Origin of the sequence: Luteibacter rhizovicinus DSM 16549 (assembly GCF_001887595.1) — a bacterium.
GTDB classification, from domain to species: domain Bacteria; phylum Pseudomonadota; class Gammaproteobacteria; order Xanthomonadales; family Rhodanobacteraceae; genus Luteibacter; species Luteibacter rhizovicinus.
The window spans coordinates 2,939,197-3,165,971 of sequence record NZ_CP017480.1 but is presented as its reverse complement, the minus strand read 5'-3'; the positions used below and the strand labels follow the sequence as shown (position 1 = coordinate 3,165,971).

General features: G+C 63.4%; 222 protein-coding genes, 6 tRNA genes, 2 pseudogenes and 1 riboswitch (1 of these 231 running past the window's edge). Of the genes and pseudogenes, 85 read left to right on the top strand and 145 right to left on the bottom strand.

Going from position 1 to position 226,775, the window contains the following annotated elements; genetic code table 11:
• Positions 1–526 precede the first annotated feature (526 nt).
• The 41 genes and pseudogenes from BJI69_RS14505 to BJI69_RS14310 all read right to left on the bottom strand — a co-directional run bounded on the left by BJI69_RS14505 (position 527) and on the right by BJI69_RS14310 (position 30,329).
• The gene (locus BJI69_RS14505) at positions 527–1,216 is read right to left on the bottom strand and encodes an SOS response-associated peptidase (RefSeq protein ID WP_046966030.1); all 690 of its coding nucleotides are present in this window, start codon (positions 1,214–1,216) and stop codon (positions 527–529) included.
• Positions 1,217–1,250: 34 nt separating this feature from the next.
• Positions 1,251–1,715, bottom strand: coding sequence for a hypothetical protein (locus tag BJI69_RS14500; RefSeq protein WP_046966031.1), 465 nt, complete (start codon positions 1,713–1,715; stop codon positions 1,251–1,253).
• Positions 1,716–1,717: 2 nt separating this feature from the next.
• On the bottom strand, positions 1,718–2,812 hold the full coding sequence (locus BJI69_RS14495) for a hypothetical protein (RefSeq protein WP_046966032.1): 1,095 nt from the start codon (positions 2,810–2,812) through the stop codon (positions 1,718–1,720).
• Between the two features lie 7 nt (positions 2,813–2,819).
• A complete protein-coding gene (locus BJI69_RS14490; RefSeq protein ID WP_046966033.1) occupies positions 2,820–3,461 on the bottom strand; it encodes a hypothetical protein in 642 nt (213 codons plus the stop codon).
• Positions 3,461–3,733, bottom strand: a complete 273-nt coding sequence (locus BJI69_RS14485; protein ID WP_125903063.1) for a hypothetical protein — start codon at positions 3,731–3,733, stop codon at positions 3,461–3,463. The genes BJI69_RS14490 and BJI69_RS14485 overlap by 1 nt, the downstream gene beginning before the upstream one ends.
• An 11-nt stretch (positions 3,734–3,744) precedes the next feature.
• Positions 3,745–7,323 carry a TipJ family phage tail tip protein gene (locus tag BJI69_RS14480; protein ID WP_046966035.1) on the bottom strand — a complete coding sequence of 1,193 codons (3,579 nt, stop codon included), beginning with the start codon at positions 7,321–7,323 and terminating at the stop codon, positions 3,745–3,747.
• Positions 7,324–7,383: 60 nt separating this feature from the next.
• Positions 7,384–8,067 carry a tail assembly protein gene (locus BJI69_RS14475; protein WP_071924981.1) on the bottom strand — a complete coding sequence of 228 codons (684 nt, stop codon included), beginning with the start codon at positions 8,065–8,067 and terminating at the stop codon, positions 7,384–7,386.
• A gap of 56 nt (positions 8,068–8,123) precedes the next feature.
• The gene (locus BJI69_RS14470) at positions 8,124–8,555 is read right to left on the bottom strand and encodes a hypothetical protein (RefSeq protein WP_046966036.1); all 432 of its coding nucleotides are present in this window, start codon (positions 8,553–8,555) and stop codon (positions 8,124–8,126) included.
• A gap of 27 nt (positions 8,556–8,582) precedes the next feature.
• Entirely contained in the window at positions 8,583–9,029 is a 447-nt protein-coding gene (locus BJI69_RS22920; protein ID WP_244890722.1) for an NlpC/P60 family protein, read from the bottom strand.
• Positions 9,030–9,074: 45 nt separating this feature from the next.
• Positions 9,075–9,308: pseudogene (locus tag BJI69_RS22915) on the bottom strand (C40 family peptidase); the annotation flags it as partial.
• Complete coding sequence (locus BJI69_RS14460) at positions 9,308–10,015, bottom strand: phage minor tail protein L (protein WP_046966038.1); 708 nt, start codon at positions 10,013–10,015, stop codon at positions 9,308–9,310. The gene BJI69_RS14460 and the pseudogene BJI69_RS22915, both read right to left, overlap by 1 nt.
• Positions 10,012–10,344 carry a phage tail protein gene (locus BJI69_RS14455; protein WP_046966141.1) on the bottom strand — a complete coding sequence of 111 codons (333 nt, stop codon included), beginning with the start codon at positions 10,342–10,344 and terminating at the stop codon, positions 10,012–10,014. Before BJI69_RS14455 ends, BJI69_RS14460 begins: the two co-directional genes overlap by 4 nt.
• Positions 10,341–12,944 (bottom strand): phage tail tape measure protein, encoded by a 2,604-nt coding sequence (locus BJI69_RS14450; protein WP_046966039.1) that lies wholly within the window; start codon positions 12,942–12,944, stop codon positions 10,341–10,343. Before BJI69_RS14450 ends, BJI69_RS14455 begins: the two co-directional genes overlap by 4 nt.
• 3 nt (positions 12,945–12,947) lie before the next feature.
• On the bottom strand, positions 12,948–13,193 hold the full coding sequence (locus BJI69_RS14445; RefSeq protein WP_046966040.1) for a DUF1799 domain-containing protein: 246 nt from the start codon (positions 13,191–13,193) through the stop codon (positions 12,948–12,950).
• A 62-nt stretch (positions 13,194–13,255) separates the two neighbouring features.
• Positions 13,256–13,558 carry a phage tail assembly chaperone gene (locus BJI69_RS14440; RefSeq protein WP_046966041.1) on the bottom strand — a complete coding sequence of 101 codons (303 nt, stop codon included), beginning with the start codon at positions 13,556–13,558 and terminating at the stop codon, positions 13,256–13,258.
• Positions 13,555–14,217: a phage tail tube protein gene (locus BJI69_RS14435; protein ID WP_046966042.1), complete on the bottom strand. Its 663-nt coding sequence runs from the start codon at positions 14,215–14,217 to the stop codon at positions 13,555–13,557. The genes BJI69_RS14440 and BJI69_RS14435 overlap by 4 nt, the downstream gene beginning before the upstream one ends.
• A gap of 101 nt (positions 14,218–14,318) precedes the next feature.
• A complete protein-coding gene (gene gp17, locus BJI69_RS14430) occupies positions 14,319–14,675 on the bottom strand; it encodes a tail completion protein gp17 (RefSeq protein ID WP_046966043.1) in 357 nt (118 codons plus the stop codon).
• Positions 14,672–15,178: an HK97 gp10 family phage protein gene (locus BJI69_RS14425; protein WP_046966044.1), complete on the bottom strand. Its 507-nt coding sequence runs from the start codon at positions 15,176–15,178 to the stop codon at positions 14,672–14,674. The genes gp17 and BJI69_RS14425 overlap by 4 nt, the downstream gene beginning before the upstream one ends.
• Positions 15,171–15,383, bottom strand: a complete 213-nt coding sequence (locus BJI69_RS14420; protein WP_046966045.1) for a hypothetical protein — start codon at positions 15,381–15,383, stop codon at positions 15,171–15,173. The genes BJI69_RS14425 and BJI69_RS14420 overlap by 8 nt, the downstream gene beginning before the upstream one ends.
• Complete coding sequence (locus BJI69_RS14415) at positions 15,376–15,717, bottom strand: phage head closure protein (protein WP_046966046.1); 342 nt, start codon at positions 15,715–15,717, stop codon at positions 15,376–15,378. The genes BJI69_RS14420 and BJI69_RS14415 overlap by 8 nt, the downstream gene beginning before the upstream one ends.
• Positions 15,714–16,193: a head-tail connector protein gene (locus tag BJI69_RS14410; protein WP_046966047.1), complete on the bottom strand. Its 480-nt coding sequence runs from the start codon at positions 16,191–16,193 to the stop codon at positions 15,714–15,716. Before BJI69_RS14410 ends, BJI69_RS14415 begins: the two co-directional genes overlap by 4 nt.
• A 2-nt stretch (positions 16,194–16,195) precedes the next feature.
• Positions 16,196–16,513: a hypothetical protein gene (locus tag BJI69_RS14405; protein WP_046966048.1), complete on the bottom strand. Its 318-nt coding sequence runs from the start codon at positions 16,511–16,513 to the stop codon at positions 16,196–16,198.
• 61 nt (positions 16,514–16,574) lie between these two features.
• A complete protein-coding gene (locus tag BJI69_RS14400; protein ID WP_211258452.1) occupies positions 16,575–17,816 on the bottom strand; it encodes a phage major capsid protein in 1,242 nt (413 codons plus the stop codon).
• Positions 17,813–18,625: a head maturation protease, ClpP-related gene (locus BJI69_RS14395; RefSeq protein ID WP_244465192.1), complete on the bottom strand. Its 813-nt coding sequence runs from the start codon at positions 18,623–18,625 to the stop codon at positions 17,813–17,815. The genes BJI69_RS14400 and BJI69_RS14395 overlap by 4 nt, the downstream gene beginning before the upstream one ends.
• A gap of 13 nt (positions 18,626–18,638) precedes the next feature.
• A complete protein-coding gene (locus tag BJI69_RS14390) occupies positions 18,639–19,928 on the bottom strand; it encodes a phage portal protein (protein WP_046966050.1) in 1,290 nt (429 codons plus the stop codon).
• A gap of 8 nt (positions 19,929–19,936) precedes the next feature.
• On the bottom strand, positions 19,937–21,607 hold the full coding sequence (locus tag BJI69_RS14385) for a terminase large subunit (RefSeq protein WP_046966051.1): 1,671 nt from the start codon (positions 21,605–21,607) through the stop codon (positions 19,937–19,939).
• 4 nt (positions 21,608–21,611) lie between these two features.
• On the bottom strand, positions 21,612–21,824 hold the full coding sequence (locus BJI69_RS22345; RefSeq protein WP_154670749.1) for a hypothetical protein: 213 nt from the start codon (positions 21,822–21,824) through the stop codon (positions 21,612–21,614).
• A gap of 444 nt (positions 21,825–22,268) precedes the next feature.
• Positions 22,269–22,487 carry an HNH endonuclease gene (locus BJI69_RS14375; RefSeq protein ID WP_211258453.1) on the bottom strand — a complete coding sequence of 73 codons (219 nt, stop codon included), beginning with the start codon at positions 22,485–22,487 and terminating at the stop codon, positions 22,269–22,271.
• 270 nt (positions 22,488–22,757) lie between these two features.
• Complete coding sequence (locus BJI69_RS14370) at positions 22,758–23,240, bottom strand: hypothetical protein (RefSeq protein WP_046966053.1); 483 nt, start codon at positions 23,238–23,240, stop codon at positions 22,758–22,760.
• The gene (locus tag BJI69_RS14365) at positions 23,221–23,565 is read right to left on the bottom strand and encodes a phage holin family protein (protein ID WP_052767012.1); all 345 of its coding nucleotides are present in this window, start codon (positions 23,563–23,565) and stop codon (positions 23,221–23,223) included. Before BJI69_RS14365 ends, BJI69_RS14370 begins: the two co-directional genes overlap by 20 nt.
• Positions 23,562–24,095: a glycoside hydrolase family 19 protein gene (locus tag BJI69_RS14360; protein WP_046966054.1), complete on the bottom strand. Its 534-nt coding sequence runs from the start codon at positions 24,093–24,095 to the stop codon at positions 23,562–23,564. The genes BJI69_RS14365 and BJI69_RS14360 overlap by 4 nt, the downstream gene beginning before the upstream one ends.
• Before the next feature lie 206 nt (positions 24,096–24,301).
• Positions 24,302–24,847: a YfbU family protein gene (locus BJI69_RS14355; protein WP_046966055.1), complete on the bottom strand. Its 546-nt coding sequence runs from the start codon at positions 24,845–24,847 to the stop codon at positions 24,302–24,304.
• A 103-nt stretch (positions 24,848–24,950) separates the two neighbouring features.
• A complete protein-coding gene (locus BJI69_RS14350; protein ID WP_052767013.1) occupies positions 24,951–25,613 on the bottom strand; it encodes a hypothetical protein in 663 nt (220 codons plus the stop codon).
• A gap of 9 nt (positions 25,614–25,622) precedes the next feature.
• Positions 25,623–25,850, bottom strand: a complete 228-nt coding sequence (locus BJI69_RS14345) for a hypothetical protein (protein ID WP_046966056.1) — start codon at positions 25,848–25,850, stop codon at positions 25,623–25,625.
• Positions 25,847–26,203: a hypothetical protein gene (locus BJI69_RS14340; RefSeq protein ID WP_046966057.1), complete on the bottom strand. Its 357-nt coding sequence runs from the start codon at positions 26,201–26,203 to the stop codon at positions 25,847–25,849. The genes BJI69_RS14345 and BJI69_RS14340 overlap by 4 nt, the downstream gene beginning before the upstream one ends.
• Entirely contained in the window at positions 26,197–26,748 is a 552-nt protein-coding gene (locus BJI69_RS14335) for a Ref family recombination enhancement nuclease (protein WP_078023199.1), read from the bottom strand. The genes BJI69_RS14340 and BJI69_RS14335 overlap by 7 nt, the downstream gene beginning before the upstream one ends.
• Positions 26,745–27,083, bottom strand: coding sequence for a hypothetical protein (locus tag BJI69_RS14330; protein WP_046966058.1), 339 nt, complete (start codon positions 27,081–27,083; stop codon positions 26,745–26,747). The genes BJI69_RS14335 and BJI69_RS14330 overlap by 4 nt, the downstream gene beginning before the upstream one ends.
• Positions 27,073–28,422 (bottom strand): replicative DNA helicase, encoded by a 1,350-nt coding sequence (gene dnaB / locus BJI69_RS14325; RefSeq protein ID WP_046966059.1) that lies wholly within the window; start codon positions 28,420–28,422, stop codon positions 27,073–27,075. Before dnaB ends, BJI69_RS14330 begins: the two co-directional genes overlap by 11 nt.
• The gene (locus tag BJI69_RS14320) at positions 28,419–29,210 is read right to left on the bottom strand and encodes a hypothetical protein (protein ID WP_052767016.1); all 792 of its coding nucleotides are present in this window, start codon (positions 29,208–29,210) and stop codon (positions 28,419–28,421) included. The genes dnaB and BJI69_RS14320 overlap by 4 nt, the downstream gene beginning before the upstream one ends.
• A 1-nt stretch (position 29,211) precedes the next feature.
• Complete coding sequence (locus BJI69_RS14315; RefSeq protein ID WP_046966060.1) at positions 29,212–29,457, bottom strand: hypothetical protein; 246 nt, start codon at positions 29,455–29,457, stop codon at positions 29,212–29,214.
• 416 nt (positions 29,458–29,873) lie between these two features.
• Positions 29,874–30,329, bottom strand: coding sequence for a phage regulatory CII family protein (locus tag BJI69_RS14310; RefSeq protein WP_046966061.1), 456 nt, complete (start codon positions 30,327–30,329; stop codon positions 29,874–29,876).
• 449 nt (positions 30,330–30,778) lie between these two features.
• Here BJI69_RS14310 and BJI69_RS14300 point away from each other — a divergent pair, with 449 nt between their 5' ends.
• Positions 30,779–31,570, top strand: coding sequence for an XRE family transcriptional regulator (locus tag BJI69_RS14300; RefSeq protein WP_078023197.1), 792 nt, complete (start codon positions 30,779–30,781; stop codon positions 31,568–31,570).
• 56 nt (positions 31,571–31,626) lie between these two features.
• Here BJI69_RS14300 and BJI69_RS14295 read toward each other — a convergent pair whose 3' ends face one another.
• Entirely contained in the window at positions 31,627–32,289 is a 663-nt protein-coding gene (locus BJI69_RS14295) for a BRCT domain-containing protein (RefSeq protein WP_052767018.1), read from the bottom strand.
• A 128-nt stretch (positions 32,290–32,417) separates the two neighbouring features.
• On the opposite strand from BJI69_RS14295, the gene BJI69_RS14290 reads away from it, so the two are divergent.
• From BJI69_RS14290 to BJI69_RS14245, 11 genes are all read left to right on the top strand, one after another.
• Complete coding sequence (locus BJI69_RS14290; protein WP_046966063.1) at positions 32,418–32,669, top strand: hypothetical protein; 252 nt, start codon at positions 32,418–32,420, stop codon at positions 32,667–32,669.
• Complete coding sequence (locus BJI69_RS14285; RefSeq protein WP_046966064.1) at positions 32,666–32,914, top strand: hypothetical protein; 249 nt, start codon at positions 32,666–32,668, stop codon at positions 32,912–32,914. Before BJI69_RS14290 ends, BJI69_RS14285 begins: the two co-directional genes overlap by 4 nt.
• The gene (locus tag BJI69_RS14280) at positions 32,911–33,159 is read left to right on the top strand and encodes a hypothetical protein (RefSeq protein ID WP_046966065.1); all 249 of its coding nucleotides are present in this window, start codon (positions 32,911–32,913) and stop codon (positions 33,157–33,159) included. The genes BJI69_RS14285 and BJI69_RS14280 overlap by 4 nt, the downstream gene beginning before the upstream one ends.
• On the top strand, positions 33,156–33,371 hold the full coding sequence (locus tag BJI69_RS14275) for a hypothetical protein (RefSeq protein WP_046966066.1): 216 nt from the start codon (positions 33,156–33,158) through the stop codon (positions 33,369–33,371). The genes BJI69_RS14280 and BJI69_RS14275 overlap by 4 nt, the downstream gene beginning before the upstream one ends.
• Positions 33,368–33,496: a hypothetical protein gene (locus tag BJI69_RS23055; RefSeq protein WP_280522617.1), complete on the top strand. Its 129-nt coding sequence runs from the start codon at positions 33,368–33,370 to the stop codon at positions 33,494–33,496. The genes BJI69_RS14275 and BJI69_RS23055 overlap by 4 nt, the downstream gene beginning before the upstream one ends.
• Positions 33,497–33,605: 109 nt before the next feature.
• Positions 33,606–33,809, top strand: a complete 204-nt coding sequence (locus tag BJI69_RS14270; protein ID WP_046966067.1) for a hypothetical protein — start codon at positions 33,606–33,608, stop codon at positions 33,807–33,809.
• Entirely contained in the window at positions 33,809–34,321 is a 513-nt protein-coding gene (ssb, locus tag BJI69_RS14265) for a single-stranded DNA-binding protein (RefSeq protein ID WP_046966068.1), read from the top strand. Before BJI69_RS14270 ends, ssb begins: the two co-directional genes overlap by 1 nt.
• 33 nt (positions 34,322–34,354) lie before the next feature.
• Positions 34,355–34,606, top strand: a complete 252-nt coding sequence (locus tag BJI69_RS14260; protein WP_046966069.1) for a hypothetical protein — start codon at positions 34,355–34,357, stop codon at positions 34,604–34,606.
• An 8-nt stretch (positions 34,607–34,614) separates the two neighbouring features.
• Positions 34,615–35,523 (top strand): recombination-associated protein RdgC, encoded by a 909-nt coding sequence (locus BJI69_RS14255; RefSeq protein ID WP_046966070.1) that lies wholly within the window; start codon positions 34,615–34,617, stop codon positions 35,521–35,523.
• On the top strand, positions 35,523–35,873 hold the full coding sequence (locus BJI69_RS14250; protein WP_046966071.1) for a hypothetical protein: 351 nt from the start codon (positions 35,523–35,525) through the stop codon (positions 35,871–35,873). Before BJI69_RS14255 ends, BJI69_RS14250 begins: the two co-directional genes overlap by 1 nt.
• Positions 35,870–36,388 (top strand): hypothetical protein, encoded by a 519-nt coding sequence (locus BJI69_RS14245; RefSeq protein ID WP_046966072.1) that lies wholly within the window; start codon positions 35,870–35,872, stop codon positions 36,386–36,388. The genes BJI69_RS14250 and BJI69_RS14245 overlap by 4 nt, the downstream gene beginning before the upstream one ends.
• A gap of 11 nt (positions 36,389–36,399) precedes the next feature.
• Here the strand turns inward: BJI69_RS14245 and BJI69_RS14240 are convergent, their stop codons facing one another.
• The gene (locus BJI69_RS14240) at positions 36,400–36,873 is read right to left on the bottom strand and encodes a hypothetical protein (RefSeq protein WP_156165885.1); all 474 of its coding nucleotides are present in this window, start codon (positions 36,871–36,873) and stop codon (positions 36,400–36,402) included.
• A gap of 79 nt (positions 36,874–36,952) precedes the next feature.
• Between BJI69_RS14240 and BJI69_RS14235 the strand changes: the two genes are divergently transcribed.
• From BJI69_RS14235 to BJI69_RS14220, 3 genes are all read left to right on the top strand, one after another.
• Positions 36,953–37,483 carry a DUF1643 domain-containing protein gene (locus BJI69_RS14235; RefSeq protein ID WP_244465193.1) on the top strand — a complete coding sequence of 177 codons (531 nt, stop codon included), beginning with the start codon at positions 36,953–36,955 and terminating at the stop codon, positions 37,481–37,483.
• Positions 37,483–37,719 carry a hypothetical protein gene (locus BJI69_RS14230; RefSeq protein ID WP_046966074.1) on the top strand — a complete coding sequence of 79 codons (237 nt, stop codon included), beginning with the start codon at positions 37,483–37,485 and terminating at the stop codon, positions 37,717–37,719. Before BJI69_RS14235 ends, BJI69_RS14230 begins: the two co-directional genes overlap by 1 nt.
• A gap of 203 nt (positions 37,720–37,922) precedes the next feature.
• Positions 37,923–39,062: a site-specific integrase gene (locus tag BJI69_RS14220; RefSeq protein WP_046966076.1), complete on the top strand. Its 1,140-nt coding sequence runs from the start codon at positions 37,923–37,925 to the stop codon at positions 39,060–39,062.
• Positions 39,063–39,131: 69 nt separating this feature from the next.
• Here the strand turns inward: BJI69_RS14220 and BJI69_RS14215 are convergent.
• From BJI69_RS14215 to BJI69_RS14165, 11 genes are all read right to left on the bottom strand, one after another.
• A tRNA-Leu gene (locus BJI69_RS14215) sits at positions 39,132–39,218 on the bottom strand.
• A gap of 50 nt (positions 39,219–39,268) precedes the next feature.
• Positions 39,269–39,342 (bottom strand) — tRNA-Cys (locus BJI69_RS14210).
• 79 nt (positions 39,343–39,421) lie between these two features.
• Positions 39,422–39,497, bottom strand: a tRNA-Gly gene (locus tag BJI69_RS14205).
• Positions 39,498–39,535: 38 nt separating this feature from the next.
• The gene (pgsA, locus tag BJI69_RS14200; protein ID WP_046966077.1) at positions 39,536–40,150 is read right to left on the bottom strand and encodes a CDP-diacylglycerol--glycerol-3-phosphate 3-phosphatidyltransferase; all 615 of its coding nucleotides are present in this window, start codon (positions 40,148–40,150) and stop codon (positions 39,536–39,538) included.
• 17 nt (positions 40,151–40,167) lie between these two features.
• Positions 40,168–41,991 (bottom strand): excinuclease ABC subunit UvrC, encoded by a 1,824-nt coding sequence (gene uvrC, locus BJI69_RS14195; RefSeq protein WP_046966078.1) that lies wholly within the window; start codon positions 41,989–41,991, stop codon positions 40,168–40,170.
• Between the two features lie 219 nt (positions 41,992–42,210).
• On the bottom strand, positions 42,211–42,993 hold the full coding sequence (kdsB, locus tag BJI69_RS14190) for a 3-deoxy-manno-octulosonate cytidylyltransferase (RefSeq protein ID WP_046966079.1): 783 nt from the start codon (positions 42,991–42,993) through the stop codon (positions 42,211–42,213).
• Between the two features lie 58 nt (positions 42,994–43,051).
• Complete coding sequence (aroA, locus tag BJI69_RS14185) at positions 43,052–44,362, bottom strand: 3-phosphoshikimate 1-carboxyvinyltransferase (RefSeq protein WP_046966080.1); 1,311 nt, start codon at positions 44,360–44,362, stop codon at positions 43,052–43,054.
• Positions 44,359–45,471 (bottom strand): histidinol-phosphate transaminase, encoded by a 1,113-nt coding sequence (gene hisC / locus BJI69_RS14180; RefSeq protein ID WP_046966081.1) that lies wholly within the window; start codon positions 45,469–45,471, stop codon positions 44,359–44,361. The genes aroA and hisC (BJI69_RS14180) overlap by 4 nt, the downstream gene beginning before the upstream one ends.
• Positions 45,468–46,568, bottom strand: a complete 1,101-nt coding sequence (pheA, locus tag BJI69_RS14175) for a prephenate dehydratase (protein WP_046966082.1) — start codon at positions 46,566–46,568, stop codon at positions 45,468–45,470. Before pheA ends, hisC (BJI69_RS14180) begins: the two co-directional genes overlap by 4 nt.
• Positions 46,569–46,648: 80 nt before the next feature.
• Complete coding sequence (serC, locus tag BJI69_RS14170) at positions 46,649–47,734, bottom strand: 3-phosphoserine/phosphohydroxythreonine transaminase (protein ID WP_046966083.1); 1,086 nt, start codon at positions 47,732–47,734, stop codon at positions 46,649–46,651.
• Between the two features lie 39 nt (positions 47,735–47,773).
• Positions 47,774–48,544, bottom strand: a complete 771-nt coding sequence (locus tag BJI69_RS14165) for an FHA domain-containing protein (RefSeq protein ID WP_046966084.1) — start codon at positions 48,542–48,544, stop codon at positions 47,774–47,776.
• Between the two features lie 139 nt (positions 48,545–48,683).
• Between BJI69_RS14165 and BJI69_RS14160 the strand changes: the two genes are divergently transcribed.
• Complete coding sequence (locus BJI69_RS14160; RefSeq protein WP_046966085.1) at positions 48,684–48,959, top strand: polyhydroxyalkanoic acid system family protein; 276 nt, start codon at positions 48,684–48,686, stop codon at positions 48,957–48,959.
• Positions 48,960–49,042: 83 nt separating this feature from the next.
• Positions 49,043–49,261, top strand: coding sequence for a translation initiation factor IF-1 (gene infA, locus BJI69_RS14155; RefSeq protein WP_019466733.1), 219 nt, complete (start codon positions 49,043–49,045; stop codon positions 49,259–49,261).
• A gap of 241 nt (positions 49,262–49,502) precedes the next feature.
• Here infA and clpA read toward each other — a convergent pair whose 3' ends face one another.
• Positions 49,503–51,770: an ATP-dependent Clp protease ATP-binding subunit ClpA gene (clpA, locus tag BJI69_RS14150; RefSeq protein ID WP_046966086.1), complete on the bottom strand. Its 2,268-nt coding sequence runs from the start codon at positions 51,768–51,770 to the stop codon at positions 49,503–49,505.
• A gap of 77 nt (positions 51,771–51,847) precedes the next feature.
• Positions 51,848–52,180, bottom strand: coding sequence for an ATP-dependent Clp protease adapter ClpS (gene clpS / locus BJI69_RS14145; RefSeq protein WP_046966087.1), 333 nt, complete (start codon positions 52,178–52,180; stop codon positions 51,848–51,850).
• 124 nt (positions 52,181–52,304) lie between these two features.
• Between clpS and BJI69_RS14140 the strand changes: the two genes are divergently transcribed.
• From BJI69_RS14140 to hflD, 3 genes are read left to right on the top strand one after another with little or no spacing between them, the layout of a single operon-like run.
• Positions 52,305–52,793, top strand: coding sequence for an NUDIX hydrolase (locus BJI69_RS14140; protein ID WP_046966088.1), 489 nt, complete (start codon positions 52,305–52,307; stop codon positions 52,791–52,793).
• On the top strand, positions 52,790–53,914 hold the full coding sequence (mnmA, locus tag BJI69_RS14135; protein ID WP_046966089.1) for a tRNA 2-thiouridine(34) synthase MnmA: 1,125 nt from the start codon (positions 52,790–52,792) through the stop codon (positions 53,912–53,914). Before BJI69_RS14140 ends, mnmA begins: the two co-directional genes overlap by 4 nt.
• Positions 53,911–54,537: a high frequency lysogenization protein HflD gene (gene hflD, locus BJI69_RS14130; protein ID WP_046966090.1), complete on the top strand. Its 627-nt coding sequence runs from the start codon at positions 53,911–53,913 to the stop codon at positions 54,535–54,537. Before mnmA ends, hflD begins: the two co-directional genes overlap by 4 nt.
• 45 nt (positions 54,538–54,582) lie before the next feature.
• Here hflD and BJI69_RS14125 read toward each other — a convergent pair whose 3' ends face one another.
• The gene (locus tag BJI69_RS14125; RefSeq protein WP_046966151.1) at positions 54,583–55,524 is read right to left on the bottom strand and encodes a LysR family transcriptional regulator; all 942 of its coding nucleotides are present in this window, start codon (positions 55,522–55,524) and stop codon (positions 54,583–54,585) included.
• A 209-nt stretch (positions 55,525–55,733) separates the two neighbouring features.
• On the opposite strand from BJI69_RS14125, the gene acnA reads away from it, so the two are divergent.
• The gene (acnA, locus tag BJI69_RS14120; RefSeq protein ID WP_046966091.1) at positions 55,734–58,478 is read left to right on the top strand and encodes an aconitate hydratase AcnA; all 2,745 of its coding nucleotides are present in this window, start codon (positions 55,734–55,736) and stop codon (positions 58,476–58,478) included.
• Positions 58,479–58,662: 184 nt separating this feature from the next.
• Here the strand turns inward: acnA and BJI69_RS14115 are convergent, their stop codons facing one another.
• Complete coding sequence (locus BJI69_RS14115; protein WP_046966092.1) at positions 58,663–59,094, bottom strand: hypothetical protein; 432 nt, start codon at positions 59,092–59,094, stop codon at positions 58,663–58,665.
• A 124-nt stretch (positions 59,095–59,218) separates the two neighbouring features.
• On the opposite strand from BJI69_RS14115, the gene BJI69_RS14110 reads away from it, so the two are divergent.
• A complete protein-coding gene (locus BJI69_RS14110; RefSeq protein ID WP_046966093.1) occupies positions 59,219–60,916 on the top strand; it encodes an AMP-binding protein in 1,698 nt (565 codons plus the stop codon).
• A gap of 68 nt (positions 60,917–60,984) precedes the next feature.
• Here BJI69_RS14110 and BJI69_RS14105 read toward each other — a convergent pair whose 3' ends face one another.
• The 3 genes from BJI69_RS14105 to dinB all read right to left on the bottom strand — a co-directional run bounded on the left by BJI69_RS14105 (position 60,985) and on the right by dinB (position 64,493).
• Positions 60,985–62,517, bottom strand: coding sequence for an N-acetylmuramoyl-L-alanine amidase (locus BJI69_RS14105; protein ID WP_046966094.1), 1,533 nt, complete (start codon positions 62,515–62,517; stop codon positions 60,985–60,987).
• A 295-nt stretch (positions 62,518–62,812) separates the two neighbouring features.
• Entirely contained in the window at positions 62,813–63,166 is a 354-nt protein-coding gene (locus tag BJI69_RS14100) for a PilZ domain-containing protein (protein WP_244465194.1), read from the bottom strand.
• A gap of 139 nt (positions 63,167–63,305) precedes the next feature.
• Positions 63,306–64,493: a DNA polymerase IV gene (dinB, locus tag BJI69_RS14095; RefSeq protein ID WP_046966095.1), complete on the bottom strand. Its 1,188-nt coding sequence runs from the start codon at positions 64,491–64,493 to the stop codon at positions 63,306–63,308.
• Positions 64,494–64,885: 392 nt separating this feature from the next.
• Here dinB and BJI69_RS14090 point away from each other — a divergent pair, with 392 nt between their 5' ends.
• The 3 genes from BJI69_RS14090 (at position 64,886) to BJI69_RS14080 (ending at position 68,272) form a co-directional block, all read left to right on the top strand.
• Positions 64,886–65,689, top strand: coding sequence for a segregation and condensation protein A (locus tag BJI69_RS14090; RefSeq protein ID WP_219811414.1), 804 nt, complete (start codon positions 64,886–64,888; stop codon positions 65,687–65,689).
• 64 nt (positions 65,690–65,753) lie between these two features.
• Complete coding sequence (gene scpB / locus BJI69_RS14085) at positions 65,754–66,611, top strand: SMC-Scp complex subunit ScpB (RefSeq protein ID WP_046966097.1); 858 nt, start codon at positions 65,754–65,756, stop codon at positions 66,609–66,611.
• On the top strand, positions 66,608–68,272 hold the full coding sequence (locus BJI69_RS14080; protein WP_046966098.1) for a pseudouridine synthase: 1,665 nt from the start codon (positions 66,608–66,610) through the stop codon (positions 68,270–68,272). Before scpB ends, BJI69_RS14080 begins: the two co-directional genes overlap by 4 nt.
• Before the next feature lie 133 nt (positions 68,273–68,405).
• Here BJI69_RS14080 and hisIE read toward each other — a convergent pair whose 3' ends face one another.
• From hisIE to BJI69_RS14035, 9 genes are read right to left on the bottom strand one after another with little or no spacing between them, the layout of a single operon-like run.
• Positions 68,406–69,011: a bifunctional phosphoribosyl-AMP cyclohydrolase/phosphoribosyl-ATP diphosphatase HisIE gene (gene hisIE, locus BJI69_RS14075; protein ID WP_046966099.1), complete on the bottom strand. Its 606-nt coding sequence runs from the start codon at positions 69,009–69,011 to the stop codon at positions 68,406–68,408.
• Positions 69,008–69,778: an imidazole glycerol phosphate synthase subunit HisF gene (hisF, locus tag BJI69_RS14070; protein ID WP_046966100.1), complete on the bottom strand. Its 771-nt coding sequence runs from the start codon at positions 69,776–69,778 to the stop codon at positions 69,008–69,010. Before hisF ends, hisIE begins: the two co-directional genes overlap by 4 nt.
• Positions 69,772–70,524, bottom strand: coding sequence for a 1-(5-phosphoribosyl)-5-[(5-phosphoribosylamino)methylideneamino]imidazole-4-carboxamide isomerase (locus BJI69_RS14065; protein ID WP_046966101.1), 753 nt, complete (start codon positions 70,522–70,524; stop codon positions 69,772–69,774). Before BJI69_RS14065 ends, hisF begins: the two co-directional genes overlap by 7 nt.
• A complete protein-coding gene (gene hisH, locus BJI69_RS14060; protein ID WP_046966102.1) occupies positions 70,521–71,111 on the bottom strand; it encodes an imidazole glycerol phosphate synthase subunit HisH in 591 nt (196 codons plus the stop codon). Before hisH ends, BJI69_RS14065 begins: the two co-directional genes overlap by 4 nt.
• Positions 71,111–72,175, bottom strand: a complete 1,065-nt coding sequence (gene hisB / locus BJI69_RS14055) for a bifunctional histidinol-phosphatase/imidazoleglycerol-phosphate dehydratase HisB (RefSeq protein WP_046966103.1) — start codon at positions 72,173–72,175, stop codon at positions 71,111–71,113. The genes hisH and hisB overlap by 1 nt, the downstream gene beginning before the upstream one ends.
• Complete coding sequence (gene hisC / locus BJI69_RS14050) at positions 72,172–73,236, bottom strand: histidinol-phosphate transaminase (protein ID WP_071924978.1); 1,065 nt, start codon at positions 73,234–73,236, stop codon at positions 72,172–72,174. The genes hisB and hisC (BJI69_RS14050) overlap by 4 nt, the downstream gene beginning before the upstream one ends.
• Positions 73,233–74,540, bottom strand: a complete 1,308-nt coding sequence (gene hisD / locus BJI69_RS14045; protein WP_046966105.1) for a histidinol dehydrogenase — start codon at positions 74,538–74,540, stop codon at positions 73,233–73,235. The genes hisC (BJI69_RS14050) and hisD overlap by 4 nt, the downstream gene beginning before the upstream one ends.
• Complete coding sequence (gene hisG / locus BJI69_RS14040) at positions 74,537–75,430, bottom strand: ATP phosphoribosyltransferase (RefSeq protein WP_046966106.1); 894 nt, start codon at positions 75,428–75,430, stop codon at positions 74,537–74,539. The genes hisD and hisG overlap by 4 nt, the downstream gene beginning before the upstream one ends.
• Positions 75,427–75,744 carry a YerC/YecD family TrpR-related protein gene (locus BJI69_RS14035; protein ID WP_046966107.1) on the bottom strand — a complete coding sequence of 106 codons (318 nt, stop codon included), beginning with the start codon at positions 75,742–75,744 and terminating at the stop codon, positions 75,427–75,429. The genes hisG and BJI69_RS14035 overlap by 4 nt, the downstream gene beginning before the upstream one ends.
• 148 nt (positions 75,745–75,892) lie before the next feature.
• Here BJI69_RS14035 and BJI69_RS14030 point away from each other — a divergent pair, with 148 nt between their 5' ends.
• Positions 75,893–76,591 carry a response regulator gene (locus BJI69_RS14030; protein WP_052767019.1) on the top strand — a complete coding sequence of 233 codons (699 nt, stop codon included), beginning with the start codon at positions 75,893–75,895 and terminating at the stop codon, positions 76,589–76,591.
• Between the two features lie 7 nt (positions 76,592–76,598).
• Here BJI69_RS14030 and BJI69_RS14025 read toward each other — a convergent pair whose 3' ends face one another.
• Entirely contained in the window at positions 76,599–78,488 is a 1,890-nt protein-coding gene (locus BJI69_RS14025) for an HAL/PAL/TAL family ammonia-lyase (protein WP_046966108.1), read from the bottom strand.
• 42 nt (positions 78,489–78,530) lie between these two features.
• Positions 78,531–79,916 carry a histidine--tRNA ligase gene (hisS, locus tag BJI69_RS14020; protein WP_046966109.1) on the bottom strand — a complete coding sequence of 462 codons (1,386 nt, stop codon included), beginning with the start codon at positions 79,914–79,916 and terminating at the stop codon, positions 78,531–78,533.
• 169 nt (positions 79,917–80,085) lie between these two features.
• Here hisS and BJI69_RS14015 point away from each other — a divergent pair.
• Positions 80,086–80,162, top strand: a tRNA-Pro gene (locus BJI69_RS14015).
• Between the two features lie 108 nt (positions 80,163–80,270).
• Here BJI69_RS14015 and BJI69_RS14010 read toward each other — a convergent pair.
• The 7 genes from BJI69_RS14010 to BJI69_RS13980 all read right to left on the bottom strand — a co-directional run bounded on the left by BJI69_RS14010 (position 80,271) and on the right by BJI69_RS13980 (position 87,480).
• Positions 80,271–81,542 carry a DUF418 domain-containing protein gene (locus BJI69_RS14010; RefSeq protein ID WP_162200964.1) on the bottom strand — a complete coding sequence of 424 codons (1,272 nt, stop codon included), beginning with the start codon at positions 81,540–81,542 and terminating at the stop codon, positions 80,271–80,273.
• 416 nt (positions 81,543–81,958) lie between these two features.
• Positions 81,959–82,051, bottom strand: a tRNA-Ser gene (locus BJI69_RS14005).
• Between the two features lie 76 nt (positions 82,052–82,127).
• Positions 82,128–82,331 (bottom strand): carbon storage regulator CsrA, encoded by a 204-nt coding sequence (gene csrA, locus BJI69_RS14000; RefSeq protein WP_046966111.1) that lies wholly within the window; start codon positions 82,329–82,331, stop codon positions 82,128–82,130.
• 302 nt (positions 82,332–82,633) lie between these two features.
• A complete protein-coding gene (gene alaS / locus BJI69_RS13995) occupies positions 82,634–85,267 on the bottom strand; it encodes an alanine--tRNA ligase (protein ID WP_046966112.1) in 2,634 nt (877 codons plus the stop codon).
• Between the two features lie 71 nt (positions 85,268–85,338).
• Positions 85,339–85,845 carry a regulatory protein RecX gene (locus BJI69_RS13990; RefSeq protein ID WP_046966113.1) on the bottom strand — a complete coding sequence of 169 codons (507 nt, stop codon included), beginning with the start codon at positions 85,843–85,845 and terminating at the stop codon, positions 85,339–85,341.
• Positions 85,832–86,872, bottom strand: coding sequence for a recombinase RecA (gene recA, locus BJI69_RS13985; protein WP_046966154.1), 1,041 nt, complete (start codon positions 86,870–86,872; stop codon positions 85,832–85,834). Before recA ends, BJI69_RS13990 begins: the two co-directional genes overlap by 14 nt.
• A gap of 98 nt (positions 86,873–86,970) precedes the next feature.
• Positions 86,971–87,480 (bottom strand): CinA family protein, encoded by a 510-nt coding sequence (locus tag BJI69_RS13980; protein ID WP_071924977.1) that lies wholly within the window; start codon positions 87,478–87,480, stop codon positions 86,971–86,973.
• Between the two features lie 1,033 nt (positions 87,481–88,513).
• On the opposite strand from BJI69_RS13980, the gene BJI69_RS22910 reads away from it, so the two are divergent.
• The 24 genes from BJI69_RS22910 (at position 88,514) to BJI69_RS13860 (ending at position 111,172) form a co-directional block, all read left to right on the top strand.
• A complete protein-coding gene (locus tag BJI69_RS22910; RefSeq protein WP_244465196.1) occupies positions 88,514–89,062 on the top strand; it encodes a hypothetical protein in 549 nt (182 codons plus the stop codon).
• Positions 89,063–89,084: 22 nt separating this feature from the next.
• Complete coding sequence (locus BJI69_RS13970; RefSeq protein ID WP_071924975.1) at positions 89,085–90,197, top strand: VirB8 family type IV secretion system protein; 1,113 nt, start codon at positions 89,085–89,087, stop codon at positions 90,195–90,197.
• Positions 90,198–91,013, top strand: a complete 816-nt coding sequence (locus BJI69_RS13965; RefSeq protein ID WP_078023195.1) for a TrbG/VirB9 family P-type conjugative transfer protein — start codon at positions 90,198–90,200, stop codon at positions 91,011–91,013. It begins immediately after the preceding gene.
• Positions 91,010–92,305: a TrbI/VirB10 family protein gene (locus BJI69_RS13960; protein ID WP_046966115.1), complete on the top strand. Its 1,296-nt coding sequence runs from the start codon at positions 91,010–91,012 to the stop codon at positions 92,303–92,305. Before BJI69_RS13965 ends, BJI69_RS13960 begins: the two co-directional genes overlap by 4 nt.
• Before the next feature lie 7 nt (positions 92,306–92,312).
• On the top strand, positions 92,313–93,353 hold the full coding sequence (gene virB11, locus BJI69_RS13955) for a P-type DNA transfer ATPase VirB11 (RefSeq protein WP_046966116.1): 1,041 nt from the start codon (positions 92,313–92,315) through the stop codon (positions 93,351–93,353).
• Between the two features lie 59 nt (positions 93,354–93,412).
• Positions 93,413–94,504, top strand: a complete 1,092-nt coding sequence (locus BJI69_RS23200) for a lytic transglycosylase domain-containing protein (RefSeq protein WP_425477382.1) — start codon at positions 93,413–93,415, stop codon at positions 94,502–94,504.
• A 145-nt stretch (positions 94,505–94,649) separates the two neighbouring features.
• A complete protein-coding gene (locus BJI69_RS13945) occupies positions 94,650–95,096 on the top strand; it encodes a TrbC/VirB2 family protein (protein WP_071924974.1) in 447 nt (148 codons plus the stop codon).
• Entirely contained in the window at positions 95,089–95,403 is a 315-nt protein-coding gene (locus BJI69_RS13940; protein WP_046966117.1) for a VirB3 family type IV secretion system protein, read from the top strand. Before BJI69_RS13945 ends, BJI69_RS13940 begins: the two co-directional genes overlap by 8 nt.
• Positions 95,404–95,461: 58 nt before the next feature.
• Positions 95,462–97,921 (top strand): VirB4 family type IV secretion/conjugal transfer ATPase, encoded by a 2,460-nt coding sequence (locus tag BJI69_RS13935; protein WP_046966118.1) that lies wholly within the window; start codon positions 95,462–95,464, stop codon positions 97,919–97,921.
• 37 nt (positions 97,922–97,958) lie between these two features.
• Positions 97,959–98,756 (top strand): hypothetical protein, encoded by a 798-nt coding sequence (locus BJI69_RS13930; protein WP_046966119.1) that lies wholly within the window; start codon positions 97,959–97,961, stop codon positions 98,754–98,756.
• An 80-nt stretch (positions 98,757–98,836) separates the two neighbouring features.
• Positions 98,837–99,925: a TrbL/VirB6 family protein gene (locus tag BJI69_RS13925; RefSeq protein ID WP_046966120.1), complete on the top strand. Its 1,089-nt coding sequence runs from the start codon at positions 98,837–98,839 to the stop codon at positions 99,923–99,925.
• Positions 99,922–100,428 (top strand): DUF4189 domain-containing protein, encoded by a 507-nt coding sequence (locus tag BJI69_RS23195; protein ID WP_071924973.1) that lies wholly within the window; start codon positions 99,922–99,924, stop codon positions 100,426–100,428. The genes BJI69_RS13925 and BJI69_RS23195 overlap by 4 nt, the downstream gene beginning before the upstream one ends.
• A 126-nt stretch (positions 100,429–100,554) precedes the next feature.
• Positions 100,555–101,058: a DUF4189 domain-containing protein gene (locus BJI69_RS23190; protein WP_075019289.1), complete on the top strand. Its 504-nt coding sequence runs from the start codon at positions 100,555–100,557 to the stop codon at positions 101,056–101,058.
• A gap of 43 nt (positions 101,059–101,101) precedes the next feature.
• Entirely contained in the window at positions 101,102–101,623 is a 522-nt protein-coding gene (locus BJI69_RS23185; protein ID WP_078023192.1) for a DUF4189 domain-containing protein, read from the top strand.
• A gap of 26 nt (positions 101,624–101,649) precedes the next feature.
• Complete coding sequence (locus BJI69_RS23180) at positions 101,650–102,156, top strand: DUF4189 domain-containing protein (protein ID WP_071924970.1); 507 nt, start codon at positions 101,650–101,652, stop codon at positions 102,154–102,156.
• Positions 102,157–102,287: 131 nt separating this feature from the next.
• Positions 102,288–102,608 (top strand): hypothetical protein, encoded by a 321-nt coding sequence (locus BJI69_RS13900; protein ID WP_046966121.1) that lies wholly within the window; start codon positions 102,288–102,290, stop codon positions 102,606–102,608.
• A gap of 181 nt (positions 102,609–102,789) precedes the next feature.
• Positions 102,790–103,299, top strand: a complete 510-nt coding sequence (locus tag BJI69_RS13895; protein ID WP_046966122.1) for a hypothetical protein — start codon at positions 102,790–102,792, stop codon at positions 103,297–103,299.
• 90 nt (positions 103,300–103,389) lie between these two features.
• Complete coding sequence (locus tag BJI69_RS13890) at positions 103,390–104,664, top strand: XVIPCD domain-containing protein (RefSeq protein WP_052767022.1); 1,275 nt, start codon at positions 103,390–103,392, stop codon at positions 104,662–104,664.
• 66 nt (positions 104,665–104,730) lie between these two features.
• On the top strand, positions 104,731–106,032 hold the full coding sequence (locus BJI69_RS13885) for an XVIPCD domain-containing protein (RefSeq protein ID WP_052767023.1): 1,302 nt from the start codon (positions 104,731–104,733) through the stop codon (positions 106,030–106,032).
• Between the two features lie 44 nt (positions 106,033–106,076).
• Positions 106,077–106,679: a hypothetical protein gene (locus BJI69_RS13880; RefSeq protein ID WP_052767024.1), complete on the top strand. Its 603-nt coding sequence runs from the start codon at positions 106,077–106,079 to the stop codon at positions 106,677–106,679.
• Positions 106,680–106,750: 71 nt separating this feature from the next.
• Complete coding sequence (locus BJI69_RS13875; protein ID WP_052767025.1) at positions 106,751–107,338, top strand: hypothetical protein; 588 nt, start codon at positions 106,751–106,753, stop codon at positions 107,336–107,338.
• Positions 107,335–108,807, top strand: coding sequence for an XVIPCD domain-containing protein (locus BJI69_RS13870; RefSeq protein WP_052767026.1), 1,473 nt, complete (start codon positions 107,335–107,337; stop codon positions 108,805–108,807). Before BJI69_RS13875 ends, BJI69_RS13870 begins: the two co-directional genes overlap by 4 nt.
• 30 nt (positions 108,808–108,837) lie before the next feature.
• The gene (locus BJI69_RS13865) at positions 108,838–110,520 is read left to right on the top strand and encodes a type IV secretory system conjugative DNA transfer family protein (RefSeq protein WP_046966123.1); all 1,683 of its coding nucleotides are present in this window, start codon (positions 108,838–108,840) and stop codon (positions 110,518–110,520) included.
• Between the two features lie 103 nt (positions 110,521–110,623).
• Entirely contained in the window at positions 110,624–111,172 is a 549-nt protein-coding gene (locus BJI69_RS13860; protein ID WP_046966124.1) for a hypothetical protein, read from the top strand.
• A 1,250-nt stretch (positions 111,173–112,422) separates the two neighbouring features.
• On the opposite strand, the gene BJI69_RS13850 is transcribed toward BJI69_RS13860, so the two are convergent.
• From BJI69_RS13850 to BJI69_RS22340, 4 genes are all read right to left on the bottom strand, one after another.
• Positions 112,423–114,000 (bottom strand): asparagine synthase-related protein, encoded by a 1,578-nt coding sequence (locus tag BJI69_RS13850; RefSeq protein WP_046966126.1) that lies wholly within the window; start codon positions 113,998–114,000, stop codon positions 112,423–112,425.
• Between the two features lie 83 nt (positions 114,001–114,083).
• Positions 114,084–114,248 (bottom strand): hypothetical protein, encoded by a 165-nt coding sequence (locus tag BJI69_RS22540; protein ID WP_154670747.1) that lies wholly within the window; start codon positions 114,246–114,248, stop codon positions 114,084–114,086.
• A gap of 147 nt (positions 114,249–114,395) precedes the next feature.
• Positions 114,396–116,396: a reprolysin-like metallopeptidase gene (locus BJI69_RS13845; protein ID WP_046981007.1), complete on the bottom strand. Its 2,001-nt coding sequence runs from the start codon at positions 116,394–116,396 to the stop codon at positions 114,396–114,398.
• Between the two features lie 126 nt (positions 116,397–116,522).
• Entirely contained in the window at positions 116,523–117,149 is a 627-nt protein-coding gene (locus BJI69_RS22340) for a hypothetical protein (protein WP_125903062.1), read from the bottom strand.
• A 320-nt stretch (positions 117,150–117,469) separates the two neighbouring features.
• Here BJI69_RS22340 and BJI69_RS23050 point away from each other — a divergent pair, with 320 nt between their 5' ends.
• Positions 117,470–117,592, top strand: a complete 123-nt coding sequence (locus BJI69_RS23050) for a hypothetical protein (protein WP_280136180.1) — start codon at positions 117,470–117,472, stop codon at positions 117,590–117,592.
• 48 nt (positions 117,593–117,640) lie between these two features.
• On the opposite strand, the gene BJI69_RS13840 is transcribed toward BJI69_RS23050, so the two are convergent.
• Together BJI69_RS13840 and BJI69_RS13820 are read right to left on the bottom strand one after the other, a co-directional pair.
• A complete protein-coding gene (locus tag BJI69_RS13840; protein WP_125903061.1) occupies positions 117,641–118,546 on the bottom strand; it encodes a hypothetical protein in 906 nt (301 codons plus the stop codon).
• 791 nt (positions 118,547–119,337) lie between these two features.
• On the bottom strand, positions 119,338–119,613 hold the full coding sequence (locus tag BJI69_RS13820; RefSeq protein WP_052767027.1) for a helix-turn-helix domain-containing protein: 276 nt from the start codon (positions 119,611–119,613) through the stop codon (positions 119,338–119,340).
• Positions 119,614–120,055: 442 nt separating this feature from the next.
• Between BJI69_RS13820 and BJI69_RS13810 the strand changes: the two genes are divergently transcribed.
• The 4 genes from BJI69_RS13810 (at position 120,056) to BJI69_RS13795 (ending at position 123,478) form a co-directional block, all read left to right on the top strand.
• Positions 120,056–120,811, top strand: coding sequence for a hypothetical protein (locus BJI69_RS13810; protein WP_046966133.1), 756 nt, complete (start codon positions 120,056–120,058; stop codon positions 120,809–120,811).
• 56 nt (positions 120,812–120,867) lie between these two features.
• A complete protein-coding gene (locus tag BJI69_RS13805; RefSeq protein WP_046966134.1) occupies positions 120,868–121,479 on the top strand; it encodes a hypothetical protein in 612 nt (203 codons plus the stop codon).
• Complete coding sequence (locus tag BJI69_RS22645) at positions 121,476–121,844, top strand: hypothetical protein (protein ID WP_046966135.1); 369 nt, start codon at positions 121,476–121,478, stop codon at positions 121,842–121,844. The genes BJI69_RS13805 and BJI69_RS22645 overlap by 4 nt, the downstream gene beginning before the upstream one ends.
• A gap of 581 nt (positions 121,845–122,425) precedes the next feature.
• The gene (locus BJI69_RS13795; RefSeq protein WP_046966136.1) at positions 122,426–123,478 is read left to right on the top strand and encodes a retroviral-like aspartic protease family protein; all 1,053 of its coding nucleotides are present in this window, start codon (positions 122,426–122,428) and stop codon (positions 123,476–123,478) included.
• Between the two features lie 104 nt (positions 123,479–123,582).
• Here the strand turns inward: BJI69_RS13795 and BJI69_RS13790 are convergent, their stop codons facing one another.
• The 4 genes from BJI69_RS13790 to BJI69_RS13775 form a co-directional block, all read right to left on the bottom strand.
• Complete coding sequence (locus BJI69_RS13790) at positions 123,583–125,262, bottom strand: ShlB/FhaC/HecB family hemolysin secretion/activation protein (protein WP_052767028.1); 1,680 nt, start codon at positions 125,260–125,262, stop codon at positions 123,583–123,585.
• A gap of 53 nt (positions 125,263–125,315) precedes the next feature.
• The gene (locus BJI69_RS22745; RefSeq protein WP_071924969.1) at positions 125,316–134,330 is read right to left on the bottom strand and encodes a YDG domain-containing protein; all 9,015 of its coding nucleotides are present in this window, start codon (positions 134,328–134,330) and stop codon (positions 125,316–125,318) included.
• 292 nt (positions 134,331–134,622) lie between these two features.
• Positions 134,623–138,126, bottom strand: coding sequence for a two-component regulator propeller domain-containing protein (locus BJI69_RS13780; RefSeq protein ID WP_125903060.1), 3,504 nt, complete (start codon positions 138,124–138,126; stop codon positions 134,623–134,625).
• A 32-nt stretch (positions 138,127–138,158) separates the two neighbouring features.
• Positions 138,159–138,965, bottom strand: coding sequence for a response regulator transcription factor (locus BJI69_RS13775; protein ID WP_071925093.1), 807 nt, complete (start codon positions 138,963–138,965; stop codon positions 138,159–138,161).
• A 164-nt stretch (positions 138,966–139,129) separates the two neighbouring features.
• Here BJI69_RS13775 and BJI69_RS13770 point away from each other — a divergent pair, with 164 nt between their 5' ends.
• Together BJI69_RS13770 and BJI69_RS13765 are read left to right on the top strand one after the other, a co-directional pair.
• Positions 139,130–140,023 carry a LysR family transcriptional regulator gene (locus BJI69_RS13770; RefSeq protein ID WP_078023190.1) on the top strand — a complete coding sequence of 298 codons (894 nt, stop codon included), beginning with the start codon at positions 139,130–139,132 and terminating at the stop codon, positions 140,021–140,023.
• 470 nt (positions 140,024–140,493) lie between these two features.
• Positions 140,494–140,748, top strand: coding sequence for a hypothetical protein (locus BJI69_RS13765; protein ID WP_046967227.1), 255 nt, complete (start codon positions 140,494–140,496; stop codon positions 140,746–140,748).
• 57 nt (positions 140,749–140,805) lie between these two features.
• Here BJI69_RS13765 and BJI69_RS13760 read toward each other — a convergent pair whose 3' ends face one another.
• Both BJI69_RS13760 and BJI69_RS13755 read right to left on the bottom strand, forming a co-directional pair.
• Positions 140,806–141,048, bottom strand: a complete 243-nt coding sequence (locus BJI69_RS13760; RefSeq protein ID WP_046967226.1) for a hypothetical protein — start codon at positions 141,046–141,048, stop codon at positions 140,806–140,808.
• 62 nt (positions 141,049–141,110) lie between these two features.
• Positions 141,111–141,800 carry a hypothetical protein gene (locus BJI69_RS13755; RefSeq protein ID WP_046967225.1) on the bottom strand — a complete coding sequence of 230 codons (690 nt, stop codon included), beginning with the start codon at positions 141,798–141,800 and terminating at the stop codon, positions 141,111–141,113.
• A 265-nt stretch (positions 141,801–142,065) separates the two neighbouring features.
• Between BJI69_RS13755 and BJI69_RS13750 the strand changes: the two genes are divergently transcribed.
• Positions 142,066–142,416 carry a hypothetical protein gene (locus tag BJI69_RS13750; RefSeq protein ID WP_046967224.1) on the top strand — a complete coding sequence of 117 codons (351 nt, stop codon included), beginning with the start codon at positions 142,066–142,068 and terminating at the stop codon, positions 142,414–142,416.
• 202 nt (positions 142,417–142,618) lie between these two features.
• On the opposite strand, the gene BJI69_RS13745 is transcribed toward BJI69_RS13750, so the two are convergent.
• Complete coding sequence (locus tag BJI69_RS13745) at positions 142,619–144,268, bottom strand: putative bifunctional diguanylate cyclase/phosphodiesterase (protein ID WP_052767116.1); 1,650 nt, start codon at positions 144,266–144,268, stop codon at positions 142,619–142,621.
• Positions 144,269–144,579: 311 nt separating this feature from the next.
• Between BJI69_RS13745 and BJI69_RS13740 the strand changes: the two genes are divergently transcribed.
• The 5 genes from BJI69_RS13740 to BJI69_RS13720 all read left to right on the top strand — a co-directional run bounded on the left by BJI69_RS13740 (position 144,580) and on the right by BJI69_RS13720 (position 152,823).
• Positions 144,580–146,796: a sensor domain-containing diguanylate cyclase gene (locus tag BJI69_RS13740; protein ID WP_046967223.1), complete on the top strand. Its 2,217-nt coding sequence runs from the start codon at positions 144,580–144,582 to the stop codon at positions 146,794–146,796.
• Positions 146,797–147,243: 447 nt separating this feature from the next.
• Positions 147,244–147,570, top strand: a complete 327-nt coding sequence (locus BJI69_RS22335) for a hypothetical protein (protein WP_125903058.1) — start codon at positions 147,244–147,246, stop codon at positions 147,568–147,570.
• A gap of 546 nt (positions 147,571–148,116) precedes the next feature.
• Positions 148,117–149,796 carry a ShlB/FhaC/HecB family hemolysin secretion/activation protein gene (locus BJI69_RS13730; RefSeq protein ID WP_046967221.1) on the top strand — a complete coding sequence of 560 codons (1,680 nt, stop codon included), beginning with the start codon at positions 148,117–148,119 and terminating at the stop codon, positions 149,794–149,796.
• A gap of 111 nt (positions 149,797–149,907) precedes the next feature.
• On the top strand, positions 149,908–152,223 hold the full coding sequence (locus tag BJI69_RS13725) for a two-partner secretion domain-containing protein (RefSeq protein WP_244890721.1): 2,316 nt from the start codon (positions 149,908–149,910) through the stop codon (positions 152,221–152,223).
• A 15-nt stretch (positions 152,224–152,238) separates the two neighbouring features.
• Positions 152,239–152,823 carry a hypothetical protein gene (locus BJI69_RS13720; RefSeq protein WP_046967258.1) on the top strand — a complete coding sequence of 195 codons (585 nt, stop codon included), beginning with the start codon at positions 152,239–152,241 and terminating at the stop codon, positions 152,821–152,823.
• A gap of 437 nt (positions 152,824–153,260) precedes the next feature.
• Here the strand turns inward: BJI69_RS13720 and BJI69_RS13715 are convergent, their stop codons facing one another.
• Together BJI69_RS13715 and BJI69_RS13710 are read right to left on the bottom strand one after the other, a co-directional pair.
• Entirely contained in the window at positions 153,261–153,755 is a 495-nt protein-coding gene (locus BJI69_RS13715) for an Hsp20 family protein (RefSeq protein WP_343123167.1), read from the bottom strand.
• A 1,091-nt stretch (positions 153,756–154,846) separates the two neighbouring features.
• The gene (locus BJI69_RS13710) at positions 154,847–155,161 is read right to left on the bottom strand and encodes a hypothetical protein (RefSeq protein ID WP_125903056.1); all 315 of its coding nucleotides are present in this window, start codon (positions 155,159–155,161) and stop codon (positions 154,847–154,849) included.
• A 306-nt stretch (positions 155,162–155,467) separates the two neighbouring features.
• On the opposite strand from BJI69_RS13710, the gene BJI69_RS13700 reads away from it, so the two are divergent.
• Positions 155,468–155,827 carry a hypothetical protein gene (locus tag BJI69_RS13700; RefSeq protein WP_046967217.1) on the top strand — a complete coding sequence of 120 codons (360 nt, stop codon included), beginning with the start codon at positions 155,468–155,470 and terminating at the stop codon, positions 155,825–155,827.
• A gap of 258 nt (positions 155,828–156,085) precedes the next feature.
• The gene (locus tag BJI69_RS13695; RefSeq protein ID WP_071924968.1) at positions 156,086–156,322 is read left to right on the top strand and encodes a hypothetical protein; all 237 of its coding nucleotides are present in this window, start codon (positions 156,086–156,088) and stop codon (positions 156,320–156,322) included.
• Between the two features lie 25 nt (positions 156,323–156,347).
• Here BJI69_RS13695 and BJI69_RS22325 read toward each other — a convergent pair whose 3' ends face one another.
• Complete coding sequence (locus BJI69_RS22325) at positions 156,348–156,620, bottom strand: hypothetical protein (RefSeq protein ID WP_125903055.1); 273 nt, start codon at positions 156,618–156,620, stop codon at positions 156,348–156,350.
• A gap of 115 nt (positions 156,621–156,735) precedes the next feature.
• Positions 156,736–157,032, bottom strand: coding sequence for a hypothetical protein (locus BJI69_RS13690; protein WP_046967215.1), 297 nt, complete (start codon positions 157,030–157,032; stop codon positions 156,736–156,738).
• Between the two features lie 200 nt (positions 157,033–157,232).
• Positions 157,233–157,298: riboswitch (Fluoride riboswitch) on the top strand.
• 57 nt (positions 157,299–157,355) lie between these two features.
• On the opposite strand from BJI69_RS13690, the gene BJI69_RS13685 reads away from it, so the two are divergent.
• A complete protein-coding gene (locus tag BJI69_RS13685) occupies positions 157,356–157,766 on the top strand; it encodes a universal stress protein (protein ID WP_125903054.1) in 411 nt (136 codons plus the stop codon).
• A 444-nt stretch (positions 157,767–158,210) separates the two neighbouring features.
• On the opposite strand, the gene BJI69_RS13675 is transcribed toward BJI69_RS13685, so the two are convergent.
• From BJI69_RS13675 to BJI69_RS22100, 3 genes are all read right to left on the bottom strand, one after another.
• Positions 158,211–158,672 (bottom strand): phosphate-starvation-inducible PsiE family protein, encoded by a 462-nt coding sequence (locus BJI69_RS13675; RefSeq protein ID WP_046967212.1) that lies wholly within the window; start codon positions 158,670–158,672, stop codon positions 158,211–158,213.
• Between the two features lie 88 nt (positions 158,673–158,760).
• Entirely contained in the window at positions 158,761–159,201 is a 441-nt protein-coding gene (locus tag BJI69_RS13670) for a PAS domain-containing protein (protein WP_046967211.1), read from the bottom strand.
• 679 nt (positions 159,202–159,880) lie between these two features.
• The gene (locus BJI69_RS22100; protein ID WP_052767114.1) at positions 159,881–160,267 is read right to left on the bottom strand and encodes a TetR/AcrR family transcriptional regulator; all 387 of its coding nucleotides are present in this window, start codon (positions 160,265–160,267) and stop codon (positions 159,881–159,883) included.
• A gap of 218 nt (positions 160,268–160,485) precedes the next feature.
• On the opposite strand from BJI69_RS22100, the gene BJI69_RS13660 reads away from it, so the two are divergent.
• The 5 genes from BJI69_RS13660 (at position 160,486) to BJI69_RS13645 (ending at position 163,510) form a co-directional block, all read left to right on the top strand.
• A complete protein-coding gene (locus tag BJI69_RS13660; protein ID WP_046967210.1) occupies positions 160,486–161,028 on the top strand; it encodes a hypothetical protein in 543 nt (180 codons plus the stop codon).
• A 27-nt stretch (positions 161,029–161,055) separates the two neighbouring features.
• A complete protein-coding gene (locus BJI69_RS13655; RefSeq protein WP_244465246.1) occupies positions 161,056–161,232 on the top strand; it encodes a hypothetical protein in 177 nt (58 codons plus the stop codon).
• A 74-nt stretch (positions 161,233–161,306) separates the two neighbouring features.
• Complete coding sequence (locus tag BJI69_RS22535) at positions 161,307–161,450, top strand: hypothetical protein (RefSeq protein ID WP_154670746.1); 144 nt, start codon at positions 161,307–161,309, stop codon at positions 161,448–161,450.
• Between the two features lie 351 nt (positions 161,451–161,801).
• The gene (locus BJI69_RS13650) at positions 161,802–162,554 is read left to right on the top strand and encodes an AraC family transcriptional regulator (RefSeq protein WP_244890687.1); all 753 of its coding nucleotides are present in this window, start codon (positions 161,802–161,804) and stop codon (positions 162,552–162,554) included.
• Positions 162,555–162,856: 302 nt separating this feature from the next.
• Positions 162,857–163,510 carry a hypothetical protein gene (locus BJI69_RS13645; RefSeq protein ID WP_046967209.1) on the top strand — a complete coding sequence of 218 codons (654 nt, stop codon included), beginning with the start codon at positions 162,857–162,859 and terminating at the stop codon, positions 163,508–163,510.
• A gap of 230 nt (positions 163,511–163,740) precedes the next feature.
• Here BJI69_RS13645 and BJI69_RS22320 read toward each other — a convergent pair whose 3' ends face one another.
• The gene (locus BJI69_RS22320; protein WP_046967208.1) at positions 163,741–163,983 is read right to left on the bottom strand and encodes a hypothetical protein; all 243 of its coding nucleotides are present in this window, start codon (positions 163,981–163,983) and stop codon (positions 163,741–163,743) included.
• Positions 163,984–164,681: 698 nt separating this feature from the next.
• Between BJI69_RS22320 and BJI69_RS22310 the strand changes: the two genes are divergently transcribed.
• Complete coding sequence (locus BJI69_RS22310) at positions 164,682–165,317, top strand: hypothetical protein (protein ID WP_125903052.1); 636 nt, start codon at positions 164,682–164,684, stop codon at positions 165,315–165,317.
• A 689-nt stretch (positions 165,318–166,006) separates the two neighbouring features.
• Here BJI69_RS22310 and BJI69_RS13635 read toward each other — a convergent pair.
• The gene (locus BJI69_RS13635) at positions 166,007–167,563 is read right to left on the bottom strand and encodes a recombinase family protein (RefSeq protein WP_046967206.1); all 1,557 of its coding nucleotides are present in this window, start codon (positions 167,561–167,563) and stop codon (positions 166,007–166,009) included.
• A 153-nt stretch (positions 167,564–167,716) separates the two neighbouring features.
• Here BJI69_RS13635 and BJI69_RS13630 point away from each other — a divergent pair, with 153 nt between their 5' ends.
• The 3 genes and pseudogenes from BJI69_RS13630 to BJI69_RS23175 form a co-directional block, all read left to right on the top strand.
• Positions 167,717–167,998: a hypothetical protein gene (locus BJI69_RS13630; protein ID WP_046967205.1), complete on the top strand. Its 282-nt coding sequence runs from the start codon at positions 167,717–167,719 to the stop codon at positions 167,996–167,998.
• A gap of 163 nt (positions 167,999–168,161) precedes the next feature.
• Positions 168,162–168,518 (top strand): hypothetical protein, encoded by a 357-nt coding sequence (locus BJI69_RS13625; protein WP_052767113.1) that lies wholly within the window; start codon positions 168,162–168,164, stop codon positions 168,516–168,518.
• A gap of 152 nt (positions 168,519–168,670) precedes the next feature.
• A pseudogene (locus BJI69_RS23175) lies at positions 168,671–168,802 on the top strand (hypothetical protein); the annotation flags it as partial.
• 462 nt (positions 168,803–169,264) lie between these two features.
• Here the strand turns inward: BJI69_RS23175 and BJI69_RS13615 are convergent.
• Together BJI69_RS13615 and BJI69_RS13610 are read right to left on the bottom strand one after the other, a co-directional pair.
• On the bottom strand, positions 169,265–169,753 hold the full coding sequence (locus BJI69_RS13615; protein ID WP_046967204.1) for a hypothetical protein: 489 nt from the start codon (positions 169,751–169,753) through the stop codon (positions 169,265–169,267).
• Entirely contained in the window at positions 169,719–171,614 is a 1,896-nt protein-coding gene (locus BJI69_RS13610) for an Arm DNA-binding domain-containing protein (RefSeq protein ID WP_046967203.1), read from the bottom strand. The genes BJI69_RS13615 and BJI69_RS13610 overlap by 35 nt, the downstream gene beginning before the upstream one ends.
• Positions 171,615–171,844: 230 nt before the next feature.
• Here BJI69_RS13610 and mutS point away from each other — a divergent pair, with 230 nt between their 5' ends.
• Positions 171,845–174,382 (top strand): DNA mismatch repair protein MutS, encoded by a 2,538-nt coding sequence (gene mutS, locus BJI69_RS13605; protein WP_046967202.1) that lies wholly within the window; start codon positions 171,845–171,847, stop codon positions 174,380–174,382.
• Positions 174,383–174,491: 109 nt separating this feature from the next.
• On the opposite strand, the gene BJI69_RS13600 is transcribed toward mutS, so the two are convergent.
• The 5 genes from BJI69_RS13600 to htpX form a co-directional block, all read right to left on the bottom strand.
• Positions 174,492–175,283: a hypothetical protein gene (locus BJI69_RS13600; protein ID WP_071924967.1), complete on the bottom strand. Its 792-nt coding sequence runs from the start codon at positions 175,281–175,283 to the stop codon at positions 174,492–174,494.
• 2 nt (positions 175,284–175,285) lie between these two features.
• Positions 175,286–175,684, bottom strand: a complete 399-nt coding sequence (locus tag BJI69_RS13595) for an RNA-binding S4 domain-containing protein (protein ID WP_046969210.1) — start codon at positions 175,682–175,684, stop codon at positions 175,286–175,288.
• Positions 175,681–176,580, bottom strand: a complete 900-nt coding sequence (locus tag BJI69_RS13590) for an AEC family transporter (protein ID WP_181016719.1) — start codon at positions 176,578–176,580, stop codon at positions 175,681–175,683. Before BJI69_RS13590 ends, BJI69_RS13595 begins: the two co-directional genes overlap by 4 nt.
• A gap of 181 nt (positions 176,581–176,761) precedes the next feature.
• A complete protein-coding gene (htpG, locus tag BJI69_RS13585; protein WP_046969211.1) occupies positions 176,762–178,627 on the bottom strand; it encodes a molecular chaperone HtpG in 1,866 nt (621 codons plus the stop codon).
• A gap of 193 nt (positions 178,628–178,820) precedes the next feature.
• Positions 178,821–179,711, bottom strand: a complete 891-nt coding sequence (gene htpX / locus BJI69_RS13580; RefSeq protein WP_046969212.1) for a protease HtpX — start codon at positions 179,709–179,711, stop codon at positions 178,821–178,823.
• A 207-nt stretch (positions 179,712–179,918) separates the two neighbouring features.
• On the opposite strand from htpX, the gene gluQRS reads away from it, so the two are divergent.
• Complete coding sequence (gluQRS, locus tag BJI69_RS13575) at positions 179,919–180,791, top strand: tRNA glutamyl-Q(34) synthetase GluQRS (protein ID WP_046969213.1); 873 nt, start codon at positions 179,919–179,921, stop codon at positions 180,789–180,791.
• A gap of 57 nt (positions 180,792–180,848) precedes the next feature.
• Positions 180,849–181,589, top strand: a complete 741-nt coding sequence (gene phbB, locus BJI69_RS13570; protein ID WP_046969217.1) for an acetoacetyl-CoA reductase — start codon at positions 180,849–180,851, stop codon at positions 181,587–181,589.
• A 21-nt stretch (positions 181,590–181,610) separates the two neighbouring features.
• Here the strand turns inward: phbB and BJI69_RS13565 are convergent, their stop codons facing one another.
• The 22 genes from BJI69_RS13565 to BJI69_RS13455 form a co-directional block, all read right to left on the bottom strand.
• Positions 181,611–182,717, bottom strand: a complete 1,107-nt coding sequence (locus BJI69_RS13565; RefSeq protein ID WP_046969218.1) for a catalase family protein — start codon at positions 182,715–182,717, stop codon at positions 181,611–181,613.
• Positions 182,718–182,798: 81 nt separating this feature from the next.
• The gene (locus BJI69_RS13560) at positions 182,799–184,466 is read right to left on the bottom strand and encodes a ShlB/FhaC/HecB family hemolysin secretion/activation protein (protein WP_046969214.1); all 1,668 of its coding nucleotides are present in this window, start codon (positions 184,464–184,466) and stop codon (positions 182,799–182,801) included.
• 79 nt (positions 184,467–184,545) lie between these two features.
• Entirely contained in the window at positions 184,546–186,030 is a 1,485-nt protein-coding gene (locus BJI69_RS13555) for a collagen-like triple helix repeat-containing protein (protein WP_078023188.1), read from the bottom strand.
• Between the two features lie 465 nt (positions 186,031–186,495).
• Positions 186,496–186,801, bottom strand: coding sequence for an STAS domain-containing protein (locus BJI69_RS13545; protein WP_181016718.1), 306 nt, complete (start codon positions 186,799–186,801; stop codon positions 186,496–186,498).
• A gap of 11 nt (positions 186,802–186,812) precedes the next feature.
• Positions 186,813–187,991 (bottom strand): methyl-accepting chemotaxis protein, encoded by a 1,179-nt coding sequence (locus BJI69_RS13540; protein WP_046968483.1) that lies wholly within the window; start codon positions 187,989–187,991, stop codon positions 186,813–186,815.
• A 15-nt stretch (positions 187,992–188,006) separates the two neighbouring features.
• Positions 188,007–189,107, bottom strand: coding sequence for a protein-glutamate methylesterase/protein-glutamine glutaminase (locus BJI69_RS13535; RefSeq protein WP_046968484.1), 1,101 nt, complete (start codon positions 189,105–189,107; stop codon positions 188,007–188,009).
• A 57-nt stretch (positions 189,108–189,164) separates the two neighbouring features.
• On the bottom strand, positions 189,165–189,824 hold the full coding sequence (gene cheD / locus BJI69_RS13530; RefSeq protein ID WP_046968485.1) for a chemoreceptor glutamine deamidase CheD: 660 nt from the start codon (positions 189,822–189,824) through the stop codon (positions 189,165–189,167).
• Positions 189,821–190,696: a CheR family methyltransferase gene (locus BJI69_RS13525; RefSeq protein ID WP_046968486.1), complete on the bottom strand. Its 876-nt coding sequence runs from the start codon at positions 190,694–190,696 to the stop codon at positions 189,821–189,823. Before BJI69_RS13525 ends, cheD begins: the two co-directional genes overlap by 4 nt.
• A gap of 3 nt (positions 190,697–190,699) precedes the next feature.
• Positions 190,700–192,415: a methyl-accepting chemotaxis protein gene (locus BJI69_RS13520; protein WP_046968487.1), complete on the bottom strand. Its 1,716-nt coding sequence runs from the start codon at positions 192,413–192,415 to the stop codon at positions 190,700–190,702.
• A 42-nt stretch (positions 192,416–192,457) separates the two neighbouring features.
• Entirely contained in the window at positions 192,458–192,973 is a 516-nt protein-coding gene (locus BJI69_RS13515) for a chemotaxis protein CheW (protein ID WP_046968488.1), read from the bottom strand.
• Positions 192,974–193,200: 227 nt separating this feature from the next.
• Positions 193,201–195,177, bottom strand: a complete 1,977-nt coding sequence (locus tag BJI69_RS13510) for a chemotaxis protein CheA (RefSeq protein WP_046968489.1) — start codon at positions 195,175–195,177, stop codon at positions 193,201–193,203.
• 53 nt (positions 195,178–195,230) lie between these two features.
• Complete coding sequence (locus BJI69_RS13505; protein WP_046968490.1) at positions 195,231–195,593, bottom strand: response regulator; 363 nt, start codon at positions 195,591–195,593, stop codon at positions 195,231–195,233.
• 10 nt (positions 195,594–195,603) lie between these two features.
• A complete protein-coding gene (locus BJI69_RS13500; protein ID WP_046968491.1) occupies positions 195,604–195,921 on the bottom strand; it encodes an STAS domain-containing protein in 318 nt (105 codons plus the stop codon).
• Positions 195,922–196,038: 117 nt separating this feature from the next.
• Complete coding sequence (locus BJI69_RS13495; RefSeq protein WP_046968492.1) at positions 196,039–196,548, bottom strand: hypothetical protein; 510 nt, start codon at positions 196,546–196,548, stop codon at positions 196,039–196,041.
• A 142-nt stretch (positions 196,549–196,690) separates the two neighbouring features.
• Complete coding sequence (gene queA, locus BJI69_RS13490; RefSeq protein ID WP_046968493.1) at positions 196,691–197,725, bottom strand: tRNA preQ1(34) S-adenosylmethionine ribosyltransferase-isomerase QueA; 1,035 nt, start codon at positions 197,723–197,725, stop codon at positions 196,691–196,693.
• 184 nt (positions 197,726–197,909) lie between these two features.
• A complete protein-coding gene (locus BJI69_RS13485) occupies positions 197,910–200,285 on the bottom strand; it encodes a hypothetical protein (RefSeq protein WP_052767271.1) in 2,376 nt (791 codons plus the stop codon).
• Entirely contained in the window at positions 200,282–201,493 is a 1,212-nt protein-coding gene (locus tag BJI69_RS13480) for a DUF3142 domain-containing protein (RefSeq protein WP_244465300.1), read from the bottom strand. Before BJI69_RS13480 ends, BJI69_RS13485 begins: the two co-directional genes overlap by 4 nt.
• A 67-nt stretch (positions 201,494–201,560) precedes the next feature.
• Positions 201,561–202,163, bottom strand: coding sequence for a response regulator transcription factor (locus BJI69_RS13475; protein WP_046968495.1), 603 nt, complete (start codon positions 202,161–202,163; stop codon positions 201,561–201,563).
• Complete coding sequence (locus BJI69_RS13470) at positions 202,160–203,293, bottom strand: sensor histidine kinase (protein WP_046968496.1); 1,134 nt, start codon at positions 203,291–203,293, stop codon at positions 202,160–202,162. The genes BJI69_RS13475 and BJI69_RS13470 overlap by 4 nt, the downstream gene beginning before the upstream one ends.
• A complete protein-coding gene (locus tag BJI69_RS13465; RefSeq protein WP_053057128.1) occupies positions 203,293–204,480 on the bottom strand; it encodes a sensor histidine kinase in 1,188 nt (395 codons plus the stop codon). The genes BJI69_RS13470 and BJI69_RS13465 overlap by 1 nt, the downstream gene beginning before the upstream one ends.
• A gap of 36 nt (positions 204,481–204,516) precedes the next feature.
• A complete protein-coding gene (locus BJI69_RS13460) occupies positions 204,517–205,296 on the bottom strand; it encodes an ABC transporter permease (protein WP_046968498.1) in 780 nt (259 codons plus the stop codon).
• Positions 205,293–206,213: an ABC transporter ATP-binding protein gene (locus BJI69_RS13455; protein WP_046968499.1), complete on the bottom strand. Its 921-nt coding sequence runs from the start codon at positions 206,211–206,213 to the stop codon at positions 205,293–205,295. The genes BJI69_RS13460 and BJI69_RS13455 overlap by 4 nt, the downstream gene beginning before the upstream one ends.
• A gap of 215 nt (positions 206,214–206,428) precedes the next feature.
• Between BJI69_RS13455 and BJI69_RS13450 the strand changes: the two genes are divergently transcribed.
• The 4 genes from BJI69_RS13450 (at position 206,429) to BJI69_RS13435 (ending at position 212,105) form a co-directional block, all read left to right on the top strand.
• Positions 206,429–207,931, top strand: a complete 1,503-nt coding sequence (locus BJI69_RS13450) for an aminotransferase class III-fold pyridoxal phosphate-dependent enzyme (protein ID WP_046968500.1) — start codon at positions 206,429–206,431, stop codon at positions 207,929–207,931.
• 187 nt (positions 207,932–208,118) lie between these two features.
• Positions 208,119–208,442 carry a PsiF family protein gene (locus BJI69_RS13445; protein ID WP_071924965.1) on the top strand — a complete coding sequence of 108 codons (324 nt, stop codon included), beginning with the start codon at positions 208,119–208,121 and terminating at the stop codon, positions 208,440–208,442.
• Positions 208,443–208,593: 151 nt separating this feature from the next.
• A complete protein-coding gene (gene upp / locus BJI69_RS13440) occupies positions 208,594–209,232 on the top strand; it encodes a uracil phosphoribosyltransferase (RefSeq protein WP_046977640.1) in 639 nt (212 codons plus the stop codon).
• A 137-nt stretch (positions 209,233–209,369) separates the two neighbouring features.
• The gene (locus BJI69_RS13435; protein ID WP_078023187.1) at positions 209,370–212,105 is read left to right on the top strand and encodes a lamin tail domain-containing protein; all 2,736 of its coding nucleotides are present in this window, start codon (positions 209,370–209,372) and stop codon (positions 212,103–212,105) included.
• 120 nt (positions 212,106–212,225) lie between these two features.
• Here the strand turns inward: BJI69_RS13435 and pip are convergent, their stop codons facing one another.
• Both pip and BJI69_RS13425 read right to left on the bottom strand, forming a co-directional pair.
• Positions 212,226–213,182, bottom strand: coding sequence for a prolyl aminopeptidase (gene pip / locus BJI69_RS13430; RefSeq protein WP_046977642.1), 957 nt, complete (start codon positions 213,180–213,182; stop codon positions 212,226–212,228).
• A gap of 78 nt (positions 213,183–213,260) precedes the next feature.
• A complete protein-coding gene (locus tag BJI69_RS13425) occupies positions 213,261–214,643 on the bottom strand; it encodes an FAD-binding oxidoreductase (RefSeq protein WP_046969673.1) in 1,383 nt (460 codons plus the stop codon).
• A gap of 123 nt (positions 214,644–214,766) precedes the next feature.
• Between BJI69_RS13425 and serA the strand changes: the two genes are divergently transcribed.
• Complete coding sequence (serA, locus tag BJI69_RS13420) at positions 214,767–216,002, top strand: phosphoglycerate dehydrogenase (protein ID WP_046969672.1); 1,236 nt, start codon at positions 214,767–214,769, stop codon at positions 216,000–216,002.
• Here serA and BJI69_RS13415 read toward each other — a convergent pair.
• The 4 genes from BJI69_RS13415 to BJI69_RS13400 form a co-directional block, all read right to left on the bottom strand.
• Entirely contained in the window at positions 215,996–216,409 is a 414-nt protein-coding gene (locus BJI69_RS13415) for a VOC family protein (protein WP_046969671.1), read from the bottom strand. The two genes, serA and BJI69_RS13415, sit on opposite strands and share 7 nt — an antisense overlap.
• Complete coding sequence (locus BJI69_RS13410; RefSeq protein WP_046969670.1) at positions 216,406–216,834, bottom strand: helix-turn-helix transcriptional regulator; 429 nt, start codon at positions 216,832–216,834, stop codon at positions 216,406–216,408. The genes BJI69_RS13415 and BJI69_RS13410 overlap by 4 nt, the downstream gene beginning before the upstream one ends.
• A 255-nt stretch (positions 216,835–217,089) precedes the next feature.
• Positions 217,090–218,037: a GGDEF domain-containing protein gene (locus BJI69_RS13405; RefSeq protein ID WP_046969669.1), complete on the bottom strand. Its 948-nt coding sequence runs from the start codon at positions 218,035–218,037 to the stop codon at positions 217,090–217,092.
• A 73-nt stretch (positions 218,038–218,110) separates the two neighbouring features.
• Positions 218,111–219,436 (bottom strand): beta/alpha barrel domain-containing protein, encoded by a 1,326-nt coding sequence (locus BJI69_RS13400; protein ID WP_046969668.1) that lies wholly within the window; start codon positions 219,434–219,436, stop codon positions 218,111–218,113.
• 205 nt (positions 219,437–219,641) lie between these two features.
• Between BJI69_RS13400 and BJI69_RS22635 the strand changes: the two genes are divergently transcribed.
• Positions 219,642–220,328: a hypothetical protein gene (locus BJI69_RS22635; protein ID WP_071924964.1), complete on the top strand. Its 687-nt coding sequence runs from the start codon at positions 219,642–219,644 to the stop codon at positions 220,326–220,328.
• A gap of 51 nt (positions 220,329–220,379) precedes the next feature.
• Here the strand turns inward: BJI69_RS22635 and BJI69_RS13390 are convergent.
• From BJI69_RS13390 to thrS, 9 genes are all read right to left on the bottom strand, one after another.
• Positions 220,380–220,456, bottom strand: a tRNA-Pro gene (locus tag BJI69_RS13390).
• Between the two features lie 46 nt (positions 220,457–220,502).
• A complete protein-coding gene (locus tag BJI69_RS13385) occupies positions 220,503–220,859 on the bottom strand; it encodes a MerR family transcriptional regulator (RefSeq protein WP_036114913.1) in 357 nt (118 codons plus the stop codon).
• On the bottom strand, positions 220,840–221,139 hold the full coding sequence (ihfA, locus tag BJI69_RS13380) for an integration host factor subunit alpha (protein WP_036114917.1): 300 nt from the start codon (positions 221,137–221,139) through the stop codon (positions 220,840–220,842). The genes BJI69_RS13385 and ihfA overlap by 20 nt, the downstream gene beginning before the upstream one ends.
• Position 221,140: 1 nt before the next feature.
• Positions 221,141–223,522, bottom strand: a complete 2,382-nt coding sequence (gene pheT / locus BJI69_RS13375) for a phenylalanine--tRNA ligase subunit beta (protein WP_046966442.1) — start codon at positions 223,520–223,522, stop codon at positions 221,141–221,143.
• A gap of 33 nt (positions 223,523–223,555) precedes the next feature.
• The gene (gene pheS, locus BJI69_RS13370) at positions 223,556–224,548 is read right to left on the bottom strand and encodes a phenylalanine--tRNA ligase subunit alpha (RefSeq protein ID WP_046966441.1); all 993 of its coding nucleotides are present in this window, start codon (positions 224,546–224,548) and stop codon (positions 223,556–223,558) included.
• Between the two features lie 99 nt (positions 224,549–224,647).
• On the bottom strand, positions 224,648–225,007 hold the full coding sequence (rplT, locus tag BJI69_RS13365) for a 50S ribosomal protein L20 (RefSeq protein ID WP_046966440.1): 360 nt from the start codon (positions 225,005–225,007) through the stop codon (positions 224,648–224,650).
• Positions 225,008–225,021: 14 nt separating this feature from the next.
• Complete coding sequence (rpmI, locus tag BJI69_RS13360; protein WP_046966439.1) at positions 225,022–225,219, bottom strand: 50S ribosomal protein L35; 198 nt, start codon at positions 225,217–225,219, stop codon at positions 225,022–225,024.
• Positions 225,220–225,527: 308 nt separating this feature from the next.
• On the bottom strand, positions 225,528–226,055 hold the full coding sequence (gene infC / locus BJI69_RS13355; RefSeq protein ID WP_071924963.1) for a translation initiation factor IF-3: 528 nt from the start codon (positions 226,053–226,055) through the stop codon (positions 225,528–225,530).
• Between the two features lie 45 nt (positions 226,056–226,100).
• A protein-coding gene (gene thrS, locus BJI69_RS13350) for a threonine--tRNA ligase (protein ID WP_046966438.1) crosses the window boundary here: on the bottom strand, positions 226,101–226,775 show its final stretch. Its footprint extends 1,227 nt past the window's final position; the window shows 675 of its 1,902 coding nt (coding positions 1,228–1,902); its start codon lies beyond the right edge, outside the window — the gene reads right to left on this strand; it ends in the stop codon at positions 226,101–226,103.

Sequence of the window (226,775 nt, the reverse complement as noted above, 5' to 3'; positions counted from 1 at the left end):
TTACGGCGGATCCGGGCGCCGGGATCGATACCAATCCCGCCAGAACCTCAACGCCGAGGCGTGGTGCTCGACGCACCAGCGGTATTACCGGACCCACATGAAGATGGGCTGCAGGGTCGTTCTGACCGGCGGATGCCCCCAGTGCGCGACCAGCCTGCGCGATGACCTGCTCGAAAGCCGTCGATCGCAGCACCTGCCCTAAGATCGCTCGTCCGAGCCCTTGGGCTTGCGGGGCTTCACGCCCTCATGCGGCATCACCTGGCGTCCAGGCGCTGGCTTGATTAGCCGATGATTGACCGCAGCCCAGCGCTCCACCCACCGCTTGCCCAGGGCCTCGTTGGCGGCTAAGGCACCCTTATCGTGGTGGGACTGACCGTCGGGGAACACAGAGGCGCGCCAGCGCCCGTCGGGCATCTCTCGCACCAGGCCGAACGTAGCGCCGTCCCACTGTGCGAACTGGGCCGCTCCGGGGATGCTCGGTGGTTTCCAAATGACAGTCATCGGGGCAGCGTAGCCGCCAGCTGTCTCAGATGGTGATCGGCTGGACCAGGTCCGGCCCCTTGTTCCGCGGCGAGCCAACGGCCTTCGGCACCGGGTAATAGGCGAGCTCGGCCTCGGGAACGACCTCTAAGACCGATGCTGCCTCTTCGGGCATTCCGTCGCACCACACGCCCCACAGGTCAGGGGGGATGATCACGGGCTGTCGGTCGTGGATATCGCCGGAAACCTTTCCAGGCTCACCGGTGATGATGGTAAAGGTCTTGACCCACTCCTCGCCCTCTTCGGGGCGCCACGCCTCCCACAGTCCAGCGAACATCAGAAGGTGGCCGCCCGGGTCGTGGATGAAGTAAGGCTGCTTGCTGCCCGGCTCACCCTTCCATTCGAAGTACCCGGACGCCGGCACGAGGCAGCGACGCTTCTTGAAAGCCGCCCGGAAGGCTGGCTTGGTGGCTACGGTCTCGGCCCGGGCGTTGATCGTCTTCGCGCCGATCTTCTCGTCCTTGGCCCAGATGGGTATCAGGCCCCACCGGAGCGGTTTGATCTCGTACCCATGCTCACCGCTGGCAATGACCAGGGCCTTCTGGGTCGGTGCGATGTTGAACTGGTCTTCCCGCTGGTTGATCTCGCTGACGATGTCCAGCTCGAGCTGGTCCAGCACCGTCTTGGCCTCTCGGCTCAGCGATACGGGTCCAAAGGTGGCATAGCGTCCGCACATCGCCGCAGGATACCGCCGCGGCGTGATGTTGGCGTCAGGAGGTCTGCTCGACCGGCACCTGGGACTCGATGATTGTGCCGGGCTCGTGGACGACCCAACCGAACGACGAAGGTTGCGGCGCCAGCGAGATCACCTGCTCGAGCGTAGGGACGGGGTTCGGTAGCTGACCGTTGAAGCCAGCCTGCCACTGGGAAGCCCAGCGCCATAGAGCATCGCGCCAGGCGATCATGGCCGTCGCATCCTGGGCGAACTGCGCAACTCCAGAACCCTTATAGGAGACGCAGGACAGCACCGAGTCGTAGGCGTTGCCGCGCGCGACGGTCTCCATCCAAGCCTGCAGGCCCGGCGTGAAGCGCGCGACGTAGTCGGCAAAGGTCGGCGCCGGCGCAGGCTCAATGACCGAATCGTCATCGGGCCAGAGGTAGTTACCGCGTGGAATGACGGTCCCTGTGTCCAGGCAAATGATGATGTCCGGGTTTTCCGTGTGTACGTAGCGCATCGTCAAAGCCTCGCGTCGGCGGTCATGTGGACGCAGATGGTGTGGGGTGCCTGGTCGCTAGAGAGCTGTTGGTTCACGATAAGCAAGGAGCCCTCAGAGATACCTGTCGTGCCGACGCTTGCCGTTCCACTGTTAGCATTCAGGTTTATGTTGATCCAGTTCACGCTGAAGCCAAGTGGGTTGAAGAAGGTGATGCTTGGTGCCGCGCGCATCTTCACCGGAAATGGGACACGAAGACCGTTGAAGCCTGCACCCGCCGACCCCGTCGTGATGATGTAGCTTATCGCTCCCGTCAAGCTCCCCGATCCATTAGCAGGAACCACGGACTCGAGGAAACTCTTCCAGTAGTAGCGCTGACACTGCTGAACCCTTTCTGGCACAGTCAATCGCTCAAACGCACTGGCAAATGATCCAAGCTCAAGCTGAATGCCACTCTGCTTTGCTGGTCCATCAAACGTAACTGCGCTTGTGGTCGTGAGCTGAACGAAGACGTTTCCAGTGATCGACGATGGAACAACCAGCGTTACTGATTGGGCGCCCGATCCGGCTGGGATGACGCCAGAGACGCCAGCTGTCGTGGCGTCTGGTCTAATGTTGACCGTAACCGCTCCCGACGGATTGCTCAGTGAGACTGTTACGGTTGCGCTCTGAAGGGACGGAGCCTCGATGATTTGTCCAATCGTTCCATTGAGGGTCATCGTCGAACCGTTTGAAGCCCTCGTAAACGACGCGGTTGCGCCAAACGTTCGCCACATGTCGTAGCCGTAGGCGTTGGCGCCCATAGCCCCGCCCGAAAACACAATCTGATTGATGGACGCGTCGCCATTGATGAGAAGGTTCCGCCTGCCCCGATAGACGAACCGCGCATCGTCGCCCGCGGCCACCGTTCCGGTCGATGTGCCAACGCTCTTGGTCGATGCGCTCCCAAGGCTGGCATGAAGTAAGGCAAGGTCCGCGGCGGTGGCATCTGCTTCTGACTTAGCTACCGAAACTCGCGTATCGAGGTCGAGGTCGTTTGCGTCGAGCTTCTGGAAGGCTCCAGTCGCATCGTCGCCGCCGTCGGCGAGTGTGTTGAAGTTCAGTCGTGTAATTGCCATCGGTGCCTCAGTAGAAGGTGACGTCTGCGACCAAGATCGTGGCCGGCGACTCGTTGACAGTGCTGATCCCCTGTGCGCCATCCACGATGATGCCCTGTGAGGTCACGACCCCTGCAGAAATGCGAGTGGCGAGGAGCTGGGTGTTGCCCGCGACCGCTGAGATACGAAATCCAGTGATCATGTGGATACAGGCGTAGACGCGAGAGGCGTCGTAGGACTTGTTGACGACCGACGAGACGCTGGAGTTGTACATATCGTTCACCCGCAGATACTTCTGCATGATGTCGAACGTTTTCTGGCCGGCAGCGTTGAATACCTGAAGCCCGAAGTGCGGATCTGTGGCGAAGGGCACGTCGAATACGTAGAACGGAACCGACGAGCCGATGCCGCCAGCAGACGTCACCATGAAGCCCCAACGGTTGTTCGCTGCGTCGAACCACTGCTGACCGACGGCGAATCCAGTACCCCCGACGGCAAGGAGTGGCATCGTCAGACCCGTCCGGAAAAAGGTGACGTATGAGGTGCCGCCGGCGAGCGTCGCGGTGGTCGTGACGGCCGTGCCCTGCTCGTTTACCGAGAGATTCCTGTAGGTATCGTCAGCCTGAACCGTCGTGCCGTCGGCGAGGAAGATCTGGAAGCCGACGGTCATCAGTACAGTCCATAAACCATGGTGACGTCGACGGCGCCGCCCGGGAACCCGCCACGGGGCGACCAGGAGATCACCCCGCCAGCGACTGTGATAACCGGCGAGTACCGATTTCCGTTGTTTCCATAGATCGCGTACCAGATCGTGCCCTGCGAGTTGTTCGGGACAGCGAGTGAGCTCGTGCTCGCGGCAGGGATGGCAACTGTTCCGATGACCCGAGACAGCCGCGTCGTGACGTCGATCATGATGTTCCCGGCCGCGTCGAACACCTGCATGCCGAGACCCATTACCAGGCGCCCCATCGGAAGCGGAGCGTGCCCGCAGCGTCGAAGAGCCGCGCGCCCGCGCCGTCACGCTCGGTGCGATATCCCGATCCAGAGCCGCGCATCACCAGCCCCGACGTCTTATCCAGGCTCCACAGCGGGTTGCCCGTGCTGTCGACAGCCGTGGACTGGATCGAGTTGCCAATCATGGCGTTCGTGATCCAACCGGTACCGATGAGCGCCTGGCTGATGAACGTCTGCCCACCCTGGATGACGAAGGGAGCCACGGCGGTTCCGCCGGCCGTCGTAGGCAGGATCGCGAAGGTGTCGGCCGTCACGAGGAACTGGGACTGGACCGTGCCACCACTGTTATCGATGCCGACCGCGAACCCCGCCTGGTAGTACTGGCCTCCCGAGGTCACACCCACTTTCCCGATGATCGCTGCCGAAACTCGACCGTCAACGTTTGCAGCCGACTGGATCGCCAGCTGGGCAGAGGCCTGTGCCGCGCCCGCCGTCGCCTGCACCGTCGTGACCTGCTGCGCGATCGCCTGATCGCCGTCGACACGCGCCTGCGTCTCGGTGGTCACCGCAGCGCTTACCGCAGCGATAGACGCCTGCGTAGTCTCGATCCGCTGACCGAGTGCGAGATCGCCGGACACGCGAGCCAGCGTCTGGACGTAGTAGCCAGCCCACGGAATCTGCGAAGGATCGCCAGCGGCGCCGGGAAGGTTCCCAATCGATGGGGGATTGACCTGCGCGTAGACCGAGTCGGTCTTCTCTGCCGTCGACTGCACGACGCCATCGAGCGTTTCGACGGTTAGGTTTACCTGCGACATCTGCAGGGCGAGACCAGCGGCGGTCTGCGTGATATTGCCGACGTCGCGCCATACCGTTCCGTCCGTGCCAGGCTCCGCGCCGCCGGCGGCCACAGCCACGAGCGCGGTCCAGAGGTGCCCGTCGTGGCTTACGAAGCCACCAAGGGGATACGCGACGTCTGACGCCCACTCCGGCGGCGGCGAGATGAAGCTCTGTAGGTCATCGACCGAAGCGATCGTGGCCAGCAGCTCAGAGCCGAGTTGGCTCTTGGTGATCTGCCCGGTCAGGTACTGAAGGATGTCCGAGGCATCGCTGCTCGACTGCCCGTTCACCGCACCCGCCTCGGGATACCAGGGGCCGACATTGCCGGCCTTATCGACCATCCGCCCCCAGAAGAAGAGGGAGACGCCCGCCGAGAGGCCGTGCAGCTCCGTCGCGGTCGTTGGGTACGCGAAGTCGCCCATGTGGTAGGAAATCGTTCCCTCGGCATCTGGACGAACCGCGTTCGTGCTCGCCCAGATCTCGGTGCGCTGCGTGTCAGTAACGCCTTCGGGGAATGCCCAGTTGATGCCAATGCCGAAGATCAGGCTGCTGGTGGTCAGGCTGGCCAGGCGCGGCGGTGCACCAGTCTTGCCGAGGACAGGCGTCGCCGCGCTGAAGGCGGTCAACGATGGCGTGTTGCCGTTGTTGAAGGCTGTCACCCGAGCCACATAGGTGCCGGTGTAGATGCCGACGACGTCGATCGAGGTCGTGCTCACGGTTCCAGCCTGGATCCACTGGCCATTGTCCTTCTGCCATTCGACCTTGTAGCTCGCTGCACTGGTGGCCGCGTCCCACTCGATGGTCATCACGTTGTTCGCGATGCCCTGCTCCACCACCTGGTGGCTGGACACGCGCACGTTGGTCGGTGGCGGCTGTACGCCGGTGGGCAGCTTGCTGATCGGCGGGATCTGGATCACCGCGCCGTTGTCGATATGGGCGAACTTGCTCGCGTTGTGCTGCACCGCGCTGATCGTGAACGAGATCGCGCCCTGGCTGCTGTCCTCAGAAACATTGAGGATGCGAAAGGTCTGGTTCGCCAGCGTCGAGCTCTCTACCGTCCAGACGGACTGGCTCACCGGTGCCTCGGTGAAAGCCTGGCTGACATGGAGGTCCCGGCCATCGATAAGGCTGATCGTCCGGGTCTCGGCCGTACCTGTGGGCAGGTGAATCGTCAGGGTATCGCCCACGGCCACTTCGCCTGGTGAGCGATCGACCGTAACCTTCGTAACCGTAGCGGCACTGATGCGGCCACCCTGCCGGAAGCCGGCGCGCGCCGGGTCCTGCACACGGATGATTTGGCCAGGTGCCGCCCTCAGCCCATCGAGGCCCACCGAGAAGACGACCGAATCCGTCTCATACTGGCTGGTCGTAATCGCCCACAGACCGCGGCGGTGCGCCTGCCCCTGGCTCGTGCACCCGAAGGCCACGAACTCCGTCTGTTGGACGCCGTAGCGAGCGATAGCCGCGGCGTCTTGCACGTACTCAGGAACCTGCTTGTAGCTGTTCGTCGGGTCGTTGTACGTGACGAGTGCCGTGGAGAAGCGCGTCTTTCGGGCGCTCGACTGGTAGGTGAATCGACTGTCGATCACGTTCGTCGCGTTGTAGGTATAGACCGGATCCTGCGGCATATCGGCGATCGTTGTGATCGCGCCACCCATCCAGTACGTCACCCCGCTGAAGACTGACGCAAGGTCGCCCATCAGGCGAAAAGCGTCCGCCCGCGACTGCAAGTACACCGTGCAGGTGAAGCGCGGCTCCTGGCCACCCTTCCCATCCGGCACAAGCTGGTCGCAGTACTGGGCAATCCGGTACAGCTCCCACTTGCCGAGCAGGGACGCATCGACCAGGTCGCCCAGACCGAAGCGGTCCTGAACGATCATGTCGTACACGATCCACGCGGGATTGTTCGTCCAGGCGATCTTGAATGACCCGTCCCAGATGCCAGAATAGGCGCGCGTCTGCGGGTCATAGTTGGTCGGCACCCGGATGAGGCGCCCCCAGCACACATAGGAGCGCGCGGGGATATTCGAGAACTGCGAGGCATCACCGCTGATCGCGATGTAGGCGGTGTTCGGGTAGCGCAGCTTCGTATCGATTATTTCGGTCATCGACACGATGCGCGTGGTATCAGCTACCGTCGCGCTGTTGGCGTTGGGCGTCAGCCGGCGGACACGAACGTTCCATCCCGTCACTGCCGGCGGAAGGTCCACACGGATAGTCCTCTGGTAGGGACCACTCGCCTTGCCGTTGAATGCGCCATTGACGACGGTGTCGTAGGCGCCCCCATCGGTCGATATATCGATCGCGAAGGAAATCAGGTAGCCGTTGATGTCGCCATTCGAGCTATCGCTTTTCTGTAGCGCATCCACCTGAAGCGTCAGCGATACGGCGGAGAGCTCGATATTGTCGACCGATCGCACCCACGGCGTGATCGACTTCAGCTCTGTCGATATGGCTATCTCGTTCTTTACCGATCCGTAGCCGGGGACGTAAGACTGATCCTGCGTTCCGCTCCGGAACTGGACCGAGACGCCGGTGAAGTTCAACGTCCCATCGGCGTTGGCTACAGGCGTGCCGTCCAGCTTCACCGATTGGAGGCCGTTCACCAGCCCAACGATCTCTCCTTCTGAAAGCGCGTCCTCGATCTGGAAGTAGGAAATAGAGCGCAGCGTGTCCGGCGCTTCGACAGGGGTGCGCGCCGCAGAGCCGCCCTTTGCGCCGATGATGCGATCAAGGCCCATGGAGGTCCCAAAGAAAAGGCCCGCTCATGGCGGGCCTGGGTGGTATGCGCGTGCGCCCCGTCAGTCCGGGTCGTACGGAGATGCTTTAGATCCGCCGAATGCCGTGCCGAAGCCGATATTCGAGTGCCGCGAGCTATAGTCGGAAGCCTCAATACCTGCCGAAATGACTGTCGATCCAATTTCCATCGGGCCGCCGTACAGCACGGGGACACAGCCGCCCTGGGCAGTCGTATTGACCGGTCCGTTGAAGACGTAGCTCGCCTGGTTGTCCGCCGAATCGGCCCCCTGCTTCGCCAGCTTGGGCTGTGGGCTAAGCAGCTGCACGACGCCACCGGCGATCATGCCAATGCCAGCCGTGACGAAGATCGCGCCCAATGGCGACAGAGTTCCGAACGAGAAACCCGAGATGGCGAAGCCGATGAATACGAGCACGGCGCCAACGATCGTTGTCAGGACTCCGCCATTCTTGGCCCCAGCATGCACAGGGGCGATTCGAATCACCGAGCCGGCCGGCTCGCGCATCTGCTCGCGACCGATGTTCTCGGCGTTCGCGCCCTCGCCGCGCCAGATGGCAAACTCGATGCCTCGGTCCATACCCTCCATGAGGAACTGCCTGAAGCCGTCCACCATGGTGCATAGGGCTCGGATGGCCTCGGCGGGCGTCTTTGTCTCGAGGTGAAGTTTGAACGACCGGCCGAAGCGCTTTCGCATCTGGCCCGATAGAAGAATGGTGGTCGCGGTCATATCTCGCCCATAAAAAAGCCCCGCTTGTGAGCGGGGCTGTTTGGTGTCGCGAGAGGTCAGTCCAAGGTCGTTGGAGCGATCTCGACGCCACTTTGATTGATCAGTATTCGGTACCGCTTCACGTCGCCAGGCTTCAGAACGACGTTGGTTTCCCTTCGGTCCTGTCCCTCGCGGTAGCCGCAGAGCCCTGAACCTGTATTCCACGTGCCAAGGACGTGCTCACCAGCCGGCATATAGAAGCTTGCGCGCTCGCCGGTTCCCAGCTTGCCCACCACGACCCCGTCGACGAAGACTGCGGCGTAGCAGCCCGAGCCGCTGTAGCCCACGTCGCGGGTGACCACGACGGACGCATCGTCGGGGGCGCGTGCCTGGAGGCCGATCAGTCTGTCAGCCGTTGGCGTACGCAGCTGGCCGGCCTTCGGTGGCTTGGTGGCACACGCCGACAAGGCGATCGCCAGGATGGAAACGAAAACAATTCCCTTACGCATGTCGCCCCCTTGGTCAGAGGCGGCAGGTTACACCAGGCGCCACACCGAGCGGGTGACCTCCTGCCAGTAACCGCCATAGACGTCGCGCGAGCTCAGGCGGTCGTAGAGGTGATGCAGTATGTGGCCACCGCCGAGGTAGATCGCCGCGTGATTTGGAACCAGGTTCTTGGACCGAATTTGCATAAGGACAAGATCGCCCTCGGCGATGTCCTTCAGTTCGACCTTCGTAAATCCTGCGGCCTGCATGGCAGCGTCGCCGTAGAGATCGCTGCTGCCGTCGTCCCACCAGTTATCGGCCCGCTCAGGGTCGGGCAGGACGATGGCACGCTCGCGTGCGTACCAGTCGCGGCATAGAGCCCAGCAGTCGAGCACACCGTGAGCCCAGCTCCGTCCAACAAGCGGCGCCGCATATCCGCTGGGCTGGATCACCTGCGTGTCGGCGACCACCGGCCCCGGCATGACGCTCACGATCACCCACGGCAATTCCGAGTGCTCGCAACCTACCAGGTCAGCCTCCGACGGCCGCGCCGCTACATTCGGATGCGAGTGGACGACCGCCGTAAGCTCACCCTCACCTTCAGCCGCCGCGACGTCCTGCGGGGACAGACGGAAGTGATCAGAGGGCGTCTCAGCTATATTTTGACAGGCTATGTACCGTTCACGGCCCTTCCGAACCACGATGACACCGCAGGACTCCCGCGGGTACTCGGCCAGCGCGTGCGCGTGGATGTCGTCTTGCGTCGTTAGTTTCATCACTTAATCAACGTTGCTGCCGGGTACGAGCCATAGGGAAGTTCGTTGTTCTCGCCGAAGCGCAGGCGACAGGACCTCAGGCGGCCACCGCAGGCATCGAGCACCGGATCGTCGGTAGGCGTGTCGTCTGCCTGGGCTACTGCGGGGCCTGTGTACCCGCAGTAGGGGCCGCGATAGCCACCCTTGATCAGCCAGCTGCACACGTTCGCGATGATCTGTCGTGCCGGCAACTGACGGCCGCCGAAGTCCATCGGGCTCGCTAGCTCCCACGTGACCTGAGTTGAATCCTCAGCCGACCTTCGCTCGATGAACCACAGCTCAGGTGGAATCTCCTGCTCCGGGTCGGCGGTCGGGTTCCCTTCGGGGAAGTTGACGGCGTCGAGGTACTTACCCAGCGTGCGGCGGCGCGTCAGCCGAGCGCCCACAAGGTCTTGGAAGGCGAGGCAAAGGGCCGTCATGCGACCGTTGATGTTGCCCGCGGACAGAGTCGGCACGGGCGGCTGATCTGGATCCACCTTGAAGCCCTGGGTCGTGATCGGCCAGGGGTCGTATGCGTTCCCCTGCCAGAAAATCTGGCCTACCCGGGTATAGCCGTGGAAGCGGAGGATGTCGCCAGCTCCGCCACCAGTGATCGAACGCGCGTCGATCTCGAACAGCTCCACCCAAGCACCAGGCGAAAGGGTCTGAATGTCGGCAAAGATCGTCATGACGCGTTGAACTGCTCGAACGTGCCCGAGATGGTGTAAACCGGGCCGCCAACGTCGCGAACCTGCCAATCCTTGCAGGTATAGAGCTGCTGCACGTCTCGTGGTGCGGTCCAGTAAAACGGGACCCCGATGTGTGCGCGGAGAAAGTCGCGCATGGCGAAAACGTCCTGCCACCGGCCTGTCCAGGCGAACGGCCACGAGCGCGACAGAGGATCGATGCCATTGGCGACGATGGCCCGATATCCGTCGCCATACTTGCTTTCAAGGACTGATCCTGTCTCCGTTCCGGTGTTCCCAGCCTGGGTCGCCCAGGTGAAGGTATCGGTCATGCCGGCTGCCTCCGCCACAGTGCGCCGCCGGGCCGCATTGCCATGGCCAGTTCCTGTTTCACCGTGGCCTTGATGGCGTCGCCGAGCTGCTGGCCGAAGCGCGCGTCATCGCCCTGTGTGGAGACATCGCTGCTGCCATCCGCGTTCACGACAACACTGACGCTCACCCCATCCCCGGCGCTTCCGCCGCCACCGACCTGCTTGACGCCGAGCTTGCCGTCGGCAGTCCGCGTGAGTGGGATGATCGCCTCGGGGCCGGCCTCGCCCATCAGGCCTGCACCTCGGGCGAAGGCGAAGGTCGTCGGGCGATCGACGATGCTGTTCGAATAGCTCGAGAGAGCAGCGCCGTCGACGACCCCACCCTTCGCGTACACGTGAGAGACGAAGCCAGACGAGTTGTAGTCGACACCGCCGCTCCCACCCGTGCCGCCATAGCCGCTTCCGGTCAGGTAGCTGATGCCATAGCTAAGCAGCGATGCCGCAGCCTTGTTGGCTTCGAGGCGAGCCACTTCCTTCAGGATCGACGACACCAGGTCCTTGATGCTGGCCTTGCCAGTGGTCGCCGCGTTGACGATGAAGTCCGACAAGCTCCCATAGGTACTCTGGACCAGGTTGCCTACGCTGGCCGCCGTGTCAGAAGCGTCGTACTGAATATCCGCAATCGCGCGCTTCGCGCCGTTGGTCCAGTCACCCCGCGCCGCCTGAACCTTCGCATCGGCGTCGTAGATCAGCTGGGTGCGCTGATCCTCATACTCCTTGATCGCCTGGAGACGCGACTGGTACTCGTCGTCAGTCAGTGTGCGTCGGTTCGACGGTTCGTTGAGCTTGGCAAGGTCACGGTCGGCGTCCTTCTGGACGTCCAGAAGCTGCCGCTGGAGATCAATCTGGTGCTGCCCCATACCCAGGCTCTGCACCTGAAGGTCCAGGGCCTGCTTGTCGGTCTTGAGGCGCTGCTCCATCGCCTCGCGGTAGGAATTGAGCTCGATGGTCGCCCGCGCACGCTGCTCGATCTCCTTCTTGTCGGCCGAAATGTTCTTTTCGATCTGGTCAGTCATGTCCTTCCAAACCGAGGAAAGGTCAATCGTCAGATCCTTTTCCTTATCCTTCGGCGCGCGGGACTGGATCCCGGCGACTGCGGCTGCTTCGCTTGCCCGAATCTTGTCCGCCAGGGCCTTGTCGCCTACCAGGTTTGCCTTCGCGATCGCGTCATTGGCCTGCTGATGGATAGCCGCAATCTCGCGCGCACGCTTCGTCTCGTCGGATTCGTACTGCTGCGCCTGCTGCGACAGCGAGATGGCCGCGTCATTGGCCTGCTGAAGGTTCGCCTGCTGCGAGGCCTTTTTCTGAGCTGCGACGTTGGCATCCTGCATCGCGCCGAGCTCTTTCGTGGCGTCGTCGTAGTACTGCTGGGCCGTCTTGCCCAGGAAGTTCATGCTGCCCTTGCCGCGGTCAATGAGGGTCTTCGCCGCATCGCGGTTCTGGAACAGGACGTCGAACTTCGCCTGGTCGCTCTGAGGGCGACCAACGTCCATCATCGTGTCCCACGCGGTCCTTGCCGCGCCGGTAATGCCCGCCCAAGACTTCTCCAGCAGGCCGAGGTTCGCCTTTACATCATTGGTGCGGCTGATGACGGCCGCGCTGTACGTCTGCATCGCCAGAGTGGCCGCTTCTTGCGTGCGGCCCTGGTCCTCCAGCGACTTGATCTGGTCGTAAGTCGAGGCCGTCAGGTAGTGCATGGTCGAATTGAGCTCAACCGATGCCTTTACGGGCGCATCGCCGAGCTTCGCGAACTGCGCTACGAGGTCGCTTGCCCCATCGCCGGCGGCCACGGCTGCCGATGCCACCAGGCGAAGCTGCTCAGACGTGAATTTGCCCGATCCGGCCACCTCGGCGAGGACACCGGCAGCCTCGTGCTGTTTGCCATTGGACCCGCCTAGGTCGGCGGCCATCGCCTGCAGCTGCTGCGCAGTGGTGTTAGCGTAGTTGCCTGTGTTGATGATCGCCTTCTGAAAGGCGGTCTGTTCGTCACTTCCACCCTTCCACGCGGCGAAGAGGGCGACAGCCGCACCGCCGAGGAGCGTGACCGGGTTAATCAGCCCGAGGACGGACGCACCCAGCGCCTTCGCGGCGGGCACGACACCCCCAAACATGTCTTTAAGCTGGCCACCCTGCTGCAGAAGCACAGAGAGCGGGCGCTGGCCCGTCGCAAGGCCGGAAACGATGTCGGTAACCTGGGCAGGCACCCCGCGCATCGCTGCCGCGCGCGCCTTGTCACTCATGACGTAGTCGTCAGTCGCCTTCGTCAGGGCCGCCTGATTGGCGAGGGCCTTCTTGGCGATCTGGTCGCCAAGATCGCCGCCGATTTTCATCTGGGCGTTGTATGCAATCTGCTCAGCCCGCGTCTTGCCAAGCATGTCCGCCTGGCGAAGCAGGCTATCGGCGTACCGCTTCGTGCTGGCATTCGCCTTGTCGAACTGCGCTGCCGCTTCGGCGCCAAGACCAGAAACCTTCCGCTTGGCGGTGTCGACCCCGACATCCATCGTCGCGGTATTAACCGTGACGTCGATTCGGGCGGTGCCAATGCTTTCTTGGTCGGTCACTGCTCAGTCCTTGTGGATAACTTCGAGTGCCGCGTCTTCGATGACCCGCAGTTGCGCGAGCATCTCGTCGTAGCGATCGGGGGGAAGGTTCAGGCGGTCGAGTTCGTGGAACACGACGAGGTAATCGAGCGCGTAAGCGCCACCCTGGCCCACGCGCCATTGGCGCAAGACCCTGGTGAAGAACTGGATGGCGTCCCACGCCTCGGGCCAGACATGGACGTCAGGCTCGGTGTAGTGTTTGGGTTTCAGGCCGGTGCCCGCGAGCTCCGCCTCGCTCGGGCGCTTCCAGTAAAGCGCCCGAGTGGCGGCAATCAGTTTTTTTCGAGCTCCTTCCGGCGCGAGGTGTGGAAACCCTCCATCACCGCGCCGACGATGCCGGGATATTCGTCCTCGAACTCGATAACCCCCTCTTCCGTGAGCGCGAAGTCAGCCGCCCAGGACTCGACGACGAATGCGACCAGAGCAGCCAGGGTGACGCCGCTATCGACGCGCTCGCGGATCTCCGACTGCTTACGGTTGTGGTAGGTCACGTCGAGCTTGTCGGACGATCCCTGTCCGGTGATCGTCAGGGTGGCCGGGATCAGTTTCGGGCCCGCGCCCTTCTTGAGGCTCAAGCTGCAGCCTCCACCAGGACGGAGTCACCGAGCGCAGTGAACGTCGCCGTATTGCCCATCGGGGTGTTGGCCGCCGTGGTCGGATCGGCGTCAAACGACAGGTAGCCGTAGCGATAGATGACGTCGCCGTCGGGAAGTTTGCAACGAAGGACGAGCGGTTCACGCTTGCGGTCTGCCGATTTTGCTGCGGCGTACCACGGCAGCTTCGGATCGAAGAAGAGCGGGATGGTGAAGACCTTCGCATTCTTCACGGTCGGGACGCTGATTTGCCGGGCAGCCTCGAGGAACTGGCCGGTCCAGAACTGCTGGTCGCCGCCACTGGTGGAGACGTCGCCCTGCTGGCTGAAGTCGACGAAGCCAGACGCGACAGCCAAGCGAGCATTGGCCTTGCCGGCTTCGAAGGCGGAGACGTCGGTCGAGTCGAAACCGAGGAGTTTCACGGTATCGCTTGCGCCCACGGTGACGGCGCCTGCCTCTACGGCGGTGTTGTTGGCGTCGACCCAGTCGGAGAGGAGGACGAGGACATCACCCTCATCGATCGAGCCGGTCGGGACCGTGGCCACAGCGGGATTCGCGTTCGAGACAGCAGTGGCGGCGATGGCTACGGCGATCGCGGTCGAGATACCGAAAACGGCGCCGTTGGGGAATTTCAGGCTCATGTGTGAGTCCTCTGAGTTTGACGGTGGGTTGGTTCGCCGCCAAACGGCGGGCAAGAAAAAACCGCCCTACGGCGGCCGGTGGTGCTGCTGTTAGGTCGCCGCTACGTGCGCGGATACCAGATGCTGAAATCGGTGCGAGCCCCGTAAAGCTTCAGGACGGCGTTGGTGTCGGGAACGGCGGCGCCGAGGGTCTTCACGGTCAGGTTGCTCGCCAGCAAAACGTCGCGCACTTGCCGCGAGAGCGCGCTCGCCTCCAGGCGGGTGAGGCACCACACCCAGACCTGAACTCTGGCGTTGTCCTTGTCAGCCGGCGTCTGGTCGGCGTAGTCGATGGCTTGGCCACCAGCACCTTGGTAGACGATCAGCGGATAGACGGGGTTGTCGTCCGTGACATCTGGCGTGCAGCGCCCTGCGACGAGCGGCCCGAGTAGCGCGAATAGGCTCTCTTCCAGGCTCATACGAAGTCGTCGTCGGGTGGTTGATAGGTGTCGCGGAGCAGCTCGGGAAGACGTTCTCGACCGCGCGCTATTGCCGCTTGCTGTGCGCGCTCCCGCGCCATATCGAAGGCTGGCCGCAGAAACGGATGGGCGGGCACCCACCGCGGCTGAGCCAACGGAACGTTGGGAAGCGTGTACCAGTGGCCGTCGGAACCCTTGTAGGTCACATGGGTCTGCCAGTGCCCGAACTCCTGAAGGTGACCGTGAGGCGCCTTCTTCGCATTCCACGTAATCGAGTACGTGACGCTGTCGTCGTTGGAGCGATTGTCCTTATAGGCGAGGTAGATCGAGCTTGCCAGCAGGCCATCGTCCTTAGGGGCCAGCAGTTTCGCTTCGTCTCGATACACCGTGCCGCTGGCAACGCCCATCGACCGCGCGAGCTTGGTCGCGATCGGGCCTGTGAGTCGGTCGAGACCCGAGAAGGCGCTACTCGTGTCCGCCTTCGCCTGGAAGCCCTCAGCCATCGATCGTCTTCACTTCGACCTTGCCGCGGCGCGTACGCTCGATGACGCCGTCTCCGCGCTTGTTCGCCCTTGGCGGCTCCGGTACGTAACGCACGATGCCGCGACGGGTGTCCGCGTAGACGACGCGCTTCATCGGCTTACCATTGACGTACACCTGGCGATGGCCGCGGCCGTCGTCAGGGGTGTGGATATGCTGGTCAGCCATCGTTCGCTCCTCGGTTGCAGACCAGGTCGGTCCACTCGCGACGGTCTTCGTCCATCTGTACGGACGTGATGTCATACGGGGTTCCACCCAGCAGCACGCGCATCCCAGCATCGAGGCCCGCCCGATAGCGGATTCGGAAGCTGTACTGCGTAACCGCCGAGGCAATGTCGCCCTGGGCCCCGACAATCGTGCCAACGCCGGTCTGGCCCCTCACATTCGCCCACGTCGACAGGAAGTCTGCCCACACCTTCGTGGGCTGGCCGGCGGCGTCGTGGCCGTCGATCTTCTTCTGGACCCTGATCTGACGGTTCAATGAACCAGCGGCAAGGCTCACGGCATCATGACCAAGCGATAGGGCCGGAGAAGCTCGCAGGCGCCGAGGGGCAACTCAGCCACTTGCAGACCCACGATCACCGCCTCACGGTTCGAGTAGAGGGCGCCGAGAGTCAGCAAGATGGCACTGACGACACTCGGCGCCGCGACGATGCCGTTCATGACGCGCGTGGCGGCTGCCGCGGCGGTGCTCTTCCGCAAACTGGCGACCTCAAGTGTCACGCGGCGCTGGTCATCGTCAACGATGCCTGCGGCTGCTTCCACGGCATCGGCATAATTCTGCGCTGCTGCCGCAGCCTTGGCCGGTAGACCGTCCAGGGCAGCGTCAAGGTCGGCTTGCGTGCCGAACAAAGCGCGATTGAGGTAGGCGCACGCCGCGCTTTCCGCGCCGTCGATGTAAGGCTGAAGCTGCCCATCCGGGACATCGGCGTCGGCGCGGCAGTGTGCGCGCGCCTGCTCAATCGTGATCAGGCCCATGATCAGTCCTGCGAGAGGACTGCGATCGCTGCGGTTATCGCATCCACCACTGTCTGTCGCGAACGCTGGCCTCCAGCCTCGGCCGCGAGAGCCTCCTTGAGGAGGTCAACATCCTTCTCGTCATTCAGGCTCGCGATAACGTCTGCGGCCTTGCCCGACACAAACTGCTCGCCTGCGGTCAGCTGGACGGCGCCGTTGAGCGCACCGCATGCCTTAGCACCGGCCTCCAGCTCCTTCGGGCAATCGTCCCCCTGGACGAAATCGGTGGGATAGATCTCGCCGTTCTTAACGCCACGGAAGGACTTCGTGAACTTTGCCATGCGCTTCTCCGAACGGGGACGGACCCTCCGGCCCCGTAGTTGGTGGTTCGTGGTTGGTGGCTTACACCGAGACCTTCAGGACCTTGATCGGCGTCGGGTCGAGAAGCCCGCCGCCAACGCGCTTGGTCGTGTAGAACTGCACGAACGGCTTGTTGGTGAACGGGTCACGCAGCACGGTCACGCCCTTGCGGTCGATGACCAGGTAGCCCCGATTGAAGTCGCCGAACGAGATCGGCATGGAGTTCGCCGCGACATCCGGCATGTCCGGCATCTCGGTCAGCGCATAGCCGTTGAGCGTCGCCGGCTGGCCGGCAACCGTCGAGGGCTGCCACAGGTAGTTGCCCTGGCCATCCTTGAGCTTGCGCACGATGCCCTGGGTGGTGTTGTTCATCAGGAACCGCGCAGCACCGCGGTAGGCGCTCGGCACGGCGTACACCAGGTCGATGAGGGAATCCGCTGTGATGGCCGCGGCTGCGCCGGTATTCACCAGGCCGATCGCACCGAGGGGGTGCTTCGCGGCATTCGCCGCACCGGTGACGTAGGTGAGGAAGCCGGTCGGCCGACCGTTCGTGCCGTCACCCGAGATGAACGCCAGACCTTCCTGGTGCGCAAACTCGAGCTCCACCTCGCCAGCGATCCACGCTTCGATATCCACCTCGGAGTCGTCGAGAAGCTGCTGGGTGGCCGCCGGGTTCGCGTAGATCTCGCCGGTATCGTACTGCAGCGATCCGAACTGCGAGCCAGCGGTAGCCGGGCGGGCATCCGTCTCACCGACCCAGCCGGAGGCCGTGCCGCGCTTGTTGAACAGCTTGGTGAAGCTATTCCCCGAGATGGACTGGACGCGCGCGACCTGACGCATCGGCGACACCAGCACCAGCTTGTCCGTGATGGTGCGGTCCCACTCAACAGGAGCGGTGTAGCCACCGTCCGGTGCCGAGCCCTTCGACATCGAAGCTTCGACAGCGCCCTTGCGGAAATGCGCCTGGAACGCTGCGCTGTAGTCCGCATCGCGCAGCTTTCGACCGTCGCCACCAGCGCCCATCTGCGCGGCGGCGAGCTGCGTGTTCGCGGTATCGACAGCAGCCTGCAGGCGATCGATGTCGGCATTGATCTTGTCGACCTTAAGGGCCTGCAGTGCGTCTGCCTGACCCTGGCGGATATCGTCGAGCTGCTTCGTGTGCTCAGCCTTGAACGCGGCGAAAGCCTGGTTCAGTTCGTTTACGAGGGCCTTGACCTCGCCGCCGCCGGTGGCGTCGGCGCGCACGGCCAGAAGGCCGCGGGTGATCTTGTGCTTCATGTTCATGCGTTGGTGCCTTTGAGTGTGTGGAGAGTCGTCCGCAGCGAAGCTGCGAGGTCGGCGCCAGCGCTCGGCATGGCAGGTTCGGCAGCGCTCGGCGTGCCGGTAAAAAGGGATTTGAAGGCCTCGCGGCGGGAGCTGCGCGAATAGCCGGCGCGGGCCATGGCGCTCTCAACCATGGCGAGGGCCTTCCGGCTTCCGCCTGTCTCGCGGTCGTGGCCAACCTTGGCCGAATCAAGGTGACCAGTGGCGAAGCCCTGCCCGATAGCGTCGTCTGCGGACAGCCACGTCTCGTCGTCCATCAGCACGGCTATGCGCTCCGGCGGCAAGCCACTGCGGCTTGCATAAGCCTTAGCCATGTCAGCATCGAGTGGGGCCATCTGCGCGGCCGCAGCGGCCAGATCATGGCGGTTGCCGACAGCAACGCCCCAGGCGTTGTGGATCATCAGGCGCGCACCGGTACCCATCAGGATGTCATCGCCAGCCATCACTGCGAGGGATGCTGCGGAGGCTGCCATACCGAGGACATTGAAGGTGACCTTGCCCTGGTGCTGACGCAACAGGTTGTAGATCGCGACGCCCTCGAAGTAATTGCCGCCGGGCGAGTTGACGTTAACCGTCACATCCTTGGCACCGATGCTACGAAGTGCAGCGGCTATTCCTCGCGCCGTCACACCGGATCCGTCCATCGTTGCGCCGATCGGGCCATAGATGGAAATCGAGGTCGACGGATCACCAGCAGCCGCCTGTAGCTCGGGCTCCCAGTGCTCGATGGCATCCGGACGAAGGTCGAAGTTCACTTCGGCCAGGCTCATGTCGGCCCGGATTTCAGGCAGCTGCAGGAGGCTCATCGCCGGTCCTCGGTTGGGTCATGGGGTTGCGGAGAAGGTCCGCGTTCGGGTCGTTCGAACGCGGCAGGTCCAATGTCTCGCGCGCTTCGTTCTGCGTCTGCCATGGCGCCTGGCCACCAGCGCCAAGAGATTTGGCGATGTAATCGGCCTGTTCTTCAGGCGTTCCACGCAGCAGAGCGTTCGCGTTGAACTTGAACGTGTATTTGTCCAGATCTTTGCCAGGTAGGAAGACGCGCGCGGCTGCCTGCTCCCAGCTGGTGAACCACGGCCCGAGGCCGTAGCTCACGAAGAACTTGTTCAGTTCCTTGATGCCTGAGCCCCAGCTCGTGTCGTCCATCATCAGTAGCGGGCGGGGGATGCCGAATGCCCGCGCGACCTCCTCGATCTGGGCGTTGCGGTTCTCGATATGCTGACCATCACGAGCGGTAGATCCGAACTGGTTGGCCTTGGCCCCTTCCTCGATCAGCATCCACTTGCCGTTGTTCTCAGCGCCGGCGTAATCGCTTTCGAGAGATGCCTTCATGCGCGAGTACGCCTGTTCGCTCAGCGCGTTCGGCGACTCGATCGCGCCGCCTGCCATGACGCCGGTGCGCAAAAGGCGGTCTGCTGCGGCCTCCGCTTGCCGCGCCAGCGCGAGAGCGTCCTTAGCGAGGCGCATGCGGGACATCCCGAGCACGCCATCGACGCTCAGGTCCTTTAGATGGAAGACCTCATTTGCAGGCAGCGTGACCAGTTGGCCGTCGGGCCGGGTGTAGTCGTAAACCATCTCCCACTGGCTGGTCAGCCGGGGGACGGTCGATCCGATCGCAAGCGGGATCATCCCGATGGGGCGACCGGCGGACCAGATAACTCGCGCGTAGGCGTTGCCTTCCTCAAGGCAGACCATCTGCATGGTGGACTTGAACTCGAATGGCGTCTGCCAGCTGTTCGGCTTCAGCTTGAGAAGCCGGTACGCCGGGTGATCCTCGGCATATTTCTTGTCAGGGCCGTTCTCCAGAAGGTTCACGGGCAACATGCCCACCATCTGGCTCAGCAACGAGACGCAGCGCAGTGCCGCCATGTTGCGGAGCGAATGCAGATGACGACCACCGGTCCCGCCAGGCTCTCCCGTCCGGATGTACTCCAGAAGAGCCCGATCAGTAAGCCCGTCGAACGTTTGCCCGACCGGAGCCTGGGCGCGAGGCGCGGGCGCGGGCGTGGATGAGGCTTCGGGAACAGGCGAGGCTTCCGGCGCTGCCGGACGCCGGAAGATATCGAAAAGGCTCATGCCTGTCCTCAGAGAAAGCGGATGCCGCGCGTTTCGTACACCGAAGGTGCACTTGCCGCCGGGTTCAGGCTCATTAGCGAGGCTGCGTTGAAGACCGCCATCAGCGGATCGATCTTCGCGGTACCGCTAGCCTGCTTCGTGATGTTGATGGCATTGCTGGTGACGACGATTCGGGCGTTACCCACGCACCAGTTCATCATCGGTTGCAGCCCGTGCCACGCCGATCCCTCGGCTAGCTTCCGCTCGAGGGTTTTAATGGCACCGCCAAGCTTCCAGCCCTGGCTGATCCCGACGATCTTGTCCTTTGGCACCCCGGCGGCCTCAAGGGCGTCGAGAATGCCGCCAAGTCCTGCAGGATCCACACCGGCCATGTCGAGTAGGCCGGCGCCGTGAATTCGCGCAACATAGCCGGCCAGCTCGTCGACGTCGTCGCCGATTCGCTCCACCAGGGTGAGATGACCGTCCCGCGCGAAGTCTCGTAGCGCAGGCGCGATCTCCATGCGCCGCTCAAGAACCGACGGGTGGGCCCACGCATGGGTCCATATCAGCCATTCTTTCGTGTCTCGGTGCCTCCCAATCGCGCCGCCACCGAGGAGATCATCTAAGCCACCGCCGTCGATGCCGAAGTCGATCACCTCGGCCCATTCCAGGAGGTATTCGAGGGTCACCTCGCGGCGCCCCTGTTGTTCCCAGTAGTCCGCACCTGTCCATCGGTCAGAGCGAAGGTTCAGCCCGATCTCGACGTTCAGGTGCTTGGCAAGGAACTGCTGAAGCGAGCCATCCGTCTTCGGCAGGTTCTTCGTCAGCTGGTCGCCCAGCCATTCCTCGCTGACCGACCGGCCCAGATTCGGGTTGGTGATGTAGAAATTCTTCGGATCGAGATAGGCCTTGGCCTTCACCATCGCCTGCGGAAACTCGTAGAGGATGCCCAACGACTTCTTGTCGACGATCAGTCCGTCTCGCACGTCCCTGTAGTACTGAAGCTTTTCCTTGAACACACCAGCCGGCGGGTCGTCGCTCTGAGTGGTGAGGAAGATCACCCAACCCTCATCACGAGACACCTGGCCACCTGTGGCTTCCATGAACATCGCTTGTGCGTTGGCCTTCTTGCCGAACAGCCAATGCTCATCGACCAGGATCTTTCCCGACTTCTTGCCCGAGACCGTCTCGGTGTCGGCAGCCACAACTTTCAGCGATGCCTTCGAGTCGCGGCGCGTGATGGTTCGGATGTGGTCCTGAACGTGGAACAGGTCGCTTAGCTCCTCGTCCGCGCGGACCATGCCAGCTGCCGGCTTGAAGCTGTTGTCCGCGACCTCCTTCGTCGGCGCCAGAATCAGGTGCTCCTCATCCTCTCGCCAGCAAAGGATCACGGCCGTCAACATGATCCCCGCGGCGACCGTCGACTTCGTGTTCTTCTTGCTGATCAGAAGGAAGAACTCGCGGATCAGCTGCTTACCTGTCTCGGCGTCGTAGGCCCCGAAGATGGCCGCGACGAAATCGAAGACGAACTGGTCGCTGCACTCCCCGAACGTCGGCTTCCCCGGCAAGTCCACGACGCGGAGCTGCTTGAAGATGCGCAATGCGCGGTCGGCCTCGTCGGGAAAGATTGGCGCGGGGATGATCGACTTCCCCGCCACCAGGCGCTCTGCCCAGTCGGTACACGCCGTGCTCCATTCCATCGGATCAGTTCACGTTATTTCGGCGCGGCGGAGGCGCGGAGGAGAACCTTCCAGCGCCGCCGACTGCGGCAGCGGCGTCGTCCTTCGCGGCCTTCTTGCCCTGCTCGCCCTTCTTACCGTGGACGTAGGGCGCAGCCGCGACGGCCATCCTGTCGCGCCGTTCCGGCTCGGCCTTCCGGTTGTTCATCACGTGGAGCATGTACTCCAGCGGGTTCATGTTCGACGGCAATACCTCGCCTTCGAACACTTCAGCATTTGGCGGCGGCCCAGGCGGAAGAACTCTCACCTTCCCGGGCTTGGCCTTCGTCTTCTTTGTTTCCGCCTTCGGGGCGGACGCTTTCTTGCCCTTCGTGCCGCTGCCCTTCGGTCGGCCAGCGCCTGGGCGGGGACCTCCGCGCGGCATGCATCACCTCGGTGCGTCCGTATGGCCTCAAAGCCTTGCGGGACGCGGGTCGTTTGATTTCCGACCCCTGCTGCGATTAATCAAACAGGGGATATTTTCTGTGCGTGAGAGGACAGTCGGTTTCCAGGCCGGATCGGCCCAGACTTTCGACCCGCCCCTCCCTATAGGTCGGTTTCGGATCGACCGACCTCGCTGCCTGCTGCCCTGCCGACCGCTCGGTCGGCACTGCATCGCGATGAGACTCGTTCTCACTCATCCTCACCGGCTGAGGTCGACCCGGGTCTTCCGGTGGTGGCATCCATCGGGCCCGATGCACAGCACCTGGCAGTTGTCGTCCACGTCGGGACCGCCATTGACCAGAGCCACCTTGTGGTCGAGCTCGAACTCGTGCATCGCCACGAGCCGTCCGCAGTCGGCACAGTGCGGATCACGTGCCCAGATGCGCAGTCGACGTTCCTGCAGTGCCCGACCAGTCATGCGCCTATCCGCTGACCGATGGTTGGCTGGCTGTCTGGTCGGCGCCATCGCCACCCTGTTGGCCAGCGTCCTTAGCCTCGCCATCAGTCGGACTTGCCGCACTCGTTTGGTGGTTCCTCATGATTGGCGGACGTGATCCACCACACCAGGCAGCGCATGCGCGCAGCGCATCGATCGAAGGCAACTACTGCCCTCGTTCGGTTCTCTTGGATGTCGCCTACGAATAGCGTCGGCTTGAGTACCGGTGCCTCGCACTGCACGAGCATCGCGTCATCGGGACGGGGTACCTGCACGACCGTCCGGGACGTTACTACTGGATCCTGGGCAGGGCGTGCCGTCGAGCACGCAACCAACAGCAGCAGGCACGGCAGTGTCCAGCAAGGCTTTAGCATCCGCATTGGTCTTCTCCAGCTGGCGGACCTTGTCGCGCAGCGTTTGGCCCTTGGTGTCGGCCTTGTCCAGTTCGTTGTGCAGCCCATCAAGCGCCTGGCTGTCGATCTCTCGAAGGCGCTTAAGTTCGGAGATCGCCTTGTCCTGGTCCTTGTTGGCGTCGACCTGCTGGTCGAGCGTGCCCTTTACCTGACCAAGCCTCTGGCTCAGGTCGAGCGTGGACTCGGTGAGCGACTTCGTGCGGAAGTAGGCCATCGTCCCGTAGACGCCGAGGATGATGACCACGAGGATCAGGACATACTCAACGATAAGCCTGGCCTTACCGGACAGGTAAGACCAAGCACTACTCAGCAGCATTGCCATCTTGCGAACTCCGGTTAAGCCCGAGCCGTGCCCATACGAAGCGCTGTAGCACTTGGATGGCAGCGCGAGCGCCCAACATGCCGAATGTGCCGGCGATGAAGGCGGTCCACACGATGCTCAGTCCCCACGCCGAGCAGAGAAGGCCGCTCAAGGCTCCAACGAACCCCGCGGCCATGAATTCGATAACAGCACGAGTGACCGATAGCGGCTGTTGTGCATCCATTGCGCGTAGCACCGCACCGATCGCGCCGCCCACCGCTGCGAACGCGGACACGGCCAGCAGGCGGATCCAGTCGAACGATGCCGACGGCGGAAGCTCGTTCACTGAACACCCAGTTCGAACTTCGCACGCTCCCAGCGAAGCTTGCGATCGTCGATACCGGTCAAGCCTCCATTGATCTTTCGCGTCAGCGCAATGAAGTCACGCGAATCGGCGATCTCATTGCAATGGTGAGCCTTCCACCACCAGCCGGCTGTCAGTGACGCATAGTCCTCGCGCTCGAGAAGTGTCGGGCTATGGACGAAGTCCACGCCGAACTCGGTCGAGGCAGCGGCGTAATTGTTACGGCCTGTGATCATGATCAGGCCGCGACCCATGAATCGAGATCCGTCGCCTGGCTGAGTGTTACCCAGGTCGTGGCGGCCCTCATAGCCTCGCTGTTGGTCTGTCGGACCCCACATCTCTCTGGTTCGAGAAAACCCCATGGACTCGTGACCGACCTGCGCGAGGAACGCGGAAACCCGCCAGCCCGAATCGATGTCGTAGAGGTCCATGGCCGTGGTCAGAGGACCGATCCACAGCTTGGCGCGAGGCAGCGAGATACCTACCGCCTTGCTCAGCAACTGTGCGTCCATCAGAGACTCCGGAATAGGTTGGCCAGCGCGCTGAGGGGAGCAACGCGCTGGCCGATGCGCCCGAGGGGAGGCGGGCACAAAACGAAGAAACCCGGCACGGGGCCGGGTTTCGAAGGTGACTATCACTAGGCGCGAGGATATCGATTTTTTGGGTGGGCATCACCCACCCACTTTCGGACGCAGGCACTATGGGTAGCGAAACGCCGTCAAGCGTGCCTAGCCTTCATGATTGATGCGATGTCTTCGGCAGACAGACGGGGCGTACCCGCTACGTTGATCGAGGCCGCGCGAAGAGGTTCGAAGGCACGGATCATCCTCTTGCTCGCGCCGACGGTCGGACTGTGGGAGTTCAGGTCATGGTCCTTGAAACGGGAAAACCTTCCCATCGTCTCGATGAGAAAAAGGGCTGCGCTGTAATACTCCCCCTCCTCGTTGCCGTCGAAGCCCGGGAAACGAGGCTCACCATATGGATATGCCTCGGCCACAACGGCCTTACCAGCTTCGTCGAGATCCGCATAGCTCAGCTCGATGAAGTCGTACATGTCGAGCACGCTCACTACATGCGACACGTGGGGAGGCGTAGCTTCCTCATCGTCGAGGAGGAAGCCATGCTCCCAGTTGATCGCCCAATCATTTTTGCTCCATAGCGCCTGCGCCACGAGCTTCGAATCCACGCCGTCACGGATATTAAGCGCCGTATGGATCTCGGCCAACATGGCCAGACCTAGACGCTGTGCGTTCGTCAGTTCCATCAATTTTCCCCTTGGTTTCAGACCTCACCCGTGGCTGATCTTAGCGCAGGGCGGTTTCGGTAGGCACCTAACATCAGCCCCGGATGCCTCGACGGGAGGGCCGCTAAGTGAGCGCGTGCTGAAACTGACGCTCAGCCTGGTGGAGGTCATCTGTGCAACGCTGGAATGTCCAGTCGTAGACCGTGGCCCAGCCTTCCCGGTAGGTCTTCCACGAGAACCCGGCCAACTCGGCACGTCCACGGTCACTCAGCCGCAGATGGCCAGCGCCCGTGCATTCGGCGCAGGTCTTGTAGACGCCCATGGTGTTGGCCGTCATGCCGCGACCGGCGCAGTACGGACAGAGGCCCGCGCTCGCCAGCTCGTTGAGCACTGCGGTCCTGACCTTGCCATAGCCTTCGGCCAGGGTCGTGAGTCCGCGCTCAGTGATGACCAGGCGAGGCCAGCGGTTCGCGTGCGCCGTGGCGTATGCGCCCTGCCCCCGGCTTCCCCGCGTCGCGATCGCGAGCAGGCCGTCAAGCATTGACGCTTCGCGCTTTGCCCACTCGTCCCGCATCAGGGCGTCGACCATGTCGTTTAGCTGGTCCTTGGATAGCTTTGCGCCGTCGGGCCACCAGACGCGGCACAGCACCTCGCGGCCAATGCCGGCGGCGACCATGCCCAGGGCGGCGGCGACGTCCGTGGCGACGATGTCAGGGATACCACCCGACCCGATGTCGAACCTGCAGTTCTTGGCGTTGAGCATGGCGAGACGTTTCCCGGTGTGCATGGTGTTCCCCTATTTCTGATGCGTGTCGTACACGGCGCCAGCGGCACCGCTCTTTTTCTGCTGCTTGGCAATGCGCCGTATGAGCGACGCCGCCGCTGTCAGGTCGCGGGCCGCCTGGTCACAGCGGTTCGCGATGTCGTTAAGGCTTAACGATGGGTCGGCCATGTCGGCAGTCAGGCGCGAGACGGCGTCCAGCTTGTACTGGGCGCGTTCGGCGAGCAGACCGCCAAGATTCATGCCGGCGACACCTCGATACGGACGCTGTACTGGTGAGGCTTGCCGCGCTCTTGGTCGTACGTGAAGCGGATCTTCGTCTTGTCGTTGTCCGCGATGCCGTAGGCGTCAGCCACGCCGTCGCGCATGGCCTTGAACATCCCCGGCAGGTTGTCGTCCTCGTCGATACGACGCGGCGCGATACGGACCATATGCACGGCCACAGGAAGCGGCGGGCGCTTGGCATCCAGCAGCAGCCAGTGTGCTGTCTGGCGTTCTCGCTTTGTGCGACGCGCCTTCACCAGGTAGTGCCCGCGCGAGTTCGGGCCGGCCAGCAGCTTGAAGTCGTCGACCTCGATGACCAGTGGCTTCACCATGTCGCCTCGGGCCCGAACTGGGGCGGCAGGCTCATGAGCATGACTTCCTGATACGCCAGCAGCTGCTGGTCGGTTCCGTAAAACTCGTGAAACCGGCGCGATTCGCGCTCCAGGCTCGGCCCGAGTGCCTTGGCCTGCTCCTCGTAGCCGTGGTCGGCGTACGGCAGGCGCTTCGCTTGGTGATGGAAGTGGCAGAGGCAGATGGTTGCGTCATGGCCAATGCGGCGGCCACCAGATAGCAGGTGGTGCATCTCAAGGTCGTTGCCGTAGCTCGCACGCGCCAGCCCATGATCGATGCCATTGAGGTGGCAGGCGACGCAGCCGCGCGCTTTCGCGTTGGCCCAGCGCTGCTTCTGCGCCTTCGTGGCGACGGGCTGGCGGCGTACCGTCAAGCCTTTACGGTTGTAGACCGTGATGACCTTCCCGTCCTCATCAAACTCGACTGTCACGCGCTGGTTGCTTGCGTTTCTTCGCACATCGCATGTTCTTGCAAACCCCCGGTTCGCCTGAAGTGGAGTCTTCCGCTGTATGGGCGTGCGCTTCATTCGATTCCCATCCCAGGCTTGATGGCGCGATGCATGCGCTCGCGGTAGGTGGCGATGGTCTCGGCTTTCTTGCCGAGCGCCTTCCGCCAGAAGGCTTCGTATTCGGGAAGGTGCGCCAGCTTGTCTCCGTCCACCACGAAGCCGTCCACCTTCGGCGGCGACCCAAGTTCCTCGCCGGCGGCGTTCACCGCGTGCTTCAGCTTCGGCGCCAACCCGGCGTCACGCAGACCATCGAACATCTCCATCGCGAACGGGTGGCGCTTGCGGTTTGCCTCGCGCTCCTGCTCGATGCGCTGGCGATCGGCGGTAATCCGCGTGAGAAGGTCAGTAGTCATAGGCGCCGTGGTGCGAGAGGTCACGGAAGCGCATGGTCTCGGCCTGCCAAGCGGCACGGACGAAGCCTGTCGGACCGTGACGGTTCTTCTCGACGCTGATCTCGGCGATGCCCTTGTCCTGGGTGTCCTTGTTGTAGACCTCGTCCCGGTAGAGCATCAGGATCTGGTCGGCTTCCTTCTCGATCTCGCTCGAGTTGGCTAGGTCGCCCATGTTCGGGCGCTTGTCCGCGCGCTTCTCGACGTCGCGGTTCACCTGAGCCAGCGCAACCACGGGGATGTCCAGCTCGCGAGCGATGTCCTTCAGGCCGATGGCAACCTCGCCTACCTGGTCGACACGAGAGGCGCGCGGGTCGTTACCCTTCACGCGCTGAAGGTAGTCGACCAGCAGGCGCTGGATGCCGTGCTTCTGCTTCCAGCGGCGGGCGATGCGCTGCAGCTCGCCGATGGTCATGCCGGCCTGGTCGCAAATCATCAGCTCCCGCGGGTTCTCGGGGTCCAGGAGCGCCGCGGTGGCGTTGAACAGCCGCGCCAGGTCTTCGTCGTCGTGCGAGCCGTTGCGCAGCCGTGAGGCATTGACGTTGCCCTGGATGGCGAGGATGCGCGAGCCGATCTGGACCACAGGCTGTTCGGTGGAAATGAGGCCAGCGTCACCAGCGTCGCCCAGCGCCATGTTCAGCAGCAGCGCCGTCTTTCCCATGGACGGGCGGGCGCCGATGATGATCAGGTCGGACTTGTGCAGGCCGCCGAGGACATCGTCGAGCTCGGTCAGGCCGGTGGGGATACCGGGGATCTTGCCGCCGCGTGCCTTGGCCGCATCGGCGGCGTCATACGCAATAGTCAAGGCCTGACGAAGCGTGTACTCGGTGCTCTTCTCGACGTGCTGCATCCCCATCAGCTGAGCGATGCCGCCGTCCACCAGCGCCGCGGCATCCTGCTCGGCTCCGAATGCGTTCTCGACCATCTGGGTCGCTACGTCGATCACGCGACGGCGCACGGACTTCTCACGGACGATGGCGGCATACGCCTCGATGTTTGCCGCGCTCGGGGTGTTATTCACCAGGTCGAGCAGGTACGCCGGCTCGATCATCTCGATGCCGTTGCGCACGAACCACTCGCCCAGGGTGATGGCGTCGCACGGCGTGCCGCGGCGCGCCAGCTCGATCATGGATCGGTAGATCATCCGGTGGTCGCGGCGGTAGAAGTCATCCTCCACCAGCTTCGCCGACACGGCGTCGATGCGATCGGGGACCATCATCAGCCCGCCAAGCACGCTCTGCTCGGCGTCCACGGCCGACGGCGGCACGCGCAGGCCCATCCAGCCAGTCTCAGGCGGCCTCATCGGCGAAGCTCCTGGCGGTTACGCGCTGGCTCGGCACGGCCACCGAAGCCGGTCGGGCCTCGAGCGTTGCGGATCCAGTTCCGGTAGGTCGCGTCCCAATCGAGCTTCACCGCGTCACGGCCGGCCTTGGCGTGCCAGTGGTCGCGGAACTTGGCCGTCTCGACGCGAAGGTCGATCTCGGGCCGCTCCGCACGTGCCGCGGCGATCAGCGCAGGCGTGGGTGTCCAGTCGGCGGGGAGCCGCGTGCCGTTACGCCTTGACGGCTTGTCGTCCGGCCGGCCTTCGTCGGAGACGAGCTCAAGTGCAGCAGGCGCCGACGAAGTCGGTGCGCCCTGCTCTTTCTTTTGCTTTTCTTCTTCTCTTCTCTTCTCTTCTCTAGGTAACGCATCGGTAACGCAGGAACCGTTACCAACGGCGTTACCTTTACCGTTACCCTTTGCGTTAGCTTTGAACGTCGCGACACGTTTTGCCGTCTGGGAGCGCGCCTTTGCCGTCGTTCCGTTGTGGCGGTCGAACTTTGGCAGGCGAACTCCGCCTTCGTAGACCTCAAGCCAACCGACCGCGGCAACGCGTTCGCAGAAACCAGTAACGCCGATCTGCACATCGAGCAACGCTGAGGTAACGCCAGCAGCGTTACCGTCAACGGTGTGCTTGTCGAACCAGCGCCACAGGCGGAACAGCTTGCCCACCGTGAGGTCGGTATCCGTCCAGCCGAGCGATGCCGTGATCGCCAGCACTTCCGGCTTCTCCGGGGTGTCGCATTCGAGCTTTAGCCATTCGCCGGCCATGTCAGTGCACCGACCCGGCGGGCTTAGCGGCATCGCCAACGTGCTCGGCCAGAACGGCGTCGAAGCGCTTGCGCAGTTCGCCCATTTGATCCGCCGAGGGCTCGAAGACGTCGAACAGCGTCTTCATCACGGACATGCCGAGTGCGGTCACCTTGACTGCCTGAGCGCCGGTGGCACTGCTTTCGTCCACGAGGCGATGGAAGTGCCGCGCCATGCCCACGAGATCGTCGATTACCTTGTCGTGCATACCTACTCCGGGTTCCGGGAAAGTGCAGACACGCAACCGACCGGACTCGGCTGTCCCCGGGTAGCTACCCCGAGTTAGCGTGCTGCTGGTTGAACAACGAGGCCTGCGGCGAAGGCGCCAGCGAGGCGAGATACATTTCGGCAGCGACCAGCTGCTCAGGCGTCGGCCCATTGGCAAGCACGCGGAGGCATTGCCACCGGCACTGGTTGACCAATGAATAAGACGCCTGGCGGTTCACCGTACGAACCGCTTCAGAGCGCGAGCCGTCGCGAACCAGAGTCGCCACTCGGTGGGATTGAATCGATGTCGCATGGGCAGGACCGCCTTCGTGTGGATGGGTCCATGGTCCGCTTCGCCAGCAACAACGACGGGGCGAAACACCCCCGGCGCAGGCCGTGCTTTCGGGGACTCGTCCATCAGCCGAGCCTCACCTGGTCCTGAATCGCGGCGACGAGATCGACGACGGTCTTCTGCACGTCCATGCCGGCGTTCGATGCGTCCTTCGCCTCGTTGTGCGTGATCACGCCGTCCTCTCGGGCTTCGGCGATCGTGCCGGCGAAGGTGCCTGTCGCGCGCATCAGCTGCAGAACGAGCTCGTCCACGCGGTGCTGTGCGTCGGCGCGCTCGGCTTCGAGGTCATCACAGCGCTGCAGGACGTAGCCATGCGTGTGCGCCAGCGCGTGGAGGATGCGGTGGTCCCCGGTAACGGTCATCAGCAGGTCGGCTTCGGCCAGCGTTAGATGGTTCCGGTCGTACGTCGGGTTCACCTTGCCGCGCAGCAGCGCACCGGACATGTCGAGCCGCGGCGCGAGCGATTCCGCGCCACCGGGATACGCCTTTACGGTTGCCTGGGCTGCATCGAGGACATTCATGCGGATCAATCTCAAATGGTGAGCCGCTTGGGCCCGGTAGGTAGAGTCGTCACCATGGAGATCACGACAGGGGAATCAGGAAGGTTCGAAACGGTGGAGCGTCAGCGCCCTGCCCGCTTCCGCGTGGGCCAGAGCGCGCACAAAGCGAAGGCCAGCAGCACGAGCGCATCGGCGCCCACGTCAACCGGCCCTCGTCAGAACAACTTGAGCTGCTTCGGCCGTCGCCCCTGCCGAGGCGGCCGAGGTTCGGTGTGGTTCGTGCTGATCCTCGACCCGCTGGTTCATGCGCTGGCGGTGAAGGTCGTTGAGCCGGATAGCTGCCTCCCCGCGCGGCGACTTACTCCGTCCAGAGGCCAGGTCGCCCACAGTCGACGGTGCCAATCCAATCCGCTCCCCGATTTCGGCATACGTCATGCCGCGGGAGGTCAGGTCGCTGATCCGAGTTGCCCATGTCTGCATTGATCCAGATTACGGGATTCCGTAATCCCCTGTCAACGGCATCCCGTAACGGAGTTCCGTTGCAATGTGCACATATGACAATCGGCGATCGAATCAAGCAGGCGCGGACCGATGGGCCGGCTGGCAAGGTGTCCCGCAAGGACCTAGCCGCCGTGGTCGGCATCGCCTATTCAACGCTGGCCGACATTGAGAATGGCTACCAGGAGAATACGACCGCTCTGCACCGCATAGCGCGGCGCTTGGGCGTGCGAGTTGAATGGCTTGAGACAGGCCGCGGGGCGATGGAGGCTCCTCCGAACCAATCCGTTGGCTACGACGACGGTAGTACGTCTCAAGGTGTAGCGAGATTTGAGACAGACGAGGGCTATGTTCGCTTCCCACTGTTGGAGGGATTCGCGGGCATGGGAAGGGGAGATTACGTCGGTGACTATCCGGAGGTCGTTACAAGCCTTCGGGTGTCCAGGGACTGGGTGGAGCGCAAGTTTCCGGGTGTGCCGCCCGAAGTGATTCGCGTGATGACCGGCCGCGGCGACAGCATGAAGGGCCAGTTCAACGATGGGGACCTCATCTTCATCGATACCCGGGTCAAGGACTTCGATCAGGACTCGGCCTACTGCTTCCGCTGGGAGGGCCGCGTCCTCGTGAAGCGCCTGCAGTTCGTCGGGCGCAATACGCTGCGGATCCTCAGCAAGAATCCGGACTATCCCGCAATCGACGCGCCTCTGAGCGAGATCGAGATCGGCGGCAGAGCGCTAGCTGCCTGGACGCTGCAAGAGTTCTGACGGCCGGCTGCGCCCCGATGATGCTGCCACCCTAAAGCTAGTGGTGACGAGCGAACTTAGTATTGGATCGGCGAGTCCACGATCAGCGGCTTCAGCGATCCCGACCAATGGCGCTCGGGAACTATCGAGATCATTTTTCCCTGCTGGCGAAAGTCCGCCGCTTCTTGGATCTTGCGGCCATAGGAAGAGTGCAGCCAATCCCGCGACCCGATCTCGCCGACAATTACGTAATCGGTGCTGCCTGACACAGCAGCCCGCACGACTCCATGCCTGGCTTCGATCGCTTCACATACAGCAGCGCGCTTGCCAAACGTGAAGGTACCGGTGACCACAAATACGCTCGCCGAATGAAGAATGGTCGGAAGCGGTTCGTCGTAGGGCAACTCGGTACTCAGGCTATTCGCCCCGTTGGGATGGGCGATCTCCCCGCCGACCGTAGCAGTCAAAGCCTCAAGCAGATCCCGCTCTTCATCCAGATCAAGCACGCCATCCGCCAGCGCCTCAGCCACACGTGGATAGAGGACGTTGTACGGGAAGTGCTGGGCGAATTCGACGTGTCGGTCCAGCCAGTCGAGAAGGAACTTGGCCTCTGTACGGTTTACCTCGCCGTCCGCAAGGATGCCGCGGCATATCCCGAGAAGCTCATTGGTCGAGCGGTCCATGCGCCAGCTTCGCGTCATTGCCGCATTCGGAGCGGCGCCATCGTCGATCTTGAACATCGTCCTTTCCCCCCTGAAATTTCCTAAGAGGCAGCTTGCCGAAAAAACATTACGGAATACCGTTGACAGGTAATTACGGAATGCCGTAATGTCTCACCCACGCCACCACACGGCGATGGGAGAGGACGATGGACAACTTGCTCGTCAATTCGAACCACCAGGCGCTTGCCGACCGTACTGGCGCACTGGTCAAGGTAGTCAACGATCTGATCGCCGATATCGAATCCGATATCTCGGCTCCGTCCGACGCCGCTTTCCACGCGAAGGATGCCTTCAAGGCCCTCGCCTCGGCGCATAACGCCCTGATCGACAGCGCCCGCGAGCGTGCTGCGGCTCACTATCTGGGCATGGCGCGTGACGCGCAGCAGGCGGCTGCATGAACGCCCGTCCGTTCCTTCTCGGCCTCATCGTCCTCGCCTGCGTGACCACCATCGGCTGCGCGTCGACCTTCTTCGTCCGCAAGACCCAGCGCGACCTCGACGTCGACCAGTGCACGTACGGCGCGGTGGTTCCGCACAACATTCGCCGGCGGGATCGCAGCGATTACATCAAGCACACAACGGTCCCGGCGTGCCTGCGAGCCAAGGGCTACTCCGACGGCAACAGCGTTGGGGGTGCGCAGTGATCATCAAGTGCATCGAGCGCTTCTCGCGGGTGTTCGGAGCCCCTGTGGATTGGGACGGCAAGGATACGACCTGCGGCGCGCTGCCGATCAAGGACGTCCAGACACCCGAAGGCCCGTTCATGGTCTCGGCCTGGGAGCCGACACCGGCCGATCTCGCAGCCATGCAGAGCGGCGAGACGGTGAAGTTGTGGATACGCGGGACGTTGCATCCGGTTGTCGCACTCACGGTCGGAGATGTCGCATGAACGGCCTCACCGTCCAGCAGCGCCGCGCGCTCCGTTACGCCCTGACGAAGGCAGCAGGCGATCGCGAAGTTCAGGCCGCCGAGCAGCTGAAGCATGCCTCTTCGTCCACGCCGACCCTCCAGCGTTACTTCGAAAGCCCGCGTGGCGTCGTGCTGATGCTGATCGTTGGCCTCGCGATCTTCGTGATGTTCGCCCCGGTGGGGTCGCTGTGATTCGCCGTCTCATCGCCTGGTGGCTGTCCGCTCCGATGGATGAGAAGGCCGCCGTCGCCGTGATCGTCGGACCCTGGCTCGCGCTTGCCGCGCTGCTGCTGTCGCTTCCGCCGCCCCGCCGCTGAACGCCCAGCGTCCTCCCCTCCCCCGGGGCTTGGCGCGTACCGACGCCGGCGGTTGATGTACCGGCTCCTATCCCAACACCGCGCCGGCGGAAACCGGCAAAGGATCCCAGTGAGCAAGACCCCGAGCCGCATCTACATCGTTACCCGCAAAGACGCGACGAACCCGCGCCTGGTGCGCGCAACCTCGCAGCCGCAGGCGCTGCGCCACGTCGCACTCGATGAGTACAACGTCGACATCCCGACGCAGGACGAGCTGATCTCGGCCACGACCAGCGGCGTGACGGTCGAAATCGCGACGACACCGGACGTCTGATGGCTCGCGGCATCAACAAAGTAATCATCGTCGGCAACCTCGGCGCCGATCCTGAGACGCGATACACGGGCAGCGGCACGGCCATCACGTCGCTGCGCATCGCGACCTCTGAAGCCTGGACCGACAAGGCCTCCGGCGAGAAGCAGGAGCGCACTGAGTGGCACCGCGTGAAGCTGTTCGGAAAGCTCGCCGAGATCGCAGGCGAGTACCTGAAGAAAGGTCGCCAGGTCTACATCGAAGGCTCGCTGCGCACCGACAAGTACACCGACAAGGACGGCATCGAGCGCTACTCGACCGACATCATCGGCAACGAGATGCAGATGCTCGGCGGCCAGCCTTCGGAGCGTCCGGCAGACCGTTACGGCGAATCGCGCTATGGCGGTGGTGAGCGCGCCAGCGGCGGGAAGGGTCGCGCGCAGCGTGACTTCGAGCAGCGCGCGCACGACACGCCGCCCCAGTCCACCGGTACTCCGGCCAACGAAGAATTCGACGACGACACGATTCCCTTTTAGCAACGAGCCGGCTCCGGCCGGCAAGGATTTCCGATGCGGTTCGTAACCCTTGAGGTTGAGGTCGACGTCTCCGCCGTAATCGCGAAGCTCGACGACGAAGACCTCGCCGAGCTCGGCCTGATTGATGCGGCAAGCGTGGACGACGAGGCAGAGCCGACGGATTGGCAGGCCATCGCCGACGCCATCCGACGCGCCGACTTCCGCAAGGCCGAAGAACTGATCACGGAAGCCGCCCGAATTGCGGGTAGCGACCTCCCTCCCTTTGCCGTGGCGCGCGTCGCCTGAGGATTGCCATGTTCTTCCGCAACCTGACCTTGTTCCGCTTCTCTCCCGCTGTGGCTGCCGACCTTGAGCGCCTGGCCGAAGCCCTGCCCGATCACGCCCTGCGCCCCGCGGGACCGATGGAGATGTCCACCCGTGGCTTCGTCTCGCCGCTGGGCCGCTCGGCCGAGGATCTGACGCACATCGTCGGGTCGAACACCATGGTCGTCGCCGGCTGCGAGGACAAGTTGCTGCCGGCCGCCGTCGTTAACGATGAAGTCGCCAAGCGCGTGCAGAAGATCGTGGAGGACGAGGGCCGGAAGGTCAGTGGTCGCGAACGCAAGCGCATCAAGGACGACGCTCTCAACGAGCTCCTACCCCGTGCCTTCGTCCGCCCGTCGCGCACCGCCGCGTATGTCGATCGCAAGTCCGGCTGGGTCGTCGTGGACACCGGTAGCCGCGGGGCGGCCGAGACGGTGCTTTCCCAGATTCGCGAGGCCCTGGGCAGCTTCCCCGCCGTCCCGCTCGCTCCGGAAGAATCGCCGCGCGTGCTGCTGACCCACTGGGTATCGACCGGCGAGCTTCCGGCCGGCTTCACCCTGGGCGACGAGATCGAGCTGCGCGACCCCGCCACGGCATCCGGCGCGATCGCCCGGTGCCGCCGGCAGGACCTCGACACCGACGAGGTACGCGAGCACCTGCGCACCGGTAAGCAGGTCTACAAGATCGGCCTGGTCTACGACGACCGCATCAGCTTCGTGCTCGGTGAGGACCTGGTCGTTCGCAAGGTCAAGTTCACCGACGTCGTGCTCGACGAGCAGGCTGATAGCCCGGAGTCGGCCGCGGCGGAGCTGGATGCGAACTTCGCCCTCATGGCGCTCGAGTACGAGCGGCTCCTGGCGAAGCTGGCCGTGCTGTTCAAGCTGCCGAGGCCCGAATAATGGCCGCCGCCCCGATCTACGCCAACGTCCGCGACCACGTCCGCGACGACGAGCGCGGCTTCACTGAGCACCCCGATCTGCCGCAGTTCTACGACAAGCCCTTCAACACCGAGGATGAAGGCTTCATCGACTCCAAGGCACTCGCCCAGGCTGGGCTCGAGTGCACCTTTGTCGAGTTCGAATATGACGCGACCGACGAGCAGTTGGAAGCGTGGTTCGAGGACGGCCAGGACGATCTGAACGGCTGGACTCCGTCCGTGCCGAACGGCGATGGCTGGCTGCTTGCCGGCATCTGGGATGCAGAGGACGGCCCGCTTGCGTTCTATGTGCGCGAAGTGGTGACCGCATGAACGCGCGGTTCCGTCTTTGGCTTCTCCGCCGCGCCCTTCGCGTCACCGAGCGACAGCCTGACTTCATCGTCCACGGTGGGGAAAAGGATGGCGCGCAGCAGGGTCCGTACCTAAAGCGCTGGTGGGCCATCCCGAGGAACCGGTTCTTCAACATGTACGTGCACGAGCTGCTTCGGTCGGACGATGCCCGCGCCCTCCACGACCACCCCTGGTGGAACGTGAGCGTCCTGCTCAACGGCTCATACATTGAGCACCGGATCCTCGCCGGCGGCGTGCACACACAGACGCTGCTTACTGCTGGATCGGTCGTGGTTCGCATGCCGCGGACTGCCCATCGGCTGGAGATGCTCCCGGGCAAGACCTGCATCACTCTCTTCATCACAGGCCCGAGGGTCCGTGACTGGGGGTTCCATTGCCTGCGAGGCTGGGTGCCCTGGCAGCGCTTCACCAAGCCGAGCGACTCGGGCGCCATTGGCGCCGGTTGCGACGGCCTCGACGAAGGCGCGAAGTCGTGACGCCGTGGAAATCAGCCAACGAACTGGGGCTCAAAATCAGCCATGAATGCATCGAGGCGCGCCCTCGTGACCGATATCTGCGCAAGGCAACTGTCGGCGGTATCGCGAAGAGCCGACACGGTTGCACTGGATCCAGCGTTGACTTGGTCGATAAGGATGCTCCGGATCGCCTTGACGTTGTCCGGAAGCGCGGCGACCGCGACCGCGTGACGAGCCGGAAGGTCGACCACCTTGTCCATATGGGCGGCAATCTTCATCGTGTCAGCCTGCTCGATTATTCGGTAAGCATCGAATACGGCCGCAGCCATTTCATCGCGAGAACCTGCTGTCTGGGCTTTAGTGAGCGCAGCCGCGGCGAGCTCCATGGCGCGATGAATGATCCCAACGTCAGCGAAGAGGAACGAGGCGATAACACGTCCGCGAGCGTAACGGTCCTCCTCTCGTCGCTTCGATTCTCTGCCTGCCAAGTTCAGGGCGACGGCCACAGCTGCGATTGTTCCGAAAGCCGACACCCACGTCGCGAGATCCCCAACCTCCATACCCCATATCGCCAGGCAACCTGCCATGCGTGAACTCCCCATCCTGATGAATGGCGCCATGGTGCGCGCGACCGGCGACGTGGACAAGACCGCTGTCATCAGCCCGTGCGGGCGCTATCGCTACGTTCTGACGCGGACGTGGGATTACACCCTGCCGGTCCTCGTATTCTGCATGCTCAACCCGAGCACGGCGGACGCCAGCGAGGACGACCCGACGATTCGACGGTGCATGGGCTTCGCACGCCGCGAGAACTGCGGCGGGATCGCCGTCGTGAACATCTTCGCCTGGCGCGCCACTGATCCGAGTGAGTTGCCTGACGACATGGCGATGGCGGCTGGTCCAGACAACAGCCGGCACTTGGACGAGGTCCTGAAAGACCGCCGCGTGGTCGCGGCATGGGGCGCGAACGCCACAGCGAGCCGAATGATCACGTCGACGTTCCTCGGTGGCTTGCGTACCGCGGCAACCAGCGTTCACTGCCTCGGTCGGACCAAGTCGGGCGCGCCTCGCCACCCGCTGTATGTGCGCGGTGACGCACTGCTGGAGGATCTTTGATGGGCTACCTGAACCCGCTCCTGCAGCTTCCCGCTGGAAAGGCTCTCGCTGCCCTGCCCGCTGACCAGCGCGCCCCTATCGAGGCAGTCATGCGCGACCTGCGTCACCAGGCGAACACCGAAGCCGAAAAGGCTTGGGCTAAGCGCAAGGGCCCGATGGCCGCGTATTGGCGAGCCGTTTCGACCTACGCCCGTCACACCGCACACGCTCTATCGAAGGAGGCGGCGAAGCCGTGAACCACCACATCATTGACGCATCGGAACTTCGACGCCTGTCCGGCCTACAGCAGGCAGCTGCAGTGAAGCGATGGGCCAGCAATCAGGGGATCCCTGTGAGCGAGGGCGCTGACGGTCCCTGGACCACCCTCGAAGCCATCAACAAGGCGCTGGGCGTATCCTCGGCTGCGAACGACCACGCGTATTCACCGGACATCGTGTAAATGGCCACAGGACGCCCCCGTCGCCCGGACGCTTCTATTCCGGGCCATATTGACCAGGCGAAGCTGCCGAAGGGCTGCTACTGGGATAAGCGGGACCGCGTCTGGTACACGATCCTGCCCGGGACGAAGACATCCCGCCGGAAGATTGCCGATTCCTCCGCGCTGATGTCCGACCTTCATCGTGTCATGGAGCAGCTCGCCGGCATCGATCGGCGATCGCTGGACTTCGTGATGGAGCAGTTCGCCGGAAGCGAGAAGTTCCGCAGCCTCGCGCCAGCGACGCAGGATGGTTACGAGAAATACCGGAAGGTGGCCAGCGAGTTCCCGACCGCCGCTGGCAAGCTCGGTACGCTTGCCGTGCGTGGGCTCTCGGCGCCGCTGATGCAGAAGATCATCGACAAAATCGCCGACCAGGGCACGCCGACAAAGGCGAACGCCCTGCTCCGTTACCTGCGCCGCATGTTTCGATGGGCGAAGAACCGCGGCTACTGCGAGCACAACCCGTGCGCGGGACTCGAGCAAGCCAAAGAGCGCAAGCGTCGCAGACTTCCCGACGACCAGGTGCTCAAGAACCTCGCGGACTTTGCGCGTAGCCGCGGCGCCTGGACGGCACACCGGAAAGGCGCGTTGGCCGCTTACCTCTGGCCTGCCGTCGAGATCATGTATCTGTGCCGGCTGCGCGGCATCGAAGTCATCACTCTTATGGAGGACGCCGAGCTGCCGAACGGGCTGATGACGAATCGAGTCAAAGGCTCCAGGGATAACGTGGTGGCCTGGACGCCGCGGCTGACGGAGGCGTGGGAGATGATCAAGGAACGGCGGGATTCAATCTGGCAGGCCAGGCGCATGCCCATTCCGATGCATGCGAAGGATCGACCCGTCTTCGTAAACCAGACCGGCGGCCCCCTGGCGAAGAGCAGCTTCGACAGCGCATTCCAGCGACTGATGAAGCTCGCGATCGCCGACGGCGTCATCACAGCCGAACAGCGCTTCGGTCCGCACGATCTGAAACGCAAGGGGATCACCGATACGAAGGGCACACGCGGCGAAAAGCAGCAGGCCAGCGGTCACAAATCGCAGCAGATGCTCGACGTGTACGACTTCGATGTTCCCGTCGTCGGCACGTCTGAAAAGACCTGAATTTTACGGTGAGTTTTACGGTTACGGCTGTCGCCATCTGGTGCGTGACGTTCGAACCGTTGGGAGACATGGTGCCCGGAGTCGGACTCGAACCGACATACCCTTTCGGATGAGGGATTTTAAGTCCCTTGCGTCTACCGATTTCGCCATCCGGGCGGAAAGAAAAAAGGCGCAGCCGCGGAAACGGATGCGCCTTCAAAATGCGATGGAGGCCGAGGTCGGAATCGAACCGGCGTACGCGGATTTGCAGTCCGCTGCATGACCACTCTGCCACCCGGCCATCGCTTGCGCAGCGCGAGAGTAACCGCGAAGCGCTTAAAAAACAAAACCTCGGAGGTCCGAGGTTTTGTAGAATTACATGGAGCGGGAAACGAGACTCGAACTCGCGACCCCGACCTTGGCAAGGTCGTGCTCTACCAACTGAGCTATTCCCGCGTCGTTGTCCAGCTATTCTAAATCAGATCGGAAATGTGTCAACCACTTTGCACCGACTTTTTTTCACTTTTTTTCACGTCGTCTGAATCCCCGCGCAAACTGGGCCATGCAGCCCTCAGGTAGTCCAGACCCGACCATATGGTCAGGATGCCGGCGAGGACCAGGAGCGCCTCGCCGATGTTGTACGACGCCAGGGACTCGGTGTCGTGCTGAACCAACAGCACGACCAGCGCGACCATCTGCGCCAGGGTCTTCAGCTTGCCGAGAAAGGCCACCTTCACTTTCGAGCGTGCGCCGATCTGCGCCATCCACTCGCGCAGCGCGCTGACGCTGATCTCACGGCCCACGATCACCGAGGCGGTCACGGCCAGGAGCACGCCCTGCCAGCCGCCTGGATGGGACTGGACCAGCAGGAACAGGGTCACCGCCACCATGAGCTTGTCGGCCACGGGGTCGAGAAACGCGCCAAAGGCCGAGGTGAGATTCATCCGGCGGGCCAGGTAGCCGTCGAGCCAGTCCGTAAATCCGGCAATCACGAAGACCGCGGCCGCCCCGAGATTGGACCAGCGGAACGGCAGGTAAAAGACGACGACCATGACCGGGAGCAGGAGCACGCGGAAGAGGGTCAGCCAGGTAGGCAGGTTGATTCGCATAGTCGGTCGCATGCAACTTAGGGATGAAGCATGGCATAGATGCGTTCGGCGAGACCGCGATCAATCCCCTTCACACTCATCAATTCTTCGACACCGGCCGCTTCGACGCCGGCCAGACCGCCAAACGCCTTCAGCAGCGCGGCGCGGCGACGTGCGCCCACACCGGCCACGTCTTCCAGCGTACTCCGCTCTCGTGCCGCCTCACGGCGCCGGCGGTGTCCGCTGATGGCGAAACGGTGCGCTTCGTCACGAACCGCGGCGACCAGGTGCAAGGCAGGTGAGGATGTGCCGGGATGCAGGGTCTTTCCCGTCTCCGCCAGCACGAGCGTCTCCTCACCCGCGCGACGTCCGGGCCCTTTCGCCACGCCGACCACGCGGATGCCTTCGACACCCAGCTCGCGGAGCACGTCCACGGCCTGCCCCACCTGCCCCGTACCGCCATCGATCAGCAGGATGTCCGGCTTTGCGCCACCCTCCACCACTTTCTTGAAGCGGCGCGTGAGTGCCTGGTGCATGGCGGCATAGTCATCGCCGGGCGTGATGCCCGCGATGTTGAAACGACGGTAGTGCGATTTCTCCGGCCCTTCGGGACCGAACACCACGCAGGAGGCCACGGTGGCCTCACCGCGCGTATGACTGATATCGAAGCACTCGATGCGTCGCGGCGGTGCCTCGAGTTCGAGCACCTTCTGCAGATCGTCGAAGCGCGCCAGCAGCGTATGCCGGCTGGCAAGGCGTGAGGTGAGCGCCGCGCTGGCATTGCGCTGGGCCATCTCGAGGAAGCGCGCTCGCTCGCCGCGCACGCTGGGTTTCAGCGAGACGACGTACCCGGCGTGATCGGAAAGGACCTGGGCGAGTACGTCGATGTCTTCCACCGTGTCGCTCAGCACCAGTTCGCGGGGCACCTGGCGCTCCAGGTAGTACTGCGCGATGAACTGCGCCAGTACATCGCCGACGGAGGCATCGATCGGCAGGCGAGGGAAGAAGTCGCGCGAGCCCAGGCTCACGCCGTTGCGGAAGAACAACACGCTCACACAGGCCATGCCGCCCTCCAGGCAGCAGGCGATCACGTCCATGTCGGCGCTGGCGCCCTGGACGAAATGCTGGGCCTGCAGCTTGCGCAGCGCCGAGACCTGGTCGCGTAGCGCCGCGGCACGCTCGAAGTTCAGCGCCATGCTGGCCTGGTCCATGGCGACCGCCAGCTCGTCGATCACCGCACTGCTGCGGCCCTCGAGGAACATCTCGGCATGGCGCACGTCGTTCTGGTAATCGGGCACGTCGATCAGCCGCACGCAGGGCGCGCTGCAGCGACCGATCTGGTGCTGCAGGCAGGGACGCGAACGATTGCGGAAGTAGCTGTCCTCGCACTGACGCACCTTGAACAGCTTCTGCATCAGGCCAAGGCTCTCGCGTACCGCGAAGGTGCTCGGATACGGCCCGAAATAGCGCCCTGGCCCCGTCTTCGCACCGCGATGGAAGCCGAGGCGTGGGTAGTCCTCGCCTCCCGAGAGATAGATGTACGGGTAGCTCTTATCGTCGCGCAGCACGATGTTGTAGCGCGGCTTGAGCGATTTGATCAGCTGGGATTCGAGCAGCAACGCCTCGCCCGCGGTACGCGTCAGGGTGACTTCCGCCCGTGCGATCTGCGACACCATCGAGGCGATACGCGGATCCATCGGTGGCTTGAGGAAGTAGTTGCTGACGCGCTTCTTGAGATTCGCCGCCTTACCGACGTACAGCAGCTCGTCTTCCGTATCGAAATAGCGGTAGACGCCAGGCGAGGTGGTGAGGTGTCGGACGAAGGCCTTGCCGTCGAACGGATGCGACTCGGTGTGCTCCATGCCTGGCATTTTAGCGTGTCGGCGAAGGCCAGACGCAAAAACGCCGGCATGGGGTGGAGTCCATGCCGGCGCCGACCTTCCGTGGGCTGTCGCCTTCCTTGGGGATGACAGTGGCGACGGGGATAGATTAAGGGCTTGCCCGCAGCCACGCCCTCGGCGCGGGTCGATGGGGAGCGTCGGGCGAGCCCTCGCTCAGCTGTAGGCCAATTCCGACCCGGCTCAACGGCCGCCGGAGGCCAGCCAGCGCTCTGCCCGCACCAGGTCCTCGGCCGTATCGATGCCCGGCGGAAACGGTTCCGGGGTCAGCTGGACCGAAATGGCGTAGCCATGTTCCAGGGCGCGCAGCTGTTCGAGCGATTCCGCACGCTCCAGGGGCGTTCTCGGCAGCGCCGCCAGCCGGCGCAGGAAGCCCGCACGATAGGCATAGATGCCGATATGCCGCAGAAAGGGCACGTCAGCGGGAAGACTGTCCCGGCTCTGGGCGAAGGGATCGCGTGCCCAGGGCGCCGGCGACCGGGTGAAATACAGCGCGCGACCATTGCTGGCCCGGACCACCTTGACGATGTTCGGATCGAAGAATTCGTCGGCATGGGTGATCGGCGTGGCCAGCGTGGCCATGGGCGCGTCGTCGCCCGCCAGGGTCGCGACCACGGCGCGGATGCCCGCGGCCGGGGCGAAGGGCTCGTCACCCTGAAGGTTGACCACGATGGTGTCTTCGGGCCAGCCGAAATTGCTGGCGGTCTCGGCGATACGGTCACTGCCCGAGGCGTGATCCTCACGCGTCATGCAGACCAGGATGTCACCGCAGCCGCGCAACTCCCGCGCCACACGATCGTCGTCCGTCGCCACCACCACCTGCGCGGCACCGGCGAGCCCTGCCCGCTCGGCGACGCGACGGATCATCGACTCGCCATCGATCTTCAGCAGGGGCTTGCCCGGCAAGCGGGTCGAGCCGAAGCGCGCGGGCACCACGACGACGAACGGTGGGATCTTGGGGGCCATGACGACATCCGTAACAGGAAGGCAAAGCCTAACGCCTTCCCGTGACGGGGGCCATGTATCAGCCTGCCCTTTCCAGTTGGAAACCCACGCCGTTTGCCAGCTCCATAAAGCCCGGGAACGAGGTGGCGACGTTGGCGCAGTCGCCGATGGTGATCGGTGCCGAGGCCACGAGGCCGGCGATGGCGAAGCTCATGGCGATGCGGTGATCGCCATGGCTGTCGATCGTGCCACCACCGATCGCACCGCCCTGGATCATGGCGCCATCCGGCAGTTCGTCGATCTTCACGCCACAGGCCTGCAGACCCGCGGCCATGCTGGCGATCCGATCCGATTCCTTCACGCGCAGTTCGGCGGCGCCACGAATGGTGGTCAGACCATCGGCCACCGCGGCGGCGACGAACAGCGCGGGGAACTCGTCGATCATGTCCGGCACGATATCCAGCGGCAGCGCCACGCCATGCAGTCGACGGTACCGGACGATGAGATCGCCGATGTCTTCACCGCCGCTGCTGCGCTCGTTTTCCACCGAGATGTCGGCGCCCATCAGCTCGAGCGCGGCCAGCAGGCCGGTGCGACGCGGATTGAGGCCCACGCCTTTCAGGTGAAGCTCCGACCCGGGCACGATGCATGCAGCCACGATGAAGAAAGCCGCCGAGGAGATGTCCGCCGGCACGTCCACGTCGACGGCGTGCAAGGTGTGCCCGCCCTCGACCGTGGCCTTGCCTGGGGAATACTCGATCGGCCAGCCGAAGGCCTTGAGCATGCTTTCGGTGTAGTCGCGCGTCGGGTGCGGCTCGATGACTTCCGTCTTGCCCTCGGCGTACAGGCCGGCCAGCAACAGTGCCGACTTGATCTGCGCACTGGCGACGGGCGGGTGATACGTGATGCCCTTGAGCGCAGAACCGCCGTGGATACGAAGCGGCGGCTTGCCATCATCCGTATCGATCGACGCGCCCATCGTGGTGAGCGGATCGGTCACGCGACGCATGGGTCGGCGCGACAAGGACTCGTCGCCGACCAGGGTCGAATCGAAGGCCTGGCCGGCAAGCAAGCCGGCGAGCAGGCGCATGCCGGTCCCCGCGTTGCCACAGTCGAGCGGCTCGGTCGTGCCGCGCAGGCCATGCAGGCCTACGCCATGCACTCGGCGCTCGCCAGGAGCCGGTGTTTCGAAACGCACGCCGAGCTTGCCGAGGATGGCCGCCGTGGCGCGTGTGTCCTCGCCCTCGAGGAAACCACGAATATGCGAGGTGCCTTCCGCCAGCGCGCCGAACATCAAGGCGCGATGCGATACGGACTTGTCGCCGGGCACGACGACATCGCCACGCAAGGCACCGACAGCGGCGCGACTCAGCCAATCCAGGCGGGTCATGGCAGGTTCTCCAGGAGACGTTGCAGCTCGGCACGGCTACCCACGCTGATGCGCACGGTATGCGGCAGGCGGTAACCGACCATCGGGCGGACGATCACGCCACGCTCGAAAAGATGCGCTTCGAAGGCGACGGCGTCGCGACCGAGGTCGACGAGCAGGAAGTTGGTTTGCGACGGCAAGACACGAAGGCCGCGCGCGGTGAGCTCATCGGCCAGCCATGCGCGGTCGCGATGGTTGGTCTCGCGGACGCGCGCACGATGCTCGTGATCGCCGAGCGAGGCTTCCGCCGCGGCCAGCGCGACGCCATTGACGTTGAACGATTCGCGCAGGCGCTCGCACACGGCGGCCACGGACGGATGGCTGAGCATGTAGCCGATACGCAGGCCCGCCAGCGCATACGCCTTGGAAAACGTGCGGGTGACGATGAGGTTCGGAAAGCGTCCGAGCAGGTGCATCGCCGTGCTCAGGCCGGCGGCATCCACGTATTCGTGATACGCCTCGTCGACGACGACGAGCGTGTGCGCCGGCACCTTGCCGAGGAAATCCTCGAGCGCGGCATCGGTGAACCACGTACCCGTCGGATTGTTCGGATTGGCGAGGTAGACCAGTCGCGTCGAAGGCGTTACAGCCGCCGCTATCGCGTCGAGGTCGTGGCCATACGGTGCCTCCGGATGATCCGCAGGCAGGGCCGGCACGGCGACGGAGGGCGCACCGGCCGCGGCCGCGGCGATCGGAAACACCGCGAAGCCGTACTGCGAATGCACCACCGGGTGGTCGGCATCCGCGAAGCACTGCGCCAGCAGCATCAGCAGCTCATGCGAGCCGTTACCTAGCGTGATGCCGGACACCGGCACGCCGAGTTCGCTCGACAAGCGGTGCTTCAGCGCCGCGCCGAGCGGGTCGGGATACCGCCAGATGTCTTCGAGGACACGCGTGGCGGCGCGCATGGCGAGCGGGCTGGGACCCAGCGGATTCTCGTTGGAACCCAGCTCGGACAGCACGGCACCGAACTGCAGGCGCAGCGCCGGAAGATCATGACCGGGATCGTAGGCACGCAGCGCCGACGTCGCCCGGTTGGCGAGCGTGGCTGCATCGAACGCGGCGGTCATGGCAAGGCGACAGGGTAGGAGCCGAGCACGCGAACGTCCGCGGCGGCTGGCTTCATCTCGTCGAGTGCCGCCTGCAGCGCGGCATCGTCCACATGGCCAGACACATCGATGAAGAAGGCGTACTGCCACTTACCCGTATGCGCCGGGCGCGATTCGATGCGATTCATGCTGATGTCATGGCGTGCGAGCGGGCTGAGTACGTCGTAGAGCGCACCGGGCTTGTCCTTCACCGACACGAGCAACGACGTACGATCGTTGCCCGAGGGCGGGAAAATCGAACGGCCGATGACGAGGAAGCGCGTGGTGTTGTCCGAGCGGTCCTCGATCGGACCGGCGATGGTCTTCAGGCCGTAGACGCGACCTGCGGTCTCGCCGGCGATCGCCGCGGACTCCGGTGCGAGGCGCGCCATGCGCGCGGCTTCGGCGTTGCTCGATACCGGTACGCGCTCGGCATCCGGCAGGTTCACGCGCAGCCACGCCTGGCATTGCTGCAGCGACTGCGGATGCGAGTACACGCGCTTGACGTCCTTCAGTTCGCCGCTCAGCGAGAGCAGGTTCTGGTGGACGCGCAGCTCCACTTCGCCGCAGATGGTCGCCTTGGACACGAGGAACATGTCCAGGGTCATCTGGATCATGCCCTGCCCCGAGTTCTCGACCGGCACCACGCCGAAGTCGGCGTTACCGGCGGCCACTTCCTGGAACACTTCCTCGATGCTGCCCAGCGGCAGGCCGTACGCGGCGTGACCGAAATGCTTGCGCACCGCCTGCTCGCTGAAGGTGCCCTCGGGACCGAGAAAGCCGATCTTCAGCGGCTGTTGCTGCGAAAGGCAGGACGACATGATCTCGCGGAACAGTCGTACCAGTTCGGCGTTCGGCAACGGGCCGTCGTTGCGATCGATCACACCGCGCAACACCTGGGCTTCCCGTTCGGGTCGGTAATACTCCACCGCCGCCTTCAACGGGCCCTTGGCCCGGCCGACCTGCTGGGCCCAACGGGCACGCTCACTGATGAGCGACTGCAGTTGCTGGTCGATGCTGTCGATGCGCGTACGCGCTTCGACGAGCGTGGCTTGTTTGTCGGCAGGGGTCTTACTCATGGACGTCCAGGCGGCTAAGTGGTTGCAAATGAAACGGTTACCACCGCAACTGCCATGCTGCAGTGCGGTGACCCCCGACTTTAACCGTGCTTCGTCGCAAAGTCCCGCATGAAGTTCACAAGCACATCCACGGCCTCCTGCGGAACCGCGTTGTACAACGATGCGCGCATGCCACCGACGGCCTTGTGTCCCTTCAGTGCAAGCAGGCCCGCAGCCTCGGACTCCGCAAGAAAAGCCGCATCCAGCGCACTATCGTGCAGGGTGAATGGCACGTTCATCCGCGAACGCGCATTCACGGCAACCGGGCTGCGATAGAAACCGCCAGAGTTCTCGAATGCGTCGTAGAGGGTTTTCGCCTTGCGCGCGTTGCGCTCGCCCATGGCGGCGAGACCGCCCTGCGTCTCCAGCCATTCGAAAGTGAGACCGGCGAGGTACCAGCCCCAGGTGTTGGGCGTGTTGAGCATGGAGTCGTTCGCCGCGTGCTCGGCGTAGCGGAAGATCTTCGCCATCGGCCGCCCCTTGCGCGCCAGCAGGTCGTCGCGAATGATCATCACCACAAGACCGGACGGACCGATGTTCTTCTGCGCGCCAGCGTAGATCAGGCCGAACTTCGCCACGTCCACCGGTTCACTGAGGATGTTCGACGACATGTCGGCGACCAGCGGTACGTCCCCGACGTCGGGGACGTCATGGAATTCCACGCCGTGGATCGTCTCGTTCGGCGTGTAATGTACGTACGAGGCGGCGGGATCGAGGGTCCAGCGCTCGCGCGGTGGCAGGTCGAGGTAATGCGCGGCCTCGGACGTGCCCGCCACGCGGGCGTTGATGTAGGGCGCCGCTTCACGCACGGCTTTTTCACCCCAGTGCCCGGTGACGATGTAGTCGGCGCTGTCACCGTCGGCGGCGAGGTTCATCGGGATCTGGGCGAAATGCTGCGTGGCGCCGCCCTGCAGGAACAACACCTTGTAACCCACTGGTACGCCGAGCAGACGGCGCAGGCGCTCTTCCGCCGTCGCCGCCAATTGCATGAAGGCCTTGCCGCGATGGGACAGCTCCATGACGGAAGCACCCGATCCGTTCCAGTCGAGCATCTCAGCCTGCGCGCGCTTCAACACCGCTTCGGGTAGCGCCGCCGGTCCGGCGCTGAAATTCCAGGCTCTGCTCACTTCATCTCGTCCACGGGGAAGGTCCCCGCATTATGCCGCTCAAAAATGGACGAACAGCACCATGGCGATGCCCAAAGCGAGGATGGCTGCCGTCAGGATCAACCACCACACCTCGCCCCGCGGGCCAGCCATGTCCTCGGGAAGCGCAACCTCCGGCTCGGGCTCGGGCATGACCACCACTGGTTCGGCGGACCAGCCCGGCCCGTCGAGGACGAAGCGATGCGCGGCGAGCCCGATCTGGTCGCCAGGCTGCAGCGCGGCACGCACGACCTTGACTCCGTTGACCCGCACGGCATGCCGGGCGGGAACGCGCGAGCCATCGAGCATCAGCTCACCGTCGTCCCAGGACAGCACCAGCAGGGCCGCGTCGTTACCGGGCAACTCCAGCGGCAAGGCGCCGTGGGTGGCGCCCAATTCGAGGCGGTCGCCCACGGGGATGGTACGGCCCGACAGCGGACCGGCTACCGGGCGCAGGGCCACGGTGCAGCGGGCATCGGTCGGTTCGATCAAGTCGCGGGCGTCCACATCCGCATCGTCGCGAATGAGCATGCGGCAGTCGCCCAGGGACAGGCTGTCGCCGGCACGCAGGAGCGCGCGCTCACGCACGGGACGCGCATTGACGTAGACGCGGCCGGCCTCGGGGAATACGGACAGCACCAGGCCGCGACGGTCGCGATGGATGCGGACATGGTTGGCGGCCACCTGGCTCTCGGAAACGACGAGGTCGTTATCGTCGGCGCGACCGATCGTGAGGACGGGCCGTGACCAATGGAAATCACCGCGAGCCGAGCTGACGAATTCGATGCGCATGGAGGAACCGGGACGTTGACGAAGCGACTTTAGCAGAGTGCGGTATCTGTTTGAACGCAAAGGTGTCGCTGTCTGTGTCGACGCCACGTGACGCCGGGCCTGATAGACTCCGGCGCTTTCCACTGGACGAGGACATCCCATGGCGAAGATCGATATCCGCCGCCCGCACGGCAAGACCGTCGCCGAGGCGCGTGCCGTGGTCGAACGCGTAGCCGACCGCATGCGTGAGAAGTTCGGTACTGAAGGTGGCTGGGAGGGTGACACCCTCACGTTCCAGCGCTCGGGTGTCAAAGGTGCCATCGCCGTCTCCCCGAGCGACGTGCACGTGACCGCCGAGCTGGGCATGCTCCTGTCGCCGCTGAAGGGCACGATCGAAGAAGAGATCCGCAAGAAGCTCGACGAGCAGTTCGCCTGAGCCCCGGCTGGCCCGCGAGGGCCAGCTATGGCATACTAATGGACTTATGCGGCCATTCCGGCCGTTCATCCGACCCGGAACACATGGCAAAAGACGACGTCATCGAAATGGAAGGCACGGTCCAGGAGACCTTGCCCAACACCATGTTCCGCGTACAGCTCGAGAACGGGCATGTCATTACTGCCCACATCTCCGGCCGTATGCGTAAGCATTACATCCGCATCCTGACGGGCGATAAGGTGAAGGTCGAAATGACCCCCTACGACCTGACCAAGGGTCGCATCACCTACCGCATGAAATAAGCGAGTCTGATGCGATAACGAGAAAGGCCGCGCAGTGCGCGGCCTTTTTTCGTGCCCAGGGCGAGGCAACCTGCCCCGCCCTGCTTTTCGGTAGGAGCCGATTCATCGGCGATCCTTAACTGTGTCGCGAGCACCCAATCGCCGATAAATCGGCTCCCACATTTAAATCGGCTCCCACATTGATCAGGCATTGATCAGCATGTGGGAGCCGCTTCAGCGGCGAATCAAAACATGACGGCCTTCAGGCCGTAACATGCGCCGGCTCGGCCGACTCCGTTTCCACATGCAGCTCGTCGCCCTCGACCGAGAGGGTCACCTTGCCGCCTTCGGCCAGCTTGCCGAAGAGCAGCTCGTCCGCCAGCGCGCGCTTGACCTTGTCCTGGATCACGCGGGCCATCGGACGGGCACCCATCTGCGGATCGAAGCCGTGCTCGGCCAACCAGCGGCGGGCCTCCGGCGTCACATCCACACTGACCTTCTTCTCGGTCAACTGGGCCTCCAGCTCGATCAGGAACTTGTCCACGACGCGAAGGATGTGGTCGAAGTCCAGCGCGTTGAACTGGATGATCGCGTCCAGACGGTTGCGGAACTCCGGCGTGAACATGCGGCGCAGGGTCTCCATGGCATCCGGTGCGTGGTTCTGCTTCATGAAGCCGATGCCGCGACGCGAAGCCAGCTGGGCGCCGGCGTTCGTGGTCATCACGATCACGACGTTCTTGAAGTTCGCCTCACGACCATTCGTGTCCGTCAGCACACCGCGATCCATGACCTGGAGCAGGATGTTGTAGACGTCCGGGTGAGCCTTCTCGATTTCGTCCAGCAACAACACGCAGTGCGGATGCTTGGTGATCTGCTCGGTAAGCAGGCCACCCTGGTCGAAGCCGACGTAGCCCGGAGGGGCGCCGACCAGACGCGAGACCGAATGCGCCTCCATGTACTCGGACATGTCGAAACGGACCATCTCGATACCCAACTGCATGGCGAGCTGCTTGGTGACTTCCGTCTTGCCGACGCCCGTGGGGCCAGCGAGCAGGAAGCTACCGATCGGCTTGGACGGATCGCCCAGGCCCGAACGCGCCATCTTGATCGACGAAGCCAGGGCCTCGATCGCCGCGTCCTGGCCGAACACGACCATCTTCAGGTTGCGCTCGAGGTTACGCAGGACATCACGATCCGACGCCGAGACCTGCTTGGCAGGGATACGCGCCATCTTGGCCACGATGTACTCGATCTCGGCGACGTCCACCTTGCCGGTCCGCTGGTCTTCCGGGAGCAGGCGCTGACGGGCACCGGCTTCATCGATGATGTCGATGGCCTTGTCCGGCAGCAGGCGGTCGGGGATGTGCTTGACCGCCAGGTCCACCGCGGCGCGAATCGCCTCACCCGTGTATTCGACGGAGTGGTGTTCCTCGAAACGGCTCTTCAGGCCCTTCAGGATCTCGATGGAGTCGGCCACGGTGGGCTCGACCACGTCGATCTTCTGGAAGCGACGAGCCAGTGCGCGGTCCTTCTCGAACACGCCGCGGAATTCCTGGAACGTGGTCGAACCGATGCAACGCAGTTCACCCGAGGCCAGCATCGGCTTGATCAGGTTGGAGGCGTCCATGGTGCCGCCCGACGCGGAACCCGCACCGATGATGGTGTGGATCTCATCGATGAAGAGGATCGTGTTCGGCTGCTTCTTGAGCTGGGCGATGACCGACTTCAGGCGCTTTTCGAAGTCGCCGCGGTACTTGGTGCCGGCAACCAGGGCGCCCAGGTCCAGCGACCAGATCGTGCAGTCTTCCAGCACTTCCGGCACCTGGCCTTCGACGATGCGCTTGGCCAGACCCTCGGCCAGGGCGGTCTTGCCCACGCCAGCCTCACCCACGTAGAGCGGGTTGTTCTTGCGACGGCGGCAGAGCACCTGGATGGTCCGCTCGACTTCGTCGTTACGGCCGATCAGCGGGTCGATCTTGCCCTGGATGGCAAGCTCGTTCAGGTTGCTGGCGTATTCGCTGAGCGGATTGCCCTTACCCTCGCCACCTTCCTCGCCGTCCCGCTCGGGGCTGGACGAAGGAGCGGCCGACTCGTCGCCGATCTTGGCGATGCCGTGCGAGATGTAATTGACCACGTCCAGGCGCGTAATTTCTTGCTGGTGCAGGAAATACACCGCATGGGAGTCCTTTTCGCCGAAGATGGCGACCAGCACGTTAGCGCCGGTGACTTCCTTCCGACCCGAGGACTGCACGTGGTAGACGGCGCGCTGCAGGACCCGCTGGAAGCCCAGCGTGGGCTGCGTATCGCGCTCGTCCCCGGCCGGAAGCACCGGCACGGTTTCGGCGATGATCCGCTGGAGATCGGCCGCAAGGCGCGGCAGATCGACGCCGCAGGCGCGCAGGGCGGCCAGGGCGGAGGTGTTTTCAGTCAAGGCAAGCAGCAGGTGCTCGACCGTCATGAATTCGTGGCGCTGTTCCCGGGCCTGCTTGTAGCAGTGCCCGATGGTGACTTCGAGATCCTTGCTGAACATACGGACCGTCTCCGATAGCTGTGGGCGGCGGGGACCAGCCCCTGTCATTGCCGCATGAACACCAGATGGGGGATCAGCTACATCTTTTCCATAGTGCACAACAGCGGGTGCTGATGAGACCGTGAGTATTCGTTGACCTGGGTCACCTTGGTTTCTGCCACCTCGCGAGTGAAAACGCCGCACACGCCCTTGCCTCGGGTATGTACGTGGAGCATGACCTGGACCGCACGCTCCTGATCCATGCCAAAAAAGCTGCGCAAAACCTCGATCACGAAATCCATCGGGGTGAAGTCGTCGTTGAGCAGGACGACCTGGAACAGTGGCGGCCGTGCCGTTTCCGGACGCGTTGTTTCGATGGCGAGGCCATGGCCCCGGTCGCTTTCCTGATCGTGTTCGTGTTCCTGGGACATTAATTAAGAACCTTCGGTACGCGATTCGATTATATACACCGGTTTCCCGACCACTTTGGGGTCGACATCCACAGGTAATGGCACAATATGCCTTTTACCAGAGCCCCCTCCCCCCAATAAGCCGATGCCATCCTCACTTTCTCAGGCCGAAACTGTCTGGTGCCCCCGTGTCACGGTGGCCTGCGTGGTCGCGCGTGGCGATCGCTTCCTGATCGTCGAGGAGGAGATTTTCGGCGAGCTCGCCTATAACCAGCCCGCCGGCCACCTCGATCCGGGTGAAACCATCCCGTCCGCCGCGGTCCGCGAGACTCTGGAAGAAACCGGTCACACGATCGCCCTGGACGCCTTCCTCGGGGTCTGGCAGTGGACCAGCCATGAGCATGGCGAGCAGGTCCTGCGCTTCAGTTTTGCCGGCCACGTGGTGTCCCACGACCCCGATCGGGTCCTGGACGAGGGTATCCGTCGTGCGCTGTGGCTGCGCCGGGACGAGATCGAAGCCATGGGCCCCCGCCTGCGCAGTCCGTTGATCATGCGGACCATCGACGCCTGGCTGGACGGCCGGCGCCTGCCGCTGGATACCGTGGAAAGCCTGCTGCCCGGACTCACGCCGTGAAGGTGATCCTCGGCGTCTCCGGTGGCGTGGACTCCTCCGTCGCGGCCCTCCTGCTCCAGCAGGCCGGGCACGAGGTCGAAGGCATGTTCATGCAGAACTGGGAAGAAGACGACCGCTCCGGCCCCTGTACCACCGACGACGACCGTAAGGACGCCGTGGCCGTCTGCGGCCGCCTGGGCATCCCGTTCCACGCGCGCAACTTCGCCGGCGAGTACTGGGATGGCGTGTTCGCCTACTTCCTCGCCGAGTACGCAGCGGGTCGCACGCCCAATCCGGACGTGCTCTGCAACCGCGAGATCAAGTTCAAGACCTTCCTGGAGCATGCCCAGGGCCTGGGCGCGGATAAGATCGCGACCGGCCATTACGCACGCGTGGACTTCCAGGACGGGCGCTACCGCCTGCTACGCGCGGTGGATGCCGCCAAGGACCAGAGCTACTTCCTCCACGCGCTAGGCCAGAAGCAGCTGGCGGCTACGCTCTTTCCCGTGGGCGAGATCGAGAAGCCGCTGGTCCGCGAGCTGGCTCGCGAGGCCGATCTGCCGACCCATGCGAAGAAAGACTCCACCGGCATCTGCTTCATCGGCGAGCGCGATTTCCGCGCCTTTCTCGCCCAGTACCTCCCGGCGAAGCCCGGCCCGATGGTCGATCCGGACGGCCGTGTCATCGGTGAGCATCAGGGCGTCATGTATTACACGCTCGGCCAGCGCAACGGCCTGGGTATCGGCGGCCGCGCCGATGCGCCGAACGAGCCCTGGTACGTGGTCGGCAAAGATGTCGCCACCAATACCCTGATCGTGGCCCAGGGCGGCGAAAACCGCTGGCTGCAGTCGACACGCCTCACGGCGACAGACGTGACCTGGGTCGCTGGCGAACCACCAGCCCTCGATTTCCGCTGCACCGCCAAGACGCGCTACCGCCAGGCCGACCAGGCCTGCATGGTCGAGCTGCGCGGCGACACGCTGCACGTCAGCTTCGACGAACCCCAACGCGCCGTGACCCCCGGCCAGTCCGTCGTGCTCTATGACGGCGAAGCCTGTCTCGGCGGCGCCGTGATTTCGGCGACCGATGCGCCCTACGGCGGCCTCGCCGCAACATCCCCATCTTTTGAGTTTTTCCAATGAACGAAGAACGCGTCATTGCCCTTGCCGGGGTTTTCCAGGGCGCTGCCCTGGCCCAGCAGCTGGCCACGGATGGCCGCTGCGACGACGTGGCGTTCGAATCCAGCCTCGCCAGTGTCTTCCGCATCGACGCCGATTCGGTGGCGTCGGTCTATGGCGGTGTGAGCGGCGTACGCCGTGGCCTGCGCACCCTGGTCGCGCAGTTCGAAGACGAGACGCGCGACGTCGCCGTCATGCGCATGGCGATCACCGTGCTTCGCCTCGAGCGGTCGCTGGCGCGCAACCGTCCCGTGCTCGATCGCCTGCGTGAAGGCGTCGTCGCCACGCAGCGCCAGGTCGAACACTTCGGCATGAACCACGCGAACGTCTCAGCGCGACTGGCCGAGGTGTACGCCTCCACCCTCTCCACGCTCAAGCCGCGCGTGATGGTGACCGGCACGCCGTCGCATCTGCAGCAGAAAGCCAATGTGGATCGCGTGCGCTCCGCACTGCTTGCTTCAGCGCGGTCGGCCGTACTCTGGCACCAGCTCGGCGGCCGGCAATGGCAGCTGCTTATCTATAGAAAGCAGTGCGCGATGCTGGCGCGCGGGTTGCTGACGGGGTCGACGCTGGAAGGCGGCGGCTGAAGCATCGCCGCTGAAGCGGCTCCCACAAGGGCCAGCGGCGATAGCCTACGAAGCCGCGGCGTCCAGGCCCGGAATCGTCCCCGCCAGCTCGCGGAGCAAATCGCCAAAGCGCGCCAGATCGTCCCGCCACGGCGTGGCGCTTCGCCAGTACAGGGCAATATGCCGCCCCGGCCGGGCACCCTCGACGGCCGCCAGGACCACGTTGGGAATCGACCCAAGCCGGTCGTGAGCCAGGATCGGCACCAGCGTATAACCGCCACGCAGGGCGACCAGGGTCGCCAGGCTTTCGATACTGAGGTCCTGGATACGCTCCGGACGCGCCGCACCCGGCATACCCAGGTCCGACACCCCGTTACCATGGCTTTCGGCCATCAGGGTCGCGTCGGCGGCATCCAGCTCGGTGAGCGCGATGGCGCTGCGCCCGGCCAGTGCGTGCCCCGCCTGTAGCAGCAACTCATAGGGCTCGAAGAAGAGCGCCGTCGAATCGAGCCCGGTGATCGTGGCGCTGGGCGGCGCCAGGACCGCATCGAGCTCACCTTCCTGAAGACGCCGAAGCAAGCCCCGTGGCTTGCCCTCGGAGATCGTCAGCCGCGCGCCCGGGAAACGCTGGGGAAACGGCTCGATGAAATGGGGCAGCAGATAAGGACCCAGGGTGGACGGCACGCCCAGCCGCAGTTCGCTGCCAAAGGCGACGTCGCCGGCCCGGGCCGCATGCTCCAGATGTTCGGCCGCGCCCAGTACCGCTTCGATGTAGCCGAGCAGCCGCTGCCCGCTGGTCGTGGGCACGACCCGTCGACCGCCCCGCTCGAACAAGGGCATGCCCAGCGCCTGCTCCACCTTCTGCACCTGGTGCGAGAGGCCGGACGGGCTGATGTACATGGCGCGGGCCGCGCTGTTGAAGCTGCCTTCGCGCGCCACGGCCTGGACCAGCGCGAGGTCGCGCAACGACACCGACGACAGGGCCATCGAAATCATCGAACGCTGCATGCCATCAAATACGTTTGCGCCCATCGTCCGCCCGCTCCATCCTTTCGCCGCCGAATTCGCGCGGCCTGCGCCACGAACCCGCCATTCTAGCCGGTCACCGGTCTCACGGCGGTCGCACGCAGGGGCCAGACTGCGCGATAATCGACGCTTTGGCGCCTCCCCAAGGAGCGTCAGGCCTCCCCAGCTTAAGAACACGCCAGGAGTACAGCATGAAAGACTCGTTCTCAGTCCGAGACAGCATCGAAGTCAACGGCAAGCGCCACACGATCGCCAGCCTGGCCAAGTTCGGCGACAAGTTCGACATCAAGCGCCTGCCCTACTCGATGAAGATCCTGCTGGAGAACCTTCTCCGCCAGGAAGACGGCCTGAACGTCACCTCGAAGGAAATCGAGGCGGTGGCCAAGTGGGACGCCAAGGCCGAGCCGGACATCGAAATCTCCTTCATGCCCGCCCGCGTGGTCCTGCAGGATTTCACCGGCGTGCCCTGCGTGGTCGATCTGGCCGCCATGCGCGACGCCGTCGCCAAGCTCGGCGGCGACCCGAACAAGATCAACCCGCTGGCGCCGGCCGAACTGGTCATCGACCACTCGGTGCAGGTCGACGCGTTCGGTTCGGAAGGCGCGCTGGAACAGAACGTCGAGATCGAGTTCGAGCGTAACCAGGAGCGTTACTCGTTCCTGCGCTGGGGCCAGAAGGCGTTCAACAACTTCAAGGTCGTGCCGCCGCGCACCGGCATCGTCCACCAGGTGAACCTGGAAAACCTTGCCCGCGTCGTCTTCACCGCCGACGTCGACGGTGAGTCGTTCGCCTACCCGGATACCGTGTTCGGTACCGATTCGCACACCACCATGATCAACGGCCTGGGCGTGCTCGGCTGGGGCGTGGGTGGTATCGAAGCCGAAGCCGCCATGCTCGGCCAGCCGTCGTCCATGCTGATCCCGCAGGTCGTCGGCTTCCGCCTGACCGGCAAGCTCAGCGAAGGCGTCACCGCGACCGACCTGGTGCTGACGGTCACCCAGATGCTGCGCAAGCTCGGCGTCGTCGGCAAGTTCGTCGAGTTCTTCGGTGAGGGCCTGCCGAACCTGCCGCTGGCCGACCGCGCGACGATCGCCAACATGGCGCCGGAATACGGCGCGACCTGCGGCATCTTCCCGATCGACCAGGAGTCGCTGAACTACATGCGCCTGTCGGGTCGCGACGAGGCGCAGATCACCCTCGTCGAAACGTATGCCAAGGCCCAGGGTCTCTGGTACGACGCGAACACGCCGGATGCCGAGTTCACCACGACGCTCGAGCTCAATCTGGCCGACGTGCGTCCGTCGATGGCCGGCCCGAAGCGTCCGCAGGATCGCGTGCTGCTCGAAGGCGTGAAGGACAGCTTCCTCGACGCCGTCGGTCCGCTCACGATCAACCGCAAGCCGAAGAACGGCGACGTCGCCCGCTTCAGCAATGAAGGCGGCGGCACCGCCGTCGGCAACGACGCTAACAACGTCAGCAGCGACGGCGTGCTCGTCGAGAAGGACGGCCAGTCCTTCCGCATCAACGACGGCTCGGTCGTGATTGCGGCGATCACCTCCTGCACCAACACGTCCAACCCGGCCGTCATGCTGGCCGCCGGCCTGGTCGCCAAGAAGGCTGCCGCGCGCGGCCTGACCTCCAAGCCGTGGGTCAAGCCCTCGCTCGGACCGGGCTCGCTGGTCGTGACCGAATACCTGAAGAAGACCGGCCTGCTCGAGGAACTCGAGAAGGTGAACTTCTTCGTGGTCGGCTACGGCTGCACCACCTGCATCGGCAACTCCGGCCCGCTGCCGGCCGAGATCAGCAAGGGTATCGCCGAGGGTGACCTCGCCGTGGCCTCGGTGCTCTCCGGCAACCGTAACTTCGAAGGCCGCGTGCATCCCGAAGTGAAGATGAACTACCTGGCGTCGCCGCCGCTGGTCGTTGCCTATGCGCTGGCCGGCACGCTGAACATCGACCTGACCAAGGATCCGATCGCCAACGGTAGCGACGGCCAGCCGGTGTACCTCAAGGACATCTGGCCGACCAACAAGGAAGTCTCCGATGCGATCGCCGGTGCGATCAATCCGCAGATGTTCAAGGACAGCTACGCCGACGTCTTCAAGGGCGACAGCCGCTGGAACGCCATCGCATCGCCGGATGGCCAGACCTACGCCTGGGACGACTCCACGTACATCAAGAACCCGCCCTACTTCGACGGCATGTCCGCCGAGGCCGGCACCATCGAGGACATCCACGGCGCGCGCGCCATGGGCATCTTCGGTGACTCGATCACCACCGACCACATCTCGCCGGCGGGCTCGATCAAGAAGGACTCCCCGGCGGGTCGCTTCCTGATCTCCAAGGGTGTCGAGCCGAAGGACTTCAACTCCTACGGTTCACGTCGCGGCAACGATGACGTCATGGTCCGTGGCACGTTCGCCAACATCCGCATCAAGAACCTGATGCTCGACGGCGTCGAAGGTGGCTTCACCAAGCACATCCCGACCGGCGAAGAAATGGCGATCTACGACGCCGCCATGAAGTACAAGGCCGACGGCACGCCGCTGGTGGTCCTCGCCGGCAAGGAATACGGCACCGGCTCGTCGCGTGACTGGGCTGCCAAGGGCACCCTGCTGCTCGGCGTCAAGGCCGTGATCACCGAGAGCTTCGAGCGCATCCACCGCTCCAACCTGGTCGGCATGGGCGTGCTGCCCTGCCAGTTCCAGGAAGGCGAGAACGCGCAGACGCTCGGCCTGAAGGGCGACGAAGTGTTCGACATCACCGGCCTCAATGGCGGCGAGTCGAAGACGGCGACGGTCAAGGCCACGCGTCCGGACGGTTCGGTCAAGGAGTTCACCGTCAAGGTGCTCCTGCTGACCCCGAAGGAGCGCGAGTTCTTCCGCCACGGCGGCATCCTGCAGTACGTACTTCGCCAGCTGGCGAAGGCGGCGTAAGAAGCCCCATAAAAACGCCCCGGTGAAAGCCGGGGCGTTTTTTTGTGGCTGATGCCCCTGTTGCAGCCGTGCGCCCGCCTTCGTGCGCCCGCCTTAGGTAGGAGCCGATTCATCGGCGATGGGTGCTCGCGACACGGTTAGGGATCGCCGATGAATCGGCTCCTACCGAGCGGGGTGCGGTGACTTAGAGAGCCTTTTTCCAGGTGGCGGTAAAGCAACGCCACTCGCCACCCTCCTTCCGCCAGCCCGTTTCCACCCGGTACGCCCCGGCGTTGTCCGGCAGCACGCCTGCGCCTGCAGTGAGCGTCACGGTGAACGTCGCAACCATGCGCTCACCGCGCGCTTCGATCGTCGTCGGGCCCACCAGGGCGTGGATCGCCTGCCCACGCAGCGCATAGACGCGCACGAGGTTGGCCAACGAGCGCTTGTCCAGCTCCCCGGTGTTGCCATCGAAGTCGTCCGTGAGCGCCTCCACGGCATCGCTGGCCTTGGCAGCCTCCGCGCCCGCGACCGTCGCGGCGATCGCCTTGCTCACCTGCTCCTCGTCCGGCGTGTGCCGACAGCCGACCAGTGCCGACAACAGTAGAAATGCCAGTGCTATCCAGGGTTTCGACATCGTGTTATCCCTTGTGCTGTCTCGTTGCGTTGCGGCTTGCCGCTATACGCGCGCGTATGCTCCAATGCCGCGATCGTACGACAGGCCGCCGTACGACTGCCCTTTGAAGGAGTTCGTCCGATCCATGAGCATTGAGCGTCCGTGGCTTGACCACTATCCGGCCGGCATTCCCGCCGACATCGACGTCAGCGCGTACCGCTCCGTGGCGGCCGTCTTCGAAGAGTCCTTTCAGAAATTTCGTGATCGCCCTGCCTATAAGAACTTCGGCAAGGTCCTCACCTATGGGCAGATCGACGAACTATCCGCCGCGTTCGCGGGCTACCTTTCCGGCGAACTCGGCCTGAAGAAAGGCGACCGCCTGGCGATCATGCTGCCGAACCTGCTTCAGTACCCGATCGTGCTGTTCGGCGCCCTGCGCCTCGGCCTGACCGTCGTAAACACCAATCCGCTGTACACCACCCGCGAGCTGCATCACCAGCTGGAAGATTCCGGCGCAAAGGCGCTGGTCGTGCTCGACAACTTCGCCGCGACCGCCGAGCAGGCGCTGGACGGCACCCAGGTAAAGAACGTCATCACCACGGCGGTCGGCGACATGATCGGGTTCCCCAAGGGGAACATCATCAACTTCGTGGTCAAGAGCATCCGTAAGGAAGTGCCTGCGTTCAAGCTGCCGATGGCCGTCCGTTTCAGGGATGCGCTCGCACGCGGCAAGTCGCACCCGATGCCGAAGACCGACGTCGGCCACGACGATATCGCCTTCCTGCAGTACACCGGTGGCACCACCGGCGTCGCCAAGGGCGCGATGCTCACCCATCGCAACATGGTCGCCAACATGCTCCAGGCCGATGCCTGGATCAGCGGGTCGGCCAAGATGGGTGAGGAAATCATCGTCACCGCGCTGCCGCTGTATCACATCTTCTCGTTGACAGCGAACGGCCTGGTCTTCACGCGCATGGGCGCGCTGAACCTGCTGATTACCAATCCGCGCGACATGAAGGGCTTCGTCAAGGAGCTCTCGAAGGAGCGCTTCACCGCGATCACCGGCGTCAACACCCTGTTCAACGGCCTGCTCAACACACCCGGCTTTGCCGACCTCGATTTCTCCGGCCTGCATCTGTCGCTCGGCGGTGGCATGGCCGTGCAACGTGCCGTGGCGGAACGCTGGAAGAAGACCACCGGCGTGACGCTCGCCGAGGCCTACGGCCTGACCGAAACCTCGCCAGCGGCCTGCATCAATCCGCTGGACCTGAAGGAATACAACGGCTCGATCGGCCTGCCGATCCCTTCCACCTATGTGCAGATCTGGACCGATGACGGCCAGGTGCTACCCATCGGTGAAGTCGGCGAGCTGTGCATCAAGGGCCCGCAGGTGATGAAGGGCTACTGGAATCGCCCCGACGAGACCGCCAAGGTGCTCGATGCGAACGGCTGGCTGCGCACCGGCGACATCGCGCGCATGGACGCCAACGGTTACGTTTACATCGTCGATCGCAAGAAGGACATGATCCTGGTCTCGGGCTTCAACGTGTACCCGAACGAGATCGAGGACATCGTCATGGCGCATCCGGGCGTGGCCGAAGTGGCCGCCGTCGGCATCGACGACGAGCATTCGGGCGAAGTGGTGAAGATCTTCGTGGTCCGCAAGGATCCGGCACTCACCGAAGAGGCCCTGCGCGAGTACTGCCGCGAGAACCTCACCGGCTACAAGCGCCCCAAGCAGATCGAATTCCGCGACGCATTGCCGAAGACCAATGTGGGCAAGATCCTTCGTCGCGAATTGCGCGATGAGGATCGGGCGAAACGGAAGGCTGCGCAGGCCTGAAGGCGCGGCCGCTCCACAAGAGTTCTTTGTGGAGCGGCCAAGAGGGGCACAAACGATCACCGGTCGAGCTACCCCCCCATCCAGCCCCAACAGTCAGCGGTGAAGGGCTTCTTCGTCAGAACATAGTCATCGTCATCGAAGTAGCCAACGAACTTCACCTGCGCTCTCCTCCTTCGACACTGAATATCGAACTCTAGGAGATTTGGCGCCGCCGGGCTGCTAGCTTGGGCATACGTCACGTTCCCGAACTCATCACCCAGTTCGAGGTACACGGGAAACGTCGGTGTGCCCGAGTAGGTGGCCTGGAGCGAGATGGTTGAGCCAAACGTACTGATGTTTGTGATACTCGTAACCTTGAACGGATCGCACGCAACCCCAGCCCTAAAAAGCTCATAACCCTTTCGTACGCCCGCCATGGCGAATTTACGAAAGTCAGGACGCTGCATCGCAGCAGCGTCTTTCTCGTTTGTATGGAATCCGATTTCGATCAACGAAGATGGCATCTTGGCTGATCGCAGCTCAGCATAGTTGCCGGTTCGCCCCACAGCATCTACGACATAATCCGGAAATTCGGGCCGTGACTTGAGAACCTCTCGCACGTGGCATGCCAACGAAGACGCAAGACGTTTGCTCTCCGGCTGCCCTTTCTGATAATAGAAGCGTGCGCCCCGAGTCTCTGGCTCCCACGCGTTTGTGTGAATGTGAATGGACGCAGCTGCGTTGACATGATTTGCCAGCGCTGGACGGCTGTACATGTCTTCAATGCGCTCGTTATCGACACCCTGGTTATCTGGTCTGGAATGCCAAAGCTCAGGAATGTCCGGATACAAGGCCTTGATACGGTATCTGCCTGCAATGTCTCGCCAGGGACGTCCGCTCTCTTCGTGGATATCCGACGAAAGCGATCGCGCAAGGACCACCTCGAGCTTTTGCCGCTTACGCCCCCACAGCTCCCTAATCATTTGCTGATTGAGCTGTGCGACAAAATCCTGGGTGACATCGTCTTCCCGCGCCGAAAAAAATACTTCGCGCTGGGGAATCCATTTCTTGTAGCCCTCGTGATAGTAGACGCCATGGCCAGCTGAGAGAACAATGGTGTCGGTAGAAGACGCCTTCGCATCGTCCGTTGCAGCAGCTGGTCGAACCAGATCTTCTGCAGGTCGCTGTTGAGGGAACCAGAAATACATGTCCTTCCCACCAAATCGCAGGTCAACACCTTCCCACCCATCAATACTCCCCAGAACGTGGGACGCTGCCTCAGTGATGTGCTTTTGCAGATCTTCCATCTCCAGACTTTCCGCATGTAGCCCGTTTTCTTCGCCTAGATCGACCAATAACTCGTTTGTTTTCGGATCAAGCCGCGAACGGGCGATCAGGGGCGATGCCTGACCTGGAAAAAACGTCCGCCCACGCAACATCGCATTGATCTTGTCGTTTGCCCTGACCTCGATCTCCGAGCGCTCCAGGGGCGACATAGAGGAGATGGCGGACTCACCATCCACAGTCTGAGCTATGGCGAAATTCGCCGTTACGAAAAACGCGGCAGCGAGACACTTTCCCGCAGCTTTACTGCGGAATTGTCGGCCTTCTGAGATGTTCATTTGGAAACCTCGTTGTCGCCGGATCGGCACAACGAGAATCACCGCCTTGCAAACTCCGTTATGCAGGGCACTGACGACCTATCGGTAGTCGCAAAGCCCGCCTTGGATCGTGAGTGAGCGCACGCTCGACCTGTCGTCGAGCACTCAAGACAACTGGCGGACGGCCTACGCGACGTTTCTGCTTGCAAACGTGAAACGCCCAGCCTCACGGATGCGCGTTATCGGCCATGTCATCGTCGGCAGACCTATTCGATTGGCCTGTCGAAGGCGTGAGAGCAATTGCGTTTGCCGACAGTCAGTCGTCCGTCCAAGCCTCGAGCGTATCCGCATACCCACCCAGCAACTCCCACAACGGCGCCTGCTTGTCCTCGGGGATGAGCGTGTAGGCCATGCCGATCTGCCGCGCGGAAACGCGGGCGACCATGGCTTCCATGTGGATGTGCAGGTCATGGCCGAAGACCATGTCCAGGATCCAGGTCTGGCCGGGCTCGCCGCGCCAGCCGAGCGGGCGGCGCAGCATGGCGCCGGTCGCTGAAATGTCGACCAGGTCGGTGGGGTGCGCTTCGCCGCCGCGGCTCATCAGGACCGCGGTCTGCACCTTCATCCGCGCGTGGCGATAGCGCATGTTCGAACTTTCCTTGTCAGACATCTGCTGCATTTCCATCCATTTCGGTTCCTGCTGGACCTTATACGTCGAGTTCGGCATGACCGCACCCCGCACGACTTACGTTTCGTGTCACAAACGGACACATTAGCGCAGTCGTAGGGTTCGCCCGCAACACCGGCGTTCACTCGCTTCCGCGCGTCTTCAGCACACCCGCGCGGACCAGGGCACCGGCGCCGAAGCGCTCGTTGATCCGGTCCTGCACGCCATCGGAGCGTTTTTCCGAGACCGGCGCGGCGAACATGTCCTGCTGTTCATCGCTGTGCCGGGCATCGAACCCCGAAAGCGTCACACCGAGCAAGCGAAGCCTCGGCCGTGGATGCTGGTTCCACCAGACCTGAAGCAAGCGACGTGCCACGGCATAGATATCCGGCGTCGCGTTGCCGGGAACCGGCAACTGCGCCTGCCGGCTGTGGGTGACGAAGGGCGGTTCCCGCAGCTTCACCGACACCGTCCGGGCGTCCACGCCGCGCGACCGCGCCCTCGCCCCGACCCGCTCGCACTGGCGCAGGAGCCATGCCTCGGCGATCGGCAGCTCGTCCACGTCGATGTCGAAGGTCCATTCCGAACCGATCGACACTTCCGGCGCGTCCGTGACCACGGCCCGGCGGTCCTCGCCGAGGCACAACTGACGCAGTTGGGCAGCATGACGCTCACCGACGGCCTTGTTCAGCCGCCAGGCATCCGCGCGGATCAGGTCGCCGATGGTGCGGATACCGACTTTGTGCAGGGATTCCTCGGCCACCTTGCCGACCGTCCACATGCGTCCGATCGGCAGCGGATCGAGGTAGCCCTGCACTTCCCCGGGGTGGATGTGCAGGAAACCGTCCGGCTTGGACAACTCGCTGGCCAGTTTGGCGAGCAGCTTGTTGTGCGCCATGCCGACCGAGGCGTTCAGGCCCGTACGCTCGCGAATGCTCTCCTTGACCCGGCGCCCGATCGCCTCGATCGAGGCGAACAGGCGCAGGCTGGCCGTGACATCGAGAAACGCCTCATCCAGGGAGAGCCCCTCGATCATCGGCGTGACCTCGCCGAAGACCGAAAAGACGATCTCCGAAATTTCTGCGTAGCGGGCATGGCGAGGGAAGATATAGACGCCGTCCGGGCAGCGACGGCGCGCCTCCGAGGTCGGCATGGCCGAGCGGACCCCGTAGGTGCGGGCCACGTAGTTGCAGGTGGAAACCACGCCGCGCCGACCCAGCCCGGCCACGATGACGGGCTTGCCGACCAGGCTCGGGTCGTCCAGCTCCTCCACGGACGCATAGAAAGCGTCCATGTCGACATGGATGATCGCGCGAGGGGCCTGCTGCATACCGATATTGTGCCGGAACCGCGGGACGCCCGGCAGGCAGGCCGCTGGACTTGGGCGGGCACAGGCGATACCCTGTGCTCAATCGGGTGAACTTATTCGGGCGTCGCGCCCTCACCGGTCCGTGTTTCGGGACCGTGAGCGGACCGCTCCCGACGATCTTTCACAGGCGGTGACCCTCCTGGGGTGTCCAGCGGCAATGCCCTTCGCTCGTCGGCGACGATGCGTGGCATGCCGGGCGAGGTGGCGGTATAGCCGCCGGACGGCATCGATTGTTACGTTCCTGGTCGCACTCGCGACCCTTCTGACGTGTGCCGATGACTAACGAGACAACCGAAGTTCAGGTAGTCGAAAAAACCCAGGGTGCCTTCGCAGGCGTCCCGCAGCAGCAGGAAATGCCCCTCGCGCTCGTGCGCGGGCAGCCTGTGCTGCAAATGCCGCAGGATCTGTACATCCCGCCGGACGCGCTCGAGGTCATCCTCGAATCGTTCGAAGGGCCGCTCGACCTGCTGCTTTACCTGATTCGCCGGCAGAACCTGGACATCCTCGACATCCCTGTGGCCGAAATCACCCGGCAGTACATGGACTACATCGACATGATGCGCGAGGTGATGCGACTGGAGCTCGCCGCGGAATACCTGCTGATGGCCGCGATCCTGGCGGAGATCAAGTCCAGGTTGCTGCTGCCCCGGCCACCGAGCGAGGAAGGCCTGGAGGACGATCCGCGTGCGGAGCTGGTTCGCCGCCTGCAGGAGTACGAACGGTTCAAGCGGGCCGCGGCCGATATCGAAGCCATGCCGCGCCTGGAACGCGATACCACCGTGGTGCATGCCTTCGTCGGCGAGCACAACGTGGTGCGCGTACCGCCCCCGCTCGATCTGAAGGAGATGCTGCTCGCGCTCAAGGACGTGCTCGGACGTGCCGATCTGTTCACGCACCATGCGATCCAGCGCGAACCGCTCAGCGTGCGCCAGCGCATGGGCGACCTGCTCGAATCATTGGGTCGCGGCGGGTTCCACCGTTTTGAAACGCTGTTCGACGTGACGGAAGGTCGACTCGGGGTCGTTGTCACCTTCCTCGCCATGCTCGAACTGGCCAAGGAAATGCTCGTCGAGATCGTCCAGGAAGAAGCCCTCGGGCCGATCTATCTGAAGACGAAGGTACTGAGTGATGCCGAGCCCGAAGAGGCGCTCGCCTGACGGCCCTTGAGGGCCACGAACATCGAACCGATCCGCGCGACCCGCGCGGTACACCCGAAGGCCTATGCAACCCGAACAACTGAAACCCATCGTGGAAGCGGCGCTGCTGGCGTCGACCCAGCCGATGACGATCGCGCAGTTGAAGGCGATCTTCGGCGACGAGGACGAAGTGACCACGGACGACATCGTGGTCGCGCTCGCCTCGCTGACGCACGACTGCGACGGGCGCGGCGTCGAACTGATCGAAGTCGCCTCGGGCTGGCGTTACCAGGTCCGTCGCGACGTCCACGGCTGGGTGTCGCGAATGTGGTCCGAAAAACCCAGCCGCTACTCCCGTGCGCTGCTCGAAACACTGGCCCTGATCGCCTATCGCCAGCCGATTACCCGCCCGGAGATCGAACAGATCCGTGGCGTGGTGGTGTCCTCGAACATCATCAAGACGCTCGAGGAGCGCGAATGGATCCGCGTCGTCGGCCATCGCGACGTTCCTGGCAAGCCGGCCCTGTTCGGCACCACGAGGGGATTCCTCGACTACTTCAGCCTGAAGTCGCTGGACTCCCTGCCCCCGCTTTCCGAGATCCGCGATCTCGAGGAAATCAATCCGCAGCTGCGGTTCGACGGTGACGGCATCCCCGCGCATGCCCGCGTCGGCGCCACCCTGTCGATCGACCCGGACAACGAAGACGAAAGCCCAACGAATACCGAAGCATCCGATGATGTCGTGGCTGAGGCCATGACGATCGAAGAAACATCCGCCTCCGAAACCCCGTCCCCTGAGGACGAGACGGTCGAGGTCGCGAACCAGCTGCCTGCCGGCGACGACGTCGCCGCGGCTTCCGCCACTGCCGAAGAGGCAGAGAACCCCGAAAGCGACGTCGCCAAAGACGACGCTGAAGAAGATACCGAGGAGTCACGCGCATGAGTGCGCCGCAACGTTCCGTTCTATCCCTTAAGCGTGGCGAAAGCCGTCCCGATGATGGCGCCGTGCTCGAAGAGCGCCTGCACAAGGTCCTGGCCAACGCCGGCCTCGGCTCCCGCCGCATGCTCGAGCAGCGCATCCAGGCCGGCGAAGTCGAAGTCAACGGCACCGCCGCGACCATCGGCGCCAGCGTCCACGCCGGCGACCGCGTCGTCCTCGACGGCAAGCAGTTCGTCGTCGCTACCGACAATCGCAACGATGCCGAAGTGATCGTCTACCACAAGCCGGAAGGCGTGGTGACCACGCGCGAAGACACCGAAGGCCGTCCCACCGTGTTCGAACAGCTGCCGCGCCTGAAGGGCGCGCGCTGGGTCGCCGTGGGTCGCCTGGACATCAACACCACCGGCCTGCTCCTGCTCACCACCGATGGCGAACTCGCCAACGCGCTGATGCATCCGAAGAGCGGCCTCGAGCGCGAATACCTCTGCCGCGTCCACGGCGAAGTACCCGACGAGACCATCGAACGCCTCAAGGCTGGTGTCGAACTCGAAGACGGCCCTGCCCGCTTCGACGAGATCGCCACCATCAGCCGCGGCGGTAGCCACAGCTGGTTCCGCGTGACCATCCGCGAGGGCCGCAACCGTGAAGTCCGTCGCCTGTGGGACTCGCAGGGTTTCCTGGTCAGCCGCCTCAAGCGCATCCGCTACGGCAGCGTGGAACTCCCGCGCGCCCTGCGTCGCGGCGACAGCGACAACCTCGACGAGACCGCGATCAAGGAACTGCGCGAGCGCGCAGGCCTCGGTGCGCCGGCTCCGGTGCTCACCCTGAGCGCCGTGGTCCACCAGCGCCGCGCACCGCGTCACGTTACCGAGTACAAGCCGGACGGCCGTCCGGCCGGTGCCTGGAGCTCGGGTCGTCATGACGAAGCCCGTGAGCTCACTGCCTTCGATCGCCTGCGCGACGACAACCCGCGTGGCGGTCGTGGTGGCGCCGGCGGTGGTCGTGGTCGCCCCGGTGGCGGCGGCGGTCAGGGCGGCGCTCCGCGTCGCGAAGTGAACGGCAACGTCGCTCGTCCCGAGCGCGGTGGCGGTGGTGGCGCAGCCGGTGGCCAGCGCTCGCGTCGCGTCGCGCCGGGTCAGGAACTGCCGTCGCCGCGCACCTGGTTCGCTGGCGACAGCCGGTCCGGTGGCGGCAACGCCGCTGGCAACACCGCGGGCAACCGTGGTCCGCGTCCGGGCGGCCGTAGCGGCGGCCCGGGTGCTGGCGGCGGCAACCGCGCGCCGGGCCAGGGTGGTCCGGGTCGTGCCGAAGGCAATCGTAGCGCCGGCGGTGGACGCTTCGAAGGGGGCGGTGGTGCTCGCTTCGACGGCGGTGGCGGCGGCAATCGTGGCCCGCGTACGGGCGGCGCACCAGGCGGTGGCGGCAATCGCGCCCCGGGTGGCGGTGGCGGCTTCGGCGGCAACCGCGCGGCCGGTGGCGGCGGTGGCAATCGCGCCAGCGGCGGCGGCGCCAGCGGCAATCGCGCGGGTGGCGGTGGTAACCGCACCCCGGGCGGCGGCGCACGTCCCGGCGGCAATCGCGGCGGTCGTCCCGGTGGCGGTGGCGGCCAGGGCGGCAATCGCAGCGGTGGTGGCGGTGGTGGAAACCGCGGCGGCAACCGGTAAGCGACAGACCTGATGGTAGGAGCCGATTCATCGGCGAACCCGCGGCAGCGGGCCAGAGCCTCTCTCGAATGAGGCTCGCGGCCTCACCGCTTCGTTGGCTTTTCGCCGATGAATCGGCTCCTACATGTACTTATCAGCCCGCGTGGCGGGCAGCTAGTTTTGCCGCCACGGCATCGAATCCGATGCCGCGCGCGCGCAGTACCACCATCAGATGAAAGACCAGATCGGCGGCCTCGCCGATCAGGGCGTCGTTGCCTTCGGCAACCGCGGCGAGCGCCGTTTCGACACCCTCCTCCCCCACTTTCTGCGCCATGCGGCGAATGCCGCCTTCGAACAGCTTCGTCGTGTAGCTGCCGTCCGGCCGTTCCGTGTGCCGGGACGCGACCAGGGCATCGAGTTCGCCGAGGAAACCCAGCGAGGGTTTGACGTCGCCACCGAAGCAGCTCGACGTGCCCGTGTGGCAGGTCGGGCCGGCGGGTATGGCACGCACCAGAAACGTATCCGCATCGCAGTCCAGACGGATATCGACGAGGGCCAGCGAGTCACCCGAGGTCTCGCCCTTTGTCCACAAACGCTGCTTGCTGCGACTGAAGAAGGTCACCAGGCCGCTGGCGCGCGTTTTCGCCAACGCGGCTTCGTCCATGTAGCCGAGCATCAGGACTTCGCCCGAATGCGCGTGCTGCACGATCGCCGGCACCAGTCCGTCGCCCTTGGCGAAATCGGGAGTCGTCTCGTTCATAGCCTTACCTCGATACCCTGCATGCGCAGCTCGCGCTTCAGCGCGGGAATGCCGATGTCGCCACTGTGGAAGACGCTCGCGGCAAGCGCCGCATCTACGTCGGCGTCCTTGAACACCTCGGCAAAATGCATGGGGATGCCTGCGCCGCCGGAGGCGACCAGGGGTACGCGGGTGATCGCGCGTGCCGCGGCCAGTTGTTCGATGTCGTAACCACGACGTACGCCGTCGGTGCCCATGCAGTTCAGGACGATTTCACCAGCGCCCAGCGTCTGCACTTCGTCGATCCACTCGAGCGTACCCTTGCGTAGCGCCCTGGTTCGCGACGGATCGCCGGTGTACTGGCGAACACGCCATTCGCCGTCTTCGTCGCGCAGGCTGTCGACACCGACGACCACGCACTGCACGCCAAAGGCGTCGGCGATCTCGCTTACGAGCGCGGGGCGCTCGAGCGCGGGCGAATTGATCGAGATCTTGTCGGCGCCAGCATGAAGCACCTCGCGCGCGTCGTCGACGCTACGGATGCCGCCGGCAACGCAGAACGGGATATCGATCTCGCGCGCCACGCGCTCCACCCAGTTACGATCAACGCGACGCCCTTCCGGACTGGCCGTGATGTCGTAAAACACCAACTCGTCGGCGCCCTCGTCGCGATAACGCAGGGCCAGCTCGACGATCTCGCCGACGACGACGTGGTCACGAAAACGCACGCCCTTGACGACCTGCCCGTCGCGCACATCCAGGCAGGGAACGATGCGACGGCTCAGCATGTCGCGTTCGCCTTGTCGGCCGTCGCGATGGCGTCGCGCAGGCCGAAAGCGCCCTCCAGCAGCGAACGTCCGAGGATGATGCCGGCGACGCCCTGCAACGAGAGATCGGTGACGTCGGCGAGCGACTTCACACCACCGGACGCCTGCACATCGAGGCCGGGCGCCAGTGTGGCCAGATGACGATAAAGCGCCAGGTTGGGGCCGCTCATCGTACCGTCGCGATCGATGTCGGTACACAACAGGTGGCGTGCCCCGGCGGCCTCGTACCAGGGCACGAGATCGTCGAGCGTGTGGACTTCGTCGGCCGTCCAGCCCGCGCTGGGCAGCTTCCATAGTCCATCGCGAAAACGCGTGTCCAGAGCGAGCACGATGCGATGGCAACCGTAGCGACCGATCCATGCCGCCACCGCCTCCGGATCACGAATGGCGACGCTGCCGACAACGACGCGCTCGACACCCGCATCGAGCAGCCGGCGAACGCCCTCCTCGTCACGAATGCCGCCACCGGCCTGCACGCGCAACCGGCCACCCGAAGCGATACCTGCAATGGTCGAGAGATTTTCGAAGTGGCCCGAGCGCGCGCCGTCTAGATCGACGACATGCAGCCACGTCGCGCCATCGTCGGCATAACGCGCCGCCAGCGCTTCCGGTTCGAAGGCGAACGTGGTCTGTTGCGCGTAGTCACCTTTGAACAAACGGACAACCTTGCCTTCGCGCAGGTCGATAGCGGGAATCGGTAGGGTCATAGGGAGAGAAAGTTCCGCAGAAGCTGGGCGCCCACGCCGGCCGATCGCTCGGGGTGGAACTGCATGCCCATGAAATTGCCGGCGGCGACGACGGCCGAGAACGGCGTGCCGTGCTCGCTCGCCGCCAGGGTGTAAGGACCGGTCGGGACAGCGTAGCTGTGGACGAAGTACGCCGTATCGCCCTCACGCAGGCCGGCCGTGAGGCAATGCGGCACCGTCACCTGCAGCGTGTTCCAGCCCATGTGCGGCACGCGCAGGCCCGACGCTTCGGCGAAACGTTTAACCGTGGCCGGGATGACCCCGAGACAGGCCGTGTCGCTTTCTTCCGAACGCTCGCACAGCAGCTGCATACCCAGGCAAACGCCGAGCACCGGCTGGGTGAGCCCACGCAGCACATCGACCAGGCCAGCCTCGCGCAACATGCGCATGCCCGGCGCCGCGGCACCCACGCCCGGGAGGATCACGTGACTCGCCGCGCGGATACGTGCCGCGTCCGAGGTGAGTTCGGCATCGGTGCCAAGGCGCTGCAAGGCGTAACGCACGGAGCCGATATTGGTACCGCCCGCGTCGACGAGAACCACCTTCATCAGAGGCTTCCCTTGGTGCTCGGCAGTTCGGCACCTTCGCGTCGAATCGCCTGTCGAAGCGTGCGGGCGACCACCTTGAAGCAGCCCTCGACCATGTGGTGCGCGTTCTCGCCACGCACGGTGAGGTGCAGGTTTGCGCCCAGCGTCTCGCAGAGCGAACGGAAGAAGTGCGGCACGAGCTCGGTCGGCACGTCGCCCACGCGGTCGCGCGGGAAGCTGCCTTCGAAGACGAAGTACGGCCGACCCGACAGGTCCAGTTCCGCCCGCGCCGCGCTCTCGTCCATCGGTAGCGCGAAGCCATAGCGGCCGATGCCACGTTTGTCGCCCAACGCCTCCCGGAGCGCCTGGCCCAGCGCGAGCGCGGAGTCTTCGATGGTGTGGTGCTCGTCGATGTGGGTGTCGCCCTCGCAGGTGAGGCTCAGGGCGAAGCCACCGTGTTTGCCGATCTGCTCGAGCATGTGATCGAAGAAGCCCAGGCCGGTATGCACGTTCGGCTCGGCGATGCGGTCGAGATCCACGTTCACGCGGATCGAGGTTTCCTTCGTCTTGCGCAGCACCTCGGCCGTGCGCGGCGCATCGAGCAGCGCATGCGCCACCTCGACCCAGCTCGCGCCGTCGGCACCCACGCGGAAACCGCGTACACCGAGGTTGGCTGCGAACACGAGGTCGGTGTCGCGGTCGCCGATCATGGCCGACTGCGAGCGGCTCCAGCTATCGTCGGCCAGCCAGTGCCGTGCAAGCCCGGTGCCCGGTTTGCGGGTGTCGAGGTTTTCGTGCGGGAAGCTGCGGTCGATCAGCTGCTCGCGGAAGGTGATGCCCTGCGACGCAAGGATGTTCACCAGCAAGGCATGCGGTCCATCGAAGGACGCCTGCGGAAACGAAGGCGTGCCCAGGCCATCCTGATTGGTCACCATCACCAACTCGTATCCGGCAGCGACGCAACGCTGCAAGGCGGCGATCACCCCGGGCATCAGCGCCAGCTTCTCGTAGCTGTCGATCTGCTGGTCGGCCGGCTCCTCGATGAGGCAGCCGTCGCGATCAACGAAAAGGATCTTGCGACTCATGCCGGCGCTCCCGCGCGCAGCACGGCCAGCACGCGATCGTTCTCGTTACCGGTACCAATGGTGATGCGCAGGGCATCTTCCAGTCCGGCGTATCGGGACACGTCGCGTACCACCACGCCAGCGGCGAGAAGTCGGCGATACGTCCCTGCCGCATCGTCGAAGCGCACGGCAAGGAAGTTGGCGTGCGATGGCATCACCTCCCTCACGCCCGGCAATGCCTGCAGGGCGACGAACATGCGCGCGCGCTCGTTGAGGATCTCGTGCAGGTGGTGCCGCTGCACGCGCCGACCTTCGTACGACAGCGCGCCCATGGCCGCATCCACGCACGGTGAAGGCAGCGGGTACGGCGGGATGATCCGGCGCAGCAGCCCGATCACTTCCGATCGCGCGATGCACGTGCCGACACGGGCGCCCGCCAGCGACCACGCCTTCGACAGCGTGCGCAGCACAGCGACGTTGTCGTAGGTGTCGATCAGCGAGGCCGCGCTGGCGAGGCCGCTGTATTCCGCATAAGCCTCGTCGATCACGAGCAAGGCACGGCCCTCGAGCGCCTTCGCGATGCGTTCCAGATCGTCACGATCGACGAGGTTGCCGGTGGGGTTGTTCGGCGTGCAGACGAAGACGATACGCGTAGCCCGCGTGACCGCGGCCAGGAGCGCATCGATGTCGAGCACACCGTGGCGACTGAGCGGTGATTCGATGACCGCCGCGCCCTGGATACGCGCACACACCGCGTACATGCCGAAGGTGGGCGGCGAGATGAGCACGGCACTCTCACCCGCACGACAGAACGCTCGCACGAGAAGGTCGATCGATTCGTCGCTCCCGCGGGTCACGAGAACCCGATCGCCGGCGGTTCCGTAGAGTTCGGCGAGGGTCTCCACCAGCCCGCGCGGCTGCGGATCGGGGTAGCGATTGAGTCCCTCGCCACCGGGAATATTCGGCGGCCGCGACGACTCGTTCGCGTTGAGCAGGACCGTGCCTCCCTGCGCTTCCATCCGGGCGCTGGAGTACGGCGCGAGCGCGCGGATATCCGGACGTGCCAGGTCGAGGATGCTCATGCGGCAGCATCCATGGCGGCGAGCCGGAGAGTGACGGCCCGGCGGTGGGCCTCGAGCTGCTCGGCTTCGGCGAGGATCGCCGCGCAGGGACCGATGTTACGCAGACCCTGGGCCGAGAGCTCCTGCACCGTCACCTGTTTCTGGAAACTAGCCACCGAGACGCCGCTGTAACTGCGCGCGTAGCCGTAGGTGGGCAGTACGTGGTTGCTACCGCTGCAGTAATCGCCCACCGACTCCGGCGTCCATTCGCCGAGGAACACCGAGCCGGCGGATTCGACAGCATCGAGCAGCGCACGTGGGTTCTCGGTCTGGATGATGAGGTGCTCAGGGGCATAGCGATTACTGACCTCGACCGCTTCGTCGAGGTCGGCGACCAGGATCAGCCGGCTTTCACCCAACGCGCTCGCGGCCACCTCGGCACGCGGAAGCTCGCGACGTTGTCGCTCCACTTCGATTTCCACGGCGTCGAGCTGCGCCGCCGACGGACTCACCAGAAGCACCTGCGAATCGGGACCGTGCTCGGCCTGTGAGAGCAGATCCGCGGCGATGAAACGCGGATCGGCGTCGGCATCGGCGATGACCAATACCTCGGACGGACCGGCGGGCATGTCGATCGCGGCGCCTGCCGGATCGCCGGCAACCTGCAGCTTGGCTTCGGTGACCCAGGCATTGCCCGGCCCGAACAGCTTGTCGCAGCGGGGCACGGAAGCGGTGCCGTAAGCCATCGCGGCAATCGCCTGCGCGCCGCCGAGTTTGAAGACGCGAGTCACACCGGTCGCCCTGGCAGCGAACAGCACCGCATCGTCGCAACGGCCATTCGCCTGCACGGGCGTGCAGAGCACCACCTCGCGGCAGCCGGCGATCGCTGCGGGCACCCCGAGCATGATCGCGGTCGAGGGCAAGGGTGCCCCACCGGCTGGCACGTAGAGCCCGACGCGACGGATCGGACGCAGGACGCGTTCCACGGTAACCCCGGGCGCGGTTTCCACGCTCACCGGCGTTGGTGCGGCAGCACGATGGAAATATTCGATGCGTGCCGCGGCTTCGAGCACGGCCGCTTTCAGTTCGACCGGTAACCGCGCTTCCGCCGCCGCGAATTCCGCCTCGGTCACGGCGAGCGCGGTGAGCTTTGCGCCATCGTAGCGTGCCGTGAGTTCGACGAGCGCTGCATCGCCGCGCGCGCGCACATCCGCGATGATCGCCTCGGTGCCGTCACGCAAAGCGGCCGCGCGTGACTGCATCGGACGGGCGAGCGCCGCCTCGCGACCTGCCGCGTCGAGACCGTTCCATTCGATTCGTTTCATGCCAGCATCTTCTCCACCGGCAACACCAGCATGTCGCGGGCACCGGCGCGTTTCATGTCCTCGAGCTGTCGCCAGCTCACCGAGCCGGCACACAGGGCCTGCAACACCACCTGATCGGGTGCGCCATCGACAGGTGTCAGCGTAGGGATGGGCAGCCCGGGCAAGAGGCGGGTGATCGCGGCCAGTGCATCGCGCGGTGCCTGCATCAGGATCAGGCGCGAGTCGCGCACCTGGATGACACCGTCCAATCGGCGCAGGAGCAGTTCGGCGATCTCGCCGCGCTCGTCCAGCGGCAGTTCGCGACGTCCGGCCAGCACCGCTTCGCTCTCCACCACCACGACGGCCTCGCGCAACTGGTTGGCTACCAGGGTCGCGCCGCTGGACACCAGGTCGCAGATGGCGTCGGCCGTGCCGAGTCGCGGCGCGATTTCCACCGAGCCGGCGAGCATCACCACCTTCGCGTCGACCCCGTGGCTGCGCAGCCATTCGCCGAGCAAGCCCGGGTACGACGTTGCAATGCGCTGCCCCTGAAGCTGGGCCGGGCCATCGTAGGCATCTTCCTGGGGCACGGCGATGGACAGTCGGCAGTGACCAAAACCGAGCGGCCGCAGCTCGTCCATGCCGGCGCCCGTGTCCGGATTGGTGAGTTGGAACTCGCGCAGCACGTTACGACCGACGATACCGAGGTCACAGACCCCTTCGGCGATCAGCCCCGGGATGTCGTCGTCGCGGACCAGCAGGAGGTCCACCGGTTCGCCTTCGCCGAAGCAGAACAGCTTGTCACGGCTCTGGCGGAATTTCAGGCCGCAACGCGCGAGCAACTCCTGGGCAGGATCGGTCAGCCGCCCGGATTTCTGCATGGCAATGCGCAGCCGATCGCGCGGCTTCATACGACACCTGCGAGGTTGCGACGCGCGGCGGCGGCCATGTACCCGCCACTGCCCTGGTTGAGATAGCGCGCGACACGGCCGATCGTGGTGATGCTGACCGACGTGCGCTCGTGGATCTCGCGGTAGGACCGCCCTTCCAGCAGGAAAGGCACCACTCGCCAGCGGTCCACCATCACCTCGATTTCGGCAGGGGTACAGAGGTCATGAAGGAAGGCACGCATCTCGTCCACGCTCGAGAGCCCAAGCAGGGCCTCGCAGAGACTGGTCTCGGCCGAGTTGGCCGGCATTTCGGGGTCGATCGAGCGACGCTTCATAGTGTACTAACGCGTTAATACGATAACCCATCGTATCGCGACAACTTCGGCGTGGCAAGCACCGACACGCAATTGCGCTTTTCTTCCATATACCCGACACGGGGCGGTCGACAAGATGGCGGCATTTCCACCCTCGCGAGCCCCTGCCATGTCGAGCACCGTGATCATTGCCGACGATCATCCGGTCGTCGTCGCGGGCGTCGAGACCATCCTGAAGTCACACCGCTACCAGGTGGTCGCGCGTGCCCACGATACCGATGCCCTCTTCGATGCCCTCACCGACCACCCCTGCGATGTCGTCGTTACCGACTTTTCCATGCCCGAGGGCAGCCAGCCCGACGGCATGCCGATGATCCGTCGGATCCGCGCCCTCCGGCCGGCCACCGGCATCGTCGTGCTGACCATGCTGTCCAATCCGGCCATCCTGCGCACCCTCCTGGACATGGGCGTGGCCGCCATCTTCGACAAGCGGACCAGCCTTCGCGATATCCCGGTGGCCGTGCACGCGGCCGAGGTCGGGCGCTCGTACCTGAGCCCGGCCATACGCCGGCTTTTCCACGAAGCGGACTGCGCCGACAACGCCGACGAGCTCGTCACCCGCCTGTCGCCACGCGAGGTCGAGGTATTACGGGCCTATGCGCAGGGCTACGGGCTGGTGGACATCGCCGCCTCGATGGGCCGCAGCCTGAAAACCATCAGCCGGCAGAAACGCTCGGCCATGGCCAAGCTGGGCCTCATCAACGATGCCCAGCTCTACCAGTATCTGGCCGGTATTCGCGCCGGCACGCTCGACGACTGGTCGCCGGCGATCGAGGCGGCGGCCAGTCTGCGCTTCTTCGCGCTCTAGCGCCTGCTCAGGCGACCAGTCGACCGGAGGCGACCAGCTCGCACACGAGGCGGACGTCGCCGTCCATCGCGCGGTCGCGTTGCATGAAGGCGATGTGCTCGCGCAGGGTCGCCAGGGCGGCACGGACGGCAACGCCGCCATGGAAATCTTCGGCGCGCGCGAGAGCATCCATGAGCGCCCGAACTTCCGTCTCGAAGCGGGCGTAATGCGGCGAATCGCTGCGCGGCGCGCCGTTGATCTTGGCCGCCAGGGCTTCCCAGTCGCCACGGTGAGCCAGGGTCCGCGCAGCGTTGAGCATGTCCTGACGGTACTCCAGCGCCTGGGCGGCGGTGTACAGCTCCATCGCCAGCACGTGACCGAGGTCCTCGGTCATCTCGAGCACGTGACGCGCCTCGTTGGCACCCATGGACACGTGGTCCTCGGCGTTGGCGCTGGTCGGCACGGAGTAAACGGACGCCGGGTGCGCGCGTGTCGCGAGGTCGTTGACGAGCGCCGCCGCCGTGTATTGCACGATCATGAAGCCCGAATCGGTCGCGTCCTCGTTGCCGATAAGGAAAGCCGGGAGGCCGTCGTTATTGGCCGGGTCGACCAGCTTTGCCGTGCGGCGCTCGGAGATCGAGGCAAGCACGGGAATGGCCGCCTTCACGTAGCTCATCGCCAGGGCCAGCGGCATGCCGTGGAAATGGCCGGCCGAGATCACCTGGTCTTCGATCACCTGGGCGTTCTCGGCGTCCGGGAAGACCAGCGGATTGTCGGTCACCGCATTCAGTTCGATATCGAACACGCGGCAGGCCTGCTCCCATGCATCGCGAACCGCGCCGTGCACCTGCGGCGCACAACGCAGGCAATAAGCATCCTGCGGCTGGTGCTTCTTGCCGCCCTTGAACGGGAGGAAGCGCGAATAGAACGCTTCCTTGCCGTGGCGCTGCGTCGCCGGAACCCAGTCCCAGCTGATGTCGAAGCGATAGGCCTGGTCAGACGGCTCGGACCAGGAATCGGCCAGCCACGGCTTGAACCGCGGGACCATGTGGTAAGCGATATCCGCCAGCGTCGACCCTTCGAGGAGGTGGCTGATCTGCTTCGCCGTCTCGACCTGACCCGGATGCGGACGCAGGGCATGAACCTGTTCGGCGTAAGCGCCCTTGCGGCCAGCGAAGGCGTCGAGCGTCATCGCTGCGGCGAGATCCGCCGTGCGGATCAGCATGTCCATCGTGTCCAGCGCGAGCACACCCGTGGCGAGCATCTGGGTGGTGCCATTGTTCAGGGCCAGGCCTTCCTTGAAGGACAGGCGCACGGGCTGGAGCCCGGCCTTGGCCAGCGCTTCGGCGCCCGGCATGCGAACGCCTTCGTAGAACGCTTCGCCACCACCGAGCAGGACGATCGCCAGATGCGACAGCGGCGCAAGGTCGCCACTGGCGCCGACCGAACCCTTCTCCGGAATGACCGGGACGACGTTGCGGTTGAGCAACTCGGCCAGCGCACGCAGGGTTTCGACGCGGATACCCGAATGCCCCTTCATCAGCGTGTTCACGCGGATGGCGAGCATGGCGCGCACGACGTCCTCACCGAACGGCTTACCCACGCATACCGCGTGGGTGATGATCAGGTTGTGCTGCAGTTCTTCCAGCAAAGTGCCTTCACGCGGCTCCGGGTTGCCACCCGGCAGTTCGTCGCGCACGCGGTGCGCGCCAAGCAGTTTGTCGGCATTGCTGCCGAAACCCGTGGTGACGCCGTAGATCGGCTCACCGCCACCGACCTTCTCGGCGAGGAAGTCCGCGGCGCGCTTGACCTTGACGAGCTGCGCCTCGTCCAGGCGGATACTGGCGCCCTGGCGCGCGATAGCGGCGACCTGGCCGCGTGTGAGGCTACGCCCGTCGAGAAGGATGCTGCTGGTCATGGGGACTTTGGCCGTGCAAAAGGGAGGTGGGGTGGATGAGGCTCAGCGACCGATGTCGGCCTGAGCCAGTTCGACACGCAGGGTCTTGACCAGTTCCGTCCGCGCGACTTCGAACTGATCCTCACGACGAAGGTCCTTCACCGTGACCACACCCTTGGCGATCTCGTCCTCGCCCAGGACGATCACGAAGCGAATGCCCGCGCGGTCGGCGTACTTGAACTGCTTGCCCAGCTTGCTGCCTTCCAGGACGACCTCGGTGGCGATGCCGGCGTTGCGCAGCTCGGTGGCGAGGGTCAGATAGGCCGGCAACTGGGCGGCGTCCATCTGCGTGACCAGCACGTCGACGGTGCTCTGCGCCGTGGAGATCAGGCCGGCGTCACGCAGCTGCCAGTAAAGGCGCGTCAGGCCGATCGAGATACCGACGCCCGGCAGGTGCGACTTGGTGTACTGCCCGGCCAGGTTCTCGTAACGACCGCCCGAGCAGATCGAACCGATACCCAGGTGATCGTTCAGCGTCGTCTCGTAAACCGTGCCCGTGTAGTAGTCGAGGCCGCGGGCGATGGAAAGGTTCAGGGCGAAATGCGTTTCCGGGACGTCGAAGTCGCGGATCATCGCCAGCACTTCCTTCAGCTCGGCACGGCCCTGCTCGAAAGTCTCCGAACCGGAACCAAGGGCGTCGAGTTTGGCGAAGGCATCGCTCACGGAGGTCGAACGCACCTGGACGAAGGCGAGGATCTTGTCCGCCACCTCCGCCGACAGGCCGAAGGCGTCACCGGTGAGGGTCTCGCGCACGTAATCGGCGCCACGCTTGTCGAGCTTGTCGACTTCGCGCAAGACCAGCATCTGCTGCTCGGCATCGCTGACGCCGAGGTTTTCGAAATAGCCGCGCATCAGCTTGCGGTTATTGAGCTGGATGGTGAACGCGCCGATGTTGAGCTCGCGGAACACGCTGTAGATGACCGCCGGGATCTCCGCGTCGTAACGCACCGACAGCGAGTCTTTGCCGATCACGTCGATATCGCATTGGTAGAACTCGCGGAAACGACCCCGCTGCGCCCGCTCGCCGCGGTAGACGCGCTGCATCTGGTAACGGCGGAACGGGAAGCTGAGATCGTGTTCGTGCTCGGCGACGTAACGCGCCAGCGGCACCGTCAGGTCGAAACGCAGGGCCAGCTCGGGCACGCCACCCTTCTCCGCCGCCGCGCCCAGGGCGCCTGTCGACTGGACGAAATACACCTGGCGCTCCGTCTCACCGCCGCTCTTGGTCAGCAGCACGTCGCTGTGCTCGATCACCGGCGTTTCGATCGGCAGGAAGCCGAACCGCTCGTAGTTGCGACGGATGGTGTCGAGCATGCGCTGGAAGGCGATCTGGTCGAGCGGAAGGAGCTCGAGGACACCAGGCATGGTGCGGGCCGGGGTGAGTGCCATGCAATTCCTCTTGGGACAGGCTAGTCGGAGCCGCCACGCGGCAGCCGCTTAGATTAACAGATGGCCGCCTGCCAGCCCTGCGCTAAAGCCGGCTGCCATCGATTTGTAAAAAAGATGCGACGACCTGTTGCGAATCGGCAAGGTCATGGCTAATATACGCGGCTCCCGTCGGGGTGTAGCTCAGCCTGGTAGAGCGCTACGTTCGGGACGTAGAAGTCGCAGGTTCGAATCCTGTCTCCCCGACCAATATTCGAAGAACAAGGCCCTGGAAACCGCAGCGATGCGAGCTTCCAGGGCCTTTTTCTTTGTCCGACCGAATGGCTCGCCACCCCTCATCCATGAGGTAAACGCTGCCTAACCTGCGTCGGAGCGAGCGAGCATGGGCTGCAACGTTCCGTACGTTGCCGAACGCCAGACCCATTCCAACGGCCCGAACCGAAAATAGCGCAGCCACAGGGAACTCAAGGTCAGATTGACGGCCCATACGGCGAAGACCACGTACATCAGCTGGTAGTACTGCAGCGTGCCGAACCATTTCCACGGGCCCCAGACGAAAACAAACTGGCAGAGCACGCTGGTCAACAGGTAGTTGGTCAAAGCCGTCTTGCCCACCGCCGCGAGGAGCCGCTGGATCCGCCTGAAAGCACCCCGTTTGATCAGGATCATGACGACAGCGGTCATCGCCACCATGCCTGTCAAACGCTGCAGATCGTAGGGCAAGGTCAGCCACTCGTCGTTGTTGAGAAAGAAGAAATGCCCGTGCGCGTAAGTGCGGTACACACCGACAATGACCAGCGGCACGGAGATGGCAAATCCTGTCACCGCCGTCCAAACGTAGGTCGCAAGCGACAACTCGGCAGTAAGGAATCCCAGCTGGAACAGCGCCATACCCAATAGCGCCGGGGCGAGGACATCGGGCATCAGATAGACGTGGAACGACAAACTCGTTCCGATGTAACGGTCAAGGCGTTCGTCGACGCCTTCCCAATAGCCTTGCTCGCGCTCCTTCTCGACGCTCTTCTTGATCTCTTCGCGCGGCTGAAGGCGATGGGCGTCGACGACTCCCTGCCATGCCTTCTGCACGGAGCGCTCCGAAGCACTGATCGGCTGATGCTGCTGTTCTTTCGTCGCGACAGCCGCAGCCTGGCGGGACAGGCTCATATTTTGCGCGATATGGAAGTAGGACTCGTACGAAAAGGTGCTCAACAACGAAGAGATGGCCACCAACGCCAGCAGTACCCTTGGGCTCGTTCTCCGCAACGGATACAGAAGAAGCAGCGCGACCAGGCCGTAGTCGAAAAGGATATCCCCGCCCCAGATGAGGCAACCGTGGATCAGGCCGAGTAACACGAGCACCATGTTCCTGCGCGTGTAGATGTCCGCCGCCATGTCGCCCGCCCCACGCTTCTCAGCTCGACGGGTCAGCAGGACGACGCCGGCACCGAACAGCATCGAGAACATGGCGCGCATCTTGCCTTCGAAGAACAACCACTTGATGTAGAACAACGCCAAATTCAGATGCGCATACGGACCGGCAAAGGCATCCAGCGACGTGCCGAAGGGAATGTCGTGCATCGCCTGCACATCGCCAAAGCTGTCGATGTTCATCACCAGGATGCCCAGCAAGGCGAATCCACGAAGCACATCGATGCTGGATAGGCGTTCGGCGCGGGTGGCCGGGGCAACCGTCGTCGGCGAAGGCGCGAGGCAGCCATGGGAAGTGGCTGCGGTGGAATTCATCATTGCTATGGAACTCGCTACGACACGTTCGGGGGAACGGCTCTGAGCGCATGAGTGCACCGGAGCGCAGCTGAGGTTGCTGCGTTCGCTAAAAGGTCATGAACCTACGATTTCGATCGTAGGATCGAAGGCGCGATCGGGCCGCCGAGGCCGCTGAACGCATGGCCTGCGATCGTCCTGAGCCTGTCCCAATGCCCCGGCAGGCCCGGTCGGGCACGCCCCGGGAATACCCCATCCCGCCGCCTGCAATGCAATGTTTCCGCCCACAAAAAAGCCCTGTAAAAACAGGGCTTTTTGCAAACTGGCGGAGAGTGAGGGATTCGAACCCTCGATAAGGCTTTTGACCCTATACTCCCTTAGCAGGGGAGCCCCTTCGGCCACTCGGGCAACTCTCCGTGAACGTTCGTCGTTGAGGAACGTGCCTTAACGAGCGAGCAAGGATACTTGTCCTTGCTTCAGCCGTAAAGAGCTTTACTGGTCCTGGTCGTCCCCGGTGTGGCCGGCAGGATCGTTCTCGTTCTTGATGCGCTGGTAAATCTCTTCGCGGTGGACCGCGACGTTTTTCGGTGCATTGATACCAATGCGAACCTGGTTACCTTTGACACCCAGAACAGTGACGGTCACCTCGTCGCCGATCATTAGGGTTTCACCGACCCGGCGGGTCAGAATCAGCATGATTGATACTCCATAAAATCAGGTATTGGCTTCCCCACCAACGACAACTCACCCCGAGTGCTTGCCGTCAATGGTTGACGTTTCGACCATCGAAGGCCGAGCTGCCTTCCCCGGCTCTAGTTGTGTGTGTCGCTGACCAGCTGTCCTGCCTTTGTTTCGATCCAGCGGATCGGTGCCGAAGAATGCTTTCGGCATTCGGATCATACTAGCCGAGCCAAACCAGCGGGCGCAACGCACGACGGGCCAAAACGGCCGGTTGGATGCCTTTACGGCACCCTCCCGTTCACGCTGGCCGGTTTCGTTCAGTGCAGCCGGGACTCGATCCAGGCCGGGATCCCCGCAAGGATCTGCGGAAGCTCCGGCGAGTCCACGCCGCCGCCCTGTGCCATGTCCGGCCGACCGCCGCCCTTGCCGTCGATTCGCGACGCCACTTCGGCCACCAGGTCGCCGGCCTTCACGCGACCCAGCGCCGCACCGCCAACGCCCGCGACCAACGAAACACGGCCATCGAGCGCACCTGCGAGGATGATCGCGCAATCGCCGAGCTGTTGCTTGAGGACGTCTACGCTATCGCGCAGCGACTTGGCGTCGAGACCTTCAAGACGCGCGGCCACGATTTTGATACCCGCGACATCGACTGCCGAGGTCGCAAGATCCGCCGACGCCGAGCTGGCCGCCTTCGCCTTGAAGGATTCGATCTCGCGTTCGAGTTTCTTCTGCTTGTCGAACAGCTGACGAAGCTTTTCGACCACATCGTCGCCGCTGGCGGCCAGCAAGCCGGACACCTCGCCAAGCACGCGCTCTTCATCGGCAACGCGCGCCAGTGCGCCGGCACCGGTCACCGCTTCGATACGACGTACGCCGGCGGCTACGCCGGACTCCGAAACGATCTTGAACAGACCGATATCGCCCGTGCGCGACACATGCGTGCCGCCGCAAAGCTCGGTGGAGAAGTCGCCCATCTTCAGCACACGGACTTCGGCGCCGTACTTCTCGCCGAACAGTGCCATCGCGCCGAACTCGATCGCCTCGTCGTAGCCCATGTTGTGGACTTCGGCCTGGGCATTGTGGCGAACCTCATCGTTGACCATGCGCTCGATCAACTTGAGCTCGTCCGCAGTCATCGGCTTGAAGTGGGAGAAGTCGAAGCGCAGGCGTTCCGGCGCGACCAGCGAGCCCTTCTGCGACACGTGGTCGCCGAGCACCGTGCGCAGCGCGGCGTGCAGGAGATGCGTGGCGGAGTGATTGAGCACGGTGGCCTGGCGCTGCGACGCGTCCACGGTCGCCCCGACCACATCGCCCTTATTGAGAGGCGCCGAACCCTGCCAGCTGCCGAAGTGCGCGAAGAACGCACCACCGACCTTCTGCGTGTCCTGCACCGCGAGGGCGCCGGACGGATGACGGATCATGCCGGTATCCCCGACCTGCCCGCCCGACTCGGCATAAAACGGCGTGCGATCGAGCAGGAGGAAAGCCTCTTCCCCATCGGCAAGCTGGTCGACGGCCTTACCGTCGCGCACGATGGCGACGACCTTCGCGTCGGCCAGTTCGAGCGAGTCGTAACCGGTAAAGATCGTAGGCGCCACGGCGCTGGCCACGTCGGCCGGCAACTGGGCCTTGCTCCCGAAATTGCTCGCGGCGCGAGCACGTGCGCGCTGCTCGCCCATGGACTGCTCGAAGCCGTCCATGTCGACGCTCATGCCGCGCTCACGCGCGATATCCGCCGTGAGGTCGACCGGGAATCCGTACGTGTCGTAGAGCTTGAACGCGTCGGCGCCCGGAATGACCTGGCCCGACTTCGCAGCGATGTCATCGAACAGGCGCATGCCGTGCTCGAGCGTCTCGCCGAATCGGTCTTCCTCGGTCTTCAGCGCCTGCTCGACGAAGGCCTGCTTCTTCGCGATCTCCGGATAGGCTTCGCCCATCTCGGCAACCAGCGGCGCGACCATCTTCCAGAAGAAGTCGCCGCGGACGCCGAGCATCCAGCCGTGGCGCAGCGCGCGACGGATGATGCGACGGAGCACGTAGCCACGCCCCTCGTTCGACGGCAGTACGCCATCGACGATGAGGAACGAACAGGCGCGGATGTGATCGGCGATGACGCGCAGCGACTTGTTCGAGATGTCCGCCGTGCCGGTGAGGCGAGAAGCCTCGGCGATCAGGTGGGCGAACAGGTCGATCTCGTAGTTGGAATGCACGTGCTGGAGCACGGCAGCCAGGCGCTCCAGCCCCATGCCGGTATCGACGCAGGGTGCGGGAAGCGGCGACAGTGTGCCGTCCGGCGCACGGTCGAACTGCATGAACACGAGATTCCAGATCTCGATATAGCGATCGCCGTCCTCATCGGGAGAACCCGGGGGACCACCCGCGACATCGGGGCCGTGATCGAAGAAGATTTCCGTGCACGGGCCGCAAGGGCCGGTGTCGGCCATCTGCCAGAAGTTATCGGAAGCGAATGGGGCGCCCTTGTTGTCGCCGATGCGGACGATACGGTCCGCCGGTACGCCGACTTCCTTGTTCCAGATGTCGAAGGCCTCGTCGTCCGTGTGATACACGGTGACCCAGAGCCGTTCGGCGGGCAGTTTGTAAACCCCGGTGAGCAGTTCCCACGCGTAGCGGATGGCATCGCGCTTGAAATAGTCGCCGAACGACCAGTTGCCCAGCATCTCGAAGAAGGTGTGGTGGCGGGCCGTATAGCCCACGGCGTCGAGGTCGTTGTGCTTGCCGCCCGCGCGCAGGCAGCGCTGGACGTCGGCCGCACGAACGTAACCCGGCTTTTCGCTGCCGAGGAAGACGTTCTTGAAGGGAACCATGCCCGAGTTGGTAAACAACAGGGTGGGATCGTTCGACGGCACCAGCGATGCCGACGGCACGATGGTGTGGTCCTTGGAACGGAAGAATTCGAGGAAGGTCGAACGGATTTCGGCGGTTTTCATGAGCTATCGTGGCTTGGGCGCTGCGAGACATGTCGCGGAGACGCTCCGTCCAGAATCAAGGCTCACTGCCTTCAATCGTCGTCGGTGTCTTCCGCATCGGCGTGGGTTAGAACACGTACTGTGGCGGCGGCGAAGCCTCGACGCAAGAGGAATTGCGCCCGCCGCACCCGTTCCGCGGGGTCGGCCGACGGCAAACCGTAACGACGACGCAGCTGGCTGGCGGCCAGATCCTGCCAATCCACGTCGGCGGACTCGATCAGCTCGCGGATCACGGCGTCCGTGATGCCCTGGCTACGCAGTTCGGCGCGAATACGAGCCGGCCCGTAGCCCTGCCCGATCCGGCTCCGCATGAGCGACGCGGCGAAGCGGTCGTCATCCTGGTAACCCTGATCTCCGAGCCGGGCAACGGCATCGGTGGCCTCCTCACGAGCAAAGCCGCCGCGATCAAGCTTCTGCTTGAGTTCGCGGCGGGAGTGCTCGCGCCGGGCGAGCAGCCCGAGCGCCTTGTCGTACGCGGTACGGGTGGGGCGATCGGCCTTGCCGCCGCCCTCCCCCGTGCCTTTATCAGACTTCCTCAAGCTCGTCGGCCTCGGTCGAGGCTTCGGCCTTCGGACCTGCCTTGACCAGCAGGCGGGCACGCAGCTCGGCGTCGACTTCGTTGGCGATGGCCGGGTTGTCGCGCAGGAACTGGCGAACGTTCTCCTTGCCCTGGCCGATGCGGTCACCCTTGTAGCTGTACCAGGCGCCCGCCTTGTCGATCAGGTTCTCGCGCACGCCCAGCTCGATGATCTCGCCTTCGCGCGAGGTACCTTCGCCGTAGAGGATCTCGAATTCGGCCTGGCGGAACGGCGGCGCCACCTTGTTCTTGACGACCTTGACGCGGGTCTCCGAGCCGATGACTTCGTCGCCCTTCTTGACCGCGCCAATACGGCGGATGTCGAGACGGACCGAGGCGTAGAACTTCAGAGCGTTACCACCGGTGGTGGTTTCCGGGCTGCCGAACATCACGCCGATCTTCATGCGGATCTGGTTGATGAAGATGACCAGGCAGTTGGTCTTCTTGATGTTGGCGGTGAGCTTGCGCAGCGCCTGGCTCATCAGACGGGCGTGCAGACCGACGTGGGAGTCGCCCATTTCGCCTTCGATTTCCGCCTTCGGGGTCAGCGCGGCGACGGAATCGACCACGACCATGTCCACGGCGCCCGAGCGCACCAGCATGTCGGCGATCTCGAGAGCCTGCTCACCCGTATCCGGCTGGCTGACCAGGAGGTCGGCCACGTTCACGCCGAGCTTTTCGGCGTAGCTGGGGTCGAGGGCATGCTCGGCATCGACGAAGGCCGCCGTGCCGCCGGCGCGCTGGCAGGAGGCGATCGCCTGCAGGGTCAGCGTGGTCTTACCCGAGGATTCCGGACCGTAGATTTCGACGACGCGACCACGCGGCAGACCGCCGATACCGAGGGCGATGTCCAGGCCGAGCGAACCGGTCGACACCGTGTCGATCGCATCGTCGGCGCGATCGCCAAGACGCATGACGGCACCCTTGCCGAACTGCTTTTCAATCTGGCCGAGGGCACTCGCCAGCGCCTTGCGCTTATTGTCGTCCATCGTCATATCCGGGTCTCGTGTGTAGGTAGGTATCTTGCCCGACCGTGGTCTCAGGGACTGCGATCCGCAATCGCCAAGTGTGCCACAGGGGACCCAGCTCAGCCCCTGAGCTCGGAGGTCATTCCAGCAAGTGCGCGGGCCACCGTCTGTCGGCGAACTGCCTCGCGATCGCCCGAAAAGTGGAAGAGCTCGGCACGGGCATACCCACCCCGACGCTTCCAGCCAATCCATACCGTTCCCACCGGCTTGTCCGGCGTGCCGCCGGAAGGGCCCGCAATACCGGTAACCGCCACGGCCACGCCTGCGCCGTACCGGGCCAGGGCGCCGGAAACCATCTCGAGGACGGTCTCCTCGCTCACCGCGCCCGTCCGCTCGAGCGTGCGCGGGTTCACTCCCAGCAGGGACTCCTTGGCGCTGTAGCTATAAGTAACGACACCCGCCTCGAACCACGCCGAGCTACCGGCCAGGTCGGTCAGGGTCTTGGCGATCCAGCCACCGGTACACGACTCGGCCGTCGCCACCATGACCCGGCGCTCCTGGGCAGCAGTAGCGACGTCCTGAGCCAGCGCCATGAGGTCGGCGTCGGAGGGGATGGCTGGCGAATCCATGGGCGGGTCCTGTGGGGAAAGGGAGAGGTTCTACTCCCGGGGCTTGGCGATGTCGATGCAGAGGCGAGGAGCGGCAGCGATGATTTGAGAAAACTTCTATGGCTGTTGGCGTTGTTGCGACGGCTTGGCGCCGTTACCATGACACCTCATTGGTGGCACTATTTTGCCTCTCTTTGGTTGGCGTTATACGACGCCACGCCCCACCCTCGCCCTGCCTACATCGAGTACGCGGCTGAGCCCGCGCATCTCGGAGACAGGGCCCGCATCTCGCGACGAGCCACAACCACTCATCCGTTGCGGTTCATTCAGTCACCATTTCATCGATCGAGCTCGTCGCACACCGCATGACATTCGATGGTGATTCCCAACACGTTGAAAACATCGACGTGTAGCGCGTCTGACACCAAAAAATGGCAACTTGCGAAACAGGGAGGCAGAGCACGAATTGGTTTCAATGGCAACTTTCACGAGCTTTACACATTTGCGGCAATTGAGTGCGCCACTGCACAGTTGTGCAGTGACGTGCGTCCCGTCGGCGCGCGTTTCACGCATGTTACATGCCAGAAATGTGTGACAAGAGCCGCAAAAACACGCACATGCACCACTAGTCAGAAATTTCTTGTTGCGTTATGTTTACGGCGCAGACAGGGATCTGCAAAAGGGGTGGGGATACACAGTCGGTAAGACGCAACTATAGGTAGGCGATATCGTCATCGCTCCTGATGCGCGCGACCATTCTTCGCTGGCACGTTATGCAAGGGCGCTCTGCGCTCGTACAGGATGTTGTATGGATGATTTGCATGTCGCTCGGGGCCGGTTGGCCCGCCGTTCCAGTCTGTTCCAGGGATTTTGCTCAAGCCACGCCTATCGCGTGGTGGCACGCCGACAGATCGCTTGCCGATTCGCTCCCCCGGCTCGCGCACTTTTCCAATCCGTAGCGCCGTAAACGCTTTCCGGCTTCGCTTTCGGCGATGAGCCGCGGTGTCTGTTGCCTGCGTTTTTCCCTTTGCTTTCGATGACTTACGAGCCAAGCGTGAATAGAACCCTGAATCCCCTCGCCCTCGGCCTTGTCTCCGCACTCGCCATGCTCCTTTCCGCCTGCGGTACGCCGGCTGCCAAGGACTTCGGCGGTAGCTGGAAGCCGGTCAACAAGTACGACGACAAAGTGGTCGAGATTCCGCTTGCCCTGCCGTACACGTATTACGCAGCGCCGATGGACAGCACCCTGAAGACGATGCTGACCCGCTGGACGAAGGACACGGGGCTGAAGCTCCAATACCGTCTTCGTTCGGATTTCAGCCTCACGCGCGCGGCCTCCGGCATCCACACCACGGAACTGCGTGACGCCACGGCGCAGCTGAGCAAGATCTACGGCGCGCAAGGCGTCGCCGTCACGGTCAACGGCTCGGATCTCGTCGTCGAAGAAGTGAGCGCCAGCGTTGCGCCGGCACCTGTAGCACCGCCCGCTTCAGCAGCGGTGGTTGCACCGAGCGCTCCGGTCACGGCTTCCGTACCCGAACCCACACCTGCCGCCGCTCCCGCCAACGACGGACACGTCGTCGCGAACGCGGACGCCAAGTAAGCGACGACAGGACAGCTATCCGATGCTCAAGAAAAAGAACTCACCGAAGATCGACCAGGCCGTCGCGCAAAGCGTGAGCTTCGAAGTCACCGTTGCCGACCTCGCAAAGCGCAGCGAAAAGCGTGCGTGGATCGTCGCGGGCTGCTCGGTTGCCGTCTCGCTGATGCTCGGCGGCACCATCTTCTACATGATGCCGATGAAGGAAAAGGTCCCGTACCTCATCCTCGCCGATGCGTATTCCGGAACGAGTTCACTGTCCCGCCTCTCCGACGATGTGGTGAATCGCCAGATCACGTCTAGCGAAGCGGTCAACCGCAGTAACGTCGCGCACTTCGTACTCGCGCGTGAAGCGTATGACCTCGCGTTGACCAACCTGCGCGATTGGCCGACGGTCCTGACGATGGCGGCGCCTGATGTGGCGCAGGCGTACATGAACCTGCACGCCGCGAACAACGAACAGAGCCCCTACAAAATCTACGGCAAGTCGCGCGCGATTCGGGTAAAGATCCTCAGCCTTTCCCTGATCGGTGGCGAGAACGGCCAGACGCCGAAGGGTGCGACAGTTCGCTTCCAGCGCAACGTGTTCGACAAGGTGAACGGGTCGACCTATCCGCTCGACGCCAAGATCGCCACGATCTCCTTCACGTACAAACCCAACCTGCGCATGGATGACCAGAACCGGATCGAGAATCCGCTGGGCTTCCAGGTGACGGGCTACCGTGTCGATAACGACTACGGCTCGCCGCCGCCTGCCGAGTCGACGGATCCGAATGCAGCGGCCAACGCCGCAGCGATGAATGCCGCCGCACCCGCCCAGGGTGGCGTCCCCGTCCAGGGTGGTGCGCCCGGCGCGCCCACCATGCAGGTACCGGGCGCTCCCGGTGTCGCACCTGCTCAGCAACCAGGGGTGCCCACCGGCTACGCGCCGCAGGCACCCGCCGCAGTGCCCGGCCAGGTACCGCAGGCCCAGGCCATTCCGCTCCAGCAGTCGGTCGGTATTCCACCCTCGCCCATTCCCTCAGAGGGGGGCTACGCCACGCAGCCACAGGCTGCAGCGCCGGCCGCTCCGTATCCGCAAGCCGCACCGCCCGCGGCCCGTCCCGTGACCCGCGCCGCCAATGGAGGGCGCCGTTAAATGAACCGTTCCAGCAAGCTGAGACTGGCCTGCAGTCTGGGACTCGCCCTATCGGGTGTCCTGACCGTGGCCTCCGCGGAAACCAATCCGACCACCACGCCCGCACCGTCCGCCACGGGAACGGCGATCGCCGTACAGCCCTACGAGTACCAGCCCGACCGGATCTACACGGTACGGACAGGCCTCGGCATCACCACACAGATCGAGCTCAGCCCCAACGAGAAGATCCTCGACTACAGCACGGGCTTCAGCAGCGGCTGGGATCTCACGCGTCGCGACAACGTCTTCTACGTCAAGCCGAAGAACGTCGACGTCGACACCAACATGATGATCCGCACGGCTACTCACTCCTACATCCTGGAGTTGAAGGTCGTCGCGACGGACTGGAAAACGCTCGACCAGGCCCGTCGCGCCGGCGTGCAGTACAAGGTCACCTTCACCTACCCCGCCGACACGAGCTTCATGAGCGAGTCGAAGAAGGTAGAGGAAACCCCCGAGCTCGATACGGACCTCGTGAAGGGCCGTGACTACAACTTCGATTACGACTTTTCCAAGTCGCGCAAAGTCGCTCCGTGGCTCGTGCCGATCAACGTCTATGACGACGGCCGCTTCACGTACATCAAGATGCCGGATCTCAAGCAGTTCCCGACAGGTAACTTCCCGACGATCTACATGCGCGAGAAAGAACACGGAGAAGACTCGGTAGTGAACACCACGGTCGAAGGCAACACGATCGTGGTCCATGGCACCTACAACTACCTGGTTATTCGTCACGACGACAATGTCGTGGGCCTGCGAAGGAACACAAAGAAGTGAGCCCGAACAATCCCTATCAGCCGGACGACGAGTCCAACGGCAGCAACCACGTTCCGCCGCCGGGTGACCGACATGGCGGCGAGCGTGATCCGCTGGCCAGCAATCCGTATTCGACCCAGCAACGTCAGGCGCCGCAGCCCGATCTGGACGGTGGCGCGCCGCACCTGACTACGAACGATATGCGCCGCATGAACCGCAGCGCGCTCGGCTTGCTTGCCGGTATCGTCGTGCTTCTCGTGGTCGTTGCTTTCTGGCTTTTCCATAGCTCCGGCTCGAATGACAAGCCGGCCAACAAGCCGCGCGAAGAGACCGTTTCGGTTCCTGACGCACCTACGAGCCCGTTCGCGCCCCAGCAGACGGCACCTGATCCACATGCCATTACACTCGCCCCACAATTGCCTCCCCCGACTCAGGAAGCGCCACCGATTCCGATGCAGCCGGTCGTCGCCGGCCCGCACGTGCCCTCATTGCTCGAGCGCAGGATTGCTGCGGCGAACGGCAATGGCGGCAGCGTACAGGGGATGGGCGACGGCGCTGCGCAATCCACATTCTCCCCGCCTTCCGGCGGTCGTGGCCCCGGCGGTACGGCATTGGGCGCTGGCTTCCCCGGGATGCCGGGCGCCGGTGGCGGCGCAAACGCCTTGACCAATTCCGCCTACTCGGCCAAGGATCTGCCTGACGTCTCGAGCGCTACTCCTCTGCAGCATCCAGACACGTTGATGCTCCGCGGCACGTTCATCCGCTGCGTACTCGAGACCCGGATCATCACGGATATCCCAGGGTTCACCTCCTGCGTGGTGACCGAGCCGGTTTACTCGTTCACCGGCAAGCGCCTGCTGCTGCCAAAGGGCTCGAAGGTCATGGGCAAGTACGAGATGGAACCGAACGGTCCGCGCGTCGCCGTCATCTGGGATCGCATCGTCACGCCGACCGGTATCGACGTGAACATGGCGAGCCCGGGTATCGACACCCTGGGCGGTGCAGGCCACCCGGGTCACTACAACGCGCATTGGGGTAGCCGCATCGGTGCCGCCATGCTGATCAGCCTGCTCAGCGATGCCTTCAAGTACGAGGCCGCCGAGCACGGCCCGCGCCAGACGGAAATCAGCAACGGCGTCGTGACGCAGAGCCCGTTCGAAAGCAACACAGCCGACACCGTACAGCAGCTCGCCAACCAGGCTGTCCAGCGTCAGGCGAACCGCCCGGCGACGGTCACGATCAACCAGGGCACCGTGTTGGCGATCTACGTTGCCAAGGACGTCGATTTCACCGGCGTCGTGGCGAGGTACTGAGGCGACTATGGACGACGGCGCGCTCGCATCGATCGGCAACGATTTCCTGGACTACCAGTACGAAGTACTGGGGGTGAAGGACTTCCTCGCCTCGTCGGATGTCACTGAAATCTGCATCAACCGTCCCGGCGAACTTTATCTCGAACGCCGGGGTGGCTGGCAGCGCGTGGAAGTGCCGTCACTGACCTTCGAGCGTGCGCGCCAGTTCTGTACCGCGGTCGTCAATGAAAGCAATACGGGTCAGCGCATCACGGATACCGATCCCGTGGTGTCGTTGACCTTCCCCACCGGACAGCGCGCTCAGTTCGTCATACCCCCGGCTTGCGAAGCCGGCCGCGTGTCGATCACGATTCGCCTCCCGTCGAAGGAGACACGCACCCTCGCGCAGTACAGCGAGGATGGTTTCTTCAACGAAATCCTCGAAGGCGCTAACACGATCAGCCAGGCCGACCAGGAACTGCTCGGACTGCGCGCCGAACGCCGCTACGCGGATTTCTTCCGCCACGCGGTGCTGAACAAGAAGAACATCGTCGTCTCCGGCGCAACCGGTAGCGGCAAGACCACCTTCATGAAGTCGCTCGTGCATCACATTCCCGATGACGAACGCCTGGTCACGATCGAGGATGCGCGCGAACTGTTCATCGATCAGCCCAATGTCGTGCACCTGATCTACTCCAAAGGCGGGCAAAGCGCCGCCAATGTCACCGCCAAGAGCTGCATGGAAGCCTGCCTGCGCATGAAGCCGGACAGGATCATCCTGGCCGAGCTACGTGGCGATGAGTCGTTTTACTTCATCCGAAATTGCGCATCGGGCCACCCCGGGTCGATCACAAGCTGCCATGCAGGCAGCGTCGAACAGACCTGGGATCAGCTGGCCTTGATGGTGAAGGCGTCCACGGAAGGTGCGGGCCTGGAATTCGCGACCATCAAACGACTACTGATGCTGACGATCGACATCGTCGTTCACATCAAGGCACACGGGGGCCGGCGCTATATCACCGGCATCGATTTCAACCCCGCTCGCGCTTTAGGCGCAGACGGGGGGTAACGCTTAAACACATCGGTCATCAAACAGGAGCTTCAAGGGTGGTACCAGGAATGGAAATGATGGGTTGTCAGAACCTTGCCGTACCGGCCGAGGTGATGCAGCACGTCGTCAATGTGGAGTCGAGTCGCAACCCATACGCCATCGGCGTGGTGGGCGGTCAGCTCGTGCGCCAGCCGCAGAACCTTCCTGAAGCCGTCGCCACCGTTCGCATGCTCGAGAAGAATGGCTACAACTATTCCCTGGGCGTGGCGCAGGTGAACCGAGCCAATCTCGGCAAGTACGGACTCGACACGTTCGAGAAGGCGTTCGAGTACTGCCCCAACCTGAGTGCCGGCTCGCAGATTCTCGCCCAGTGCTACGCCAGCGCCGGCAAGGACTGGGGCAAGGCATTCAGCTGCTACTACTCCGGCAATTTCACCACCGGCTACCAGGACGGCTACGTGCAGCGCGTCTTCAACTCGATGGCTAAGAGCGGCATGATCGCCGGCGCCCAGGCGATTCCCCTGCAGGCGGCGAAGGTTCCCGTGCGGGTCGTGAGCGTCGGCAATGGCGTCACCGGCATCACCACGGACGGGCCCGCTTACCGCGTAGCGATGCGTCGGGTCGTCGATGCCGCCACCGCCTCGGTCGTCGGACCTGCCGTTGCGTCGGGCACAGGGACTGGCACGCAAGGCACTGGAACGCCGGTCACCGCCGCGCTGGCGCGATCGCAAATGCTTGCCCAAGTACAGAGCCTGCCCACGCAGACCCTGCCTGCCGGTGTCGTTCCGGTCACCAACCCGGCGTTGACGCCCATGCCGGAGGCGCCTCTCGGACCGATCCGGACGGACCCGGCCACGGCCGCGGCGATGTCCCAGGTCGGCGCTCGCCTTCCGCAGATCGACCTCACGGCGCAGCCCGGCCGGATTCGTACCGATCCCACAACGGCCGCCGTCATGTCGCAGATCGGCGTGTCGGCCAACGCCACGGGAAGTGCGCCTGCAGAAACCCAGCAGCCAGCTGGCGATCCCAACATTTTCGTCCCCCAAGTCCGAGGCCCACGCGATGCGGCGCCGACACAGGGGACCGCTACACCAGCTGTGCAGCCTGGCCCGCGCCAGGACCCCGCCGATCTACGCAATGGAGGCAGCGATGGCGCCTTCGTCTTTTGACCTCATGCCACCCCTACCCGTGACGGAGTCCCTGCCTCGTCACGTCGGCCCTCGGGCCACCGCAACCCGGGTCCGCCACGCGGCCCCGTCCTTCGCCCGGCGGCATTCCGCCGTCAATGTCTGAACTGTAAAGAGGAACCTCGTGATGGCCCTGCCCTCCCTGTCCAAGGCGTTTGCCACGTCCAAGAAGCCGCTGATGAACGCCATCGGCACGTTCGCCCTCGTGGCCGCCCTGATGATCCCGAGCCTCGCGCTCGCGCAGGTCGGCGAAACGGGCACGAAAGTGTGCGGTTTCTTCCAGGACATCAACTCGCTGCTCAACGCCGCCTCCATCGTCGTCGTGACGATTGCGGTGATCTTCTCCGGCTACGGTATCGCGTTCGCGCACAAGCGCATTGCCGACGTGGCTCCGGCCCTCATCGGTGGCGTGATGATCGGCGCCGCGGCGCAGGTCGCCAAGATGGTCGTCGGTGGTAACGGCAGCGGCAGCGGTGCCTCGGCCTGCACCCAGAGCAGCGGCGGCAGCAGCACCGCGTCGTTCATGATCGACGCGATCAACGTGGCGATGCACTTCATGCATTTCCATGCATAAGAACGCGCTATTTCGCGGCTGCACCCGCCCGCCCATGTTCATGGGCGTGCCCTACATCCCATTCTTCATGGGGACGGGCACGGGTCTGTTGTTGGCGATGTACTTCAACTTCTGGTTCCTGCTGCTCATTCCCGTCTCTGTCTTCGTGATGCGCCAGATGGCACGTCGCGACGAAATGATCTTCCGGCTGCTCGCGCTTCGCCTGAGGTTCAAGACACTGGTGCGGAACGTGCCCGAACACGACGGAATGTGGGTATTCACGCCGAACAACTATCGCGACGCGTCCAAGGAAAAGAAACGCAAGTAAGGACAGCCGCCCTGGCACACCGTGCCAGGGCCTTCCCGTTCACCCGGTACCGATGACCATGTTCACTCCAGACGCTCCGATTTCGACACACATCGCCCTGTCCTCCCACGTTTCGCCCTCGGTGGTGAAGACCCGGGGTGGCGACTTCCTGTTGACCTGGCGTCTCGGGGGGCTGCCGTTCGTCGGCCGCGAAGAGTGGGAGCTGGAACACCGTCACAACAGCTTCAATCGCATGCTGCAGACGCTGCGTGCGCCGGACTACACCAACGTGGCGTTCTGGGTGCACGACATCCGTCGACGCCGCGGCATCCGCAACAAGTCCAAATTCGGCGAGGCGTTCAACCAGACGTTGTCTGACGCCTACTATGAAGCGCTCTCCACGCAGAAGTTGATGCAGAACGAGCTTTACCTGACGATGATTTATCGCCCGATCGTTCAGGGCAAGGCGTTCGCTGAGAAGAGCGCCGATGTTAGCCGGCTCGAGGCCGAACAGGCCCAGGCGATCACCCAGGTGCTCGAACTCGCAGGCAACATCGAGGCTGTGCTCAAGGACTATGCGCCGACGCGCCTTGGCATGTACGAAGCTTCCAACGGCATCGTCTTCTCCGAAGTGCTCGAGCTGTTCGGGTTCATCCTCAACCGTATCGACGAGCCGGTGCCGGTCCTCAAGGCACCCGTCTACGATTACCTGCCCGTGAGTCGCCAGCGCTTCTCCGCGAAGACGGGCGACTTCGTGCTGACGACGCCCAACAGCGTCAACCATTTCGGTGCGATCCTCAACCTCAAGGAATACGTGGATGCCACCTACCCCGGCATCCTCAACGGCCTGAAGTTCCTCGATTTCGAATACGTCGTCACCCACTCATTTACGCCCATGGGCCGTCAGGACGCGCTGAAGGCGCTGGACCGCACCAAAGGCATGATGGTCTCGTCCGGTGACAAGGCCGTCAGCCAGATCATCGAGCTCGATCACGCCATGGATCAGCTGGCATCGGGCAACTTCGTGCTGGGTGAGTACCACTTCACCATCGCGATCTACGCACCGACCCAGGAAGCGCTGTCCCAGCAGATCGCCACCACGCGTGCCGAACTGTCGAACGCGGGCTTCGTCACGGTGAAGGAAGATCTCGCCGTCACCTCGGCCTTCTACGCGCAGTTCCCTGGCAACTGGAAGTACCGCACCCGACTGGCGAACGTCAGCTCGCTGAACTTCCTCGGCCTGTCGCCGCTGCACAACTTCGCCACGGGCAAGAAAGACCAGAACCCCTGGGGCGATTGCGTCACTACCCTGCAGACCACGAACGGCCAGCCCTACTACTTCAACTTCCACGCCACTCACCCCGCCGAGAACTCGCTGGGTGAGAAGGCAATCGCCAACACCATGGTCATCGGTAAATCCGGTACCGGTAAGACGGCACTGATCAACTTCCTGCTCAGCCAGGTGCAGAAGCTCGACCCGGCGCCGACCATCTTCTTCTTCGACAAGGATCGTGGCGCCGAGATCTTCGTGCGCGCATGCGGCGGCAACTATCTTGCGCTCGAGAACGGCAAGCCCACCGGGTTCAATCCCTTCCAGTGCGAGCGCAACGAAGAGAACGTGCAGTTCCTTGGCAACCTGATCAAGGTACTGGCCGGCAAGAGCGTCTACAGCTCGCGCGAGGAAGAAGACATCTTCCGCGCCGTGGAAAGCATGCTCGACACGCCGATGCACCTGCGCAACATGACCAACTTCCAGAAGAGCCTGCCGAACCTCGGAGACGACGGCATCTTCATCCGCATGCGCAAGTGGACTGCCGGCAACGCGCTGGGTTGGGTGTTCGACAATCCTCGCGACACCGTCGACCTCAGCAAGGCCAACATCATCGGCTTCGACTACACGGACATCATCGACAACCCCGAAGTCCGCGCCCCGGTCATCAACTACCTCCTGCACCGCCTGGAGGAGCTGATCGACGGTCGTCGCCTGATCTACGTGATGGACGAGTTCTGGAAGATCCTCGACGGCAAGGGTGGCTTGAAGGAGTTCGCGAAGAACAAGCAGAAGACCATCCGTAAGCAGAACGGCATGGGCATCTTCGCGACGCAGAGCCCGGAAGACGCACTGGCCAGCGACATCGCTTCCGCGTTGGTAGAACAGACCGCGACCATGATCCTGCTGCCCAACCCCAACGCCAGCCGCGAGGACTACGTGGATGGCCTGAAGCTGACCGACGCGGAATACAACGTGGTGGTCAGCCTCGACGAGCGCTCGCGGTGCTTCCTGGTCAAGCAGGGCCACGGTTCGGCCGTCTGCCAGCTCAACCTGCGCGGCATGGATGACGCCCTGGCGGTGATCTCCGCCTCGACAGACAACATCGAGATCATGCACGAGGTGCTGCAGGTGCGCGCCGAGGCGGAAGGCGTACCTGCAGACGCACTGCGCCCGGAGCAATGGCTGGAGTTGTTCTATGAAAGTCGCAAGGGCAGCGGAAAGGGCCCAACACGACCGTCACCAAGTTCGTCCAAGCGTGCTGCGTAATCACCCCTGCGAATACATTGAATACGGAACACACACCATGAATGCGATGACATCGCTGCGGAAGTCCCTGGCACGGCGCCTCCCTCAAATGCTGCTCACCGCTGCCCTCACTGCTGCCGCGGGCGGATATGCCGAGCAGGCCCGTGCACAGTGGCTCGTCGAGGACGTCACCGCGGTGACAAACGCGGCAAGCGAGTACGGATTGCAGGCAAGTCGGTGGGTACAGACGGCGCAACAGTACGCTGACACGATCGCGCATTACACGTCGGAAGTCGCCTACTGGCAAAGCGTCTATTCGAAGCTTTCCACGTTCAATCTCCAGCTTTTTGCTGTGACCAATCAGTTCAAGCCGATCGCCGCCGACTACGGTGTCGCGGACGAATGCCCTGGTGTCAGTGGCGGTTTGGCTGGCGACATTACGAGCGCGCTTTCGTCGTTCCTTCCGAACATGGGTGGCGACGTCATCAAACAGCAGCAGCAGCTGTGCCAGATGATCGTCATGACAAAGAATCGAAAGTACAACACCACTGTCGACTATCTTCTTTACATCTCGCTGCAAAGTCAGAATTTATTGAACATGCAGAATCAGCGCATCGCTGAAGTCGGATCCTCGCCCGGAAACCTTTCATCGAATAACGCTGAAGTCACCCGTTACGGCTCCAATCTCGCTACAGCGCGCGAGCACTGGGAGTCAGACATGAAGCAGTCCGACATGCAGATCGAAATGCTGATGAAAATGCAATCCACGCTTTCGCGCCGCGCGATGAACGGGCAGCCGAGCGCATTGGGAACGCTGGTCAATGTGGCTGCCCTGAAAGCAGCGTTCACGAAGTAACAATGAATCATGGAGTGGCTCCCGATGGGAGCCTCGCTTTGCGGCAAGGTCACCCTGCCCGGCACTGGAATTAGGCACACATGCCAAATATTGCGGATTACGTTTACTACCGTCTCGTCTACGACTACCTCAACGACCAGATAGCCGAATTCGGCATGGACCTCATGAAGCGGATGATGACGTGGGCGAGCGCCATCGCGCTGACCCTGGTCACGCTGTGGATCATCGTTCAGGGCTTTCGTATTGCCACCGGCCGTTCTCGCGAATCGCTGATGGAAGTGGTCATCAACATGGGCCGCATTGTGGTCGTGGTGGCAGCGGCTACCACGATGGCACTCGCCGGGCGCGACCTGCATACGTTCCTGACCACCGACCTCGATATGGAGATCCACGAGCTGTTCACCGGTAACGCCAATCAGACGACAGCGGACTCCATTGACCAGAACCTCGCCTATACGCAGCTGGCACTCAGTACGATCAACTCCGTTCAAGTGGTGCCCGGCGATGCTGAAATGCAGGTCGCCAAGGACCGCTCAACCTGGATAGCCACCTTCGGCACCGCCAGTCCGCCGATGACTGCAGGCGCCATGCTTCTGCTCTATCAGTTCGCTATTGCTCTGTTCATCGGCCTTGGACCACTCTTCATCCTGTGCCTGATATTCGAACAGACAAAGGATCTCTTCAAGCGATGGCTCATGTATGGCGTTGGCACGATTTTCTCGATGGCTCTACTCAGCGTGGTTGCGAGCATGGTGCTCGGCCTCACCATACGAGTGAGTGCCGCTCTCTGGGGCGCGAAAATCATCAATTCGATCATGGGCAATAGCACCGAAGGCCTCACCAGCGTCGCCATGCAGCAAGGCGGTATCGGCCTGCTGCTTTCGATCCTCGTCGTCTCGGTGCCGCCAATGGCCGCGATGTTCTTCCAGGGCACGCTGGGTAATGCGCTCACCTATTCCGTGTTCCAGGGTGCTGGTAGCAGGCCTGGGCCGCAGGGGCAGCCGGCCGGGTCTTGGAGTGAGCGGTCTCTGCCGCCTCCCGACCAGCAACATAGCAGGCAACAGCCCACGCATGACGCGCTCGGCGGATTTGCAAACCGTGTATCTATCCCGCAGGGTCCTGCACAACAAGAATCCGTCAAACAAGGTGCGCCCAGGTATACGCCATGAAAAGAAGCGTGATATCGATACTCGTCCTAATTCTTCTGACCTGCGGGAGCGTCGGTCATGCCGAGGGTGGTTGCCCGCCCGGGCAGTACCCACAACAAGGACAGGGCTGGCAGACCTGCGTACCAATTCCAACATCAGACGGTGCGGCCAGCGGATCCCAGCCGGTACACGTTCCATCGAAATGGCTCGAACAGTGGCAAGCAATTGCGACTGATACCACGAAAGGAATCATGGGAACTTCGACCGATAAAGTGAGTTGGTCCGCTGCCGAAGCCGCTGCTATCGCAGACTGTCAGTCCAAAGGAGGCGCCAGTTGCAAGGTAGAGATTTCGTACGCAAATGGCTGCGTCGCGATGGTTTTCGGTGACTCTTACAAGAACTCTAAAGGTGGCCCAAACGAGGCGGAGGCGGAGAAGCGAGCGATGGACCAATGCAACACAGAGGACAAGAACTGCCATGTTTATTATTCCGCCTGCAGCCTGCCCATCGAAGTCCCGCGTTGATCCCTACGCAAGAGGCAACTAGTAACCTTGTGACTTTTTCGGGAGCCGAAACGGATAGGAATCCACTGCCTGAGCCATGACATATAACGAGGTTATCCTTATGCGGAAAGTGCTTGGGTACACGCAGTGAGGCAATACGCCGCCCTAGTCGCTTTCCTTTGTGTCTGCTGGGCAATCCCAGCACGGTCCGAAGGAGGCTGCCCGCCGGGGCGGTATCCACAGCAAGGACAAGGCTGGCAGACATGCGTCCCCATTCCGGCTCCCGGCAGCGGCGGCAGACTAGCGGAAGTGCCACATGTACCTTCCAAGTGGTTATCGCAATGGCAGGCAATTGCAACGGACACGTCGAAGGGCGCGCTGGGCACTGCGTTAGACAAGCTAACCGGGCCAGTCGCAGAATCTGCTGCGCTTTCGGACTGCAGAGTGAAGGGAGGATTGAACTGCCGAATTGAGATTTCTTACGCAAACGGCTGCGTCGCTATGGTAGTTGGCGATACGCGATTGAACGTGCGCGCTTCCCCATCAAAGGACGAAGCCAGAAATCTCGCAATGTCTCAGTGCCAGTCGAATGACACGGGCTGCCACGTCTACTACGAGGCATGCAGCCTGCCGATTGAAGTTCCAGAATGAAACAAAGAAGAATCAACGCCGATAGCAGAGACTGTCGACAAGTATGTGGCTAGTGACGAAGCGATTCTTACTGCTGCTTACCTTGGTAGCCATTGGGTTTCCAGGAGCTACGCAAGCAGAGGGTGGCTGCCCCCTTGGCCAATATCCCCAAAGCGGCCGGGGTTGGCAGGCCTGCGTCCCCGTTCCTGGTGCCAATAGCGACGGATCAGTAAGCAAAGCGATCACACACATACCATCCACGTGGTCTCCGATGTGGGGAGCGATCGCATCTGGTGGAAAGGACCAGATTGGAATTTCCGCTGAGAGACCTAGCGAGTCGTCGGCGATTGCCGCTGCAATGGACGAATGCAGTTCGCGCGGCGGTGCCAGTTGCAAACTCAGCCATGTATACGCAAACCAGTGTATGGCCGTAATCGGACGACCAGGTGCGGCTGCCGTTCCGTCGGACGCGAACAACGAAGAAGCGGCGATCGCCGCCGGAATGTCGAAATGCGACAACGACGGCATTTCGGGTTGTTGGGTGTTCTATTCTGGCTGCAGCATTCCCATCGAAGTTCCAAAGTAAACGATACCGAAACAAGGACGTAGTTCATGGCGCGAAACATCCTCAGACTGCTAACTTTGCTGCTCCTCGTACTCTCTACCCCAACGCACGCTGAGGGCGGCTGTCCCCCAGGACAATACCCTCAGCAAGGACAGGGTTGGCAGACATGTGTACCTGTACCTGACGGAAGCGCTGCCGGTCAAACATCGCAGCCGATTCACGTACCTTCAGGGTGGCGCTCGCAATGGCAAGCAATCGCTACGGACACTTCGAAGGGGATTTTGGGAACCTCGTCTGACCTTGACACTCCCGAAGGATCAGTCAGTGCTGCCTTGGCGGATTGCAAGAAGAAGGGTGGCGTCAACTGCCAGACAGAGATCGCCTACAGCAATGGCTGCATTGCCTTGGTGTTCGGCGACAAGCTGATGAACTCGAAGGGGGCTGACAATCTAGAACACGCTGAGAAGAGCGCTATGGACAAGTGCAAGGAGGAAGATACGAACTGTCATGTCTATTACTCGTCGTGCAGCCTGCCTATTGAGGTGCCGCTATGATTAACGCGTTGCTGATTCGAACGGATAGCCAGCTGAATAAGTAGTGCCTGCGCCTTCTGAAAATGAGACCAAGTCAGTTAAATATCCCGCCGCGCTAGCTCGTTGACGAGCAAAGGACCTATGGAACTGGAATGAAAAAGTGGATTTTCTTCGCTCTCGCGCTGTTCAGCAGTTCCGCGAGTGCCCAACTTCTCACCTATCGCGCAGGTGATCCCTTCGTCTTCTGCACCTACGGTCAGATCAATCCGCTGCGCTGCTGGATGCCGATCTCCGCCGCTGCCGGAACAGTCTGGACGGATCCCACGTGCGATCCGCCGAATGCTCCCTATGGGCGACCATGGACGCAGGACGACTACCTTTCCCTGGAAGAGTGGTACGCAATCTGTCCAGGTGTGGGTCAAGGCATATGGATGGGCCCGGGCACCGGCCAGGAAGCTCCAGCCCCACATTAAGCACCATGAGCGCGAATCGCCGGCAGCATGAGTAAGCGACCAATCCATGACTACACGTAGAAAGCCCTACTCGCTTCTTCTCGCCGGCCTCTGGATCGCTTCGGCCGGCGCGCAGACGTCCAACCCTTATGCAACGCCTCATCTTGCCCCAGCACCTGTGACGCCGACCAAAGGTAACGCGATGGACGAGCTGACAGCGTTCGCGACTCATGGCGCAAAGCTCCTCGAGTCTGTCAAAGGCGATTTGACCGGCGACGGTCAGGGCGGCGCGCTGCTTGTGCTGGATCCGCCACCGACAGTGAATGGGGAGCCGGGCCAGGAGCCATTCCGGCTTGTCGTTCTCCTGCTAAGAGATCCCACGGGTCAGTTCAAGCGTGTTTCGGAGAATGGTCGGCTCGTGCCTTGCTCTCGTTGCGGAGGAGCCGCTGGCGATCCTTATGCCTATTCCCGCGTTGGGAAAGGCCAGTTCACCGTCGTCGTCGGAGGCGGCAGCCGGGAGCGCTGGTCCGACGAATACTCTTTCACATATCAGGCTACCAAGCGGGACTGGTTTGTCTCGTCGGTAACGCGAAAGGTATTTGATACAGAAACGGAGAAAGAGAAACACATCGACCTGACTACCCAAGAGCTCGGAACGATCTCATTCACTGATTTCGATCCGTCTCACCTCCCCGAGGTGACCTTGCCTTAACGCACCGTTGAATCGATTCATTCGCCCACCGGGAATCGGGCGACGGCATGCAGGATGCAGCGCCTACCGCAAGTCAAACAGGAGCTGCAAATGGCGATTGATCGCGAAACTCAGGTGCTGACCGACGCGACCGCGGCGGGCATCACCAACCCGAGGGAGCTGGCCAACTTCATGGCCCAGGTCACTCATGAATCCAACGGGCTCAACCGGCTCGAGGAGAGCTTTCGCTATACGCGAAACATCTCCCAGATTCCGGTGCAATCCGCCTGGCGCGAAGGCCCGGAGGTTCTGGAGGCCGCGCGCAAGGAAGCCCTGATGGGCAAGCCCGAGCATTTGGCCGAGCTGATGTACGGCGGTCGAAACGGTAACGACGAGCCAGGCGACGGCTGGAAGTATCACGGCCGCGGTTATATCCAGCTCACCGGCAAGGACAACTACCGCGCCGCCGGCGAAGCGCTGGACCTCGATCTGCTCAAGCACCCCGAACTCGCCGCCGATCCTCAGAATGCCTCCCGCATCGCGGTCTGGTATTGGGAGAACCGCGTGCCCGAGAATGCCAGGGACGATGTTCGCGCGGCGACCAAGGCCGTCAACGGCAAGTACAACGGTCTGGAAGACCGTGAGCACCGGTTCGACGAATGGCAGCACCGCCTCACGCCCGACGTGATGCATCGGCTCGCCGAGGGCAACGTGGGGAATCCACGGCCTGCCCTGCCAGCGCACGGAACCAACAAGGCCTCGCCCCTCAAGGAGGGCGCCAGTGGCGAGGATGTCCGCCTGCTCCAGGGAAGTCTGGCCCGGCTGGGCTATACCAACGGGCAGGACGGTGAACTCCACACCGACGGCATGTTCGGCCCCGGTACGCGAGCCGCGTTAGAGGCGTTTCAGCGCGATCATCACCTTGCCGCAGACGGCGTCGCCGGGCCCCGCACCATGGAAGCCCTCGCCCAGGCAAAGCATCAGGACGCCGTTCAGCGCGCCGCGCAGTCCGGGCGGCCGGACAGCCCCATGCATCCGGCGCACGCGATGTACGAACAGGCGCGTAATGCCGTGCATGCACTGGATGCAAAATATGGCCGTACGCCAGACAAGCAGAGCGACCAGCTTGCGGGCGCGCTGACCGCTGAAGCGAAACGTCAGGGCCTGTCTAAGATCGATCACGTTTTGTTGAGCGATGACGGCAGTCGTGCTTACGCCGTGCAGGGTGACCTCAACTCACCTAACAAAAGAACGGCTGATGTCGACACAGCAAAGGCTGTCAATACGCCGATCGAACAGAGCGGCGCCGAGATTGCCAAGCTGACGCAACCGACGCCGGCCATACCGCCCTCACCCACGATCGAGGGACCGACCCATGGCCGTTGAACCCATGCACGCCACGTCTTCCTGCCTAAAGCCGCGCCGCCAGGCGCTCCATGACGGAGAAACCGCATGAGCCGCGACATCTTTAATGAAGCCAACGAACACTTCCTCAAGTCGGGCCGCCAGTACGAATACGGCCGGCCGGACATGTCGCTGCGCAACCACGGCGGCGATGGCCACACCGACAGTAGTCGCACCGAGCAGGACAACGATCACGACGGCCGCCTCGGCGTCGATTGCTCGTCCTTCGTCTGGCGCGGTATGCACGACGCCGGCTACGGCGTCCCCGCCACGCCGTTCGGTACGCACGACCTGTTCGAAGGCAACACCCCGACGCGTTACGCGCGCAACCATTTCGACGTGATCTCCGCAGGCGACGCGCACCAGAAGAACGGTTCGCTGCAGCCGGGCGACGTCCTGATGTTCCGCGACAAGCATGGCTCCGGCCAGCACGTCGCTATCTTCAAGGGCTACGACGCCGAGGGGCATATCCACTTCATCGGCTCGCAAGTCGGCTCCGGGCCGGCCGAAGTGAACGTCACGCCCGGTGGTTACTGGGACGGCAAGAATATGGAAATCGTCGGCGCGCTCCGTGCGAAGCCCGAGTTTCGTGTCCGTGAGCCGTTGCATGGCAACTCGCAAGGTGGCCCGACGGCTTCTACGCCCTCCGCGCCGCATGGCCCGGCGACGCACGCCACGCCACAGCCACCCGCACCTCCTGGCCACACCACGTCGGCACAGAGCGGGGTCGCCCATGAGGCCCCGCTACGCCACGGTGACAAGGGCGATCAGGTGCGCGATCTGCAGGCCACCCTGCAGCGTCTCGGCTACAAGGACGAACACGGCCATGCGCTCCAGCCTGACGGTGACTTCGGCGGGCATACCAAGGCAGCCGTTGAACGCTTCCAACGCGCCCATGGCCTGCATGCCGACGGTGTGGCGGGCCCGGAGACAAAGGAGGCCCTCCGCGCTGCGGCGCCACGACTCGACGCCGCGGGTCACCCCCACCAGGCTCTGTACCACCAGAGCCGCGACGCCGTGCACCGCCTCGACGCACAGCACCAACGCACGCCCGACCTGCAGAGCGACCAGATCGCCGGCGTGCTCACTACCAAGGCGATCGACCAGGGCATGACGCGAGTCGACCACGCCGTCCTCAACGACGACGCCAGCAAAATCTACGCCGTGCAAGGCGAGCTCAACTCACCTTTCAAGAAGGTCGCCGAAGCGTCGACGCAGGAAGCCGCCAACACCTCTCTGGAGGAGAGCGGCCGCCAGTCGTTGCAGGTAGCCGCGCAACAGACGCAGCAACAGGCTGTGGGCGCACCGACACAGGCGCCGCAACCCCTTGCCCCGAGCCAGAACGCCTGATGCCCGCCCCGACTTTGTCTTTGGAATCCAGGATGCCCCACGCCATGACTCCCCCATCGCGCCGTCCGGTCTTGCTGCCTTACATGTGTATCGCCCTGCTATTCGCCACGCCCTCGGTCTTCGCTGCGAAGAAGCCGGACGCAGGCGCCCTCCAGTCCCTGCTCCAGACGTCATCGCCGGGTTCGAAGGTCGTCTGTGCCAAGGACACGTATGGCAACGCCGCCTGCACCATCGACGGCGATGCCGTGGACGTCAACGACGACTGCACCTCGAATATGGCCTTCGGCGGCGTTGCCGGCCCCAAAGGTGTCAAGCTCGAAGACGGCTACAAGCCCGGCTCGTCAAAGCCCATCGCCCACGTGGGCCAGCATCAGCTGCTCTGCATCCAGGCGACGCAGCGAAAGGAAGGCACGTTGGTCCGCGCGCTGGTCAAGGTCGTACCGACGAAAACCGTTAAGGCATGCAAGGGAAACGACAGCTGCAAGGGCGCCGATACGCCCATCGATTGGAAGCGGCCACCCAGCGGGACAGCCTGCACACTGAAGCCTGATGGCCACTACGCTGGCGACTGTGCGACCGGGTGGATCGACGGCAAGGACATCGAGGAATATTCGATGGGCCTGAATCCTGAAGACACAGGAGCGTAAGGCCTCGGCCGAGCCATGAAACATACGCAGCGCCATTTCACTTTTAGAGCCACCAGGAGCACATGCCACCCATGATCTCCCTTCGTACCACCGCCGCCATCGCGGCACTCTCTCTTCCCTTCACTGCCTACGGCGCGACCATGACCCAACCTGACATCAAGCAGAATCCGAACCCGAAGATGCGGTACGAGATCACCGCGACGATTGACGGGGCACCGGGCCCATTCGACCGCATCCACGGCATCGTCGATTATCGCGTCACCAACGAGCTATGCGTTCCGCCGACACCCGTCATGGGCGCTCGCATCGTTCCCGAAAAGCGCGCCGAGCTCGAGTTTCATCATGACCACGGCAACGTGTATCGCGCCACGGTTTATCTCGACCTGCTTCAGGACGAAGATTATTTCGGCAAGGGCACCTGCCACTGGGCTCTCATGGCGGCGGGTATCGAGCTCGACCACGCCACCGTGACGTTCAGCGCGTCGCTCTTCCATGACGACCTGCTCGCTGGGAACGCAGTACCGCGTTACTTCGCCGAGGCCTCCTACGCCAAGGCGCAGGCGAATCGCGTCGACACCGGTATCGCCGATCGTACGCAGTTCCACGGCGCCGGCAGCTTGTTCTCGATCACCATGAAGGCCGAGGAGCGCAAGCCATGACGCTCCAGTCGACCGACTATGCCCTGCTTTCGCAAGACGCCTACAACGACCCCAAGTTCGACAAGCAAACCATTCTGGGCGGCGTCGCCTACAAAGCTCTCGACAGCATGAACGACCCGGTCACAGGCTTCCAGGCTACTGCGTATGAACGCGTGGACACCGGTGAGGTGATCATCGCCTATCGTGGAACTGAATTCGGCCGCGAGCCGATTCAGGATGGTGGCGTGGATGCCGGCATGGTGCTGACCGGTATCAACGCCCAGACTCACGATTCGGAAGTCTTCACCGAGCGTGTCCTGGCGGCGGCGAAGGAAAAGGCCGAGACGTACGGAACCCCTTTGAACGTGACCGTCACCGGTCATTCGCTGGGCGGAACGCTCGCGGAGATCAACGCATCCCGCTACGGGCTGCACGGCGAAACCTTCAATGCTTATGGAGCCGCAGGGCTCAACCAGGGCATTCCAGCGGGAGGCAATCAGGTCATCGACCACGTTCGCGCTGGCGATGTGGTCAGCGCCGCCAGCCCGCACTTCGGTGAGGTACGCGTCTACGCGACCGAAAAGGACATCGAAACGCTTAGCCACGCTGGCTACCGCGACGACAGCACCTTGCTCAGCCCACGCAATCCAATAAAGGCCATCGATTTCGATGCTCACGCCATCGACAACTTCACGCCGGTCAACCCGCGCCTCGGTCACTCGATCATCGACGCGGAAGACCAGGCCCGCTACCGCGCCCACGAAGGCATGATCGACCGCTACCGCAACGACGTCGGCGACATCCGCTTGGGCCTGTCCGCCGCATGGGAGATTCCCAAGGCCGTCGGGGAGCTGAAGGACGCCGTCGAACACAAGGCTGCCCAAGCGATAGGCGCAGGCGCTCTCGCCATCGAGCATGGCGTCGAATACGCCGCCCACGAGGTCAAGGAGGGCTTCGATCATCTCAAAGCGGGCGTCCAACATGCGGGCCACGAGATCGCCGAAGGGGTCCACGCCGTCGAAGCGAAAGCCCATAACGTCTGGAATACCGTCACGCATCCCGGCACGTGGTTCGAACACGACAAACCCGGCGTGTCGCTCGATCACACCGCACACCCCGACCATCCCATGTTCAAGCAGGCGCGCGAGGCGGTCCATGAGCTCGACCGCGCCCACGGCCGCGCCCCGGACGGTGTAAGCGAAAACGTTGCCGGCAGCCTGGTCGTCAAGGCGCGCCAGGACGGCCTCGAGCGGATCGACAAGGCCGTGCTCAGCGAAGATGCGTCACGCATCTATGCGGTACAGGGGGCCCCTGAGTCGCCGTTGAAGCGTGTCGCCGAGATGCCCACGGAACAGGCCGCCAGCACCTCGGTTGCCGAAAGCAGTGTCCAATGGCAGCAGGCGGCGCAACAGGCACAGCAGCAGGCCCAGTTGGCCAGCCAGCAAACGCCAACCCATCAGGAGAGGACACAGCCGTCGCCCGGCCTGTGATCCCATAGCGAAGGAAAAGGTACATAGCGCATGAGTAAGACAAGGGGATATTGGGCGATCGGCCTTTTCGTGGTCGCCCTGGTGGCGGGTGAAATGCTTTCAGGCTATCTCACCCTGTTGTTCCTCCGCCTCGGGCAAATCCCGCTGCGGGTGGCAACCTACTATGAGTACGTGCGAGCACTGAGCCTGCCGGAGGTCCGTCCGTACGCGTGGAAGATCGAGACCGCCGGCGCGCTGGGTTTCGGCCTTCCGCTGATCCTGTGGTTCGTGGTGCTGTACTTCCTGACGAAGAAGAAAAAGCAGTCCATGCATGGCGATGCCCGCTTCGCCACGGCGTCGGATCTGCGCAAGCAGAAGATGCTGTCTCCGGCCGACAACGGCATCCTCGTCGGCAAGTACAAGGGCGACCTGGTCCGTCTTCCGGGGCAGCAGTTCGTCATCCTCGCCGCGCCTACCCGCTCGGGTAAAGGTGTCGGCGTCGTGATTCCGAACCTGCTCGACTACCAGGAATCCATCGTCGTTCTGGACATCAAGCAGGAGAACTTCGACCTCACCAGCGGCTGGCGTAAGTCGCAAGGGCAGGAAATCTACCTCTTCAACCCGTTTGCCGAGGACCGCCGCACGCATCGCTGGAATCCACTGAGCTACGTCTCGAAAGATCCCGCCTTCCGCGTCTCCGACCTCATGAGCATCTCCTCGATGCTCTATCCCGACGGTTCGGAAGACCAGAAGTTCTGGGTCAGCCAGGCTCGCAATGCCTTCATGGCCTTCTCGCTCTATCTCTGCGAAAAGTGGGAAGACGACGAGCGGAAGAACCGGCCCATGGCCGTCCGCAGCAAGCCGACGCTGGGCATGATTTACCGCCTCTCGTCCGGCGACGGCACCGATCTGCGCGAGCTCTACACCGCGCTGTCGAAGGACCCTTGCCTCAGCTCAAACGCGCAATCCGCCTTCGCCAACATGCTCTCCCAGGCCAATGAAACCTTCGCCTCGATCCTCGGCACCTTCAAGGAGCCGTTGAACGCGTGGATCAACCCGGTGCTGGACGCCGCAACCAGTGAGGACGATTTCCTCCTGACCGACGTCCGCAAGAAACGCATGACGATCTACATCGGCATCCAGCCGAACAAGCTGGCCGAAAGCCGCCTGATCGTGAACCTGTTCTTCAGCCAGCTGATCAACCTCAACACCAAGGAACTGCCGCAGAACAACAAGGAGCTGAAGCACCAGTGCCTGTTGTTGATGGACGAGTTCACGTCGATCGGCAAGGTGGAGATCATCGCCTCGGCGGTCTCGTACATGGCCGGCTACAACATCCGCCTGCTCCCGATCATCCAGAGCATGGCCCAGCTGGACGCCACCTACGGCAAGGACGTCTCGCGCACGGTCATCACCAACCATGCGTTGCAGATCGTCTTCGCACCGCGCGAGCAGCAGGACGCCAACGACTACTCCGACATGCTGGGCTACACGACGGTGCGCCGCGAGAACATCACCAAGAACAAGAACGGCGATGTTTCGAAGAGCCATTCGGAAGAGAAGCGCGCGCTGATGTTGCCGCAGGAATTGAAGGCAATGGGCACGGACAAGGAAGTGTTTCTCTACGAGGGCATTCCGCATCCGGTGATGTGCGAGAAGATCCGGTATTACGAGGATAAGTACTTCACGTCTCGGCTACTGAAGAAAGCCGACGTGGCGCCGCTTTCGATCTGAAGGATTCCAGAGGCTTGCAAGATGATCGGCGCTACCAAAGTGCCGATCCACCTCTACAAACATGCTCAGGAGAGTTAATTTGCTACGGATCGTCTCAACAACCATGCTTCTTCTAACGGCTTCTGGTTGCGCGTCGATCAAAGAGCCCGACATCAAGCTCAACCCGAATCCTCACATAAGTTACGAGATCGTCGCCAAAGTCCTCGGCGCACCCGGCGATCTGGAAACAAGAAGTGGTCATGTCGAATATCAGGTCATGAATCCGGCTTGTGTCCCGATGACACCTTTCAGCGGCGCCACGCTCGAACCGCGCAAGTCACTTCCTGTTGCTTTCCAACGAACCAGTGACGGCGACTATGCCGCTATCGTTTACCTCGATCAGATGCAGGACGAAGATTACTTCGGCCTTGGCGAATGCAATTGGTCCATTGTCGCTGTGTCCGCTGATTTCCCTCACGGCAAGATGGACTTCAGCCCTGCTCTCTATCAGAAGCACATCCTCAGCGGCGCCAATGTCCCGTGGTACTTCTCGTTTAAGTCGTACGAGAATTCAGACGACGAACGTACCGATGGTGGTGATTTAAGCAAGTCGGCTTATAACGACCCTGGCCGTACATTCGCCATCACATTGACGGCCACGAAAAAGCCGTAATGATTTTCCGCAACCTAGCGGAAGGTCGTGAAGGCCAACAAAAGTGGAGGTCGTTGAGTTCACTGTGCCGCTCGACAGGAAAAAAAGGCGCGCTACGAACCGCCTGCTAAATCTTGATCACTGTGACGGGCTTCCCATCAAGAGGCTCTTGCGATTTGTCTCACTCAAAACAAATAAACAAGTACTGAATAAACTCGGACGAGAAAATAGTTTCCCGACAAAAGCGTCCTAGAGTTCTGACTCAAAAGGTTTTTCTCGCATGCTTTCCCGACAGCTCAAGCAGCAGCGATATCGACACGTTGTTATCGATCGTGCCGGCGTATGACATGAACATCTGGGAAGAAACCGCACGCCACGAACTGGTCACGCCGGCATGGGCCGAATGGGCAAATCACCGCGCGCAGCAATTGAAAGAACGGCTTGAGCACGACCAGAACTGAAGACTCAGCGAAGTCTCCGCTACGCCCCTACAGACAACCCGAAATTGTTTTGCTACGGTCACACCGTTGCCCGCGTCATCGACATGAATCACGTCGCAGGCAACCATCGCTCGATGCGGTGAAAATCGCGAGCCAGAGGTGCTAGTAACACCCCTGACCCGCTAACCAAACCAACTGAAGTAGGAGTTGATAATGGCTGCCCACCATTCTACGGCACTCGCTCGCTCGCCGAGCACCCACCGGCGACACCCCCAGCGGAAACCGGGCCGTCTGCGTCCCGCGTAGACACGGTTGAAGAACCGCGGCGTTCGCCGTTCTCATGAGATGTTTCTTGGCCGTAGCACCCGGCGCGTTGCCGTGTGCGGCGAAGATCGAACGCGCTGACGCCGCCACCCACGTCATCAATCACAGACTCGGCGTCCGGTCACGGACAGCCGACTAACCCGCGAGTCCGATGGGCCGCGGCACGCCGCGCTGTTGCCCGGCGTGCCGCGTTAGACGGCGCGCGGTGAAGACACAAGGAGCGGACCATGCTTATGGAACACGATGCCAACGCACATGAGCTGTTGAACGAAGCCACCGAGTGGCTGCAATACGCGCGGAATGTTACGCAGATGCTGGCTGAGTTGGTCCATGAGTCCGATAGCGTGGATTGCGCGAGGCTATCGATGACGCTGGAGGCGATCGGGGCGATGACGCATCGGGGGATTCGGTGTGCGGCTGAGGCGCGAGGGAGGATGCATGTGGGTGAAACGGTGAGGTGATCTGGGATCGCCGATGAATCGGCTCCTACAACGGCACGCCTCTGTCCTATGGGTTGCTGGCTTGGCGGGCGGATCGTTCGAGCGACAGGAAGGATGCGAAAGCTGATGTGGCGGGGTGTGAGCGGGTGTTGGTGATTGTTGCCAAGAGAGCGATTACTGCGTGGCGGTCGACCAACCCCAGGTCGGCCAATGCGCACTCCTTCAGTTGCGCCTTCAGCGTGTCGGCATGGCTGGCGATCAAGGGTGGCAAGACGTCGGCGAACGTTTCCTTCAGATATCCCTTGGGAAACACGTCGCCGCCGAGATGGCTCTCGAGGTAGCGACGCATGACCTCCCTTCCCTCGCGACTGCTCCTTGGCAGCCGATGGCATAGATAGGCGAGTCGTGGATCGCTCAAGGGATGAACGGGCCACTGTCCGTGCTTCAACAGATCCGGTGCACGGCACGCGTTGGCCAGGAGCGACGTCACCGGCACCGGGCTTGCCGGCGCATCGAAGAGTGGCTGGCTGCGGGCTGCACCCAGCGCGCGCGGTGTGAGCAACTCCTCGGCGTAGCTGCGGGCATCGCGTGCCCAGATCGGACCTTTCGCGGCACCGACGGAAATCTCATCGAGGTAGGCCGGGAACAATTCGTCTCCGCCGACTCCCGTAAAAAGCGTATGCCGCCCCTTGTCGCGCGCCGAAGCCCACAGCGCCGAGCACGCTTCGAGATAGAACTCGCGGCAGAAGCCATACGGTTCAGGCGGTGCGCTCAAGTCGAGACTCGGGGGAAACGCCGTGATATCGACGGTATGGTCCGCAAGGCCGAGCCGCTCTGCCATGAGCTGCCGGCGCCGCACCTGGGGGCCGCGCACGTCGCCATCGAGCAGGATGCCCTTGCTGTCGATGTCCTTATGAAGACCCGCGAGCGCCACGGCGACCGTCGCCGAGTCCATACCGCCGCTGAGCTCGAGGGATACGCTCCCTTCGAGCCATGGCCGTAATGACACGGCGCGCCGCAACGCTTCCGAGAATTGCGGCAGCCTGTCTTCACCATCGTCCACCGCTGGGATACTTTCTTCTATCGGTTCCGGATAGCGATACCGCGCCCTGCCTGGCTCCACGTGCAACGACGCGCGCTCGGTGAGCAGGACCACGCCGGTGTACAGCTGACGTGCCGCGTAGGTCGTGCGCAGGGCCAGCTGATGGCTCGCCACTTCCATGTCGATCATGGCGGGACGATCGGAAAAATCCGCCGAGTCCCACGAAATCTTGACCTGGTCGTCCGTGACCCTGCCATAGACAGGCGCCGAGCCAAGCAGCCCGGCACGGACGCGCAGACGATGCCCGGCCTGGGCTGCCTCGATCAGAACATAATCGAGCGGCCAGAGCAGGCACTCGTGATGCAGCGCGTGATACGTCGTGTCGTCCGGCGCATCGATGACGACATGTTTATCGGTGTCGCCGAAGGAATCGGCCAGACGTTCCCTGACGACGATGAACCAACGGCCTGGCGCACGGACCACCCGTGCTTCAAGCATCGGATGCGCGTACGGGGTAAGACGGCTCGGCCCTATCGTCAGGCGATCGCCATGCCACGTAGGCTCGTAAGACAGATCGGCTAACGCGATATCGGCCTTGATCACCAGCGAACTCCCTCAAAGAAAAGCCGCCTCGTTTACGAGACGGCTTCGGTGCTTCTTAACCAATCGGGACGATGCCCGAGGACTCAGCCCCAGTCGCCGCCGCTGTGCGTGGAACCGATGCGGCCGATATCGCCGACGTCGTCGATCTTAGGTGCCCACTTCACTGACGTGGTGCCAATCTGCAAGGGAGCTTCGATCTGAATACCGAAGAGATTGACGTCGTGCATCGGCTGGTCGCGCTTATCCATGAGAACGCTCCGAAGTTGGTAGGCCGCCGCATGCGGCCTATCGAACCTAGCACTGGCTATATGACGCGCGACCGGCAAGCGCTATGCAATTTCGGACTGAGTCGCATGACTGTGGACGTGAGCACACTTCACGTGGGTGCATGGCGCCTATCTCAAGATGCTGAAGTTACCCGGCGAAACAGCAAAGAACAGGTGACCGTTACACGTTACACGAACGCGGGCGCTGTGCAGATCTCGGTCCAACGCGGGGACGTCGATGTACGCGTATCCCGAGTTGGGCACCGAGGCCGCCAGCGGCCTGGAGAGGTAGGAATATCCTCCGTCCGTCGACAAGTCGATCCTCACGCGCCTGCACAGGATCGGCGAACCTGCGGTACCGGCGGCATTCCATATCGCAATGCGTCTGGTTCCCGCCTTCCAGGTTGTGCTCGCAGAAGGATATCGGATGGCGAACGCTTGCCCCGTATCCACCACTCGAACCGTTCTGGCGGAAGACGACACCGATGCCTGTTCGCCAAGGTTGTCTCGCACGGTGAGGCTGAAGTTCAACTCACGCGAGGTGGTCGGATACACCTCTCCCTTGTCCAATCCCTCGTCGCCGAGCACGGCCTCCAGCTTCGGGAAAGTACGCGTTCCGACCGAGGTGGGTGGATAGGAGCGAAAGATGGATCCCTTGCCCTTATCGATCAGAGCCTCGTCCTCGGGTTGTTCCGGCCCCTGGTCGACCTGTTCCCACGCGTAGGTCAATCGCGCATGACGGTTACCGGACTCGGCGTAGGCATCAAGCAAGAACGGTGTTCGTGCTGGAATGAAAGGACTCATGTTGCCTTGCGAGTCCACAATGGACGGTGGTTGACCTTGCGCGGGTCTTGCCAGACCACACGCGGCACCGGGCCCGACCAGGAAGGCACGCACCTGCGCGATGCTCTTCGCATGGAAATATTCGTCCTTCAGGACTTGAAGGTTATGCAGTGGGTTGAGTTCCACGGGCCATTTGCCCGTCCGAAAACACTCGCCCGCATAGCTCATGATGGTCGAACCGCTGCCCGGTTCGACCCCTGAATCCGAGTCTCGTTGACACCCGTTGAAGCTGTGGAGCGCCCCGAACTGATGCGCTAATTCATGCATGACCGTGATGATGAAGGTCTGGCTGAACGTCGGAAATTCCGATGAAGGCGAAATCAGCCCCGTGCTGGCATCCGCCTTTTGGCCGGCATCGCAGACAGCTCCGTCGATGGCACCGCCCGCGTTCGTCGCTTCGAACAGGTGTCCCACGTCAAATTCCCCGTTGCCGATGACCTGGTCCAGTACCTTGACGTTCTGATTCCTGGCGAAGTCGAGTTCGGAATTGCCCACAGGCGGCATGTAGGGATCCTTTGCAGGATCGGCGAAGATGATCCTGTCGTTGTTCTCGACCAGTGTGAGATGAATACCCAGGTCACGCTCGAACACCGCATTCACCCGGTTGATCGTTTCGACGACACTGGCCAGCCCGTCGCTGACGGTGCCACCGAAGTGCTTCGTGTAAGCGCTTGTCGCGGCAATCGCCAGGCGGTATTCGCGATGGCCGGTCGAAGTCGACGACCGGGCCGGAGAAGTCGCCGCCATGCCATTCCACATCGGTTCCGACGGCGACCTCGCACTAGCTTGCCGGGCAACTTCACGAAAACTGACGTACTCGCCGTCCGGTACGGAACCACGGTCGACTGCATTCGCTGGCTGTACACGCCATGTCCCCGCCTCGTCGAAGACAATGGCACGAAGCCCTTTCGCCGATGCGTCGAGACGCAACTGGCGTCCGTAAGAGTCCACTCCCTTCATGCTGAGGATGTCTGGAAAACGCTCGGCCAGTCCGGGCGGTAGAACCCCGGAGTCGCTCAACGTAAACGTTGTAGTTCCGCCTTCCGGCAAGGGCAGGGTCACTTGCTTCGGAGTGTTGCGATGGCTGCCGCCACGCAGACCGGAGACATCGATGCGTGTCAGGAGATAGGCCGATTTTTTCTCTTCCAGGCTGCTACTGACAGTCGACGGAGAGCTCACAGCGCTCTCGAGATCACGGGGTAACGCGGTGGCCGTTGCGGTCACCATACCGGCAATCAGGCCCAGGCACCGAACGGCGGGTTTTTCAATGGCTAACAAGCGCGGCATACGACTCTCTCCTTAGTGTCGTCTATACGGACTCGATCGCTGGGGAACGAGTGACCGTTCGACAAGCCGTCGATTCCAAAGTTCAGGAACTGGTGTCGATCAGTCGCTGCCGGTATGTTTTCCTCACTAATTTCCGTTGAGCGACGGTGTCGCGATCTCTCGCACACCAGGTCCAAACAGCTGACCGTACCTGCTTGCACCGTCGCCAATGCTTAGGCGTTCTTTTATGCGCTCAGCCGTTAGGTCGACCACGTAGAACACAGCGTCGCTCATATGCGAACAACCAGAGCTGTTTGGAACCTGCTGCATAACCAATAGATCTTTGCCACCATCAAGCCAGGCAACAGACATCAGGTTCAGATGACGGCACGTTGAGGTGAGTGCAGATGCCTTGGTGATCAACCTTCCGATTGAGACCTCATGCATCCGTTCGCCGGAGGCGACGAAGACTCTTGTACTCCAGGTGCCGATCGTTCCTCCGCTACTCGAATTGATGAAAAGACTTCCGGCAGGTTTTAGCCAATTGACCTCGGTCAAACCTGGATTCATCACATCGGTAACGTCGATCGAAGATTTTCCTACGACGAGAACTCCCCGGTCCTCACCAGATTTAATCTTCGTCCGGCCATCGGGCGAGGTCCATGAAATTGAGTCATCGGTCTGCGTCAGAACTTGACTGCCGGCTGCCCATACGTCCGCTCCCGCATAGACGGGCGTCGAGAGAAAAGCCAAAAGAAGCCAGGATTTGTTCATCACATCGATCGGCTCCTACCGAGCGGGGCGCGGCTTGCTCAACGACGGTATCATGGGCGATCGGCGCGCCAGAGTGGCGTGCCTTCGGCATTGAATCTCGGAAAATCATGGCTTTAGCAGAAGACACCTCGGTCGGCGCCGGGCATACCCCCTTCATGCGTCAGTACTAGCGTATAAGAGGTGCTTGTTCATATAACGTTGTTTTTTGGCCATTTTCTTGACTACGGCCGATTCGGATAAGGCGTGTGGACTCCATATGGACGCTCGCCCTAACGGTTGGCCATTGCTCCAAGTTCGGCCTCTCAGGCTCAATGGCTTTTATGGGTCAGCAGAACCTCGGCACCCATGGCAGCGCTGCTGGGGCGCTCGCGCTCGCCCAACCGTCCAAGCCTGACCGCCCGACGCTGCCGGTCGTCCGCGTGATCGGCAACAGCACCGACTGACAGCACGGGCCGAAGTGGGCCGCCCATCCGAAACCGCGCTCCCAAAGCTCAGTCAATCAATTCATTGGTAATCCAGTTTGGTAATGTCCTCCCAGGGCGGAGTCGGTTTGTAGCTTCCATCACTGATCGCTTCTGACCCACAATCATTTTTGTAACCCACGCCCGGTCCAACGCAAGAAACAAAGGCATCTGGCCAGCAGACTGGCCGTTAGTCTCGTTGCGCTTCTCCAACGACATGAAGAATCCAAGCTGGGAGAACATGAATGACCAGCCGTTACCATGCGCAATGGGAAACAGGAACCCCCAGTTAACTGTCCAGAAGTTAGGGTAGATCCCAACACTGACATCCGGAACGGCCACACTCGGGTTGAGGAGGTAAACACGCATCTGTTCTTGGCTATCAGCCGGAAGACTAATGGGTTGAACAGCCGGCCACCCGGCGAGTGACGCTCGCCAGAACACACTGACAAGGAAATAGAAGATGCTGCCATTTACAAAGGGCGACTCGCCTGTATCCGTCACAGAGTAGGGCCCGTCACCCCGTTCATGCGGACGAAGGACCTCCCGGTACCACGAAAGCGCCGGCGGGATGGAGCCGTGAGCCACCGCCACCTTTCCGAAATGGTCTTCCCCGTGTTGCGAAAGGAGCAGTTCGCAGGCGCTGCAGAGCATGTATGCAATCACATGCTTAGATGTGCTGAAAACGCCGTCTCTTGGAGTTTTCTGGAAAGGCGCAGTACCTTCGCACTTTTCCGCGTTGAGCCACCGATACATGAGCTTCGGTAGAAGATGACTGCCCTGAAGGAGCTTCGGAAGACGGCAAAGCCGGCATGTGCCCGGCACCCCACTTGTCACCTTCGTTTCCTCATCAAAACGCTCATCGTCGGCAAGTTTCGTGGGGGAATACGTTGCGTCCTCCACCGGTTCTCTTATCTTCTCTTCATCGCCTGGCACAGCATGCCCCCTCAGTTCTATGAACCGAGCGTACTCTGGCGGCGCTTCGACTGGAACAGCATGCGCCTCATACTCCAGGCGCGGTCTATCGAAACTGCAGCGATCACCGAAGCCCGAGGATAATCGTTTCTTCTTATGATCACCCCAGCCGACGCAGCCCAAAGCTTGCTATTTCAACCAGGGCAGGTGCTGCACTGCATTTGATGCCCCGTGCACCAACGCTGGAAACTTCTCCGCGACCGACAACGTAGTCACAAGGACTTTTACGACGTCAAAAACGCTTCGTGCGCGCTCCGACTTTTGAACCTCCGCATGGAGATTCTCGTCGACTACTACTCGTCCGATCAGGCTGTCCACGGCCTCCATGACGCCGTCGATCCCCCTGATCGCGTATTCGTCAAACCAGAGACAATGCAGTTCAAGCGATCTGCCAACGAAAAACCCTTCCAAAGTGGGCCGCGCTGAAACGGCTCATCGAAAAGCACCAAAGGCGCATTGATATGGTCTTTGGAAATACCCGGCGCGTTGGCGATCCCGAAAAGCTGGCCCGGTCCCTCTACCGACTGCGAAGCACTATCACCCACGAGGGAAGGATGGCCGACGATGACGCGACGTTGAGCACCGAGCAGGCGTTACTCGGTGTCGCCGAGGGGGTCATGCTCGATTCTCTGGACGGAAAAGCAACCGGCAATATTACGGACTGATGCGCTGGCGGCAGGTGCATGGTGTGATTGGCTTGGGCCCGCGCCGGAGGGACGGAACGCGCGCGATCCGATAGCTGGGCCGACACCTCAACGCCAGCGCTTCTCGATCGCTTGGGCCAGTTCGGTCAGCGTCGACCCACACGCCTCTGCCCAATCAGCCAGCTGAAGCGCATCCAAGCGAATGAGACCTCGCTCGGCCGACGACACGTATGACTGCGACCGATTCAACCGCGCTGATAGTTCGGACTGGAGGAAGTCTGCCTCTTCCCGAAACGCACGCAAGGTGTCCAACACGGCTTGATTCTCGGGCCGGGTCTGGCTCTTGATGGCAGGCGGCTTCCTGGGGCGGATGGTCTTGGGCATGAGGCGTGCTATCGAGTGGATCGACGCACGCTAGATCAGGTGTTGGGATACGACGACTTTGTTTATCTAATATTTGGATATCTGACCTTCATCTACGTTAGCCTTCTCTCCATCGGCCGGTTAGCCGCCCGCACACAGGGGAAGTCACCATGCGCCATTGGATTGCCACTATCGGCCTCGCCGTCGCGGGCCCAGCTTTCGCGGGCCAGGCCGATGTCTGTTATTCACCCGCCTCCACCGGCAACCAAGTAGACCGGCTCACCAGTTCGACCCTGCTTGATTGCCCAGCTGCGGGCCACCACACCCTCCCCCAACTGACCCAAGCGGGCTGGTCCATCGCGTCTATCCAGCCCGTTACCGTGGACTACAGCGTCGATGCAGCTACCCAAGCCCCGCGCAGCGTGACTAGCTGGATGATGGTGGTGCAAAAGGAGAGCCGCTGATGCGCGCGTCGAGTGGCTGGGTGATCGCCGTCGCCCTGGCTGTGACGGCCTGTTCGCACCACGAGCCGGATACGTCGTCGGTCGGTGCCGCTACGGCCGCATCGGCCCCGCCGGTTCACTCGGCGGCTCCGTCCACCGGTGCACCCACGGTCACTGCCGCGGAGCGACCGTTCGACACCTATCTCAAACCCGATAGCGACGGGCTGCAGTGGGTGGCGATCTACTACGCTGTCTCCAGCGGACCGGTGGATTACAGCGCCATGGCGGGTCGTTTGGATCCGGCGTATCAGAAAGCCACCGACGCGTTCGTGCGCAAAGACGCGCTCACCGCCTTCCAAGGTCGGCTCGACCAAGCGATTGCGACGGCGAAAGCTTCCCCTTATGTCCAACTCCCGCCGGTCATGACGCGGATGCCCGGATATGACGTGGACCATGCCCGGTATGACTTCACCGACCTGATTGGCGCCGACCACGGCATGCACGTCGCCGAGGGTGCGGCCAGCGTGCGCTTCGCCGCGAGCCCGGCCCTGACGATGTACGCCCCGGCCACCGAAACAGCGGCCAGGGACTTGGAGCACACCTTGAGCACGAACCCCCTCTCCCGCCAGATTCTCCTGACGGTGTACGGCAAGGTCGTGGGCGGGACGCTCATGGGCGGCACGCCCCAGTTGACCGTGGTCCCGAGCCGGGTCGTCATCGAGAACACCTACGCCGACGGGCACACCACCCCTCTGCTCACGGCGACCGTTCCCTGATTCGCGCGAAGGGCCACGGCGCGGCCATCCTCCAAACCCCTGCAAGGAGCGGTTCCATGTTTGAGATGTTCATCCCTCCGGCGGCGGTGGTCGCCATCGGTTATGCGTTGGTTAGGCGAGCCCGTCGACCGAAGGCGACCCAGCTGCAGTCCACGTCCCCGCCGCCGCCGGCAACCGTTGTTCGTTCTTGGCGAGACGCTGCCCGTGAGAGCGACACGCTGCGCATCGCCGTCGATCAAATGGTCGATCACTGCGATTTGGCCCAGCAAAGCGTTGATGCGTGGCTCACCGCAGCTAACTTGAACATCCGAGAGCCTCAGATGTTCCGCCGGAATGTACTGGAGGCGGACGCCATGATGGCGCAGTTGGACGAAGAGTGCGCCGCGGTGGTCGAAGAACTCCGGAGCCTTGAACAGAACCGCGACCGGGCGACCGCGTTCGACGAGCGACGTGCTCAGGCGGACCGTTTTTCGGTGTGGGCCCAACGCCACGAGGACGCGTTGCGGCAGCGCCTAAAGTCCGCCGCCGGAGCAGCCGATCTCGATCTGGGTGCCCTCCGCGACGAGGCCGCGAGGCGATCGTCCATGCGAGTGGGCGACACGCTTGAAGCCCTGCTCCCGCAGTTCTCCCAGGACCACGACGTGCCGCTCAGGAGTCTCGTCAAATGAGCTACCAAGACTTTCGGCGATACACCGCCAAGCAGATTGCTGCGCACTGCCAAAACAACGAGCGCTCCCTCGCTTTGAACCCAGCGCTCCACCAAACCTATGCCTTGGAAGCTCAGGCTCGGGCGGCGAGGGCTCGCCTTCGCTTCGACAAAGAGGTCCGAGCCTTTCGGACTTGGCGGACCCGCTTTGTCGTCCCTCGGCGCGAAGCCTGGGGCCATGTGGACGAAGCCAGTGTGGCGGCCATCCGGAAGGCCCAACAGTCGGCACTCCGGCTGCACACGACCTGGTCCGCCCTAGTGCCGTTGCTGACGGCCGATGAGCGCGAAACCCTTCTGGACCGGACGCAGGCAGCGTCCGTCGACTGACTCTTCGTCAATTTCGGCAAAATTGCCGATCCTCGCTACGCCGGTCCTTCTCGGGCGCGTCGCGCACGGTGCCTACGTGGGCGAATCGCTGCACGCCCAGAGCGATCAACGACCTTCGTTGATGTATCTGAGAACAGCAATCACTACACGCAAGCATTCGCCTGCGTCTTAGGCGCAGCAAGGCATTCAACAAATTTATGGATGACATTTCCACCGATTCGCAGGCGATAGGAGAAGCCTGTGTGACCACATTGTTGCAGTCGGATGTAGTCCGAAGCCGGCACGACGTGTAGTCCATCGCCTACACGAGCACATCAAATTGCGTCATATCCGCATATGAAAGCGAACACACAGCACGATTAGAGAAAAAATACGTAACAAGCGTCGATACCGCAATTTCATGCTCATCGGAACTGTGACGCCATCCTCAGAATGGTTCGATCGATGGATACTTGGGCCAAGATGCTGGCGAACATCCTTTTCGAAACGACGATGCCAGACCACGTTCGACAAGCCCGCGCACGCGCATTGCCACGCTCTCATTGTTCGACGATAGTGCGGATCTAACAAAGGAGATTGGCATGCCGCCTTTCCCAACCAGCTCGAACAGCAGTTTCTTTCCCTCCAGGCAGACGGCGAGGAAACTCGACTTACGCGGTATCGTTTTGGCCGGTTTGGTCACGACTTTCGCCTGGACGCATGACGCGGCGGCAAACGTCGCGATGAATACGGGCGTCACCGGGCACCTGGTGGTGCCCGTATTCGTCAATGGCAAGGGACCCTATCAGTTCATGCTCGACACCGGCGCTGATACCAGCGCGGTCTATGCCTGGTTCGCGTCGGAGCAGCACCTCCCCTCCGGCAAGCCCGCGACCATCAGTGGCGCGACCGGAGATGTCGAGGAGACCACGACGAGGGTCGAGTCCCTCACGCTCGACGGCTGGACTGTCCAGAACCTCGACGTGGACACCATTCCCGACCGGACCGACGGCATGAAGACCGCGGGAATCGTGGGCGCCGATATGCTGATGGACCGCCTAACGGTGATGGATACAGGTTGTGAGACCGTAGCCCTGCTGCCACGCAGCGTGGATGCAGCCACGGCCGCCGGACGCAGCGCGATCCTGACCGGTGCGGGTTCTATCGAGAAAGGGAAGCAATTGACGTTACCGGTCATTGTCAACGGCGTGGCCGGCGTGGCGACGCTGGACAGCGGTGCCCGATCCACGATGATCAACAACACATTCGCGAAAGCCGCGCAGATCGATCCCGCCTCCACTTCCTTCCGCGATGGGCCCCCAGCGCGTGGCGCCGTACAGACCCCCATTCCTTCCCGAGTCGGCCCTATCAGTTCGGTGCGCTTTCCCGGTTCGACCCAACGGAACGTCGTGGTACGCGTCGTCGACCTGCCTGTGTTCGATGACGCGGGGTACTCCAACGGCCACGCCTTCAACATCGGCCTGGACATGCTCCACAATATGCGCATCACTATCGATTACAGCGCCCGAAAGGTATGGATTGGCCCATCGAGCTGTGTTGCCAAGAACGCCCCGAGCCAGCATACGTTAGGGGACCGTCAACAACCCTTCACGGTTACCTCCGGACGTTTTCGAACATCAAGCTTCAAGGACTGACACGCCGACGGCGGCCGAGGTAAGCCTAATGAACCTTGGCGTTGGCGTTGGCGAACACGCTCGCACGACCGCCCGCCAACAGCCACGCGGACAATGAGAGCGTCTCAGAAACCCTTCTGAATCTGCACCCAGGCACGCGTGTCGTGGGCCTGCCCAGCAAGTGCGGGTCGTACCCCAATCGGATGTGACACATCGGCACTCAGCGACCACTGGTCGTCGCCCTGCCAGCGCACGCCGAGCCCCACATCTTGCATGTGCGCGCTGTTCGTCCCCGGTGCGAAACGGTCCTTGTAAATGCTCACCCGACCGGCATCAGCGAAGGCGAGCGCTGTCCAGCTCCCGGGCATGCCGACATGCAGCGTGCGCCGAAACTCGAGGTTGACCATCTGGCCCTGTGAACCGGCCAGCACGCCCGTGTCGTAGCCACGCACGTTGTTCGCGCCACCGAGGTAGAACTGCTCGGCCGTGTCGAGATTCTTGTCGGCCCACTGCCCCTGGAATCCGAGGTAGACCGCGTTGTTTTCCGAGAGCTGCTGCAGACGGGCGACCGAGAGGGTGTATTTCAGATAATGCCCTTTCGTCTGCGCACTGATTGCATCGACAAATTCGGCAAAGGCATCGTCGAAGCCAAGCAGGCCGTAGGTCGCCGCGACATTGAAGTTGGTGACACCATGCGCGTCCCGCTGGTCGCCGGCGAGGGTGGCGGTCCAGCCGTAGGTATGGCGGAGCGTTCGCACACCGACGATGTCAATCGAATCGTTGAGGTGTCGGCGGTCGTAACCGAGCTGGCCATAGAGATTGCCGTCGGTCGAGCGGATGAACGGCTGGCTGACGAACAGACTGGCTACCTGCGCCGTGCCGTGGGCGTCGAGCACGCGCAGGTCGCCCTTGAGCTTGTAATCAAGTGCCGAGACGGCAGCGCCGACCACCGTGCCTTGCCCGTTGAGCAAGTAGCGGTAGGCGAGCCGCTCGTAGTTCATGTTCGAGCCCGCCGAAAGCGCCGTGGCGTCGAGCACGTCACCCTGGTGCAGCAGGCCATTCACGTTGAACGTGCCGGTCAGACGCGCGCGACCGGTGTACTGGTTGCCGTAATCGTCGAGCGCGACCTGGCCGGTGTACCGCGGACGGTCGTCGGTACGGACGGCAAGGTCGGACGTGCCCGGCTCGTCGCCCGGCCGAAGCGCCGATGTTTCCATCACGCCGGGGATATCACCCAGCAGCAGCAGGCTGCGGTCAAAACCGTGCGAGCTTATCGGTGCACCGCTTGTGAGCGGGTCGAGTGTGGCCTTGAGCGGGCCGTCGTGCGTTGCGCTGTGGTTTTCGAGCACCACTTTGCCCAGACGCGCTTCCTGCACCGCTATCCGCACCGTGCCACCGCTCAGCGTCTGGGCGGGCACGTAGGCCAGCGTGAGCGGATAGCCCTTGGCGCGGTATTCCGTCGTAATACGGTCGGCCAGGGCGTTGAGTTGCCGCAACGTCATGTCCTTGCCCTCACCGGAGGCGACCAGCGCATGCAGCGTGTCGGCAGGAATCAGCGTCGCGCCGGTGATCTCAATGGCAGTCACGTGGAAGGGTGCGCTGTCGCCCTGGTCGGCGGGCGTAGGGGGGGCGAGCTTGAGCCCTGTGTCGTCGGCCTTTTGCGCCTGCGGTACCACCGGCACCTGGCGGAGCAGGTCACCGCTTTGCGGCGGCCGCACCTGGGCTCCCGCAGTGGAAGTCAGTGCAAGGAGAATGCAAGCGCCAAGGAGGTTCGCGGCACGCGTCGGAAGGTTTGCCATGGTCATCAGGGAAGCCGATACGAAAGAGTGAGTGGAGTCGTGCGGGGCGTTGCGAGGCGTCACTGCATCGCGTCCGCCGGGAGCCGCACGCCACCATCGACAACCTGCAGCGAGAGCCCGGAGACAAAGTCGCCGCGCTGGACGTTTTTCTCCACAGGCTGACGCGTCTTCTTGTGGTTGCCGGTGTAGTCGCCGACCGTAATGTTCGAAGCGACGCCGTATGGCGTGGCCAGGGACTCGGGCCGAAGCACGGCGTCAATCTGGGTCAGCGCACTCGCCGAGGCGCCTTGCGAGGCGTTCTGGTTGATGCTGGCCGAGGTCTCCGCCGTCGTGTTGAAGGCGTAGTTTCCGGCGTCCGCCCCAGTGGCATAGATTCCGCCGACGGACACCGGCTTGCCGCGACCGGCAGACGGGTCGGCAAATAGGGCGCTTGTTGCGCCGAAGATCACGACGTCGCCACTGAGAATCCCGCTGCTCGACAGGGTCACCTTGTCGACCGTGTTGCCGTCGAAGAACTTGTCGGTCCCCTGCGCGTCAACAACCACCGGGCGCTTCGTGATGCTTGCCGTCGTGGTCGGATTGTAAGTAAGCGTGTAGTTGGTAGCGTCTTCACCAGACAGGGTCCCGCCGACGTTTACCGTCTTCCCGTTGGCTGCGTTCTTGTCCGTGAAACTGCCATTGGTCGCAAGATTGACCTGGTCGCCACCGAGCACGCCGCTCAGCACACCGTGCGTGGCAGCGCCGGTGTTGCCGTCGTAAACCTTGTCGTCGGCGGAGATACCAGCGTTGATCCCCAGCGGGGTGACCGTGGCGATATGGTTGCCGCCCACCAGCGTGTAGTTGCTGGCAAGGCCGGCGCCGTTATCGTTGAGCGCAAGCGACCCGAGCCCCGCCAGTGGCCGGTCGGTCGCGACGTTTTTGCTGCCGAGAACGCCCTGCCCGCTGAGGATCAGGCTTTCGCCGGCCACGCCCGCAATGATGCCGGCGCTGCCGAACATCCCCGCCGAGCCGACCGTGCTGCCGTCATACACACGGGTACCGTCGAGGTTCAGCACGACCTTGTAGACATCGGCCACTGCGGCAGCATTGGTCGTGAGCATGTAGTTGCCGGCGTCAGTTCCGGTGAGAAGGCCGGCAACGCCCACCGTCTTGCCGTTACCCGCGTTCTTGTCGACAAAGCTGCCACTCGTCTCGATGCCCAGATTGTCACCCGCAAGCACGCCGGTCAGGGTGCCACTGGTCTGTGCCGCGGTGGTCCCGTCGTAGGTCTTGCTACTCGCGATAATGTTGCCCGCGATGCCCAGGGGTGTGATGTTGCCGGTCGTCAGCGCAGTCTGGTTGAAGGCGTAGTTGCCTGCGTCTGCGCCAGATGCGGTGATGCCGTTGACCGTGATGGTCTTGCCATTGGCAACGTTCTTGTCGCTGTAGTTAGCGGCACTGCTGGAAAAGACAATCTGGTCGTTGCCCACCACCCCGGTTGAACCCAGTCCGGCCGCGGCGAGTGCGGTGCCGTCGTAGACCTTGTTCGAACCGGTGGCGTCAACCACGATCTGCTTTGGCGTGATGGTCAAGTCATGCATGCCGCCGACGAGGGTGTAGTTGCTGCTGAGCGCAGCGCCATTGCCCGTGAGGCCCAGCGTTCCGGTGGAGGTCAGAGCCTTGTTGGCCCCGGCATTCTTGTCCCCGACCGAGCCCTGCCCGTTCAGGTCCAGCGTGTCGCCGTTGATACCGGCAACGACGCCATGATTGCCAAAGTCCCCGGCGGATGCAGCTGTTGAGCCGTCGTATTCGCGCTGACCGTGCAGGTTGATGATGTAAGGCGTGATGTTGGCGAGTGTGGTGGCGACCGTGTTGTAGACATAGTTACCCGCATCAGTGCCCGCGGCCGTGATGCCGTTGACGGTCACGGTCTTGCCGTTGGCCGCATTTGCGTCGGAAAACTGCGACGAAGCGCCGCTGAAGCTCACGTCGTCGCCGCCGATAAGACCGGTCTGCGAAAGGACCGTCGCCGCCGTGGCATTGCCGTCATACATCTTGTCACTGGCCGTCGCGCCCACAACGATGGTCGCCGGCGTGATATTCGCCGTCGTGGTGGTGTTGCTGGTGACGACATAGTTGCCAGCATCAGCCCCACCGACAACACCGGAGACGTCAACCGTCTTGCCATTGCCGACATTCTTATCCTGGAAGCTACCGGTGGTCGAGGTGTAATCGACCACATCGCCATCGAGCACGCCCGAAAGGCTGCCGTGAGTCGCCGCTCCCGTCGTGCGGTCGTAAACGCGGTCGTCGGCGACGATGCTGCCGCTGATGGCCAGCGGCGTGATGTTGCCGGTGGTCTGGGCCGAAGTATTGAAGGTGTAGTTGCTGGCATCCGCGCCGCTGGCCGTGATGCCCGTAACCGAGATGGCCTTGCCGTTGGCGACATTCTTGTCACCAAAGATGGCGCCACCCAAGGCGAAGTTCACCGAATCCCCCGAAATCAGGCCGCTGGCCGCCAGCGTGGCCGTGGCGGCCGTCGTGGCGTCATAGACCTTGTTGCCCCCGGTTGCATTGACCGTCACCGCGAGGGGGGTGATCGTAAAGCTGTCGGTACCGCCCTGCAGCGCATAGTTGCCCGCGCTGGATCCGCCAGTCCCGTTGAGCGCGAGCGTGTCGAGGTCGAAATCCCCCGTGCCGTCGCTGGCCCGATGGTAAGTGGCCACGTTCTTCGATGCGCTCTTGCCCGCACCGGAAAGGACCAGTGTTTCCCCGTTGACGCCCGTGACCACGCCGTTCGCGCCGAAGAGTCCCGCACTGGCCGTTACCGTGCCGTCGTAGACGCGCGTACCACTCAGGTTGATGATGAACGGCGTGATGTTCGCCGTCGTGGTCGCGTCGGTGTTCGCCAGCGTGTAGTTGCCTGCATCGGAGCCGCTGGCGGTGATTCCGCCCACGCGCACGACGATGCCGGTACCCACGTCCTTGGTGTCAAACAGGTTGCTCGTGTCGTTGAACGTCACTTGGTCGCTGCCCGCCAGATCCTGGCTCGACAGGGTGGCGCCCGATGCATTGGTACCGTCGTAGACCTTGCTGACGCCGTTTGCGTCGACATGAATGAGCTTGGCGGTGATATCAGCGACGACGTTCGTCGGCTGCACGAGCGTGTAATTGCCCGCATCGGTACCCGCGATGCCCATCGCCGTGCTGACCGACTTGTTCGTGCCGACATTCTTGTCGCTGAAGGCGCCCACATCAGCATTGGTCAGGTCAACGGTGTCGGATCCAAGCACACCCGTGAGCGTGGCGTTGTGCAAGGCAGCGACGGTGTTCGCGTCATACACCTTGCTGTCGGCTGTGGTGTTGATGACATTGAGGGTCGCGGGGGTAATCGTGTAGGTATCGGTGCCGCCAGTGAGCGTGTAGTTGCTCGCGAGGCCACCCGCGCCATTGGCGAGCGTGAGCGACCCCAGGGTGAAATTGCCGCCGGTGTAGCTGCCGACATTCTTGCTTGACGTGTTGCCCGTGCCCGAAAGGCCGAGACTCTCACCCGAGACCAAGTTCCCGAGGGTCAGACCAGGGCTGTAGATCGAGGTCGACGTGTCGTAGACCCGGGTTCCACTGAGGTTGAGGATGCGCGGCGTGATGTTCGCCAGCGCTGTCGCGGTCGTCGCCGACAGCACATAATTCCCCGCATCCGCGCCACCCTTGGTGATGTTGCTCACCGTGACGGTGCGGCCGTTGGCCACATCCTTGCCATCGAACTGTGGCGTCGTGGACTCACCGAAGTTGACCGTGTCGCCCGCGAGGACGCCCGTGGACGATACCGTCGCCGTGGCGTTGGTGGTCCCGTCGTACTGGCGGCTGTCCGCCGTGGCGCTCGGCGTGATCGTCAGCGGCGTGATGGTCGCTGTCAGCCCCGTGGGCTGGACAAGGATGTAGTTGCTGCTGTCACCGCCGCTCACGGTCATCGAGGTGCTGACCGCTTTGTTGACGCCGGCATTCTTGTTGACGAAGGTGCCAGTGGCGAAATTCGCCAACGTCACATCGTCAGAACCCAAGCGACCCACAAGCGTGGAGCCCGAGAGCTGGGCGGTGGTGGAACGGTCGTAGGGCTTATCGGCGGCGACCGTGCCGGCCACAGTCAGGGTCGCCGGGGTGATGGTGACCCAATCGATGCCGCCCGCAAGCGTGTAATTGGCCGCCGTTCCGGTGTTGTCACCCAGGGCCAATGTGCCGAAGTTCGCAAAACTGCGCTGGTTACCCACGTTCTTGGTCGAAAGGACGCCGCTGCCCGCCAGCGTCAGACGCTCCCCATTCACCCCAGCGATCGTCCCGCCGCTGGTGAACAGACCGGCATCCGCATTGGTGGTCGCATCGTAGACCCGCTGGCCCATCAGATTGATGATGAACGGCGTGATCGTACCGAGTGCGCCCGTCGCGCCGACGGGGAGATCATAGTTGGCGAGATTGGTTCCCGAGAGCGCCACGAAGTCCGACACCGAGAGCGTCGAGGTCAAACCGCGGTTGCTGCCGGCGTTGACGTTGTTGTACTTCGCGGTCGACGACTGCGGGATGGACGCGCCTTGGCCGGAGACGAAGCCCGACAGCGTGTAGTCCCCTGCGGTCAGCGTCACCGAGTCCGAACCGTCGTACGGCTTAGTCGGATCGCCTGTGATCGACGCGGTGACTGCGCGCTTTGAGATGTTCGCAGTGAGACCGCTGACCTGGTCTACGCGGTAGTTGCCTGCAGCAATTCCCGCCAGGCCGAATCCTGAGGTTGTGACATCGAGATTGTTCGCGGCGTTCGCGGAACGCACGCTGCCTGACGCGCCCGAGACGTTGAGCGTCACGCTCCCGTTGTCGGCGCTGAAAATGCCACCCAAGGATGCAGTGCCGGTGTTGAGCGCAATGCCGGTGTTGCCGTCGTAAATCTTGTCGATGGCCGACACGCCGTTGATGCTGAGCGTGAATGGATTGATGGTCGCCGTCAGCCCGGTCAGCGGCATGAGCGTGTAGTTGCCGGCCTCGCTGCCCGAAATGGAGAACCCATTCGCGGTGACGGCTTTGCCTACGCCCGCGTTCGCATCCGCAAAGGCACCCGTTGTGCCCACCGTGAGGGCAACCTTTCCGGCGTCGTTCGAGTCGGCGCCCACCAACCCCACTAGGGAGGCGCCGCCGCTGTTGAGGGCGGCCAGGGTCGTTGCGTTGTAATCGCGACTCTGGGCAGACACTCCGATGATATACAGCGGTGCAGCAGTGATCGTGCCGGGGCCGGTAGCCACCGTAGGCAGGATGTAGTTCGACAGCAGGGTCTGGCTGTTGGGCAGGTAAGAGGACACGGCCATGTTCGCCGTGATCGTCTTGTTGCTGCCGACGTCCTTGGTGTCGAAAGAAATCGACGACGACGGCACGATATCCGCACCTTCGCCGGCCACGAATCCAAGAAGCGCGTAGTTCTGCGGCGTGAGCGACACATAGCGCGTGCCGTCGTATACCTTGGACGGGTTACCGACGATCGACGCGGTCAGCAGCGCTTGCTGGATTTCGCCGGTGCCGTAGGCCACCGTCGGCAGAGTGTAGTTGCCCAGGTTGGTGCCTGCATTGGCATCGAAATTGGCACTGGTGAGCGACGCAGACACAGCCTGCTTGCCGACGTTCTTCGACGCGAAGATGCCGACCGTCTGATTGACCGAAGCGCCCTCACCCGCTGCGAAGCCGGAGAGGATAAAGTTCGCTGGCGTGAGCGTCGCGACGGTCGTGCCGTCATACACCCGCGTCGGGCCGTTGATGCCCGCGGTGATGTAGCCGGCCAAGGGGGCCGGCGTGATGGTGCCAAATCCGGTCATGACCGTTGGCAGCACGTAGTTTGAGAGTACCGTTCCGTTGAGGGCGTTGAAGTCCGCCGCGCTCAGGTTTGCGGTCACATTCCGCTGCCCGACGTCCGACGTGTCGTAGGTGCCGTGGGCCTGGGTGACGGTGGCGCCCTCTCCACTGAGGAAGCCCGAGATCTGGTAGTTGTCGCTGGTCAGCGCCGCGTTCGTGTTGCCGTCGTAGACCTTCGTGGGATTTCCCACCAACGACCAGGTCAGGATGGCCTGGGCAATCGTGCCATTTCCAGTAATGGAGGTCGGGAAGGTGTAGTTCGAAAGCTGCGCACCGTTGCCCAGACTAAAGTCCGATGGCTCAAGCAACGCGGTGACGAGGCGGGTGCCCGCGTCCTTGCTGGCGTATGTGGCGCCAGCGCTCTGCACCACGGTGCCCGTCTCGCCGCCCTGAAAGCCGGTGATGGTCACGTCGCCGGCGCCGATGTTGGCGGTCGTGGTCCCGTTGTACGTGCGGGTCGGATTGCCGGTGATGGAGATCGACAAGGGCGCGGGAGTGATGTTCGCGAACAAACCCGTGGGCTGCGACAGGGTGTAATTGCCCGTGCCATTCCCCGCCAGCGTGAAGCCAGACGCGGTGACCCCGATACCGTTGCCCACGTTCTTGGTACCGAAGGTTCCGACCGCGCCCGCCGTGACGAGGGAGATGTTGGCGGTGTCGGCGCCGTTGACCAGGCCATTGAGCGCGAGATTGGTGTAGGCGAGGGACGCCACACGCGTCGCGTCGTAGACCTTACTGAGTGCCGATACGCCGCTGATGGTCAGTGCTTTGGGCGTGATGGAGCCGGTGATGTCCGACTGCAAAACGAGGTCGTAGTTGCCGGCCTTGCTCCCGACGAGCTGGAAGCCCGTGGCGCTAACAGATTTGCCGTTGCCCACGTTGGCATCGGCGAACTGGCCAATGCCGTTCGTGCTGTCGAGCGTGGCATTGGCCGCGTCGCCCGCGATGACGCCAAAGATCGAGACACGGCTCTTGTCCAGGCCATCGGTGGTGGTGCCGTCGTAGACCTTGTCGCTACCGAGGAGGCCTGACAGCTGCACCTTGGCCTTGTTGATGGTGCCGGTGCCTGTCGCCGTCGTCGGCAACACGTAGTTGGACAGCCTCGTGCCGTTCGCCGCCGTGAAATTGGACGGCAGGAAGCCGACGTTGACCGTGCGCACGCCCGCGTCGGCCGAGTCGTAGGCCACGCTGTTGGGCTGGCTGAAGGTGATGCTCTCGCCCGCCACGAGTCCCGAGGTCAGGTAATTTGCGCTGGTCAGCGTGGCGGTCGTCGTCCCGTTGTAAGTCTTCGTCGGGTTATTGATGACCGTGACGCCGAGCTGGTGCGGGTCGATGACACCGATGTTTGCCGAAGCGCCACCGCCGCTGATGGTGTAGCCGTACACGGGTACGAGACCGCTCGCGTCCGTGAATGTGTAACCCGCGCTGTTGCCTGCTGCCGTCACCTGAATGCCGGATGCGGCATCCTTGCTGCCATAGGTGCCCGTCGCCGTGGCGATGCGATCGCCGTTGGCCAGCGTCGCGTTAAAGTTCGCCCCGGTCAGACTGGCCGTCGCTGTGCCGTCGTAGGTTTTTTCCACCGTGCCGCTGAGGCCCGATATCGCTGCGTTCGCGGTCTGTGCGTAGAGGAAGCCACTGCCTGCACCCAGCGGTGTCGCGCCCGCTGCGGCGTTGTACTGGATGAACTGTGGGGTGAGGCCACCGGTGACATCGGCCGCACGGCTTGCGGAATAGACCAGCCATTTGCCCGAGGCCGAGCTGAGCGCGCTCCCGCCCGCATTGTTGATGAAGGCGTTGGCGGCCGTGAGGGTTACCCCCGCCCCGCCCGCTACGGTGCCACCTGCGGCGAGCGTGATATTGCCGTTGCTGCCTGTGGCGCCTTGAGCGGTGAGCACAACGCGACCAGCGCCGGAAATGGGAGCATTAACGTTGATGGCGCGATACGCGGTCAGGGTCAGCGTGCTGTTCGGGTTCGTCCAGTTGATGGCTGCGTTGACATTGATGTCACCCACGCCATTCGGGTTCTGCACGCCTGCGCCCGAAGCGCTACCCGCCGACGTCGATTCGGTGACGTTGGTGCCGTTGTTGAGCGAATTCGAGATGGAGTTGGCTGCGGTCGCATCGATGGTCAGGTCATAGGGGTCGACCAGCCAGGTGCCCGCTTTGCCGTAGGGTGCGCTGGCGTTGATCGCTGCGCTGCCGATGTGCGCGAACGCGCCCGACGTCTCAATCGTGCCGCCATTGCCGCCGTTGGGCGCGCTCGCGTCCAGCGTGCCCTCAACATTCACGTGGCCGGCGGTCATGCCACCCAGCAAGACGATTTCGCCGTTGTGGTTTTGCACCGTCTGCGCGCGAACCACACCGGTATTGTTCACCGTGCTGGCCAAGAGCGAATCGGCCGCGCCGGCGGTCATGAATACTCGGCCGCCATCGGCCTGAACCAGCTGTCGGTTCTCCACCAGGTTGTCGAGCGTGCTGCGGTCAACCTGAAGATGGAGCAGCTGACTCCCCTCGAAGGTAAGCGTCACCGCACTGCCGCCACCCAACGCCACTGTGCCCAGTTGCGCGCTGATGGTGCCCTGGTTCGATACCGTGTTGCCGAGCAAGGCCACATAGCCGCCATTGGCCGCGTGGATCGAGCCCTTGTTGACGATGCTGCCCTTACCATTGCCGCTGAAGGTGCGTGAGGTCGCGTCGAGCGAACTGTCGGTGGTGTCGAGCGTCGATGCGACGAGTCCGCCGACGTTAACCTGCGAACCCTCCCCGAACAGCACACCATTGGGATTGATGAGCCAGACTTGGCCATTGGCATTCAGATGCCCGTAGATCTCCGAGGCGCTGTTGCCAAGAACGCGATTGACCGCGATCGAGTCCCGGCCGGGCTGGACGAAGTTGACCGTTTCGTTCGCACCGATGTCGAAGGTCTGCCAGTTGAGCGACAAATGCTGGCTCGCCTGGTTGATGGTTGTCGTGGCGCCGTTTTGGTTGATCACGCCGCTGCCCGACACCACCTGACCGCCTGCCTGACCCGCGCGCGCAGCACCTGCGCTGCCCAGCGCCAGGGCGACCGCCAACGCGATGGACGCTGCGCGTGGGGTGCTTGCGGAAGCATTGACCCGAGCCGCCGGGCGGCTGCTACGGGCAAGTTCGCTGGCCGCGACCCACTGAGAAGTGGCGGCGTTCCAGCACAGGCGATAGATACGATTCATTGTTGCGGGGCCCTGATTTGATGCGATCGGTTGCGCGCGGCGCGAGAAAATCGCGACAAATGCCTGGCCGTCGCAGTGCGTCGGCAGGGCAGCGTCGCGCTCGCGTGCAAGTGGCCGCATCGGCAATCGCAAAAAATGCGAACGGCGTCGCGGCAGCGGGCCGATTTTAGGAAGCCGTGCGCGGCGTCGTAAGGCCGTCAGACGGGAACTTATGTCACGCCCGGCGTGACAAGTTCCGCCCATTCAAAAGGGGGACTCACGGGATTCAACAGAAAGTAAGCAGCCCCAAGGCTTAAGCGGGCCGGCCATCCTTTGCTGGAGGGGACGCCGGGCGCGCGGGGGCGAAAGGCGACGGATGTGACTGGCCATCGGATGGGTCGATCATTCGCGCCACGCAGGACATGACCTCCGCTGCGTCGGACGGCTTCAGCAGCATCTCTGCTGTTGTGGAGTGTGATGCGTCGGCGGGAGCCGGCGGGACAGCAGTGAACATCAGGACAGGGACGCCAGGCAGGCGCTTGCTTAGGCGCGCGATCACCGCCCCCTCTTCCTCCCCCGGCCACCGATGCTCGGCGATGATGAGAGCCGGCCGCGTGGCTTCAAGGCCGTCAAGCCCGTTCGCCGAGTCCACGGGCACGGACTGGAACCCATAGCCGTTCAGCAAATCGCACAAAACGGCGCGGCGGGCCGCATCGGCCTCGGCCACGATCACCCTCCTGCCGTGACCCTCCACAGCAACGGGGTCTTGGCCCATGGCCAAGTCCGGCTCGACATCGTGCTCGTCGGCCAAAGGAACCTCGATCTCGAACGAGAAACGGCTTCCCATCCCCCGTGAACTGCCTTGCGCTTCTAGCCGAGACCCCATGCGATCTAAAAGTTGCGCCACGATGGCAAGGCCCAGTCCGCTCCCCGGTGTATCACTGATGTTGGTGCCCCGGACGAACGGTTCGAGCAGTGTCTCTGCGCCCGTGTCTCCCAAACCGATGCCCGTGTCTTCGACCGCGAAGCGCAGCCGGGTCGAACGACCAAGGTCAGAGGTCTGAGCCTCGACGGTGAAGACGATTTCCCCATTCCGGGTGTACTTGGCGGCGTTGCCCAGAAGGTTTGATAGCACCTGGCGCAGGCGCCGGAAATCCAGCTCGACCACGGCCGGGAGGTCTATGCCAATAGATACGTCAAGCCGGTTGTTGTTGGACTGGGCAAGAAGCGCGCCCTCCTCTGCGGCCTCGTGGAGGAAGCGGTGAAGATAACCAGGCGCCGGCTCCAGCAGCACGTCCGTCAACTCGCCCCGCGAGAATTCCACGACCTCGTCGATGAGTTCCATCAGCATGCGCGCGTGACGCTCGATCGTCCGGGGGTGTTCGACATCTGGTCCAGTCCAGCGCCACTGCCGCGCCACATTCACAATGGCCGAAAGAGGCGAGCGCAGATCGTGCCCAATGTGCGCGAGCAAACGGCGCCTGGCGTGCAGAAGCGCGCGAAGTTCCTTGGTGCGTTCCACGACGATCCCTTCGAGGCGTCGGGCATGCGCAATGAGCACTTGGGTCCGCCAGCGCCACGCTCCTACTGCCAGGCCCACGATGGCCAAGGCAAGGGCAATGAAGGTGCCCGGAGTCATCCACCAAGGCGCCTGGATGGCCACCTCGAACGAGGCAACGGCCGATGGTGCTCGGCGGTTTTCGTCCACAACCTGGACTTCGAACCGGTAGTGGCCCCAAGGCAGCGAGGCGTAGCGGACCTCTCGCTGATTTGTGTCAACCCAGTCGCGGTCCAGTGGCTTGAGGCGATAACGAAAGTGCACGGGGTGTCCGGCGCTGTTGCCTGAGACGCCAAACGCGATAGTCAAAGCGGCGCCACGTTCGTACGGTAGTGCGTCCGATGCCACGGCACGGTCCCCGTAGCGAGCCGGAAAGAGCTGCGGAGTCATCGTTCGAGGTGCCAGCAGGTCCGCGGGCTTGAGCACGTGGGTTAACCCAACAGGCGTTCCGATCCAGACCGACCCGTCGGCATCCGCAAAAAAAGCGCCGTGGTTGGTCTCATCCCACAACAAGCCGTCCCGACTGGATAGGCGCGTCCATATTCCTTCCGCAAGGACGTCGACGCCTTTGCCGCCGCCCGCCCAAACTCGGCCTTGGTTGTCCGCACGCAGAAAGTAGAAGCGCGTCGCGGCCAAGAGCGGGTCGTTGACCGGTTCCATGGTGAGCGTGTCGCCATCCCCCACGAGTCCCGTGAGAAGGCCGGGTTGCAAGGCGCTGAGCCAGAGGCGTCCGTCGGGGGTTGCTGCGACATTTTCATAGCCACCTGGAGATTCATCCGGAAGAACGCGAACGCGTGCCCATCCGCCCCCGTTGTGGCGATACAAACCAGAGTTGCAGGCGAGCCATAGTCGGCCGGCGGCGTCTTCCGCCATGTCGGAACACATCGTGGACGGAATCAGGTTCGGAGCCACGTGCACAGCCGACCCGGATGCAGGGTCAAGCTCATAAAGCCCGCCCATGGTGTAGACCCAGAAGCGCCCGGACCGGTCCCGGTGTGCACCACGGATGAGGTAGGGCAATTGCGCGACTTGCTCACTGCGATGGTCTTCTGGCTCATATCGGACGACCCGACCATCGAACAGGAAGTACCAGATGGATCCACTTGGGCCCGTCAGCACAGCGTGCGCCTGGACGGGAGGAGGCAAGCTCACAGGCCATCGGTGGGCGCGCCCTTCGGACGGAACAATGACTTCTCCGCCGCTTTCGCCCGCCACCCAAATCGAGTCGGGACCTGCTCGGGTGATGGACCAAATGAGGCTATCACTGAGCCCCTGATTGGCCGTCCAGTTTTCGACGGCGCCAGCGTTGCTCCAATAAAGGACACCTCGGCCGTAGGTGCCCGCCCACAGCGCACCGTCGTGGTCGGCGATCAGCGCCGAAATCCCCACGCCCGGCAGCCCGTTGTGCGTGTCCAGAAGGTCCCATCGGGTGCCGTCCCAGCGCGCGATGCCTGTGTCCGAGCGCGTGACGATGCGCCCCTCGCGATCTTGTGCCAGATCAATGCTGGTCGCCGCCACCTCGCCATGGCCGCCCGGGATGTCGTGCGCGATGAATGCCGAGCCGCCAGCCGCGAGCCCGACAACGCTGCGCAGCCCCCGCGCCCAAACCGTGCCGTCACGAGCGACCAAGAAGCCCACCCATTTATCGGGAGGCACGCCCTGCGCCGCGGTAAATCGGGTCAGGACGCCATCACTTTTCCGGCATATTGCCTCACCGCACCCGAACCAGACTTGGCCGGCATGGCGATAGACAGCGGCGACCTGAAAGGTTGCTGCATTGCTGGCGCTCCCTTCAGGCCATGGGGTCGCTGTCCATCGATCGGCCGCCTGCCGTGCCAGGCGGAAAAGGTGATGTCCCGTGACGACCAACATGCCGTCCTGCCCGTCCGGCGCCAGGGTCTGGCCGCGATCCACGAGCATGGTCCGGCCGTCCGGCCGCACCCAAGAAAACTTCCCGCTGTCATCTTGCGACTGCAGGCCCGCTCTCGTGCCAGCCCAGACATGTCCATCGTCGTCCTCGGCCAGACTCACGACCTCCGAGGTCTGGAAACCATCCTTTTCCCGCATCGCATTGAAACCAATGCCGTCAAAGCGATAAAGGCCCTGCTCGGTTCCGGCCCAAACAAAATGATGCCGGTCCTCCAAGAGACGCACCACAGACAGGCTCGACAGGCCTGTGTTCTGGTCGTAGACCACCAAGGGCAGCTGCACATGCGCCGACGGAGTGCCAGCGATGGCTGGCGTGCCGAGCGCAAGCACGAAAAGTGCGCATGCTGTGCCCCGTAACCAGCTCAACACGCGGCGGTAACCCCTGCCTTCTCGCGGGCATCCCCAGCGGCTTCCTCTTGAGCCACCTGGCGGAATCGCGTGGGGGTGACGCCCATGCGCTCCCGGAACGCCGTCGTGAAGTTGCACGCGCTCCGGAAACCTATCTCGAGGGCGATGTCTTGCATGTTCAAGGTGGTCTCGACGAGGAGGCGCCGGCTTCGCTGAATGCGCTCCTCCCGCAGCCAGGCAAATACCGTGGTGCCAAGGTGTTCCCGGAAGATGGCTGACAAACGCTTGTCGTACGTTCCCACTTCACGGGCTACCTCATCCAGCGAGAGAGGCTCCGCGAGGCGGCGGCGGAGAAGCCGCATGGCGGCTTGCAGGACCACCTCGTCAGCGGTCAGCGATGCAGTGGATATTCCTTGAGCCGGTGCGATGGCAGACCGGGGAGCGAGCCTCAGATGGATGCGCACCCGCGCCACAAGCTCGGCCGGATGACAGTCTTTCAGAATGTAATCGACGCCGCCGTGGCTAAGCCCCTCAAGGCGCTCCTCGACACTGTTGGCCGAGGTCAGAAACACCATCGGCGTCCCTTTTAGCTGCGGCACTTCCTGAAGCAGGCGACTGACGGCAAAGCCGTCCATCTGTGGCATCCGCACATCGAGCAAGATGAGGTCCGGCGCCATCGCTTGCGCCCGTTGAACTCCCTGACTGGCGCTCGTGACAATAGTAACCCGCCATCCTTCAGCGCGGAGGGCCACAACGAGTGCGCCGATCTCCTCAGGCCGGTCATCGACTACCAGGATGTGTGGCGGATTTGACGTATTCAAACAGGCCCCCAATGTACTGCCGAGGGGCGCACGAAGTCCCCTTCGGCGAAGAGTATAGACGGCTTGGTCGATTTTGCCCGCGACCAAAGAGCTGAGCCCCTCCACCAAAGGCGGCGGCAGACCAATCTCTTATGGTTGCGTGCATCTAACGCAGTCATATAAGCATGAAACGGACCAACAACATGGCGGACCTGTTCCTGCTGGTCCAGGTGATTGAGGCTGGGAGCTTTTCGGTGGCCGCAGAGCAGCTCCAAACGACGCGATCCCTGCTGAGCCGCCGTATCAAGACGCTAGAACGGCGGCTTGGTGTGCAGCTCTTGCACCGGAATGCTCGCCGCTTCTCCGTCACACCCATCGGTGAGGAGATCTATCGGCACGCCTCTGCCATGTGTGAATCCGCCATGGCCGCAGAACACGCAGCCACGGATATCAACGCAGGCAGCCGGTCCTTGCGAGTTCATGTGCATAGCTTGCTGATGCCTCTTATGTCGAGCATCCTCCCGGGATTTTCCGCGGATCACCCTCAGATGCGCGTGTCGTTGACGACGAGCAACGGCGACTTCGAGCCGCTCATCCGTCAGCAGGCAGATGTCGTCCTATCCGTGAGCGACAGCCTGCCCGATAGCACGGACGTCGTCGCACGGTTGCTGACGCACATGCCGACCATTACCGTGGCGGCGCACGAACTGGTGAGGCGCCTTGGCCCGTCACCCAGTGTCGACCGCATCGCGGACCGTGATGTGCTCGCGTATGCCGGGCTGGGCGCGCCGATGAGCTTGCTTCTTCGACCCAGTAAGCAAGGTGAAGCAAGAATGGTGACCAGTGACATTGCCGTGTTGCTCGCGTCTGTCCGTGCCGGTCTTGGTTTCGCACGCCTGCCTGCTTGCCTATGCGAGGAGGACATCCAGAGCGGTCGCCTGGCTGCGGTCCAAGATGCGACGGAAAACGCCGGCGTGCCGGTACATGCCCTAACGATGTCGGCTCGCGCGGTCACAGACGCCGCCCTCGCCTTCGTCCGATTCACGCAAGAACGGCTGAGTGTTCGCATTCCAGAATGAATTCGAGCTACGGCGGATTTCGGCCGAGGCGGTAAAGCTGGGACAACCATCGGTCGTTCACCTCGTTCTTCTCTGAAGCTAAGTGCCTCGCATGGGCCTTCCTTAGACACTCAAAGCCGAGGTGTTCGGTCTGTTCGAGCGCCTCCGCCGGCATGAGGTGACTTCCGAACGAATTCCGCGAACGGCCATCGAAGAACGTGAGCATCCATATGCACGTCTAAGCACCGCCGGTGGCCTGGTAGACATGGCTCGTGGGCTGAGAGGCATCACGCTGTACGCTAGACTCATGCGCGCCTCAATGACCGAAAATCCGTCGCAAAGTGCGGAAACAAATCAGGAACCGCCTTCGCGAAGGGTCAGTGCTGTCAATGCTCGAACGCCTTTGAAATGACGCCATCAGAAGAATCGCGTTCCCGACCAAAGAGGTCGCACCGGGCGCACTAGAATCGCCACCCTGTTTTCGGATCGCCATGAGTACTTCACAGCTTGCCCTTCAGACCCGTCGCCGCGCCAACCTGCATCACCTTATTCAACTGCTCGACGGCGAGGGGCTCCAGTCTTGGGCCGCGCGGGCCGCTGTCATGGCCAATATTACCGGGGCCCAACTTAAGGCATTCATGGAGGGCGAGGCGATATCCGACGAGATGGCCCGGGAGATCGAGTGGTCCATGCACCGTCCGAGCGGGTGGCTAGACCGTCAGCCAGAGGACAGGCTAGACGATTGACTCCTGCGTCTGCTTACCCCGGCTCCATCAGTATGGCCCGCCGCCGTGGCAGTGAGACTACCGAATGAACGGAAGCACCAGTAACGCGATGCCGGCAGCCATGGCCATGAGCGCCTCCACCATCATCCATGTGCCGTCCGGATTCCCTTCGGCTCGCAGCCTTCGCATCATCCGCCACGCCGATGTCTCCGGGGCATGCGCCTTGCAATACCGGAAGTAGATGCGCCAACTGGCAAGGCCGCATCCGGCCAAGATCAGGATCAAAAGGAGGTGCGTCACGTGGTAGGCAACGAGGTTCATGGCGAAAGCGGGTATGGCGGACGGCGCATGGTATCCGGTCGTAGCGACCTGGCGACACTCATTCAGTGAGGCTGCGGAGGTGACCCCGTTGCACGCTTACGATAGACGCCGCTGAAGCGAACGTTCATGCCCCCGCACTGCCCGTTGTCATCGACGACAAGAAGGTCGTTCAACAGCCACGCGGTGACCTGGCAAGCCGACTGCTTTAACTCTAAACGCTGCCCCATCGGCGCGGCGCGGGCGGATATGCCACCGAAGTGCCGGGCGAGCGGCGCGATGTTCGTTCCGGGCGGGCCGGGCCAGTAGGCATTGCCTTGACCACTGAGCGTCCCGTCGGCATTCGCCGTCAACCGGAGGCGGTCGGTTCCGTTTGACCACATCCCGGTCCACGCACCCACGGGAGGAACAGCCACGATTGGCAGCAGGCGCAAGCGCCGACTCGGTATCCACCCCGCGCGTCCGCCGCCCTGGGCATCGGGCGCATAAGCACAGCGGTATTCGCCTGACGACTGTCCCAGAATCACCCGCTCACCGGGCTTGGCGTACTCGCCCGACTCACATGCCGGAGCGCCCCCTTCCGGGCAATTGCTCATGTCCTCGAGCAGAGCAACGGGCTCGGACCCCATCACCCGCGCCATTGCCCAATGGCTTTCGGAGGACGAAAACAACCCATTGCGGCACAACGCGTCTTCGGAGGCCTCTCGGGCGAATGCTCCTTGACCCCAAGACGCTGCCACCAGCGCGGCTGCCATAACCCATCTCATCGAGTGCCCCGTCCAGCTTGCGTTAGCCGAGCTTAGCCACGATATAGGCCGATTTTCTGACCGCGCGATGGCGCAGTCAGGGCGATCGAAGGCAACGGCGGATTTTCCGCGCTATAGATGCGACCGATCAATCCGCATGGTCCCCCCGAACGTTTCGTTGCACCCCCGAAAACGTGTAGGAATTCGCCGAGAGACGATCAAAGGTCCTTTCGGCAACATCTGAGCGTCGTTTTCAAAAGGACCCAGACGCAGCATGGACAAAGACACCTTTCTCCGGTTCGACGGGTATATCGTTATCGCCGTCGTCGTTGTGATTGTTGCGATAGGAACGCTTCTCATCGCGCCATTGTCCGTGGACATGGTGTTCCTCACGACGGTCGCTGGCATGCTGTTCGTCCGTCTCTCTGTTGAACTGTCCCAAGGCGAATTACGGGGTTGGCATGTTTCGGGTGGCCGACGAGCTGGCTGCGTTCGTTGGACCGACCTGCCGCTGCTGGTCAGACGGGAGTACGCCCTGATTTCTCCGCCGGGCTATGGACCGCCGCGGGGTGGTCAGACGCTAGCCGGCAGGACCGGCAACACGGAAAGCACGCCGGCGCAGTAGGCCTGCGCCAGCCCAGTCGACGCTGTTGTCGAGTTGCTCCGCGCTCAGCGCCAGCTGCGCGCCCTTAGCGTGAGCCAGCTTCGCGCTCTGCTCCTTAAGCGCGCGGTGGCTGTCCATCGACTCACTTGACGGTATTCGCCCATCGGCACGTGACCACGCGAGCCGTGCAGTTGCCGCTCACGTTCCTCCGATTCCTTTCAGATTAGCCGACGTCAATCACCGTTCCGGACTCGCCCTTGGTTCCCGGGCGATAGCGGGGGCTCGGAGTGGTTATGTTCTTCGCGAGAACAGCTTCGATGCCGGCAGCAGGAACCGCCTGACCGAACCAGTGACCCTGCCCTTGCGTGCATCCGTTTCGCTTCAAGCAGCTCAGCTGCTCGGGGTCCTCGATACCCTCGGCAACAGAGATCAGGCCGAAGCCCTTAGCAAGGCCCACAATCGCGCGAATCACCACGAGACTGTGGCGATCGGTGACCACATGCGTGACGAAGCGCCGATCGATCTTGATCTTGTCGAGAGGGAATGAAAGGAGTTGCGCTAGCGTGGCGTATCCGGTGCCGAAATCGTCCAGAACGATGTGGACACCGTGTTCGCGGAGTCGGGTCATGGTCGATCGCGCCTCATCGACACGCTCCACCATCACGCTCTCCGTGATCTCGATCTCCAGGCGCGCAGGACTAAGCCCATGCTCGGCAGCTACCGCCAGGATTCGGTCTACAAGGTCAGGATCTTTGAGTTGGATGGCCGACACGTTGAAGGCCATGAACAAGTTACCCGGCCAGTGGCGAGCATCAGCACAAGCGCGGCGGAAAAGATGGTCCCCGAGAACGCCGATCAAGCCGATCTCTTCTGCCAGCGGAATAAAGGCCTCCGGAGAGACTTCACCTAGCACGTCGTCATTCCATCGTGCCAACGCCTCAAATCCGACGATCCGATTGTCGTCTAGCGAAACAAGGGGCTGGTAGTGCGAGACGATGGCATCGCATGCTACAGCCCTGCGCAGCCGCTTCTCTATGAGCACACGACGATCTATGTGGGCGTCCATCCCCATCTCGAAGAAGCGCACCGACGAGTGGTCGTCCGTCTCGCCGCGAAAGATCGCTCGCTGTGCACGCTGGATCAAAACTGTCGACGTCATGCCGTCGCTCGGCGCAACGGAGATGCCGATGCTCACGCCCACGGTTACGCCGGTGTCGTTGATGGAAAATGCCTCCGACATCGCCAGCACGATACGATGGGCCAGCCCAGCCGGCTCATCCAGTGAAACCATCCTCGGCATGGCGATGGCAAAAACGTCCCCTCCGACCCTAGCCAGGACGGCGCCCTCGCGAAGCAGTGCCGCGATACGACCGGCGAAGTCGATGATCATCTCGTCCGCGGCTCCGTGACCGTGCAGATCGAAGACGCGTCGATATCCGCCGAGGACGACGACAAGGACGGCTAGCGCATCTGCGTGTTCCATGGCGGCAAGGTGCTCATCCAGCCGCTGGGAAAAGAAGCGTTCGTTAGGGAGCCCCGTGAGATGGTCATGTCCGGAAAGCATGCGGGCTTCGCGCTCGGCGCGGAGCCGTCGCGTCATTTCGTGCGTAAAGTCCCTATAACGGCGAATGCCATAGATGGGAACTGCAACACTGAGAACAAAGCCAACAAATAAGATGTCATCCAGTTCCAGGTGCTGGTAAGTCAGGGCAAACGCAAAGATCCGCCTAGGCAGATCGAAAAAGTGCGCGAGAGCATAAGCAATTCCGGCAAGTGCAACGAGGAATGCGCCATCACGAACGTCGCGCCGCAGCCACGCGATCCGCAGCACACGCCCGCAGAGCTCCCTCCATTTGTCGAACCACATATCCATAACTCGACTCCCGAATGCATTCACTTGAGATGGCGCCCTCTTCGCCACGGGAAAGGTCCGTCTCATCTCAGTATGTTCACAGGGGCACGGAAGAGTGTGAACACCTTCTCACATCCGTTTCACCGGTCAGGGCGCGATGTGGCTCTTCGTGCGATGAATTCCATTTGCTTCGGGCCATGTGGACGGTATTGCTTTGCCATGACGGACGCGGCCTCCGCCCGGCCTGCACTTTTTGCGCGGCCATAACCTCAGGCTTTCAGTGCAGAGACTGACGGCCGCGAGGAAAGCATGCCATATCATAGGGACCCACGATGTCGACGTTCTTCGTTAACCAGCTCGACTTCATTTTCTTCTTCTATGGTTTGGCCTTTATCCTCCTCGGCACAACGTGTCTGGGGATTGCGAGAAGCAAAAGCAACGGAGAAGCGTGGGCGGTACTCGGGAGTTTCGCCCTTATCCACGGCGTAGGCGAATGGCTCGACCTGACCGCGTTAATTGTGGGCGATGGCGTCGCCTTTTCGGTCGTGCGCACGATGCTCATGACGATCTCGTTCCTGTTATTGCTGGATTTCGCCCGCCTGGAAGCGATCCGCCTTGGCCTGAGCCTTCCCGAACGATGGATCTATGTACCGCTGACGATGCTCGTGGCACTGGTCGGCCTCGCCGCTGGCGTCACCGCCGCCAACGTTGCCGCCCGATATGCGATCGCCTTCCCCGGTGCGCTGGGCGCGGCTCTCACACTGGCCTGGGCGGCGAGGTCGCTACCGGCTGGGGCGCGCTATGCCCACCTTTCGGCGGCGCTTGGACTCGGGCTCTATGCCGCTGCCGCAGGAGCCATCGTCCCGACCGTCGCATTCTGGCCGGCGAACAGCGTGAACCACGCCTGGTTCGCCGCACTGACAGGGACACCCATCCAACTCATACGGGGCTTACTGGCATGCTGGATCGCGTTTTCCGTGTGGGCGACTTGGGTTCAGCAGTTGGCCCGGCAGCTCGCTTCCGCGAGGTATACCGCGTTCGTCCGACGGCAGTTCACCTGGACCCTGGTCGCCATGGGGACCATTCTCATTTCGGGCTGGACACTCACCGAGTTCCTTGGGGGTATCTACCGGCAGAACGTGCAGGAAGAGTCGCGGCGCGATATCGACCTGCTAGCGAGCCGGCTTGCCGGCGACACGGCAACGGTCGATGCCATGGTGAAGGTGCTCGCCGGATCTCCGTCCATCCGCCCGTGGTTGACCGACGGGAGCCGCCCTGACCATGACGTCGGACAAACGTTCCTCGACCTGGGTGTCGACGCGGCGGACGCCCAGCGAGGTTACCTGCTCAACGGGGACGGGGTGGTGGTGGCATCCTCCAATCCGCGGGATCTCCGACCCGGGGCACCGACCTATGAATCGGCCCCCTACTTTCGGCAGTCCATGGCTGGCGCGGGCGGTTATCAATTCGTGTTCGATGCGGCCGCCGGGCTGCACGAGTATCACGCGAGCCAGCCCATCCGCGCCGCGGACGGCAGAGTCGCGGGTGTGGCGGTGCTCACGAAGTCGCTGGAACTCTTCGAAGTAGATCTACGGCACTATGACCGCCCCTACTTTTTCATCGATCCGCAAGGCGTCGTCGTGATGACGAATCGTCCCGATGCGCTGCACCGGACGCTCTGGCCACTCCCGCCTGACACAAAGGCATCGGTGTCGCGCGAAATCGGAAAGCTGGACGATCGTCCGATGCTGGATCACGAAGTCGTGGATGGAACTTGGGCCACGGTCGACAATGAACGAAACTATGTGCGCCGTCGTTTCGCGGAGCACAGCCAGTGGTCTCTGGTAATCCTGAAGCCGACTCGTGAGATCTTCGCCACGCGTTTCCTCGGCATTGTCATCACCCTTTTGGTGACCATCATGACGTTGATCTACCTTCTCGGCAAAGGACGGTGGGTTCGCGATGACGTCCTGGCGGACAATCGCATCCGGATGCAAGAGTTGACCCAGGATCTGGGTGCCAAAGCATCCACGGATGCTCTGACCGGCTTGCACAACCGGCTTTCCTTCGATCAGACGCTGGCCAGTGAAATGGTGCGTTCCGAGCGCTATGGCACGCCGCTGTCGCTGATCCTCTGCGACATAGACCACTTCAAACGGGTTAACGATACCTTCGGACACCTTGCCGGTGACAAGGTCCTTGTCCAGCTGGCCCGATTCGTGCCGAACCTCATTCGTACAACCGACTTCTTCGCGCGTTGGGGCGGCGAAGAATTCATCGTTCTCGCTCCCGGATCAGGAGGGCCTATGGCATTCCTCGCGGCCGAGAAACTGCGCGACGCCATTAGCCAGGTCATTTTCGAAGATGTGGGCACGGTCACGTGCAGCTTCGGCGTGGCGCAATGGGCACCCGGTGAAAGCGCCACTGAGTTCATCGTTCGCGCAGATGAGGGTCTCTACCAAGCAAAGGCCAATGGTCGTAATCAAGTCGTGCTGGCGCCCCAGTCTGCGAGCAACGATGCCGAAATAAACGCGGCTGGCGCGTCTTAGGCGCACGCAGCCCGGTCAGCGCAGCTGTGCCCGTCCGGGAGTGACGAGCGACTCTGGTCAATTCCTCGCAAGCCGCTGGCGCGAACGCGCGCGGATGCCATCGCAATTGATGTGACATGGCGCTTTGATGTCACGTAGCGCTGCATGCAACATGATCCTTCCGTTCACCTGTCCATCGGCAGCTTCATTGGATGATTGTCACCCCTGACAAGGATCATTAGAAAGACGCTGTTGCCTCGCTCGAGGAAACAGGACGGCGACCAAGACGACCAAACGCTGAAGTTTGCGGAGCTCGATATCATTGGTGTGAGTGGCCTGGCCGCGATGCGAAAAGCAGGCCCGTCGCGCACCATTTGCCAGGCCCTCCCCCGCTTAGCGTTGTGCGGGTTGCAGCGGGTTCCAATCGCGCCCCAAGCCGTCGTGTCACCCAAGAACGAAGAGCGTACGATGTTTAATGGTGAACTGTGGAACATTACCAAAAAGCCTCCGATTATGGATCTGACAACTCAGTCATATAGGGCACGCCTACTCAGCATCGCCGAGATGTCCTTGGATGCGCGCGCATTGGTTGAGGCCGCGTCGGCATGCGAGTGGGACGAGACTCGTTTCCTCAGCTACCGCATCATGGAACAAGCACTTAGCCTAAGGTGGCGAACCGTCGCTCAGGCGGCCCTCGGCCTGTCTCTTGCTCTTGGCCCCGAGGGCAACCGACCCGGCGAGGGATACGGAGCCGCCATGATTGGCCTCGCCGATGCGATCAGCGCGCTGATTTGAAGCCTGAGTTTCGGCCCCCTAGTAGTTTTGCAACATGGCCATGAGGCGGTTGAGTCCACCGACCATCTGCTTCGTCTGGCGTTTGAGACCAGAAGTGATGCACCCATGACGCAGCGGCGCGCATCACCCAAAGACAGAAGCTTGTAGTGCCCCGTTAGCGACAAGAGAGGCGAATTTTTTTAAATGTCGCATTGCCGTTTTTGTCCGTGAAGAAGGCTCCGGCCGCGTCACCCCTTCATCACCCCAAGACGCATTCAATGTCGTCCAAGAGCTTAGTCTTCCCATGACCGTCGGGGTACCTCGAGGTCAATAGCTCGCCACCGCGAATGTCAGCGGCCGCCAGGCGCGGCCCCATCGCTGATAGCACAGGCTGCGACCGCACGAGACGAACGTGCTGGCGCCTTTGTCCCGATCATCCTCGGGACCTTCCCCAACCTAAGTGCACGCTCAGCCTCCCAAGAGGTTGGCCGATCTCGCCTGTGTGTCTCCGCGTGCTTTCCGACGCAAACCCCCTCCATGGTTCCATTCGCCACCGAGACCCCTGCGATGATCGTAAACATCAAATGGCTGCCGCTGATGCTCTTGGGCCTATGCCAAGGGGCCGTGGCGCAGCAGACGCAGTCGATTCCCGGAGCGGGTAGCCAACTCAGGCAGATCGCGCCCGCACCGTCTCTGCCACGCACCACGCCCGCCATGCGTATTGAACAAGTGTCCCCGACGCAGTTGCCCGGCACGGGAACCGCTAAGGTCGAGGTACGCGCGCTGAACCTCACGGGGGTGGCGATTTTTCCTGTCGAGGAATTGATCAGTGCCTCCGGCTTCACTCCCGGCGCCATGTTGGGTCTGGCCGATCTGCAGGTCATGGCCACGCGGATCACCGAGCACTATCACCAACACGGCTACTTCGTTGCACGTGCCTATCTTCCGGCACAAACGATCGTTGGCAACGCCGTGACGATCGCTGTCAGCGAGGGGCGCTATGGGAACATCACCCTGCACAACCAGAGCGACCTGAATGACGGGCTAGCCAACAGCCTGTTAGGCGGGCTCACGACGGGCGATCCGATTGCGGTCGATCCGCTCGAGACCCGCCTGCTGTTGCTTTCCGACCTGCCCGGCGTGAACGTCAGTTCTACCCTCGTTCCGAGCCCGACAGCGGGTCTTTCGGACCTGCTGGTCGATGTCACCCCCGGCCAGCGCATCACCGGCGAAGTCGATGCGGACAATGGCGGCAATCCGTATACCGGCAACATCCGTGTTGGCGGCACGGTAAACGCCAACAACCTGCTGGGCTACGGCGACGTTGCCAGCCTGCGTTTGCTAACGTCGGGGCACGGTCTTCGCTATGGGCGCGCGTCGTACCAACTGGAAGTGGGCAGGGCGACGATCGGCGTCGCCTACAGCGATCTGCGTTATGAGCTCGGTAAGCAGTTTTCTGGTTTGCACGCGAACGGCGACGCCCAGGTGGCGACGCTGTACGGTTCACTACCGTTGATTCGCTCGCGTAACAGCAACCTGTATGTCGCGCTTGCTTACGACCACCGGACCTACGAAGACCGCATCGAGCTCTTCTCGTCCGTCGCCAAGCGAAACGCCGATGTCCTTACCGCCAGCCTTTATGGCAATCGGCAGGACAGCTTCTGGGGAGGCGGCAACAACGCGTTCTACCTCGCCGTCTCTCATGGTTTGCTCGATATCCAGACGCCCTGGGCGCGCGCTGCGGATGTTGCCGGAGCCCGAACGGACGGCGCATATGAAAAGGTCTGGCTGAACGTGTCGAGGCTGCAACACGTCACCGATACATTCTCGCTCTACGGCTCGGCGACCGCGCAGTGGGCATCGAAGAATCTCGACCCCTACGAGCAATTGATCCTTGGCGGCATGGACGGCATCCGTGCCTATCCTCAAGGCGAGGCCTACGGCGACGAAGGCTATCTGCTCTACCTCGAGGGCAGGCTGCTGCTCACTGGGCTCTCCGCGCGCGTCCCGGGTGACGTGCACCTGCTGGGGTTCGTGGACAACGGCGGTGTCACCGTTAGCCGGAATCCGTGGAATGACACGTCAAACCACCGGCATCTCAGCAGCGTCGGCATCGGCCTGGACTGGACCGAGCAAGGCAATTTTTCCCTAAGGACGTATTACGCCTGGAAGTTGGGCAACGAAAGCGCCGTATCGGCGCCAGACAAGTCCGGGCGCTTTTGGATTCAGGCGATCAAGTACTTCTGAAGCCTGCCCACCCTGTACGCCAGAACCGCCCTCGAGGAACCCGCCATGCAAAGCCAAAACCGATTCAGCCCCCGCATCGCGTGCGCCGCCAACTCCTTCCGGGGCGTGGCCATGCTGACCCTGTCTGCTGCCTTGATGCTTGTCGTGGCCGCGCCCACGCGAGCCGCCGTGACCCAGGGCGTCGTCGTAGCCGGCAAGGCCACCATCGCCCACGGCGCAACGACGACCACCATCAATCAATCCACCGCAAAGGTTGCGATCAATTGGGAGAGCTTCTCGATTCCGGCCGGCCAGACGGTGCGCTTCACGCAGCCGGATATTCATTCGGTCGCCCTGAACCGGGTGATCGGCAGCGATCCCTCGGTCATCCTCGGTAACCTCGCCGCCAACGGGCAGGTGTTTCTGATCAACCCTAACGGCGTCCTGTTCGGCCGCGGATCGTCGGTCAATGTCGGCGGACTGGTCGCTTCCACGATGGCGATCTCCGACGCGGACTTCATGGCAGGCAGGTATGCGTTTATCCATGCCGGCCGGGGCTCGGTGGTCAACCTTGGTAACATCCAAGTGACCGAAGGCGGCTATGTCGCGCTGATGGGCAGGAGCGTCAGCAATCAGGGCGTTATCTCGGCGCGGCTCGGAAGCGTGGCGCTTGCCGCAGGCGAAGCCATTACATTGGATGTTGCGGGCGACGGCCTGCTCAATGTGTCAGTGCCGCAAGGCGCCATCGATGCGCTGGCGGAAAACGGCGGGCTGATTCGGGCAGACGGTGGTCGTGTGTTACTGACCGCGCAAGCAGCCAGTGGGTTGCTCGACTCCGCCGTGAACAACACGGGGGTGATCGAAGCGCGAACGCTTCAGGATCGCGCCGGCACCATCCAGCTGATGGGTGATATGCAAGGCGGCAAGGTCAACGTGAATGGGACACTCGACGCCAGCGCGCCGGACGGTGGTAACGGCGGCTTCATCGAGACATCCGCCGCGCACGTGAGTGTTCGTCCGACAGCACGGGTCACGACAGTCGCTGCACTTGGAGCACCGGGTACATGGTTGATCGATCCCCACGATTTCACCATCGGTAGCGCGCCTGGGGACGACATTGCCGGTTCCACGCTGGGAGGCCAGCTCGTCACGACCTCCATCGCCATTACAACGGTGGGGGCCGGCGCCGATGCGGGCGATATTTTCGTCAACGATCCCGTGTCCTGGACAGCCAGTGGTGCACCTACCACGTTGAGCCTGACCGCGGACCGCGATGTACACATCAACGCGGCGATTACCGCCGTGGATGGGAATTTCTCCGTCTGCTGCGGACGGGATATCAACGTCCAGGGCGCCATCAGCGCCACGCGGGGAAGCGTCCTGCTCGCCGCAGGCCGCGACGTCAACGCGGATTCGGCAATCACCGTGACGGACGGCAACCTGATGATGTGCGCCGGTAACAACGTGAACATCAGCAGCGCCGTCGTGCTTACCCGCGGTACGGCCGACGCCGCTCGCAGCCTGGCCCTTCCGCTGGGTCTGACGCTGAGCGCTGACACGGATGGCACCGGGCCTGGCATTGGCGGCGGCACTGTCGTCTTCGCCGCTGCCGCACCGCCGTCGGCGGTCACCAACGCGCCCATCAATGTCTATTACAACCCCGTTTCCTATACGGCGCCCACGGACTATTCCAATAACTTTACCCTGGTCGGAAGCTCGGTCATCAACCAACGCATGCTTGTCTTCGCCACTGGCGGCGACAAGGTCGAAGATGGGTCAACTGGCACCACGTTGACTGACCTGAAGGGGACACCGCCAGGCGTTGTGCTGGTCGCCGGGACAGGCAGCAGCGCCAACTTCGACTCAGCCGATCCGGGTGCCGACAGGGGAATCAGCTTCACTGGCTACAGCCTGGCGGGCATCGACGCGAATGACTATGCGCTTCCATTCAATTGCTGCGGTCCGGCGCTTGCGCACACAACAGGGACAATTTCCGCGGCTCCGGTTGTTCCACCGACCACGCCGGACACACCGGTGCCACCGACGACGCCGTTGCCGCCGACTGACAACCCGGTGCCTCCCGCCACGCCGACGTCGCCAACGTCGCCGACCGACAGCCCGACGTCGCCCGAGACCCCGGGCTCTCCGGGTTCGACACCAACATCAGGTCCTTCTGCCATTGACACCAACCCGGATTCGGGAACGATACCCTTCCCCCCGCCTGCGGTCGTCGAAGCACTTCCCTCGCCGGCAGGGCCAGTATTCGGCATCGTCTGGCCGCTGACAGCGTTCGGCTTGCTGCCCACCGCCCCTGAAGGTTCGCTCGTACAAGTGACGTCGGAGCCTGTGCCGACGATGATGCTGGCGGAAGCGCCCGTCCCCGCCGCACCGACGAGACGCCCCGCTTACGCAAGGCCCCTCCTTGCTCCCAAGCCGTATCGGAACTGACGGATGGATCTCCCGATGCCACGCCCCAACGACATCCAACTCGCCTCTGCGGACGTCCGGTACGTAGCCCATTGGGCAATTGCCTCGCATGACAGCGGCGGCCTGCCTTACGTGATTGTCGACAAGCTCAACGCACGTGTCTTCGTGTTCGACGCTCTTGGCCATCTTGAAGGTAGCGCGCCTGCCTTGCTTGGCATGACGAAGGGCGATCGCTCTCGTGCGGGCATCGGCGACGAGAAAGTGGTCGCCATCCCGCCGGCGGATCGCATTACGCCCGCCGGCCGATTTGTGGCGTCGGAAGGAAGCAGCTTGCACGGTGAGTCGATCCTGTGGATTGACTACGCCACGGCTCTCGCCTTACACCCCGTCGTCCCCGGGACGCGCTTGGAACGACGCGCACAGCGCCTGGCCAGTCCTACCAGTGAGGACAACCGCATCTCCTACGGATGCGTCAACGTACCGTCCGCGTTTTATGGACGTTTCATCGCGCCGGCCTTCGAACACAGCAGCGGCATCGTCTACATCCTTCCGGAACGCTCCGCCGCGCGCGATATGTTCGTTACACACGAGCAGGACATGCCGCCGCCGAGCGTGGAATGATTGGATAGTCTTTCGGCCACGCAACGGGCAACACACGCCAGCTTAAAAGGCGGGGCCGACGGTCGTACCCAAGATCGCAACGATCGCGGTGACGTGCGACGCTGCCCTATGGAAATCATGAGTAAAAGCGCCCCTCATTGCCCCGCCCGCAAGGTATCTTGACGACAAAAACAGGGGCCAGTCCTTCAGCGGACTCGGGGCCAAGAATTTGCAAGCCACAACAAAAGCGCAGCCGTGACCGGCGCACGCATCCACGCAGCGCGCCGTGGCTTGTCATCGCCTTCTGCGTCATAGGCGCCACCTACCCCGTTTGGCGCCCGCCCCTGTTCCCTGCCCCTCTGACGATGGAAGACATCCTCGCTTTTCGGTGTGGCTGAACTCTCAAAAACAACCCCCGCCGACGGCCGGCGGGGGTTGCTTGCGATACGCGAACGCGGTCACGCTGCCTCAGTCTGCAACTGGCGCACGTTGTCGCCCGAGGCCTTGGCAGAAATTTCGATGCGACGGGGCTTCAGGGCCTCAGGCACCTCCCGCTTCAGATCGATCGTAAGCAATCCATTGGCAAGCTGCGCACCGACGACATGCACGTGCTCGGCGAGTTCAAAACGCCGCTCGAACGGGCGTGTTGCGATGCCCCGGTGGAGATACTCGCCACCCGATTCTGCCTTGCGCTCGCCCGCTACGGTGAGCCAGTTGCCATGGGCGGAGATGTCCAGGTCTTCTTCCGTGAAGCCAGCAACGGCCATCGTGAGGCGATACTGGTCATCGGAGATCCTGATGGAATCGAACGGTGGGTAGTTTTCCGTGCCCTGCCCACGCGATGCCGCGGCTTCGAGCAAGTCGAACATGCGGTCGAAGCCGACACTGGAGCGATGAAGCGGTGCTACGTTCAAAAGAGTACGCATGGCCATATCCTCATGGAAAAGCAACATGGATGGGTTCTCTGCGCCGCCCCCGAAGCGGACGGCGAGGCTGGCCCCAAAGCGGTCAGCGAGGGGTAATTTATGCAGATGGAAAAAAATTTCAAGGGAGCTAATTCAGGGTCGGTTTAGCCGTCCGAATGTGAGATTCGCGCGATTGATCCTGCCTTTGGTTGGGCCTACAGGGGCCAGTGCAGGTTCCGTTTCAGGCCGCGCGGACGTATACCCTTGCCGCAAACAGAAGCGTGGCAGAAGAAAAATATGGAAGCGAGTCTGACTAGTGAGGGTGCTTGCACGCCAAGGCTGCGTGGCGTTCGCGCGTAAGGCATCAAATAGGCTGGTGAATCCCCTTCTCGTACAGCTGTGAACCATACCATCGGTCTCATTGACGCCGTCGCCCGCGGAGATGTTAAACATGCTTTGCTGCGTGCTAATCGGGTTCGAAGCATTGGATGGGAACAGGGCATGCCTGCGCTTGCAAGTGCGGCAGGCGCATTCCTGCATTTGGTGGAGGCCGGGGCATGATCAGAAACGCAGATGGCGTTAGCGGTCCAGGACATTGCTTACGAGATGAGCGGGGTCGTCTGGACGTGGGGCGGCTGACAAGTGCTGAACCCGAGCGGGCACGACGACATGAAGCGCGCTTCAGTGATCGATAAGCCATTACGTTACGACGCTCTCAGCATTGGGTTTCGTCAACGCCGGGTACGACGCGCCGGCTCTCGCTAGGCTTTCCCTTCGCAGGCGCGCACACCAAAGTGCGCCATTGTTTTCCCTTCTCTAACCTTGCGGTCGACCGGTTACCCGCCCCAGCCCTGACCGCGCTGGCGCAAACAGATGCCGCCCGAGCCTACACTCGGGATTCACGCGCATCTGCATCTGAAACCAAGTGTGTCGGCTCGGATGCGCGGTCGCGCCTTGCAAGGTCGTGAAGTCGAGACGGTTGTCCTTATCTACCGGCACAGTGCCGACCGGAGGGTGAAGGAGTGCGTTCAACCGCTCGCTCATTCAAAGTCTGTGGCGGGCAAACAGGCACCGGTTGCGTGACTGGGACCAAGCCCGCTCTTGACTCCGGCTAGCACCACGAACAGACAACTGCATGTCTAACCTTGCACCAGCCCCAGCAACTCGTTGACCTGGTCTTCGGACAACGCGTTGGCTTCGACGTCGAACAAGACCTCTCTCCCCGTCGAGACGTTGGTCAGGGTCGCAGGTCCGGTCACCGCCAAGGGCCCTTTCACTTCATGGAACAAATCAAGGCATCCCCGTGTCACAGTGCCGAGCGTCATTCCCGCACTGCATTCAATGAATCCGAAACGCAGCTCAGGGTGATACCAAATCACCCGGCCGATCATGCAGTTGCTCCACGGCTCCGATAACAACGAAACTTCGCGCGGCAGTGGTGGCGTCAAAACCATAGCTGTTTCCGCCTTGTCGTAGCAGGCAGACTTCAACGCTCGACGTCGTCTGGGTTCTGCTGGGCCGCTTGGTGGGGCCCGCCTTCTTCCGGAAACTCACGCGAGCCCGGGTCGGGTTCACCGGGGTCGCTGTCAGGCTGGTTGGGCTGGGGTTCTGGCTGCACCGGGGCGTCACCCGGAACCGTTGCACTGCCGCCAGTGGTCGACGCAAATGCGATGTCTGTCATGGGCATGTTGCTCTCCTGCTGTAAACCGCATTAAGCCGACCTAGCCGTGACGACTTCGGGCGAAAAGGGTTAGGGGACGGTGAGCATCCCGACAAATGTGAAGACCAGGGACAATGTGACCGCCTGTGCACGCCAGGACTGCGTCCCGTTGCCGCCCTTCGCGTCAGACAAGGGCATGAATCCAGTTCTGGTGCAGCTCGTCAACGACACCATCGGTCTTCTCGACGCGGTGCGGCACGGTGATGTCAAACATGCCTGGGGGTTCGCGGACCGGGTGCGAACCATCGGGTGGGCACAGGGGATGCCGGCGCTTGCCAGCGCCGCCGGTGCTTTCCAGCAGTCAGTGGAAAAAGGCGCGAGGTCCGAGAAAGAGATGGCCCTGGCGGTTCAGGCGATTGCCTATGAAATGCAGGGCGTCGTCCGCGAGTGGGCGGAGTGAGGGCCGGGACTGTCAGGAGACTGCCAGCCGTGGTCGACATACACAGAGCCGGCCATGACGTTCCCGTCGAAGTGGGGAACCCCGTGCGCGGCCGTCGGTCGATGCGCTCGTTTTCGTTATCGAAGTTGGTCTTCCGGCCCATGCCGCACTGGCAAGCCTCGCTGCCCAGGTCAAACGGTGTCTCCAGACGCGACCGGAGTCATCTCCCTTTCTCGTATGCCCTGCTACAAGTGGGCTTTGGAAACCCGGTGGACCGCCATGGAAAATCTCCAGCAACACAGACGCACGAATCTGCGCGGCCTCCTGTTTGAACTGGCAAGCGAAGGGTTGCGTGGCCTCGATGCGCAGGCATCCTTCTTGACCACCCGGGCCGCACCACTCAAGGGCATGCTGGAGCGCGACTTCATCACAGCACCGTTCGCCCGGCACGTCGAGTGGACCATGCAGCGGCGGGACGGCTGGCTTGACGAAGACCACCGCGCCGACCCGTTCTGACAGCAACGGAGTAGAGCGCTCTCCTTTACCCGGATACCTCGGGTGGGTCCTCGGCCATATCAAGCGCTTCTGCGCTGTGACACTCACTCATCCAGCCGCGAGGCTTGAAGAGGACGTGCTCGACATGCTCGGCAAACAAGGTGTGAATGTGCGAACCGTCAAGCATGGCCTGCAACCTGGATGCGGTCACTGCGTTATCGAGATAATCAGCCTGGCTTTGGCGTGTAACTAGTCCTTCCTCTTCGAGAAGGCGAATGACTGAGCGCAGGTTGGCAAGGCGTGCGGCTTGGACAGGCATGATGACTTTTACGGATGCAGGTCGGACATGGATGCATCGGCCATTTTCCAACTTGCTTTAACGGTCGCCTTCACGTTAGTGAAGACGGGTCGCCTGCGCGCATGGCAAAGCGCCCTCACGCTGTCCCCTGTTGCAAGGGCTCACGGACAAGGGTACCGATGAGGTGCGCGAGCTGCAGCATCAACTCACCGTAGCCATGTCGGGGTGTCGTTCCCGGTTCACCGAGCGCGTCAACGATGCGTGCTGCCATCGCTGCCACCCCGAAGCATCCCTCCCCGTAAGCCTTGCCGACCACCATCCGGGCCCGGAACCGCGCTTCGTCAAAGTCCCGTTGCAAGGCGGCCTCATTCATGGCCAGCGCCTCGGCCGCAACGTCAGTGGCAAAAAGGGTTTGGTCGTCTTGAAGCGTCATCGAAAAATTCTAGCCTGACGCAAACGGAGCTGTGAAGCCTGCCCGTGGCACCGCTCCTGCTCGAAAAAACGGGAAGTCTGAACAGTACTTCTTCGGCGCTCAGGGCCACACCCTCACCCATTGCACCCCGGCGTTTCCTGGCGAACTTCGCGGATGCAACTGCACCTATACGGCACGCTCACCCATGCAAAGCGCATGCTCCGTCCACAGGAGATGACATAACTCCTGACCCAACCGCCGCCGTGGCTGATGATGCCTACCATATGCTGCAAGGCGATATGGGTAGTGCCCCACTGTCGGCAGCGCTTCATTCGGAGCGTGTGATGAACATCAGTACAACTGCGCTTGATACCAACAAAGCCGTCGGAAAATGGACCCCGCCCCGTTACATGGTCCTGTACGACTGCACGCCCCTGGCCGGCACTGCGGTGTTGCGGGCGTTCGGTCACGCGGCCAGTTCTCGGGCCTCGGTGTTCATTGCGGGCCTGCTGGTTCCGGACCCGGCCAGTGCGTCACCAGCGCCAGACCTGCAAGATGAGCTCGACGCTCTGGTCCGTACCGGCAAACGGGCGGGGCTCGAGGTCACCGCCGAAATCGTGATGCCTCCCACTATGGAAGCCATCGCAGACAGGGCCGATGCCGAGGATGTGACCCATGTCATCTGCATGCATCCGCCCCATGCGCTGCACGAAGTGTTCACCAAACGCGGCATCCTGCTCACCTTGCGCGACTGAAGCCGCGCTTGCGGCTCATTGATGAAGCGGGCGCCGGGCATGCAGCGTACGATGGAGGCATGGGACCAAGAGCGGTGCCTTCCAACAAGCCCGCTGCTTCCCAGCCCTCCCGACGCGACGACCAGTCCTGGATGTTTAATGGAACACGTGCAAGAGCACAGACGCACAAACCTGCGCACACTACTCGGGGAGCTTGACAGGGGAGGCTTGACCGGAATCGAGGCTCAGGCCACATTTCTCGTCACCAACAGTGTGAGCCTGGAAAGCATGCTCATGAGCGCGGTTATCGGTGACCTGTTTGCCCGAAACACAGAGTGGACCATGCACCGGCGTGACGGATGGCATGACGAGGACCACCAGACCGACCCTTTCTGAAAGCCGGACCTGTCCCGCACCTGGAACGCCATGGGCCGGGACGTCCGCCTTGCCGGCGGGCACCAGCTGTCACGCGTCGCCCGCTCCGTGGCTGCTCCGAATGAGCCAGTAGGTCAGGCCCAACGCCAGTGTGGCACCCGCCAGCGCAAGCAGCTGGGCCGGGCTGACGGCCTTCAGATCGAGCAAGATGAATTTCCTGGACAGCGCCAGGAGTGCAATCAGCAGTACCACAGACGTCTGGACGACACTTTGCTTGCGCGCAACCATGTACTGCAACGTGTGGTTGAATTCGAGCGCAATCAGCAGCGTCATGATTTCGCCGAAGACCGTCTGGAAAACCGCATGGTCCAACGGGTTGAGCGCGTTGAACACGAGGTCGGTCATGACACCCATGGTCAGGCGAAACAACGCAATGACGATGATGAGACCGACCAGAAAGGTGAGAACCAGGGCAACGAGCCCCTCGAATCTCTGGTAATAGCTCAAGAGCGCCCAGGTATCCGTGAGCTGTTTCAATCGATTCGGTTGCATGGAGGTTCTCCCGAACGGTGCCCCCCGCTTCAGACGAGCATATTCTTGCTTGCGCTGGTTCACAACTTGACCCTCGGACGGGGCCTGGCTAACGCGCGCCGCTTTCCGGCCCGATGTCTTTGACCACCCGGAACGTCGTTGCTGCGCCGACGGCCACGCCCGACGCGTCATATACGGGGCCAGCATCGACCGACAGCAGGTGCGATGGTCCGTCGAATCTGCGGACCACAAGGCGCACGTCCCGGACCGATTCACCCAGCAACGCTGCGCGCGCCAAAGGCACGTCGGACGACGGATAAGGCCGCCCCTCCTCGGAAAAAATCCCGTGCATGCAGCTGTAGTCGTCGGGAAGTGCACCGATGCGCACAAGGCCGACAATCTCTTCTGCCTTTGTGTTGGCAAACACGATGGAGCCATGGACATCGCAGACAATGAGGCCCTCGGGTTCCTTTTCCGCGCACCCCCTCCGGTGGTCCAGCGCATGACGCATGAGCTCGACATGGTTCTTCGCATCGCTGTCTTTGACCACGTCGATGGCACTCCTCGCGCGAACATATTGTGGACCGGTTATCGGCCACCGGCTCGTTGGCTTTAACGTCGTTCCAGAATTGATTCTTTGAATCGCCCTGACCTCATTTCCAGCGCTCGGCACGACCCTAGTATCACCCGGATGCGGCGCTTGTTGGGGTGGGCACGGGCCGTTCCTGTGGAAAGCCGTTCTTCGGTCGATGCGCAGTGCCGTGAGCGCGTGAGGGGGGGGGTACCAAGCGCAGTCGACGTGGTGCAAACGACTTTGGTTCATCATCCGTGTGGGAACGGAGATATCCGCATCAACCATCCTTCCTCTCCCTCGGCTTTTTATCCGGACAGCTACCGTAGGTAGTTTCCCCCTGGTCGGCAGCGAGTTGATATCTCCCTGCCGACGGCGTCGCGCATCGTCACCGCGCCCGAAAAGCATATTGGCGTGGTGTTGTTTACCCGAATAGCGGATGCTTGAAGCGATCGTTGTCCGACCTCCGAGGCACATGACAAGTGTCGGGAGATGCTCGGGCGAACTTTACGGACGAGAGTCCTTTATCGAATCGACGCGATCATCTCATCAGCAGCCAACCAGGCGCGATCCTCCATCTCTTCGCGTGTCGCGCAGGGGAGGCCCAGCAGCACGCGGTAGCCATCCAATCCGATCAGACGGTTGAAGAACGCGGTGCCTAAGTGCCGCCGTTGATCCGGATTGAGCGCTCTGGTCTTGGGTCGGGTCGGGTCGACAGAAATTGGTTGAGCCGCTCCTCGTGTGAGCCGATCAAGCCACGATAGGCCATCTCGCCTAGGTGCGGAAAACGCCGGATCTCGGTCATCACCACGCGCAGCAGGCTCGTTGTCTTAGCACCGTTCAGCCGCTCCTGGAACATCACGCCAACGAACGAAAGGATCTCGGCGAGAGACTTTTGCAGGACGCCCTCGAGGCGGGCGCGCTCCTCCTCGTCATCAGGATGGCAGGCGCCCTCGATCACGGCGGCGAACAAATCGTCCTTGCCCTCTGCGTGCCGATATAACGTCATGATGTAAACGCCAGCGGCTTGCGCGATGCCCTCCATGCTCGCCCCCGAATCACCAGCGTCGGAGCTTTACGAACATTCTCAAGGTCGTCTGACCTGGCATGCACGCTCCTGACTCGCGATTGCGCCCCGCAATGCCGCCTGTGACACGGTTGATTTGGACGGAGATTGACGAATGTGCATCACGTAGACCCTGCTCCGCAGGCCCGCCAGTATCGGCCGGCATTCGACGTTCATCTCAGACAAGGACCCGTGTGATGCGCATGCTCGATAAACTGCTCGCTCCAACCCTTCTTGCCGCTGCCCTTGCCGGCGTCAGCGCTCCAGCGCTGGCCGCCCCCCAACGCTTGATCGACCCGCCAGCGGAAACGCTCGTCATCAGCGCCGCTGATGTCAATCTCCGCCACGCGCTGGGCGATGCCTATCCAGCCTTTGCTCGGAACTTCACTGTCACTGCCCATCCAGTGGCCCTCAAAGACGGCGGGTGGTTCCTTGATGGCTGGCGGACAGGCGCGCCACTCACCCATGCTGCAGCATTCGTCCACTATGCTGATGGCCGAACCTTCGCGGCTTACTTTGACGAAGACCGGGGCGAAATTATTTACGTCGGCGAAGGCCCCGTCCATCCGGCGCTGCAAATCTGGGCACGGCGGTTCGGTCCGGCACTGCACGTGACCCCTCCCGCCAACCCCTCGACGTCGCCTGCCAGTACCTCGCCGAACGCGGCCCCATCAGCCACCGCCGACACGCCCACCGAAGCAGACCAGGTCGAGCTACGCCAGGTGGCCGCCTCGATCTGAAGTGAGGGTCTCGCTTCCGGATGGGACATGAATGCCGAAGTCGGCGACATCCTGGGCACAGTCACCAACGAAATCATGGAGTGCTCCGCAGCCTTCAGCCTGGTCCCAAAGCCGGTGGGCTGGGTTCCAGGTTGGTCTTACGTAGCCAAGAGTGCCTTGTCCATCGTAACGTACGTGACCGGTGTGTCCAACGACCGCCGCTAGCAGACCTGCGTGAGTGCCGCTGCCGTCAACCGGCGTATCGCCATCGAAATCGCCTCCGCCGGTATCTGATCGTCATGGTGGAATTCGTCACGTTCGTGCTCGCTGCCATTGCGGACTACTGGGGTCAGGCAGGGCAGCGCCGGGCCTGTTTGATCCTGGGCGCCACCTTGATTGTCATCGTGGTGGTGTGGGCGCTGGTCGCTCGACGTACCTCATGAAGGTCTCCTGGCGGAGACCTTCCGCGCGCCTCTGCCGGGCGCCCCTTGCATCACTACGTCACGGGGTTTCCTGGGCGAGTACTTCGCCCCTACCCGAGGCTCTCGACCTTTTGTCGCGCTCGTCGTTGACGGACATAGGCAGGCGGAAGTCGCCCGCTGGGCCGCTCAGCCGTCGTCTCGGCGCGGAGCATAAGCAGCAGGAACTTGCTGACCTGCAATGCCATAGGCACTATGACGATGCGTTAGCCGCCGTCGCTGCGACGGCACGCGGCGAACCTCAACCCTGGTGGCCGTTGTCGTGGTTGCGAAACCGCCACGCCCGAACTGCGTAAGCACTGACAGGTTATTTCTGTGACCTCGAAACCGCGCAGCGCTATCCAAGTACCGGCTGAGCAGCTTGAACGTTTATTTGACGCGTTGACGGATGTCGTTTTCTTCGTAAAGGATACCGAAGGACGCTATACCCACGCCAATCGAACGCTGATTCGCCGGCTACGGCTGACACAGCGGAGCGATGTTGTCGGCAGGCATGTCACGGAATTATTCCCACCTGGCATGGCCACTTCGTACGCAGCCCAAGACCGACATGTGCTCCGCGGCGATCGAATCGATCGGCACTTGGAGGTGCACGTCTCCGACAACCTTGCGGCTGGTTGGTGTCTTACGTCAAAGGAGCCCCTCATCGTGGACGGGCACATCTGCGGTCTTATCGGGATCTCCCGAGACCTCGGCTCACCGGATGGGAATGATCGCAGCTACCGCCGTCTCCAACGAGTGGTGGCCCACATGCAGGCGCACTTCGCCAGTTCCATCCGGATACTGGACATGGCAACGCTAGCTCACTGCTCTGTGGCGCAATTGGAACGCCATTTTCGCCGCGTTTTCCAATTAACCCCCCATCAGGCGCTGACGAAGATCCGAATCGAGGCCGTCATGCATCAGCTGCGCGGAAGCGCACCGATAGGCGCCATCAGCATGGCGTGCGGTTTTTCCGACCAGAGTGCGCTCGCGCGCCAGTTCAAAGCGACCGTTGGGGTGCCACCCAGTGTGTATCGTGCGATGTGCCATGACGAGCGCCGGACCGAACATCCCCCAGCGGAATGACGTCGGGTCATTGGCCTTGTTTGGACGCGGGTATGCAATTTTCCGCATGGCAGTCGCTGATTCCAAGCAAGCATCCGCTCGGGTATCTCGGTAGGGTGGTGACGCAGAGGGCGCGCATCGCAAAGACCCCGGTGGGCCGCCAAGCCTTGGCGTGCGCGGCGAGGCCATGGCGTGCACATGTCTGATCGACTCCTAGCTGCCCCTTGCGAGGGCGCTGAGCTTCAGCGTGACAAGAACACGCGGGACTAACCGACGAGAGATGGCCTCGCTCGTTCGCGACTGCATGGAAAAGGAACATCGCTATGGAACCGCCGACGGACTACTCAAAAATGCTGGCGGCTATGCCCAGCGACGAAACGTCAGCGCTCGAACAGCTCCTTGCTGATCCCGAGGGCGTCACAGCGTTAACCGACGGGCCGTGCGGACAGTTGGCTTTGAAAGGGCTTATTGAGTCCGATCACACAAACCGCTGGCGCCTCACGTCGCTCGGCCGCAGTGCCATCCGCCGTTCTCGAGCGCACGATGCACCTTTCGACTGGGCCAGCTTTCATCGCTTTTTGGCCGGTGGTGGGGGACACATTTTGACTTCGGCGCAGTCGGTGGTCGAGACCACCACAGAACGCGCCACGGGCGCCACGGATGGCATTGCACTGGTCTCGCTGTGCAACGGCGACCTTGGCGACGGCGGGTGTGCGAGCGAGCCATCGGCGGAAGATCGGCATTTGCCGGTCCAGGAGAACCGGCGAGAAAACCTCGCGCGTGTTCTGAACGAGCTAGGGGGCCATGAGCTGTCGACGCTGATCGCAACAGCTCGGCTGCTCGGCGTAACCCGGCTCGTGCTGCACGAGGCGCTGGCAGGCCTCGGACTGGGAGACGCCGAAGCGCGGGAAATCGAGTGGGCGATGAACCGACCGCTGGGGTGGTTGGACCAAGACCACCAAGGCACTCCCGACTAGCTCACGGCAGCCGGGATGGATGCCCCGTCGGCATCTCGAATCTCAGGCAATGTCCTCGACATGCATCAGCCTTCAAACACTCACTGAGGAGCGGCAGCTTCTCAGTATGATTTGAGCGGTGAGCCGAATACTGCTCAGCCAGTGGCGCCGGTGGTCAATTCCATGGGCTCATAGCCCGGAGCCCACCAAGCACCGGTCGATGCCACCGAGACGACGGAGGCACCTTCCAATCAGAACAGTTGGTGAGTTCTTCGTGCCAGATCTTTTTCCAGGTGCACGAAAACCGCCTTGCCCTTGTCCGTGGCGCCCCAGTACCCGTCGCAGTCTTTCCAGGCCAGATTTGCCCGGACAAGGCCAGCGCAAGCGCTGTCGTCCAGTCTGCCCGACGCCAGATAAGCGGTCGAACACAGCTGCCGAAGGGCGAAACGCTCCCCTTCGCCCAGTACGTTGACCAGTTGTATGTTTTCGTCCACCTCGCCCGCCCCCAGGATTTGCCGACGGTGCAGTGTGGCTCCTTGGTCGGCGAAGGCCGCGTGAGCCTGCGCCTAAGGCGGCAGCCCGCTGAGGCAGCCTTACCGCATTCAGTCCCGGGATCTCGTTCATCCTTCGCGCCGTCAACGCTCGCGGCGACCTGGCAGAAAGAGCGCATGCGCGGGATTCCGCGTCACCGCCGTGACTGAAACGCCCAAAGTCCGGCAGCGACGATGAGCGTCGCCACGCACGCGCCTAAAAGGGCCCGCCATGTCGCGACGTGGAGGGCGTGCAGGCATCTCCCCGCCACGACGAAAAAAATGAGAAGGAGCCATCCTTGCCGGGATGTCGGACCGATCCCAAAACCAAACCTCTTCGGCCCAAACCAGCGATTCTTCTGAAGCATAGAATCCGACCTTGTGCGGGATTTAACACGCAAAAGCATGCGCCTTGTTTGCGATACGGACAGATGGCGCTAGAGCAGGCGGTATTTGCATGAGCAAGCTGCGAATCATCATCGGCATGCCGCGAGTGACACAGCAAATGCTGGCCGGTTGAAGCACTGCAAACGCCCGCCAATTGAGGGCCGTGAACTATATGTCGCTTCAATCCCCCTCTCTATTGACGGCAAACGCATCCGGCCACATCAGTCGTTTAAACCTATGGCCCATGACCGCCGCGACCTCGCTTGGAGCCGCGCATGAGTTTCAGCGGACTGTGGCGTGCAGCCTTGACAATCGTACGGCAGGAATTAACGTGCCACATGGACAGCTCGCCCTCAATCAAACCCACTTCTGTCGCCCGCTTCGTGTGCGCCCTAGGCGGATCCATCGTCCCAGTTTCTCCGGGCAGCTGGCCGCTTTCTACATGGCAACCCACCGCCATTGAGGTGGTGTTCGCCGACTGGCCTGCTCACATCGACCGTCGGTCCCTCTGCTTCGAAAGTGTCGAAGAGTTGGGCCGACGACTCCCATATTGGGCCTCATCACAGGCGCATTTCGACCTATATCTGCAGCGCATCGCTGACCACTACGTCAGAGCTTCAGATGAGGAGCGTGCGCAAATTAAAGCCTGGATGGGACTACGGTTCGAGGAGCAATGGAAGCACCCATGGCACTCGACGTTTGCTTCCCTGGCGCCCTCGCTCGCCGAATCAAAGCTGGGACCGGGTTGGCTTCGCCGATATCTTAATTCCCGCATTTCAGAGCTCTTAGCGCCGCCCTTAGACACCTGGACGCATGCGCTGCCGAAATACATCACCGCTGCGCAGGCCCGGCTGCTGCAAGAATCCTTCACGCACTTGGCGCCGCGGCGGGCCTCTCGTGCGCGGCTGTAAACTGCGCTCGCGCCGCCGAGCTGGCCCTTGAGGCTCCCCTCGATTGAGCGGACGAGCGGACAGCACTCCTCGAGCCAGAAGATCAAGCATCACAGTGAGTGCTAGGCTCCATCTCATTGAGCATCTTCGTCCGACTTACGTAAGGCGACCTTAGTGATGAGCCGACCGAATTTCTCACGGAGCGGCGGGAGCGGCGAAGCTCAGCGGGATCGACCGCGTAGAGGGCGTCGATGACGCGACGTGCGGCCGCAACCATCCCGACGATCCCTATCCACTGGTGCTGGATCGGCAAACGATGGCTTCTCCGGACCGACCAGCTCGGCGGCGATCCGGTTACCCATTTAGGCCGCGCCCGCAGGCTCGGTGCAAAATGGCAAGCTCCACCGGATGGTGACAAGACAGCCACAGGGTCAGTTCGCTGTCTGACAGGATTCTGGCAACCACCCCGGCGAGCACAACGCCTTCGAGCACCGCCAAACCCTCGGCACGCTCGTTCTCAGGCAACCTGGACGACCGCCCCAGCGCAACCCGCCGGATACCGAGGCGCCTGAGCATGGCTTTGGCTCGACTGTCGGCCAAGAGCGCGTCGATGGCTTTGGTGACGCCATGGAACCGAGCCTCGGCCCTACCTGCTTCGGCGGTGAGGGCCAGTGCTTCCTCTTTCCGAATCCAGGCGCGCTGGGTGTGGCTTATCCACACAGCTGCGACTCCATCCGGGACAAGCGGGCAAGGTCGCCAAGGATCGCCAACGACGGGTACCTGCAGCTGTCAAGTATTGGGCGATTGCGGGTATAGAAGCACTTGGGCATTTCCGGAAAGAGCACGCGAGGCAGTACGAAGTAGTCCGTGGGCCCAGGTTGGCCATAGACGGCCCGCGCAAAGACCACAATATCCGTGTCCTCTGCAGGTCGGTGATTGAACCATTGCTGCGTCTTCCCGACGGGCCTCGACCCGTGCACGATGACAAACGAAGCGGTCCAGGCATTGTCGATTTTTAGCCGCCATCCGTCCCGTTGGACCATTGAGCCAGCGTCTTCCAGAAACTCGATGGCAAAAGCCGTCAGGCTTTCCCGCCAATCCGTCAGCCATCTGCGGATTTCGGCATACCGATTGTGTCGGTCTGGCGTGTAGTCAAGTGCCCTGTATAGACCGGACAGTCCCCCAAAGCGGCGCGCCAGTCCATGGCTCGACATCAAGCCGGGAGCCGCGTCTATGAGTGGCGCGGTCAACTTCCCCTTGAGTTTGAGGACGCGTCGCACGCCGATAAGTAGATCCTCATTGGACATGTGTTTTCGGCGCTCCAACCGCTCCGCCCTTACCGCATTGAAAAGGTCCGCCGGAACGATGGCCTCAAAGGCATCGTCCTTTCTGACCCAATCAATTTCCGGATTCTGTGTTGTTCGCCCGGCGAGCTTTTTGCTTGAGCGGCAGTACACCGCGTGGCCGACATATTTTTCATTGTCCAGAATCGTCCGAACGGTGGCATACACCCACCGCTTTCCACGATGACTGAGGATGTCTTGGTCGTTGAGTTCGCGTGCAATGGCCGAACAGCCTTGCCCTTTCAGATACCGCTCGAATATCCAGCGAACCCTGTCTACTTCCTCAGGCGGCCCCGGCACCAGGATAATTCGGTCCGAAGCCAGGCTCTTGCGGTCGCCGTCGGCGAGCAGGAATTTTGCGTCACCATCAGCGCTCACAAGGAGCCGGCGCAACCCATATCCCGCGATTGCGCCCTGTCGATATCCCATCTTTGCAAGGCGGCGTTGTCCCGCCGAAACCTTGGTCGAGAGCTCCCGGGAATATTCGGCCGCCATGGCCCGTTTGATGCCCTTGAACACGAGCGAAAACGGACTTTGGTCGTTTTCGAACGACTCGCCGACGTACAGGACTTGTACGCCTGCACGCCAACACATGAACTCGTGAAATGCGGCTTCATCGGTGTTCTGGAACCGGCCCCAACGGCTGACGTCCAGAACGAGGACAGCATCAAAGCCGGCCCGACCGGACCGGATGTCTTCCATCATTGCGGTCAGTCCTGGGCGGTGTTCGATGGTCAGCCCACTGCGGCCTTCATCCCGGTACTCGCGGACGACTGACATGCCGTGTTCGGCCGCATAGGTTTCGATGGCGGCTTTCTGGTTTGCAAGGGAATACTGCTGCATGTCTGTCGACATGCGCAGATAAGCAGCGACAAAGACCGGCAGGGCCACGGAACCGGCTGCAGGTCGAATGGACACGGACATAACCGCACCTTCGTCAACGGCAGGCCTGTCGACTGTAGGCCGACTTCAGCTGTGCGGGAACCCTGTGTCAGCCGTGAAACAGTTTTCCGTGGGGGCCGCCGTGCTCGGCTGCGGCCAAAAACTCTGGCCGCAGCCGCTCGATATACTGCCACCATGAATCCTCGTGAACACCATATCCTCGACGTCGCCGCCCTCGTCCGAGAAGCAGCAGCCATGGGTGATGCTGCCTTGGGGTCGGATATGGACGAGGCCCGGTTCCGGGCACAGCTGATTGCGGCCAAGGCCGATGATGCCGGGTATGTCGACCTTGCTCTTGCCGCTGCCCACCTCGTGGCCGTCCTGGGACCTGTGGGAACAACACCGGGCGTGGGATATGGCGCGGGCATGCTGCGCGTCGCCGATGAACTCGACAGGCTCGGATTCGAACCGCTCTGAAAATCAGAGGCGGGCGCGCCAGCAAGACACTGGCGATGAGTTCCAAATTTCTACGGATGTCTCCGCCGCACGTTGACGAGCGGGAGCCTACCTTGCAGAACCAATAATCCTTCCTTGACCTTGCCGCCTTGACCTTGCCGTCCTGATTATCGACGGCGTTGCCTTGAGTGAAGCACTCCTCGGCGGCGATCTATCGGGAGCCCAGTTCCTGGCAAAAGTCATCGCCACACAATCGGTGGGCCATCACCGGGCCGGCGTGCCCGCGCTGTCAGGCTACGCGCTGGCGGTGCTGGCGCAGGCGGCGCGCGGTGCGTTTCAGTCGCTGGAAGAAATCGCTGCCGCCCGATTGACGGAGTTCGCACAAGCATGGGACCGAGCGACGACGCCCCTTGAACGACGCAACGCTTTGGCCTCCATGATGAATGACGGCATCGTGCGCAGTGAACACCTCCCCGAAGATGGGCTCGAACCGGCGTTTCAGGCCAATCTCGATCAAGTCTGGCAGGCCCTCGCTGCTTGAGGATCACCGAGAGACGCCGTGGCGGTGCTGCGCCGCGAGCGAGCACACCCGCAGTCCAGGCTTTTCGCAGCGATCTCTTAAATGACGCTCGGCGAGCGCTCGAGGAGGTGGACGCGGGTCGGCATGAGCAGCTTACGTTGGCGGCCGAAGCGATGCGCCAACGCCCGAGCCACAGCAGACGCCCAGTCATCGCTCGCACCTTATCCAAGCCGCTGCTACTGAAGGGACTTGAGTTCGACAACGTGTTGGTGCCGGATGCATCCCACTTCGTCAGGAAAAGAACGGTCCAAGCGAAGCTTTTCTACGTGGCCATATCGCGGGCGAGCCACTCGCTCACCATCGCGTCGAGCGAACCCGTGCTTCGCTTTCCGGTGCCGCAGCTCTGATCGGCAGCGACCATGGAGCCATCATGCGTGATCTAGCCCCGTCCGCTAGTTGGTCACTCATTGACGTCGCGCGCGGAATTGGCTTGGGGCCGTAATATAGTTTTTGTGCGAACCATCTCAACGCTGCGTCTCTGCCCGCTGCCCGCAGACGTCAGTCAGCTTCGTCCCGTCGAAGTGCCATCGAGACCTCGTGGGGCCACTGATCGTAGAGCGACTTTCATTTCCGCTTCGGAACGAGTTCCTCGGGCGACCGACTCTTCAAACGCCATCTTTGCCTCGCTTTTGCGCGAAAATAGGTGTCCCGCCACCTTTAATCAGTCCAAGATGCGTGCACGCTGATAGATGCGACTGATCAGCGCTTCAATCTGGTAAATCCAGGCTGCCGCGTAGTAGCGCCTCAGAACAAAGGGCGCGCATCCGCGCGTCGGCTTGGTCGCTAATGGCCCGGAGCGCGCGACCATACTCCACCGTCCACGTCGCCTGCGCATCCAGATCGCACCATCGCTCCTGAAGCGCTGCGGGAAGCGCCAGTACGGCGATCCCTCCGGATTCGACGGCGCGCTTCAGGTCGTCCGGTTCCGCGGCAAGGATGTGGCCCACGATCCACCCTTGTTCGTCGGTCAGCCAAACGTGCGGGAGCAACACCTGATGCAGTGTCTCCAGCATGACCGCTCCGCCGCGCAAGAGCATCCGTTCGAGCGCGTCCAGGGCCGCCTGATGTTGACGAACGTCCGCCGCGGCGTTCAATAGATCGATGTCTCGATTGGCCTTGGCCTGCGCCGCGGCCCGACGCTGGATCAGCGCCGCCCTGGCCTCAGCTTTCGTCCGTTTGATCTCGTTCGCTGGCACCGCGGCTCCGATACTTCGGGACATTCAACGGAGGATCGTTGCGTTCGTCCATGCGCGGACGCGCGACATCTCCAGGATCACGCAGGATATTCCAAACTGCGGGACTCGTGGCAATGAGCGCTTCTTCGACCTTGGCCATCGCCACGCACAGGTCCGGCCATTCGCCTTGGGCGTATCGTTGGGTCACATCTGCCATGGCGGTGTCGTTCCCGCTCGTCGCGTGGTGGCGGAGCAGTTGGCTGACCATGTGTCCTGACAGCAATTTGGCCGCGAACCGACCCAAAGTGCGTCGAAAGTCGTGCATGGTAAGGCCCACATCGGTCAAATCCGCATCGGCTTTGATCGTCGCAAGGATTGATTTGCTATCTACATAATGCCCCTCGACCGCCTTGGGATTACGCGCGGGAAACACCCACCGCTGCGTTTGCTCCAGCCGCCACTCCGCGCGGTCCACGATGGCCTGCGCCTTAGCCCGGAGCACAATATCCCGGGTGCGCTCTCGGACCTGCTTGACCTCACGCCGCCCCGTCTCGATGGCTTCGGTCAGGACTTGCTCTCCTTGCTTTCGAGCCTCCATTCGCCAGCGAAGCACGCGCTCGGCGAAGTAAGCCACTGGCAGCAGCTGCGCCTCGCCGGCTTTGGTGTCGTGCAAGAAAACCTGGGATCCACGCAGGCCCGTTGTGGGATTCTTCGCCTCCGGGGTCGGTGCGAGCCACACCCACGAAGCGAGACCGTCCAGCTCCTCCGGCGAACAGCTCGCGTACCAACACAGTCGGGCTGACTCGCTGCGACGCGTGCCCCACAAGAGACTCAGGAGGATGTAGTCCACGGCCGTGGCGTTTTGGCCTTGCTGCATATCGCGCCGAGCCACCAACGATTTGAGCACGGTGGGCAGAGATTGCTGCCCGGTGGCCGAGTCGTCTACGCCCAAGGGGTTTCGGACCCGTGCCGCTTCGTAGTGTTTGCGCAACTCCCGCGTCGATCGGTGCAACCCCTCGTCGGCCAACACCGTGAATGGGTTATGCAGCAGTGCGGGCTGTCGTAAGGCGCCGACGGCTGCCTTTCGTTCTTGACGGATGGCGCGCTCGACCGCTCGCGAAGCATCACTGAGCGTGTGCTCAGCCGCGGCCATGCCAGCCGCAAAGGCCAACTCGACGTTCTTGCCCGTCAATCGGAGCTTCGACACCAACGCCGCCCGGTCCAGGCGCCACCATTCGCCCGCTTTCTCGAGCTTGGCTTTGACATCGGCGGGCAAGCGGTTGGACCGCAACATCGCGGAATGACGGACCTGATTCCACGCGCGCTTGAGGAGATCGTCGGTCAGCGCAGTGATGGCCAAGTCCGCCAAGCCGACCTCCGGCCGTGACAGACGGGCGAGCGAATCCTGCGCGCCCTTGACCCCGGCGGCTTTGGTCTTACCCCTGCCCTGCTGCTCCTCCAAAAAACGAATGTAGCCCTGGAGTGCCTGGCTAACGGTCAGCCCTCGGGCAGCTTGAGCGGCCTCGGCACTGCGAAGGGCCAGCCGCGGATCCTCGCCGGTCGAGCGGATGAACGATCGCTGCGCGGCCGCCTTCTCGTGAGCTTTGGCGAGCGACAATTCCTGTACGGAGCCAAGCGAGAGGCGGACGGCTTTCTTGCCGACACGAGAACGCACCTCGTAGAACGCCCCAGTGGGTCCGACATAGAACCCAAATCCGGGCGGAGCCCCTTGCGAACCATCGGAAAATCGGTACGGTCGTTTGCCCGGATTCTCTTCGAGTACGGTTTTGCCCTCAGCATTGACGGTCGGACGTTGGTCTACCGTGAGCGCGCGCAACAGGGCTTGCGACAAGCGATACTGCACCACCTTAGCGCTGGGCATGCTTACACCTGTGTGTCCATGGCACGGGCATTGTCGCACAAGGGATGTGCCGTGGACACACGTAAAACCTCGGCATTCCCGGTATGGACGCTCTATGGACGCTCCCCTTGCGTCGAACACAAGAAATGACCGGTCACGAATACATCATGTCAACGCTCGAACCCAAAGAGAATCTAGCTGTGTCAGAACCTTCGCCGATATCGCCGAAGGCGCAAGAACACACTCCTTTTATGCGTCAGTACCTGAGCGCGAAGGCCGAGTATCCGGACATCCTGCTGTTTTTCCGGATGGGCGACTTCTACGAGCTGTTCTACGACGATGCCCGCAAAGCGGCCCGGCTGCTCGACATTACCCTGACCCAGCGCGGCCAGTCGGCCGGCTCGCCGATTCCCATGGCGGGCGTGCCCTATCACGCCGTGGAGAACTACCTGGCCCGCCTGGTGAAGCTGGGCGAGTCCGTGGCGCTGTGCGAGCAGATCGGCGATCCCGCGCTGTCCAAGGGGCCGGTCAAGCGCGAGGTCGTGCGTATCGTCACGCCCGGCACGGTGACCGATGCCGCACTGATGGAAGAGCGCCGCGACAACCTGCTGCTCTCCATTGCCGCCGGCCAGACCGGCTACGGCCTGGCCTGGGTGGATCTCTCCACGGGCCGTTTCCTGCTGACCGAGGTACCCACGGCGGAAGGCCTCGCCGCCGAACTCGCGCGATTGCAGCCGGCCGAGACCCTCGTTGGCGAGGACGTAGCGTGGCCCAAGCTCGTCTCGACCCTGCCCGGCCTGCGCAAGCGCCAGCCTTGGCACTTCGACGGCGACGCCGCACGACGCGAGCTGTGCCGCTTCTTCAAGACCCGTGACCTGCTCGGCTTCGGCGTCGACGGCATGCCGCTGGCCGTGGCCGCCGCCGGCTGCCTGCTCGGTTATGTCGAGGAAACCCAGAAGGCCGCCCTGCCCCACCTCACCGGCATGGCCGTGGAGAACGCGGGCGAGACGATCGCGATGGATGCCGCCACGCGGCGCAACCTCGAGATCGACACGCACCAGAGCGGTCGCGTCGAAAACACCTTGCTCGGTGTGCTCGACGAAACCGTGACCCCGATGGGCGCGCGCCTGCTGCGTCGCTGGCTCAACCGTCCCTTGCGCGATCGCCAGGTATTGCGTGGGCGTCACCAGGCCATCGGTAGCCTGATCGATGCACGCCGCCACGCCACGCTGCGCGAACGCCTGCGAGGCATCGGCGATCTCGAACGCATCCTTGCGCGCGTGGCGCTGCGTTCCGCGCGACCGCGCGATCTATCCACCTTGCGCGATGGCCTCGCCGCGGCGCCAGCCCTGCGCGAAGACATCGACGGTCTCGACAGCCCGCTGCTGCACAGCCTGGTCGAACGCATCGGCGATCACGCCGACACCGCCGCCCTGCTCGCCCGCGCGGTGATCGCGCAGCCGCCCGTGCTGTTGCGCGACGGTGGCGTGCTGGCCGAAGGCTACGACGACGAACTCGACGAGCTCCGCCAGCTCTCGACCAATGCCGATCAGTTCCTGGTCGACATGGAAGAGCGCGAGAAAGCCGCCAGCGGTATTTCGACGCTGAAAGTCGGCTACAACCGCGTACACGGCTACTACATCGAAATCACCAAGGCGCATTCCGAGAAGGCACCGCAGCATTACACGCGCCGCCAGACCACGAAGAACGCCGAGCGTTACATCACCGAAGAGCTCAAGCAGTTCGAAGACAAAGTGCTTTCGGCGAAGGAACGTTCGCTGATGCGCGAGCGCGCACTCTACGAGTTGCTGCTCGACAAGCTGACCGACCGCCTCTCCGAGCTGAAGGTCGCCGCCACGGCCATGGCCGAACTCGACGTACTCGCGAATCTCGCCGAGCGCGCCGAGACACTGGATTGGTCGGCACCGGTGCTGCACGACGAGCAAGGCATCCACATCGAACGTGGCCGCCATCCTGTCGTCGAGAAGGTACGCGACGAACCCTTCGAGCCGAACGATCTCGTGCTCGACAAGGGTCGGCGCATGCTGGTCATCACCGGTCCGAACATGGGCGGTAAGTCCACTTACATGCGGCAGAACGCGCTGATCGTGTTGCTCGCGCATGTCGGTAGCTACGTACCGGCGTCGGCCGCGACCATCGGTCCGATCGATCGCATCTTCACCCGCATCGGCGCCGGTGACGATCTCTCGCGCGGCCAGTCGACCTTCATGGTCGAGATGAGCGAGACGGCGAACATCCTGCACAACGCCACCGACTGCAGCCTGGTGCTGATGGATGAAGTCGGCCGCGGCACCAGCACCTACGACGGCCTCTCGCTCGCACGCGCGGCAGCGGTGCATCTGGCCGCGACCAGCTGCGCGTACACGCTGTTCGCCACGCACTACTTCGAGCTGACCGAGCTGGCGGGCGACTTCCCGACCATCGCCAACGTGCACCTGGACGCCGTCGAGTACGGCGAACAGCTGGTCTTCATGCACACGGTCAAGGATGGCCCGGCCAACCGCAGCTTCGGCTTGCAGGTAGCCGCCCTGGCCGGTTTGCCCAAGGCAGTGATCGCCGATGCGCGCCGCTACCTCGCCGCGCTGGAGCAAGGTCACGAGGTGACGGTCGCCGTCGCCACACCGCCTGCCGCGACGCCGCAGATGGGCCTCTTCGCGCCGTCGCTGCCGTCACCCGTCGAGGAGGCGCTCCGCGCCATGGATCCGGACGCGCTTTCACCGCGTGATGCCCTGGACCAGCTGTATAAGCTCAGGAAAATGCTGCGCTGAACCATTGAGAAGCCCTATGGAGTCGATCTGAACAATCGAATTCCCCTCGGGTAGCAGGCTTCCTATAGTGAACGTGCGGTCTGGGCCTTCGGCTCAACCGCAACGGGGCTTACGACTCTCCATCTTCCCGCCCCGTGACGTCCCCCGCCCCACCCGTGTCAGCAGCCCGGGTGTGGATCTCCGGGGGACGGTTTTTTTGTGGCAGGCCGTATTGGTGCGCCTCGATCATCGTACGCATCAGCACGACGAAAAGATCCGCGCTGAACAACGACAGCGTGTGGACGCTCCACAGCATGTATCCGTGCGCGTCGAACAGACGCAACGAACCATCCGGGCCACCCTCGTCGAGCTTCGCGATCTCCTCGATCGCAATGCGTTGTCCATCGACATCCAGGCCTATGCGACTCAGCTGGAGCTCGGTCGTCTTGCCGAACGCCGCCGCACCTTGCGCACGAGCAGCGAGCCGATCTGCGTCACTGATGGCATGGAACGTCAACACCTCGCCGGCTTCCAGCGAACGAAGCGCCAGCGGGCCGCGCTCGCGCAACTGGCCTCCGATGATTTCGCCGCGAAGACGAACGCCGTCACCATCGCCATCCAGCACATCGATCCAGGCATCGCCCGGATCGCGGCGAAACGCCAGCGCATTCGCCGGCCCGAACAGCCGGTGATCCGTACGATAGAGGCAGAGATCGGCCATCGCCATGAACGACACGAAGACGCTTTTTCGCGACGCCGCGTGATACGCGACGATGCCGTGTTCATGCAGGTCCAGCGCGATCTTCGGCTTTGTCGCCATCCAGGGGAGTAGCGAGCGAATGGCGCCCAGCAAGCGAGGGGTACGCGTGCGCCCGTGACGACTAAGCAGCCGTCCCGGCACGATGTCAGTGGGAACGAGCATCGTCAGAGCGTCTTCTTCAAATCCTGGATCAGGCGTCGCGCGTGCTTGTCCGGCTTGCCTTGAGGCCGCAGGAGTGCGCCTCCGGTAAAACGACGGTCCTCGCGATGGCGTTCTCGCTCGGCAACGCTCTCTTCCGTTTCGGTGTAAAGCTTGCGCGCTTCCGGCGCCGGCCCGCGCTTCTCAGACAAGGCAGCGACCACGGCGACGAAACGCTCCTCGCCCCTTGTGATCTTCAAACGATCGCCGATGGTTACCGTCTTCGCCGGCTTGCAGGTGCCATCGTTGAGTTCGACCTTCCCACCGACGATCGCTTCCTTGGCCAGCGCGCGGGTCTTGAAGAAGCGCGCGGCCCAGAGCCACACATCGGCGCGCACGCCAGGAATCGTCGGGAGTTCGGTCATGGAAGCAGCATATTACCTAGCGGCACGGTGACCAGGCAAAGGAGGATGCCCGCGCCAAGCATGGTGTTCGCCAGCCGCGGCTCGAGGTCGTACTGGTCAGCCAGAATCGCTGCCGAAATCATCGGCGCCATGGCAGCCTGGAGCACGCCGACCGTGAGCGTCAGGCCGCCAATGCCAGCTGCGACACCCATGCCGTACACCACCAGCGGCGCCAGCAGAAGCTTCCAGCCGAGGCCGGTGGCGAGCGCACCGATCTGGTCGCGCTGCAGGTGCAGGCGAAACTGCAGGCCCACCGAGAACAGCGCCAGCGGCGTCAGCGTCGATCCGATTTGCAGCATCACCTTCTCGACAACCTCGGGCCAGCCGCCGACCCGTCCGACGACCACACCGATGACCAGCGAGATAAAGGCCGGGAACGTCAGCACACGACGCACGATAGCGGCAGCGCTCGCTCCCCTCCCCGAGTACATCGACGCGACGACGATACCGCCCGCGGCGAGCATGGGAAAACAACCGAGCTGGTCCGCGATGACGGCAACCGAAAGCCCCGCCTTGCCATGCAAGGCTTCCATCATTGGGTAGCCCATGAAGGATGTATTGCCAAGGCCGCAGACGAGCGTCAGGCAGCCGACCCGCGCAGGCGACCATGCAAACACCCGACCGAGCGTGGCAAAGAGCGCCCATGCCCCGAAGAACGTGACGTACATGCCGACCACGGGAAACCAGAGGCGTGCATCGATCGTGACATGCGGCACGAGCGCCAGCACGAGCGCCGGCAGCGCGATGTTGAGCACCCACCAGTTGATCCCCGGGACGATGCCGTCGGGCAGCCTGGCGAACCGCCGGCAAAGGATACCGAGGGCCAGGCAGGCGAAGAGGATGAGCAAAGCGGACATGGCAGCAAAGATAACAGGCTCTGTGTGGGAGCCGCTTCAGCGGCGATAGGCCGACGGAGCGGTGACGGTGCATCGTCTATCGCCGATGAATCGGCTCCCACACAGAGCGCAGCGCGCGACGTTCGAGGTTGTCGCTAGCACCCGTTCGCCGATGAATCGGCTCCTACCGTAAAGCAGCGCGTTAGCCGAGCAGCACGCGGTTCATGCGCTGGACGAAGGCGGCCGGATCGGCCAGCTGCGCACCGGCGGTGATTTCGGCCTGCTCCAGGAGCAGCCCGGCGATGTCCCCAGCCTTGGCGTCGTCGGTTTCCGCGGCGAGGCGCTTGACCAGCGGATGCTCGGGGTTGAGCTCGAGCACGGCCTTGGACTCCGGCACGTCCTGGCCGGCTTCACGCAGAAGGCGGGCCAGATGCGGCGCGAGGTCGAAGTCGGCCAGCGCGAGGCACGACGGCGAGTCGGTCAGACGCGCGGAGACGCGGACGTCACCCACACGGTCACCGAGCAGGGTCTTCGTGCGCTCGATCAGCGGAGCGGCCTCGGCACTGGCCGCTTCCTGCTTCGCCTTGTCGGCTTCGTCGAGCGGGAACTCGCCCTTGGCCACGTTGCGCAGGCGCTTGCCGTCGTACTCGGTGAGATAGCCAAGCATCCACTCGTCGACGCGATCGGACATGAGCAGCACTTCGATGCCCTTGGCCTTCAGCGCTTCCAGCTGCGGGCTACCCGCAGCTGCCGCGTAGCTGTCCGCGGTGACGTACCAGATGGTGTCCTGGCCTTCACCCATGCGTCCGATGTATTCGTCGAACGACACGGTCTTCGCCGCGCCGTCGCCCTTGGTCGACGCAAAGCGCAGCAACTTGGCGATGCGATCGCGGTTGGCCGTGTCCTCGACGATGCCTTCCTTCAGCGTGTTGCCGAAACCGGCGAGGAAGGTGGCGAACTTCTCCGGTTCGTCGCGCGAGACCTTCTCGAGCAGATCCAGGACGCGCTTGGTGCAGGCGGCCTTGATGCGCTCGAGCTGGCGGTTCTGCTGGAGGATTTCGCGGCTGACGTTCAGCGGCAGATCGTCCGCATCGACGACGCCGCGCACGAAGCGCAGGTAGTTCGGCAGCAGCTCTTCGGCGGCGTCCATGATGAAGACGCGCTTGATGTAGAGCTTCAGGCCCTTGCGCTCTTCGCGGCCGCCCATCATCAGGTCGAACGGCGGCTGCTCCGGCACATACAGCAAGGTGGTGAAGCTCTGGCTACCTTCAACGCGGTTGTGCGTCCAGGCCAGGGCGTCGTTGAAGTCGTGGCCGAGCGCCTTGTAGAAGTTCTGGTATTCCTCGTCCGTGATGTCGCTCTTCGAACGGCTCCACAGGGCCGAGGCCGAGTTGATCGTCTGCCACTCGGTCGGATCGGGCTTGCCGTCTTTCTCGACCGGCATGCGGATCGGGAAGGCGACGTGGTCGGAATACTTGGTGACGGCGGCGCGGAGCGTCCAGAACTTCAGGAACTCGTCTTCGTCGGCCTTCAGGTGCAGGACGACGGTGGTGCCGCGCTCGGTGATATTCGTGTCTTCGAGGGTGTATTCGCCCTTGCCGTCGCTTTCCCAGCGCACGCCAGCCTCGGTGGGCTCACCCGCGCGGCGGGTGATCACGGTGACCTTGTCGGCGACGACAAAGGCGGAATAGAAGCCCACGCCGAACTGGCCGATCAGGCGCGCGTCGGCCTTCTGCTCGCCCGAGAGAGCCTCCAGGTAGCGACGGGTGCCCGAGCTGGCGATCGTGCCGATGTTGGCGACGACTTCGTCCTTGCTCATGCCGATGCCGTTGTCGCGCACGCTGACGGTGCGCGCGTCCGGATCCCAGGTGATCTGGATACGGAGTTCCGGGTCGTCCGAGGTCAGGTCGGGGTTACCGACGGACTCGAAGCGCAGCTTGTCGCAGGCGTCGGAGGCGTTGGAAATGAGCTCGCGAAGGAAGATTTCCTTGTGCGAGTAGAGGGAATGCGTCACCAGGTGCAGAACCTGGGCGACCTCGGCTTCGAACTTACGTGTTTCCTGGCTCACGGCGCCGTTCCTTCAGGGTAGGACAGCCCAGGATTATGGGGGCGGGCGGACCCTGAAAAAAGAGCGACTGTTTTCTGTGGGAGCCGATTTATCGGCGATTGGAGCCTCCAGCTTCACCGCTCCGTTGGCTTTTCGCCGCTGAAGCGGCTCCCACATCGCCCTCATTCGCCGCTGAAGCGGCTCCTACATGTCTTTACTGGGCGGCCTGGAGGGCGGCGATACGCTGTTCGATCGGCGGATGGCTCATGAACAGGCGCTTGAAGCCGCTGGCGAGGTGACCGGAGATGCCGAAGGCCTGGATGGTCTGCGGCAGGCTGGTGTCGCCGTGGTTGGCGGACAGGCGCTGCAGGGCCGAGATCATGGAGGCGCGGCCAGCCAGGTTGGCACCCGCGGCGTCGGCACGGAACTCACGCCAGCGGGAGAACCAGGACACGATGATCGAGGCGAACAGGCCGAAAACGATCTGCAGGACCATGACCACCACGAAGTAGCCGATGCCGCCCTCGCCGTCGCGCTCGCGACCGCCGCTCATCCAGCTGTCGACCACTCGGCCGACCACTCGGGCCAGCACGATCACCAGCGTGTTGAGCACGCCCTGGATCAGGGTAAGAGTGACCATGTCGCCGTTGGCGACGTGGCCGATCTCGTGACCGAGGACCGCCGACACCTGTTCCCGGTCCATCTGCTGAAGCAGGCCGCTGCTGACCGCCACGAGGGCGTTGTTGCGCGACATGCCGGTGGCGAAGGCGTTCATTTCCGGGGCGTCGTAGACCGCCACCTCGGGCATGCCGATGCCCGCCTTCTCGGCATGGCGGCGCACGGTGTCGACCAGCCAGCGCTCGGTTTCGTTGGCCGGCTGGGTGATGACCTTGGCGCCGGTGGTCCACTTGGCCATCCACTTGGAAATGGCCAGCGAGATAAACGCACCGCCCATGCCGAAGACCGAGGCGAAGACGATCAGGCCTGACAGGCCCATGCCACGCTGGGCGGCCCATTGGTCGATGCCCAGCACGCGGCAGACGATGGTGAGGAGGAGAATGACCGCGAGGTTGGTCGCGATGAAGAGCCCGATTCGTTTGAACATGTCTTTTTCTCTCACGGCGGCTGTCTGTTTGGCGCCGCCTCATGCGTGAGTTTTCGGGGCGAACGCCTGTGATTCAATCCCCGTAGCCCGCGCCGTTCATGGGATGGCGCCCCAGCGCGCCTCGGCGATCGACGGCATCGCCTACACTGTCGCCCTCGCGTCATGCACGCCGTGAGAAACGTCTCAACTCGTGTCCCTAGTCCCCCTATGAGCTATCGCGGACGGTTCGCCCCGTCGCCCACCGGCGCCCTGCACTTCGGCTCACTGGTCGCCGCGGTGGGCAGCTGGCTGGTCGCCCGTCATGCCGGCGGCGAATGGGTGGTCCGCATCGAGGACATCGACCCGCCGCGTGAGGTTCCTGGCTCGGCCGCCTCCATCCTGGCCACCCTCGAAGCCTTCAGCCTGTCTCCGGACGGCCCGGTGATGTACCAGTCCGAGCGTGGCGACGCCTATGAAGCGGCCTTCGAACGGCTCAAGACGTCAGGTCACGTCTTCCCTTGCTGGTGCAGCCGGGCCGATCTGGCCGTCCACGGCGGCATGCACCGTCACGGCCAGTGCGTTGCCGCACCCGACCCCATCCGGCCGCCAGCATGGCGTCTGCGCACGCCGGACGAGACGATCCACTGGCACGACGACCTACAGGGTCCCCAGGCCGAAAACCTGCTCGACATCGCCGGCGACTTCGTGATCCGCCGCGTGGAAGGTTTCTGGGCCTACCAGCTCGCCTGCGTGGTCGACGACGGCGCGCAGGCCATTACCCACGTGGTGCGCGGTGCCGACCTGCTCGAATCGACGGCCCGGCAGATCTATCTCCAGCGACTCCTGGACCTGCCCACCCCCGGGTACCTTCATCTTCCCCTGGTGCTGGATGCGGACGGCCGGAAGCTCTCAAAGTCGGCCGCCGCCTTGCCCGTCGACCCGGCCGATCCCCTGCCCGCCCTGCGGGTGGCGCTGGATCGACTAGGCGTGAAGGCACCGACAGGCCCCGTGACACCACGTGATCTGCTTCACGCTGCGCTGAATGAGTTCAAGCCTGCGTCGCTCCGCCGCAGTAGTCTTGCGGGCATTGGGGCGCTATAACAATCGTTTGCCCGCGCAGCGGGCTACTACGGGAAACGGGCGAGGATGAAGCAAGGCATTACGCAACGCACGGCACTGGTGACCGGCGGCACGGGCGGCATCGGTACGGCGATCGTGCGCTACCTTGCGCGTCAGGGCCATCGCGTCGCGACCAACTACCGCGACGAGGCCAAGGCCGCCGCCTGGCGGGAAGACATGATCCGCGACGGCATCGACGTCGTCATGGTTCCCGGCGACGTGGCCGATCCTGCTTCCGCCGCCACCATGGTGCGCAGCATCGAGGATCTCGCCGGCCCGATCGAAATTCTCATCAACAATGCCGGCATCACGCGTGACACCACGTTCCACAAGATGGACTTCCAGCAATGGACGGACGTGGTCAACACCAACCTCAATGCCGTCTTCAACGTGACCCGCCCGGTGATCGAGGGGATGCGCTCGCGCCAATGGGGCCGCATCGTCCAGATCAGCTCGATCAACGGCCAGAAGGGCCAGTACGGCCAGGCCAACTATGCAGCCGCCAAGGCCGGCATGCACGGCTTCACCATCTCGCTGGCCCAGGAGAACGCGCGCTTCGGCATCACCGTCAATACGGTCTCGCCGGGTTACGTGGGTACCGACCTGGTCATGGCTGTCCCGGAAGACATCCGCGCCAAGATCATCTCGCAGATCCCGGTGGGCCGCCTCGGTCGTCCGGAAGAGATCGCTCACGCCGTGGCCTTCCTGACCAGTGAGGACTCGAGCTGGATCACCGGCTCGAACCTCGCCATCAACGGTGGCCACTACATGGGCTGGTAGGCCCGGTTCAGAGCCCCCGTTTCAGAGCCGAAGCTCGTCGACCATCTTCGGCTCGTGGATCGCCACCTTGTTGTGGTGCGCGCGAAACTTCGCCATGACCTTGTACGCGATCCGGCGCGCGCGCATCACCGAGCCCAGGGGCCGATGCGCGACGATGCCGTGCCAGGGATTGAAGGCCAGCCCGTCGTCGATCGCAAGCCGCCGTGCCTCGTTCCACGCCGGCTGCGGCGACACGACGATGCGCGCCACGTCGATGTAGGGACTTTTCTCTTCCGGCCAGGGCACCGACGCGTCTTCGATCGGCATGGTCTCGAGATCCGTGCAGAACTGCACGCGCACATCCCATTCGCCGCCCTCACGCGCAAAGTGCTCGATCATGGCGTCACGCAGGCCGTTGGGCTTGCCGTTGACGTTGAGCTCGGCATCGGTCAACGCCGTGAGGTTCGGTGAGCGAGGTGCGATCGACACTTTCACGACGTACTCGCCGAAGCGCAGCGGCGCCTGGCTGAAATAGCTGTCGCCCAGCGGATTCGTCTCCGGCTGGCCGCCAAGTGCGAGCAAGGTGGCGCTCTTGCCACCGAAGGCCTCGACCAGACGTTCGGTGCCACGCAAGACCGCGGACAGCGCTTTCTTCGCACCTTCCGCACGATCCGTCGTCGCCGCGACCAGCTTCAGCGTACCCGCGAATTTTTTCGCCGTCGGCGCGGAGAACGCGGGCCCATTCACCATCACGAAGTCCTGCGTCGTATCGCCTTCGCTGCCCGGAAGACGATCGCCATCGACGCCGAAGATCTTTACCGCCATCCCGCGGGGTGTCGAAACACTGTCGTCGAGGATGTCGCCCGGCACGGTCGACAGACGCATGGCCACGCCGTACCGCCCCGCCCTGGCGAAAATGCCCTGCGCGAGCTCGCGCGGAAGGTCGTCGGGAACGATCAATTCCCCCGTGAGCAATGCGTGGCTCTTGGCATGCACCGAGCGATGCGCGTGCTTCTCGTGTTCGAGGGTGGTCTGGTTGATGCCGGTAAGCGTCTCGATCAGCTGTTCGGCCGTCTCGGCCTCATCCGGCTCGACGTGCTCCAGGGATTCGTCGAAGCGAATCGGCGGCGGGCTCAGGGAAAGGGGCATGTCGATCTCGGCGGCGGGATGACGTTTCATCCTGCAACTGCCGTCGTGAAGGGGGCGTCCCTTCCCCCTGTTTCACCGGTGTTACATCAACTTGTAGCTGAACGTCAGGTTCCACCGCACGTTGCGGTTGTTGCTCTCCGGCGGTTGATCGCCGGTGGGCTGGGCCAGCGCGAAATCGACGGTGTAGTGCTTGTTGTCCGAGAGCCGCAGGCCGATCGCCGCCGAGTCGAGCTTGTCGATCAAGGGCCGCGCACCGTTGAGATAGACGCGGGCCGACTGGTAAGCCACGTACGGCACGATCGATTTCACCCAACGCGTTCCCGAGACGAACGCCCGGTTCACTTCGAGCGATGCGGCCCAGCCGCTGTCACCTGCGGCGTCGCCCGGGTCGTACGCGTAAGCGAAGCTCGGACCGCCGAAGTTGATCTGCTCGGTCGATGGCAAGGCATTGTTGCTGTACTGCCCGGTGGCGCGAATCACCGTGCCGATCTTGTGCGCCCACTGCTCGGACCACGCCAGGTTCATGGTGTAGCGGGTGAACTGGATATCGGGCATGGCGACGGCGAGCGAGCCGCCAAAGTTCGTTGCCACGCGCGAACTCGCGCCAAGACCATCGAATCCATGAGCGACAGCAAAGCTGAACTGTGAGCTGCGTTTCTCGGTCGCTTTCAACCACGACAGCTCCGCGTTGAGCACGCGCACGCTCGATCGCAGCGAGATCATCGCGCCCGTGTCGACATTGCGATAGCGATCATCCTGCGTCGACCCATAGAAACCCACGGTCAGGTTCAGCCGCTTGGTGTTGCTCAATAGCAGCGGATAGATGGCCGTGAGCGCGAGACGCTCCTGCGCGAGACGATGATCGAGATACGATGGCAGCTGGTCGTCGGTGTCGGGACTGCCCCAGTAGTGACTGCCGTCGATGCGGCCTTGCCAGCCCCGCGAACCGATCGGCTCGACCCATGCCACGGAATACAGCCGCTGGCCGCCGCCGTTCGGAAACAGCGTGGAGACGCTCAGCTGTTCGCCCAGGGGTGTGGCGCCGTTCTCCAGCGCCGTGAACACGCCTTGGGCGCCCGGATGGTTGAGATCCATGCCGTAGCTCGCATCATAGCGTTGCCGCGTAATGTCCAGGTCGAGCGTGGTCGCACCGTCCGTCGTGGTCGGCGGCGGCACGTTGGCGGCGACCTTGGCACCCGGCAACTCGCCGAGCAGTTGCGTATAGCGTTCGAAGGTGTCCTGCCGCAGCGGACGCTCGTCCACGATATGCGCCGCCATCGCACGAATGCGGCCTTCGAGGTTGCCCGCATCGCCACGCACGGTGAGCCCGGAAACATAACCTTCGACGACGGTCACACGCACGACCCCATCGGCGAACGTCTGGCCAGGGATGAAGGCGAACGACAGCGCGTAGCCTTTTTTCTTGTACATCGCCGTGACGCTGTCCGCTGCCGCGACGAGCTGGCCGACGCTCGTATCCTTGCCGCGCATCGGGGCAAAGACGGCGGCAACGTCGGCGAAGGGAATCGAACGCACCCCGACCACATCGAAACGTGTCGGCGTGAGGTGACTGGCGAGAAGTGCCTCCAATGCCCGGTTAGGTGCCTGCACATTCACTGTGACCGAAGGTGCTTCCTTGGGCGCCTCCGTCCGCGGCAGGGTCTGGAGTGGATTGGCCGGCGCGCGAACCTGCGCCTGGGTGGAACACACGACGGACATGCCTAACAGGCAGCCGAGCCATCGATTCATCTATACCCCCTGGAACGATGACTTATGCGATGTACAACGAAGCGCGGGCAGCGTCGAACACTGCCCGCGCCGATCGCCATTACAAGCCGTTATTGCCTTTACCGAGGTTCTTCAGGCGACCCAGCAGGCTGCTCACCGGATCTGCGGCGGGGCCGCTATTGCTACCCGTACCCGTGGTCGTGGAAAGGCCCGTTGCGGAAGCCACGTTGTTGACGACCGTGTTGAGCGTGTTCGTGACCGGTGCGATCGCGGGCGCGTTGACGACGTTGGATACCCCGTTGCCGACGCTGTTCAGCGCATTGGCGACCGGAGTGGTCACCGGCGCCAGGCCGCTGAGGCCGCCGGTACCAATCGCGGTGATCGGGGCGGCGGCGCTATCGATCAACGCGGGAACGCCGTTGAGCGTGGTGGGAATCGGCGTGGCACTGCTGGGGCCCGCCGTGCCGGGACCATGCGTGAGCGTGTTGCTCGCCACGCTGAGGACGTCAGCCGTGCCGATCAGTGCGCCACCCAAAGGTTGCGAGAGGCCACCCAGCGCACCGGGCGCCGCATTGTTGGAAACGGTCGTGCCCAGCGCATTCACTCCCTGGCTCACGCCACCCGCCATATTGCCTGCGGCCAGACCCGTCGCAGCGACGAGATTGCCGGACGAGCCCGGCGATGCACTGCTGCCGAGCGAAACAGCCAGGGGCGTGACGACGTCGCTGACCAGCTGCGTCACCGTGTTCGCCTGCGACGAACCGAGCGCACCACCGAGCTGCGTGCCTAGTTGCACCACGCCACCGCCGGCCGTCTGGACGACATCGGCGACCGTCGCGGTGATCGGGCTGATCGGTGTATTCGCACCCACGGTATCCACGCCAGCGCCGAGGTCCTGTACCGCATTGCCAGCACCGACAACGACGTTGTCGAGACTCGCTGTGGTGCCACCCACCGGGTTGGGCGTATTGCCGATCTGGCCCATTCCACCGGAGACGCCGTTACCGAGCGCCGTAACCGCGCCACCGAGGTCGTTGACGGTGCTGCCGAGCGCATTGGTCAGGCCGGCCGTGCCGCCCAGTGCGGTCACCGAGGGCAGCTGCGTGCCGATTCCCGAGATCGTTCCGCCGAGCGAGGACACGATGTTGCCGGCGCCAGTCGCGATCGCGCCGACGGCGTTGCTTGGGGCTGCCGTGCCCGTGCCACCGCCGGTACCGCCACCTCCCGTGCCACCACCACCTGTGCCGCCACCGCCTGTTCCGCCGCCACCGGTGCCCCCGCCGCCCGTTCCGCCACCGCCGGTGCCGCCGCCATCACCACCGCCCGTACCGCCGGTACCGCCACCGGTACCACCGGTGCCACCGCCCGTGCCTCCCGTGCCACCACCATCTCCGCCGCCGGTGCCCGAACCGCCACCGCCATCGCCGGAGCCGCCTGCACCGCCCGGATTGACCGAGCCCGAGGAACCGCCGCCGGATCGCGTCGAACCGTGCCCACTGCAGGCCGTCATGGAGACCGACGCAGCCAGGATGCAGCTGACCAGAAGAGTACGGGTGAAGACCTTGCTGAACTTGAGTTCGCTCACGACTCACTCCTCGAACGCATGGCGTTCTGGGTAGTGCCCCCTGCCTGTGGGAGCGATACATCGAATGTGACCCACGTCACAACCGTGGATCCATCAAACGCCTGCAAACCCTGTGTCAGTACGCAAAAGTGGCAGCTAGGTAGGAATACGTAGAGCAGATTCGGCCATCTGTTCAGCCGCATCGTGAGCGCGTGAACTTGGATCGAACGAAGTGCGAAAACTGCGTGTAATGCGCGTTTCTGTTCGATTCTGTGAGAGCCGATTCATCGGCAAATAGGTAAATGTAGGAGCCGATTCATCGGCGAATAGTAAATAACCCCGCTGCGCAGCAGCGCTCCTCCCACGTTGCTGGCCTCGCTTCCCATCGAAGGAAGAGCATCGCCGATGAATCGGCTCCCACAACAGCAGAAAAGCAAAACGCCCCGGGGGACCGGGGCGTTTCTTTTGACTCGGAACCTGAGAGGCTCAGTGCACGGTGAACAGCTTGTCGAAACCGGCGATACGCAAGGTGTTACGCAGGTCGGCGCTGGCGTTGACGATACGGATCTCGGCGCGATCGCCGCCCGCGTGTTCGCGCAGGAGCATCAGCATGCCCAGCGCGGAGCTGTCCATGCCGGTGACCTGCTCCAGGTCCAGCACGTAGCTGCGCGAGGCAGCGACGTCGCCCAGGCAGGCATCGTGGAAGGCACGGTGGATGGAGAAGTCGAAGCGCTCGCCCAGATGAAGGGTCAGGCAGCCGTGCTCGGTGTCGTGGTGAACGTTGATGGCCATGCGGGCTTCCCTTAAAACAGGTCGATGTCGCCAGCAGCCATGGACTGCTGGAGGGCGGGGCCACGTGAACGCAAGCGGGCACGCTCACGCTGCTCGGCCAGGCGCGAGCGGACGCGCTGGGCACGGGCGCCGAGCTCGGCCGGATCGGCCGGCGCGCAGGCCAGTTCTTCGATGTCGCGCGTGCAGTCGGCGGTGATTTCCTGCAGCTCGACCAGGCGCGAGCGCGTCTGGTGCAGCAGCTGGCTGAGAATGTCTTCGAACTGCAGCGAGCGGATGGTTGTGGAGACGTCGTTGCCGAGGCCGCGATTGATCGAAGCGGCTTCGTCGGCGGCGGCGCTGGTGCGTGCGTTGGATTCGGTGATGGTCGACATCATGCGATCGATGTCGCCCTTGGCCGAGAGCGCGACGTTCATGTCCTGCGAGGCCATGTGGCCGACCAGCTCGCGAAGCTGTTCCATCGCGGTGCGCGAACGCTCCACGTGGGTACCGATCTTTTCGTTGAACTGGTTGCTGTGCTGGGCGAGATTGCGGATCTCACCAGCGACCACGGCGAAGCCACGACCGGATTCACCGGCGCGTGCCGCTTCGATAGCCGCATTCAGCGCCAGCAGGTTGGTCTCTTCGGCAATCGTGTTGACGTTCTTCAACAGCGCGAACACGGCGTCCATTTCCTTGGCCATGCCGTCGATGCGGTAGACGATGCGCAGGCTCTCGCGCGACAACTGGACGATCAGGCCGACGAAGTGCTCGAGCAAGCCGGCGGTGCGCGAGGCGAAATCCTGCACCGAGATGCCGTTGCCACCGCTCTCGATGATCTCGCTGAGCAGCTTCTGCTGCTTGCCGGTCTTGTGTGACAGGCCGTTGAAGCCACCACCGAGTTCGGCGACGGCATCGCGCAGCAGATCCAGTGCCTGGTGCAGTTCGCGGCTGGCGTGGCCGAGCTCGTCGACGATGGCGCTGCGGACGTCTTCCATTGCCTCACGTACCGAGGCTTCGTCCGAAGACGGCGAGTGCAGCACCACCTCCACGTCCGGCAGCGCGGCCGGGCGCAGGCTGATCGCGATCCAGGTCGCGGTCAGGAGTGCCACGACGACCGGGGCGACCCAGGCCGAATGGAACACCAGCACGAGGACCAGGGCGATGGCACTGGCGGCAAAGCCGATGCTTCGTTCGTTCTTGGGGATAAGCATGATGACGTCTCGCTATCAGGTGCCGACGCGCGAGGCGGCGGCGGAAACAGGTGTATGGGCGAGCGCGAGCAAGCGCGCAGCGATCGCGTCGAGCGGAAGCATTTCGTTGGCGGCACCGGCTTTCCAGGCGGCGCCAGGCATACCCCAGACCACCGAGCTGGCTTCGTCCTGAACCAGGGTGGGTGCACCGATTTCCTTCAGTTCACCCAGGCCACGGGCGCCGTCGTCGCCCATGCCGGTGAGCAGCACGCCGATGGTCGCGGCGCCGACGCTGGCGACCATGGAACGGAACAGCACGTCGACGGCAGGCTTGTGACGATTGACCGGCGGGCCATCGTGCAGACGGCAGACGTGCTTGGCGCCGTCCCACATGACCAGCAGGTGCTGGCTGCCGGGCGCGATGTAGGCGTGGCCCGCCTGGATGGGCTGGCCGTCGCGGGCTTCCATCACGCGCATGGCGGAACACGAATCCATGCGTGCGGCGAAGGGACCGCTGAAAGCGGCGGGAATGTGCTGGGTGATGACGATAGGCGGCGCGGTCGGCGGCATCGCTTCGAGCACCACCCGGATCGCTTCGGTACCGCCCGTGGACGCGCCAATGGCGATGATGCGCGTGCCACCGCGCGTGCCCGGCGTCTGGGCGAGCGGCAGGACGGCATCAGCGGAGAGGCGCGGGGCCACGTCCAGCTTGCTGACCGCCGCGCGCTCACGCGGCTTGGCGCCCGCGGCGAGGCGCACCTTCGCGCAGATTTCCGGCGCGTGGTCCATGAAGGTGTTGGCGAGATCGGCCGGCGGCTTGGTGAAGAAATCCACCGCGCCCAGTTCCAGCGCGCGCAGGGTCACGTCGGCGCCCCGCTCGGTCAGCGTCGAGACCATTACCACCGGCATCGGGCGCAGGCGCATCAGGTTGTCGAGGAAGGTCAGGCCGTCCATGCGCGGCATCTCGACGTCCAGCGTGAGCACGTCGGGATTGAGCAGCTTGATCTTATCGCGGGCGATCAGCGGATCCGCGGCCGTGCCGACCACCTCGATGCCCGGATCGGACTCGAGCATGGTCGTCAGGACCTTTCGGACCAGGGCCGAATCGTCGACGATGAGGACGCGTACTTTCTGCATGGGCGCTTGCGACTCGGGTAGCTGGATGGTGGAAGGCGATACTGCCGACGACAGGCGTCAGAACAGTTCCACCTCTCCCTTTATCGGATCGTCGGCCAATCGCTTGAGGTATCGTTTCTCACGATCGGCCAGATTGTTGTCGTGCGTGGCGCGCAACTGACGCACGCGCACCTTGCCGCTGACCGGGAAGAACTGCACCTGGCGCGGGTAGATGTCACCCACATCGGCCGCGCAGAGCTTCAGGTTCTCGGTCGCGATGTAGCGCTGGACGAAGGTGATGTTGCGCTGGCCGATGTCGGTCATCGTCGCCAGCACGCGTCCACCCCCGAAAATCTTCACTTCCAGATCGTCGCGACGGCCGCCAGCCTTGAGGATGGCGTTGATCAGTTGCTCCATCGCGTCGTTGCCGTAGCGCGCTGCGCGGCCGACCGTCGAGGTCCAGCTGTCGCGCTCGCCGGCCGGCTCCGGCAGCATGAAATGATTCATCCCACCGATACGACGCCGTGCGTCGCGAACACACGCGGACACACAGGAACCGAGCACCGTGGAAATCATCTCTTCCTGGGTGCTCACGTAATACTCGCCCGGAAGAATCTTCACCGTAACCACTTCCTGGGCGGGATCCCAGAAGCGGCGAACGTGCTCGAATCCCGGCAGCACGCTCTTCGGATCGAAGCCGATGAACGTCCTCGGCTGCGCGACGAACGTGTCGCTCATGTGCGTTTCCGGTAGACCGTGCGGCCGATCAGATCGAAGTCCTCGGACAGTCCATACATGGACTCCGAGTGCCCCAGGAACAGATAGCCGTGGCTTTCCAGCATGCCGGCGTAACGGGAGAACAGCCGCTGTTTGGTCGGCTTGTCGAAATAGATGACGACGTTGCGGCAGAAGATCGCGTCGAACTTGCCCTGCATCGGCCATTCATGGAGCAGGTTCAGCGGCTGGATGGCGACCAGCTCGCGCAGGCGCGGGTGCACCTGCACGAAGCCATCGAACGAACCTTCGCCACGCAGGAACCAGCGCTTGCGCCGCGCATCGCTCACGCCACCCAGGCGATCCACCGGGTAGACGCCCTTGCGTGCCGCCTCGAGCGCTTGCGGCGACAGATCGGTGGCGAGGATCTTCGCGTCGATCTGGATGCCGGTGCGCTCGATGGCCTCGGCCAGCACCATCGCGATAGCGTACGGCTCTTCACCGGTGGAGCAACCCGCGGACCAGATGCGCAGCCGACCACCGCCACGCTTCTCTGCCAGCCAACGCGGCAGGAGCTCGTCGATGAGCATGTCGTAGTGGTGCATCTCGCGGAAGAACGAGGTGACATTGGTGCTGATGCAGCTGGCCAGCTCACCGAGCTCCGCCTCGGGATCGCGGCGTAGCAGATCGCAGTACGCCTCGAAGCCCGAGAGGTTCAGTGCACGAAGGCGGCGCAGCAAACGGCCCTGGACCAGCTGCCGTTTGTGATCGCCCAGCGAGATGCCGCAGTGTTGCAACACGAACTCACGCAGGAAACCGAACTCTTTTTCGCCGAGATTCGGTCCCGTCGCGCCCGCCAGCCCGACGGCATCGCCGTTGTTGACGAGCGCATTCATCGATCAGAACTCCTTCCACACACCGGCGTCGGCGGCCGACTCGACCGGACGCGGGGCGCGCGGTGCCGGCGTGCTGCGCACGGCGGCGAACACGGTTTCCATCTCTTCGCGGGCGGCATCCTTGCGCGGCGCCTTGGCGGCGGGCGCGTTCGATGCGTGGCCGGCGATCTGGAAGAACGACACCTGACGGCTGAGCTCATTCGCCTGCTCGTGCATGGCACGGGCGGCGGCGGCCGACTCTTCCACCAGCGCGGCGTTCTGCTGGGTCATCTCGTCCATCTGCAGCACGGCGTGGTTGACCTGGTCGATACCGGCCGACTGCTCGGAGCTGGCCGCGGCGATCTCGGCGACGATGTCGGTCACCTTCTTCACGCTTTCGACGATCTCGGCGAGTGCCTTGCCCGACTGGTCGACCAGCTCGGAACCGGCCTTGACCTTGCTCGCGCTGTCGTTGATCAGGCCCTTGATTTCCTTCGCGGCACCGGCCGAACGCTGGGCCAGGTTACGCACTTCGGTCGCGACCACGGCGAAGCCGCGGCCCTGCTCGCCCGCACGTGCCGCTTCCACCGCCGCGTTGAGCGCGAGCAGGTTGGTCTGGAAAGCGATTTCGTCGATGAGGCTGACGATGTCGGAAATCTTCTTGCTGGAGCTGTTGATCTCACGCATGGCGACGACCGTCTGCGCGACGACTTCGCCACCGCGCTCGGCCTGCTCGCGGGCGCCGCGGGCCAGCTGGTTGGCGTGGCTGGCGTTCTCGGCGTTCTGCTTCACGGTGGAGGTCATTTCCTCCATCGACGAGGCGGTCTCTTCCAGGCTCGAGGCCTGTTCCTGCGTACGCTGCGAGAGATCGTCGTTGCCGCGCGAGATCTGCTGCGCCGCCGTGCTGACCGAGCCCGAACCGTGACGCACTTCGCCGACGATCGCGCTGAGGCGCTCGTCCATGGCGCGGAACGCTTCCTGCAGCTGGCCGAGTTCGTCGGTGCGCGTGACCTGGATATCGTGACCGAGCTTGCCCTCGGCGATCTGGTGCGCGACGGACACGGTGTGCGACAGCGTGCGGATGATGGAGCGAACGACGAGGACGCCGATCAGCAGGCAGACGAACAGGCCGACAGCCAGCGAGCCGATGCTGAGTGCACGGACGGTCTTGTACTGGGCGGATTCCTTCGCATAGATCGCCGCCGCTTCATCGCGCTTGGCTTCGATCAGTTTGCCGAGCTGGCTCTGGCGATCCATCAGGAGCGGACGAACCTGCAGTTCGAGCACGTCGCTGGACCCTTCGTCACCCTGGTTCAGGGCGTCGATCATGTCGGCCTTGGCCTGCTCGTAATCGGTGTTGGTGGACTGCCACTTGTCGTAGAGCTTCTTGACGTCGGCGGACATCGGCAGCTTCACGAAATCGGCCTTCAGCTTGACCATCTCGTCCTGATACTTCTGGAACTCCGCGACCTTCTGCTTCACCTGGTCCTTGTTGCTGACCTTGGTGGCGGCCTCGCCCAGCACGACGAAGGACATCAGCGCATCGGTGTTCACGCGGCTCAGCATCTCGGTCGGAGCGAGCTCCTCCTCATAGATCTGGCGCATGCCTTCGTTCTGGAAGTGCATCGCACCCAGGCCGACAGCGGCACCACCCAGGAGCATGAGCGTGAGCAGGCCGAGCACGCCGTACAGGCGGCCACGAACGGTCAGGGCGGGGACTTTGAACTTGAACTTCTTCATCACGGTTCCAATCGGCAAAGTGCGGCAAGGACTAACCGGGTATCAGGCGACGGCTTTGACATCCGTGGAAGCCAACGCGGCCTCCAGCATCTGCGCATCCTGCGGCTGTAACAGGCGATCCACGTCGAGCAGCAGAACCATGCGCTCGGCGACGGAGGTGAGTCCCTTCAGGTATTCGGTGTCGACGGTGGTGCCCATGTCGGGCACCGGACGAACGTCGCCCGGGGCGACCTCGACCACGTCGGAGACGGCATCGACTACGACGCCGAACTGGCGGCCGTTGACCATCACGATGACCGTGACGGTGGTGGCCGTGTATTCCTCGCGTGCCAGACCGAAGCGCAGGCGCAGGTCGAGCACCGGCACGATGGCGCCGCGCAGGTTGAGCACGCCGAGCACGTAGTCGGGGGCCTGGGGAATGCGAGTGACCGGCGTCCAGCCGCGGATCTCGCGGACGGCGAGGATATCGACGCCGTACTCCTCGTTACCGAGGTTCACGGTGAGGTACTGCGCGGCCTCTTCAGGCAGGGCGGAGGCGGAGCTGGCTTGCTGGTTCATGTCGTTCCCACGGCGGATCGGTTCGGCGGTTCGGGACCCCTTCTCTTGGGGTATCGGCCGTCGCGGTGGGTTCTTGAGGGGAAATCTGCAGGCTGTGGGTCGTTTCTGACGACCGGGATGGCCGGTTCCTCTGGGAGCCGATTCATCGGCGAAAGGGTGCCAGCCGCACCCTCCCAGGCATTGGCCTGCGGGGAATCGCCGCTGAAGCGGCTCCCACTCAGAGCCGATCAGGCGGCTTTGCGGCGCGCCTGCATGCGGACCAGGCCGGTCACGTCGGCGATGAGCGCCACCGAGCCGTCGGCCAGGATGGTCGCACCGGAGATGCCGGTGACGCGGCGGTAGTTGGCTTCGAGCGACTTCACGACCGCCTGCTGCTGGCCGATCAGTTCGTCGACGAACAGGCCGATGCGAGTGCCCTCGCCTTCCACGACGATGACGATGCCCTCGTCCACCGCACGGCGCTGCCCGGCGCAGCCGAACACGTCGAACAGGCGCACGATCGGCAGCCAGTTGTCGCGGAAGCGGAACAGCTCGCCGCCGCCGGCCACGCTGCGAACGGTGTCCGGCTTGACCTGCACCGACTCGATGATGGACACGAGCGGCACGATGTAGATTTCCTCACCCACTGCAGCCGTGAGGCCGTCGATGATCGCCAGCGTCAGCGGCAAGGTGATGGTGAAGGTGGTGCCACTGCCCTGCACGCTGCGGATGGCAACCGTGCCGCCCAGATCCATGACGTTGCGACGGACCACGTCCATGCCCACGCCGCGACCGGAAAGGTCGGTCGTCGCGGCGGCGGTGGAGAAGCCGGCTTCGAAGATGAGATCGGCCACGGCCTCGTCGGACATGCCCTCGCCCGTGGCGATGATGCCGCGCTGGATGGCCTTGGCCACGATGGCGTCGCGATTGAGACCCGCGCCGTTGTCGGCGACTTCGACGACGATGCTGCCGCCGCGATGGAAGGCTTCCAGACGAAGCGTGCCGGTATCGCCCTTGCCTGCGGCGAGACGCTTGTCCGGCATTTCCAGGCCATGATCGATGGCGTTGCGGACCAGATGGACCAGCGGATCGCCGATCTTCTCGAGCACGGTCTTGTCCAGCTCGGTGGTCTCGCCACGCATGTCGAGCACGACCTTCTTGTCGAGTTTCTGTGCCAGGTCGCGGACCAGACGCGGGAAGCGATTGAACACCGTGCTGATCGGCAGCATGCGGATGCTCATGACGCTTTCCTGCAGCTCGCGCGTATGGCGACCGAGCTGGGCCAGGCCGTGGCGCAGCATTTCCAGCTGCGACGCGTCCACGCCGTCGTTGAACTGGCTGAGCATCGACTGGGTGATGACGAGCTCGCCGACGAGATTGATCAGGGTGTCGATCTTTTCGATGCCGACACGGACCGAGCTCGACTCGCTGTTGGCAGCGGGATCGCGCACGGCCCGCGGCGCAGCAGCCGCCGGCGCAGCGGCCACAACCTCGGCCACCGGTGCGGGCGCGGCGATGCGCGGCGTCACGGTCAGGTCGCAGTCGCCATCGACCCAGTCGAACACGCCTTCGACCGCCGCACGCTTGGCCCCGGCATCGAGGCGGAGCGTCCAGCCGAGGTAGGACGACTCGGCGTCCATCTCGGCCAGCGCGGGAAGTTTGCTGGCATCGCAGGTGACCGCGAGCGGGCCGAGGGCCTCGAGTTCGCGGAACATGCGGGCCGGATCGTTACCGGACTTCAGCAGGTAGTCGAAGGGACGGAAGGCGATGTCCCAGCCTTCGATCGCCTCGGTGGGTGCGGCAGCCTTCGCGACGGCCACCGGAGCGACCGCATGGCCGGACACCATCGCCGACAGCTCGGCCAGCAGGGCCTGGCTTTCCGCCGTGGCGGCCGGCTGGCCGGTCATCGACAGGGAAAGCATGTCGCGCACGGTGTCGCCCGAGCGCAGCAGCAGTTCCACCACGGCCTTCGCCATCGGACGGCGGCCGCTGCGGACCTCGTCCATCAGGTTCTCGGCGACGTGGGTGAACGCAGCGACATCGGTGAAACCGAAGGTGGCCGCACCGCCCTTGATCGAGTGGGCGGCGCGGAACACCACGTTGATCAGTTCCGGGTCCTCGGCGCCCTCGTCCAGGGCGAGCAGGGCCTGCTCCATGGCGTCGAGACCATCGAGGCTCTCCTCGTAAAACGCCTTGTGGAATTGCGCCAGATCGACTTTGGACATGGGGAGACCCTGGAATTACCGGAACACTAAAGTGAAAACAGACGCGGCTGGGATCAGCCGAGGACGCGGTTGACCGTCGCCAGGAGCTGGTCCGGATCGAACGGCTTGACCAGCCAGCCGGTCGCACCGGCCGCCTTGCCTTCCATCTTCTTTTCCGGGTTCGACTCGGTGGTGAGCATGAGGATGGGGATACCGCGGTAGTCCGCACGGGTGCGGATCTCGCGAACCATCGTGATGCCGTCCATCACAGGCATGTTCACGTCGGCCAGGATCAGGTCGAACTTGTGGACAGCTGCCGAATCGAGTGCCGCCTGGCCGTTATCGGCCTCTTCGACATCGTGACCGGCGCCGCGAAGGGTGAAGGCCACCATGCTGCGCATGGAAGCCGAGTCGTCTACCGCAAGAATCTTAGCCATCGAAGCACCTTCAGTTCACGCCGGCGCGAGCCGGCAGTTCAATCAATGAGTTAAGGCCGAGCACGGCCACGCCGCGCTGCAGGCTGTCGCTGGCGCCGGTCCAGGTCACGGAAAGCCCGGCCGCACGCGCATCTCGGGAAAACGCCGCGAGCAGCTGCAGGGCCGCCGTATCCACCTGGGCCACCGCCGTACCGTCGAGTTCGACGGCGTCGCCGGCGGCAAGCGCCTTGAGCAGGGTATCGCGCAAGGCCGGGGCCGCGGCAATACGCAGGTCCGCGTCGAGCGCCAGGGGCGCCAACGTTGCGTCTTTGGAGGATTTCTTCGCCATCGTCCGTACCGGTTCGGCCCCGGGCGCGTGTCGCCCGGGGGTTCGTTCGATGGTCTTATCGGCCTTGGAGGGGAAAGCTTTAGGGGGTGCTGCCCACTCGATGATGGTCCGAGGATGTCAGCGCCTGAGCATGGACCGGGAGGGAACGGTCAACGTGTCGAAGCTCACCTTTCTCGCGTCGACGGGCGTTAACGACAGCCTGACATCATCCATGTCGAGCTTGAAGATACCGTAGGCATTGATAAGGACGTCATCGGTCACCGTCGTGTTGCGCTTGAAGATGTAGCCCTTCAGTTGCTGCCACCTTCCCGGCGTTACCTGAGCATGTGCCAGATCGATATCCAGAGCGCTGTGCACTCCCGAGTGCCCGTCATCCAGGATGACCTGAAGACCCATCCCCTTCTGCCCATGCGTGCGGAGAGCGACACTGAACTCGTAATAGCCCCCTACCGTGAGGCCGGGAACGCTTTTGCTGAGAACCATCCCGTTGTAGTAGAGGGGGTTGTCGCTACGAAGGAAGCTGCTTTCCCCTTCCTGGACTACCGTGGCGCGCGGGTACTCATCCAGAGTCCATCCGTGCAGGTCACCGCCCGTAAAATCGATCCTTTCCTGATCTTCGATGCTCATCGTGTGTCGTCCTTGATGATGGGAGCGAAGACAGCGTCGATCATCCGAAGGCAGACGGCAACCCGACCTAGGTTGTAGGTGGGAGACGTGCTCTGCATGGGTGTCAGGCAGATAGCGAGGGCGTGCCGAAAACCCGCCTATGTCACGACGTCTTGGAAGGCACGATCAACATCGCGTCACCGTAGGAGAAAAAGCGGTAACGCTGCAGCACGGCGTAACGGTACGACTCCAGGATCGCCTCCTTACCGGCCAGCGCCGAGACCAGCATCAGCAAGGTCGACTGTGGCAGGTGGAAGTTGGTGATCAGCGCATCGACGCTGGTGATCTTGTAGCCAGGGAAGATGAAAATCTGAGTCTCGCCAGCGAACGGCCGCAGCACGCCTTCGACCGTCGCGCTTTCCAGCGCGCGGACGACGGTGGTGCCAACCGCGACCACCCGACCGCCGGCCGCACGCGTTTCGCGGATCTTCTCCACGAGGCCGGCGCCGACATTGAGCCACTCGCGATGCATCACGTGGTCGCGAACATCTTCGGCACGCATCGGCTGGAACGTCCCTGCGCCGACATGCAAGGTGACGTAGCCCATCTCGACACCGCGCGCGCGCAGCTTGGCCAGCAGTTCTTCGTCGAAATGAAGGCCTGCCGTCGGCGCGGCGACGGCACCGGGCTCGCGGGCGAAGACAGTCTGGTAGCGCTCGTTGTCGGCTTCCTCGGCACCGCGCTCGATGTACGGCGGCAGGGGCATTTCGCCCAGGCGCGACAGGAGACGCTCGAGCGGCTCCTCGCTTTCGAAACGCAACAGGAAGAATTCGCCCTCGCGACCGAGCACGGTGATCATGCTGCCGTCGGCCAGTTCGATCCGGCCGCCCTCTTTCGGCTTCTTGCTTACGCCGAGCTGGGCGCGCGCCTCGTGCGGGCCGGTGACCCGCTCGATCAGGATCTCGACCTCGCCGCCGGTGTCCTTGCGGCCATAAAGGCGCGCGGGGAGAACCCGGGTGTCGTTGAAGATCAGCAGGTCGCCCGGCTGGAGCATTTCCGGGAGCTCGTAGAACTTCCGGTCCTTCTTCGTGTGTGCGCCGACGTCGACCACCAGCAGCCGGCTCCCGGAGCGCCGGGCCAGGGGGGCCTGGGCGATCAGGTCAGGCGGCAGGTCGAAGTCGAAGTCGGATTTCTTCACGAGAGGGGGTTTCGGGCGGCGGGTGGGAGATTATCGCCCATTCGGCTGGGGCTGGCTTGGTAGGAGCCGATTCATCGGCGAACCGGGTGCTTGCGACACCCTTGCCCGCTGCCGCGGGATCGCCGATGAATCGGCTCCTACCTCGGACTGGCCCGCTGCCGCGGGATCGCCGATGAATCGGCTCCTACCGAGCAACAGCGCGCCGGCGCCTACGGATCAGCAGGTAAATAACACCAGCCACTGCCAGGACGAGCACCGCGATTTCCACGGGGAGGTACTTGCGGATCACGTGCTTTGCCGCCTTTACCTGCTGGGCGCGCTGTAGCTTGCGGGCGCTGGCGAAGTCCGGCTCTTCACAGTTCCAGCCGAAGCTTTCCGCCCACTCGACGTACGGCCCCTGCTTCACGTAACGGGCGTAGTACGCCTGGGCGCGGCGCTGGCGTTCATTGGGTGGCTTGGTGGCGTCGCCGTCGCTGGCTTCGTTGTAGTCCGGCGGGCCTTCGAGCATCCAGTGGGTGGCCATGCACAGGCTGGCGGCGAAGGCCTGCGAACGTGGGGGCAGCAGGTCGGCCGCCGAGACGGCCCGGTCGGCGGCAAGGTAGCGGTAGTGGAAGCGACGGTCGGGCTGGGCGGCGCTGTCATTGAAGCGCTGGTGTTCGCCGGCCGTGACCAGGTCTCCCTTGAGCGTTTCCGCGCTCTGTCCGCTGCCGCCCTGGTAGCCGCCGCCGTTGTCGCCGTAATCCGGCCCCTGCTCGAAGCCGAACAGTTCCATACCGTTCTCGCGCGCGATCCTGGCGGCCGCGTAGCGTGCTTCGGCCTTGCCGATATCGGTCCACGCGTGGTCGCCGTCATGGACATCGGCCGCGTATGCCTTCGCCTTGGCGCGCAGATCCACGTCGCCGAAGCGGGCATCCACGCCCTGCGCGAAATAGGCCTCGGCGTCATCGAAGCGGCCGGCACGCATCAGGCGTCGGGCCAGGAGCCAGCGCAGGCGATCGTTGAGCGAGAGCGGTTCGGCCGGATGATCCTTGTCCGGCTTTGCTGCAGGTGCCGGTGAGGCGGGTGCCCGGGCGTCGATGAACGTCTTCAGCTCGTCGACCGTCAGCACACGCTCGGCGACGTAATTCATGTCGTTGCCGTAGCCGGCACCCGACTCTTCCAGTTCACCGTCATAGACGTTGCCGTCACCGCCAACGGCCATCGAGGCCTCATACATGTGTGTCATCGCTTCGACGTACTCGCCGCGCGCCAGCGCCAGCACGCCGCGTTCGCCCATCAGCCGATGCACACTGTCGGTCTCCAGGGACGCCTTGGGATCGTCGACGCGAGGAAAAGCCTTGGCGGCATCGGCGTACGCGCGCGCAGCGGCTTCGCGGTCACCCTTGCGCAAGGCCAGCTTGGCGCGCACCCAACTGGCCAGGGGGCCGTCGGCCTTGGCGACCAGCTTCTCCGCCTCGTCGTAGCGACCGAGTTCGTAGGCGAGCGAGGCAAGGCGATCCGCCGCGCTGACCTTGTCCGCACCATGCTTCTGGATCGCATCGACCAGGGCCGTCAGCACCGGCTGCGGCTGGCCGTCCGTGGTCTGCGGCGACACCCAGCTCAGCGCATACGTAACCAGAAGTCGCTGCGACACGGGTCCATCGATCAGCGCATCGAGCTGGTCCGGGTTGGTCAGCACCGTGCTGGCGATCGATGCCAGTGACTGCACGGCGTTGCCCGAGCCATGCCCCGCCTGCGCGGCATAAAGCGCGATGGCATGTTTCAGATCCGTCGGCGAAAGCGAGGACGCGCAATCCTCGCCGTTGTAGAGATCCACCCAGACGCAGGGTTTGCCGTCGGCATACAGGCTCAGCCGCGCCTCTTCACCGAAGCTCGCCACGGCCAGTCCCTGCGCGTCGGACGCGCCGGCAAGCACGCGGGCGCGCACCTGCTGAAAGGCCTTTGCCGCTGCATCGCGGTGTGTCGCGAAGGCCGGCGTGGCTGCCGCCTGCGCGGCCCGCAAGGCGTGTACTTCGCCGAGCATATAGGCGGCCCAGGCGCCGCGGAGAACCGACTGATCCGCGGGCATGGCAAGCACCTGCTCGAAGCTTGCCTGTGCCTTGTCGAGGGCATCGGCGTCGAACACGGCGCACGGCGGCTTGCTCAACGCTTCGCCGTAGGAGCTGTCGGGCGTGTCCGGGCAATCCTGCGTCGCGCGACCCCAGTCCACGGCGCCGGCCACGTAGGCGCGCACGTCCGCCGGAAGGTCGCCACCCTTCTCGAACGCCTCCGCGCCCGTCTCGGAGGCGTGCAACGTCTTGACCCGCTCGATCTGCTCGGGCGTAAGGTCGGGTTTTGTCTTCGATGCCTCGCCATAGCGTCCCGTCTCGACCGCCACCAGACCATCGCTGGCAGGCAACAGGTGCTGGGCTTCGAAGGCGAAGGTGTTTTGTGGCACCGCCTTCAGCGTGGCCGCACGATCGTCCAGCATCTGCGTCGGAAAATCGGGGCCGCAAGCCCATGCCACGGCGCCGACTACGGCGACCGCGAAGCCGATCGCGAGCGTCTTCTGCTTCATCATGAAACGGGCGTTCCTTGTGCGGGTATCGGTAAAAGAGTGAGCGGCGTGCCCGCCTTGCAGCGAACCCAACCGATCGATCGGCGTGTATGGGCAGGCATCGGGCGCGCGTTCGCGGCGATGAGTTCGAGCGACGCGTCGCGACGCTGCAGGCGGTATCCGTCGATGCCATCGGCCACATCGCAGGATGCGGGCAAGGCAACGCGCGCCGGCGGGGCCGCATCGGACTCGCTGGCGTTGTCGACCATCACATCGAAGGGAGCGTCGGCAGACGAACCTGGCTGCAAGGTCACCATCAGGGGGCGACTATCGAGGTGACCCGCGACGACGCCGCGCCAGGTGGCGAGGCTCCACGCGCGCGAGTCGTCCGCCGTCGGCAGACGAAACCACACCACCCCGATGAGACCGCGAGGCCGGTCGTTGGCAAGGTGTTTCACGAAGGCGAGCAGCGTATCGGGTGCCGCGTACAGTTCCGCCGAGGTCGCGCCAGCGGCCAGCGCGGCTTGCTCGCTTTCGACGGCAAGCAGGCTCCCGTCGTCGTTCCAGCTCACGCGGGAACCGTAGGTCGGCAGGGCAACACGGAAAGGCTTGCGCGTATGCGTTGCGAACTCATCCACCCAGCGATCGGCCACGGCCGGATCGAACAAGCCCGCTTGTGGCGCCTGTACGGCATGGACCTGGAGAACGGACTCGTCCGGCAGTGCCAGCAGCGCATCGAGATCGGACGAGCCGATCCACGTCGGCAAGGCCGTGATCGAGAGCGGTATCGCCCCCAACCGGGGGCGCAGCGCTGCCAGGAAGGCGGCATAAGCAGGCAGCCGCGCCGTGGGACAGTCGTAATCGATCTCGAGGCCAGCGACGCGGCCGGCGGGCCATCCGGTCGCGAGTGTCGCGATGCGCGCGGCCAGCGCCTGCGCATCGAAAGCCGCAAGCCGCCCGTCTATGCGGACGACCAACACGACAGGCCGGCCACTGCGAGCCAGTGTCTGCGTATCCGGGGCAAAGACATGAAATTGTCCGTCGCGATCGGCCTGCGCAACGAGGACGCGCCAGTCGCGGACGAGGTCCGCGGAGCTGACCAGGGCCTCACGCAACGCCGGTGTCCACTGTCGCTGCCAGACATAGGCATCGTGACTCAGCGGCGCAGGCGCACGACCGCACGCGGCGACAAACATCGTCGCGATCATGACGATCGAGAGAGTCCGCAACACGTGGGCCATCCTGATGGCGTTCCCCAGCACGCGCCGGAAGCGGCGCGCTACCGGCGCATTGTAGCGGTCAGAGCCAACCTTTCTGCCGGGCCAGCCGGAAGGCTTCGATGCGGTTCGCGGCGCCCAGCTTGCCGATCGCCTCGGACAGGTAATTACGCACCGTGCCATGCGAGAGATTCAGCTGCGTACCGATATCGCTGGCCGAATGCCCCTCCCCGGCCAGACGCAACACCTGCCGCTCACGATCGTTCAGGGGGTCCGCTTCGGACCAGGCCTCGAGCGCCAGCTGCGGATCGATGGCGCGCCCGCCACGATGGACCATGCGCAGCGCCTCGGCGAGATTCTCGGCCGGTGCGTCCTTGAGCAGATAGCCGCTCACGCCCGCATCCAGCGCGCGACGGAGAAAGCCTGGCCGGGCGAACGTCGTCACGATGATCACCTTCATCGGCAGCTCGTGCCGATGGATACGCTGGGCGATTTCCAGACCGGTGAGACCGGGCATCTCGATGTCGGTGACCAGTACATCCGGCTTGAGCCGCTGCAGTTCGCGCCACGCGCTTTCACCGTCGGCCGCCGAGCCGAGCACTTCGATATCGGACTCCAGACTCAACAGGGCCGATAAGGCCCCCCGGACCATCGCCTGGTCCTCGGCGAGAAAGACGCGGATCATGCCAGGCTCCCTTGCAGACTTTGCGGCAGCGCCACGCCGATCTCCAGCACCGTGCCCTGCTTCACCGGTGACTCGATGGCCAGGCGGCCACCCACCTGCCGCACACGCTCGCGCATGCCGGAAACCCCATTGCCGTGCGCGGCGAGTCCGCCACAACCGTTATCCGTGATGCGCATCGAAAAATCCTGTCCGTTACGGGTGATGACCACGCGGGCTTCGGTGGCGCGCGAGTGTCGGTGAATGTTGGTAACCGCTTCGCGCAGCACCAGCGAAAGCGCGGCTTCCGTGGGCTCGGGCAAGGCCAGCCGTTCGGGCATGACGACGTCCAGCGCGATGCCTGACGCTTCGAGCATGACCCGCGCCGAGACCAGTTCGCTACCGAGATCGCCCGCACGCATGCCGGTCACGGCACTGCGCACTTCGGCCAGCGTATGGCGGGCGACGCGCTCGACTTCTTCCATTTCCTGCTGGGCACGCGCGGCGTCCACCAGCGCGAGGCGCTTGGCGAGTTCGGACTTCAGCGTGATCAAGGACAGTGTGTGGCCGAGCAGGTCGTGAAGATCGCGGCCGATGCGTTCGCGCTCGGCCAGCGTCGCCAGCCGGCGCACTTCACCTTGCGAGAGCCGCAGCTCGGCATCGCGGCGTGCGCCACGCACATAGAGGTAGTTGCTGAAGCCGGCGGCGAGGCCCGCGCCGAAGACGATGGCCAGATGGATCACCGGCACGCGGAAGGCCATCACCCAGACGAACGTGGCCAGGGTGGCGAGTCCCACGCCCACGAGCCAGTAGCGCGCTGTCGGCGCATACGCGAGCAGTGTCACGCCGATGATCACGTATCCCAGTGACAGCGGATTCACCGGCCAAAGGATGAAACCCATCACGATGATGCATGCCGCGTGGAACGGCAGGCGCCGCAGCGGCGCGATGTACACGCCCAGGTAGCTGACCAGGTAGACGACGATCGAGAGCAGGGTCGGTGCGAACCAGTCCCAGGCAAATCCGCGTAGCGCAAGCGGCCCCTGGATCAGCGCGATCAGCCAGAACACCTGCAAGCCGGCCTGCCAGCGTAGGTACGTCGGCGAGCGCAGGCTGCCAAGCAGCGAATCCGGGGTGGCGGACGGCAGTCGCATCACGAGATCGGCCGTGGCTCGAGATCGAGCGCGCCGGGCGCCGTGGTGGGTGCGAGGCGCCGATCGGCGGCGGTCAGCGGCACGACGATGCGTACGCGCGTGCCCTTGCCGCGCTCCGATTCAAAAGCCAGCGTGCCACCCAGGGCACGTATACGCTCGCGCATGCCGCAGATGCCGTTACCCTCCCCGCTGACACCACCGGTTCCGTTATCGGCGATGCACAGGGTCAGCTCGGCGCCTTTGACCTCGACGCGCGCTTCCGCGAAGGACGCCCGCGCATGGCGATGAATGTTCGTCACCGCCTCACGCAGGATGAGCGCAAGGCCGGCCTCCATGCGCTCGGGCAGCTCGGGCACATCGCTCACGTAGTCGAACTTCACCATGGACGCATTGAGCAGCAAGCGTGCGGAAGCAAGCTCGCCCGCGAGACCGGTGGCGCGAATCCCGGTGACGGCGGAGCGCACTTCGGCAAGGGCGTGGCGAGCGACGGCTTCGGCCTCTTCCATTTCACGACGTGCGGCGTCGGCGTCGCGATCGATCAGGCGCCGCGAAAGTTCGAGCTTTAGCGTGATCAGCGACAGCGTGTGGCCGAGCAGGTCGTGGAGATCACGGCCGATGCGTTCACGCTCGGCCATCGCGGCGAGCCGGCGCACCTCGTCGTGGGAGAGTTTCAGCTCGGCATCGCGCTGCGCGTTGACGCGGTAGATCACGTTGATCGAACCCACGGACACGGCGATGAAACTGATCGTCGCCAGGATGCTCAAGGGCCAGTCGTAAATGAAGGTGCCGGCCAGGGCGAACGTACCGATGACGAAGGCCATGCCGGCGTAGGATCGCTTCGCGGAGCCCTCGAACCCCATCATCGCGCAGGCATAGATCATCAGGCAGCCACCACCGCTCGCATTGATGCCCATCAATGCGCAGGCCAGCACGACAACGACGACGGCGAACCACGATGCCCGACGCACGGGCTGGATGTAGCTGAGCGCGTAGAGCGCCAGGAAGAGCGGAAAGGCGATCAGCGTCGCCAGCCACCAATGCGGCTTCAGCGTGTCGGCAAAGACCAGGTCGCCGAAGACATAGACCGTCCACACCAGGTGGAACAGGCTCGCCACACGGAGCCGCGGCTTTCCTTCGAAGCGGCTCCATAGCGAATCCGGTGTCGGCTGAAGCCAGGAACGTGCCATGCGGATATCCGAAGAAAGGCGTGCGTTCATGCTACTTCAACCGTAGCGACGCAGGCGGCGTGCGGCGATGAGCAGGAAGGCGGCCGTGAAGCCGACCAGCACGAGCACGTGACCCAGCACGCTCCCCTGGCCGAGTCCCACGACCGACAAGGCGATCTGGTCCAGGTGGTACGCCGGCCAGAGCGGCGCGATCGACTGTATGAAGGACGGCATCACGGACAGCGGAAACCACAGGCCGGACAGGAAGGCCATCGGCAGGTAGATCAGGTTGACCACGCCGGGGGCGCCCTGCCCCTTGACCAGCGTGCCGATGAGCAAGCCGAGGGCACAGAAAGGCAGCACGCCGAGTATCTCGAGGACGAAGAACATGCCGAGCCGGGACGCCGGCAACGATACGCCGGCCAGGAACACGGCCATGCATAGCAGGATGATCGAGATGACCGCGGCAACCAGCATGGCCATGCACATCTTGCCGATGAGATACGCACCCGGCGGCATCGGCATGGCGCGCTTCAGCGTAAGCAGACCGGTGTCCCGTTCGAGAGCCAGCGAGACGCCGAAGCCGAACAGTCCCGGCGCCATGACGCCGAAGCTGCCGTACGACGCCAGCAGGTAACGCGGCGCATCGGCGCTGTTCGAGTGCGCAAGGAAGATTCCGAACATGAGGTAGAACACCGAGGGAAACAGCAGGGTCGGCAGCAGGAAGCCCGGGTTGCGCAGGTAGCGCAGGCATTCCGACTTTGCCTCCTGCACGTAGGCATTGAACAGACGGCCCGTGGTCATCACCGGCGTGGCGATGCTGTCGATGGTGTTCATGCAGCCTCCTGGGAAAGCGCGGTCGCCCCGGTGTCGCGGGTGATCTCGGTAAAGGCCTCGGCCAGCCCGGCGCGCTGCACTTCGAGCTCACAGAGGGTGGCGTCGTTATCGAGCAGGCGACGGGCCACGGTTTCGGCTTCCGCCGTCGCGATGGCCAGGCGACCCTGCACCAGCTCGGCCGAGACGACCTCCGGCCATGCGGCGACGGTTTCAGCAGCGATGGTGGTGACGCAGCGGATACGACGTACGGCGACGTGGGCACGCAGGGCATCGACCGTGCCTTCGGAGACGACGCGACCCTTGGCGATCACGCAGACGCGGTCGGCCAGGGCTTCCGCTTCTTCGAGGTAATGCGTGGTGAGAACCACGGCGCATCCCCCGGCCACGGCCTTGCGGATCGCCGCCCACAACGCCTGCCGGGCGACGATGTCCATGCCTACCGTGGGTTCATCGAGGAAGAGGATTTCCGGCCGCCCCGCCAACGCCATGGCGAACTGCACGCGGCGCTGCTGGCCGCCGGAGAGATCGGCGTAACGACGGCCGAGGAGATCGGCCACGCCGGCGAGGTCGGCACACTCGGCGACCGATCGTGGCGCCGGGTAATAGCTGGCCGTGAGACTGATCAGCTCACCCACCTTCAGGGTGGGCGGCAAGGCCGCCGACTGCAGCATCACCCCGATGCGCCGACGCGCCTCGATGTCCTGAGGATCGCGGCCGAACAGGCTGACTTTGCCGCTGTCCGCCCGATGCAGGCCAAGCAGCAGGCCGATACTGGTGCTCTTGCCGGCGCCGTTGGGCCCCAACAGCGCGAGCAGCTCGCCGCGGTGAATTTCCAGGTCGATGCCATCCAGTGCGACGATGGCGCCGTAGCGCTTGCCGACCTGTTCCAGACGCGCAATGCAGGTGTCGTTGATCATGGTGTCCTCCCTTGCGACGCAACATATTCCTTCGCAACCCCTTGGCGGCAGTCGCTTGCGTCATTGTGCGGATGTGACAAGCGTCACCCGGGGGTTACGCGGCCAAAATGCGCGTGATATGCTGAGGGAATAATCCCTTTACATATAGACACTTAGCGGCGTCTTAAGGGATCGGACCGAACAGTGCCGCGTCACGAGAAGTTGAGGAGTGGGTTATGAACGTCATCGGTCTTCTGCGCGATATGCGCGACTTTGGCGGTACGCCGCGCACGCAGGGCCTGGCAGACGCCACGGTCGAGCGCTTTGCCGGTATCGATCCCTCCCTGCTCCAGGCCATCGAAGAAGCGGCTGCCTACCATCAGGCGCTGCGCACCGACATGGGCGACTTCCTGCGCATGGACGAGGCCGATCAGATCAACCATCTGCAGTGCGGCCTGGTGAACTTCTATCCGGACGATGGCGTTAACCCCTACGTGCCCGCCGCCGCGCGCGGTCCCTGGGTGGTGACGCTCAAGGGCGCCGTGATCCACGACAACGGCGGCTACGGCATGCTCGGCTTCGGCCACAACCCGCAGCACATCCTCGACGCGATGTCGCGCCCGCAGGTCATGGCCAACGTCATGACGGCGAACGTCTCGCAGCTGCGCCTGTGCGAGGCGCTGAACAAGGAGCTCGGTCGCCAGGGTGGCGGCAGCCCCTACACGCATTTCCTCTGCCTGAACTCGGGCTCGGAATCGGTGACGCTCGCCGGCCGCATCGCGGACGTCAACGCGCGCGTGATGACCGACCCGGGTGCACGTCACGCCGGCCGCACCATCAAGCGCCTCGCCGTGAAGGGCGCCTTCCACGGCCGCACCGAGCGTCCGGCGATCTACTCCGACTCCTCGCGCCGCAACTATCAGCAGCACCTGGCCAGCTTCCGCAACGAAGACACGCTTATTACGGTCGAGCCGTATAACGTGGCCTCGCTGAAGGCGGCGTTCGCCGAAGCCGATCGCCAGGGCTGGTTCATCGAGGCGATGTTCCTCGAGCCGGTGATGGGCGAAGGCGATCCGGGCCGCGCACTCACGCCGGAGTTCTACGCCGCCGCACGCGAACTCACGCGCGAACACGGCACCCTGCTCCTGGTCGATTCCATCCAGGCCGGCCTGCGTGCGCATGGTGTGCTGTCGATCATCGATTACCCGGGCTTCGAATCGCTGGACGCGCCGGACATGGAGACCTTCTCCAAGGCACTCAACGCCGGCCAGTACCCGCTCTCCGTGCTCGCCGTCACCGATCGCGTCGCCGGCCTGTATCGCAAGGGCATCTACGGCAACACGATGACCGCGAACCCGCGCGCCCTCGACGTCGCCGTCGCCACGCTGGCCGAGCTGACCGACGAGGTTCGCGCGAACATCCGCAACAAGGGCCAGGAATTCCTGCAGAAACTGGAAGCCCTCAAGAACGAACTCGGCGGCATGATCACCAAGGTCCAGGGCACCGGCCTGCTGTTCTCCTGCGAGCTGGCCGCCGACTACAAGTGCTACGGCGAAGGCTCGACCGAGGAATACATGCGCGAGCGCGGCGTGGGCGTGATCCACGGTGGCGCCAACTCGCTGCGCTTCACCCCGCACTTCCGGGTGACCAGCGCCGAAGTGGACCTGATCATCGAGGAAATCCGCCACGCGCTGAAAGAAGGCCCGCGTCGCTCGGCCTCGTCGAACAAGGCAGCCTGAGCGCCGCCCAAGGCAGGAGCCGATTCATCGGCGAATGAGGACATGTGGGAGCCGCTTCAGCGGCGAAAAGCCAACGAAGCGGTGAAGTAGAAAACCCCATCGCCGACATCGCCGGCATAGCCGGCTCCCACAGACAGCGGTAAGCTCAGCGACGCCGGATTCGCCCGGCGTCACGTAGGGGTTTGCCATGTGTATGCAGCTTCGTGCCCTCGCCGTTGCTTCCCTGCTCGTTTTTTCCGCCAGTGCGATGGCTGCCCCTCAGGCGGCGGCCAAGAAAGAGCTGACGCCGCAACAGCAGCGCATGTCGACATGCAATACGCAGGCGACCGGCAAGAAGGGCGATGAACGCAAGACCTTCATGAGCAGCTGCCTCAAGGGCGAAACGCCGGCCGCCGCGCCCGCCAAGCAGACCCAGCAGCAGAAGATGACCTCCTGCAACAAGGACGCCTCGGCCAAGAGCCTCAAGGGCGACGAGCGCAAGACCTTCATGAGCACCTGCCTGAAGGGCTGAGCGGCCTGTAGAGACCATGTAGGAGCCGATTCATCGGCGATCCCGCGGCAGCGGGCACGGGTGTCGCTAGCACCCGATCGCCGATGAATCGGCTCCTACATTAGCTGCGCAATGCGACAATCGCGGCATTCCTGCCATCGACTGTGTGCCCATGAAAATCGTCGAAGTCCGTCACCCCCTCATCCAGCACAAGCTTGGCCTCATGCGCCGTGCGGGCATAAGCACGAAGGAGTTCCGCGAACTCGCTTCGGAAGTCGCCGCCCTGCTCACCTACGAAGCCACGGCCGACATGGAAACCGAGTGCAAGATGATCGATGGCTGGGCCGGCCCGGTCGAGGTCACGCACATCAAGGGCAAGAAGGTCACCATCGTGCCGATTCTGCGTGCAGGTCTGGGCATGCTCAGCGGCGTGCTGGAAATGATTCCCGCCGCGAAGGTCAGCGTCGTCGGCCTGCAGCGCGACGAAGAAACGCTCGAGCCGGTCACCTATTACGAGAAGCTCAGCGGCGGCATGGACGAGCGCACCGCGATCATCGTCGACCCCATGCTCGCCACCGCCGGCACCCTGGTGGCGACCGTCGACATGCTCAAGGCAGCCGGCGCGAAGAAGATCAAGGGCCTGTTCCTGGTCGCCGCCCCCGAAGGCCTCAAGCGCATCGAAGCGGCGCATCCGGATATCGAGATCTACGTCGCCTCCATCGACGATCATCTGAACGAACTCGGTTACATCCTCCCCGGCCTGGGCGATGCCGGCGACAAGATCTTCGGGACCAAGCAAAAACCTTCCTGAGTCGTCGGCTGTGTCACATCCCCCTGTCATAAATTCGCGGCACACTTCGCCGGCGGATCCGACAGGGGGAACGCCACGCATGGGATTGCGCGGTGCTTCGGGTCGCATACAACTCAACGACTCGAGGGGATATTCGAATGCGTTTGACCACGAAACAGCGCGCCACATGGGCGGCGCTGGCAGGCCTCATGGCCGTTCTTCCGCTGCAGGCCGCGGACCTCACGCTCACCCAGTTCCGCGTTCGCGGACCGGCTGGCGGTAACGACGAATTCGTCGAAGTACAGAACACCGGCACGGCCGCACTGGACGTTTCCGGCTACAAACTCAACGCCTCCAATTCGGCCGGGACGACCGGTACGCGCTTCACGTTTCCGGCAGGAACCTCGGTCGCACCCGGTTGCTTCCTCCTGCTGGCGAACACGGCGGCCTCCGGGTACTCCGGAAGCGTCACGCCCGACCTGAAGTACAGCACCGGCGTCACCGATGACGGCGGCCTCGCCCTGCTCAATAGCTCCGGCACCGTCATCGACCAGGTCGGCCTGAGCACCGGTTCGGCCTACAAGCTGGGCACGCCGCTCACCACCCTCGGCAGCACCAACGCCGACCAGGGCTACGGCCGCAAGACGAACGCTGCCGGCTTCCCGCAGTCCAGCGGCGACAACTCGGCCGACTGGGTCAAGGTGGCACCGACGGCACCGCGTGCGAGCACCTCGCCCTGCGTTGCACAGGGCCCGAGCCTGTCCATTGCCGATGCGACCGTCAGCCTGCGTAACGGCGACGACGTCTCGATGCTGTTCACCGTGACGCTCAGCCAGCCCGTCACCACTGACGTGACCGTGCATGCCACCACCGCGGACGACACGGCCACGGTCGCCGCGGGCGACTACGACGCGGTCGACACCACGCTGACCATTCCGGCCGGCGGCAACAGCAGTACGCTCAACGTCACCGTGCACGGCGCCAAGGCTGCCGGTCCCGACAAGGCATTCCGCGTCAACCTGAGCGATGCCACCGGTAACGTCACCCTCGCCAAGAGTACGGCGGTCGGCGCGATCCTCAACGAGATCCCCGTTGCCGCCGAAATCTGGCAGGTCACCGGCACGGGCCAGGTCTCGCCGCTGGTCGGCAAGCGCGTGGCCACGCACGGGAACATCGTCACGGCGGTCGGTCCCGCCGGCTTCACCATCCAGACGCCGGATGCTCGCGCCGATGCCGACCCGCTCACCTCGAACGGCATCTACGTGTTCACGAGCACCGCACCGACGGTGAAATCCGGCGACGTGGTCGATGTCGAAGCCACGGTCGACAACTACTTCAACCTGCCCGAACTGAAGAACGCAACGATCACGACGAGCATGCACGGCGCCATGCTGCCGAAGGCCGTGGTCTTCGGCAACAGCACGCCGTCGCTGGACCCGAACGCGCTCTCCTGCGGTGCGACGAACTACCAGTGCTACGTCGGCATGCGCGTCAGCATCGACAACGGCATGATTACCACCGGCAACTTGCGTTTCAGCAACGAGCCCTTCGCCGAGGTGTACATCACCGCGAACGGTACACGCTCGCTGCGCAAGCCCGGCGTGCGTTACACCGTGCCGGTACCCGATGGCGTGAACCTGCCGAACTGGTCGGGCAATCCCGAAGTGTTCAAGATGAACACGGCCGACTTCGGCGCCGTGCCCGCGAACACGCCGTTCAACGCGGGCACGACCTTCAAGGCCGAAGGTGTGATGTCCTACGCGTTCGGCATGTACACGTTCATCCCGACGAAGATCACGATCAAGAAGGCTGCCACCTTGCCGCGAGCCGTGGACTCGCGTCCGTTCTACGCGGTGCGCGTGGGTGCGTTCAACATGGAGCGTTTCTGCGATTCGGACTTCAATACGGTCTTCACCTGCAGCGGCGACACCACCGAACCCACGCCGGATCAGGTCAAGCTGAAGACGCAGCGGTTGTCGGCATACGTCGGTAGCGTGCTCAAACTGCCGGACATCCTCTCGGTCGAGGAGGTGAAGAGCCTGGCCGTGCTGCAAGGCCTGGCCAAGCAGTTGGGTGACGACTACCCGGCGCAGTACGAAGCCATCCTCCAGCCGGGTCACGATCCGAGCGGCATCAACGTCGGCTTCCTCGTCCGTACGGACCGGGTGCGCGTGCTCGATGTACGTCAGTTGGGTGCGGATGAAACCTGGGACGACGAGGGTTCCGTCTCGTTCCTCCACGACCACCCGCCGCTCCTGCTTACGGCCGACGTGCCGTCGATCCTTGGCCGCATGCGCGTCAATGTCATCGCCGTGCACCCGAAGGCGCGCCAGAACGTGGACAAGACCGGCGACGCCGCCGATCGCGACCGCGAGAAGCGTTTCCTCCAGGCCAAGTCGCTGGCCACCCAGGTGCAGGCGATCCAGACCGACCGGAAGAATCTGCTCACGCCGCTGCTCGTGGTGGGCGATTTCAACTCTTACCAGTTCAGCGATGGCTTCACCGACGTGGTCGGCCTGATCGCCGGCCGTTACGACGACAGCCAGAACCTGCTGAAGCTGGGCAAGAACCTGGTCAAGCCTACGCTGTGGAACGCCGTGGATTCGGTACCGGAGCAGGATCGCTATTCGTTCCTGTTCACCGAGAACTTCGGCAACATCCAGGGCCAGGCCCCGCGTCAGGTGCCGACGCATCAGGTGCTCGACAACGCCCTGCTGAATACCGTGGCACGCGGCCTGTTCCTGAAGATGCAGTACGGTCGCGGCAACCTCGATGCGCCGGTGCAGACGCTGGATGATTCAGCCTCGGCGACGGATGCGAAGAAGGCGATGGGTTCGTCCGACCACGACGGTTTCGTGGTGGATATGCTGACCCTGCCGCTGGGGTTGTTCTGATGTAACCCTGATGCCCGGCTTCGGCCGGGCATCTATCGCCGATGAATCGGCTCCCACAAACAGCCGCCCTGCCGCAACAAGGCCGTTGCTCTTTGTGGGAGCCGATTTATCGGCGATGCCTCACGACGCGAAACGGTCCGTCGCCTCGACCAGTTCCCGCACGATCCCCGGCTCGAACGCCGAATGCCCCGCGTCCTGCACGATCCTCAGATCGGCTTCCGGGAACGCGCGATGCAGGTCCCACGCGCTACGCACGGGACAGACGACGTCGTAACGCCCCTGCACGATCACCGTCGGGATATGGCGGATCCTGTCGACGTCACGCAGCAGCTGGCCGTCGACCTCGAAGAAACCCGCATTGACGAAGTAGTGGCACTCGATGCGTGCGAAAGCGAGCGCGAACTCGTCTTCACCACTGGACGCGATGTGCCCCTGATCCTGGTAGAGGTAACTGGTAGCGCCCTCCCACACCGACCACGCCCGCGCGGCAGCCACGCGAACCGCGGGATCCGTGCTGGTCAGCCGGCGGTGGTAGGCACTGATCAGGTCGCCGTGTTCGGCCTGCGGAATGGCGGAAAGATAGGTCTCCCACGCATCCGGATAGAGCATGTCGCAACCACCTTGGTAGAACCATTCCAGCTCCGAACGACGCAGCATGAAGATGCCGCGCAGGACGAGTTCGCTGACGCGCGTCGGGTGGGTCTCGGCATAGGCCAACGCCAGGGTCGAGCCCCACGATCCGCCGAACACCTGCCACTTCCCGATACCCAGGTGCTCGCGCAGGGTCTCGATATCGGCGACGAGGTCCCAGGTGGTGTTGTCGGTGAGCTCCGCGTGCGGGGTGGACTTGCCGCAGCCACGCTGGTCGAAAAGCACGATGCGGTACTTCGACGGATCGAAGAACCGGCGGCATCGCGGATTGGTACCACCGCCGGGACCGCCGTGGAGGAACACCACCGGCTTCCCCTTCGGGTTGCCGCTTTCCTCGAAGTAGAGCGTGTGCAGCGGGGAGACCTTGAGCGTGCCGCTGTTATAGGGCTCGATCGCGGGGTAGAGGTCGGGGGAGTCCTGGGCCATGGGGGCGGGTCTTCGATGACGGGGAGATGACAAGGCTAATGGGGAGCCCTGTCAGACGCCACACCCCTGTGGGAGTTCCTACAGGAGCTTGCCGGGATTCATGATGCCGTTCGGGTCCCAGACGGCCTTGATCCCACGCATCAGCGCGATCTCCGCCTCGCTGCGGACGCTGCTCAGCCAGGGCTTCTTGACCAGCCCGATGCCGTGCTCGGCCGAGATGCTGCCGCCATGCCGGTGCAGCGTGTCGACCAGCAGTGAGGTCACGTGCTCGCACTGCTCGACGAACACGGCGTTGTCGAGATCGGCCGGCTTGAGTACGTTGATATGCAGGTTGCCGTCACCGATATGGCCGAACCAGACCACGTCGAAATGCGGGTACTCCGCCGAGAGCAACTCCTGCATCTCAGCCATGAAGGCTGGCACCGCGGAAATCCGCACCGAAACATCATTTTTATAGGGCTTGTGCGGCGCAAGGCTTTCGGTGATGCCCTCGCGCAGGCGCCAGAGCGCAGCGGCCTGCGCCTCGCTCGAACTGATCGCGCCATCCACGACCCAGCCTTCGTTGAGGCAGAGTTCGAAGAAGGAGAGGGCCGCTGCCTCGGCCTTCTCGTCCGCGGCGTCGAACTCGGTGACCACATAGAACGGATGGGTCTCTTCGAACGGTCGCTGCGCACCGTGCGCCAGGACGTGATGCAAGGCACGATCGGTGAAGAATTCGAAAGCGCTCAGTGTCAGGCGATGCCGCGCTTCCGCGAACACGCGCATCAAACTGTCCATCGCGGGCACGGCGAGCAACATGACCTGGGACGGCGGCGGGGGCGAGGTCAGGTTCAGGCTGGCCTCGACCACGATGCCGAGGGTGCCTTCCGAACCGATCACCAGGTGACGCAAGTCGTAGCCGGACGCGTTCTTTACCAGGCCGCGGTTGAGGTCGAGCAGTTCGCCCGTCCCGGTCACCACCTTGAGCCCGGCGATCCACTGACGCGTATTCCCATAGCGGATGACGCGGATACCCCCGGCATTCGTCGCGATGTTGCCGCCGATCTGGCAGGAGCCACGCGCGGCGAAATCCACGGGATAAAGCAGGCCACGCTCGCGGGCCACGTTGTGAACGGCCTCGAGGGCGATCCCCGGCTGCACGGTGAGGATGCGGTCGATGGGGTCGAAGTCGAGAACGCGATTCATCCGGTCCAGGCTGACCACGATCTCACCATGCGCCGCGACGGCGCCGCCGGACAGACCGGTGCGTCCACCGGAGGGAACCACCCCCACGCCCACCCCGTTCGCCCAGCGAACGATGCCCTGAACCTCCTCGATCGAGGCCGGATAAGTGATCGCGAGGGGCGCGGGGGTCCATCGCCGTGTCCAGTCGCGACCGTGATGCTCGAGATCGCCCGGGTCGGTGGACAGCTTGAGCTCGGGCAGCAGGCGGGCAAGTTCGGACAGGCGTGGATCGGTCATGGGACTCTCGCTCGGGTATCGAAGGCAGGGTGCCAGCGCTGGGGCCGGGCGTCCACTGCGCTGCAACATTAACGTCACTCTCTGGCATAGTGAGCGTCTCGCCCACGGATCTGAAGCCCGGCCATGAAGCGCACGTCGTACCCGAAAGAAGACATCAAGGTCCTGCTGCTCGAAGGCGTCAGCCGCAGCGCGCTGGACACCTTCCGCCAGGCCGGCTACTCGCAGATCGAGTTCCATGAGAAGTCCCTCTCCGAGGACGATCTCAAGGAACGCATCGCCGATGCGCATATCGTCGGCATTCGCTCGCGCACCCATCTCACTGCCGAGGTACTGGCCGAGGCACGCCGGCTCATTGCCGTGGGCTGTTTCTGCATCGGTACCAACCAGGTGGATACCGCGGAAGCCGAGCGCCTGGGCGTGCCGGTCTTCAACGCGCCCTACTCCAACACGCGCAGCGTGGCCGAGCTGGTCATCGCCGAAACGATCATGCTGGTGCGCCGCATTCCGGAGAAGAACGCCGAATGCCACCGCGGCGGTTGGTCGAAATCGGCTGCCGGCAGCTTCGAGGTCCGCGACAAGGTGCTCGGCATCGTCGGCTACGGCCATATCGGCACCCAGGTCGGCGTACTGGCCGAATCGCTGGGCATGCGGGTGATCTTCCACGACGTGGAAGCCAAGCTCTCGCTCGGCAACGCCCGGCCGGCGTCCAGCCTGGAAGACCTGCTGGAGCGTGCGGACGTGGTCACCCTGCACGTGCCGGAAACCGCGCAGACGAAGAACCTGATCGGCGCCGCCGAGATCGGCCGCATGCGCCCCGGCTCGATGCTGGTCAACGCCTCGCGCGGCACCGTCGTCGATATCGATGCACTGGCCGCCGCCCTTCGCTCCAAGCATCTCGCCGGTGCGGCGATCGACGTCTTCCCGGTCGAGCCCAAGGGCAACACCGACCCCTTCGTCTCGCCCCTGGTCGGCATGGACAACGTCATCCTCACCCCGCATGTCGGCGGTAGCACCGCCGAAGCGCAGGAGAACATCGGCATCGAGGTGGCCTCCAAGCTGGTGCGTTACAGCGATAACGGCAGCACGCTCTCCGCGGTGAATTTCCCGGAAGTCTCCCTGCCCGGCCACCCGACCAGCCGCCGCCTGCTGCACATTCACCGCAACATTCCCGGCGTGCTCTCACGCGTGAACGACGTGTTCTCTCGCGCCGCCGTCAATATCGACGGCCAGTACCTGCAGACGTCCGGCCAGGTCGGCTACGTAGTGATCGACGTGTCTACGACCGACGAGCACGCCGCCTCGCTACGAAACGAGCTGGCGGCGATCGAAGGCACGCTGAAGGCGCGCGCGCTCTACTGAGTCCGCCGCGATTCGATCATCTTCCAGCCGTTACCCGACGGGTCGCGGAAGTTGGCGTCGACGTTGCCGTAGCGTTCCTCGGGCGCCTGCGTGAACTCCACGCCCCGGGCGCGCATGCGTTCATAGGCGGCGCGGCAATCGTCGACGTTGAGCACCAGGGGCGGCATCGCCCCCTTGGCCACCACTTCGCTCATGGTCTGCGCCGTGGCCTCGTCGAGCACCGGCGCCTGCGGCTTGAACAAGCCCAGCTGCAAGGATGGCTGCTCCGGATGCTGCACGGTCAACCAGCGAAAACTGCCGTTCTGCGCGTCGGTGTGCACGCGAAAACCAAGCTTTTCGACGTAAAACTCGAGCGCTTCATCTTGGTCGCGAACGTATAGGCCGACCACTCCGATACCCTGGCTCATAAAACCTCCGGTTTGTGGGAAGGCTCTTTTTTAGCAGGCCGTTCCCGGCGGCGCTTCTCCGAAACTGCGCTTGTCAGGCCAGGTCGGTAGGCTGCACTGACGAAACAATGGGGCACGCGTGCCAAGTCATGCTTGCCGGCGTGCTCGTGCGCGCGCCAATCGCTGGGACTCGACCCGTTGACGTCGCGGAACACGCGACCGAACGTGCCGAGGCTGTTCCAGCCTGTCTGCAGCGCGATATCGAGGATCGGCATCGCCGTGTCGCGAAGCAGGGCCTTGGCTCGCTCGAGTCGGCGAGTGAGCAGGTAGCGATGCGGAGGTAGCCCGAAGGCGTCTTTGAACGAGCGGGCGAAATGCGCCTCGGAGACATGGCTCACACCCGCCAACCGCCCGACCGGCCACGCCTCGTGCGACGAGGCATCCATCCGGTCCTTGGCGCGTAACAGGCGTCGTAGTAAATCCGGGTCCACGGTGTCTCCCTTGTTGTGGGAGCCGCTTCAGCGGCGAGCTCTTGCTTCAACAGGAACTGAGGCCAGCAACCTTGAAGGAAGCGCTGCTGCGCAGCGCGTTGTGTGCCATTCGCCGCTGAAGCGGCTCCCACATGTGTCTATACATTCGCCGCTGAAGCGGCTCCCACATGTGTCTATACCTTCGCTGCTGAAGCGGCTCCCACATGTCTCTCAGTTGCCGCCTTCGGCGACGACACGCGCGCGGCCGCGTTGCTTGGCCAGGTAGAGGCGACGGTCCGCCACGGCGATCGCCGGCAGGATCTCGTCGCCTTCCTTGGGTATCAGGGTATGCACGCCGGCGCTGAGGGTCACGCGCTTGCCGGGACCGAGGCCACCGTGCGGAATCATCGCTTTCTCGACCAGGTCGAGGCAGCGCCAGGCCAGCGCCAGGGCAGTGGCCTCGTCGGTGTCCTGCAGCAACAGCACGAATTCCTCACCACCGAAGCGGCAGAGCAGGTCGTCCGGATTGCGCACGATGTTAGACAGCGCCGAGGCTACGCGTTTGAGGCACTCGTCGCCTTCCAGATGACCGTAGTGGTCGTTGTACTGCTTGAAGAAATCGATATCGAGGACGACCAGCGACAAGGTCGATCGCCCCTGCCGTGCGTCGCGCCACGCGGCCTCCATGACCATGTCGAAGCGGCGACGGTTGGCCACGCCGGTGAGCCCATCCTTGAACGACAATTCCTCGAGTTCGCGCTGCATGTCGAGCAGCTTTTCTTCCGTACGCTTGCGCTCGCTGATGTCGAACATGAAACCGATGAGCGCGTTCGGCGAACCATCGGGATTGCGCACGACATGGACCACGTCGCGAATCCAGACGTATTCGCCATTCTTGGTCAGCGCGCGATAGTCGGCTTCGTGGTCGACGCCAGCCTGCGACTGCGACACGCAGAAGTCGAAGACCCAGGCGCGGTCTTCGGGATGCATGCGGTCAGCCCAGTCCTGCACCGTCGCCCACGATTGCGAGGACCAGCCGAGAAGCTCTTCGATCTGCGGACCGATATAAGCGAAGCGAAGCGTCGCCCACTCGATTTTCCAGGGGATGGCACGCGTGGATTCGAGCAGGGTTTTGTAGACCCCGACGTCTTCCTCGAGAATGATGTCTTCGATGCTCATGGCCTTCCCCACTGACGGCTGCGCCAGTGTAGCGGCGAAAGGCCGTAAAGCTTGAATCTCATCGCTCTCGCGACTAAGCCGGGATTTCCGGGCGGACCGGCCCGACCGATGCCACGGCGATCACGGCCCGGCCATACAGGGCCATCACCTGCTCCGGCAGGTCGTAGTCGATGCGCTCACCGCCACGAAGCTCCCGCCGCATCAGGCGGATCATCATGGTGATCACCTCGTCGCCGTACGCCTCGGGCGGCTTGCCGCTGACCTCGGCCAGGCGGCCGCGAACCGCTTCGACATCGCTCACGACCGGGCAGATGCGATAGCGGTACGTGCCGCCGATTCCGTCCGGTGGCAGGTCCATGAAGCGGTCCGGTCGTTGGCGGAAGGCACCCAGTGACAGGCGGTAAGCGTTGTAACCGAAGATCGGAAGATCATCGGGCACCGGGCCGGCTTCGTCGAGCACCTGCAGGTCCGTCGCCAGCGGCAGGAGGTCGTCCACGCGATAGATGTCCGTGACCCTGGTGTTGCCGACGCGGACCAGGTTGGCGAGCAACTCGCCGAGCGAGGCGTGACCGACGACGGCGGCACGCTTGGGCAACCCGCCCCACGCGCCATCGGCGCCATTGAGCAGGGCCTCGATCATGGAGGCGTTCTCGAAACCCGCGCCGGCGTGGATATGCATCAGCAGTTTCATCGACGGCGGCAGGATCGCCCGCGCCGCGGCGACGTAGGCACCCACCTGGAACGGCATGTAGGTGCCACGGTCGTCCTCCATGGTGATGCCCTCGATCGGCAAGCCGGCAAGCAACTCCATGATCTCGAACGTGGCATCGCTGGCTTCGGCGAAGGCGTCACAGCCGTCGACGATATTGATGAAGATGCGCGGTGCGCCGCCTTCCCCCACGATGTTGTCCCGGAGCCACTGCACGCTCGCCGGCAGGCTGCGCTTGAGGGTGGGCAGGTCGTACATGCCCTCCATGCCGAACGAGCTGAGGTAGATCTCGCTCACGGTATTCGGCACGCGATAGTCGCGGAGCTTGAGCTGCGAGGGATCCGGCGTGAACGTACCGTCGGGCGAGGCGATGCCCATGGCGGTGAAGGCGAAGCAACCGGTCATGTCCACGCCGGTATCACGCAGGCGGATCATGAAGTCGTCGTCGACTTCCAGCTCGTCGGGGATGGCGTAGTCCAGCGTACCCAGTGAAATATTGCGAAAGCCGAACTCGCGCAGCTTCGGCAGGATGGCGAGCTTCTCGTCCAGTGTCTGGCCGACTCTCGAGCCCACCGGATTCTCGCGCAGGGACAGGTCGATCATGAACGGCTCGATGGCCGCAAGGCGTGCCACCTTGTCCTCTGCGTCGTTCAGGGCGGCGCGTGCGCGCTCGCGAGCTTCCAGCGTCATGGTCTTCCCTCTCGGATCGTCGCGACCTGCGACCAAAAGAGCTGTCGGCCGGCTGCGGACAATCTTGAGAAAGCCACGCGCGGCGACAGCGCCGCGTACGGTCGTTCCCAAGGCGGCGCGCCGCTCCCACGGGCGGCTTCCTGGGGGTCAACCTAATGCCCTGCGCCACGTTGGTCCTTCCATACCCAGGATCAGGACTTTATCGATGCGCCGTTTCTCCCCTACCCTGCGTGGCGTGACGATCGCCTGCTCCGTCGGACTTGCCGCGTGTGCCGGCAACAGCATCCGATTGAGCGCCGCGCCCGACCATCCGCACTCGTTCGACGGCCACTGGGTCGTGGACGTTTCTCACAGCGAAGATCCTGATGCCTCCCCAGCAGCGGGCGGCAGCGGTCGCGGCGGCGGCATGGGCGGTGGCCACGGTCACGGCGGCGGTGGGGGTATGGGAGGTGGCATGGGTGGCGGCGGTATGGGCGGTGGTGGCCGACATGGCGGTGGTGGTTCCAACCCTGGTGCCAGCAGTGGCAACGGCGCCGGCAACACGACTGGCGGTGGGAACGGCGACATGCTGCGCCGGGCTCTCCTGCTTCCCGACACGCTGGACATCGCCCTTCATCCGGGCAGCCTGCAGATCGCGCCCAATGGCCACTCAAGCAGTGTCCCGATGGTGACCGGCAAGGACGCGGGCGGTGACGTCACGCGAGCCGGCTGGGACGGCGACAGCCTGGTGGTCGTGATCCATATCGACGACAAGCGCGGCGACATCGTGCAGCACTACGACGTGGCTGCCGATCATTCGCGGCTGGTGGTCACGACCGAGTTCAAGAGGAAGTCGAAGACGGTGTCTGTCGTGAGGGAATTTATCGCTGGCGAAGCCGGCTCCCACCAATGAATCAGGCAAAAAAAACGGCGCCCCGAGAGGGGCGCCGTTTTTTTTGAATAATGGTCGGGGTGGCGAGATTCGAACTCGCGACCACTACACCCCCAGCGTAGTGCGCTACCAGGCTGCGCTACACCCCGACGAGCTAACGATTGTAGCAGCAACGCCGCGACCTGCGGAAGCCGGTCAGCGACGAAGGAGGGTCAGTACTTCTTCCAGCTCCAGACGCACCTGACGCACGATCTGATGTGACATGCTCGCTTCCATACGAGCCTGCGGGCCTTCCAGCCGGGCGCGAGCACCCGTGATGGTAAAACCCTCGTCGTAAAGCAAAGAACGGATCTGGCGGATCATGAGCACGTCGTGGCGCTGGTAATAGCGGCGATTGCCGCGACGCTTGACGGGCTTGAGGGCCGGAAACTCCTGCTCCCAGTAGCGAAGGACATGCGGCTTGACGCCGCAAAGCTCACTGACTTCACCAATGGTGAAGTAGCGCTTCGCCGGGATCGCCGGAAGTTCGGTGTTATTCCCTGGATCCAGCATAGCCCTCGACTCTTACCTTGAGTTTCTGGCCAGGACGGAAGGTGACAACCCGCCGGGCCGAGATGGGAATTTCTTCGCCGGTCTTTGGATTACGACCGGGCCGCTGATTCTTCTGCCGAAGGTCGAAATTGCCGAAGCCGGACAACTTGACCTGCTCACCTCGTTCCAGGGCCTCGCGCACGACCTCGAAATAGGCGTCCACGAATTCCTTGGCCTCACGCTTGTTGAGACCCACGTCGAGGAAAAGCCGCTCGGCCATTTCCGCCTTGGTCAGCGCCATCTTATCCTCGCAGTCTTGCCTTGCATGTCTTCTCCAATGCCCCCACCGCTTCTGCCACGCGAGCGTCGGCATCTTCGTCGGTAAGGGTGCGTGAAGCGTCCTGTAAAATCAAGCCCATAGCGAGACTCTTTCGTCCTTCGTCGATCCCCTTGCCGGCGTAGCGATCGAACAGGCGGATCTCCTTCAGGACCTCGCCGAGCGCCTCGCGCACGGCGGTCTCCACGGCAGCCCAGGACACGTCTTCGGGCAGTTCCACGGCGATATCACGGCGAACGGCCGGGAAACGTGCAACGCGGCCAGCACTGGGAAGGCGACGGGCAAGGATCGACTCGAGCGCCAGTTCCATCACGTGAACGTCCGGACCCAGGTCCAGCGCCTTGGCCAGCGCCGGGTGCAGGGCGCCCAGGAAGCCAGCCGGCCGACCGTCACGCAGGATGCGTGCGCCGCGGCCAGGATGCAGCCAGGACGGGAGGTCATCGGCGTCGACCGACCAGCGCTGCGGCTCGCCCGTGTGGGCGATCAAGGCGTCGAGGTCGCCCTTGAGGTCGAAGAAATCGACCGGACGGGTCGCTTCGCCCCACTGTTCCGCACGCGCGGCGCCGCTGGCGACAAGGGCCACGCGACCCACTTCGTCGGGCGCATCACCGGTAGCGTGGAAGCTACGGGCCACCTCGAACAACCGAACGCGCTCCTGCTGGCGTGCGCGGTTATGACGCAGCGCTTCAATCAGTCCGGGCAGCAACGAGGTCCGCATCACGGCCAGATCCGCCGAAAGCGGGTTGGCCAGCGGCACCCAGCCCTTGTCGACGCCCCAGGTCGTGAGCAGGTCGGCGTTGACGAAGGAAAGCGTCACGGCTTCGAAATAGCCGCGCGCGGCGATCTGGTCGCGCAGCGCCATCTCGCTGAGGCGGGCCTCGGGCTCGGAACGCAGGGCGATCTGCCCCGCCGGGATATGCGTCGGAATGCGATCGTAGCCATGGATACGCGCGACCTCTTCGACCAGGTCTTCTTCGCGCTCGATGTCGAAACGGCTGCTCGGCGGCGTCACTTCCCAGCCGTCCGCCAACTCGACCACATGCATGCCGAGGGCGGTGAAGATGCGGGCGACCTCGCTGCCGGCGATATCGATGCCGAGCAGGCGGCGCAGGCGCGCGTGGCGCAGTATCACGGGCGCGTGCTCACGCAGGTCTTCCGGGCGCTCGGCCAGGGTCAGCGGGCCGGCGCTACCGCCGGCGATCTGCAACAGCAATTCCGTCGCGCGCTCGATGGCACGCTGCGGAAGCGCCGGATCGACGCCGCGCTCGTAGCGATGCGAGGCATCCGTATGCATGCCGAGCTTGCGTGCGCGACCCATGATCGCGGCCGGCGCGAAGTGCGCGGCTTCGAGGAACACGTTGCGCGTGGTGTCGGTCACGCGCGAATCGAAGCCACCCATGATGCCGCCGAGGGCGAGGGCATGGGCTTCGTCCGCGATCACGACGAAGGACGGGTCGAGCTTGACCTCGCGGCCGTCGAGCAACTTGACCACTTCACCCTGCCCCGCATGCCGCACGACGACGGCCCCGGAAAGCGTGTCGTTGTCGAACGCGTGCATCGGGTGGCCGAGCTCGAGCATGACGTACTGCGTGATATCGACGATGGCGCTGATCGGGCGGATACCAGCGCGACGCAGGCGCTCGGCCATCCACAGCGGCGATGCCACACTGGCATCCACGCCTTCAATGACGCGGCCGATATAACGCGGTGCGTCGGCGCCGGCTTCCAGGCGAACGTCGCGCCTCGCGCTGGCCGTCACCGGCGCGCTGGCCGTGCCGATCGCCTTCACGCGGCTACCGAACAGGGCAGCCACATCATGTGCCAGGCCATTGAGGCCGAGCACGTCCGGACGATTCGGGGTGATCTTCAGCTCGATGCTGGCATCGGGCAGGCCGAGGTAGTCGGCGATCGGCGTACCGACCGGCGCATCCGCCGCTAGCTCGAGCAGGCCGGACGCGTCGGCGTCGATGTCGAGTTCTTTCGCCGAGCAGAGCATCCCGAAGGATTCGACACCGCGCAGCTTCGCCGCCTTGATGTCGACGTTGTTGGGCAGCTTCGCGCCCACCCTGGCCAGCGGCACGCGAATGCCTACGCGCGCGTTTGGCGCGCCGCAGACGATCTGCAGCAGCTCGCCCTGCCCTGCATCCACCTTGCACACTTGCAGGCGGTCGGCTTCGGGATGCTTCACGGCCTCGACAATTTCGGCGACGACCACGCCGTCGAGATCCTCACCCAGCGGGGTGACGCCTTCGACTTCCAGGCCGGCCATCGTCAGCGCATGAACCAGGGTCGCGCGATCCGCGTCGATGGCAACCAGTTCACGCAGCCAGTTTTCGGAGAATTTCATGGGAGCGACTCGTTAACGTGGGTTCGACGGCGATCAGGCGAACTGGCGCAGGAAGCGCAGGTCGTTCTCGAAGAAGGCGCGCAGGTCGCTCACGCCGTAGCGCAGCATGGCGAAGCGCTCGACGCCGAGGCCGAAGGCGAAGCCCGTGTAACGCTCCGGATCGACGCCGCAGTTCTTCAGCACGGTCGGATGGACCATGCCGCAGCCGAGGACTTCGAGCCAGCGCTCGGTGCCGTCCTCGGCATCCCAGCGGATATCGACTTCCGCCGAGGGCTCGGTGAACGGGAAATAGCTCGGACGGAAACGCATCTCGAAGTCGCGCTCGAAAAACGCGCGGATGAATTCGGACAGCGTGCCCTTCAGATCGGCAAAGCTCGAGGTCTCGTCGACCAGCAGGCCTTCGATCTGGTGGAACATCGGCGAATGCGTCTGGTCCGAATCGCTGCGATAGACCTTGCCCGGCGCGATGATGCGGATCGGCGGCTGACGGCCCTGCATCGAACGGATCTGCACCGGCGAGGTGTGCGTGCGCAGCAGGCGCCCGTCGCCGAAGTAGAAGGTATCGTGCATCGCGCGTGCCGGATGGTGCGGCGGGAAGTTGAGCGCCTCGAAGTTGTGCCAGTCGTCCTCGATCTCGGGACCGTCGGCACGCTGGTAGCCAAGACGCCCGAAGATGTCGGCGATGCGCTCGAGGGCACGGGTAATCGGGTGGATGCCGCCGTATTCGCCATCGCGGCCCGGCAGGGTCACGTCGATGCGTTCGGAGGCCAGGCGACGATCCAGCTCGGCCTGCTCCAGGGACTGCTTACGGGCGGTAATGGCGTCGGTCAGTCGTTCCTTGACGCGATTGACCTCCGCGCCGCGCGCCTTGCGCTCGTCGCCGGATAACTGGCCCAGCGCCTTGAGCGCCGCGGTGACCGCACCGTTCTTGCCCAGCAGACCGACGCGGACGGCGTCGAGTGCCTCGAGCGAGGATGCAGCTTCGATGTCGCGCAGGGACGCGTCGATATGCTCGATCGATTCCATCGGTGTTCCTGACGGGGAAAAAAAATGGGGAGAAGGCCAGGCCTTCTCCCCACGTTATCCATCTTCGCGCGGTATGACTACCGTGCGTGGTAAAGCGGATTACGCAGCCAGATGGGCCTTAGCCTTCTCTGCGATCACGCCAAACGCCTTGATGTCGCGCACGGCGAGGTCGGCCAGGACCTTACGGTCGATAGCGATCTCAGCCTTGGCCAGGCCGTTGATCAGGCGGCTGTACGACAGACCGAACTGACGGGCGGCAGCATTGATACGAACGATCCACAGGGCGCGGAACTGACGCTTGCGCTGCTTGCGGCCGATGTAAGCGTACTGGCCAGCCTTGATGACGGCCTGGTTAGCTACACGGAAGACCTTGCGACGGGCGTTGTAATAACCCTTTGCACGGCCGAGGACTTTCTTATGACGACGACGGGCGGTAACGCCACGCTTAACACGAGCCATGGTTCAACCCTCCCTTAAAGATACGGCAGCATGCGAGCCACACTCTTGGTGTCGCAGGCTTTCACGTGGTTGGGAGCGCGCAGGCCGCGCTTACGCTTGGTCGACTTCTTCGTCAGGATATGCGACTTGAAGGCGTGACCAGCCTTGAACTTACCCGACGCGGTCTTGCGAAAACGCTTCGCTGCCGCCCGGTTGGTCTTGATCTTGGGCATCGGAATGCTCCGTATTCGGTTGCTGACTGTTCCGGCGGCGTGCCTTGCGGCAACACACTTTCCTTCCTGCCGGGTACGGTGGCTCGGCCTATCCATACAGGCCGAGCCGGCGATGATACCGAATCGTGAAGGGCCGCGCCAGTGGGCTTGGGGGGCTGGGGGCTCCGTGTGGGAGCCGATTCATCGGCGATGGGGTGCTTGCCGAGATCTGGCCCGCTGCCGCGGGATCGCCGATGAATCGGCTCCCACAATCGCCGATGAATCGGCTCCCACACGGAAAGTGGCGCCCCTGGGGGCGCCACTCCGGATCAGATTTTCTTCTTCGGGCCGATCATCATGACCATCTGGCGACCTTCGAGACGGGGGAAGGACTCCACCACGCCGTCTTCGCCGATATCGGTCTGGACCCGACGGGCCAGGTTCTGGCCGAGGTCCTGATGGGACATTTCGCGACCGCGGAAGCGGATAGTGACCTTGACCTTGTCGCCTTCTTCAAGGAACTCGCGCATCTTGCGGAGCTTGATGAGGTAATCGCCTTCGTCGGTGACGGGGCGGAACTTCACTTCCTTGATTTCGACCTGCTTCTGCTTTTTCTTGGCAGCCGAGGCCTTCTTCTGGGCTTCGAACTTGAACTTGCCGTAATCCATGATCTTGCAGACCGGCGGATCGCCGTTCGGCTGGATTTCGACCAGGTCCATGCCCAGGTCTTCAGCGGCCTTGATGGCGTCACGGGTCTCCATGATGCCCATCTGCTCGCCTTCGGCGCCCAGCACGCGAACCCGCGGGACGCGGATCTCGAGGTTCTTGCGATTGCCCTTGTTATCGGTCGTAGCGATACCGCTATCCTCCAGAAGATTGAACCAGGTGCCGGACGCGAGCGATCAGCGCTGCGTCTCGGCCTTTAGCTTTTCGACGAACTGGGCCACCGGCATGCTGCCGAGGTCCTCTCCGCCACGGGTACGTACGGAAATCGCGCCGGTTTCCTTCTCGCGGTCACCGACCACGATGAGATAGGGCACCTTCTGCAACGTATGCTCCCTGATTTTATAACCGACTTTCTCGTTGCGCAAATCGGCCTCAACCCTGAAGCCTTGTCCGACAAGGGTTTGGGTGACTTCGCGCACATAATCGGCCTGAGCGTCGGTGATGCTGAACACTACTGCCTGAATGGGGGCAAGCCAGGGCGGAAGCAAGCCCGCGTGGTGTTCGATCAGGATACCAATGAAACGCTCCATCGAACCGACGATCGCCCGGTGCAGCATGACAGGGTGCTGGCGCTGTGAGTTCTCGTCCACGTACTCGGCGCCAAGGCGCTCGGGCATCATGAAGTCGACCTGCATGGTACCGACCTGCCAGGCGCGGCCGATCGAGTCCTTCATGTGGTACTCGATCTTCGGGCCGTAGAAGGCGCCCTCGCCCGGCAGCTCCTCCCACTGGACGCCTGCCGCCGACAGGGCCGCACGCAGCGCGTGCTCGGCCTTGTCCCAGACCTCGTCCGCACCGATGCGCTTTTCCGGACGCAGGGCGATCTTCATGGCGATATCGTCGAAGCCGAA

What these genes read in the sequence shown, in the direction of transcription:
- BJI69_RS14505 (WP_046966030.1), bottom strand. Translation starts at nt 1,216, where the DNA reads ATGTGCGGACGCTATGCCACCTTTGGACCCGTATCGCTGAGCCGAGAG.
- BJI69_RS14500 (WP_046966031.1), bottom strand. Translation starts at nt 1,715, where the DNA reads ATGCGCTACGTACACACGGAAAACCCGGACATCATCATTTGCCTGGAC.
- BJI69_RS14495 (WP_046966032.1), bottom strand. Translation starts at nt 2,812, where the DNA reads ATGGCAATTACACGACTGAACTTCAACACACTCGCCGACGGCGGCGAC.
- BJI69_RS14490 (WP_046966033.1), bottom strand. Translation starts at nt 3,461, where the DNA reads ATGACCGTCGGCTTCCAGATCTTCCTCGCCGACGGCACGACGGTTCAG.
- BJI69_RS14485 (WP_125903063.1), bottom strand. Translation starts at nt 3,733, where the DNA reads ATGCAGGTGTTCGACGCGGCCGGGAACATCATGATCGACGTCACGACG.
- BJI69_RS14480 (WP_046966035.1), bottom strand. Translation starts at nt 7,323, where the DNA reads ATGGGCCTTGATCGCATCATCGGCGCAAAGGGCGGCTCTGCGGCGCGC.
- BJI69_RS14475 (WP_071924981.1), bottom strand. Translation starts at nt 8,067, where the DNA reads ATGACCGCGACCACCATTCTTCTATCGGGCCAGATGCGAAAGCGCTTC.
- BJI69_RS14470 (WP_046966036.1), bottom strand. Translation starts at nt 8,555, where the DNA reads ATGCGTAAGGGAATTGTTTTCGTTTCCATCCTGGCGATCGCCTTGTCG.
- BJI69_RS14460 (WP_046966038.1), bottom strand. Translation starts at nt 10,015, where the DNA reads ATGACGATCTTTGCCGACATTCAGACCCTTTCGCCTGGTGCTTGGGTG.
- BJI69_RS14455 (WP_046966141.1), bottom strand. Translation starts at nt 10,344, where the DNA reads ATGACCGATACCTTCACCTGGGCGACCCAGGCTGGGAACACCGGAACG.
- BJI69_RS14435 (WP_046966042.1), bottom strand. Translation starts at nt 14,217, where the DNA reads ATGAGCCTGAAATTCCCCAACGGCGCCGTTTTCGGTATCTCGACCGCG.
- gp17 (WP_046966043.1), bottom strand. Translation starts at nt 14,675, where the DNA reads ATGAGCCTGGAAGAGAGCCTATTCGCGCTACTCGGGCCGCTCGTCGCA.
- BJI69_RS14425 (WP_046966044.1), bottom strand. Translation starts at nt 15,178, where the DNA reads ATGGCTGAGGGCTTCCAGGCGAAGGCGGACACGAGTAGCGCCTTCTCG.
- BJI69_RS14420 (WP_046966045.1), bottom strand. Translation starts at nt 15,383, where the DNA reads ATGGCTGACCAGCATATCCACACCCCTGACGACGGCCGCGGCCATCGC.
- BJI69_RS14410 (WP_046966047.1), bottom strand. Translation starts at nt 16,193, where the DNA reads ATGGGCCTGATCACGATTGAGCAGGCGCGCGCACACTGCCGCGCCGAC.
- BJI69_RS14405 (WP_046966048.1), bottom strand. Translation starts at nt 16,513, where the DNA reads ATGGCAAAGTTCACGAAGTCCTTCCGTGGCGTTAAGAACGGCGAGATC.
- BJI69_RS14400 (WP_211258452.1), bottom strand. Translation starts at nt 17,816, where the DNA reads ATGAACATGAAGCACAAGATCACCCGCGGCCTTCTGGCCGTGCGCGCC.
- BJI69_RS14395 (WP_244465192.1), bottom strand. Translation starts at nt 18,625, where the DNA reads ATGAGCCTGGCCGAAGTGAACTTCGACCTTCGTCCGGATGCCATCGAG.
- BJI69_RS14390 (WP_046966050.1), bottom strand. Translation starts at nt 19,928, where the DNA reads ATGAGCCTTTTCGATATCTTCCGGCGTCCGGCAGCGCCGGAAGCCTCG.
- BJI69_RS14385 (WP_046966051.1), bottom strand. Translation starts at nt 21,607, where the DNA reads ATGGAATGGAGCACGGCGTGTACCGACTGGGCAGAGCGCCTGGTGGCG.
- BJI69_RS22345 (WP_154670749.1), bottom strand. Translation starts at nt 21,824, where the DNA reads ATGAACCCGCTGGAGTACATGCTCCACGTGATGAACAACCGGAAGGCC.
- BJI69_RS14375 (WP_211258453.1), bottom strand. Translation starts at nt 22,487, where the DNA reads ATGACTGGTCGGGCACTGCAGGAACGTCGACTGCGCATCTGGGCACGT.
- BJI69_RS14370 (WP_046966053.1), bottom strand. Translation starts at nt 23,240, where the DNA reads ATGGCAATGCTGCTGAGTAGTGCTTGGTCTTACCTGTCCGGTAAGGCC.
- BJI69_RS14360 (WP_046966054.1), bottom strand. Translation starts at nt 24,095, where the DNA reads ATGGACGCACAGTTGCTGAGCAAGGCGGTAGGTATCTCGCTGCCTCGC.
- BJI69_RS14355 (WP_046966055.1), bottom strand. Translation starts at nt 24,847, where the DNA reads ATGGAACTGACGAACGCACAGCGTCTAGGTCTGGCCATGTTGGCCGAG.
- BJI69_RS14350 (WP_052767013.1), bottom strand. Translation starts at nt 25,613, where the DNA reads ATGCACACCGGGAAACGTCTCGCCATGCTCAACGCCAAGAACTGCAGG.
- BJI69_RS14345 (WP_046966056.1), bottom strand. Translation starts at nt 25,850, where the DNA reads ATGAATCTTGGCGGTCTGCTCGCCGAACGCGCCCAGTACAAGCTGGAC.
- BJI69_RS14340 (WP_046966057.1), bottom strand. Translation starts at nt 26,203, where the DNA reads ATGGTGAAGCCACTGGTCATCGAGGTCGACGACTTCAAGCTGCTGGCC.
- BJI69_RS14335 (WP_078023199.1), bottom strand. Translation starts at nt 26,748, where the DNA reads ATGAAGCGCACGCCCATACAGCGGAAGACTCCACTTCAGGCGAACCGG.
- BJI69_RS14330 (WP_046966058.1), bottom strand. Translation starts at nt 27,083, where the DNA reads ATGACTACTGACCTTCTCACGCGGATTACCGCCGATCGCCAGCGCATC.
- dnaB (WP_046966059.1), bottom strand. Translation starts at nt 28,422, where the DNA reads ATGAGGCCGCCTGAGACTGGCTGGATGGGCCTGCGCGTGCCGCCGTCG.
- BJI69_RS14320 (WP_052767016.1), bottom strand. Translation starts at nt 29,210, where the DNA reads ATGGCCGGCGAATGGCTAAAGCTCGAATGCGACACCCCGGAGAAGCCG.
- BJI69_RS14315 (WP_046966060.1), bottom strand. Translation starts at nt 29,457, where the DNA reads ATGCACGACAAGGTAATCGACGATCTCGTGGGCATGGCGCGGCACTTC.
- BJI69_RS14310 (WP_046966061.1), bottom strand. Translation starts at nt 30,329, where the DNA reads ATGAATGTCCTCGATGCAGCCCAGGCAACCGTAAAGGCGTATCCCGGT.
- BJI69_RS14300 (WP_078023197.1), top strand. Translation starts at nt 30,779, where the DNA reads ATGTCTGCATTGATCCAGATTACGGGATTCCGTAATCCCCTGTCAACG.
- BJI69_RS14295 (WP_052767018.1), bottom strand. Translation starts at nt 32,289, where the DNA reads ATGTTCAAGATCGACGATGGCGCCGCTCCGAATGCGGCAATGACGCGA.
- BJI69_RS14290 (WP_046966063.1), top strand. Translation starts at nt 32,418, where the DNA reads ATGGACAACTTGCTCGTCAATTCGAACCACCAGGCGCTTGCCGACCGT.
- BJI69_RS14285 (WP_046966064.1), top strand. Translation starts at nt 32,666, where the DNA reads ATGAACGCCCGTCCGTTCCTTCTCGGCCTCATCGTCCTCGCCTGCGTG.
- BJI69_RS14275 (WP_046966066.1), top strand. Translation starts at nt 33,156, where the DNA reads ATGAACGGCCTCACCGTCCAGCAGCGCCGCGCGCTCCGTTACGCCCTG.
- ssb (WP_046966068.1), top strand. Translation starts at nt 33,809, where the DNA reads ATGGCTCGCGGCATCAACAAAGTAATCATCGTCGGCAACCTCGGCGCC.
- BJI69_RS14260 (WP_046966069.1), top strand. Translation starts at nt 34,355, where the DNA reads ATGCGGTTCGTAACCCTTGAGGTTGAGGTCGACGTCTCCGCCGTAATC.
- BJI69_RS14255 (WP_046966070.1), top strand. Translation starts at nt 34,615, where the DNA reads ATGTTCTTCCGCAACCTGACCTTGTTCCGCTTCTCTCCCGCTGTGGCT.
- BJI69_RS14250 (WP_046966071.1), top strand. Translation starts at nt 35,523, where the DNA reads ATGGCCGCCGCCCCGATCTACGCCAACGTCCGCGACCACGTCCGCGAC.
- BJI69_RS14245 (WP_046966072.1), top strand. Translation starts at nt 35,870, where the DNA reads ATGAACGCGCGGTTCCGTCTTTGGCTTCTCCGCCGCGCCCTTCGCGTC.
- BJI69_RS14235 (WP_244465193.1), top strand. Translation starts at nt 36,953, where the DNA reads ATGCGTGAACTCCCCATCCTGATGAATGGCGCCATGGTGCGCGCGACC.
- BJI69_RS14230 (WP_046966074.1), top strand. Translation starts at nt 37,483, where the DNA reads ATGGGCTACCTGAACCCGCTCCTGCAGCTTCCCGCTGGAAAGGCTCTC.
- BJI69_RS14220 (WP_046966076.1), top strand. Translation starts at nt 37,923, where the DNA reads ATGGCCACAGGACGCCCCCGTCGCCCGGACGCTTCTATTCCGGGCCAT.
- pgsA (WP_046966077.1), bottom strand. Translation starts at nt 40,150, where the DNA reads ATGCGAATCAACCTGCCTACCTGGCTGACCCTCTTCCGCGTGCTCCTG.
- uvrC (WP_046966078.1), bottom strand. Translation starts at nt 41,991, where the DNA reads ATGGAGCACACCGAGTCGCATCCGTTCGACGGCAAGGCCTTCGTCCGA.
- kdsB (WP_046966079.1), bottom strand. Translation starts at nt 42,993, where the DNA reads ATGGCCCCCAAGATCCCACCGTTCGTCGTCGTGGTGCCCGCGCGCTTC.
- aroA (WP_046966080.1), bottom strand. Translation starts at nt 44,362, where the DNA reads ATGACCCGCCTGGATTGGCTGAGTCGCGCCGCTGTCGGTGCCTTGCGT.
- hisC (WP_046966081.1), bottom strand. Translation starts at nt 45,471, where the DNA reads ATGACCGCCGCGTTCGATGCAGCCACGCTCGCCAACCGGGCGACGTCG.
- pheA (WP_046966082.1), bottom strand. Translation starts at nt 46,568, where the DNA reads ATGAGTAAGACCCCTGCCGACAAACAAGCCACGCTCGTCGAAGCGCGT.
- BJI69_RS14165 (WP_046966084.1), bottom strand. Translation starts at nt 48,544, where the DNA reads ATGCGCATCGAATTCGTCAGCTCGGCTCGCGGTGATTTCCATTGGTCA.
- BJI69_RS14160 (WP_046966085.1), top strand. Translation starts at nt 48,684, where the DNA reads ATGGCGAAGATCGATATCCGCCGCCCGCACGGCAAGACCGTCGCCGAG.
- infA (WP_019466733.1), top strand. Translation starts at nt 49,043, where the DNA reads ATGGCAAAAGACGACGTCATCGAAATGGAAGGCACGGTCCAGGAGACC.
- clpA (WP_046966086.1), bottom strand. Translation starts at nt 51,770, where the DNA reads ATGTTCAGCAAGGATCTCGAAGTCACCATCGGGCACTGCTACAAGCAG.
- clpS (WP_046966087.1), bottom strand. Translation starts at nt 52,180, where the DNA reads ATGTCCCAGGAACACGAACACGATCAGGAAAGCGACCGGGGCCATGGC.
- BJI69_RS14140 (WP_046966088.1), top strand. Translation starts at nt 52,305, where the DNA reads ATGCCATCCTCACTTTCTCAGGCCGAAACTGTCTGGTGCCCCCGTGTC.
- hflD (WP_046966090.1), top strand. Translation starts at nt 53,911, where the DNA reads ATGAACGAAGAACGCGTCATTGCCCTTGCCGGGGTTTTCCAGGGCGCT.
- BJI69_RS14125 (WP_046966151.1), bottom strand. Translation starts at nt 55,524, where the DNA reads ATGCAGCGTTCGATGATTTCGATGGCCCTGTCGTCGGTGTCGTTGCGC.
- acnA (WP_046966091.1), top strand. Translation starts at nt 55,734, where the DNA reads ATGAAAGACTCGTTCTCAGTCCGAGACAGCATCGAAGTCAACGGCAAG.
- BJI69_RS14115 (WP_046966092.1), bottom strand. Translation starts at nt 59,094, where the DNA reads ATGTCGAAACCCTGGATAGCACTGGCATTTCTACTGTTGTCGGCACTG.
- BJI69_RS14110 (WP_046966093.1), top strand. Translation starts at nt 59,219, where the DNA reads ATGAGCATTGAGCGTCCGTGGCTTGACCACTATCCGGCCGGCATTCCC.
- BJI69_RS14105 (WP_046966094.1), bottom strand. Translation starts at nt 62,517, where the DNA reads ATGAACATCTCAGAAGGCCGACAATTCCGCAGTAAAGCTGCGGGAAAG.
- BJI69_RS14100 (WP_244465194.1), bottom strand. Translation starts at nt 63,166, where the DNA reads ATGTCTGACAAGGAAAGTTCGAACATGCGCTATCGCCACGCGCGGATG.
- dinB (WP_046966095.1), bottom strand. Translation starts at nt 64,493, where the DNA reads ATGCAGCAGGCCCCTCGCGCGATCATCCATGTCGACATGGACGCTTTC.
- BJI69_RS14090 (WP_219811414.1), top strand. Translation starts at nt 64,886, where the DNA reads ATGCCCCTCGCGCTCGTGCGCGGGCAGCCTGTGCTGCAAATGCCGCAG.
- scpB (WP_046966097.1), top strand. Translation starts at nt 65,754, where the DNA reads ATGCAACCCGAACAACTGAAACCCATCGTGGAAGCGGCGCTGCTGGCG.
- BJI69_RS14080 (WP_046966098.1), top strand. Translation starts at nt 66,608, where the DNA reads ATGAGTGCGCCGCAACGTTCCGTTCTATCCCTTAAGCGTGGCGAAAGC.
- hisIE (WP_046966099.1), bottom strand. Translation starts at nt 69,011, where the DNA reads ATGAACGAGACGACTCCCGATTTCGCCAAGGGCGACGGACTGGTGCCG.
- hisF (WP_046966100.1), bottom strand. Translation starts at nt 69,778, where the DNA reads ATGCTGAGCCGTCGCATCGTTCCCTGCCTGGATGTGCGCGACGGGCAG.
- BJI69_RS14065 (WP_046966101.1), bottom strand. Translation starts at nt 70,524, where the DNA reads ATGACCCTACCGATTCCCGCTATCGACCTGCGCGAAGGCAAGGTTGTC.
- hisH (WP_046966102.1), bottom strand. Translation starts at nt 71,111, where the DNA reads ATGAAGGTGGTTCTCGTCGACGCGGGCGGTACCAATATCGGCTCCGTG.
- hisB (WP_046966103.1), bottom strand. Translation starts at nt 72,175, where the DNA reads ATGAGTCGCAAGATCCTTTTCGTTGATCGCGACGGCTGCCTCATCGAG.
- hisC (WP_071924978.1), bottom strand. Translation starts at nt 73,236, where the DNA reads ATGAGCATCCTCGACCTGGCACGTCCGGATATCCGCGCGCTCGCGCCG.
- hisD (WP_046966105.1), bottom strand. Translation starts at nt 74,540, where the DNA reads ATGAAACGAATCGAATGGAACGGTCTCGACGCGGCAGGTCGCGAGGCG.
- hisG (WP_046966106.1), bottom strand. Translation starts at nt 75,430, where the DNA reads ATGAAGCCGCGCGATCGGCTGCGCATTGCCATGCAGAAATCCGGGCGG.
- BJI69_RS14035 (WP_046966107.1), bottom strand. Translation starts at nt 75,744, where the DNA reads ATGAAGCGTCGCTCGATCGACCCCGAAATGCCGGCCAACTCGGCCGAG.
- BJI69_RS14030 (WP_052767019.1), top strand. Translation starts at nt 75,893, where the DNA reads ATGTCGAGCACCGTGATCATTGCCGACGATCATCCGGTCGTCGTCGCG.
- BJI69_RS14025 (WP_046966108.1), bottom strand. Translation starts at nt 78,488, where the DNA reads ATGACCAGCAGCATCCTTCTCGACGGGCGTAGCCTCACACGCGGCCAG.
- hisS (WP_046966109.1), bottom strand. Translation starts at nt 79,916, where the DNA reads ATGGCACTCACCCCGGCCCGCACCATGCCTGGTGTCCTCGAGCTCCTT.
- csrA (WP_046966111.1), bottom strand. Translation starts at nt 82,331, where the DNA reads ATGCTGATTCTGACCCGCCGGGTCGGTGAAACCCTAATGATCGGCGAC.
- alaS (WP_046966112.1), bottom strand. Translation starts at nt 85,267, where the DNA reads ATGAAAACCGCCGAAATCCGTTCGACCTTCCTCGAATTCTTCCGTTCC.
- recA (WP_046966154.1), bottom strand. Translation starts at nt 86,872, where the DNA reads ATGGACGACAATAAGCGCAAGGCGCTGGCGAGTGCCCTCGGCCAGATT.
- BJI69_RS13980 (WP_071924977.1), bottom strand. Translation starts at nt 87,480, where the DNA reads ATGGATTCGCCAGCCATCCCCTCCGACGCCGACCTCATGGCGCTGGCT.
- BJI69_RS13970 (WP_071924975.1), top strand. Translation starts at nt 89,085, where the DNA reads ATGCTCAAGAAAAAGAACTCACCGAAGATCGACCAGGCCGTCGCGCAA.
- BJI69_RS13965 (WP_078023195.1), top strand. Translation starts at nt 90,198, where the DNA reads ATGAACCGTTCCAGCAAGCTGAGACTGGCCTGCAGTCTGGGACTCGCC.
- virB11 (WP_046966116.1), top strand. Translation starts at nt 92,313, where the DNA reads ATGGACGACGGCGCGCTCGCATCGATCGGCAACGATTTCCTGGACTAC.
- BJI69_RS23200 (WP_425477382.1), top strand. Translation starts at nt 93,413, where the DNA reads ATGGGTTGTCAGAACCTTGCCGTACCGGCCGAGGTGATGCAGCACGTC.
- BJI69_RS13945 (WP_071924974.1), top strand. Translation starts at nt 94,650, where the DNA reads ATGGCCCTGCCCTCCCTGTCCAAGGCGTTTGCCACGTCCAAGAAGCCG.
- BJI69_RS13940 (WP_046966117.1), top strand. Translation starts at nt 95,089, where the DNA reads ATGCATAAGAACGCGCTATTTCGCGGCTGCACCCGCCCGCCCATGTTC.
- BJI69_RS13935 (WP_046966118.1), top strand. Translation starts at nt 95,462, where the DNA reads ATGTTCACTCCAGACGCTCCGATTTCGACACACATCGCCCTGTCCTCC.
- BJI69_RS13930 (WP_046966119.1), top strand. Translation starts at nt 97,959, where the DNA reads ATGAATGCGATGACATCGCTGCGGAAGTCCCTGGCACGGCGCCTCCCT.
- BJI69_RS13925 (WP_046966120.1), top strand. Translation starts at nt 98,837, where the DNA reads ATGCCAAATATTGCGGATTACGTTTACTACCGTCTCGTCTACGACTAC.
- BJI69_RS23195 (WP_071924973.1), top strand. Translation starts at nt 99,922, where the DNA reads ATGAAAAGAAGCGTGATATCGATACTCGTCCTAATTCTTCTGACCTGC.
- BJI69_RS23185 (WP_078023192.1), top strand. Translation starts at nt 101,102, where the DNA reads ATGTGGCTAGTGACGAAGCGATTCTTACTGCTGCTTACCTTGGTAGCC.
- BJI69_RS23180 (WP_071924970.1), top strand. Translation starts at nt 101,650, where the DNA reads ATGGCGCGAAACATCCTCAGACTGCTAACTTTGCTGCTCCTCGTACTC.
- BJI69_RS13900 (WP_046966121.1), top strand. Translation starts at nt 102,288, where the DNA reads ATGAAAAAGTGGATTTTCTTCGCTCTCGCGCTGTTCAGCAGTTCCGCG.
- BJI69_RS13895 (WP_046966122.1), top strand. Translation starts at nt 102,790, where the DNA reads ATGGACGAGCTGACAGCGTTCGCGACTCATGGCGCAAAGCTCCTCGAG.
- BJI69_RS13890 (WP_052767022.1), top strand. Translation starts at nt 103,390, where the DNA reads ATGGCGATTGATCGCGAAACTCAGGTGCTGACCGACGCGACCGCGGCG.
- BJI69_RS13885 (WP_052767023.1), top strand. Translation starts at nt 104,731, where the DNA reads ATGAGCCGCGACATCTTTAATGAAGCCAACGAACACTTCCTCAAGTCG.
- BJI69_RS13880 (WP_052767024.1), top strand. Translation starts at nt 106,077, where the DNA reads ATGACTCCCCCATCGCGCCGTCCGGTCTTGCTGCCTTACATGTGTATC.
- BJI69_RS13875 (WP_052767025.1), top strand. Translation starts at nt 106,751, where the DNA reads ATGATCTCCCTTCGTACCACCGCCGCCATCGCGGCACTCTCTCTTCCC.
- BJI69_RS13870 (WP_052767026.1), top strand. Translation starts at nt 107,335, where the DNA reads ATGACGCTCCAGTCGACCGACTATGCCCTGCTTTCGCAAGACGCCTAC.
- BJI69_RS13865 (WP_046966123.1), top strand. Translation starts at nt 108,838, where the DNA reads ATGAGTAAGACAAGGGGATATTGGGCGATCGGCCTTTTCGTGGTCGCC.
- BJI69_RS13860 (WP_046966124.1), top strand. Translation starts at nt 110,624, where the DNA reads ATGCTTCTTCTAACGGCTTCTGGTTGCGCGTCGATCAAAGAGCCCGAC.
- BJI69_RS22540 (WP_154670747.1), bottom strand. Translation starts at nt 114,248, where the DNA reads ATGGATAAGCGCGACCAGCCGATGCACGACGTCAATCTCTTCGGTATT.
- BJI69_RS13845 (WP_046981007.1), bottom strand. Translation starts at nt 116,396, where the DNA reads ATGCCGCGCTTGTTAGCCATTGAAAAACCCGCCGTTCGGTGCCTGGGC.
- BJI69_RS22340 (WP_125903062.1), bottom strand. Translation starts at nt 117,149, where the DNA reads ATGAACAAATCCTGGCTTCTTTTGGCTTTTCTCTCGACGCCCGTCTAT.
- BJI69_RS23050 (WP_280136180.1), top strand. Translation starts at nt 117,470, where the DNA reads ATGGGTCAGCAGAACCTCGGCACCCATGGCAGCGCTGCTGGGGCGCTC.
- BJI69_RS13820 (WP_052767027.1), bottom strand. Translation starts at nt 119,613, where the DNA reads ATGCCCAAGACCATCCGCCCCAGGAAGCCGCCTGCCATCAAGAGCCAG.
- BJI69_RS13810 (WP_046966133.1), top strand. Translation starts at nt 120,056, where the DNA reads ATGCGCGCGTCGAGTGGCTGGGTGATCGCCGTCGCCCTGGCTGTGACG.
- BJI69_RS13805 (WP_046966134.1), top strand. Translation starts at nt 120,868, where the DNA reads ATGTTTGAGATGTTCATCCCTCCGGCGGCGGTGGTCGCCATCGGTTAT.
- BJI69_RS22645 (WP_046966135.1), top strand. Translation starts at nt 121,476, where the DNA reads ATGAGCTACCAAGACTTTCGGCGATACACCGCCAAGCAGATTGCTGCG.
- BJI69_RS13795 (WP_046966136.1), top strand. Translation starts at nt 122,426, where the DNA reads ATGCCGCCTTTCCCAACCAGCTCGAACAGCAGTTTCTTTCCCTCCAGG.
- BJI69_RS13790 (WP_052767028.1), bottom strand. Translation starts at nt 125,262, where the DNA reads ATGACCATGGCAAACCTTCCGACGCGTGCCGCGAACCTCCTTGGCGCT.
- BJI69_RS22745 (WP_071924969.1), bottom strand. Translation starts at nt 134,330, where the DNA reads ATGAATCGTATCTATCGCCTGTGCTGGAACGCCGCCACTTCTCAGTGG.
- BJI69_RS13770 (WP_078023190.1), top strand. Translation starts at nt 139,130, where the DNA reads ATGAAACGGACCAACAACATGGCGGACCTGTTCCTGCTGGTCCAGGTG.
- BJI69_RS13765 (WP_046967227.1), top strand. Translation starts at nt 140,494, where the DNA reads ATGAGTACTTCACAGCTTGCCCTTCAGACCCGTCGCCGCGCCAACCTG.
- BJI69_RS13760 (WP_046967226.1), bottom strand. Translation starts at nt 141,048, where the DNA reads ATGAACCTCGTTGCCTACCACGTGACGCACCTCCTTTTGATCCTGATC.
- BJI69_RS13755 (WP_046967225.1), bottom strand. Translation starts at nt 141,800, where the DNA reads ATGGCAGCCGCGCTGGTGGCAGCGTCTTGGGGTCAAGGAGCATTCGCC.
- BJI69_RS13750 (WP_046967224.1), top strand. Translation starts at nt 142,066, where the DNA reads ATGGACAAAGACACCTTTCTCCGGTTCGACGGGTATATCGTTATCGCC.
- BJI69_RS13745 (WP_052767116.1), bottom strand. Translation starts at nt 144,268, where the DNA reads ATGGATATGTGGTTCGACAAATGGAGGGAGCTCTGCGGGCGTGTGCTG.
- BJI69_RS13740 (WP_046967223.1), top strand. Translation starts at nt 144,580, where the DNA reads ATGTCGACGTTCTTCGTTAACCAGCTCGACTTCATTTTCTTCTTCTAT.
- BJI69_RS22335 (WP_125903058.1), top strand. Translation starts at nt 147,244, where the DNA reads ATGTTTAATGGTGAACTGTGGAACATTACCAAAAAGCCTCCGATTATG.
- BJI69_RS13730 (WP_046967221.1), top strand. Translation starts at nt 148,117, where the DNA reads ATGATCGTAAACATCAAATGGCTGCCGCTGATGCTCTTGGGCCTATGC.
- BJI69_RS13725 (WP_244890721.1), top strand. Translation starts at nt 149,908, where the DNA reads ATGCTGACCCTGTCTGCTGCCTTGATGCTTGTCGTGGCCGCGCCCACG.
- BJI69_RS13720 (WP_046967258.1), top strand. Translation starts at nt 152,239, where the DNA reads ATGCCACGCCCCAACGACATCCAACTCGCCTCTGCGGACGTCCGGTAC.
- BJI69_RS13715 (WP_343123167.1), bottom strand. Translation starts at nt 153,755, where the DNA reads ATGTTGCTTTTCCATGAGGATATGGCCATGCGTACTCTTTTGAACGTA.
- BJI69_RS13710 (WP_125903056.1), bottom strand. Translation starts at nt 155,161, where the DNA reads ATGGTTTTGACGCCACCACTGCCGCGCGAAGTTTCGTTGTTATCGGAG.
- BJI69_RS13695 (WP_071924968.1), top strand. Translation starts at nt 156,086, where the DNA reads ATGGAAAATCTCCAGCAACACAGACGCACGAATCTGCGCGGCCTCCTG.
- BJI69_RS22325 (WP_125903055.1), bottom strand. Translation starts at nt 156,620, where the DNA reads ATGCCTGTCCAAGCCGCACGCCTTGCCAACCTGCGCTCAGTCATTCGC.
- BJI69_RS13690 (WP_046967215.1), bottom strand. Translation starts at nt 157,032, where the DNA reads ATGACGCTTCAAGACGACCAAACCCTTTTTGCCACTGACGTTGCGGCC.
- BJI69_RS13685 (WP_125903054.1), top strand. Translation starts at nt 157,356, where the DNA reads ATGAACATCAGTACAACTGCGCTTGATACCAACAAAGCCGTCGGAAAA.
- BJI69_RS13675 (WP_046967212.1), bottom strand. Translation starts at nt 158,672, where the DNA reads ATGCAACCGAATCGATTGAAACAGCTCACGGATACCTGGGCGCTCTTG.
- BJI69_RS22100 (WP_052767114.1), bottom strand. Translation starts at nt 160,267, where the DNA reads ATGGAGGGCATCGCGCAAGCCGCTGGCGTTTACATCATGACGTTATAT.
- BJI69_RS13660 (WP_046967210.1), top strand. Translation starts at nt 160,486, where the DNA reads ATGCGCATGCTCGATAAACTGCTCGCTCCAACCCTTCTTGCCGCTGCC.
- BJI69_RS13655 (WP_244465246.1), top strand. Translation starts at nt 161,056, where the DNA reads ATGAATGCCGAAGTCGGCGACATCCTGGGCACAGTCACCAACGAAATC.
- BJI69_RS22535 (WP_154670746.1), top strand. Translation starts at nt 161,307, where the DNA reads ATGGTGGAATTCGTCACGTTCGTGCTCGCTGCCATTGCGGACTACTGG.
- BJI69_RS13645 (WP_046967209.1), top strand. Translation starts at nt 162,857, where the DNA reads ATGGAACCGCCGACGGACTACTCAAAAATGCTGGCGGCTATGCCCAGC.
- BJI69_RS22310 (WP_125903052.1), top strand. Translation starts at nt 164,682, where the DNA reads ATGAGTTTCAGCGGACTGTGGCGTGCAGCCTTGACAATCGTACGGCAG.
- BJI69_RS13635 (WP_046967206.1), bottom strand. Translation starts at nt 167,563, where the DNA reads ATGTCCGTGTCCATTCGACCTGCAGCCGGTTCCGTGGCCCTGCCGGTC.
- BJI69_RS13630 (WP_046967205.1), top strand. Translation starts at nt 167,717, where the DNA reads ATGAATCCTCGTGAACACCATATCCTCGACGTCGCCGCCCTCGTCCGA.
- BJI69_RS13610 (WP_046967203.1), bottom strand. Translation starts at nt 171,614, where the DNA reads ATGCCCAGCGCTAAGGTGGTGCAGTATCGCTTGTCGCAAGCCCTGTTG.
- mutS (WP_046967202.1), top strand. Translation starts at nt 171,845, where the DNA reads ATGCGTCAGTACCTGAGCGCGAAGGCCGAGTATCCGGACATCCTGCTG.
- BJI69_RS13600 (WP_071924967.1), bottom strand. Translation starts at nt 175,283, where the DNA reads ATGCTCGTTCCCACTGACATCGTGCCGGGACGGCTGCTTAGTCGTCAC.
- BJI69_RS13595 (WP_046969210.1), bottom strand. Translation starts at nt 175,684, where the DNA reads ATGACCGAACTCCCGACGATTCCTGGCGTGCGCGCCGATGTGTGGCTC.
- BJI69_RS13590 (WP_181016719.1), bottom strand. Translation starts at nt 176,580, where the DNA reads ATGTCCGCTTTGCTCATCCTCTTCGCCTGCCTGGCCCTCGGTATCCTT.
- htpX (WP_046969212.1), bottom strand. Translation starts at nt 179,711, where the DNA reads ATGTTCAAACGAATCGGGCTCTTCATCGCGACCAACCTCGCGGTCATT.
- gluQRS (WP_046969213.1), top strand. Translation starts at nt 179,919, where the DNA reads ATGAGCTATCGCGGACGGTTCGCCCCGTCGCCCACCGGCGCCCTGCAC.
- BJI69_RS13565 (WP_046969218.1), bottom strand. Translation starts at nt 182,717, where the DNA reads ATGCCCCTTTCCCTGAGCCCGCCGCCGATTCGCTTCGACGAATCCCTG.
- BJI69_RS13560 (WP_046969214.1), bottom strand. Translation starts at nt 184,466, where the DNA reads ATGAATCGATGGCTCGGCTGCCTGTTAGGCATGTCCGTCGTGTGTTCC.
- BJI69_RS13545 (WP_181016718.1), bottom strand. Translation starts at nt 186,801, where the DNA reads ATGGCCATCAACGTTCACCACGACACCGAGCACGGCTGCCTGACCCTT.
- BJI69_RS13540 (WP_046968483.1), bottom strand. Translation starts at nt 187,991, where the DNA reads ATGCTTATCCCCAAGAACGAACGAAGCATCGGCTTTGCCGCCAGTGCC.
- BJI69_RS13535 (WP_046968484.1), bottom strand. Translation starts at nt 189,107, where the DNA reads ATGCAGAAAGTACGCGTCCTCATCGTCGACGATTCGGCCCTGGTCCGA.
- cheD (WP_046968485.1), bottom strand. Translation starts at nt 189,824, where the DNA reads ATGAGCGACACGTTCGTCGCGCAGCCGAGGACGTTCATCGGCTTCGAT.
- BJI69_RS13525 (WP_046968486.1), bottom strand. Translation starts at nt 190,696, where the DNA reads ATGAATGCGCTCGTCAACAACGGCGATGCCGTCGGGCTGGCGGGCGCG.
- BJI69_RS13520 (WP_046968487.1), bottom strand. Translation starts at nt 192,415, where the DNA reads ATGAAGAAGTTCAAGTTCAAAGTCCCCGCCCTGACCGTTCGTGGCCGC.
- BJI69_RS13515 (WP_046968488.1), bottom strand. Translation starts at nt 192,973, where the DNA reads ATGAACCAGCAAGCCAGCTCCGCCTCCGCCCTGCCTGAAGAGGCCGCG.
- BJI69_RS13510 (WP_046968489.1), bottom strand. Translation starts at nt 195,177, where the DNA reads ATGTCCAAAGTCGATCTGGCGCAATTCCACAAGGCGTTTTACGAGGAG.
- BJI69_RS13505 (WP_046968490.1), bottom strand. Translation starts at nt 195,593, where the DNA reads ATGGCTAAGATTCTTGCGGTAGACGACTCGGCTTCCATGCGCAGCATG.
- BJI69_RS13500 (WP_046968491.1), bottom strand. Translation starts at nt 195,921, where the DNA reads ATGGCGAAGAAATCCTCCAAAGACGCAACGTTGGCGCCCCTGGCGCTC.
- BJI69_RS13495 (WP_046968492.1), bottom strand. Translation starts at nt 196,548, where the DNA reads ATGAGCATCGAAGATCAGGAAAGGATCGATTTTACGGGCGGTGACCTG.
- BJI69_RS13485 (WP_052767271.1), bottom strand. Translation starts at nt 200,285, where the DNA reads ATGATGAAGCAGAAGACGCTCGCGATCGGCTTCGCGGTCGCCGTAGTC.
- BJI69_RS13475 (WP_046968495.1), bottom strand. Translation starts at nt 202,163, where the DNA reads ATGATCCGCGTCTTTCTCGCCGAGGACCAGGCGATGGTCCGGGGGGCC.
- BJI69_RS13470 (WP_046968496.1), bottom strand. Translation starts at nt 203,293, where the DNA reads ATGCGACTGCCGTCCGCCACCCCGGATTCGCTGCTTGGCAGCCTGCGC.
- BJI69_RS13465 (WP_053057128.1), bottom strand. Translation starts at nt 204,480, where the DNA reads ATGGCACGTTCCTGGCTTCAGCCGACACCGGATTCGCTATGGAGCCGC.
- BJI69_RS13460 (WP_046968498.1), bottom strand. Translation starts at nt 205,296, where the DNA reads ATGAACACCATCGACAGCATCGCCACGCCGGTGATGACCACGGGCCGT.
- BJI69_RS13455 (WP_046968499.1), bottom strand. Translation starts at nt 206,213, where the DNA reads ATGATCAACGACACCTGCATTGCGCGTCTGGAACAGGTCGGCAAGCGC.
- BJI69_RS13450 (WP_046968500.1), top strand. Translation starts at nt 206,429, where the DNA reads ATGAACGTCATCGGTCTTCTGCGCGATATGCGCGACTTTGGCGGTACG.
- BJI69_RS13445 (WP_071924965.1), top strand. Translation starts at nt 208,119, where the DNA reads ATGTGTATGCAGCTTCGTGCCCTCGCCGTTGCTTCCCTGCTCGTTTTT.
- upp (WP_046977640.1), top strand. Translation starts at nt 208,594, where the DNA reads ATGAAAATCGTCGAAGTCCGTCACCCCCTCATCCAGCACAAGCTTGGC.
- BJI69_RS13435 (WP_078023187.1), top strand. Translation starts at nt 209,370, where the DNA reads ATGCGTTTGACCACGAAACAGCGCGCCACATGGGCGGCGCTGGCAGGC.
- pip (WP_046977642.1), bottom strand. Translation starts at nt 213,182, where the DNA reads ATGGCCCAGGACTCCCCCGACCTCTACCCCGCGATCGAGCCCTATAAC.
- BJI69_RS13425 (WP_046969673.1), bottom strand. Translation starts at nt 214,643, where the DNA reads ATGACCGATCCACGCCTGTCCGAACTTGCCCGCCTGCTGCCCGAGCTC.
- serA (WP_046969672.1), top strand. Translation starts at nt 214,767, where the DNA reads ATGAAGCGCACGTCGTACCCGAAAGAAGACATCAAGGTCCTGCTGCTC.
- BJI69_RS13415 (WP_046969671.1), bottom strand. Translation starts at nt 216,409, where the DNA reads ATGAGCCAGGGTATCGGAGTGGTCGGCCTATACGTTCGCGACCAAGAT.
- BJI69_RS13410 (WP_046969670.1), bottom strand. Translation starts at nt 216,834, where the DNA reads ATGGATGCCTCGTCGCACGAGGCGTGGCCGGTCGGGCGGTTGGCGGGT.
- BJI69_RS13405 (WP_046969669.1), bottom strand. Translation starts at nt 218,037, where the DNA reads ATGAGCATCGAAGACATCATTCTCGAGGAAGACGTCGGGGTCTACAAA.
- BJI69_RS13400 (WP_046969668.1), bottom strand. Translation starts at nt 219,436, where the DNA reads ATGACGCTGGAAGCTCGCGAGCGCGCACGCGCCGCCCTGAACGACGCA.
- BJI69_RS22635 (WP_071924964.1), top strand. Translation starts at nt 219,642, where the DNA reads ATGCGCCGTTTCTCCCCTACCCTGCGTGGCGTGACGATCGCCTGCTCC.
- BJI69_RS13385 (WP_036114913.1), bottom strand. Translation starts at nt 220,859, where the DNA reads ATGCTGGATCCAGGGAATAACACCGAACTTCCGGCGATCCCGGCGAAG.
- ihfA (WP_036114917.1), bottom strand. Translation starts at nt 221,139, where the DNA reads ATGGCGCTGACCAAGGCGGAAATGGCCGAGCGGCTTTTCCTCGACGTG.
- pheT (WP_046966442.1), bottom strand. Translation starts at nt 223,522, where the DNA reads ATGAAATTCTCCGAAAACTGGCTGCGTGAACTGGTTGCCATCGACGCG.
- pheS (WP_046966441.1), bottom strand. Translation starts at nt 224,548, where the DNA reads ATGGAATCGATCGAGCATATCGACGCGTCCCTGCGCGACATCGAAGCT.
- rplT (WP_046966440.1), bottom strand. Translation starts at nt 225,007, where the DNA reads ATGGCTCGTGTTAAGCGTGGCGTTACCGCCCGTCGTCGTCATAAGAAA.
- rpmI (WP_046966439.1), bottom strand. Translation starts at nt 225,219, where the DNA reads ATGCCCAAGATCAAGACCAACCGGGCGGCAGCGAAGCGTTTTCGCAAG.